Annotated in this window: 204 protein-coding genes, 1 tRNA gene, 7 pseudogenes and 1 riboswitch (1 of these 213 cut by a window edge); of the genes and pseudogenes, 124 read left to right on the top strand and 88 right to left on the bottom strand. The window is 55.5% G+C overall.

Going from position 1 to position 230,686, the window contains the following annotated elements:
• On the top strand, window positions 1-1,626 hold a 1,626-nt coding region (locus L0664_RS00005; RefSeq protein ID WP_235223572.1), incomplete at its 5' end, for a DUF637 domain-containing protein.
• A 500-nt stretch (window positions 1,627-2,126) separates the two neighbouring features.
• The gene (locus L0664_RS18655) at window positions 2,127-2,342 is read left to right on the top strand and encodes a scabin-related ADP-ribosyltransferase (RefSeq protein WP_418888013.1); all 216 of its coding nucleotides are present in this window, start codon (window positions 2,127-2,129) and stop codon (window positions 2,340-2,342) included.
• A 510-nt stretch (window positions 2,343-2,852) separates the two neighbouring features.
• On the opposite strand, the gene L0664_RS18605 is transcribed toward L0664_RS18655, so the two are convergent.
• Together L0664_RS18605 and L0664_RS00015 are read right to left on the bottom strand one after the other, a co-directional pair.
• Window positions 2,853-3,758: an AEC family transporter gene (locus L0664_RS18605; RefSeq protein ID WP_235223573.1), complete on the bottom strand. Its 906-nt coding sequence runs from the start codon at window positions 3,756-3,758 to the stop codon at window positions 2,853-2,855.
• A 284-nt stretch (window positions 3,759-4,042) separates the two neighbouring features.
• A pseudogene (locus tag L0664_RS00015) lies at window positions 4,043-4,585 on the bottom strand (DUF932 domain-containing protein); the annotation flags it as partial.
• A gap of 210 nt (window positions 4,586-4,795) precedes the next feature.
• Here L0664_RS00015 and L0664_RS00020 point away from each other — a divergent pair.
• Entirely contained in the window at window positions 4,796-5,452 is a 657-nt protein-coding gene (locus L0664_RS00020) for a DUF6088 family protein (RefSeq protein ID WP_235223574.1), read from the top strand.
• A complete protein-coding gene (locus tag L0664_RS00025) occupies window positions 5,449-6,519 on the top strand; it encodes a nucleotidyl transferase AbiEii/AbiGii toxin family protein (RefSeq protein ID WP_235223575.1) in 1,071 nt (356 codons plus the stop codon). Before L0664_RS00020 ends, L0664_RS00025 begins: the two co-directional genes overlap by 4 nt.
• 106 nt (window positions 6,520-6,625) lie before the next feature.
• On the opposite strand, the gene L0664_RS00030 is transcribed toward L0664_RS00025, so the two are convergent.
• Window positions 6,626-6,940, bottom strand: a complete 315-nt coding sequence (locus tag L0664_RS00030) for a hypothetical protein (RefSeq protein WP_235223576.1) — start codon at window positions 6,938-6,940, stop codon at window positions 6,626-6,628.
• 440 nt (window positions 6,941-7,380) lie between these two features.
• On the opposite strand from L0664_RS00030, the gene L0664_RS00035 reads away from it, so the two are divergent.
• Window positions 7,381-8,379, top strand: coding sequence for an acyl-homoserine-lactone synthase (locus tag L0664_RS00035; RefSeq protein ID WP_235223577.1), 999 nt, complete (start codon window positions 7,381-7,383; stop codon window positions 8,377-8,379).
• Window positions 8,380-9,461: 1,082 nt separating this feature from the next.
• Here the strand turns inward: L0664_RS00035 and L0664_RS00040 are convergent.
• A complete protein-coding gene (locus tag L0664_RS00040) occupies window positions 9,462-9,644 on the bottom strand; it encodes a hypothetical protein (RefSeq protein WP_235224910.1) in 183 nt (60 codons plus the stop codon).
• 344 nt (window positions 9,645-9,988) lie between these two features.
• Between L0664_RS00040 and L0664_RS00045 the strand changes: the two genes are divergently transcribed.
• The gene (locus L0664_RS00045) at window positions 9,989-10,309 is read left to right on the top strand and encodes a hypothetical protein (protein ID WP_235223578.1); all 321 of its coding nucleotides are present in this window, start codon (window positions 9,989-9,991) and stop codon (window positions 10,307-10,309) included.
• 466 nt (window positions 10,310-10,775) lie between these two features.
• On the opposite strand, the gene L0664_RS00050 is transcribed toward L0664_RS00045, so the two are convergent.
• On the bottom strand, window positions 10,776-11,000 hold the full coding sequence (locus L0664_RS00050; RefSeq protein ID WP_235223579.1) for a hypothetical protein: 225 nt from the start codon (window positions 10,998-11,000) through the stop codon (window positions 10,776-10,778).
• An 800-nt stretch (window positions 11,001-11,800) separates the two neighbouring features.
• Between L0664_RS00050 and L0664_RS00055 the strand changes: the two genes are divergently transcribed.
• The 7 genes and pseudogenes from L0664_RS00055 to L0664_RS00090 all read left to right on the top strand — a co-directional run bounded on the left by L0664_RS00055 (window position 11,801) and on the right by L0664_RS00090 (window position 18,736).
• Complete coding sequence (locus L0664_RS00055) at window positions 11,801-12,439, top strand: acyl-homoserine-lactone synthase (protein WP_235223580.1); 639 nt, start codon at window positions 11,801-11,803, stop codon at window positions 12,437-12,439.
• A gap of 563 nt (window positions 12,440-13,002) precedes the next feature.
• Window positions 13,003-15,933, top strand: a complete 2,931-nt coding sequence (locus tag L0664_RS00060; protein ID WP_235223581.1) for a calcium-binding protein — start codon at window positions 13,003-13,005, stop codon at window positions 15,931-15,933.
• Between the two features lie 174 nt (window positions 15,934-16,107).
• Complete coding sequence (locus L0664_RS00065) at window positions 16,108-16,686, top strand: hypothetical protein (RefSeq protein ID WP_235223582.1); 579 nt, start codon at window positions 16,108-16,110, stop codon at window positions 16,684-16,686.
• Window positions 16,687-17,675: 989 nt separating this feature from the next.
• A pseudogene (locus L0664_RS00075) lies at window positions 17,676-17,915 on the top strand (DUF2493 domain-containing protein); the annotation flags it as partial.
• Window positions 17,916-18,188 (top strand): annotated as a pseudogene (locus L0664_RS00080) (type IV secretory system conjugative DNA transfer family protein); the annotation flags it as partial.
• Between the two features lie 74 nt (window positions 18,189-18,262).
• On the top strand, window positions 18,263-18,430 hold the full coding sequence (locus L0664_RS00085; RefSeq protein ID WP_235223583.1) for a hypothetical protein: 168 nt from the start codon (window positions 18,263-18,265) through the stop codon (window positions 18,428-18,430).
• A gap of 15 nt (window positions 18,431-18,445) precedes the next feature.
• Complete coding sequence (locus L0664_RS00090) at window positions 18,446-18,736, top strand: Fic family protein (RefSeq protein ID WP_235223584.1); 291 nt, start codon at window positions 18,446-18,448, stop codon at window positions 18,734-18,736.
• A gap of 121 nt (window positions 18,737-18,857) precedes the next feature.
• On the opposite strand, the gene L0664_RS00095 is transcribed toward L0664_RS00090, so the two are convergent.
• The gene (locus tag L0664_RS00095; protein ID WP_235223585.1) at window positions 18,858-19,055 is read right to left on the bottom strand and encodes an IS3 family transposase; all 198 of its coding nucleotides are present in this window, start codon (window positions 19,053-19,055) and stop codon (window positions 18,858-18,860) included.
• 70 nt (window positions 19,056-19,125) lie between these two features.
• Window positions 19,126-19,389: a transposase gene (locus L0664_RS00100; RefSeq protein WP_235223586.1), complete on the bottom strand. Its 264-nt coding sequence runs from the start codon at window positions 19,387-19,389 to the stop codon at window positions 19,126-19,128.
• Window positions 19,390-20,003: 614 nt separating this feature from the next.
• Between L0664_RS00100 and L0664_RS00105 the strand changes: the two genes are divergently transcribed.
• Together L0664_RS00105 and L0664_RS00110 are read left to right on the top strand one after the other, a co-directional pair.
• Window positions 20,004-21,206, top strand: a complete 1,203-nt coding sequence (locus L0664_RS00105; protein WP_235223587.1) for a polysaccharide biosynthesis/export family protein — start codon at window positions 20,004-20,006, stop codon at window positions 21,204-21,206.
• A gap of 27 nt (window positions 21,207-21,233) precedes the next feature.
• Window positions 21,234-23,309, top strand: coding sequence for a GumC family protein (locus L0664_RS00110; RefSeq protein WP_235223588.1), 2,076 nt, complete (start codon window positions 21,234-21,236; stop codon window positions 23,307-23,309).
• Between the two features lie 282 nt (window positions 23,310-23,591).
• On the opposite strand, the gene L0664_RS00115 is transcribed toward L0664_RS00110, so the two are convergent.
• The gene (locus tag L0664_RS00115; protein WP_235223589.1) at window positions 23,592-24,356 is read right to left on the bottom strand and encodes an IS5 family transposase; all 765 of its coding nucleotides are present in this window, start codon (window positions 24,354-24,356) and stop codon (window positions 23,592-23,594) included.
• A 339-nt stretch (window positions 24,357-24,695) separates the two neighbouring features.
• On the opposite strand from L0664_RS00115, the gene L0664_RS00120 reads away from it, so the two are divergent.
• From L0664_RS00120 to L0664_RS18695, 7 genes and pseudogenes are all read left to right on the top strand, one after another.
• On the top strand, window positions 24,696-25,799 hold the full coding sequence (locus L0664_RS00120) for a glycosyltransferase (RefSeq protein WP_235223590.1): 1,104 nt from the start codon (window positions 24,696-24,698) through the stop codon (window positions 25,797-25,799).
• Window positions 25,784-26,746, top strand: coding sequence for a hypothetical protein (locus tag L0664_RS00125; RefSeq protein ID WP_235223591.1), 963 nt, complete (start codon window positions 25,784-25,786; stop codon window positions 26,744-26,746). Before L0664_RS00120 ends, L0664_RS00125 begins: the two co-directional genes overlap by 16 nt.
• Window positions 26,698-27,570 carry a hypothetical protein gene (locus L0664_RS00130; RefSeq protein ID WP_235223592.1) on the top strand — a complete coding sequence of 291 codons (873 nt, stop codon included), beginning with the start codon at window positions 26,698-26,700 and terminating at the stop codon, window positions 27,568-27,570. Before L0664_RS00125 ends, L0664_RS00130 begins: the two co-directional genes overlap by 49 nt.
• Before the next feature lie 139 nt (window positions 27,571-27,709).
• Window positions 27,710-28,900 (top strand): hypothetical protein, encoded by a 1,191-nt coding sequence (locus tag L0664_RS00135; protein WP_235223593.1) that lies wholly within the window; start codon window positions 27,710-27,712, stop codon window positions 28,898-28,900.
• Window positions 28,901-29,054: 154 nt separating this feature from the next.
• Entirely contained in the window at window positions 29,055-29,975 is a 921-nt protein-coding gene (locus tag L0664_RS00140) for an NAD-dependent epimerase/dehydratase family protein (RefSeq protein WP_235223594.1), read from the top strand.
• On the top strand, window positions 29,972-30,643 hold the full coding sequence (locus tag L0664_RS00145) for a sugar transferase (protein ID WP_235223595.1): 672 nt from the start codon (window positions 29,972-29,974) through the stop codon (window positions 30,641-30,643). Before L0664_RS00140 ends, L0664_RS00145 begins: the two co-directional genes overlap by 4 nt.
• Before the next feature lie 905 nt (window positions 30,644-31,548).
• Window positions 31,549-31,803, top strand: a pseudogene (locus tag L0664_RS18695) (IS21 family transposase); the annotation flags it as partial.
• 144 nt (window positions 31,804-31,947) lie between these two features.
• Here L0664_RS18695 and L0664_RS00155 read toward each other — a convergent pair.
• Window positions 31,948-32,988, bottom strand: a pseudogene (locus tag L0664_RS00155) (integrase core domain-containing protein).
• 440 nt (window positions 32,989-33,428) lie between these two features.
• On the opposite strand from L0664_RS00155, the pseudogene L0664_RS00160 reads away from it, so the two are divergent.
• The 4 genes and pseudogenes from L0664_RS00160 to L0664_RS00175 form a co-directional block, all read left to right on the top strand.
• Window positions 33,429-33,623 (top strand): annotated as a pseudogene (locus L0664_RS00160) (transposase); the annotation flags it as partial.
• A gap of 227 nt (window positions 33,624-33,850) precedes the next feature.
• A pseudogene (locus L0664_RS00165) lies at window positions 33,851-34,003 on the top strand (IS3 family transposase); the annotation flags it as partial.
• Window positions 34,004-34,229: 226 nt separating this feature from the next.
• On the top strand, window positions 34,230-34,454 hold the full coding sequence (locus L0664_RS00170; RefSeq protein ID WP_235223597.1) for a hypothetical protein: 225 nt from the start codon (window positions 34,230-34,232) through the stop codon (window positions 34,452-34,454).
• 585 nt (window positions 34,455-35,039) lie between these two features.
• The gene (locus tag L0664_RS00175; protein ID WP_235223598.1) at window positions 35,040-35,384 is read left to right on the top strand and encodes a hypothetical protein; all 345 of its coding nucleotides are present in this window, start codon (window positions 35,040-35,042) and stop codon (window positions 35,382-35,384) included.
• Window positions 35,385-35,528: 144 nt separating this feature from the next.
• Here the strand turns inward: L0664_RS00175 and L0664_RS00180 are convergent, their stop codons facing one another.
• From L0664_RS00180 to L0664_RS00210, 7 genes are all read right to left on the bottom strand, one after another.
• On the bottom strand, window positions 35,529-36,311 hold the full coding sequence (locus L0664_RS00180; RefSeq protein ID WP_235223599.1) for a carbon-nitrogen hydrolase family protein: 783 nt from the start codon (window positions 36,309-36,311) through the stop codon (window positions 35,529-35,531).
• Window positions 36,308-37,990 (bottom strand): amidase, encoded by a 1,683-nt coding sequence (locus L0664_RS00185; RefSeq protein ID WP_235223600.1) that lies wholly within the window; start codon window positions 37,988-37,990, stop codon window positions 36,308-36,310. The genes L0664_RS00180 and L0664_RS00185 overlap by 4 nt, the downstream gene beginning before the upstream one ends.
• Window positions 37,987-39,018: a histone deacetylase family protein gene (locus L0664_RS00190; protein WP_235223601.1), complete on the bottom strand. Its 1,032-nt coding sequence runs from the start codon at window positions 39,016-39,018 to the stop codon at window positions 37,987-37,989. Before L0664_RS00190 ends, L0664_RS00185 begins: the two co-directional genes overlap by 4 nt.
• Window positions 39,019-39,087: 69 nt before the next feature.
• The gene (locus tag L0664_RS00195; RefSeq protein WP_235223602.1) at window positions 39,088-40,116 is read right to left on the bottom strand and encodes an extracellular solute-binding protein; all 1,029 of its coding nucleotides are present in this window, start codon (window positions 40,114-40,116) and stop codon (window positions 39,088-39,090) included.
• A gap of 18 nt (window positions 40,117-40,134) precedes the next feature.
• Window positions 40,135-40,941 (bottom strand): ABC transporter permease, encoded by an 807-nt coding sequence (locus L0664_RS00200; RefSeq protein ID WP_235223603.1) that lies wholly within the window; start codon window positions 40,939-40,941, stop codon window positions 40,135-40,137.
• Window positions 40,938-41,864 (bottom strand): ABC transporter permease, encoded by a 927-nt coding sequence (locus L0664_RS00205; protein ID WP_235223604.1) that lies wholly within the window; start codon window positions 41,862-41,864, stop codon window positions 40,938-40,940. The genes L0664_RS00200 and L0664_RS00205 overlap by 4 nt, the downstream gene beginning before the upstream one ends.
• Window positions 41,864-42,955 carry an ABC transporter ATP-binding protein gene (locus tag L0664_RS00210; RefSeq protein WP_235223605.1) on the bottom strand — a complete coding sequence of 364 codons (1,092 nt, stop codon included), beginning with the start codon at window positions 42,953-42,955 and terminating at the stop codon, window positions 41,864-41,866. Before L0664_RS00210 ends, L0664_RS00205 begins: the two co-directional genes overlap by 1 nt.
• 202 nt (window positions 42,956-43,157) lie before the next feature.
• Between L0664_RS00210 and L0664_RS00215 the strand changes: the two genes are divergently transcribed.
• The 11 genes from L0664_RS00215 (at window position 43,158) to L0664_RS00265 (ending at window position 53,358) form a co-directional block, all read left to right on the top strand.
• Window positions 43,158-44,435: a flavin-containing monooxygenase gene (locus L0664_RS00215; RefSeq protein WP_235223606.1), complete on the top strand. Its 1,278-nt coding sequence runs from the start codon at window positions 43,158-43,160 to the stop codon at window positions 44,433-44,435.
• Between the two features lie 22 nt (window positions 44,436-44,457).
• Window positions 44,458-44,874, top strand: a complete 417-nt coding sequence (locus L0664_RS00220; RefSeq protein WP_235223607.1) for a RidA family protein — start codon at window positions 44,458-44,460, stop codon at window positions 44,872-44,874.
• Window positions 44,871-45,545, top strand: coding sequence for a DUF1028 domain-containing protein (locus L0664_RS00225; protein WP_235223608.1), 675 nt, complete (start codon window positions 44,871-44,873; stop codon window positions 45,543-45,545). Before L0664_RS00220 ends, L0664_RS00225 begins: the two co-directional genes overlap by 4 nt.
• Window positions 45,546-45,560: 15 nt before the next feature.
• Window positions 45,561-47,057: an aldehyde dehydrogenase gene (locus tag L0664_RS00230; protein WP_235223609.1), complete on the top strand. Its 1,497-nt coding sequence runs from the start codon at window positions 45,561-45,563 to the stop codon at window positions 47,055-47,057.
• Window positions 47,058-47,071: 14 nt separating this feature from the next.
• Window positions 47,072-48,010, top strand: a complete 939-nt coding sequence (locus tag L0664_RS00235; protein ID WP_235223610.1) for a LysR family transcriptional regulator — start codon at window positions 47,072-47,074, stop codon at window positions 48,008-48,010.
• A gap of 95 nt (window positions 48,011-48,105) precedes the next feature.
• Complete coding sequence (locus L0664_RS00240; RefSeq protein ID WP_235223611.1) at window positions 48,106-50,175, top strand: oxidoreductase; 2,070 nt, start codon at window positions 48,106-48,108, stop codon at window positions 50,173-50,175.
• A gap of 13 nt (window positions 50,176-50,188) precedes the next feature.
• A complete protein-coding gene (argE, locus tag L0664_RS00245) occupies window positions 50,189-51,343 on the top strand; it encodes an acetylornithine deacetylase (protein ID WP_235223612.1) in 1,155 nt (384 codons plus the stop codon).
• Window positions 51,344-51,555: 212 nt separating this feature from the next.
• Window positions 51,556-51,780, top strand: coding sequence for a hypothetical protein (locus L0664_RS00250; RefSeq protein WP_235223613.1), 225 nt, complete (start codon window positions 51,556-51,558; stop codon window positions 51,778-51,780).
• Window positions 51,781-51,831: 51 nt separating this feature from the next.
• A complete protein-coding gene (locus L0664_RS00255; RefSeq protein WP_235223614.1) occupies window positions 51,832-52,365 on the top strand; it encodes a TetR/AcrR family transcriptional regulator in 534 nt (177 codons plus the stop codon).
• 84 nt (window positions 52,366-52,449) lie between these two features.
• Window positions 52,450-52,854 (top strand): nuclear transport factor 2 family protein, encoded by a 405-nt coding sequence (locus L0664_RS00260; RefSeq protein ID WP_235223615.1) that lies wholly within the window; start codon window positions 52,450-52,452, stop codon window positions 52,852-52,854.
• Between the two features lie 93 nt (window positions 52,855-52,947).
• Window positions 52,948-53,358, top strand: a complete 411-nt coding sequence (locus tag L0664_RS00265) for a hypothetical protein (protein ID WP_235223616.1) — start codon at window positions 52,948-52,950, stop codon at window positions 53,356-53,358.
• A gap of 61 nt (window positions 53,359-53,419) precedes the next feature.
• Here the strand turns inward: L0664_RS00265 and L0664_RS00270 are convergent, their stop codons facing one another.
• Entirely contained in the window at window positions 53,420-54,556 is a 1,137-nt protein-coding gene (locus L0664_RS00270; RefSeq protein ID WP_235223617.1) for an aminotransferase class I/II-fold pyridoxal phosphate-dependent enzyme, read from the bottom strand.
• A gap of 32 nt (window positions 54,557-54,588) precedes the next feature.
• On the opposite strand from L0664_RS00270, the gene L0664_RS00275 reads away from it, so the two are divergent.
• A complete protein-coding gene (locus L0664_RS00275) occupies window positions 54,589-55,542 on the top strand; it encodes an ornithine cyclodeaminase family protein (RefSeq protein ID WP_235223618.1) in 954 nt (317 codons plus the stop codon).
• Window positions 55,543-55,806: 264 nt separating this feature from the next.
• Here the strand turns inward: L0664_RS00275 and L0664_RS00280 are convergent, their stop codons facing one another.
• Window positions 55,807-57,420, bottom strand: a complete 1,614-nt coding sequence (locus tag L0664_RS00280; protein WP_235223619.1) for a hypothetical protein — start codon at window positions 57,418-57,420, stop codon at window positions 55,807-55,809.
• 151 nt (window positions 57,421-57,571) lie between these two features.
• On the opposite strand from L0664_RS00280, the gene L0664_RS00285 reads away from it, so the two are divergent.
• The 10 genes from L0664_RS00285 (at window position 57,572) to L0664_RS00330 (ending at window position 69,103) form a co-directional block, all read left to right on the top strand.
• A complete protein-coding gene (locus L0664_RS00285; RefSeq protein WP_235223620.1) occupies window positions 57,572-58,693 on the top strand; it encodes a phosphatase PAP2 family protein in 1,122 nt (373 codons plus the stop codon).
• Entirely contained in the window at window positions 58,690-60,855 is a 2,166-nt protein-coding gene (locus L0664_RS00290) for a S8/S53 family peptidase (protein WP_235223621.1), read from the top strand. Before L0664_RS00285 ends, L0664_RS00290 begins: the two co-directional genes overlap by 4 nt.
• Before the next feature lie 168 nt (window positions 60,856-61,023).
• Entirely contained in the window at window positions 61,024-61,533 is a 510-nt protein-coding gene (locus L0664_RS00295; RefSeq protein ID WP_235223622.1) for a hypothetical protein, read from the top strand.
• A gap of 35 nt (window positions 61,534-61,568) precedes the next feature.
• Window positions 61,569-63,557, top strand: coding sequence for a phosphatase PAP2 family protein (locus tag L0664_RS00300; RefSeq protein WP_235223623.1), 1,989 nt, complete (start codon window positions 61,569-61,571; stop codon window positions 63,555-63,557).
• Between the two features lie 182 nt (window positions 63,558-63,739).
• Window positions 63,740-64,168 (top strand): hypothetical protein, encoded by a 429-nt coding sequence (locus L0664_RS00305; RefSeq protein WP_235223624.1) that lies wholly within the window; start codon window positions 63,740-63,742, stop codon window positions 64,166-64,168.
• Window positions 64,169-64,780: 612 nt separating this feature from the next.
• The gene (locus L0664_RS00310; RefSeq protein ID WP_235223625.1) at window positions 64,781-65,242 is read left to right on the top strand and encodes a (2Fe-2S)-binding protein; all 462 of its coding nucleotides are present in this window, start codon (window positions 64,781-64,783) and stop codon (window positions 65,240-65,242) included.
• A gap of 3 nt (window positions 65,243-65,245) precedes the next feature.
• Window positions 65,246-67,480 carry a xanthine dehydrogenase family protein molybdopterin-binding subunit gene (locus L0664_RS00315; protein WP_235223626.1) on the top strand — a complete coding sequence of 745 codons (2,235 nt, stop codon included), beginning with the start codon at window positions 65,246-65,248 and terminating at the stop codon, window positions 67,478-67,480.
• Between the two features lie 10 nt (window positions 67,481-67,490).
• Window positions 67,491-68,111 carry a hypothetical protein gene (locus L0664_RS00320; protein ID WP_235223627.1) on the top strand — a complete coding sequence of 207 codons (621 nt, stop codon included), beginning with the start codon at window positions 67,491-67,493 and terminating at the stop codon, window positions 68,109-68,111.
• Between the two features lie 11 nt (window positions 68,112-68,122).
• Window positions 68,123-68,443 (top strand): hypothetical protein, encoded by a 321-nt coding sequence (locus tag L0664_RS00325; protein WP_235223628.1) that lies wholly within the window; start codon window positions 68,123-68,125, stop codon window positions 68,441-68,443.
• 93 nt (window positions 68,444-68,536) lie between these two features.
• The gene (locus tag L0664_RS00330; RefSeq protein WP_235223629.1) at window positions 68,537-69,103 is read left to right on the top strand and encodes a TetR/AcrR family transcriptional regulator; all 567 of its coding nucleotides are present in this window, start codon (window positions 68,537-68,539) and stop codon (window positions 69,101-69,103) included.
• A 95-nt stretch (window positions 69,104-69,198) separates the two neighbouring features.
• On the opposite strand, the gene L0664_RS00335 is transcribed toward L0664_RS00330, so the two are convergent.
• Window positions 69,199-70,230: a substrate-binding domain-containing protein gene (locus L0664_RS00335; protein WP_235223630.1), complete on the bottom strand. Its 1,032-nt coding sequence runs from the start codon at window positions 70,228-70,230 to the stop codon at window positions 69,199-69,201.
• An 88-nt stretch (window positions 70,231-70,318) separates the two neighbouring features.
• Between L0664_RS00335 and L0664_RS00340 the strand changes: the two genes are divergently transcribed.
• From L0664_RS00340 to L0664_RS00360, 5 genes are all read left to right on the top strand, one after another.
• Window positions 70,319-71,830 carry a tripartite tricarboxylate transporter permease gene (locus L0664_RS00340; RefSeq protein WP_235223631.1) on the top strand — a complete coding sequence of 504 codons (1,512 nt, stop codon included), beginning with the start codon at window positions 70,319-70,321 and terminating at the stop codon, window positions 71,828-71,830.
• Entirely contained in the window at window positions 71,827-72,291 is a 465-nt protein-coding gene (locus L0664_RS00345; RefSeq protein ID WP_235223632.1) for a tripartite tricarboxylate transporter TctB family protein, read from the top strand. The genes L0664_RS00340 and L0664_RS00345 overlap by 4 nt, the downstream gene beginning before the upstream one ends.
• Window positions 72,292-72,336: 45 nt before the next feature.
• Window positions 72,337-73,305, top strand: a complete 969-nt coding sequence (locus L0664_RS00350; protein WP_235223633.1) for a tripartite tricarboxylate transporter substrate binding protein — start codon at window positions 72,337-72,339, stop codon at window positions 73,303-73,305.
• A gap of 63 nt (window positions 73,306-73,368) precedes the next feature.
• Window positions 73,369-74,784 carry an acylating sulfoacetaldehyde dehydrogenase gene (sauS, locus tag L0664_RS00355; RefSeq protein WP_235223634.1) on the top strand — a complete coding sequence of 472 codons (1,416 nt, stop codon included), beginning with the start codon at window positions 73,369-73,371 and terminating at the stop codon, window positions 74,782-74,784.
• Complete coding sequence (locus L0664_RS00360) at window positions 74,781-76,268, top strand: AMP-binding protein (RefSeq protein ID WP_235223635.1); 1,488 nt, start codon at window positions 74,781-74,783, stop codon at window positions 76,266-76,268. Before sauS ends, L0664_RS00360 begins: the two co-directional genes overlap by 4 nt.
• A gap of 16 nt (window positions 76,269-76,284) precedes the next feature.
• Here L0664_RS00360 and L0664_RS00365 read toward each other — a convergent pair whose 3' ends face one another.
• From L0664_RS00365 to L0664_RS00380, 4 genes are all read right to left on the bottom strand, one after another.
• The gene (locus tag L0664_RS00365; protein WP_235223636.1) at window positions 76,285-77,583 is read right to left on the bottom strand and encodes a TRAP transporter large permease; all 1,299 of its coding nucleotides are present in this window, start codon (window positions 77,581-77,583) and stop codon (window positions 76,285-76,287) included.
• A 1-nt stretch (window position 77,584) separates the two neighbouring features.
• On the bottom strand, window positions 77,585-78,115 hold the full coding sequence (locus L0664_RS00370; protein WP_235223637.1) for a TRAP transporter small permease: 531 nt from the start codon (window positions 78,113-78,115) through the stop codon (window positions 77,585-77,587).
• Window positions 78,116-78,202: 87 nt separating this feature from the next.
• Window positions 78,203-79,186: a TRAP transporter substrate-binding protein gene (locus L0664_RS00375; RefSeq protein ID WP_235223638.1), complete on the bottom strand. Its 984-nt coding sequence runs from the start codon at window positions 79,184-79,186 to the stop codon at window positions 78,203-78,205.
• Window positions 79,187-79,339: 153 nt separating this feature from the next.
• Window positions 79,340-79,858, bottom strand: coding sequence for a redoxin domain-containing protein (locus L0664_RS00380; RefSeq protein ID WP_235223639.1), 519 nt, complete (start codon window positions 79,856-79,858; stop codon window positions 79,340-79,342).
• Window positions 79,859-79,951: 93 nt separating this feature from the next.
• On the opposite strand from L0664_RS00380, the gene uxaC reads away from it, so the two are divergent.
• The 10 genes from uxaC to L0664_RS00430 all read left to right on the top strand — a co-directional run bounded on the left by uxaC (window position 79,952) and on the right by L0664_RS00430 (window position 91,918).
• Window positions 79,952-81,358, top strand: coding sequence for a glucuronate isomerase (gene uxaC, locus L0664_RS00385; protein WP_235223640.1), 1,407 nt, complete (start codon window positions 79,952-79,954; stop codon window positions 81,356-81,358).
• The gene (locus L0664_RS00390; RefSeq protein ID WP_235223641.1) at window positions 81,355-82,776 is read left to right on the top strand and encodes a mannitol dehydrogenase family protein; all 1,422 of its coding nucleotides are present in this window, start codon (window positions 81,355-81,357) and stop codon (window positions 82,774-82,776) included. Before uxaC ends, L0664_RS00390 begins: the two co-directional genes overlap by 4 nt.
• 365 nt (window positions 82,777-83,141) lie before the next feature.
• On the top strand, window positions 83,142-84,437 hold the full coding sequence (locus L0664_RS00395; protein ID WP_235223642.1) for an ABC transporter substrate-binding protein: 1,296 nt from the start codon (window positions 83,142-83,144) through the stop codon (window positions 84,435-84,437).
• Window positions 84,438-84,675: 238 nt separating this feature from the next.
• Entirely contained in the window at window positions 84,676-85,551 is an 876-nt protein-coding gene (locus L0664_RS00400; RefSeq protein WP_418888003.1) for a carbohydrate ABC transporter permease, read from the top strand.
• Window positions 85,552-85,562: 11 nt separating this feature from the next.
• The gene (locus L0664_RS00405) at window positions 85,563-86,399 is read left to right on the top strand and encodes a carbohydrate ABC transporter permease (protein WP_235223644.1); all 837 of its coding nucleotides are present in this window, start codon (window positions 85,563-85,565) and stop codon (window positions 86,397-86,399) included.
• Window positions 86,399-87,157 carry an SDR family oxidoreductase gene (locus L0664_RS00410; protein ID WP_235223645.1) on the top strand — a complete coding sequence of 253 codons (759 nt, stop codon included), beginning with the start codon at window positions 86,399-86,401 and terminating at the stop codon, window positions 87,155-87,157. The genes L0664_RS00405 and L0664_RS00410 overlap by 1 nt, the downstream gene beginning before the upstream one ends.
• Window positions 87,158-87,160: 3 nt before the next feature.
• Window positions 87,161-88,054: a helix-turn-helix domain-containing protein gene (locus L0664_RS00415; RefSeq protein ID WP_235223646.1), complete on the top strand. Its 894-nt coding sequence runs from the start codon at window positions 87,161-87,163 to the stop codon at window positions 88,052-88,054.
• Window positions 88,051-89,472 (top strand): mannitol dehydrogenase family protein, encoded by a 1,422-nt coding sequence (locus L0664_RS00420; RefSeq protein WP_235223647.1) that lies wholly within the window; start codon window positions 88,051-88,053, stop codon window positions 89,470-89,472. The genes L0664_RS00415 and L0664_RS00420 overlap by 4 nt, the downstream gene beginning before the upstream one ends.
• Complete coding sequence (locus L0664_RS00425) at window positions 89,460-90,491, top strand: ABC transporter ATP-binding protein (RefSeq protein ID WP_235223648.1); 1,032 nt, start codon at window positions 89,460-89,462, stop codon at window positions 90,489-90,491. The genes L0664_RS00420 and L0664_RS00425 overlap by 13 nt, the downstream gene beginning before the upstream one ends.
• 107 nt (window positions 90,492-90,598) lie before the next feature.
• Window positions 90,599-91,918, top strand: a complete 1,320-nt coding sequence (locus L0664_RS00430; protein ID WP_235223649.1) for a cytochrome-c peroxidase — start codon at window positions 90,599-90,601, stop codon at window positions 91,916-91,918.
• Here L0664_RS00430 and L0664_RS00435 read toward each other — a convergent pair.
• Both L0664_RS00435 and L0664_RS00440 read right to left on the bottom strand, forming a co-directional pair.
• Window positions 91,915-93,393: a CRTAC1 family protein gene (locus tag L0664_RS00435; RefSeq protein WP_235223650.1), complete on the bottom strand. Its 1,479-nt coding sequence runs from the start codon at window positions 93,391-93,393 to the stop codon at window positions 91,915-91,917. The genes L0664_RS00430 and L0664_RS00435 overlap by 4 nt on opposite strands.
• Window positions 93,390-94,658, bottom strand: a complete 1,269-nt coding sequence (locus L0664_RS00440; protein ID WP_235223651.1) for an ROK family protein — start codon at window positions 94,656-94,658, stop codon at window positions 93,390-93,392. Before L0664_RS00440 ends, L0664_RS00435 begins: the two co-directional genes overlap by 4 nt.
• 204 nt (window positions 94,659-94,862) lie before the next feature.
• Between L0664_RS00440 and xylF the strand changes: the two genes are divergently transcribed.
• The 5 genes from xylF to xylA all read left to right on the top strand — a co-directional run bounded on the left by xylF (window position 94,863) and on the right by xylA (window position 100,812).
• Window positions 94,863-95,891: a D-xylose ABC transporter substrate-binding protein gene (gene xylF / locus L0664_RS00445; protein ID WP_235223652.1), complete on the top strand. Its 1,029-nt coding sequence runs from the start codon at window positions 94,863-94,865 to the stop codon at window positions 95,889-95,891.
• Window positions 95,892-96,030: 139 nt separating this feature from the next.
• Window positions 96,031-97,323, top strand: coding sequence for a sugar ABC transporter permease (locus L0664_RS00450; RefSeq protein WP_235223653.1), 1,293 nt, complete (start codon window positions 96,031-96,033; stop codon window positions 97,321-97,323).
• Window positions 97,323-98,072 carry an ATP-binding cassette domain-containing protein gene (locus L0664_RS00455; protein WP_235223654.1) on the top strand — a complete coding sequence of 250 codons (750 nt, stop codon included), beginning with the start codon at window positions 97,323-97,325 and terminating at the stop codon, window positions 98,070-98,072. The genes L0664_RS00450 and L0664_RS00455 overlap by 1 nt, the downstream gene beginning before the upstream one ends.
• The gene (gene xylB / locus L0664_RS00460; protein WP_235223655.1) at window positions 98,069-99,514 is read left to right on the top strand and encodes a xylulokinase; all 1,446 of its coding nucleotides are present in this window, start codon (window positions 98,069-98,071) and stop codon (window positions 99,512-99,514) included. Before L0664_RS00455 ends, xylB begins: the two co-directional genes overlap by 4 nt.
• A complete protein-coding gene (gene xylA, locus L0664_RS00465; RefSeq protein ID WP_235223656.1) occupies window positions 99,511-100,812 on the top strand; it encodes a xylose isomerase in 1,302 nt (433 codons plus the stop codon). Before xylB ends, xylA begins: the two co-directional genes overlap by 4 nt.
• Before the next feature lie 4 nt (window positions 100,813-100,816).
• Here xylA and gcvP read toward each other — a convergent pair whose 3' ends face one another.
• The 4 genes from gcvP to L0664_RS00485 all read right to left on the bottom strand — a co-directional run bounded on the left by gcvP (window position 100,817) and on the right by L0664_RS00485 (window position 112,783).
• Window positions 100,817-103,660 (bottom strand): aminomethyl-transferring glycine dehydrogenase, encoded by a 2,844-nt coding sequence (gene gcvP / locus L0664_RS00470; RefSeq protein WP_235223657.1) that lies wholly within the window; start codon window positions 103,658-103,660, stop codon window positions 100,817-100,819.
• Between the two features lie 13 nt (window positions 103,661-103,673).
• On the bottom strand, window positions 103,674-104,033 hold the full coding sequence (gcvH, locus tag L0664_RS00475) for a glycine cleavage system protein GcvH (protein WP_235223658.1): 360 nt from the start codon (window positions 104,031-104,033) through the stop codon (window positions 103,674-103,676).
• Window positions 104,034-104,042: 9 nt separating this feature from the next.
• Window positions 104,043-105,164 carry a glycine cleavage system aminomethyltransferase GcvT gene (gene gcvT / locus L0664_RS00480; RefSeq protein ID WP_235223659.1) on the bottom strand — a complete coding sequence of 374 codons (1,122 nt, stop codon included), beginning with the start codon at window positions 105,162-105,164 and terminating at the stop codon, window positions 104,043-104,045.
• A 159-nt stretch (window positions 105,165-105,323) separates the two neighbouring features.
• A riboswitch (glycine riboswitch) is annotated at window positions 105,324-105,409 on the bottom strand.
• Window positions 105,410-105,478: 69 nt separating this feature from the next.
• Complete coding sequence (locus L0664_RS00485) at window positions 105,479-112,783, bottom strand: hypothetical protein (protein WP_235223660.1); 7,305 nt, start codon at window positions 112,781-112,783, stop codon at window positions 105,479-105,481.
• A gap of 487 nt (window positions 112,784-113,270) precedes the next feature.
• Here L0664_RS00485 and L0664_RS00490 point away from each other — a divergent pair, with 487 nt between their 5' ends.
• From L0664_RS00490 to L0664_RS00520, 7 genes are read left to right on the top strand one after another with little or no spacing between them, the layout of a single operon-like run.
• Window positions 113,271-115,664 carry a glycogen/starch/alpha-glucan phosphorylase gene (locus L0664_RS00490; protein WP_235223661.1) on the top strand — a complete coding sequence of 798 codons (2,394 nt, stop codon included), beginning with the start codon at window positions 113,271-113,273 and terminating at the stop codon, window positions 115,662-115,664.
• A 21-nt stretch (window positions 115,665-115,685) separates the two neighbouring features.
• Window positions 115,686-117,878: a 1,4-alpha-glucan branching protein GlgB gene (gene glgB, locus L0664_RS00495; RefSeq protein ID WP_235223662.1), complete on the top strand. Its 2,193-nt coding sequence runs from the start codon at window positions 115,686-115,688 to the stop codon at window positions 117,876-117,878.
• 33 nt (window positions 117,879-117,911) lie between these two features.
• Complete coding sequence (gene glgC, locus L0664_RS00500) at window positions 117,912-119,171, top strand: glucose-1-phosphate adenylyltransferase (RefSeq protein ID WP_235223663.1); 1,260 nt, start codon at window positions 117,912-117,914, stop codon at window positions 119,169-119,171.
• A 1-nt stretch (window position 119,172) separates the two neighbouring features.
• The gene (gene glgA / locus L0664_RS00505) at window positions 119,173-120,606 is read left to right on the top strand and encodes a glycogen synthase GlgA (protein WP_235223664.1); all 1,434 of its coding nucleotides are present in this window, start codon (window positions 119,173-119,175) and stop codon (window positions 120,604-120,606) included.
• A gap of 7 nt (window positions 120,607-120,613) precedes the next feature.
• Window positions 120,614-122,701, top strand: a complete 2,088-nt coding sequence (gene glgX, locus L0664_RS00510) for a glycogen debranching protein GlgX (RefSeq protein WP_235223665.1) — start codon at window positions 120,614-120,616, stop codon at window positions 122,699-122,701.
• Window positions 122,698-124,674 (top strand): 4-alpha-glucanotransferase, encoded by a 1,977-nt coding sequence (gene malQ, locus L0664_RS00515; RefSeq protein WP_235223666.1) that lies wholly within the window; start codon window positions 122,698-122,700, stop codon window positions 124,672-124,674. Before glgX ends, malQ begins: the two co-directional genes overlap by 4 nt.
• A complete protein-coding gene (locus L0664_RS00520; RefSeq protein WP_235223667.1) occupies window positions 124,671-126,302 on the top strand; it encodes an alpha-D-glucose phosphate-specific phosphoglucomutase in 1,632 nt (543 codons plus the stop codon). The genes malQ and L0664_RS00520 overlap by 4 nt, the downstream gene beginning before the upstream one ends.
• A 6-nt stretch (window positions 126,303-126,308) precedes the next feature.
• Here L0664_RS00520 and L0664_RS00525 read toward each other — a convergent pair whose 3' ends face one another.
• Entirely contained in the window at window positions 126,309-128,387 is a 2,079-nt protein-coding gene (locus L0664_RS00525; RefSeq protein WP_235223668.1) for a DEAD/DEAH box helicase, read from the bottom strand.
• A 472-nt stretch (window positions 128,388-128,859) separates the two neighbouring features.
• Here L0664_RS00525 and L0664_RS00530 point away from each other — a divergent pair, with 472 nt between their 5' ends.
• From L0664_RS00530 to L0664_RS00540, 3 genes are all read left to right on the top strand, one after another.
• Complete coding sequence (locus tag L0664_RS00530) at window positions 128,860-129,864, top strand: taurine ABC transporter substrate-binding protein (RefSeq protein ID WP_235224874.1); 1,005 nt, start codon at window positions 128,860-128,862, stop codon at window positions 129,862-129,864.
• Between the two features lie 115 nt (window positions 129,865-129,979).
• Complete coding sequence (locus L0664_RS00535) at window positions 129,980-130,786, top strand: ATP-binding cassette domain-containing protein (protein WP_235223669.1); 807 nt, start codon at window positions 129,980-129,982, stop codon at window positions 130,784-130,786.
• Between the two features lies 1 nt (window position 130,787).
• On the top strand, window positions 130,788-132,317 hold the full coding sequence (locus L0664_RS00540; RefSeq protein ID WP_235223670.1) for an ABC transporter permease: 1,530 nt from the start codon (window positions 130,788-130,790) through the stop codon (window positions 132,315-132,317).
• Window positions 132,318-132,392: 75 nt separating this feature from the next.
• Here L0664_RS00540 and L0664_RS00545 read toward each other — a convergent pair whose 3' ends face one another.
• From L0664_RS00545 to L0664_RS00575, 7 genes are all read right to left on the bottom strand, one after another.
• Complete coding sequence (locus L0664_RS00545) at window positions 132,393-133,385, bottom strand: ABC transporter substrate-binding protein (protein ID WP_235223671.1); 993 nt, start codon at window positions 133,383-133,385, stop codon at window positions 132,393-132,395.
• 46 nt (window positions 133,386-133,431) lie between these two features.
• Window positions 133,432-134,271, bottom strand: a complete 840-nt coding sequence (locus tag L0664_RS00550) for an ABC transporter permease (RefSeq protein WP_235223672.1) — start codon at window positions 134,269-134,271, stop codon at window positions 133,432-133,434.
• Window positions 134,271-135,203, bottom strand: a complete 933-nt coding sequence (locus L0664_RS00555) for an ABC transporter permease (protein WP_235223673.1) — start codon at window positions 135,201-135,203, stop codon at window positions 134,271-134,273. The genes L0664_RS00550 and L0664_RS00555 overlap by 1 nt, the downstream gene beginning before the upstream one ends.
• Entirely contained in the window at window positions 135,196-135,978 is a 783-nt protein-coding gene (locus tag L0664_RS00560) for an ABC transporter ATP-binding protein (protein WP_235223674.1), read from the bottom strand. Before L0664_RS00560 ends, L0664_RS00555 begins: the two co-directional genes overlap by 8 nt.
• Window positions 135,975-136,319, bottom strand: a complete 345-nt coding sequence (locus L0664_RS00565; RefSeq protein ID WP_235223675.1) for a hypothetical protein — start codon at window positions 136,317-136,319, stop codon at window positions 135,975-135,977. The genes L0664_RS00560 and L0664_RS00565 overlap by 4 nt, the downstream gene beginning before the upstream one ends.
• Window positions 136,319-137,773 carry a dihydropyrimidinase gene (hydA, locus tag L0664_RS00570; RefSeq protein ID WP_235223676.1) on the bottom strand — a complete coding sequence of 485 codons (1,455 nt, stop codon included), beginning with the start codon at window positions 137,771-137,773 and terminating at the stop codon, window positions 136,319-136,321. Before hydA ends, L0664_RS00565 begins: the two co-directional genes overlap by 1 nt.
• 213 nt (window positions 137,774-137,986) lie before the next feature.
• Window positions 137,987-139,237 (bottom strand): Zn-dependent hydrolase, encoded by a 1,251-nt coding sequence (locus tag L0664_RS00575; protein ID WP_235223677.1) that lies wholly within the window; start codon window positions 139,235-139,237, stop codon window positions 137,987-137,989.
• A 172-nt stretch (window positions 139,238-139,409) separates the two neighbouring features.
• Between L0664_RS00575 and L0664_RS00580 the strand changes: the two genes are divergently transcribed.
• Window positions 139,410-140,012, top strand: coding sequence for a TetR family transcriptional regulator C-terminal domain-containing protein (locus tag L0664_RS00580; protein ID WP_235223678.1), 603 nt, complete (start codon window positions 139,410-139,412; stop codon window positions 140,010-140,012).
• A gap of 51 nt (window positions 140,013-140,063) precedes the next feature.
• Here L0664_RS00580 and preA read toward each other — a convergent pair whose 3' ends face one another.
• Both preA and L0664_RS00590 read right to left on the bottom strand, forming a co-directional pair.
• Window positions 140,064-141,368, bottom strand: coding sequence for an NAD-dependent dihydropyrimidine dehydrogenase subunit PreA (preA, locus tag L0664_RS00585; protein WP_235223679.1), 1,305 nt, complete (start codon window positions 141,366-141,368; stop codon window positions 140,064-140,066).
• Window positions 141,369-142,703 carry an NAD(P)-dependent oxidoreductase gene (locus tag L0664_RS00590; protein WP_235223680.1) on the bottom strand — a complete coding sequence of 445 codons (1,335 nt, stop codon included), beginning with the start codon at window positions 142,701-142,703 and terminating at the stop codon, window positions 141,369-141,371. It abuts the gene before it with no gap.
• A 176-nt stretch (window positions 142,704-142,879) separates the two neighbouring features.
• Here L0664_RS00590 and L0664_RS00595 point away from each other — a divergent pair, with 176 nt between their 5' ends.
• From L0664_RS00595 to L0664_RS00635, 9 genes are all read left to right on the top strand, one after another.
• On the top strand, window positions 142,880-143,164 hold the full coding sequence (locus tag L0664_RS00595) for a DUF1330 domain-containing protein (RefSeq protein WP_235223681.1): 285 nt from the start codon (window positions 142,880-142,882) through the stop codon (window positions 143,162-143,164).
• Window positions 143,165-143,169: 5 nt separating this feature from the next.
• Window positions 143,170-144,264, top strand: a complete 1,095-nt coding sequence (gene mtnA, locus L0664_RS00600; protein WP_235223682.1) for an S-methyl-5-thioribose-1-phosphate isomerase — start codon at window positions 143,170-143,172, stop codon at window positions 144,262-144,264.
• Between the two features lie 2 nt (window positions 144,265-144,266).
• On the top strand, window positions 144,267-144,920 hold the full coding sequence (locus L0664_RS00605) for a class II aldolase/adducin family protein (RefSeq protein ID WP_235223683.1): 654 nt from the start codon (window positions 144,267-144,269) through the stop codon (window positions 144,918-144,920).
• Window positions 144,921-145,061: 141 nt separating this feature from the next.
• The gene (locus L0664_RS00610; RefSeq protein ID WP_235223684.1) at window positions 145,062-147,926 is read left to right on the top strand and encodes a monovalent cation/H+ antiporter subunit A; all 2,865 of its coding nucleotides are present in this window, start codon (window positions 145,062-145,064) and stop codon (window positions 147,924-147,926) included.
• Window position 147,927: 1 nt separating this feature from the next.
• Window positions 147,928-148,272, top strand: a complete 345-nt coding sequence (locus L0664_RS00615) for a Na+/H+ antiporter subunit C (protein WP_235223685.1) — start codon at window positions 147,928-147,930, stop codon at window positions 148,270-148,272.
• A complete protein-coding gene (locus L0664_RS00620; protein WP_235223686.1) occupies window positions 148,269-149,813 on the top strand; it encodes a monovalent cation/H+ antiporter subunit D in 1,545 nt (514 codons plus the stop codon). Before L0664_RS00615 ends, L0664_RS00620 begins: the two co-directional genes overlap by 4 nt.
• A 1-nt stretch (window position 149,814) precedes the next feature.
• The gene (locus L0664_RS00625; protein ID WP_235223687.1) at window positions 149,815-150,315 is read left to right on the top strand and encodes a Na+/H+ antiporter subunit E; all 501 of its coding nucleotides are present in this window, start codon (window positions 149,815-149,817) and stop codon (window positions 150,313-150,315) included.
• Window positions 150,312-150,599: a K+/H+ antiporter subunit F gene (locus L0664_RS00630; RefSeq protein ID WP_235223688.1), complete on the top strand. Its 288-nt coding sequence runs from the start codon at window positions 150,312-150,314 to the stop codon at window positions 150,597-150,599. Before L0664_RS00625 ends, L0664_RS00630 begins: the two co-directional genes overlap by 4 nt.
• Window positions 150,596-150,967, top strand: a complete 372-nt coding sequence (locus tag L0664_RS00635; protein ID WP_235223689.1) for a Na+/H+ antiporter subunit G — start codon at window positions 150,596-150,598, stop codon at window positions 150,965-150,967. The genes L0664_RS00630 and L0664_RS00635 overlap by 4 nt, the downstream gene beginning before the upstream one ends.
• A gap of 14 nt (window positions 150,968-150,981) precedes the next feature.
• On the opposite strand, the gene L0664_RS00640 is transcribed toward L0664_RS00635, so the two are convergent.
• The 4 genes from L0664_RS00640 to L0664_RS00655 form a co-directional block, all read right to left on the bottom strand.
• On the bottom strand, window positions 150,982-151,749 hold the full coding sequence (locus L0664_RS00640; RefSeq protein WP_235224875.1) for an IclR family transcriptional regulator: 768 nt from the start codon (window positions 151,747-151,749) through the stop codon (window positions 150,982-150,984).
• Window positions 151,749-153,158 carry a TRAP transporter large permease gene (locus L0664_RS00645; RefSeq protein ID WP_235223690.1) on the bottom strand — a complete coding sequence of 470 codons (1,410 nt, stop codon included), beginning with the start codon at window positions 153,156-153,158 and terminating at the stop codon, window positions 151,749-151,751. Before L0664_RS00645 ends, L0664_RS00640 begins: the two co-directional genes overlap by 1 nt.
• A gap of 2 nt (window positions 153,159-153,160) precedes the next feature.
• Complete coding sequence (locus tag L0664_RS00650; protein WP_235223691.1) at window positions 153,161-153,862, bottom strand: TRAP transporter small permease; 702 nt, start codon at window positions 153,860-153,862, stop codon at window positions 153,161-153,163.
• Window positions 153,863-154,008: 146 nt separating this feature from the next.
• Window positions 154,009-155,238, bottom strand: a complete 1,230-nt coding sequence (locus tag L0664_RS00655; RefSeq protein WP_235223692.1) for a TRAP transporter substrate-binding protein — start codon at window positions 155,236-155,238, stop codon at window positions 154,009-154,011.
• 116 nt (window positions 155,239-155,354) lie between these two features.
• Between L0664_RS00655 and L0664_RS00660 the strand changes: the two genes are divergently transcribed.
• Both L0664_RS00660 and yghU read left to right on the top strand, forming a co-directional pair.
• Complete coding sequence (locus L0664_RS00660; RefSeq protein ID WP_235223693.1) at window positions 155,355-156,971, top strand: GMC family oxidoreductase; 1,617 nt, start codon at window positions 155,355-155,357, stop codon at window positions 156,969-156,971.
• A gap of 100 nt (window positions 156,972-157,071) precedes the next feature.
• Window positions 157,072-157,911, top strand: a complete 840-nt coding sequence (yghU, locus tag L0664_RS00665) for a glutathione-dependent disulfide-bond oxidoreductase (protein ID WP_235223694.1) — start codon at window positions 157,072-157,074, stop codon at window positions 157,909-157,911.
• A 44-nt stretch (window positions 157,912-157,955) separates the two neighbouring features.
• On the opposite strand, the gene L0664_RS00670 is transcribed toward yghU, so the two are convergent.
• Window positions 157,956-158,975: a LacI family DNA-binding transcriptional regulator gene (locus L0664_RS00670; protein ID WP_235223695.1), complete on the bottom strand. Its 1,020-nt coding sequence runs from the start codon at window positions 158,973-158,975 to the stop codon at window positions 157,956-157,958.
• Window positions 158,976-159,136: 161 nt separating this feature from the next.
• Between L0664_RS00670 and L0664_RS00675 the strand changes: the two genes are divergently transcribed.
• The 8 genes from L0664_RS00675 to L0664_RS00710 all read left to right on the top strand — a co-directional run bounded on the left by L0664_RS00675 (window position 159,137) and on the right by L0664_RS00710 (window position 167,438).
• The gene (locus L0664_RS00675; protein ID WP_235223696.1) at window positions 159,137-160,366 is read left to right on the top strand and encodes an ABC transporter substrate-binding protein; all 1,230 of its coding nucleotides are present in this window, start codon (window positions 159,137-159,139) and stop codon (window positions 160,364-160,366) included.
• A gap of 78 nt (window positions 160,367-160,444) precedes the next feature.
• A complete protein-coding gene (locus L0664_RS00680) occupies window positions 160,445-161,362 on the top strand; it encodes a carbohydrate ABC transporter permease (RefSeq protein WP_235223697.1) in 918 nt (305 codons plus the stop codon).
• The gene (locus L0664_RS00685; protein ID WP_235223698.1) at window positions 161,355-162,260 is read left to right on the top strand and encodes a carbohydrate ABC transporter permease; all 906 of its coding nucleotides are present in this window, start codon (window positions 161,355-161,357) and stop codon (window positions 162,258-162,260) included. The genes L0664_RS00680 and L0664_RS00685 overlap by 8 nt, the downstream gene beginning before the upstream one ends.
• Window positions 162,261-162,266: 6 nt before the next feature.
• Entirely contained in the window at window positions 162,267-163,346 is a 1,080-nt protein-coding gene (locus L0664_RS00690; protein ID WP_235223699.1) for an ABC transporter ATP-binding protein, read from the top strand.
• A gap of 16 nt (window positions 163,347-163,362) precedes the next feature.
• Window positions 163,363-164,127 carry a sugar phosphate isomerase/epimerase family protein gene (locus tag L0664_RS00695; protein ID WP_235223700.1) on the top strand — a complete coding sequence of 255 codons (765 nt, stop codon included), beginning with the start codon at window positions 163,363-163,365 and terminating at the stop codon, window positions 164,125-164,127.
• Window positions 164,120-165,241 (top strand): Gfo/Idh/MocA family protein, encoded by a 1,122-nt coding sequence (locus tag L0664_RS00700; protein ID WP_235223701.1) that lies wholly within the window; start codon window positions 164,120-164,122, stop codon window positions 165,239-165,241. Before L0664_RS00695 ends, L0664_RS00700 begins: the two co-directional genes overlap by 8 nt.
• Before the next feature lie 21 nt (window positions 165,242-165,262).
• Complete coding sequence (locus tag L0664_RS00705; RefSeq protein ID WP_235223702.1) at window positions 165,263-166,318, top strand: sugar phosphate isomerase/epimerase family protein; 1,056 nt, start codon at window positions 165,263-165,265, stop codon at window positions 166,316-166,318.
• A gap of 1 nt (window position 166,319) precedes the next feature.
• Window positions 166,320-167,438 (top strand): Gfo/Idh/MocA family protein, encoded by a 1,119-nt coding sequence (locus L0664_RS00710; protein WP_235223703.1) that lies wholly within the window; start codon window positions 166,320-166,322, stop codon window positions 167,436-167,438.
• A 115-nt stretch (window positions 167,439-167,553) separates the two neighbouring features.
• On the opposite strand, the gene L0664_RS00715 is transcribed toward L0664_RS00710, so the two are convergent.
• Both L0664_RS00715 and L0664_RS00720 read right to left on the bottom strand, forming a co-directional pair.
• Window positions 167,554-167,629: transfer RNA gene (locus L0664_RS00715), tRNA-Ala, on the bottom strand.
• Between the two features lie 92 nt (window positions 167,630-167,721).
• Entirely contained in the window at window positions 167,722-168,054 is a 333-nt protein-coding gene (locus L0664_RS00720; RefSeq protein WP_235223704.1) for a TIGR02300 family protein, read from the bottom strand.
• 107 nt (window positions 168,055-168,161) lie between these two features.
• Here L0664_RS00720 and L0664_RS00725 point away from each other — a divergent pair, with 107 nt between their 5' ends.
• Entirely contained in the window at window positions 168,162-168,851 is a 690-nt protein-coding gene (locus L0664_RS00725; RefSeq protein ID WP_235223705.1) for a M48 family metallopeptidase, read from the top strand.
• A gap of 54 nt (window positions 168,852-168,905) precedes the next feature.
• Window positions 168,906-169,556 carry a GntR family transcriptional regulator gene (locus L0664_RS00730; protein ID WP_235223706.1) on the top strand — a complete coding sequence of 217 codons (651 nt, stop codon included), beginning with the start codon at window positions 168,906-168,908 and terminating at the stop codon, window positions 169,554-169,556.
• Here the strand turns inward: L0664_RS00730 and L0664_RS00735 are convergent.
• The 13 genes from L0664_RS00735 to mdh form a co-directional block, all read right to left on the bottom strand.
• Complete coding sequence (locus L0664_RS00735) at window positions 169,553-170,377, bottom strand: tellurite resistance TerB family protein (protein WP_235223707.1); 825 nt, start codon at window positions 170,375-170,377, stop codon at window positions 169,553-169,555. The two genes, L0664_RS00730 and L0664_RS00735, sit on opposite strands and share 4 nt — an antisense overlap.
• A 134-nt stretch (window positions 170,378-170,511) precedes the next feature.
• Window positions 170,512-171,900: a dihydrolipoyl dehydrogenase gene (lpdA, locus tag L0664_RS00740; RefSeq protein WP_235223708.1), complete on the bottom strand. Its 1,389-nt coding sequence runs from the start codon at window positions 171,898-171,900 to the stop codon at window positions 170,512-170,514.
• Between the two features lie 75 nt (window positions 171,901-171,975).
• On the bottom strand, window positions 171,976-172,389 hold the full coding sequence (locus L0664_RS00745) for an MAPEG family protein (RefSeq protein WP_235223709.1): 414 nt from the start codon (window positions 172,387-172,389) through the stop codon (window positions 171,976-171,978).
• Window positions 172,386-172,814 (bottom strand): hypothetical protein, encoded by a 429-nt coding sequence (locus tag L0664_RS00750; RefSeq protein WP_235223710.1) that lies wholly within the window; start codon window positions 172,812-172,814, stop codon window positions 172,386-172,388. The genes L0664_RS00745 and L0664_RS00750 overlap by 4 nt, the downstream gene beginning before the upstream one ends.
• A gap of 2 nt (window positions 172,815-172,816) precedes the next feature.
• On the bottom strand, window positions 172,817-174,319 hold the full coding sequence (gene odhB / locus L0664_RS00755; RefSeq protein WP_235223711.1) for a 2-oxoglutarate dehydrogenase complex dihydrolipoyllysine-residue succinyltransferase: 1,503 nt from the start codon (window positions 174,317-174,319) through the stop codon (window positions 172,817-172,819).
• The gene (locus L0664_RS00760; protein ID WP_235223712.1) at window positions 174,319-177,279 is read right to left on the bottom strand and encodes a 2-oxoglutarate dehydrogenase E1 component; all 2,961 of its coding nucleotides are present in this window, start codon (window positions 177,277-177,279) and stop codon (window positions 174,319-174,321) included. The genes odhB and L0664_RS00760 overlap by 1 nt, the downstream gene beginning before the upstream one ends.
• Complete coding sequence (locus L0664_RS00765; RefSeq protein WP_235223713.1) at window positions 177,276-177,773, bottom strand: DUF805 domain-containing protein; 498 nt, start codon at window positions 177,771-177,773, stop codon at window positions 177,276-177,278. Before L0664_RS00765 ends, L0664_RS00760 begins: the two co-directional genes overlap by 4 nt.
• A 50-nt stretch (window positions 177,774-177,823) precedes the next feature.
• Entirely contained in the window at window positions 177,824-178,705 is an 882-nt protein-coding gene (gene sucD, locus L0664_RS00770) for a succinate--CoA ligase subunit alpha (protein WP_235223714.1), read from the bottom strand.
• Window positions 178,706-178,725: 20 nt separating this feature from the next.
• A complete protein-coding gene (locus L0664_RS00775) occupies window positions 178,726-179,226 on the bottom strand; it encodes a hypothetical protein (RefSeq protein ID WP_235223715.1) in 501 nt (166 codons plus the stop codon).
• 31 nt (window positions 179,227-179,257) lie between these two features.
• On the bottom strand, window positions 179,258-179,671 hold the full coding sequence (locus L0664_RS00780) for a hypothetical protein (protein ID WP_235223716.1): 414 nt from the start codon (window positions 179,669-179,671) through the stop codon (window positions 179,258-179,260).
• Window positions 179,672-179,723: 52 nt separating this feature from the next.
• A complete protein-coding gene (gene sucC, locus L0664_RS00785; protein ID WP_235223717.1) occupies window positions 179,724-180,917 on the bottom strand; it encodes an ADP-forming succinate--CoA ligase subunit beta in 1,194 nt (397 codons plus the stop codon).
• 168 nt (window positions 180,918-181,085) lie between these two features.
• A complete protein-coding gene (locus tag L0664_RS00790) occupies window positions 181,086-181,301 on the bottom strand; it encodes a hypothetical protein (protein ID WP_235223718.1) in 216 nt (71 codons plus the stop codon).
• Between the two features lie 170 nt (window positions 181,302-181,471).
• Window positions 181,472-182,434: a malate dehydrogenase gene (gene mdh, locus L0664_RS00795; RefSeq protein ID WP_235223719.1), complete on the bottom strand. Its 963-nt coding sequence runs from the start codon at window positions 182,432-182,434 to the stop codon at window positions 181,472-181,474.
• 212 nt (window positions 182,435-182,646) lie between these two features.
• On the opposite strand from mdh, the gene L0664_RS00800 reads away from it, so the two are divergent.
• Window positions 182,647-183,390 carry a sulfite exporter TauE/SafE family protein gene (locus L0664_RS00800; protein ID WP_235223720.1) on the top strand — a complete coding sequence of 248 codons (744 nt, stop codon included), beginning with the start codon at window positions 182,647-182,649 and terminating at the stop codon, window positions 183,388-183,390.
• Here L0664_RS00800 and L0664_RS00805 read toward each other — a convergent pair.
• Window positions 183,387-183,689, bottom strand: coding sequence for a hypothetical protein (locus tag L0664_RS00805; protein WP_235223721.1), 303 nt, complete (start codon window positions 183,687-183,689; stop codon window positions 183,387-183,389). The two genes, L0664_RS00800 and L0664_RS00805, sit on opposite strands and share 4 nt — an antisense overlap.
• Before the next feature lie 208 nt (window positions 183,690-183,897).
• Here L0664_RS00805 and L0664_RS00810 point away from each other — a divergent pair, with 208 nt between their 5' ends.
• The 9 genes from L0664_RS00810 to L0664_RS00850 all read left to right on the top strand — a co-directional run bounded on the left by L0664_RS00810 (window position 183,898) and on the right by L0664_RS00850 (window position 190,845).
• Entirely contained in the window at window positions 183,898-184,734 is an 837-nt protein-coding gene (locus L0664_RS00810; protein WP_235223722.1) for an HpcH/HpaI aldolase/citrate lyase family protein, read from the top strand.
• On the top strand, window positions 184,731-185,285 hold the full coding sequence (locus L0664_RS00815; protein WP_235223723.1) for an NnrU family protein: 555 nt from the start codon (window positions 184,731-184,733) through the stop codon (window positions 185,283-185,285). Before L0664_RS00810 ends, L0664_RS00815 begins: the two co-directional genes overlap by 4 nt.
• 4 nt (window positions 185,286-185,289) lie before the next feature.
• On the top strand, window positions 185,290-185,493 hold the full coding sequence (locus L0664_RS00820) for a DUF1737 domain-containing protein (RefSeq protein WP_235223724.1): 204 nt from the start codon (window positions 185,290-185,292) through the stop codon (window positions 185,491-185,493).
• A complete protein-coding gene (locus L0664_RS00825; protein ID WP_235223725.1) occupies window positions 185,490-186,527 on the top strand; it encodes a MaoC family dehydratase in 1,038 nt (345 codons plus the stop codon). Before L0664_RS00820 ends, L0664_RS00825 begins: the two co-directional genes overlap by 4 nt.
• A 376-nt stretch (window positions 186,528-186,903) precedes the next feature.
• Window positions 186,904-187,536: a hypothetical protein gene (locus L0664_RS00830; protein WP_235223726.1), complete on the top strand. Its 633-nt coding sequence runs from the start codon at window positions 186,904-186,906 to the stop codon at window positions 187,534-187,536.
• 202 nt (window positions 187,537-187,738) lie between these two features.
• Window positions 187,739-188,122 (top strand): succinate dehydrogenase, cytochrome b556 subunit, encoded by a 384-nt coding sequence (gene sdhC / locus L0664_RS00835; RefSeq protein WP_235223727.1) that lies wholly within the window; start codon window positions 187,739-187,741, stop codon window positions 188,120-188,122.
• 11 nt (window positions 188,123-188,133) lie between these two features.
• Window positions 188,134-188,505: a succinate dehydrogenase, hydrophobic membrane anchor protein gene (sdhD, locus tag L0664_RS00840; RefSeq protein WP_235223728.1), complete on the top strand. Its 372-nt coding sequence runs from the start codon at window positions 188,134-188,136 to the stop codon at window positions 188,503-188,505.
• Between the two features lie 15 nt (window positions 188,506-188,520).
• On the top strand, window positions 188,521-190,326 hold the full coding sequence (gene sdhA / locus L0664_RS00845; RefSeq protein WP_235223729.1) for a succinate dehydrogenase flavoprotein subunit: 1,806 nt from the start codon (window positions 188,521-188,523) through the stop codon (window positions 190,324-190,326).
• A 204-nt stretch (window positions 190,327-190,530) separates the two neighbouring features.
• Window positions 190,531-190,845 carry a hypothetical protein gene (locus L0664_RS00850; RefSeq protein ID WP_235223730.1) on the top strand — a complete coding sequence of 105 codons (315 nt, stop codon included), beginning with the start codon at window positions 190,531-190,533 and terminating at the stop codon, window positions 190,843-190,845.
• Here the strand turns inward: L0664_RS00850 and L0664_RS18615 are convergent.
• On the bottom strand, window positions 190,835-191,038 hold the full coding sequence (locus L0664_RS18615; RefSeq protein WP_336247083.1) for a hypothetical protein: 204 nt from the start codon (window positions 191,036-191,038) through the stop codon (window positions 190,835-190,837). The genes L0664_RS00850 and L0664_RS18615 overlap by 11 nt on opposite strands.
• 106 nt (window positions 191,039-191,144) lie before the next feature.
• Here L0664_RS18615 and L0664_RS00860 point away from each other — a divergent pair, with 106 nt between their 5' ends.
• Window positions 191,145-191,444, top strand: a complete 300-nt coding sequence (locus L0664_RS00860; protein WP_235223732.1) for a succinate dehydrogenase — start codon at window positions 191,145-191,147, stop codon at window positions 191,442-191,444.
• Window positions 191,445-191,463: 19 nt separating this feature from the next.
• Window positions 191,464-192,243, top strand: coding sequence for a succinate dehydrogenase iron-sulfur subunit (locus L0664_RS00865; RefSeq protein WP_235223733.1), 780 nt, complete (start codon window positions 191,464-191,466; stop codon window positions 192,241-192,243).
• Between the two features lie 58 nt (window positions 192,244-192,301).
• Here the strand turns inward: L0664_RS00865 and deoD are convergent, their stop codons facing one another.
• A complete protein-coding gene (deoD, locus tag L0664_RS00870; RefSeq protein ID WP_235223734.1) occupies window positions 192,302-193,006 on the bottom strand; it encodes a purine-nucleoside phosphorylase in 705 nt (234 codons plus the stop codon).
• Between the two features lie 58 nt (window positions 193,007-193,064).
• Here deoD and L0664_RS00875 point away from each other — a divergent pair, with 58 nt between their 5' ends.
• Window positions 193,065-193,577: a DUF4329 domain-containing protein gene (locus L0664_RS00875; protein ID WP_235223735.1), complete on the top strand. Its 513-nt coding sequence runs from the start codon at window positions 193,065-193,067 to the stop codon at window positions 193,575-193,577.
• Window position 193,578: 1 nt separating this feature from the next.
• Here L0664_RS00875 and L0664_RS00880 read toward each other — a convergent pair whose 3' ends face one another.
• Both L0664_RS00880 and L0664_RS00885 read right to left on the bottom strand, forming a co-directional pair.
• Window positions 193,579-193,902, bottom strand: coding sequence for an H-NS histone family protein (locus L0664_RS00880; protein ID WP_235223736.1), 324 nt, complete (start codon window positions 193,900-193,902; stop codon window positions 193,579-193,581).
• A 134-nt stretch (window positions 193,903-194,036) separates the two neighbouring features.
• Window positions 194,037-196,037 carry a methylmalonyl-CoA mutase family protein gene (locus L0664_RS00885; RefSeq protein ID WP_235223737.1) on the bottom strand — a complete coding sequence of 667 codons (2,001 nt, stop codon included), beginning with the start codon at window positions 196,035-196,037 and terminating at the stop codon, window positions 194,037-194,039.
• 138 nt (window positions 196,038-196,175) lie between these two features.
• On the opposite strand from L0664_RS00885, the gene L0664_RS00890 reads away from it, so the two are divergent.
• The 6 genes from L0664_RS00890 (at window position 196,176) to L0664_RS00915 (ending at window position 203,150) form a co-directional block, all read left to right on the top strand.
• Window positions 196,176-197,537: a 1-acyl-sn-glycerol-3-phosphate acyltransferase gene (locus L0664_RS00890; RefSeq protein ID WP_235223738.1), complete on the top strand. Its 1,362-nt coding sequence runs from the start codon at window positions 196,176-196,178 to the stop codon at window positions 197,535-197,537.
• A 179-nt stretch (window positions 197,538-197,716) separates the two neighbouring features.
• Window positions 197,717-199,000, top strand: a complete 1,284-nt coding sequence (gene ccrA, locus L0664_RS00895) for a crotonyl-CoA carboxylase/reductase (RefSeq protein ID WP_235223739.1) — start codon at window positions 197,717-197,719, stop codon at window positions 198,998-199,000.
• 347 nt (window positions 199,001-199,347) lie between these two features.
• On the top strand, window positions 199,348-200,124 hold the full coding sequence (locus L0664_RS00900) for a helix-turn-helix transcriptional regulator (protein ID WP_235223740.1): 777 nt from the start codon (window positions 199,348-199,350) through the stop codon (window positions 200,122-200,124).
• An 81-nt stretch (window positions 200,125-200,205) separates the two neighbouring features.
• Window positions 200,206-200,844, top strand: coding sequence for an acyl-homoserine-lactone synthase (locus L0664_RS00905; RefSeq protein WP_235223741.1), 639 nt, complete (start codon window positions 200,206-200,208; stop codon window positions 200,842-200,844).
• 39 nt (window positions 200,845-200,883) lie between these two features.
• Window positions 200,884-202,443 carry an ATP-dependent DNA helicase gene (locus L0664_RS00910; RefSeq protein WP_235223742.1) on the top strand — a complete coding sequence of 520 codons (1,560 nt, stop codon included), beginning with the start codon at window positions 200,884-200,886 and terminating at the stop codon, window positions 202,441-202,443.
• Window positions 202,440-203,150, top strand: a complete 711-nt coding sequence (locus tag L0664_RS00915; RefSeq protein WP_235223743.1) for an SDR family oxidoreductase — start codon at window positions 202,440-202,442, stop codon at window positions 203,148-203,150. Before L0664_RS00910 ends, L0664_RS00915 begins: the two co-directional genes overlap by 4 nt.
• A gap of 10 nt (window positions 203,151-203,160) precedes the next feature.
• Here the strand turns inward: L0664_RS00915 and L0664_RS00920 are convergent, their stop codons facing one another.
• From L0664_RS00920 to L0664_RS00995, 16 genes are all read right to left on the bottom strand, one after another.
• Window positions 203,161-203,916, bottom strand: a complete 756-nt coding sequence (locus L0664_RS00920) for a TIGR02186 family protein (protein WP_235223744.1) — start codon at window positions 203,914-203,916, stop codon at window positions 203,161-203,163.
• Entirely contained in the window at window positions 203,916-204,833 is a 918-nt protein-coding gene (locus L0664_RS00925; RefSeq protein ID WP_235223745.1) for a sulfite exporter TauE/SafE family protein, read from the bottom strand. The genes L0664_RS00920 and L0664_RS00925 overlap by 1 nt, the downstream gene beginning before the upstream one ends.
• Before the next feature lie 84 nt (window positions 204,834-204,917).
• Window positions 204,918-205,730, bottom strand: coding sequence for a purine-nucleoside phosphorylase (locus tag L0664_RS00930; RefSeq protein WP_235223746.1), 813 nt, complete (start codon window positions 205,728-205,730; stop codon window positions 204,918-204,920).
• Complete coding sequence (locus L0664_RS00935; RefSeq protein ID WP_235223747.1) at window positions 205,714-206,874, bottom strand: ABC transporter permease; 1,161 nt, start codon at window positions 206,872-206,874, stop codon at window positions 205,714-205,716. The genes L0664_RS00930 and L0664_RS00935 overlap by 17 nt, the downstream gene beginning before the upstream one ends.
• Before the next feature lie 2 nt (window positions 206,875-206,876).
• Entirely contained in the window at window positions 206,877-207,974 is a 1,098-nt protein-coding gene (locus L0664_RS00940; RefSeq protein WP_235223748.1) for an ABC transporter permease, read from the bottom strand.
• Window positions 207,974-209,515: an ABC transporter ATP-binding protein gene (locus L0664_RS00945; RefSeq protein WP_235223749.1), complete on the bottom strand. Its 1,542-nt coding sequence runs from the start codon at window positions 209,513-209,515 to the stop codon at window positions 207,974-207,976. The genes L0664_RS00940 and L0664_RS00945 overlap by 1 nt, the downstream gene beginning before the upstream one ends.
• A complete protein-coding gene (locus tag L0664_RS00950; RefSeq protein WP_235223750.1) occupies window positions 209,512-209,877 on the bottom strand; it encodes a nuclear transport factor 2 family protein in 366 nt (121 codons plus the stop codon). The genes L0664_RS00945 and L0664_RS00950 overlap by 4 nt, the downstream gene beginning before the upstream one ends.
• 73 nt (window positions 209,878-209,950) lie before the next feature.
• Entirely contained in the window at window positions 209,951-210,958 is a 1,008-nt protein-coding gene (locus L0664_RS00955) for a BMP family lipoprotein (RefSeq protein WP_235223751.1), read from the bottom strand.
• 162 nt (window positions 210,959-211,120) lie between these two features.
• Window positions 211,121-211,546 carry a GNAT family N-acetyltransferase gene (locus L0664_RS00960; protein ID WP_235223752.1) on the bottom strand — a complete coding sequence of 142 codons (426 nt, stop codon included), beginning with the start codon at window positions 211,544-211,546 and terminating at the stop codon, window positions 211,121-211,123.
• On the bottom strand, window positions 211,543-212,121 hold the full coding sequence (gene tsaB, locus L0664_RS00965; protein ID WP_235223753.1) for a tRNA (adenosine(37)-N6)-threonylcarbamoyltransferase complex dimerization subunit type 1 TsaB: 579 nt from the start codon (window positions 212,119-212,121) through the stop codon (window positions 211,543-211,545). Before tsaB ends, L0664_RS00960 begins: the two co-directional genes overlap by 4 nt.
• Window positions 212,114-212,524: a GFA family protein gene (locus L0664_RS00970; protein ID WP_268821535.1), complete on the bottom strand. Its 411-nt coding sequence runs from the start codon at window positions 212,522-212,524 to the stop codon at window positions 212,114-212,116. Before L0664_RS00970 ends, tsaB begins: the two co-directional genes overlap by 8 nt.
• A gap of 2 nt (window positions 212,525-212,526) precedes the next feature.
• Window positions 212,527-213,087, bottom strand: coding sequence for a NifU family protein (locus L0664_RS00975; protein WP_235223755.1), 561 nt, complete (start codon window positions 213,085-213,087; stop codon window positions 212,527-212,529).
• 144 nt (window positions 213,088-213,231) lie between these two features.
• Window positions 213,232-213,558 carry a hypothetical protein gene (locus tag L0664_RS00980; protein WP_235223756.1) on the bottom strand — a complete coding sequence of 109 codons (327 nt, stop codon included), beginning with the start codon at window positions 213,556-213,558 and terminating at the stop codon, window positions 213,232-213,234.
• Window positions 213,559-214,055: 497 nt separating this feature from the next.
• Window positions 214,056-214,511 (bottom strand): universal stress protein, encoded by a 456-nt coding sequence (locus L0664_RS00985; RefSeq protein WP_235223757.1) that lies wholly within the window; start codon window positions 214,509-214,511, stop codon window positions 214,056-214,058.
• Between the two features lie 68 nt (window positions 214,512-214,579).
• On the bottom strand, window positions 214,580-215,638 hold the full coding sequence (locus L0664_RS00990; protein ID WP_235223758.1) for a hypothetical protein: 1,059 nt from the start codon (window positions 215,636-215,638) through the stop codon (window positions 214,580-214,582).
• A complete protein-coding gene (locus L0664_RS00995) occupies window positions 215,635-216,510 on the bottom strand; it encodes a branched-chain amino acid aminotransferase (protein ID WP_235223759.1) in 876 nt (291 codons plus the stop codon). Before L0664_RS00995 ends, L0664_RS00990 begins: the two co-directional genes overlap by 4 nt.
• A 151-nt stretch (window positions 216,511-216,661) precedes the next feature.
• Here L0664_RS00995 and L0664_RS01000 point away from each other — a divergent pair, with 151 nt between their 5' ends.
• Window positions 216,662-217,078, top strand: coding sequence for a hypothetical protein (locus L0664_RS01000; protein WP_235223760.1), 417 nt, complete (start codon window positions 216,662-216,664; stop codon window positions 217,076-217,078).
• Between the two features lie 297 nt (window positions 217,079-217,375).
• Here L0664_RS01000 and trpS read toward each other — a convergent pair whose 3' ends face one another.
• On the bottom strand, window positions 217,376-218,395 hold the full coding sequence (gene trpS / locus L0664_RS01005; RefSeq protein WP_235223761.1) for a tryptophan--tRNA ligase: 1,020 nt from the start codon (window positions 218,393-218,395) through the stop codon (window positions 217,376-217,378).
• Between the two features lie 80 nt (window positions 218,396-218,475).
• On the opposite strand from trpS, the gene L0664_RS01010 reads away from it, so the two are divergent.
• Window positions 218,476-219,153: a rhomboid family intramembrane serine protease gene (locus tag L0664_RS01010; RefSeq protein WP_235223762.1), complete on the top strand. Its 678-nt coding sequence runs from the start codon at window positions 218,476-218,478 to the stop codon at window positions 219,151-219,153.
• A gap of 86 nt (window positions 219,154-219,239) precedes the next feature.
• Here the strand turns inward: L0664_RS01010 and murJ are convergent, their stop codons facing one another.
• The 3 genes from murJ to L0664_RS01025 all read right to left on the bottom strand — a co-directional run bounded on the left by murJ (window position 219,240) and on the right by L0664_RS01025 (window position 224,933).
• Complete coding sequence (gene murJ / locus L0664_RS01015) at window positions 219,240-220,799, bottom strand: murein biosynthesis integral membrane protein MurJ (RefSeq protein ID WP_235223763.1); 1,560 nt, start codon at window positions 220,797-220,799, stop codon at window positions 219,240-219,242.
• A 137-nt stretch (window positions 220,800-220,936) separates the two neighbouring features.
• Complete coding sequence (locus tag L0664_RS01020) at window positions 220,937-223,744, bottom strand: [protein-PII] uridylyltransferase (RefSeq protein ID WP_235223764.1); 2,808 nt, start codon at window positions 223,742-223,744, stop codon at window positions 220,937-220,939.
• Window positions 223,731-224,933 (bottom strand): penicillin-binding protein activator, encoded by a 1,203-nt coding sequence (locus L0664_RS01025; protein WP_235223765.1) that lies wholly within the window; start codon window positions 224,931-224,933, stop codon window positions 223,731-223,733. Before L0664_RS01025 ends, L0664_RS01020 begins: the two co-directional genes overlap by 14 nt.
• 86 nt (window positions 224,934-225,019) lie before the next feature.
• Between L0664_RS01025 and rsmI the strand changes: the two genes are divergently transcribed.
• The 3 genes from rsmI to gshB all read left to right on the top strand — a co-directional run bounded on the left by rsmI (window position 225,020) and on the right by gshB (window position 227,277).
• Window positions 225,020-225,880 carry a 16S rRNA (cytidine(1402)-2'-O)-methyltransferase gene (gene rsmI / locus L0664_RS01030; protein ID WP_235223766.1) on the top strand — a complete coding sequence of 287 codons (861 nt, stop codon included), beginning with the start codon at window positions 225,020-225,022 and terminating at the stop codon, window positions 225,878-225,880.
• Window positions 225,877-226,248 carry a YraN family protein gene (locus tag L0664_RS01035; protein WP_235223767.1) on the top strand — a complete coding sequence of 124 codons (372 nt, stop codon included), beginning with the start codon at window positions 225,877-225,879 and terminating at the stop codon, window positions 226,246-226,248. The genes rsmI and L0664_RS01035 overlap by 4 nt, the downstream gene beginning before the upstream one ends.
• Window positions 226,249-226,323: 75 nt before the next feature.
• A complete protein-coding gene (gshB, locus tag L0664_RS01040; protein WP_268821536.1) occupies window positions 226,324-227,277 on the top strand; it encodes a glutathione synthase in 954 nt (317 codons plus the stop codon).
• Window positions 227,278-227,644: 367 nt separating this feature from the next.
• Here the strand turns inward: gshB and L0664_RS01045 are convergent, their stop codons facing one another.
• From L0664_RS01045 to cobU, 4 genes are all read right to left on the bottom strand, one after another.
• Entirely contained in the window at window positions 227,645-229,156 is a 1,512-nt protein-coding gene (locus tag L0664_RS01045) for a YifB family Mg chelatase-like AAA ATPase (RefSeq protein WP_235223769.1), read from the bottom strand.
• Between the two features lie 76 nt (window positions 229,157-229,232).
• Window positions 229,233-229,922, bottom strand: coding sequence for a glutathione S-transferase (locus L0664_RS01050; protein ID WP_235223770.1), 690 nt, complete (start codon window positions 229,920-229,922; stop codon window positions 229,233-229,235).
• A gap of 57 nt (window positions 229,923-229,979) precedes the next feature.
• Complete coding sequence (locus tag L0664_RS01055) at window positions 229,980-230,555, bottom strand: histidine phosphatase family protein (RefSeq protein ID WP_235223771.1); 576 nt, start codon at window positions 230,553-230,555, stop codon at window positions 229,980-229,982.
• A protein-coding gene (gene cobU, locus L0664_RS01060) for a bifunctional adenosylcobinamide kinase/adenosylcobinamide-phosphate guanylyltransferase (protein WP_235223772.1) crosses the window boundary here: on the bottom strand, window positions 230,552-230,686 show its final stretch. The gene runs 390 nt beyond the window's last position; the window shows 135 of its 525 coding nt (coding positions 391-525); its start codon lies off the right edge, out of view — the gene reads right to left on this strand; it ends in the stop codon at window positions 230,552-230,554. The genes L0664_RS01055 and cobU overlap by 4 nt, the downstream gene beginning before the upstream one ends.

The following is a 230,686-nucleotide window of genomic DNA, read 5'->3' on the forward strand; positions in this document are numbered from 1 at the left end:
GATGGCGGCCAATTCACCATCGCGTCCTTTAGTGAAGGCGCACTGGACGCTGCGATAACATCCGGTTTGTCGTCAGCTGTCTACGGCACAGATTTCGGTGCGGGGTTCGTTACCGCTGTTACATCCTCAACGGTTTCGCTTGGCCTTGCGGATATTCAATCGGGTATCGGTGACATTTTTGAAGATGGCGCGAACGGGGGCGAAGGCAGCTTAGCACATGTAACGCTCCATGCCGTTTCAGGCTGTCTCGCGGCTGAGGCACAGGGTGCTGATTGTGCCGCGGGGGCTGCGGGTGCAATGGCGCAGGCGATATACGCGGGAACAATGGACGCAAGCGGAGTTACGCAAGAAGAACGTTCGCAATTGGCCGCCAACGCAGAATTGTACGGAGCATTGGCATCATTTCTAGTTTCCAATGGAGACGGCGAAAATGTGACTGTCGGTGCTGCCATAGCAATATCTGGCTTTGAAAATAACTATCTGAAACATGATGAATGGACGCAATACATAACGGCATTGGACCGTTGCGGCGAAGATCAATCATGTCGGGATATGACCAATGCCGCTGCATTAGAGACATCTTTAGGCAACCGTCATGAATTGCTGATGTGCAGTACGAATGGAAACTGCGCCGAACTCACTGCAGAAATTGAATACCTCAATAATCCAATCGCCGAAGCAAGCATCCAAGCGCTGCAGAAATTATCTTATCATGACTCCGTTCAATATGACAGGAGCGGCATTCAATATGGCACAGAGTCGGCGTCATCAGTCATCGATCTTGTCTCGGGCTCAACAGAACACCTCGTGTATTCTGAGTTTTATGCGTCATCCTGTTCGGGCTTCAGCGCGTCACAATGTGTTGTAGCGTTTGAACAATCGGTGGCCGAGGCGCGCAACGCGCGAGATACCGAAAACGTCGCTGTCGTTGGCGCAATCAGCGTTGCTATACTCGCGGCACCATTTGCGGGCGTCGTCGCCGAGGGTGCCGCAATCGGGGTTACCGTGGTTGGTGATGCGGCGACGAAGACTTACGTCGTTTGTGTGACAAGCACTGTGTGCACAGGTGGGCTCACCGCATTGGCTGCAGCGGATATTGTCGGCGTTCTGAGAGCCTATGACGGCGGAGACCCGTCCGTCCTCGGAGCATATTATGCAACACTAGGCCCTGCTGCAGGACTGGGAACTTATGCGGACGATTTCTTTGATGCTTTTGCTTTGGCTCGCAATATTGCTCCAAATGGGGGACTGGTGAATAGGTTTGGCCCTCTTAACGAAGGGCCTTTGCCTGACGACATCGCGATAACCTTTCGAAGCGGAACGTACGATGAGGTAATCACAACCGAACCAACTACGCTGTATCGTGTGATCGGTGACAATGGTGATCCGGCAGGTGGCTACTGGACACGCGCGGAGCCGCAAGGGCCAGTTCAGTCGGTAATTGACAGCGCACTTGATCAAAACTGGGGGAACTCGGCCACAACAGTTGTACAGATGGAAGTCCCCGCTGGAACTCGGTTGTTTGAGGGAGTGGCCGCTCCACAAAGGGGCCTAGTTGGGGGTGGGAACCAAATCTATTTTGACCGCAACATCAATCCGCTTGATCCTGCATGGATTCAGCAATGAAAAATTGCAGCTGGGAGAAAATCGAAGCTTTCCGCTCAATGAGTGAGTTCAACCGGTTTGTTGTCTGGATCGAACGACAGCTTGAAAAAGGGGAGTGCATCGAAATAATCGACGATGTTGATAGCACAATGCCCCTACAAAGCAGAAAGTTAAGGTGCCTGTCCTGTGATCAAATCTGGTTACTCTCCTTTCCAGACCCGGGATACTCTAAAGGGTCGTGGGGGCCTTTGTGAGTATGGCTTCTATTGCACTCCTATTAATCCGAACCCTTTGCGTTTTTCTCATTATGGCATTCGGGACGGTCGCGAGCTTTGCTGCGCCGGGAGACTGGACGCGTATCAGCTGTCCTGTGGAGGCGCAGGAACTGTTCGCTCAGTCGGTGAATCTAACGAACTCCGCGCGCGCCGCCGCACACTAGCGCAAATGTGGTGGCTACCGGCGCAGCACTCGTGCAGACTGGTGACGAGCGTGCATTGCCTCGCACGGCAAGCCTTGGCGATATGTCGGTGTTTCTCCGCTCTTCTAATGCTCCAAATAATGCAGATGATATCTTACCTGACACCGTCTATCGCGGTGATACGCGTGCGCCAGATGAAATATTTGATCAGGGCTTTCAACCCAAGGGCCCTAATGCGAATGTAGATTTGGAAGAATACGTCAGTACCACTCCGTTTGCATCACAGACAACGCGCCGCATAATCAAACCAACCAGATGAGCCGAACTCTCTCTTAGTTTAAGCTGACATTGGTGCCAAAAACCCTGACGACGGACAGGCCTACGGTCTTTACTGTCATTGGGTGGCTCCTTTCCTAGCAGTCGATGACAACTGCACTTTGGCACATTCGATGCCGGTGGAGCAGGAGCCACCCACCTCATCCGGTGTGGGCCGTGACGGACGGGGCAGGGACCTCAATCATAGTTCGCAGCAGACATTGACGCAAAACGCAGCGAATGGCTCCTACGAGCCCAAACTGTGAATTTGATATTCTTGCGGCGTGCGTTCGCAGCGCTGACATCGCTTCATGTGCTCACTTCGCGGCGCCGCGCGGCAGCAGAGATACCGGCCATTCGTTCACGATGCAGCGAATATATTGGAAACAAGGATCAAGCCACGGGACAAAATGAACTTTCGCTGTCTTTTCGCTAACGTCCGCAATAACCATGTCTGAACTAGCTTGCGGCTCCGGGTGAAGCAGCACGCTGAGCCTGCTAAACGACGAGCCTGCTAAACGACGAGCGCAATCCACACAGGTAGAGTCATGCAAGCTAAGCCCGTAGATTGGGCTATAATGGTTGCCGGACCGCGTCGGTCTGCGCCGAAGCGCGCTGCCAGTGTTTGCGCAGCGGCTGCGGTTGGTAAGGCGGCGAAGAGCACGATGACAGATGTTTGTGTGGGACTTAATTCCATAACGTCGGCGAGTCCGAATGCGCAAAGCGGCAGCAGAACCAATTTGATCAGGTGAAATCCGCCTGTGAGACCATTTAGCGCACAGAGCACGCGCAAGCTCAAGGACGCTCCGATAGACAGGAGTGCTGCTGGAATTGCGACTTCGGCCAGACGGTCCAGCGCCAATTCAGCCGTGCCTGGCACGGCGTGGCCTGTGGCTCCGACAAGCAATCCTGCACTGCTGGCCAGAAAGAAGGGGTTCGTCACAATCGCTTTGGATGCAGGGCCGATGGTCTGGCCCGCGCCGCGTGCCAGCGCGCCCACGGCTAGGACGTTGGCCAGCGGCACAGCCAAGCCGATGGCAACCGCCATCAAGGCAGCCGCCTCGTGTGGAAGCGTCTGAGCCACCACAAAGGCAAGCCCCGCATTGAAACGCCAGGCCGTCTGCCAGACACCGGCGAAATCCAGAGAGGAAGCGGGTCCAATCCTTCGTAACGGCAAGGCCAAGACAAAGCCGAGCCCCATCAAGATCCAGACCGCAACACCGATAGAGGCAATGTCACTTAGGCCAATCGGACGTGCTGCCGCCGCAGTGAACATGAGCGCGGGGAAGAAGACATAAAAGCAGAGTTTGTCGAGGGCGACCCATAGGGTGTTGTCGAAAAACCGTCCAAGCAGCATGCCGAGCGCGATGATGAGGATATCTGGCGCAAGGGCCAGCGCAACTGAGCTTGCCCCACTCACTGTGCGGACAGACGCGCTGCTTGGGCGAGACGGTCAGTTGCCTGTTTCAACGACGCCACATCGTTGGAGGCAAAACAGAACCGGGCGTAGTGCGCAATCTCGCCACCTTGGCCGCTGGCGTCGAAGGCCGCGCCCGGCGCGTAGAGCACGCCTTGGGCAATTGCTGTCTCGAACAGCCGCGATACGTCGATGCGTTCAGGCAGTTGCGCCCACAGGAACATTCCGCCCGCTACGGCAGGTGCGTCAAGCCCTGCCGCAATCAACCCCTCGCGCAAGGCATCGTGCCGCCTGTCCCCGGTGCCGTTGCCCGCGATGCGCTGCACGGCGGAGACCAGTTCGTGGTCGTAGATGCGCCCATAGTCAGGGCCTGTGACGGCACGCAGTTCCGTGCGACCATTCGCGACCTCCATGGTCTTGATCTGCTCGACGCGGTGGTTGGTCAGCCCATATTGCAGGTTGATGCCTGCCAGCGGTGCGGGCAGCTGGCGCAGATAGGCGGCTGGCGCGCCGACGATGCTCGACAACTGTCCAAAGCTCCAATGCGTCGGCGCGATGGGCTCGTTGACCCCGGGTAGGACCAACCCCAGTTTCTCGGGGTCATCGCGATGCGCCTCGACCCGGATCGCGTCGCTCTCAACGGTGCGCGTCCGGCTCTGCTCAGTGCGGGTTTTTACAGACGCAAAGAGGTCGTCGAGTGACAGGTATCGCTCATCATCGGGTCGCGAGAACCACTCCGATGACACGCGATCAACATTCTCACCGCGTGACACATCCACCTTGTAGCCGCCGCTGGCGTTACGCCCGGCATCGATAATTTGGGTATTCATTGGGTCTCTCCCGCGACGGGCGGTCAGGAGCCTCTCTCTCGACCTCCAAACCCGTCACGGGAACAACCTCCACTCTCTCACTCCTATGGTTTTGGGGATGAACGCTTCCTTTTGGAACTCTGGTTGTTGAACTCAGATGTCTGATGCTTGTGTACAAATTTCGGACAATTCACTTCTATCATGTCCGAAATCATGCTACAGATTTCGGACATGGACCATGCATCAACAGATCTAAAGGGTAATATCCTGACACGGATTGCGACTGGCACGCCGCGTGGCGTCTGGACACCGAGGGATTTTCTGGATCTCGGCGAACGTGATGCCGTGGACAAAGTGCTGCAGCGACTGACGCGGGCAGGGGCTCTGCGCCGGGTAGATCGTGGCCTTTATGATCAGCCGTCGACCAATCGCCTGACCCAGAAAGACAGCCCCGCAGATCCCCGCGAAGTGATTGATGCCATCGCACGCCGAGATCAAATACGCGTCCTTGTCGATGGAATGACGGCCGCAAACGATCTGGGTCTCACCAATGCTGTTCCGGCCAAGATCCAGGTGCATACTGACGCCCGGTTGAAATCGATCTCCCTTGGCCAGCTCGACATCGTGTTCAAACCGACAGCTGCCAGCAAGCTCTATTGGGCCGGTCGGCCGGCCATGCGCATTGTGCAAGCTCTGCATTGGTTGCGGGATACGATGGGGCAGGTTGACGAGGATCAGGTGCTGATCCGCCGCCTCACGGCTCTTCTCAATGACCCAACAAACGGCAAGCGCCTAGGTGATGATCTCTCGGATGGACTGACGACATTGCCTGCATGGATGCAGAGTCTGTTGCGCCCGATCCTGGCAGAGCAGGCAGGTGCCGCGTGAATCCCGCGTTCGACAGGATTATTTCTGCGGATGATGAGACGCGTCTTGGCCTCTTCACGACGACAGCACAGCGCTTGGGCACCACACCGCAGAATGTCGAAAAGGACTTTTGGGTCTGCTGGACCCTTGATGCGCTGTTCAATGGATTGCCGGACGGGCCAAGGCTTCTGTTCAAGGGTGGCACGTCCTTGTCAAAGGGCTTTGGACTGATCCGCCGGTTCTCGGAGGATATCGACGTCACAGTGTTCCGGGACGATTTAGGAGAAGCCGCAACCATAGAAGAGCTTGAGGCCTTGAGCGGCAAGAAGCGCGGCAAGGCGCTGGATGCGATCAAAGCGGCCTGTGAAACTTATATTCAGGGCGAGTTCCTTGGCGGGTTGAACGAAATTATGTCGGACGTCGCCCGACGAAACGGACTAAATGTGGCTCGGTTTTTTATTGAGCCCGATCCTGAAGACAGTCAGGCACTCTATTTGAGGTATCCAACGGCGACACCTGATGATGCTTACATCGCCAAGGCCGTGAAAATCGAGTCTGGTGCAAAATCCGCGCTTGATCCCAATTCTGTGCGCAGCATCAGCCCTTACCTCGAAGAAGACATTCCCGATATTGATCTGACCGTTGGCAACGTCACCATCGTCGACGCGGAACGGACATTTTGGGACAAGATCGTGATCTTGCATGGCCTGCGCCGCTGGTTCGACATCCGTGGAGAACTGAAAGGAAGCGGTCAGCGCGTGTCGCGACACTATTATGATACCTATCAACTTCTGGGGTCGGACTTCGGCGAGAGGGCTCTGGCGGATCCTGCGCTTGGTGCCGACTGCGTCGCCCACGCGCGCCTGTTTTTCAACCGTCCAGCGTTTGATCTCGCAACGGCAGTTGCGCCGTCATTTTCGATCAGCCCTATTGGAAAAATGCTCGATGACCTTCGCCGCGATTACCGCGCGATGTCGGGCATGATCTTTGGGCAAGCACCGCAATTCGATGCCGTGATCAAGCGGGTTGCTGATTTGGAGAGAAAGCTCAACACAGCACCGAGAGGGTCGAAGGGCGCTGTGGATTGAAGCTCATGAATTTTATCCATAAGTAGTAAAGGACCCGCAAAGCCGCCGTAGGCCGCGTGGAGCTAAAGGTCCTAGCCGCGTGACCAAGCGGACATTCGGAACCGAGCTAACGGCTCTGCATCTGATGCCTCCCACCAAAGGCTCTGATTAACTCTTGAGGGGCCAACGGGAATTCCGCTCGGAAGTCTTTCAAGATGATCGGGAATTCCTCATCCGCAGTCATTCCACGGACGCGCGGGCGTTTTAAGCGGAAACCCTTTTCCATTTCTTCGAACGCCTCAAACATTGCTTTGGATTTCTTTTTACCAAAATAATCAATGACGTCCAACCAAGCGTCTGTTCGCCACGACTGAAATACGGAACGAAAATAGGCAGACTTTTTACATATTTCCAATGCTTGTGAGAGGTCTTCAGCAGTCACGGGTGAAGACGAATGTGACATTTTCCGGATCAATTGATCGACGTATCTAACTACTGCCTCAATTATACGCATCACTTCTCGCCTGTTTGAATTCCATTGATCTCAATAATTTGTACAGCAAAAAATAGCACTCTGCATTCTGGGCTCAAAGCGGGCCTTCGCTGCGCAATGTCTAATATTTGATATGGGCACAATCGCCCGCGTCGCTTCTAACGGTTGCACTCCGTTTGGCAGCGATCCTGTTGTTTTATGAAATTCTGAAACGCCGCACAGATCCAATACTCAACTTAGTAAAGAATTCGTAAACGGACCGAACTCCCCGTTTGAACTTCATTAACCATGAATTTGGAGGGTGTAGATCTCACCAATCTAGGAGATCCTTCATGATAAGATACATTTCTGGTACTGACCTTTGGCTCCACCCAACCCTAGCGCAAACCATGTTTACGGACCGTGCAGCACAGTTTGCAAAGCGCCTCAAATGGGATGTGGCTGTGGACAAGAATGGTTACGAGCGCGATCAATACGACACGATCAATCCTATATATGTCGTAATCGAAAATGACGACGGACGGCATGCAGGTTCACTGCGACTTCTTCCAACCACGGGGCGAACCATGATCAACGAGTACTTTTCTAGCGCTTTAGAAGATGGCCTGATCGATTGCCCCAGAACGTGGGAATGCACCCGATTTTGTTTGTCACCTTTGGCGAGCCCTCGTACCGCTGCCGTTCTCTTTGCAAGCGCAGGTCGTCTCATGCAGGAGCTCAGGATTACAGAGCTTGTCGCAGTATTCGACAAAATAATGCTACGCAAATATCGAATTTCAGGTGTCGCCCCAGAGATCTTGGGTGAGTCGCACAGCGGTGCCGCAACTATCTTCGCAGGACGTTGGAAATTTGGTAAGGCACAGCTAATTGACCTTATCTCAGTGAGCGGGGCGGGGGATGTGAATGGTGACGGCTTCGACGATCTGATCGTCGGGGCATATCGAGACGATCCGAATGGCAGCGACTCCGGCGCGAGCTTCGTGATCTTCGGCGGCGATTTCTCGGGCGCCGCGACGCAGATCGGCACCACGGGCGATGATGCGATGACCGGCACGGTGGCCGATGACGTGATCTTTGCGGGCACCGGCGACGATACCATCGACGGTGGCGGCGGCACGGACCGGATCTCGGGCGGGCAGGGCGCGGACATCATGACGTTCCGCAACCTCGACGGGTCCACCACGGTGATTGATTTCGATGGCGCTGAGGGCGACAGACTGGATGTGAGCGACTTTGGGTTCACCGATTTCGCCGAGTTCTCGGCGGTTGTCAGTGCAGATGGCCCCGGTGGTTACGACACGCGGATTGATCTGGACGGCGACACGGTGGTGATCCTGACCGATGTCAGCCCCGACATCCTGACCGCCGACCACGTGATCCTCGCGTGAGCAAATTTCACTGTAGAAGACGTCGCCCCGTCTCCTGCTCGGCCAACGTAGGATTCGACCCTCGCCCGCAAATGCCCCTCTATCGTTGCGAGGTGTAGAGCCATCTGCAGACTTTTGACCGGTGCCGCATCAGTTTGATGCTGCGCCGATGAGCTTTCTGATGGCGTTCTAATTGCGTATCGCTCCAGATCGGCCGAGCAGTTTTCAAGACGACCGGGCACGAGTTTTGATCCGGCCACACCGTTCTCGTAGTCGATGTAGGCCTTTTGTCCGACTGCTCTTTGCTTTCGTTGAGGCCTTGATCACACTTATTGTAAGCAGCCATGGGTTGAGAACGCTCTAAGGTCCGCATAGTCCGCGATGCAGCTATCCAAATTGCTGAAATGCTGCGCTCATGGGTCAATGCCTGCTATGCGGCCTGCAATTGCAGCATCGAGATGACGTGGTCAACGGCAGCTTCGGGCCGCCTCGTGACTCCAACCAAAGCTCCGACTGCATTATTTGTAGCATTACAACGCTCTGACGCGGTTTTGGCGTGGTAGTCAAAGCTCTCCAATGACGCCAATTGGATAGCGTGTTGATGCTCCAAAGCGGTCGGCTTAAAAAGCTGATATCCCCCCCGACGCCGGGTTTGCGCTCGCAGGTGCCAGCGTCAGAAGCGCGGCCATGACCAAGGCGAAGAAGCCAGTCAGGAAGGTTTGAAGCCAGTTTATCATGTGTCAGTCATGGATCGAGATAGTGCGTTGGGGGAAGCAGCAAGGAACCGGCAGCTAAAGAAGAATGCAAATCCCATGCTTTTTATTTGCTCTCTCAGAGCAGTGACTGCGCGTGAGCAAAACATTCTTGTGACGTTTTGAACCCTACTGATTGAGGATCGTCGGCACAGATCAAGGCCCGCTCATCAAGGTTTATGCCTTCGCGCACGACGTCAAACTGGCTTCTATCGCCAACATTGGTTTGAGTTTCGGACATGCATGCCGATATCGAGATCGCTAGTATGATTAATAGTCCGCGGTTCATAGCTTTTCCTTTCAGTACTAAAAATATCGCGTACCTCCTTGTTAGGGCAAAGTGCTAATATCTCAAAGCCGTGTGTTCGACTTAGCCACGATTTCATCCTCGTCCTGCGCGTTGGCGTTCATCTTTGTAGGGTGTGTCAACGTATGAACCTGCTTAAGCTGGCGGACACGGCGCAGGTCTTTGACCTCATCGGTGTTTGCAGCACGCGCTGTGTCACCTGCCAGCCGCCGCTTACCAGCTTCCATGGAGCCAAGAACACTCTCTTATCAAATAACGCTATTTGGACCCATAGGCGCTGACGTCAGACAGTTGAGCAACGTTTGCAGGATGTGGCGTGATGGTTTGCGATTACGGTTGATCATGCTGGAATAATAGCTGGGTGGTTTGCCCAATGTGCGGTGGGAAGAGCTGCGTTTCGAGATCACCAAATCATTGCGGCAGTAACAATGGAAAGCGTCTTGTAGAAGTTGGGTTTGGTTGATCTCGCTGTATCGCATTTTGTGGCTCCATTTTGGCGTAATAGGCAACTGCGAAACACCTGCTTGGCATAAATATATTTATCAAGAGCAACTGCTTGGAGGCGTCGGAAATGTCGGTGGCATCAACCAAGTTGGCGCACAGAAAAATCATGAGTGCGGAGGCACAGATGGCGTATACTAAGGTCATGCCGAAACGAATTTATGAAGACAAAGACCGATTGCGTTTGGCGCAACGGGTAAAACCAGAGCTGTTTTTAACGCTGGCGACAAACCAGAGCATGAGCTTAGAGCGTATGAAATGGAAAGCGCGGGAATTTTTAGCGTGTATGGACGAATACATGCTGGGTCGAAATTGGTCTAAGAAACCAATGCCGCAGCGCATGGATGGTTTGCTTTATGTGGAACACGAACACAGCTCCATTGGTAGTTAACGTCAGACACATTTGAACACTTGAGCGGTAAATCTCAAGCGAGGTATAGTCCCGCTTTCTATACTCGAGATAGGAAAAAATGTGATACAAATGCGGGAACATTAACAGAAAGCACATACCCAACAAAAAGCCATTTGATAAGTATCTTAGAGAAAAGGACCGTAGCTACGAGCGCCAATGCCCCAAGTGAGTGTAGAAAAGAAAACGCATAAATCAGGAGGAGGATTCATGGTGGCGCAACATCTCCATCAATGCAGCTTTAGTCGGTTCGAAACCAAGCTGTTCGGCTTCGTTAATTGCGAGAGCCAATCTGATGCGTTCCCTTGCTCCAGAACAGGTAGTTCGCGTTGGGCGGAGGTCAGCTGCCCTCTCAGAGAGGGTATGCAAATTGTAGCTAGTCATTCCGATGCTCCTACAAAAACTAATAAGCTCAGTGAAGCGCCTATTAGTTAATGCAAGGTAAACCTTAACATCTCCTTGAACTAAGGTGACGAACTTCCCCCATTTCATCGGGTTTTCGGTGGCGAGTAGCGTGGACGCAGAGATCTACATTGACGGTGGACCGTTCTTGCTCGAACGCCCTGAGGAATTTTAAGGTCGCTCCAGCCAATCCACCTTCTGGTTTGTTTGGCAGATCGTTCAACGCGTCTTCATAGATGTTCCATAGCGCGCGCCCAACTTCATCAGTCATATCTTTGTCCTTTAAAAAATTTGTGCTGCGTCCCCTGACCGACAGCCAGGTCAAGGTCGCGAATCTGAGTTAACAAAAAGCTAAGGAAGGAGTTAACGTAAGGTCACCAGAATAATTTGTGGCTCAGTCTGACGTCGATAGGCCGGCAAAGCTTATCTCCGATGCCACAGTGAACAGTCTGCTTATCTTAATGTACGATTTCCGGGATTGAATTGTGAATGTTCGCTCTTGATCCAATGGCTGCTTCAAAGAGTCGACGATGCTTAATTTATCTGGTGATACAATTTAGATGGCGGACGTCGTCCCTTTAGACTTTTTATCGTACAAGGTAACAGTCTTAAGAAAAAAACTTCTACCATTCTTTGGTCAATAACACTGGATAGATTCGCACCCACGAAATTGGGGTCAAATGTCGTTGCGACGGGCAAGCTCAAAGAGTTGATGGGTCCTGATCCTCAAGGTCCCCCGATACGCCTTGCTAGGTAACGCAGCACTTCTAACGTTGGTTCGATCATTCGACGGAATTAGAACTCATTATGAGAGGAAGTGTCTTCGGACGCGAAGAAAGTAAGTTCGGCAGTGAAATTGGGTGCAAAACCCAAAAGATACGAAACCACGGGGTTTGGCGTTTCCGGCAATGCTGGACACTGAGTGCCCCCGAGTACCTGCCAGAGCAGAACGGCTAGATCAGTCCACCAGTCCAAAAGGATGAATAATACGTTAAACCGTCGACCGGTACGGTAAGGAATGGTTAATCACTGCCTCTGATAGTGCATCTCTCATCAATAATGGAGATCAATATGATTAGGTATATTTCTGGAACGGATCTATGGCTTTTCCCAGACTTGGCACATTCGATGTTCAGAGATCGAGCTAGACAGTTCTTTGAACGGCCAAACTGGGAGATCGACGTTGATCGCGGCGGTTGCGAGCGAGATCAGTATGATCTTCTTAATCCGATTTATGTAGTCGTCGATGATGATGCTGGTCATCACGTTGGCTCAATGCGACTGCTCCCAACAACGGGATCAACTGCGATCAATGACTATTTTTCGCGAACACTCGAATGCGGCCCCATCCATGATCCGATGACTTGGGAATGCACACGATTCTGTTTGTCACCATCTGCTGAGCTGCAAACCGTCGGAAAGGTCTTTGCCAGTGCGGGGCGCTTGATGCAGGAGTTCAATATCACCTCGCTCATCGCAATCTTTGACCAACTGATGTTACGCCGGTATCGCCTATCCGGTGTAGCTCCTGAACTCCTTGGAGATGGGGATTTCTCCGGTGGACGGGTCTTGAGCGGTCGTTGGCAGTTCAATAAGATGAAACTGGATGTCTTAATGAGACATGCAGGGTTAGATTTTCTTGAATGTGAATTGGCCTTGGCGAACTCACCTTTTTACCTTGAGAACCGTTTATTTTCTGAATACCCGTGAATGCGAATAGGTATTTTAGACATCTGAGTGTTTTTCGTAAAAGGGCACAATAGTGCTCGAAACGACTTTTATTACACCATATGTCGATAGTCTGTTGCGCTGCCTTACTTACGCATGTTGAAGCGCAAGCGAATGTTTTTCTCAGCTGCGAGCATTCAGAACTTGATCAACCTTCCGTACGTTTATGCAAACAAAACAGTGGAGCTCGCTTAAGCGGCCATGATGCACGAAAGAAGCGAGGCGACGCCTGTTTCAGTACGAAAATTTGGAGGCTAAGACCATGGCTAGCTGGACGTCTAGACCAGCATGGCGGCAATAGTAGCCTCTCCAAGTATAACAATTCCTAAGATTTTGAGTAAATTTGCTTACTTAAGACACAAACAGGCCAAACGAGCGAACCTACTTTGCCGCTGAATTTCGCAATCTGGATAGCGAAGGGGGGTTGGTGTCTCCATGGCCTAGATGACTAAAAATATACCAAGATAGAAGGGCCGTAGACATACTGCTCGGTGTCATGGGCCGCTGAAACACTTAATCCCCGCTAGGCTCAAAAGGGGTGATTTATGGCGTCGCAATTAGAATACATCGCAGTCGAAGGTGACAAAGTAACAGACTACATGTTTGGTGGGAACTTGCTTGCAAATAGGGGAGAGATATACGGAGAGGGGCAATATGATACTGCGATCAATGATCTCGGTGTTACTACACTTCGCTATCCAGGCGGATCACGTACGGAAAAATCTTTTGACATCACGGATCCGGACGCAGAACAGGTCGTTGACAAGCAAACCGGCCAGGTAGACGATTGGATTGCGCTTACGGATTTTTTCTCTTACGCGCAGGAGAATGGGCACCCAGTCTCAATTGTAGTTCCAACTCGATTTAACTTATCCGATGAGGTTGATGAGAGTGGTAATCGAACGCCCGATTTTAATGATGAAGAGTTGAGAACCTTCATCCGGAACGTTGCAACAGGAAAATACGGCGATCCTGAAATCACAACATTCGAGATTGGGAACGAATATTGGCATTCCGGTCAAATGAATTCCGTTGAATACGGCCGACTTGCTGTCGCTATGACTGAAATTATCCATGACGAGTTGGATGCCGTCGCTGCGGAGTTCCCAGATAGCGCCGATATTCAGATAACAGTTCAGATGGGATTAAACTACGGCTATGCGAGCTTATCAGCTCGGTTCGATGGAATGGATACCGACGTTGCGTTGGCCGCCGCGAATCTCGAATTTGGTCTAAATCTTGGCGATAAAGCACTCTACAGTAGTGGCACCATAAATTGGGGCTACGTGAGTAACATGATTATCATTAACGAGTTTGAAGAAAACCAATCCATGCACCTGATCAATGGTGTAATTGCCCATGTCTACAGTCTCGGTGAATCAAACGAATGGTCCCGCGTCTCAGAGCTAAAGTTAGTAGAAGACACTTGGATGGAAAACTATCCTGACCTCGATATCCATGTGACAGAGTGGAACCAAAGAGGCGTAACCGAACAGCTTGATCGGCACGAAGATTATGGCTTGCATCAAGCTGAAGAAATTCTCAACCTCATGGAAGAGTTTATCAGGGCAGGTGTAGATTTCGCACAAGTGTGGCCATTGCTACAATTTACCGATAACGCTCTCAACTTTGGGTTTGTATATGAAGAAACAAATGCCCCTGGGGCCATGTTTCGAATGATGGCCGACAATCTACCTGGTAAGAGCCTATTAGATTTTAATCCTGCTAGCGAATATGTGACAGAGGTTGAATTTGAGCACATTAGCGTCCACGGTTTTGCCGATCAAACTGACCTCGTCTTGTATATAACTCCCAACGGATCAGTATCTGTAGCAAATACCGACTTAGATCTAAACAGCCTGTTCAGTAGCTTTGATAGTATGCAGCTAACGGTTCTAGGTGTTGAAGAAGGCGGCTTTGGGCTTGGCAGCAACGCAACGAGCGCAACCTTTACGGACCTCAAATATATAGATTTTTTTGATGACGGAGTACTGGCTGTAAGCCTCAACGAGGAGGAGATCCTGCAAGTTGTCATTGAAGGATATATTCCGACAGATGCATTTTCTGAGTTAATTTTACCGGAACATGTCGATGATGATTACGTGATTGAGTTTCTCTCTGGGGGCACCGGAAACGACCTGATATTTGGGGGAGCCGGTGACGACTTGATCGAAGGTCAAGAAGGGGACGACGTTCTCTTGGGCGAGGATGGTAATGACCTCCTTATGGGTGGAGACGGCAACGACAGCCTTTCAGGCCATAATGGAAAAGATGCGCTTGATGGTGGGAAGGGTGAGGATATTCTTACCGGTGACAAAGGAGAAGATACAATTTCCGGTCGAAAAGGAGATGATCAGATCTTCGGTGGAAATGGCGATGACCTTCTTAAGGGGAATGACGGAGATGATTTTGTTGGCGGGGGCGATGGCCACGACAATATAACTGGTGGCTTGGGTTCCGATGAAATCAAAGGTGGCCATCACAGTGACTCTATACGTGGTGGGGATGGCAATGACCTGATTGACGGTGGCCACGGAAACGACACCATTAGAGGCAACGATGGCTCAGATGTAATTACGGGGGACGATGGAAACGATAGAATTTGGGCCGGAGCGGGGCGGGATCTGGTTTACGGTGGAACCGGTGATGATGTGATATCTGGCAACGTCGGCAATGACATCATTCACGGTGGGGAAGGAAACGACAGTCTGTCGGGCAACAATGGTAGTGATCAGATAAATGGCGGGATCGGCAACGACCAACTCAATGGAGGTAATGGGGCAGATGAAATTTCGGGCAACTTCGGCGACGATTTGATCTTCGGAGGAAACGGTCGGGACGCACTGTTCGGGGGTGACGGCAGCGATTTCCTTGGAGGTGGTGATGGTACTGATGAGCTCTACGGCGGTGCTGGTTCTGACGACATCAAGGGGGGGCATAACAGTGATATAGTTGGCGGCGGTGACGGCGACGACACCATCGATGGTGGCCACGGCGACGACGAAATTAGAGGAAACGATGGCTCAGATATCATTACCGGCGACGAAGGAAGTGACCAGATTTGGGGCGGTGCAGGAGATGATCAGCTGTTTGGTGGGATGGGAGATGACTTCATCGTAGGCAATATTGGAAACGACACAATCATTGGGGGAAGTGGAGATGATACTCTTTCCGGGAACAGTGGCGATGACGTTATCGATGGAGGTAACGGTGACGACGTCCTCATCGGCGGCTCTGGGGCGGACGTTTTTGAATTTAATTCCGGGGTAGATGTAATTAGTGATTTTGAGAGTAAAATTGATAGCCTGGTGCTTGATGACTCACTTTGGGGTCATGACACATTAACATTCGAGAAATTTCAATCATTTAGTTCCAGCAGCAATGGGGGTGGAATAAAATTGGATTTTGGGGATGGCAATTCCTTAGAGATTCAAGGCGACGTAAATTTAGGTGAACTATTTGATGATCTGATTTGATCGATATACTATTTAAAGATCTGCACTTAATCCGATTATTTATTTATGGGTTTTACGTTAACCAATTGAATACAAAAATAGTGCATAGTATTGGCTGATAATATATAGATCCTAAAAAATGGCCCTCGAAATGACCATAGCGTTATAGAAAAATCCAAAAAGGAATAGGGAAAAATGCTCGCAATCCTCGCTCTCATCGGAATTGGTCTCGCTGGAGCGATGGCTATTGATATCGCTGAAGAAGCGGAGCCTGACCGCGATGATAATGATGTTGATGACATAGAGACAACGGGCGCTGATCTCTTGGATAATCTTGGCCAAATTTCACCTGAACCCGAGACAGTTCTCATCGATGGCATTGAGTTTAGTAGTGATTTTCTTGAGAATGGAGCTCTGTTTGTTGGTGATGATGAAGATAGTGTTTTGGACGGTCAATCCGGGGAAGCGATGAACTCTCAAGATCACTTGTTCGGAGGGAATGGAAACGATCATCTTATTGGCGGTCACAATGACATTCTCGTAGGTGGAGATGGAGTCGACTTATTTGAGATCGGCCTCGACAGCGAGGTGCATGTGTTGGATCTTGAAGACGACGAGTTATTGGTGATTCAATACATTGGGCAACCGCCAACAATCACTGGGGACGCCTCGGATGATGGAATCACGATCCTTGCAAACGGCTATCCAGTTGCTCAGCTTGATGAAGTGTACCACATTAACTTTGACCAAGTAGCCCTACGTAAGGTGGGGTGAAACCATTTCAGAGGTAATTTCAATAAAGGTAGGTGCTTTGACGATTGTCGCTTGATTGATCGTTCGTTTTGTTTCGCGGAAGGACTTCTGCCTCATATGCGGCACAGAAATCCTCCCGCAGCTTTCTTTCTGACGGTGCCAATGGCATGTCGAGCTCCGTCTTCATTTGGTTATAGAGAGTTTCTAGAACCATGTTGTATCCAAAATCTTTTGAAACGTCATTTGGCAAAATTGGTGCTCCCATAGTTTCCGATGTTTGCTTTGAGAATTCGAACAGTTCCGAAGCACGTTAGTCATGATCTATCAATGAGCTGTTTTTCGTTAATTCTTGATTAAGTAACGGTTTTTTGTTGTTTTTCTGCCAGTTTTCATGGCGGTTAGGGTCTTTTTTGGGAACTGCTTGTGGAATCCGATCCGCTATCTACACATGGTATAGTTGATAAAATTACTCGTTTCTCGTATGGAAGAGTAAGTGCGGGCTTTGTTTCACAAATCGGTTGACGGGATTCACTGCATGAATCCAGGATGGTAGCTGAAGACAATGAGCAGCTGGACACCGAAGACTTACAAGGCCAAAACTGGTCAAATTATAGCCTAGCCTTCAATCAGCGTGGGTTGCGGTCGATCTGGTTTGACGCTGAGATGGTGTGGGAGGCGAAGCCCTCTGGCCATCGGAGCCGTCAATAAGACTATAGCGACGCGGCAATACCAACCTGCCTGATGTTCAAAGTGCTTTTTTGGTTTGCCCTTGGACCCCAAATCAGCCTGCTTCAAGGATCGCAAAACTTTTCGGCGAGAGTGGGGTATGTGGTGAGGTCAGTCGCGTCCGCGAGTGTGTGCCTTTTTCTGTCGTCATGTTTGAAAACTATTGGGCCCAGCAAGCTGGCGGCTGTGCCGTCCCTGACCTGGGCGGATTCGGTGAACCAAAAGCCAGATGTGCCCCCACATTTACGTGATGGTTATCAAACTTAAACATTCGAGATAAACACATGGCCTACGATCAAGCGACGACATACGAGAAAATCGAAATCTTCAGCCTGACGGAGAAAGATGCACATCTGCCAATCCCGCAGGACGATATCCTGAAAGACGGCACCATCCGCGAAGCATTTGAGTTCCTGCTCGGGCAGCTTCGTAATACCGGACGTGAGGGAGAGATAGAACGTCTTGCGTACGGATTGGCAACAATCCTGCAGCGCCGCAAGGGTGCCCCCGGTAAAGAATGCGAGCATCTCATGCCCTTAGACGAGAAGACTGTTGAAGAACTAAGCAAAGCTGTTGGGAAGACCACGAAGACCGTGGTTACGAAATCAAGATCTATCGGCAAAAACCCTTTTGAAGGGAGGAGCCAATCGGCGCGGACGGAAGAAGCCTCGTTGTTACCAGAGGATGAAGCGCGTCGGTTGCCACTTGATGAGATTGTGGTGGTAGATGTGCAAATGCCGGTGCGGGCCAAGCGGATCAAGTATTTCGATAACCCGTTCTTCATGAGCATTCACGCGGCTTAAACTGGTAAGATGCGTTTCTCTGAGGACCAGTAGGTTTACCGAGCGGCGATGCTTCAAAGGGTAAGGCGGTGAATCCGCCAAGCACTGCGGTCGCAGAGCGTGATCTGACAGCATGGTACCGGGCGCTGTTCACGCCATCTGTGGGGGCGGGAATACTGAAGACGGCGCAGCTTGCGGGCTATCGAAATGCGCCAGTCTATATTCGCGGCTCTCCGCATGTGCCGATGAACGTTTAAGCCGTCCGAGAATGTATGTCTGTGTTTTTCGAACTTCTGCAGGCGGAAACCTATCCTGCGGTTCGTGTGGTGCTTGGTCATTTCATTTTTGTCTTCATCCACCCGTTCTTTGACGGAAAGGGACGTACGGCTCGGTTCTTGATGAATGTTATGTTGGCTGCATCCGGTCATCCATTGACGGTGATCAAGGTCGACAATCGCGCAGCCTACACGGCTCCGCTGGAAGCTGCGAGCGTTCGTGAAAACATCGTGCTATTTGCCAAGTATCTGGCGGATGCGCTTAGGACCAAAAAACAGCATCGATAGGATAACAAGTTTTCACGACTAAAGTCACCAACGACTGCCAAGATGCGAAATCTGCGACCGTCTGTCAGCGCATCTGACACGAAGTCCACGCTCCAGCGTTGTTTGGGCCATCCGGCAGCACCTACAGCTTCTCTTCACGGTAGATGCGCCTCACTTTCTTGTGGTTCACCTCAAAACCTTCTCGGGAGATCATCACGTGAATACGGCGGCAACCAAACCGACGCCGTTCACGCGACACGCGATTGATTGCATCTCGCAGTTCCACATCATCACCACGGCGCGACAGATATCGCACGGTTGACCGGTCAATCTGCAGCACATCACACGCCGCTGGCTCACACTGTGCGCTTCGCACAAGAGAACCACCGCATTCCGCTTTGCCACGGGCGTCACCATTTTTTTGAATTGATGTCTCGCAGCATGGCATTGTCCGACATTTGTTCTGCCAGCAGCTTCTTCAGCTTGCCGTTCTCGTCCTCCAAAGCCTGCAATCGCTTTGCGTCAGAAGGTTCCATCCCGCCATAAGTCGATTTACATTTGTAGAACGCCGCACAGCTGATCCCATGCCGCCGATATACGTGGGCCGTCTTCTCACCGGAGTCCTGTTCCTTGATCATCGCAATGATCTGTTCGTCCGTAAATCGTGCCTTCATTTGTCCGTCCTTTTGCTGGCCGGACTCTACACAAATTTGGAGGAGTTGTAGGGGCGCAGGTCAATAGCCACGTAACTAAGATAAATCAGCCTCCGGCAAACAAGGGGCGATTCAAAACTCTCTCTTAATTCACGCCGCCATTGGTCCCAAAAACCCTGGCGACGCACAGGTACCGCTATCTGATTCTGAACCTAGCACTCTTCTTCGGAGGTGGCTGTACTTGCTTATCGAATTGCCAGACATGCCCAACGACCCTGCCAAAAGCCGTTTGCGAAACAATGCTCTACTGACTTTGGCGATTGGGCGGAAGTGTTAACTGAGTGATAAATCAGTTAATCCTGTTTTCCTTTACCAAAATCCTGACGATTTGGTACGGTTCCAATTTGGCAAACATTCCCCAAGATTAGAAGTGGTCTCTTCCGGCTTTTGACCTTTAAAGTTCTAACAATGCTAGGTACTTTGTTCCTAACTGTACGGAGATCTCTAACGTGCGTAGTCTTGCTGTCTTTTTGTTCTTTTGTTTATCCGCCTGTGACATTGCCTATACCCCTGCAAAAATCCGCCAGGGCGAAGGGGATGCCGCTGTCCAGGTTATTGCGCTGACAAATGCGTCCTTGCTTGATGCGAACCGCTGGTCGAGCTACGTGCCGCGCCAATTGCCAGCCGCCTTTGATGCGACTGCGGGGCTGGGGTTGCGCGGGCTGGGTGCCTTGCCGGAAGCTCCTGTTCAGGCAGAGCTTCGTCCATCGCCATTGCAACTGCGTGTGCCACCAAGCATGGTCCGGGGTCCGTATGAAATTGGTATTGGTGATGTTCTTGTTCTGGCGACGCCAGCGGGGAGGAGTTCTGTTGAAGAACTGATCGGATTGCTTGCCTCGCAGAACCGCCGCCAAGGGTACACCGAGCAAGAAGACGGTTCGATCACGCTTCCTGATGTCGGACGTGTTCAGGTTGGTGGGTCCACGTTTAGTGCTGCGGAAGATGCGATTTTCAGCAAGCTGATTGAAAGCCAAATTGCCCCGACTTTCAGCGTTGAGATTTCTGAGTTCAATTCACAGCGCGTTTTGATTGGCGGCGCTGTGCGAAACCCCACGGTTATTCCGATCAGCCTTAGGTCTGTCTACCTGAACGAAGCGCTGGCAGCTGTTAGTGGTGTTGAAACCACGGACACCGAGTTTGCTTCTGTGCGAATTTATCGCGATGGCGAGCTGTATCAGATCCCTCTGAATGAATTTAACAACAGCAGTCAGTTACAGCGATTGGAATTGCTGAATGGCGACAGTGTGTATGTCGACACCGAATTTCGCCTTGATCGCGCCGAAGCTTATTTCGAGCAGCAGATTAGGGTAGCGGAACTGCGCCGCTCTGCACGCACCGATGTACTGGCTGAGCTGTCCGCCGAAATCGCTATTCGCCGCAACGAGCTTGCCGAAGAGCGCAGAAATTTCCGCGTCCGTCTTGAGATCGAAGCGGTTGAGCGGGACTACGTTTATATTACGGGTGAAGTGGGCGAGCAGATCCGATTTGGAATGCCGTTTGAGCGCCAGTCGACACTTGCCGACGCCTTGTATGTGGCCGTGTCGACCGGTGATCCGAGTCAGATTTATGTTCTGCGCGATACCAGCAATACCGGTCAGATGACGGCGTGGTATCTGGATGGGTCGAACATGGTAAACGTGGTGCTTGCCACCCGGATTGAACTGCGCCCGAACGATATCGTCTTTGTAGCCGAGCAGCCAGTCACCCGCTGGAACTGCGTGGTGCAGCAGATGGTGCCGTCCCTCATTATTTCCGGCGTAAACGCAGCGACGAATTAACGTTACCTTTTAGGAGAGATTTGGTTGATGGAAAATAGCAACGACGAAATTGACCTCGGTCATCTAGTTCGAACAGTTTGGCGCGGCAAGTGGTTGATTGCGTTGGCGCTGGTGCTGTTTGGGGTTTTGGGGTTTCTTTACGCGACCAAGATTGCCGAACGGGTCTATGTCGCTTCTGCAACGGTCTCAATAGAGAACAATCCATCCCAGGCGACCAACCTTGAAGCTCTGGTTGGTGGGCTGTCCTCAGAACAGCCATCATTGAACACAGAAATCTATTTGATTAAATCACGTCAACTGTTGAGGCGGCTTGTAGTGGCAGAAGACTTGATCGGCGATCCAGAATTCAATCCATTATTGGCCGAAGTCAGTCCGTACAGTATCGTAGGCCTTCGCAATTCGGTGCTGGGAGCGCCCGTAACGGAAGATTATACTCAAGAAGATCTAATCCGTATTGCTGTTGATAGGCTCAGGACGAGATTGACAGTCTCAAACCCTCGACAAAGTTTAGTGTTCGAGATTAGCGTTTCCACTGGGTTCGCTGAAAAATCTACAGCCTTGGCTAACGCGTTAGCCCGAACATACATCAACGATCAACTTCTCTACAAAGAGGAGCAGTCCGATGAAGCAATTAGGTTCCTGGAAAACCGCACTCTTGAACTTCAGAATGAACTAAACAATGCAGAGTTGGCTGTAAAAGATTTTGCCGCTGGGATCGAGCTAGTTAGCCCTGAAGCTCTCATTGCCAAAAACAGGCAGGTGAAAGAGCTTAGGGACAGACTGACAGCTTTGGACGCGACTATTGAACAACGAAGAATTCGAGTGGAAATGTTTCAAAATTTCGACTTGGAGAACGCCACTGCAGCTGATGTTGCTGAATTAGACAGTCCAGTTTTGTCGCGAACGTTCATTACTCTTGCAGAAGATATAGATGACCGAGCACGTTTTATTGACTTGCACACGCTTGAAGCGGGCAGGGCGCAATCCGATCTTACACAATCCGAAGCACAAAAGGCCTCTTTGGAAACCGCTATTGCGTATCTTGAAGATGAAGTGACGAATGAGTCACGTGATTTACTGACATTGCAACAGCTTCAAAGAGAATCAGAAGCCACAGGCGAAATTTATGGGTATTTCTTGACGCGCCTGAAAGAAGCCGAAGTCCAACAGGGCACTCAACAGCCCGATGCTAGACTTTTATCAGCCGCTGTCGAGCCGCTACTCCCATCTCGCCCTCGGGTAATGATATTAACTTTTATTATTGGAGGTTTAGGTGCCGTACTTGTGGCCGGTGTTATATTACTTCGCGAAATGAACAAAAACGGTATTCGCACAGCAAGCGATCTACAATGCTTAACTAGTCAACCGATCCTCGGCCAAATTCCAATGGCCCCTATCAAGAAGCGTGATAAATTGTTGTCGTTCCTGAAAAGCAAGTCGAACACTCCGTTTTCTGAAGCTGTTCGAAACCTAAGAACGTCCCTCTTGCTCGCTAATTCAAAAGTTGAACCCTGCGTCATTTTGATGACTTCTTCCGTCCCGTCTGAGGGTAAAACGACGACTTCTATAGCTCTTGCGCATAGTCTTGCAGGCATGGGCAAATCCGTGTTGCTGATGGAAGGAGACATAAGGAAAAACACGCTCGGCCAGTACTTTGACAGGTTGGAGGCAAAATCCGTCGAAAAGCCTGAGATCATGACGTTTGCGGACAACAAAATCACCGTAAATGCCCTCGGTTTTGACGTCATGCTTGGTGTCCAGACGGAAGCCAATGCCGCTGATTACTTATCATCACAGGCGTTCAAAAACCTCATAGATGAGGCACGTGAAAACTATGATCACGTAATTATCGATGCACCGCCGGTGCTTCCTGTGACCGACGCGCGCATCATCGGACAACAAGCAGACGCGGTCCTACTCGCCGTCGCATGGGATGCAACGCAAAGTGTTGTTGTGGAAGCCGGTCTTGGTGAAATTTCTAATTCCGGCCTAAACCTTACAGGGCTGATACTGACGCGAATTGACGGGAAGAAAGCCAGAAGCTACGGTGGACCTACGCGATATGGTAGCTACTACGGTGAGTATTCGAAGTCATATAATTAGGCGGTATTATACGTGCCGTTCCCAAATTGGGGGGCAAACACTTTGCATGCCATTTGGTCCCAAAAACACTACGAAGGTCAAAATTATTCTGTTCTGCTTTATAGTCAACTGGTATAAAAGGGCCCAAAAACTACGCATTCAATTCGCTCAAATCGGCCTCGGCGCTGCGCAACATGTCCATCACTCGGCGTAGAATATAGGCCACTCGCTTGTTAATGTGATCTTGCGCGTGGTGCGGCAAAGTAACGTAGTGCCGAGGTAGGTTTCGAGTTCCAAAACCGTCTAACTGATCTGCAATGGGGCCAGACCGACAGCCTTGGCGGCATCGTGCAACGACCTTTCGTCTACAACGCGTGCGTATCTTGCCAGTGGCCTAGGGTCAGGAAGCATAACCAGAAGATAACGGTTGCCGCGAGAGTGATTGTGTAGAGGAAATCTGTTGGTGATCTGTCGTAGCGGGTTGCGACGGGCCGCCAATACTTGAGCCTGCCTAACAATCTTTCGATGCGAATGCGCCTCTTGTCCCGGCGCTTCTCGTATTTGACGGGTTTTTTTGCGTGACTTGCGTCCCGGGATGCAGGGCTCGGTCCCCTTGTCTATAAGGGAGTTGCGGTACCAGTCCGCATCATATCCTCTGTCACCGAGAAGCCACTCGGCCGCTGGCAAGCCATTCATCAAAGCCGCAGCGCGAGTATAGTCGCTCACTTGGCTTGGGGTGATAAAGAGGCGGATTGGGCGACCGCTTTTGTCTGTCATCGCAAGAAGTTTGGTGTTCATGCCACCCTTAGTCTGCCCAAACAGGCGCCCACGCCCCCTTTTTTCCAACCACAGGCTGGACGCCGTTCGATTTGCTTTGAGATAGGTGGCGTCGATCGGAATGGTCTTGTTGACTGGCGCTTGCTCGGCCTGCCCGACCATGATTTGGGCAAACACACCCGTATCACTCCAACACTTCCAGCGATTATACGGCGTTTTTGGTGGACCATACTCAGCGGGCGGGCAATACCAACTTAACCAATTGATATTTATGAATATAATTCCGCTCAAAATGCGGCGATCATCAATGCGTACACGGCCTCGGATCTTTGGAAAGAAAGGTCAGAGCGGCTTCATTTGCGCCTCACTCAGCAAATAAAGACTGCTCTTGATATCCCCCCCACAGCTTGGCAGCATGAACCATGAAAGGGCGGTAGGATCAATTAATTAAGGGGTCCTGATACTAGTTACATTTTAGGGAATGTAGTAATTTAGGGAATGTAGTAATTGTGGTCGGCCTAGGCGGAACTATGCGCTACAGCAAATTGTCCAAAATACTAACTTGATCGTTGGACATCAACTCGTGTACATGACGTATTCCAAGTGTCGTTTTTGTTAAATAGGCTGTCCATGAAGCGCATTCTCTTCTTTGCCCCGTCAATCAATCGGGGGCGATGGCACCCTTTGGTCGATGAATTCGCGAAGACCAATGACGTACAATATTTCACACCGCGTGGGTTTTGGCGTGGGTCGGGCCAAGGTGAAATCACATCGCTGATGGATGCGACGGTTAGTAAACATGGAGCGCTTGAATTCCCGTTGGGGCGCAAGATTGCGAAAATCATTAAAGACTTTAAGCCTGACCTGATACACAACTTCGGCGAGCCTGCCTATCCTGTGAGTTACTTGGCTGCGGTTCATGCGGGTGATGCGGTCATGTCTTGCAAGTTTTCCCAGAACATCTATCAAAAATGGCCACGCTATTTTGAAAGGCGCGAGGCCTTCGTGTTGAACCGCGCCAATGTGATCCATGCTCCGGCTGAGCAAAGCCGCGCAATTGCACATCAAAAAGACCCTAATGCCAATGTTGAAATCGTGCCTTGGGGCGCGTCCGACATCTTCGAGGCCCCCGCGATCCAGACGAAGCGCGACCAGATTTTGTTCGTCGGCAAGCTGATCGAACGTAAGGGCTGGCGCACTTTGCTCAATGCGTTGGAAGCCGTTGATTTGCCGCCCGAGGCCGAAGTGCTGATGGTTGGCAGTGGCCCTGACACGGACGAAGCCAAAACGATGATCGCCAACGGGCGCTACGCGGGTCGGATCAAACTGATGGGGCAGGTGCCCCATGCCGAATTGTGCAAACTCTATCAAAGTGCTCGCATGGTCATCATGCCGTCCAAGCATTCGGACGGGTCCGATTGGGGCCACGGCAAGAAGTACAAGTTTATGCGCGTCAAATGGGACGAACAGTTTGGCATGGTTGCAGCAGAGGCCATGCTGGCGGGCGCTCCGGTGGTGCATTCCGATAACGGGTCTTTGCCAGAAGTTGTGGGCTACAGTGATCTGTGTTTCAAGCAGGGTGATCCAGTAAGTCTTGCGGCTGTGATGAACGCAGTGTTGGCCAAGACCGACTCCGAACATGATGCCATCAGTGATGCGATGATTGCGCACGCGCAGAGCTATCGTTGGGAAAACGTCGCAAACCGCATGATAGATTTGTGGAACCAGCAGTGACGTCCCGCTATTTCATTTTGGGTGCCTCGCGCTCTGGCAGTTCCATCGTGGAATTGGCATTGGCAGATTTGACGTCGGCCACGGCCCTTGGCGAAGTTCGCTGGGTCTACAAACGCGGCATTCAGGACAATGACATCTGCGGGTGTGGGCAGGATTTTGCAGACTGCGATTTCTGGCAGGGCACAATCACGGAAGACGTGCGCGAAAACGCCAAAGACCTCGATCATCTGCGCGCAACGTTTGACAACCCGCTCAAACTGTTTGCGGCCAAATACGGAGCTGTCATCGCCCCAAGGCTGGCCAAAGATTACAGTGCGTATACTGCTGAGCTACGACGGTTGTACGCGTCCATAGATGCGGCGTGCGACGGCCCGATCATTGATAATTCAAAGCGACCCTATTATTCGATCGCCGTGGCCGATGCGCTGTGTACAGACGTGGGGAACTTGGTCTTTGTTCACGTCGTGCGCAACTCGATTGATGTGGTGCGGTCATGGGCCAATTCCAAAGTGCGCGAAGAAAGCCAGTCCAAGGAAATGATGCCAAGTTACTGCGCGGCCAAGGCCATTGTATTCTGGACGATCTACGTTTTTTCCCAACTTTTGATCCGTCTGTATTTTTTGCGAAAATCTCATTTTTATCTGTCGTTTGACGACCTTAAGGCAGCTTCGGGTCAGCTCTCTGTCAGCATTGATGGCGTGACGCAGGATGTGGCATTGGGCGAAATGTATCTCGACAAGGTTGATTATCATTCTGTGTCTGGAAACCCAGATCGGTCTAGGTGGGCGGGGGGCGTGTCGGTCAGGCCGTCCAAAGCCCGCTCCAAGACAATCAAGGAGTGGATATGGTACATTCCCTTAAGTCCCGCATTGTTGGCAAACGCAGTGCTAAAGGCGTTGTGTCGTTCCTCGTTGCCAATTTCTTCGGGCGCGTCACAGGGCTCTTAATTGATCTTACAGTTTTGGCGAGCGCCGAGACTGACTTTCTAGTCACCTACTTTACAATGCAGGCAGCGATCCAGTTTCCGTTCGCGATTTCGGGGTCTTATGCCGTTCACTTTCGCAACGCCGAAGGGTCGGGGTGCAACTTTGCGTTCCTAGCTCTCAGTGTCCAGTTTGTGGGGTTTTGGTTTGGCGGGATGTTGTCACCCGAGATCCTGACCTTGCTCGCGTTTGAGGCTCTGACGCTTTTCGTGATCTTCAAAATCGCCAAATCAAAGGAGCTGGTTCTGGTCTTTCCGTGGAGCGGCGTGGTGTTCAATTGTCTGTTACTGGTGTGCCTGATCATCTTTGGCACGCAGAATATGTTGCCCTGGTTGGTCGCAATTTTCCTGTCGCGATTGGTGTTTTGCTTTTTGATTCTTGCGTATCTGCGGTTTCAAAACTCAAAGGTGTCGGATGTTAATGACACAGCACTTGGTCAGGATGACGCCCCCAACAATGTCCCCAGTTCGCGCCGGTTCTGGATCGTGTTCTTTCGCCAATTCGTCTTCATCAATGCGCGTTTCCTAGTGCCTGAACAGTTCTTGGCCATTGTCGCGATTGCCGGGCGGATCGCCCAAAACGCCTTTGTTTTCATCCTTTACCCCATCTTTCTGTTTGGCGATGTGGCGTCGATAGGGCTTGCTTTGGCCTATGGGGCCGCTTTTGGCGTCGTCACTGGCGGGGCAGTTTGGTTGGTCTCCGCCGAGCTGGTACCAAGCCTGATCATGTCGGTTCTGGTTGCATCATTGGTGGTTTTCGAAGTAAAGTCAGGGGGTCCCAAAAGGTAACGTAAGGTCAGTTTTGTGGCTTTGTTTTTTTTGGTTTAAAGTACTCGGGAATAGTGCCGGCTTTACGGGTTGATCTGATGTCGAGAATGTAGGGTTCGCAAGACGTCCTCTCATGGGACAAGCGTCAAGAGGATAAAACTTGGTCATAATTGCCGCTCTGATCGCTGCGCTTTTTTATTGGGCGGCACGCAATATTACCTGCCATGCGCGTGTCCTTTCCCTCACGTTTTCAGTGCTGACCGGAACGGTCTTTGGTCTTCCACTTGCGACGATTTTCCTCGGCAAGGGGATCTGCCTGATTCTGACGATCCTTGTAGATGTCATGTTGACGCGGCGAATGGTGATTCCCGCAATCGTTTTCAAACGTCCGCAAGCGTATTTCGCTTTGTGCCTGGTTGGTCTGCTGCCCGGTATGGTTCTCGGGGTTGCAGCAGGGCACAGCGCGCAAGACATATCCGTTGCGCTTTTTCTCGTGATATCGCCCATTTTCGGATACGTTCTTGGGATTGCGACACCAAATCAACCGGTCTTGCGCGAAAGCTGGGTGAACGTTCTAATTCTGACTGTCCCGCTTATATTCCTGCTGTTTCAAGGGTTCGCGTTGAATCTTGAACGGCTTGTGTTCGGGTCCATCGCAGTCGGTGGGCTTTATGGGCATATTCTTTTCCTAATTGTGGCGGTCTCTGCTCTGTCCGGCCCCAAGCGTTGGTTTTTGTTGGGGATCAGCTTTTACGACGTGATCTATGGCGGGTCGCGCCGATATCTGTTGCCAGTTGCCGGATTTGTGGTCTACTATTTCCTGGCCGGAGGCGAGCAAACCCGAAAAGTGATCCGGTCACGAAATACGTTTATCAGGGTCGGCCTTGTTATCCTCGGTGCGGTTGCCGTTGGTTTGGTCGCCATTGTCCGGCCGGACATCTTCGTCGCCGATGTGCGTGGCGTCGGTTACCGGGTCGTACAGAATGCGATCTTCTGGGAATATATGGATACCCCGCTGACGTGGGCGGCGGGGCTAGGGGCGGGTTACAGTTCGCTCGAGCAATATTCTGCCACATGGTACGAAGACTTCGGACCGCGGCTTCACAGCTATTATTACTCGATTCTTATGAATTTCGGGATTTTGGGACTGGTGCTTTCGGTGCTGCCTCTGACGCTTCGGTTTCGTATTTTCATCACAAGCGGCCACATCGGTTTTGCAGTGTTTTCGCTTGGTTGGATCATCAGCGGGCAGTTTGACACGCCGCCCGATGGTTTCTGGGTGATTGGGTGGTTGGTTGGATATTGCGAGCGTATCGGAGTGAATTCGGGGCAGGATTCGAGAAATAGCTAGCGCCGACACCACCCCACTGTTTCTGATCCATTCATCAATGGAGCAATTTGGTTAATTTATCCATCAACAGCTTGGTGAATTTACGCTCTAATCGCTTATCGTATTGACTCCATCTATCCGACTTTTATATTTTTCGCTTCAAGGGGTATAATTCATGCGACATAGGATACTATTCACAGGTGCCAATGGACGATTGGGGCGGGTGCTTCATTATCACTCTGACGCGTTTGTAGATGTAGGCCTAAAACCACTCTTTCAGTCACGACGTTTGGAGTTGGGGCCCGAATGGGTGCAGTGGGATGGTCAAGACCCCACCGGCTTGCGGGATGCTTTGAACGGTATTGATATTGTTGTGAATTTGATTGGCCGCACGCCAAAACCAGATGATGCGACCAACACTAACCTCACCGCCGAAATGGAAGAGGTTAACCATGGGCTGGCACTGCGCATTGCCGATATTGCTGAGGCCGCTGGCGTGAAAACATTTTTTGCGCTGTCATCTTCTTCAATTTATGGCTCTGCTGTTCCGCCGCTTGATGAATCCCAAGATGGGATCCCGCTGGCCGAATACGGTGAAAGCAAAAAAGCGATGGAGCATGAGTTAGAATGTCGCACCGGCCCAATGACCTGTGTGTCATTGCGATTGGGCAATCTGGCTGGCTGTGATATGCTTTTGGGTAACGCCTTGAAAGCCAGTAAAACAAACCAGCTTAAACTTGACCAATTTCCTTCTGGCTTCGGACCATTGCGATCATACATCGGGCCACGAGACTTTGCCTACCTGATCGCGCAACTGGCCCGCAAAGCCAAGGATGGTGTGTTTCTACCGCCTCGTTTAAACATCTGTTCAAGCACCCCGGTGAGAATGGATGCACTGCTGAAGGCGTGGAATGCGTCAGTGCCGGACCCAATTGAATGGGAGTACCGAAAAGCAACGGAGGCCGCGACCGAAATGGTTGCGCTAGACGCGGCTCTGTTAGATAGGGTTGCGCCAGAAACAACGCGAGTATCGGAAGTAAAAGAGATGGTCGCGCAAGTCCTAGAAATTTTTCCGCCCAAGAGATTTCTCTCATGAAACACAAGTCTTCCGCGGGCTACACAGGTAAGCGTTTTTTTGACCTCTTTGTCGTTCTAGTCTCGGGCATTGTTACGTTGCCGGCCATCCTGATGGGTGCAGGGGTGATGGCGCTTCGCAAAGAGTTTCCGATTTTCTACATTTCCGAGCGGATGAAATCGGTCGATGAGCCTTTTGACCTGGTCAAGTTCCGAACCATGGAATCTCTTCCAGAATCCGAAGCCGATAGCGGTGTGTCTGGCGGACATAAAGCGTCGCGCATCACCAAGACCGGGCATTTCTTGCGCGGCAAACGCTTGGATGAGGTACCACAACTATATAACGTCTTGCGCAATGAAATCAGCCTTGTTGGGCCGCGCCCGCCGCTGCACAGCTACACCGCAAGATTCCCCGAGATTTACTGCGAAGTCTTGAAATCGAAGCCGGGTATCACTGGGTTGGCGTCACTTGTGTTTCACCGAACAGAAGAACGCCTATTGGCGCAGGCCAACTCGACCGAAGAAACTGACCAAATTTATTCTACGCGCTGCATTCCGCGCAAAGCCAAAATTGACCTGATCTATCAGAAACGTGCGTCGGTCAGCACGGACCTTTATGTATTGTACCTAACGGCGGCAAAATTGATGCCGTTACCCGGGCGTCGGGCGCGCCGGGTCCGCGGGCGCTGAGAAGAGAAAATGAAACGCAGGGCGTTCCGGCACGAAGATTTTGCAGTCCCAGACGTCAGATTTTTGGAGTGTTTGTGTGTGTGTGTCAGAACTTATTGGTTGGGATTGATATGGTTGATTCTTTATCGCGTTTTATGAAGAGTATGTTGTCGTTGGATTTTGATTAGAGTTCGGATCGGGCTGCATTTTTCTGGCGTTTGTTTTGTAGTGCTGGACAGCGTTTCCGATTGAACGAATTTTTGCGTCTTGGCCGATTGCGGTTTTAGTGATGTATGTTGCGTCTTTTTGATAATGGATTTGTGTGTTCCGATGATCAAGCTGGTGGCGTTTGACATGCGGGGGGCGTTACGTGTTGCATTGGTGCTTGGGGGGGTAATCTCGCTTAGTAGCTTTGTTCTGGATGTGGGGTCTGAGCGGTCGATAGATGTGACTTTTTGCGATTGTAAAACGCGGAGCAATATTGGTCCACAGAAACGGGCCCAAGATGCGGTTGTAGCGGATTAAAAGTCCGCCAGTTTGTGCCCTTCGTTTAAGCGGAGGGCGGGAGATGTATTCTGTGGATATTTTTAATCGTGTGCGTCGCGCGTGTTTGAAGGATGGCATGTCTGCGCGAGAAGCAGCGCGATATTTCATCAAGGACCGCAAGACGATTGCGAAGATGTTGCGTCATGCGTTTCCACCGGGAATATCGGCGCTCAGAAGCTCCGCGCCGTCCCACGCTTGATGGCTATGTTGGTATCATTGATGAGATTTTGCGGGCAGACAGAGCCCTGATCAAAAAGGAACGACGCACTGCAAAGCGCATCTTTCAGCGGTTGCGTGACGAGCATGGGTATGTGTGCAGCCTGACGACGGTGACCTATTATGTGCGCGAGCAAGAGCGGCGACCCAAAGAGGTGTTTGTGCCTTTGTCGCTTCGTCCGGGCCATGCGCAGGTAGATTTTGGCGCGACGCTGGATATAATTGGCGGCATGGAATGCAAGATCCATTTCTTTGTGATGAGCTTGCCGCATTCGGATGCGGTGTTTGCGAAGGAATATCCTGCCGAGACGACCGAGGCGTTCTGCGATGGTAATGCGTCAGCCTTTGCATTCTTCGGCGGCACCCCCCAATCCATTCTTTACGATAATACCAAGATCGCTGTGGCGCGCATTTTGGGGTGTCTGTTGAGGGTGAGATAGGCCACCTCGGGAGCCCTCGTGGCAGAGCGTGGAGAGGCCGAGGACGGCCACGGTATTGGACCTGACCTGTGCCCCAAGTTCCCTCCAGCTTTGGGCGGAGTCCTTGGGGTTAAATCTTTGGCGTTAGGCCGCCATCTTGTCCGTCGCCTTTCTCTGCAAAAGTTCCATCGGTGTCAGGTTGCCCAATGCTGAATGTGGTCTGCGCCAGTTGTAATCCTCTTGCCATTCTTCAAGCGTTTTGCGGGCATCGCGCAATGTGCCAAATAACGTTTTATTCAAACATTCGTCTCGAAGCTTGCCGTTGAGGCTTTTGATGACGCTGTTCTGCTGGGGCTTGCCCGGTGCGATATAGTGCCAATCGATACCCGTATCTTGAAGCCATTTGAGGATTGCCATGCTGGTGAATTCGGTACGGTTGTCCGACACAATCGTCTTTGGTATGCCGCGTTCGGCGATCACCTTGTCCAGTTCACGTGCGACGCGGCGACCAGACAGCGATGTGTCAGCCACCAGCACCAAGTTTTCACGACTAAAGTCACCAACGACTGCCAAGATGCGAAATCTGCGACCGTCTGTCAGCGCATCTAACACGAAGTCCACGCTCCAGCGTTGTTTGGGCCATCCGGCAGCGCCTACAGCTTCTCTTCACGGTAGATGCGCCTCACTTTCTTGTGGTTCACCTCAAAACCTTCTCGGGAGATCATCACGTGAATACGGCGGCAACCAAACCGACGCCGTTCACGCGACACGCGATTGATTGCATCTCGCAGTTCCACATCATCACCACGGCGCGACAGATATCGCACGGTTGACCGGTCAATCTGCAGCACATCACACGCCGCTGGCTCACACTGTGCGCTTCGCACAAGAGAACCACCGCATTCCGCTTTGCCACGGGCGTCACCATTTTTTTGAATTGATGTCTCGCAGCATGGCATTGTCCGACATTTGTTCTGCCAGCAGCTTCTTCAGCTTGCCGTTCTCGTCCTCCAAAGCCTGCAATCGCTTTGCGTCAGAAGGTTCCATCCCGCCATAAGTCGATTTACATTTGTAGAACGCCGCACAGCTGATCCCATGCCGCCGATATACGTGGGCCGTCTTCTCACCGGAGTCCTGTTCCTTGATCATCGCAATGATCTGTTCGTCCGTAAATCGTGCCTTCATTTGTCCGTCCTTTTGCTGGCCGGACTCTACACAAATTTGGAGGAGTTGTAGGGGCGCAGGTCAAATCTCAAATATTAATTAAACCTAGAGAAACAGCTTTGACAGAAACAGCATCAACCGATAACCCGGTCTCCGCGCTAATCCGACGGATTGACATGCCAGCATTCCATAATCTAACTATTTCCTGCTCTAACTTTTCCATTAAAGGTGCTCCTTATCCATGAAGAAAATAAAACAGTATGTTCATCTAATCAAGTGTTGATTCCACTTGATTTAGTCTTGATAGAGGATGTCTACAGCCTTCCGGTCTCGTGCTTTAAAACCGCGTCGATTGTGCAACCAAAAAACCGAAGCCTAATGATTGACCTGCCCCGTCTTTGTTGCACAAATCGCCCCTTGCGAAGATTCACTGTCTGAATCCAGCGTGCTAGCTGGCGGCTATGAGTAAATGGGCCCCTACGAAGTACAAGACCCGGAACTGGGCAGAGTATAACCTTTCGCTAAAGCAACGCGGACCGCTGTCGATCTGGTTTGATCCGGAGATGGTGTGGGAGGCCGTGCCTTCTGGCCGACGAGGACGTCAACAAGCCTATAGCGACGCGGTGATACAGGCCTGCCTGACCCTCAAAGTTGTTGAATGTCACTGAGAACTGACCCGGTAGCCCCATAAATTGTCACTGAGAATTGACCCATGTGAACACATTGCTCTGACAGTTTTGTTCAGGGAGACATGGAGTGATCGACATGGGATTTTTGAGTGTCATTCGACGCTGGGCTGTCTGACGTCATCGCTTATGGAACCAAATAGAGCAATTTGCTAAGAGAGGGTTTGTTGCTCATCGTAGCCAGTGAGGAGTGGAGGATGAGAAAGACAACGAAGAGCCCTGGCGAGAAGATCGTCAAAGACATCAAGCGTGCAACGCGCAAGCACTATTCATCCGAGGAGAAGATCAGGATCGTGCTGGATGGGCTGCGCGGCGAGGACAGCATTGCTGAGCTGTGCCGCCGTGAAGGGACGAGAATGATGTTGGCCATGCGTCGAATTGGTGGATTTAGTCGCCAACCCGAGCACAGTCTCTGTCTAAATCAAGCTGTGGAGATATCTGTAAGGAGTTAATGTCACTTATCCGTAAGAAACCCGCATACTTAGTCTTTTGTTAACCGAGACTAGTCAGTCTGATGATGCTCACGATCTGGGGACGTAGCGCGAACGAGGGTTTTGAATGATAAAGGGACAAAGAATGACCAACGGAATTGGACGGGCGCTTTGGGAAATCTACGAAGATGCAGTGAAGAGTATGCCAAACGAAACTGATGCGGGCGTTGCTGGAGCGACACTCAAGTTCGTGGCAGCCTTTGAGCAAGAACTGGAAGCCGCAAAGATCGATATCTATTGCAAGTCAGCGCTTCAGGCTGAACAGAACAATCAAGCGATAATTCGCCAGAACCGGTTAAGTTCTGTTTAACGTTTACGTCATGTTAACCACTTGGTCGTCTTTTGTTCCGGAACTGAGAATTGGAGTACAAACATGCCAAACAACATTAGCCAGTCACTCGTTGACCGAGCGCCTTACTTGAGGCCCATCCGGACCAACCACAGCTGTCCTGTTGAGCGCGACAGGCTGCTCTTAGCAATCAATGATGCGGACCAACTAGGTTTTGAGGCTACAAAGGCGGCTTTAATCAACCTGTTGCGACAACACGAGAGCGTGGCATAATTAGTGCGGCTGATTATCAGAATTTTCGTCTCCATATCGTTGCTAACGCTCGTGATCTTGTGGTTTGCGATACCGCTCAACTGGGTGATCTTAGCCTATCTGCTTGTCACTGGCATTCCCGCTATTGGCTCGCAAACCTTATCCTATCTTGAGTACCGAAAAAAGTGAGTTAAACCCGCTCAATGACGCGCAAAACTCCATTTTCCGCTTTTGAGCTACTGCTCTGTAGACTTGATAAGTAAACCGTATGACCGCTTTGGGCCGCCTGCAATAGCGGCCCAAGTTCACTATATTTCAATCGCTTCGGAGATTGCGAGCGCGTCTTCTAGTTCAATGCCTACCCGCACCGTTCATCTGGTCCAGGCTCGCTTCGCCAATCATGGCAGCGTTGACACCGTTGGTTACGATATTTCGAGCGATTTATATGGGCCACCCATCAAAGATAAGTTGGAGGTTGCTACACATTCTGCTACACAAACTGCAATACGAAAGAAAATATTTTTATTAAATATCAATATGATAAAGGCGCAAAATTTTGAACGCGCCTCATCCTCGGTCCGCCATTTTTCTATTTTAATTCATAAATTTGGAGTGGTGGCGGTTTTTGACCTCCAGCTGACCTCCCGTGCCATTCTGGAGATGGGTGGCGTTAAGGGTCATTGCTTGGCTCCAAGCTAAACCATATTTTTCGACAAGGGCGGGAACGGATATTCGCTGTATTGTATGCTGAGGGCAGCGATGCGGCGCGAAGGTGCCGTTGGCGATCTTAGAAGGAATGTCCGCTTAACCAGCGCGATCATGTCATGAAACCTTGCCACGGTCCTAAGAATACAAATCACTCCGGCGATCTTTGAGATGCGAGAGAGACTTGCGAACCCGCGTAATTTTATCCTTTGAAATGTCGGCAAAAATCATCTCCTCGCCCGAACCGGCGCGTGCGATGTCGATGCCATCAGGTCCTGTAACGCAGGATAAGCCGCAATATTCAAACGCGCCCTCGACGCCAACGCGATTGGCGTAGGCAACATAGATTTCGTTTTCTTCGGCGCGGGTTGGGACGACCCGTGTCGCCACGCCAATATAGGGCTGCATGTTCGCCGTCGGAACCAAAACGACGTCAGCGCCAGCGCGCGCATATGTCCGAACCAGTTCAGGAAATTCGACGTCATAGCAGATGGCGAGCCCGACGGACCAACCACCAAACTTCACCAGTGGGCACAATGTATCCGCTGCGCTGAATGCGGCGCGGTCTACGTCACCAAACAGATGCGCCTTGCGACACACCGAAAGGATTTCGCCGGAGGCATCGATCAAGACAGCCGCGTTAAATACTCGGTTTCCGTCAATCTCGGGAAAGCCGCATAGGATGCCGATACTGTGTCGTCTGGCCATGTCGATCAGGCTTTGCACCATTGGTCCGTCCCGTGGCTCAGCCAGCTGGCGAATGCGGCTGGCGCCAATGTTATATCCAGTAAGCGCCATTTCGGGGACGATGATCAGATCAGCCCCGCCGCGCGTCGCATCGGCGCATTTTTGATCCAACACCTTGGTTGTTTCGGCCACGCTGCGGTCCGCCGACATCATCTGGTAGAGAGCTATTCTCATGCTGTCCTCGGGGGTGGGGTGCGATAGGGGCCGGTTGCCTCAAAGGCGCAGGCGAGCGTCAATAGCGCGTTGTCAGAGTAGGCACGCCCGGCAAATGTCAGGCCGACAGGCATTTGGATGTCGGCCACTGTGCCCATCGGAACCGTGACAGTCGGAATACCAAGATGTCGGATCGCAAGGTTGCCGTTGGCGACCCAGACACCGTTTTGCCATGCGATATCAGCTGATGCCGGATTTGTATCCGCGTCCGTCGGGCCGATGTTCGCGACAGCGGGGAAGATCACTGCGTCGAACGCATGGGTGTCCATCCAGTCTTCTAGGTCTATGCGTCGCGTTTCCTCTAGTCCGCGCAGCCCGTCCGCGAGGGTCGGGATGCTGCGAAAGTCGTCGCGCGGGGTGGCGCGTGCGTGGGCGGGATAATCGGCGATGTCATCTTCAAAGCCTGTGTAGCGGTCTGGCAGGCTTCCCGCGGGCGCGGGGAAAATCTGCGCGCCATCCACATCGGCCAAGCGGTTAAGATGGGGGTCAGCGTTGGTTCCTAGGAAATCATCCCAAGCCCAGACCGATAGATCGGTGATTTCATGGTGTAGGTAGCCCTTAGGTAGAAGGCCGCGTGTGCGAACGTTTGGGGCACCTGCGCGGTCGCCTTCGTAGTTTGTGATTACGGGAAAATCGACCACCACGACTTCAGCGCCCGCTTGTTCGAGTGCGGCTTTCGCAGCGCCCCAAAGGGCCATGATTGACGGGCGCGTTGCGATCTTTTGCCCTGTGGGGCCACCGATTCCTATGTTTTCGCCAATGCCAGCGTCCGCGTCTTCGTTGATGTACATCGCGGGGACGCCGAAACGCTTTCCGGACAGTGATCCGCCTGCCAATGTCGCGTAAGTTGTTGGCCGCACGTCAGACGCTGACGGCAGAGAGACCCACGGCTGGTTGCGCCAAAAGTCCCCTCGCGTGTCGGGATCGTCTTTGACCAAAACATCCAGAACTTCGAACATATCAGCCATGGTGCGCGTGTGTGGCACGACCACGTCCATTGTGGGCACCAAGGGCCAATTGCCGCGCACCGATATGACGCCTCGGCTGGGGGTGTAGGCACATACCGCGTTGTTGGATGCGGGTGCGCGCCCGCTGGACCATGTTTCTTCGCCAAGGCCGAAGGCGGCGAAACTGGCGGCAGTCGCGGTCCCCGATCCGTTTGAGGAGCCAGAGGCGAAAGCAGCGGTCAGGTAATCTGCGTTGTAAGGGGATTCAGCGCGTCCATAGAGTCCGCGTTGCATCCCGCCGTTGGCCATGGGCGGCATATTCGTCAGGCCAAGAAGGATCGCGCCCGCCTTGCGCAGCTGTGCGATGGCAAAGGCGTCATCAGTCGCGATCAGGTCGGCAAAAGCGGGCGATCCGGCGGCCACGGTGAGGCCTTTGACCTTATAACTGTTCTTGGCGGTGTATGGGATGCCATCTAGCGGGCCGAGGGTTTTGCCAATTGTGCGCCGCTTGTCGGATGCCTCAGCTTCGGTCAGTGCATCGGGGTTGAGAACCGGTATGGCATTCAGGCAGGGGCCACCCCGGTCATACGTCTCGATGCGATCAAGGTAGGCTTGCACAAGCGCAACGCTGGTGGTTTCACCGTTTTCGAGCGCGTGACGCAGGTCCGCTATAGAGGCCTCGACGACGTTCAAGACGCGCTCTCGAACCCTTGCAGCACGTTGACTGTGTTGACGCCGATTTCGGCGATGTCATATCCGCCTTCCATCACGAACAGGGTTGGCAGGTTCAGCGATGCGATGTCCGCGCCGTAGGTCGTGAAATCGTCGGACGTGAGTTTGAAGAAACTGATCGGATCGGTTTCAAACGTGTCCACACCAAGCGAGATGATCAGCGCGTCGGGGGCGTAGTCCGCGATCTGTGCAAGGGCTTTGGCAAGTGCTGCACGCCATGTCGCAAAGTCTGTGTTGGGCGGCATTGGGTAATTCACGGTAAAACCAGCACCGGCGCCGCTGCCGGTTTCATCCGCGTGACCAAGGAAATGCGGGAACGCATCCATCGGGTCGCCATGAAGTGAGACAAACAGCACATCGTCGCGGGCATCAAAGATATCTTGGGTGCCGTTGCCATGGTGGAAATCCACATCAAGGATCGCGACGCGCGTGGCACCCGTGTCCAACAAATGCTGGGCAGCGACGGCGGCGTTGTTGATAAAACAATAGCCACCATACATGTCGATTGCCGCGTGGTGGCCCGGTGGGCGGCAGAGGGAAAACACGGATTTTGCGCCGTCGTTCAGGCGTTGCGCACCCGTCAATGCGACCTGTGCCGCCGCATATGCTGCCTCCCATGTGCCCTCTGAAATCGAGGTTTCACAAGCAAGGGCATAGTAGCCAAGACGGCCTTCGATATGGGTTGGAATGTGTGTGGACATGCGACGCGCGGGCCAGACTGTTGGCATGGCTTCGCCTGCGAAACCCTCGGCCTTCCAATCGGTCCAAGCAACTTGCAGAAAGTCGATAAAGCCTTTGTCATGGATAGCCAGGATCGGGTCCATGCCGAAATCATCGGGCGCACTTATGGGGCCAAGGTTCACCGCGCGCACGCGGTCGATGATGTATTCAGCGCGGGACGGACGTTCAAACGGTTCCACAAGCTCGCCACCAGAGAGTTCGGTTTTTGAATTCCGTAACTGGTGGCGTTCGGTGAAGATCGTTTCCATGTGCCGTCCTTTCAAATGAGAACAGCGGCCCCAACGCGTGGGACCGCCACTGATCAGACCAAGCGTTGCTTAGTTCTTCAGGTTCGTCCAGATTTGGTCGTAGACCGCCTGTGTTTGTTCATCGCACACGGCGATAAAGGACCCTTCACCTGCTGTTTCTGGTGGGTTGGATTCTGGGAGGGTTGCCAATTCGGGATCAAGGTATTCCTCGGCACCGGTCACACCCAGACCGTAACGTGCGTAATTGGACACGGCCGCGATGTTTTCAGGCTCTAGCATGAAATCCATAAACGCAATCGCGCTGTCGCGGTTTGGTGCGTCGTTCAACAAAACCACGCTGTCCATCCAAACGACGTATCCTTGGGTCGGGAAAGCGTATGTGATCGACGCGCGGTCCTCGCGGGCTTTTGCGCTGAAGCCGTCAAAAATCATGCCGACGGACACATCGCCAGACACCAGAACTTCGCGCGCCGTGTCTGAATTGAACGATGCCCAATGGGTCTTCGCCTCTTGCAGCATGTCGTTCAGCGCCTGAAGCTCGTCACGATCCGTAGAACACTGCGGGATACCCATGTGAATTGACGCCATCGCCAGAACTTCGCCCTGGCTATCCAGCATGTTAATTTTGCCGGACAATTCTGCAGGCGGGTTGAATAGCAAGTCGGTTGTGTTGATGTCACCGTCATAGTCATCGGTGTTCACCGCAAAAGACGTGGACCCCCACTGATAAGGAATGGAATGCGCGCGACCGGGGTCAAACGAAGGGTCGGCCCATTCCGGCGCAATGTTTCCTTTGTTGGCAAGTTCACCGTCAGCGATCGTATCAAGGAGGCCTTCGCCGGCCATGATCGAGACCATGTAATCCGTTGGAACAGCGACGTCATAGGTGCCCATTCCACCCGCCTTGAGGGACGCGAGCATCGCTTCGTTTGAATCAAACGTATCCATCGTGACGGTGATGCCGGTTTCTGCCGTGAATTTTTCAAGCAGCTCAGCGGGGATGTATTCAAACCAGTGGTAGATCACCAGTTCGCCCTCGGCCGCGGCGGTGTTCGCGAGCAGGGCAAGGGCCATTGCGGAGGATGTGAGCAGTTTCATATTTTTAACTCCCTTTTGTTATTTCGTATTGTCCCACTTCGAGACGAAGTAGGAGATGGTCACCATCACGACCGAAAGGCTGAGAAGCATCGTCGAGATGGCCATGATGTTGGGCTTGAGCCCTTGTTTCACCGAGCCAAAGATCGCCGTTGGCAGGGTTTCGACACCCGCACCTTTGACGAAATTGGTGATGATGAAATCGTCAAGGCTGACGATGAACGCCAGCAAGAAGCCCGAGATGATACCGGGCATCATCAACGGGAAAAGGATGCGACGGAACGCCTGCGCTTTGGTGGCATAAAGATCCATCGCAGCGTGTTCGAACGTGTCCTCAATCCCCTGCATCCGCGCCTGAATGGGCAGGTAGGCAAAGGGGATGCAAAACGCGATATGGGCCACGAGGATCGTCATGTAGCCGCGTGTGAACCCGATGGAATTGAAGAAAATCAGCGTTGCCACCGCCAGCACGATTTCGGGCACCATGATTGGCAGTGTGATCAGCCCAAGTGACGGTGTGCGCAGGCGGTATTTGCCGCCCCGCACAATCGCTGTTGCCGCCGCCGTCGCAATGGCCGTTGCCGTGGTGGCCGCGATGATCGCGATGGAAAACGAATTGACCGCCGCCTGTTGGAACTTCGCACTTTCGGGCCCACTGAAAACATCCACATACCAGCGCAGGGACCACCCACCCCAAGTTGTAATCGATTCCGACGCGTTGAACGAATAGGCCGTCACCACGATCAGCGGCGCATAGAGGATGAACATGCACACAAGGGTCATTGCCCGAAAGCCTGTGTAGGTTTTGACGTCTGTGTTCACGCTCATGTTGCGGCCCCCGCACGGCGTTGTTGCTGCGCAAAGATCAACAGCAACACCAAAACCATGCTCAGCAAGATCATCGATGCCGCCGCCCCGAACGGCCAGTTGCCCGCGTTGCCTTTGAACTGTTCTTCGATCAATGACCCGATCATAAAGTTCTTTGCGCCGCCCAGCAGATCAGGTGCAAGGAACGCGCCAAGGCTGGGCACAAACACAAGGATACAGCCCGCAATGACGCCCGGTTTCACGGCAGGCAGAACGATGCGGCGAAGGGTCGTAAACTTGGTCGCGTAAAGATCAGCGGCAGCCTCGGACATGGTAAAATTGTAACGTTCAATCGATGCGTAAATCGGCAGCACCATGAATGGCAGGTAGCTGTAAAACAGGCCCAATTGCACGGCAAGGTTGGTGTTGATGATCTGCAAGGGCTCACCGATCAGGCCGATATTGAGCAATGCGTCGTTCATTGGGCCTTCGTCGCGCAGCAGGAATTTCATGGAAACCGTGCGGATCAACAGGTTCACCCAATAAGGAATCGTGATCAAAAACACCCAGAGCGCGCGTGTCCCGTCGGGCCGTGTGGCAATGAAATAGGCGGTCGGAAATCCGATCAGCAGCGACATGATTGTCGCCAATCCCGCCTGCCAGATCGAACGCCAGAAAATTTCGATATAGGTCCATTGCAGCGTCGGGTCGCTATCCCCGAACAGTCCGCGATCAAAGAAGAACTGGTCATAGGCCGCCAGCGTAGGTTCCCAGATGACGCCACCGCGAAATTCCTTGGTGAGGAATGAATAGATCACCATGACGCAGACGGGCGCGAAGACGAAGAACCCAAGCACCAACCACGACGGCATCAACAGCCAATGGCGGGCCTCTTTATAGGTGTCCGATGCGGCAGAACCGCCAGAGGCCGCACCACCCGCCATTAATCAACCAACAGGCGCGCAGCACCTGCCTCCATGTTCACGAATGCAGGGCTGCCTGGTTCAATCAGGCGTTTATTGCCGCGCTCGGTATTGGACGTGCGCACGGTGATCTTCGGGCCCCCCTCAAGATCAAGCATCGTTGAGATATCGGTGCCGATATAGATATTTTCTGTCACGGTGCCTTTCAGGCTGTTCCCGTCTGACGCTTGGTCCGACAAAACCAGCCGTTCCGGGCGCACGGACAGATGGACGCTTGCACCCACGCTTACGCCGTCAACTGCATCACAGATCAGTTCATGGCCACCGCCGATGTGACACTGGGCGCGGCCATCGGTGATCTTGTCCACAGATACCTCAAGCAGGTTGGTGTCACCAATAAAATCGGCCACGAACATATTGCGCGGGTGTTCATAGATATCGCGTGGTGCGCCAAGCTGCTGCAATTCACCTGCCGACATCACGGCGATTCTGTCTGACATTGTCAGGGCTTCTTCTTGGTCATGGGTGACGAAAATAAACGTGATCCCGGTTTCACGCTGGATATGTTTCAGTTCAATCTGCATGGCTTTGCGCAGTTTGAGGTCGAGTGCGGACAGGGGTTCGTCCAGCAACAGAACTTTGGGCGATGGGGCCAGCGCACGGGCCAGCGCGACACGTTGTTGTTGACCACCCGACAGTTGCGCAGGCTTGCGTTTGGCGAACTGGGACAGCTGTACAAGGTCCAACATCTCACCCGCACGCTTTGCGGCGTCTTTGCGGGAACTGCCCTTCATTTCAAGGCCGAAACCGACGTTTTCAAGCACCGTCATATGCGGGAAAAGCGCGTAGTTTTGAAAAACCGTGTTCACGGGGCGCTTGTGCGGTGGCAGTGTTTTGATCTCGTCTCCGAACAGGTAAATCCCGCCCTCGGTCACGTCCTCAAATCCTGCGATCATCCGCAAAAGCGTTGTCTTGCCGCAGCCAGACGGACCCAAAAGAGTAAAAAACTCATTGTCCCGAATGCCCAATGAGATTTTCTGCAATGCTGTGAAATCGCCGTAGCGTTTGATCGCATCACGCACATCAACAGCGATTTCTACGGTATCATTCATGTCACGTTCCCATCGGTTCTTAAGAACGGTAGCGCCGCGATCCAGAAGTTGTCACCACGCAAATAGCGAAGGATGACTTAGGCGAAACCTAATTTTTGAATTAAAATCTTAGCCACACCCTAATCAAGACTAATGCAGACTATTCTTTTCGCGCTTCCTTCAAACGGCAATTCTGGGTGCAACCGATTGGGAGGGCCATTGGATGCCAGTTGAAAAGATCGACACGCTCGTCGTTGGAGCAGGGCAAGCAGGGATTGCGCTTTGTGAACATCTTGGCCAACAAGACGTGCCGTTTCTGGTGCTTGAGAAAAGCCGCATCGCAGAAGCCTGGCGCACGTCGCGTTGGGATGCGTTGGTCACAAACGGCCCAGTATGGCATGACCGTTTTCCTAATCTTGAATTCAACGGCAACGCACCGGATGAATTTGTCGGCAAAGACCGTGTGGCCGATTACATCGAAGAATACGCTGACATGGTGAATGCGCCGGTGCGCACGGGCGTAGAAGTGCTGAGTGCTGAACCGTTCAAAGACCGTGCAGGTTTTCGGGTTGAGACATCTGACGGCGTGATCGAGGCGACGCGGATCGTGTCGGCCACGGGCGCGTTTCAACACCCTGTTATTCCGTCAATCATCAAAAATGATGCGGGCGTGGAGCAGATGCATTCTCAGTCATACCGCAACCCCGATCAATTGGCCGAAGGTGCTGTAATGGTCGTTGGGGCCGGATCATCAGGCGCGCAGATTGCGGATGAATTGAACCGAGCGGGGCGCAAAGTATTCTTGTCTGTCGGCCCCCATGACCGCCCGCCGCGCCGCTATCGTGGTCGTGATTTTGTCTGGTGGCTTGGCGTCTTGGGCCTATGGGATATGGCAGCGCAAAAACCGGGAACCGAGCATGTCACAATTTCCGTCAGCGGGGCTTATGGTGGCCGCACTATGGATTTCCGCCGTCTGGCCAGTGAGGGTGTGACGCTTCTTGGCCGCACGGAGACCTACCAGAACGGCGCGCTGACCTTTGCCGATGATGTGCGCAAGAACGTCGATGCGGGCGATGACAATTACAATAAATTGCTCGATGACGCTGATGCCTATGTGGATGCCATGGGGCTCGATCTGCCGCTTGATCCAGATGCGCACCAGACATGGCCCGACCCGGATAGTCTGAACAACCCGATCCGCAGTCTGGATTTTGCCGCCGAAGGGATCACCACGATCATCTGGGCGACAGGGTACAAGCAGGACTTCAGTTGGTTGAAGGTCGATGCGTTTGACGACAAGGGGGCACCCATTCATCAGCGTGGTGTGTCCAAGGAACCGGGGCTCTATTTCCTTGGCCTTCCATGGCAGTCACGCCGCGGATCGACCTTCCTGTGGGGCGTGTGGCATGACGCGAAATTTGTCGCCGACCAAATTGCCATTCAGCGCGCTTATGCGGATTATGATGGTCAGGCCGAGGTCGTAAAAGCGGCCGCCGAATAACCCAAAACCGAACGGAACCCCCATGGCGCACACACGTATTCGCAAATTCAATACGGGCGAAACCTATCCCGAACAGAACCTCGACAATGACCTGTGTCAGGCCGTTGTCACGCAGGGTGGCAAGACGGTCTGGCTGCGCGGGCAGTGTCCGCAAAACCTTGATGACGCCAAGAATATCGACAGCCATGATCCGGTTGAGCAGACCCACAAGGTGATGCAAAATATACGCCAGTTGATCGAAGAGGCAGGCGGGTCGATGGAGCATCTGGTCAAAGTCGTCGTCTACATCACAGACGTGCGCCACCGCGAGGCCGTCTACCGCACCATGGGCGAATACATCAAAGGCGTGCATCCTGTGTCCACGGGTTTGGTCGTGCAGGCCTTGGCGCGCCCTGAATGGTTGGTCGAAATTGACGGCACGGCGGTGATCCCGGAATGACGTTTTCACTGGTCGCCCGCTGTGCCGAGACTGGCATGTTCGGATTGGCGATTTCGTCGTCCTCCCCGGCTGTGGCCGCGCGCTGTGCCTATGCGCGCGCAGGGGTTGGGGCCGTGGCATCGCAAAACGTAACCGACCCGACATTGGGGCCATTGGCGCTGGACCTCATGCAAGGTGGCATGGGCGCGGCTGAGGCGATTGCGGGCGTGCGCGATCTGGGCAAGTTCATCGAATACCGTCAGGTTCTAGCGGTGGACAAAACGGGTGCAACGGCGATCCATTCGGGTCCAAATTCCCTTGGCATCTGGACGCAGGCTCAAGCGCAAGACGTGGCATCGGGTGGCAATATGTTGGCCAATGACGGTGTGCCGCAGGCCATTGTGGATGGGTTTCTGTCCAGCACTGGCCATCTTGGCGATCGTCTGATTACCGCGATGCGTGCAGGTCTCGCCGCGGGTGGTGAGGCTGGGCCTGTTCATTCTGCGGGCATGCTGATGGTCGATAAGGTCGCGTGGCCCGTGGCGGATTTGCGCTGCGATTGGACCGATGATTGCCCGATTGAAAACATCGCCACCGCTTGGGACATCTACAAACCGCAATTGGACGCCTATGTGCAGCGTGCAATTGATCCACGCGAGGCACCGTCTTACGGCGTGCCCGGAGACGAATAAGCAAGGAATATCAATATGCTGGATTACACCAAAGCCGATTGGACGAAACGCGCCGCTGGCCTGACATTGCGCCATCAGGCCTTCATTGGCGGTAAATTCGTTGATGCGGCGTCCGGTGAGACGTTCCAGTCTATCAACCCTGCGACAGACGCTGTGTTGGCCGATGTGGCGGCTTGCGGTCTTGAGGATGTGAACCGCGCCGTGGCTTCGGGCCGCGCGGCGTTCGAGGCGGGCGTTTGGTCCCGCACTGATCCTGCGCACCGCAAAGCCGTGTTGTTAAAACTGGCCGACCTCATCCGTGCAAACCTTGAAGAATTCGCGCTTTTGGACAGCTTGGACATGGGCAAATTGGTGACGGACGCGGCAACTATTGATGCACCGGGATCCGCGCATTTCTTCCAGTGGTACGCTGAAGCCATCGACAAGATTTATGACGAAGTCGCGCCAACCGCCCCCGGCGATTTGGCAATCGTGTCCCGTGTCCCATTGGGAGTGGTCGGAGCCGTCACACCGTGGAATTTCCCGCTGGATATGGCAACGTGGAAAGCCGCCGCCGCATTGGCGGCAGGTAATTCTGTCGTGCTGAAACCTGCAGAACAATCGCCGCTGTCGGCACTACGCCTCGCCGAACTCGCGGTTGAGGCGGGCGTTCCCGATGGCGTGTTCAACGTCGTGCCCGGTTTTGGTCATACGGCAGGGCAGGCCTTGGGGCTGCACATGGATGTGGATTGCTTGGCCTTCACCGGTTCGACCGCGATTGGCAAAAAGTTCATGGAATATTCGGGCCAATCCAACCTGAAACAAGTCTGGCCAGAAACGGGCGGCAAAAGCCCCAACCTTGTATTCGCGGATTGCGAAAATTTGGACGCGGCGGCGGACATGGCGGCCTTTGGTATCTTCTTTAATCAGGGTGAGGTCTGTTCAGCTAATTCCCGGCTTTACGTGGATCGTTCGATCCAAGCGGAGTTGGTGGAAAAGTTGATCGCGCGCGCACAGGGCATGCAACCCGGTGATCCGCTGGATCCCGCGTCCAAGATGGGCGCAATTGTGGACCGCAAACAGACCGAAGGTGTCATGAAATTCGTCGACGCTGGCAAGCAAACGGCCAACCTTGTCGCGGGTGGCGAACAAGTCCAAATCGGCGGCAAAGGCTGTTTTGTGCAGCCGACGATTTTTGATGATGTCCACCACGATGATCCCTTGGCCCGCGACGAGATTTTTGGCCCCGTGCTGTCCGTCATTCCTTTCGACAAAGAAGAAGACGCCGTTCGCATGGCCAATGACAGTGTCTATGGCCTTGCTGCGTCAGTCTGGACGGACAACCTGAGCCGTGCGTTGCGCGTGTCTGATCGCCTTATGGCAGGCACCGTGTCGGTGAACACGGTGGATGCGCTGAGCGCGATGACGCCGTTTGGGGGCATGAAACAATCGGGCTTCGGGCGTGATCTGTCGCTGCACAGCTTTGATAAATATACGGCCCTGAAAACGACGTGGATTAAGTACGCGACTTAACACATAATCCTGCAATGGCATTGCGTTTCACACTTCGGCAATTGGAATATTTCGTCACCGTTGGCGAACAAGGATCAATTGCGCAGGCCAGTGCACAAGTGAATGTATCGTCCCCATCGATTTCGGCGGCAATTTCCCAGCTTGAAGAAGAATTCGGCCTGCCGCTGTTTGTGCGTAAACATGCCCATGGTCTTAGCCTGACGCAGGCGGGGCGGCAATTCATGGTGCAAGCGCGCAAGGTCTTAGCAGAAGCGGACAGCCTTAACCGATTGGCCGGATCCATTTCCGGTAATGTGCAAGGCCCGCTGAGCATCGGATGCCTTTTGACCTTTGCGCAGGTGGTGTTGCCTGCCGTTCGCCGCGAATTTCAGCAAGACCACGCAAACGTGCAGGTGTCGCAGATCGAATGCGATCAACAGACCCTGATTGAAAAGCTGCGGCGCGCCGATATTGACGTGGCCTTAAGTTACGATCTAGAGGTGCCGCCCGACCTGGAATTCATACCTTTGCGGTCCTTGCCGCTCTATGCGGTTGTGGCCGCCAATCACCCTTTGGCGCATCACAAGTCGGTTTCGGTAGAAACATTGGTTGAATACCCGATGGTCTTGCTCGATCTGCCGATCAGCCGCACCTATTTCCTCAGCGCGTTTGAGAGCGCTGACGTCACGCCGAACATTGTCGAACGGACCCGCGATATGGCAGTGATGCGATCGCTTGTGGCGAATGGGTTTGGGTTTTCGGTTGCCAACATTCGGCCCCATTCTGATCTATCACCAGATGGCCGCGCACTCAGCTTTATTCCGCTTGAGGGGCCGCCGCGCCCGCTGCGGTTGGGGTTTATCGTGCCAGTTGGCGCGCGCAGTATTTTGTCCGTGAACGCCTTTATCGATCATGCGTCACAAACGATATCCAATTGGGGCTACCCGGGGCTGCCTGTTTCTGGCGGCGCTTAACCCCAGCCTAAGCCATGCTTTCATAACCGTGACTTTAGCCTAACCCATATTTCTGTCACCACTGCGTAAAGCCGTTTCCTTGCAGGAGTATTACCGTGCGCGACCCCCGCTACGACATCCTTTTTGAGCCGATGCAAATTGGTCCTGTGACAGCCAAAAACCGGTTTTACCAAGTGCCCCATTGCAACGGCGGCGGGTATCGTGATCCGTCCGCTGCGGCCGAGATGCGCGGGTCCAAGGCCGAAGGCGGTTGGGGGGTGATCTTTACCGAACAATGCGAGATGCACCACACATCCGAAATCACCCCCTTCATCGAATTGCGCCTGTGGGAGGACAAAGACATCCCGATGTTGCACAAGATGTCGGACAAGATGAAGGAGCACGGGGCGCTGGCGGGTATTCAGTTGGCCTATTCCGGTGTGAATGGCCCGAACCTTTATTCCAAAGAAGTGCCCTTGGCTGTGTCCGCGCAGCCCATCCGCACGTTTACAAATGACCCCGTTCAGGCGCGTGCGCTGGACAAGACCGATATCAAGGATTTGCGCCGTTGGTTCGTGAACGCGGCGAAACGGTCAAAGGAAGCGGGCTTTGATCTGATCTGTTTGTATGGCGCGCATGGCTTTGGTATTTTCCAACATTTTCTCAGCCGCGCCACAAACCATCGCACGGACGAATATGGTGGCAGTCTGGAAAACCGTGCGCGGTTCGTGAACGAAGTGATCGCCGATATGCGCGACGCGGTTGGTGACACCATGGGCATCACCCTGCGCGTATCGTTAGACGAAACCATCGGCGATTTAGGTTTTTCTAACGCTGAAGTCCGCGAATTTGTGGAGATGAACCGCAACCTGCCAGACCTTTGGGATTTGGCCCAAGGCACATGGGAGGATTGTTCGGGCCCGTCGCGTTTCAAAGAAGAAGCCGCGCAGCACGAATTGGTCAAAGGCATCCACGAGTTGACGGACAAGCCCATTGTTGGGGTAGGGCGGTTCACCAGCCCCGATGTGATGGCGAAGATGATCAAGACAGGCACGCTGGATTTCATCGGTTGCGCGCGCCCGTCGATTGCCGATCCGTTTCTGCCCAAAAAGATTGAAGAGGGGCGTATCGAAGACATCCGCGAATGTATCGGCTGCAACATCTGTGTCACGGGTGACATGACCATGTCGATTAGCCGTTGCACCCAGAATCCGACGTTCATGGAAGAATGGCGCAAAGGCTGGCATCCCGAACGGATGAACGTACAGGGCGATAGTTCCAACGTTTTGGTTGTCGGCGCTGGTCCTGCGGGCCTAGAGGCCGCGCGCGCTGCCGCCGAGCGCGGCTATGACGTGGCCTTGGCCGAAGCTGGTACAATTTTGGGCGGGCGTGTCGCGCGTGAACGTCACTTACCCGGCCTCAGCGCATGGGGTCGTGTCGCCGATTACCGTGAATATCAACTGAGCCAGAAGGCCAATGTCGAGAGCTATTTTGACAGCGAACTCGACGCGGAAAGCATCCTTGAATTTGGATTCGAAAACGTCTGCATCGCGACGGGATCAAAGTGGCGGCGCGACGGGGTGTCACGCCAGCACGTGGTGCCGTTTGCAACCGATGCAGCCATGCCGCTGTTCACCCCCGACGATCTGATGGATGGTGCCACCCCTACCGGCCACGTCGTGGTTTACGACGATGATCATTATTACATGGGCGGTGTCATGGCCGAATTGCTGATCCAGAAAGGGTGCAGTGTCACGCTTGTGACGCCCGCAGCCTACGTCAGCGAATGGACTTTGAACACGCTGGAACAGCATGAAATCCACCGGCGCTTGGCCACGATGGGTGTGAATATAGAACTTAACCGCGGGATCACTGCGATTGGCAAAGACCACATTGAAACCAATTGCATGTTCACGGATGTGAAGCGTCCCATGGAATGCGACGGCGTTCTGCTGGTGTCATCGCGGTTGGAAAACAACGCGGTCTACAACGACCTCAAAGCGCGCGAAGCAGAGTGGGCCGATGCGGGCATTAAATCGGTCAAGCTGATTGGTGACGCGAATGCGCCGGGGCCGATTGCATGGGCGACTTACGCAGGCCACCGCTATGCCCGTGAATTGGACGGCGTGGATATCGGCGATGCCCTGCCATTCCGCCGCGAGATCACGCAGCTTGCCGTTGACTGACACAGGCCATCGCATGACGGATATCACCAGAACGCTGGAGATTTTGGACAGGCTCATCGCCTTTCCGACGGTCAGCCGTGACAGCAACCTTGATTTGATCGACTGGGTTCAGGACCTGCTGCAACAGGCAGGTTTTGACGTCACCCGCATCTGGTCACCGGATCGCAACAAGGCAGGATTGTTTGCACGTATTGGCCCCAAAGTGGCCGGCGGCGTCTGTTTGTCCGCCCATACTGATGTCGTGCCCGTGGATGGCCAAAATTGGACACGTCCCGCATTTGAACTGACAGATGAAGGTGATCGCGTCTACGGGCGCGGCACGACGGATATGAAGGGTTTCCTTGCCTCTGCTTTGGCGCTGGCCGAACGCGCGGCAACGACGACGCTCAATGCTCCGCTCAGTCTGTCGATTTCCTATGACGAAGAAATCGGTTGCGTCGGTATCCGCCAAATGATGCCAGAGTTAAAAGGCCTTATCGGCAAGCCCGGCCTCGTGATCGTGGGTGAGCCGACATCAATGTTGGTCGCAACCGGTCACAAGGGCAAAACAGCCCTGAAGGTGACGTGCCATGGCGAAGCCGGACACAGCGCGCTTGCGCCGCAGTTCGTGAACGCGATCCATGTCGCATCCAGTTTTGTGCATCACATCCGAGAGCTACAGGATCTACTTGCGCAAGGTCCCCGCGATGACGGCTACAGCATCCCGTATTCCACGGTGCATATCGGGAAAATTACCGGTGGGCGGGCGCTTAACATTGTACCGGACAGTGCACAGTTGGACATGGAGTTTCGCCATCTTGCCGAAACACTAGCAGACGACATCCGGCGCAAAATCGAGGATGTCGCAAAGCGAGTGTCCGTGGCCTTCCCTTCCGCGCACCCCATTACCGTTGAGGTGGTAAATTCCTACCCCGGTTTGAACACCGACCCGTCTGACACATCCGTGACGCGGGCCGACAGGCTGGCTGGCGGCGTAGGAGTCACAAAAGTGCCCTTCGGGACCGAAGCGGGGTTCTTTGCGGACCTTGGCTTGAACACTGTTGTGATTGGACCGGGCGATATGGCATCTGACGGACACAAACCGGATGAGGGTTTGAACAAGGCCGAGCTGAGTGCATGTGACGCCATGATGAGCAATATCCTAAAGACGCTGAGGACTGGCTGCTGACGTATGGGAAAGAGCAATATGCACGGTTTAGGATTGGCAGAGTTCTGTTTGACACATTAGATCAGCATTTTTTTAAAACGCTTTGATACGCTTCATTAACGGACATCCGCTGCGACACGGCAAATTGTCGATTTGGGCTTTTCGGGGCCGAATGCATTTGCAGAAATGATGCGTGGTAGCGCCTTTTCACGACAGCCATTCAGCTCAATGCGATGGCACTTATTCATTCCGACGAACCAGTGTTGCGGGGATTTACCGCAAGACAGGCAGCAATCGCGCAGTGCATCGACATCTACGCCATGTCGGTGGCCGATACCTACAGTCTGCCGATTTCGAAAAGACCTGCGACAAAGCAGCGGCGAAAGCGTGTTTCTACTTTAGGCACCGTCCACGAACTCATTCGCCTTGCTTGGTTGAATGTGGGTACATACATGTAGGTAAATAATTACTAATTTTTCTTCCATAAACTCCGGCTGAGGACTTACCCAATGTCTGATACTCGCACCCGTATTCTTGATCTTGCCAATCAGCTTACCCAGTCCAGGGGTTTCAATGGGTTCAGCTATCTCGACCTCGCAGCCGAGATTGGGATTAAGAATTCGAGCATCCACTACCACTTTAAGGCCAAGTCGGATTTGGCATTGGCCATGGTCGAGCAGCACCGCAAAACGACCGCAGACTCGTTTGCGCAGCTCGACCATCAGTTCGCGCGCCCTCAAGACCGTCTTACCGCTGTCATACAACATTTTCAGGCGGATCTACGTGACGGAAAAATCTGTCTTTGTGGCATGATGGCGGCTGAGTTTCAGTCCATCAGCGTAGACGTCCGACGCGAGCTTGCTCTCTATTTTCGTGGATTTCAGGATTGGTTGTCAAAACAGTTTTCCGAATTGGGTCACCAGAACCCGCCCCGCGCGGCATTGCAGTTCCTCAGCGCCCTTGAGGGGTCGCTTTTGCTGGCCCGACTTCAGGGTGACGTCACGATCGTCAGCCAAGCCCTTGACGGTTTCGTGAACGGGTGACGTTCATTTCACTCTTGTATCTACATACATGTAGGTAGATATGAATTGCACAGTTGATTTAATCCCGAACCCTTGGAGACCCCCATGACCAATCTGTCCCAAATTAACGACGCTGACGAAGCCCACAGCTTTGCAGAATACAAAGCCATCGAAGCCGCGCTAAAGCCCTACGTCGATGCTGCAAAATCCGGTGACGGTGCTTTGTCGCGCAGCGCCTTTATGGACCATGCCCATATCGTAGGTTCCATCGCAGGCACCTATTATGACATGGATGCTGACACCTTTGGGGATGCCGTGTCCGAGGGCGGCCCAGCCCCTGATGTTCAAAGCCACATCGCCTGGATCAATGTATCTGGCCCCGCTGCGGCAGCGCGCGTTGAATTCCTGAACTGGGGCGGCATGCGCTACACCGACTTCTTTGTCCTCTATAAAAAAGACGGCGTCTGGAAGATCAGCAGCAAAGTCTACGACTCTCACGCAAAAAACTGAGAACGGCGTAGTCCGAATTCTCCTCGCTTTTGTTCGGGAGGCATGCCAATACGCGCCGCCCCGGATCAGCCCCCTCATTAAGGAACACCTACAATGACTTTTAACGAAGCCGTTGCCACACATGCCCCCGCTTGGGTGGGCATCTGGCTCAACATCATGCTCTTGGGCGCAATCGTGCTGCCTTTGGCCCTGTTTATCTGGAAATCCACACGTTGGACCGCAGTGTTCACCCTGATCGCCGGTGTTGTCGGCGTGGCCGGTGTGATGGCCCTGTACCAGCAGTTTGGCTACGTCAAATTGCTTGGGTTGCCCCATATCATCGTGTGGTCGCCGCTAGTGATCTATCTGATCCATATGCTGCAGTCCGAGGAACTGGACCGTGCACCACAGATCATCATCGGCATCGCGATTGCGGCGATATCAACATCACTGGTGTTCGATTATGTTGACGTTCTACGCTACATCGCCGGTGAACGCACGCCGCTGGCAATGCCTGCTGCGTAGGCCGAGCGGCAATAAATTTCGAAGGGCGCAGTACAATTCTGCGCCCTTCGCATGACGCGATCTATGTCCGATTGCGCGATAGATGTGCATCAAGCGCTGTCAACCCTTCGTTAAGGTTTGTACGGCCAAATCCCAAACGTAGCCGGTCCGTCGGCGTTGCCCCCAGATCGGAAGAATAGATCGTACTGGGAAGGAACAGAACACCGCTTTCCTCAACCAGCGAGGCGCAAAATGCCTCAACCCCATCGGCCCCCTTATAACGGGGAAAGGCCATGCAGGACCCGTCGGGTCGCAGCCAATCGAAAAGGTCGGGGTAGCGGGCAAAGAACGCATCCCACTTCGGCAGATTTTCATCCACGATGGCACAATTTCGCGCCAGAATGCGGCCCTTGTTGCGCAGCGCGATCATCGTCAACCGCTCGCTCGGGCCGGAATTGCAGATCGATAAGTAGTGCTTCAGCCGCTCCATCTTTGAGATCAGCTCCGCATCCTGACAGGCAATCCAGCCGATCCGCAGCCCCGGTAGGCCAAAAGATTTCGACATCACATTCAGCGACAGACCCCGTTCATAGACGTCCGCAATAAAGGGCAGATGCTGCGTTCCGGTTTCGCCCAGACCGTTGAAAATCTCATCATGTAAGATGTAGATGCCATGTTTGCGGCACAGCTCAACCAGCGCCATATAGCGGTCCAGCGGAAGGATCGCGCCAGTCGGGTTATGGGGGAAATTGATCGTCACCAGTTTTGTGTTGGGACGAATGGCGGCCGCGACGCGGTCAATATCCAGCGACCAGTTGTCGTCTGGATCAAGGGGTACACCCGTCGCGTCACAAATCGCAACGGGCAGCGTTTCGTGGGACTGATAATTCGGCGTGACCACAATCGCGTGGCTGTCCTGATCAAGGATCACCTGATTGGCGGCAAAAATGCCTTCGCTGGCACCGGCAAAGCACAAGACATCGGACGCGGTCTGATTTTCATAAGTCGCGGCGATTTCCTCGCGCAGGTCGGGCGCGCCGAAAGTTTCGGTATAGCCAAGCCACATTCCTTCAAACGCCTCACGTTCTTCGGGTGATGCCATTGCCAGCAGATCGCGCATCGACATGGCCTCAGCGTCCGAAGCCGTCATGTGGTAACGCGCCTTGAATTCCCACTTGGAGAAATGCGTTTCCAGTCGAAAATCAGGTAATGTCGGCATAGGGTTGCGGGACCTGCTTTTGGAGTTTGTGCATGATTAGCCTAACGCGCCCTGAAATCGAAGCGCTTATCGATCTGTCAGCTGCTGCCACTGCGATTGAGGACGCCTATCGCGCGGCAAGTTCGGGGCGTATTCGATTGCCACCGGTGGGGCATATTACCTTCCCGGATCATGATGCGGACTGCCACATCAAATATGGTCACATGCAGGGCGACAGCACATTCGTCATCAAAGTCGCGACCGGATTTCCGCACAATGGCAAACACGATCTGCCCAGCGGCAATGGCATCGTTCTTGTGATGTCGGCAGAGACTGGCGCGGTAAAGGCCATGTTGCACGATGAAATGGTTCTGACTGATGTTCGAACAGGCCTTGGTGGTGCCATCGCCAGCCGGGCCTTGGCCCGCACCGATAGCAAAGACGCCCTGATTGTTGGCACCGGACCACAGGCACGCCGCCAAATCGAAGCGCATGCAACACTGTTGCCCGGATTGTCGTTTCGCGTTTGGGGACGGGACACAGACAAGGTTGCACAGCTTGTGCGTGACATGTCGCACGTCTGCGATGTGACGCCTGTGTCAGACCTAAAAACCGCAACCCGAAACGCAGACGTCATTGTCACCGCCACCGGATCCTCCGCTCCCCTCCTGATGTCCGACTGGGTCGATGCCGGAACCCACATCACTGCCGTGGGGGCTGACGCGCCCGGAAAGCAGGAACTGGACGTGGCGTTGGTTGCGCGGGCCGACCTTTTGGCGGTTGATCTGGCATCGCAATGCCTGGACCACGGTGAGGTTTGCCATGCCGCCCAACTGGGCCTTATCAGGCCGGATGACGTGACCGAAATCGGTACGTTGTTGCAGACACCTGAGCGCGGTCGGAATGATGAACGGCAAATCACAATCGCCGATCTGACAGGCCTCGCGGCACAAGACATCGCGATGGCAAATGCCGTCCTGACGGCTTGGCGGGGGCAAAATTTGTAGAATTGATCGATCGACCTTTTCTAACATGGGTTGAAAGGGGCCCGACTGGTCCGAACACCACACCGCCTGGCCGGAAAACCCCGCACCCTATTGGCGCGTCGAGATATGGAGGCGCTCGTGAAGCTGGATCAAGCGGGCTTTTGCTGCATGTATGCAAATGTCTGGTTCGGAGACCAGTTCACCAAACGGTCATTTTCGGGAAGTCAAAAGACACCAGAAATACGATCGTGATACGGCCTCGTCAGCATGTTTTGAAGTTTCTGTTTAAGTCAGATCAAACAAGGGCGAGAGATCCAGATTCTCGCTCCGAAACAGCAATGATGCAGGATAAGTCTTGTCGCGCAGTAACCTGTCGACAGAGAAATCTGGTTCAAGTTTACGGAGCATTTCGGCGGCATTCATGGCCTCTGCTAATTTGCCTTGGCTCGCGTAGAGCGCAACGAGATAACGCAAAGGCGGCCGGAAATTCGGGTGCTGTTCGTGCGCAGATGCAAACGCGCCAAGGGCCTTTGTCAAATCACCGCTGAGCAGAGCTGTCGCACCTTTTTGCAAATCCCACCAAAACCGCCGCCGCGAATTGCGGGTCATCTGGCTGCCGATGAGGGCGTTTTCTTGTGCCCGGTCCAAATCCCCAGCGTAAAGGGCCGCTGAACTGAGTGACCAACGCGCGAACGGATTGAGCGGCTGTAAGTCGACTGCGGAGGCGGCAAGCTCTCCCGCGCGCTCCACATTGCCTTGCAAGAACAGCGCTGCGTTCGCGCCCGCAACTTTTGCGCTGATATTGAAAACGTCGACTTCTAGGGCGCGCCGTGCGAGCCAATGCGCCTCTTCGGTTAAACCTTCGCGGTCATCTATGTGTCGTTCGGCGAATTGGATCGTCCTGATCTGGGCACGCCATGCTAGGGCTGTGGCAGATTCACGGGATTCTATGCTTGAAATCAAAAGCTGGTCGGCTTCTTGGATTTCCGCTGAATTCATCGAGAAAATCTTCTTCAGGATTGCCTCAAGCGGGAGCTCTTCGCCCCCATTGTCAATTCGGGCGGCATTGTAGACGGCCTGACCGATGGTCTCGGTCAAATTGCTTACGGCCTGCGCAAGGTTTGGGTCTTCTAGGAAATGCAATCCGATCGTGTTGAGCCTGCGCGATTGTTCCCAAATCCGGTCACCCGTCTTCCCGCGTGTCAGCGACATGCGCAAACCAAGGCTTGAAGGCGGAAATGGATGTGCGTCGATTTCAACGAAGAAGTCTGAATCTTTGTTTGCGGCCTGATTGAACTGCGCAATTGCCGCCACTTCGACTCGTGTGTCACTGCTTTCTCGGACAAGGGCGGCAGTTTGATCGGCGATGGAGGACGAAATCCAATTCGTCATCGGGTCATCCCCTTGCCGCACCAAAAACCTAATAAGAGGTTTTCGCAATGGCCGTATTGTCGGCTCATCCGTTTTTGGAATTGGGGTGGGCTGCGATCTGTTTGAGGACAGCCAGACATTGAATTCGGAATCCCTAACGTCAATCCCTTCGAGGAATTCATCACCCGTTTGAGGCGTTAGTGAAATGCGGGATTGATCGAATTTCACCTGAAGCCTGTCGGACACTAGAATATCTTTGTGAGAGCCGAGAGCGCGGCGAAGTTCGCTAAGCGCCTGGCGCAGGCTCGCACCGCTTTGTTCGGGCGCGCGGTCTGACCATAGTTTGTCCTGAAGCCAAAGACGGCCGCGCTCGCAGTGATCTGCCTGCGCGATCAATGCGGCGAGGCCTTGCGCCTTGGCGCTACGCGGCGTCAAATCCTCGCCCGTGGGGGACGTTATTCGAAATCGCCCCCAAAGCGTAAATTGAACGCAATCGGACCCGACCGTTTTTGAATTCAGGCGTGTCATTCGCTCTATTCCCCCCGAACCACTTCGATCAATTCAATGAATTTCAGTGGTCTTTCGTAAAACTATCGTGAAATTCGCGATCAGGTCTACTCAAACTTGATTGTCGTGAGACTCCGCCCAAACTGAACTTCTAAACATTTAGGAGGGTGATATGATTTATTTTGGCGGAGCGACGGGTGGTGCAATTGGCGGTGCCACTGGAGGAGCCACTGGCGGTGCGACAGGGGGTGCAACTGGCGGTGCGACAGGGGGTGCAACTGGCGGTGCGACAGGCGGCGCAACAGGGGGCGCAACCGCGCAGCACGCAGGCAGCCCGGCGTCATCTTTGCTGAGCACGGCATTGGGCACGTCGCGCGATTCCATTGTCGGCCATTGGAACGGTGGTTATGATGGCGTTGTTATTGCCAACCCCGAAATTCCAACGGATCTGTCCTATCTAACCGACAGCACCAAAACGGTGGTACTGACATCGCATCTGGCGAGCATGTTTGTCGTTGACGCACAGATAGCCGCGCCCGATGTCGCAACGGCGACTATCCATTTTCAAGGCAAGCCCTTCATGACGCTTGAGCGGCCCGACATCGCCGTTTTCATAAATCAATTAAAATGGGTGCGTGCCTATGCGGATTTGCGCCTTGATCGGTTAGCAGAAATTCAGGTTCAGCTGTTCGACATCATGTCATTTTTCGGCACGATCACACAGATTGCAGATGGCCGGCGCGAAAACGTCAAACGGTTGCTGCAAATTACGCAAGGCGTTTGTATTTCCGTGGAACAGCAGGTCAAACATGGGCTGCGATCACATCGACCCATTGATTTGTCCAATAACGTGCAACCGATCATTCAAACACCGGATCATTCCAGTTTCCCATCGGGCCACGCCACAGAAGCCTTTGCAATTGCCACTGTTTTGCACCGTTTGCGCACCGGTGCCGCACCGGACCCGCTTGCGATGGAATTTCGACTGGCGCACCGGATTGCTGCAAATCGCGTCGTGGCTGGTGTGCATTTTCCCGTGGACAGTATCGCAGGCGCGCAATTGGGCTGCCGTATCGGGGAAGCAATAGCCGCCGCCGCGCAGGAGAAAAGTGGCGTTAAGGCCTTGAGGGCGGGGCAGGTCGCTTTCCCCAAAGACTACAATGAGGACGCAACCCTTGCGACCATGTTTGAAGACAGCTCCTATGAAGGTGCGGCAATTGCGATTGCAGATATTAAACCGTCCAAGCTGGTTGCCGATTTGTGGGGCGCCGCGCTTGAGGAGGTCACACCATGAGCGCGGACCGCGACTGGACATCTTTGCCAGCCAGACAGACGCCTTACACCAATTGGTTTTTCGCCAAAGAACGCGACGTCTTTTACCAGACCGAAAGGGGGGAGCCATCGGACGAAAAAAACGCCTTCACGGCGAAAGGTTTTGACACGCAAAGTTTTTTGACGACTGGCGGGCGAGAGATTTTACGTAGTCTGGGAATCCGCCACACTGAGGGCGGTGGCCTTGCGCCCGAAAATGTTGAGGCCGACAGCATTCCATTCCTGTCTGACAGCGTTGATCCCGTCGCAACAAACGTCAATCTCAAGACCGAGCCTTTGCCAAATATCGAAAGCCTTGCCCAAAGGTTAGATCCCAATGCCGTTTTGACAGGTGTGATTGACGTCGGGATATCGCCGTTTCACGAACGATTTAGGGCGAGTTCGCGAACAACTCGGATTATCACCTGCTGGCAACAAGCGGGCCCGTGGGTTGAGGGATCACATTTGCCGTTCGGGTCTGAACTAACAGCATGCGACATTGATGGCGTGTTGGAAGGGGATCCGTTTGACGAAGAAACCGCCCTGCGCCAGCATCACGTGTCGCGCCCCGAGGTTCTGTTTGGCCCGCGTGAGGTTGATTTTCGCGCAGCACATGGCACCCACATTGCGGACTTGGCTGCCGGTGCTGTGCCGTCTGCCAAAAAGGGCGAAAAAATCAAGAATCCCATCCTCGCCGTGAATATGCCGCCGCGGTATAGCCACGGAAGTGCTGGAAATTTCCTTGAGTTTTTTGCGTTCGCTGCCGTTGTGCGCATTGTTGAGTTAGCGGATCAACTTTGGCAGGCGGTCCACAAAGACAAACCCGGCGGGTTTCCAATTGTTATCAATCTGTCGTTTGGGATGCAGGCGGGGGCGAAAGACGGCTCCGCAGCATTTGAGCGATTGGTGCAGGACCTGGTTTCAAAAAGAGGCGCACCCACCGACATCGTTATGCCTGCAGGCAATGACAACCTAAACCGTGGAACAGCCCGCGCGCTGGTGGGCGCAGATGAAAACACGCAGCGTTATGTCGGTCTGGAGCCAGAAGAAAAGTTGTTGTTGGGGTGGCGCGTCCCGCCAAGCGATCGATCGTCCAATTTCTTAGAACTTTGGTTTCCGGCGATGTCTCCTAACCGTAACGATATTGAATTTCGGGTGACTCAGCCGGGTGTCGAACCGAACCCAGATCAGTGGCACAAAGTGATTGGGTCAACGGATTTGGGGAAGCCTGAAAACCAGTTCATGGACATATTGCAGGGCGCTGTGCGCATCTACCGCATGTCCCATGATCAAGATGGTTCCACTGAAGTCCGCCCGCAGATCGTTATTGGTCTGATGCCGACAGAATTCTTTGGCAGTATGGCCACTGCCGCGCCCAGTCTAGCACCTGCAGGACTTTGGACACTGGAGGTGCGTGGAACGGGCGAAGCGGTGAATGTCTATGCGCATATTCAGTCGGACCAAGACATTCGACCGGGGCGAGGACGTCAGACGATCCGGTCATATTTTGATCTTGAACTCTATGACACACATACGAGTCTGCAAGATGGCAATGACACGGTTCCAATCGGGATGCCAAGAGACAGTGTTTACCTTTCACGGGCCTTCGAAGATCGTTTTACGCATTTGGACAATTGGCGAAAAGAAGGCCCTGTCCAGCGCAAAGGCACAAATAACTCAATCGCGACGACGCCGTCTATCATTGTCATCGGGGCGTTTCGCGTGTCCGACAAAACGGCGACGGTATATTCCGCAACCGTCGAGGATGAGCGGTTCCAAGAAGGGCAATCGCTTGGCCGTGAGACCCCTGTGATTGAGGCGCTTTTGCCTGGCGATGACAGCCCCATGCATCTTGGAATGCTTGGCGCCGGGAGCCGAAGCGGCTCTGTTGTGGCGCTTCAGGGCACGAGTTCATCTTCGGCGTTGGCAGCGCGGGCCATTGTTGAATGGCGTTTGGACGCCGAGGACAGGCGACAGGGCCAAAGTCCGCAGAGCTTTTTCAGCACATTGGTTGATCATGCAGGGTATTTTGAAAAAGCCCCCCTTAAGGTCGGCAATGGGTTGATCTTGACCGAAACAGAATACGATCGACACAGGGCGCGTCTGACCAGCGTCAAAAAGGAATCTCTACATCCCAGCCCATAAACAGGGGCAGACTCGACCAAATGCTATACCCGATTGCTGAAACCGGTCGGGTGTTTTTCTTTAGAAATTCCTAACCCGTTTCGGTTTTCACGGATCATTCACGCTCCACTTTCGCTGAGTTCACACCTGCTTCCTAGGTTCGTCACATGACAACCAATGGAGGATGGAATGAACTTTAATATCGCTATGCACAATGCGCTGCGGACCGCAGCCTATGAAACACCCGCGCGCACGGCCGCGCCGGTATTTGAATATCTGATTGTTCAAAGGCCTGACGCGGAAACGATCACGATTTCTGACGCAGGGCGCGCGCCTGCAGACAAGCCTGCAAAGGCGCCAGACACGTTGTCGGCAAACAACACACAAGTCGGCACGCTGATCCGGCGCGACGCAGAAGCGGGCACCGAGACCTTCATTTTGAACCGGTTTTTACCACGCGGCGTTGTTCTGCCCCGCAGTGAGGCGTTCTTTCCGGCTGATGGTTTTGTTGTGCTGAGCACCAAAGATGGCCGCCCCTTTGTGTCGGTGTCTGGCCGTCATGCCCATGCGCGCGAGATCGCAGGCGGGCGCTTTGTTGCGATTGATTTCCCTGGAGAACCAACGTCATCCGCATCTGCCTTCACCTGGCATTTTGAAGCCAGCTACCTGCCTTGGGTGAATGAAACGTCCGAGGTCTAAACCCCATAAAACACAACACCTGACGGAGAGAGAATATGTCACTGGATGATAAAACAACACGACCGACACTGGACGGGGTGGACCGGATTGACGAAGCCATTGAACGCCGCGCCGCCATGACCAGAGTGTCCGCGAAGCGCCCTTTGCGCAGCGTGACCTCAAACAAAGAAGAACAGCTTTATTCAAAAGCTCAGCCTTCCAACTTTACCAAAGGCCTGGAACACAACGACTACGGCCTTGTGGAGCGAGAGCAATACGAAGCTTTTGTCAAAGATCTGACGTCGCCGAACCCGAAAATGGATGGCCCGCAACACACGGGCGGGCGGCGCTGGGAAAGCCCGCTTGCAGGGCATTACTTTGAAAACGAAGGACCGGACCCTGCGCAATTCACAATGGCCCCAGCCCCCAAACTGGGTGACAGCGAGCTGTGTTTCGAAATGGCATCGGTCTATGTGATGGCACTGCTGCGCGATGTGTCATTTTCCGATTTGTCCAATCCGGAATTTAAGACTGAATGGGTCTATCCAGACGGGCACCCGAAGGCTGGTCAAAACGCCACAATCCAAGATTTTGTTGATGAGTTGGGCAAGCTGTCATGGGCCAATCCGAATGAGACACCACGCGGATTCAATTCAGGTTTCTTGACCGATCATGAAGTGCGGCGTCGAACTGCGCTTTGGGGGAGCGCCGGACAGCTTGACGTCGGGACGGTGTTTCGTGGATCGACGGCCGGTGCAAAAACGGGCCCCTATCTGTCGCAATTCCTGCTTTTGGGCACCGGTGATCGCGCCGGAAACACGGGCAATATCCTGAACGGTCTGATCACCTACGGGGTCCAGACCATCGATCAAAGGATCGCACGCAACACTGCAAAGATCGACTTTATGCAGACGTGGGAAGACTGGTTGGCAGTCCAAAACGGGGTGGATGCAAAGTTTACGGATGAGCATTGGCGCGACTGCAAGGGCCTGATGGCGACCCCGCGCGATTTGGCGACCTACGTGCACTTTGATCAATTGTATCAGGCCTATCTGAACGCTGGCATGATGATCGACATCCAAGGAGGCAAGGTTGACCGCGGTGCTCCTATTCAAGGCGTGCCGGAAGAGGTTGATGGTGTCCCCAAAGACTCAAAGCGCGGTGATACGTCCCAAGGGTTCGCCACGTGGGGTGGGCCGCATATGCTCAGCCTTGTGACCGAAGTTGCAAGTCGCGGGCTTCGGGCTGTGCGTCGCCAGAAGTTCCAGCTTCACCGCCGGGCGCGCCCCGAAGTCTTGGCCGCACGTCTGGCACAGGTTCATGCGGGTGCGCACAATGGGATAGACAAAGGTGCCGTAGAGCAGATCAAGTTGATGCTGGGCGAGCTTGGGGCCGGTAAGCCTGCGGACGATACAAAGCCAGGCGTGATTTTGCATTGGATCAACCAAATCAATGCAGCACCTCTGACGATTGCCGGAACTGACCACGCTGACGCCAATTTCTTGTTGCCGATGGCGTTTGCCGAGGGGTCCCCGATGCACCCGGCCTATGGTGCTGGCCATGCCACGGTCGCAGGTGCCTGTGTAACGATCCTCAAGGCGTTTTATGACAAGGGCGAGACGATGAAAGGACTGTTTGGCCTGGACACGTTCTATCAGACGAACCCCCATATGGACGGTCTGGTATCCGCAGGCGCCATGCCACAAGACACACTGGTCAGTGATGAGCTGGACAAACTGGCAGCTAACATCGCGATCGGGCGCAACTGGGCTGGTGTGCATTACTACACCGACTACTACGATAGCCTCCGGCTGGGTGAGCGGATCGCGGCTGGTGTCTTGGAAGAACAAATGCTGACCTATAACGAGCCGGTTTCGCTGACATTCAAAGACTTTGATGGTCACGAGGTCGAAATTGCGTTCAAGGGCGGCAAGGGTGACACGCCAACCTTGACCTCAAGCGATGGCGGTGACTGGTGGTCGCGCCCGGTAGAGGGGTTCTACGACACGTTGGTGGCGGCGGCCGACGATACGCCGTTGGATTAGGCATGACACCCTAGCCATCACCAAACCCCATGCCGGACCCGTTCTTCTCCCGACGGGTCCGGCGCAATTTTTCAAAATTCTTCAATATATCTAAATGAACGGAGGACGTCATGGAAACACGATCAAAACTCACAGCAAGTCTTTTAGGGGCCCTTGTGCTTATCGGAGTATTCCAAGCCCCAATGGTCGACCTTTTGGAACTGGATGCCACTCAGGCGATCACCGCGGGCGCGGCCAACATCATATTGGTCTTTTTTGTACTGGCGCTTTTGATTGAACGTGCGTGCGAGGTGGCAATGAACTTGCTAACTGCATCAGGGGCCGTACCCGCAGAACGCGCATCCGAACCCGGCAATGCAAAGTCCGATCGTAAGATGGTTTCGATATTTGTGTGTTTGGCTTTTTCTATTGTGATTTCGCTCGCTGGCGTCCGCCTTGTCGAAATGATCTTGGATCTCGCGGCAAAAACCGTTTTTCAACCGAATGGCTATTTCAAAGCTGCGGACACGCTTTTGACAGCACTTGTCATTGCGGGAGGCTCAGACGGCTTTCACCAGATCTTACGCCCATTGCTTGGCGACACCTCAAACGCCGAACCCAAACCCGAGTAAAGGAAAACACATGCTGATTGGACACAGATAAATCCGGATGCTGACCACAAGGCGGTGGTATATTGCTGACGCCGCAACGCGTTTCGGCTTGGGTGTTTATCTAAGCGGCGAGCCAGATTTTTGTCTCCTCTCGCAGCCCATCACAGACGGCCCGAGGTGTCATCATTTAGTTCTTCTTTGAAAGTGCCTCTCTTAGAAATACCGGCAACGGTTGCCGCATCATTCGAGGTCAGGCCGTGTTTTGCATACCAAGCTTTAACGCTTGTCGGTGACGCCTGATGATGGGCAATCGAAGGCCATTCGTAAGGGTGCAGTTCATTGCGCCGCAGTGGTCGTCGTTAGATGGGCCAGACCGAAAGCCAGTGTTGAACTTAACATTCCGTTTCTCCGTTTTGATGTATCCTGCCCGCAGACATGACGCACGGCGCGAAAACGAAAACGGTTCTGCACCAGTGGCCAGTTTTGTTGCACCATCGGATCTTTGATCACATGAAACGCCGTCGTCGATTGGTAAGCCTTGAGCACGATCGTTGAATTGCGGGTTTACAAAATCGACAATTTTGTAAATAGTTCGGATCATCAGATATCACCCGACAAAAAGGAGAAGCCGACATGGAAGTTCGCGTTAACGGGAATACCCATGAGGTCGATGTATCGGCTGACATGCCACTTCTTTGGGTTCTGCGGGACGAGTTGGGTATCACAGGGCCTAAGTACGGGTGCGGAATTGCGCAATGTGGTGCCTGCACGGTTCACGTTGACGGGGTTGCGGTGCGGTCGTGCCAGTTGGCTGTTGGTGATCTGGCAGGTGGCGAGGTTTTGACGATCGAAGGACTGGGAACGCCCGACACGTTGCACGCAGTTCAGGAGGCCTGGATTGAACATCAAGTCGCGCAATGCGGGTACTGCCAGTCCGGTCAGATTATGCAGGCGGCCGCGCTTCTTGATCGCACGCCCGCGCCGTCAGACGATGTGATCGACGCCGTTATGTCCGGGAACCTATGTCGCTGCGGAACGTACCCTCGTATCCGTGCCGCTGTGAAAACTGCGGCAACCAAATTGCAGGAGGTGTAGGATATGAGCCGCATTGGAACGATTGCGCGACGGACATTCCTGATTGGCACGGCGGCAGTGGCCGGGGGCGTGGCGTTTGGGACGTACCTCGTGAAACGCCCGACAGAAAACCCTCTGCTTGATGACATCGCGGACGGCGAAGCGGCGTTTAACCCTTGGGTGATTGTGAATGCAGACAGGGTCACATTGATCGCCCCACACGGCGACAAAGGTCAAGGGATTCAGTCCTCACAAGCCGCATTGATCGCCGAGGAAATGGACCTTGAGTGGGGTGATTTCGATGTGAGCTTTGGCATGCCGTCAAAGGCGTATTGGAACACCGCGATGGCCGGAGACGTCGCGCCGTTTATGTCGACTGACGAAAGCCGCCGCGCCGAAACTGTGCGCGGAATCATGGGTGGGATTTTCAAGATTGTCGGGCTGCAAGGCACAGGCGGGTCGACCTCGATGCCTGACAGTTTCATCAAGTTGCGCGAGGCAGGTGCGATGGCGCGCGAAACGCTAAAACTCGCCGCATCCACACGAACGGGCATCCCTGTCGCAGACCTGAAGACCAAGGGGGGTGCGGTTGTTCTGCCGGATGGAACTGCGTTGAAATACACAGAACTTGCCGCGGATGCAGCTGGCCTCGAGCCTGTTTCTGGCACGCCTTTGTGCGACCCGAGCCGCTGGCGTTTAATCGGCAAACCGATGGAGCGATTGGATATCATCGCCAAAAGCACCGGAACGCTGGATTATGGGATCGATCTCGTGGTGCCCGACATGGTGCATGCCACCGTGTGTGTGAACCCGCGTCAGGGCGGATCACTGATCAGTTACGACGCGACCGCTGCGCGCGACATGACCGGTGTGCTGGACATTGTTGAGGTGACGAATGGTGTCGCCGTAATCGCCACAAATACATGGTATGCCATCCAGGCGGTCAATGCTGTCGAATTTGAATGGGGCAAGGCGCCCTATCCGCCCGAACAAGAACAGCATTGGGAAGCCGTGGAAGCAGCATTTTCCGAGGGCAGCCTGGACAGCGAATGGCGCAATGACGGCGACTTTGGTGCCGCAATCGGCAGTGTTATTGAGGGCGAATATCGTTCCCCCTACGTCGCGCACGCCCCGCTCGAACCTTTGAACGCAATCGTACACGTGACAGATGATCAGGTTGAGGTCTGGAGCGGACACCAGACGCAGGGTATGTTGGTGGACGCAGTCGCAGGTGTCACAGGCCACAGCGCGGATCAGATTACATTCCATAACCAATGGATGGGCGGAAGTTTCGGGCACCGCCTTGAATTGGAACACATCAAACAGGCCGCAGAAATCGCCAATCAAATGCGTGGGACGCCTGTCAAACTAACATATTCACGGGAAGAAGATTTCGCCCATGATTTCCCGCGACACATATCAATGGGCCGCGCCCGTATGATCATCGCTGACGGTAAGGTGGAAGGAATGGATCTGTCCATTGCTGCGCCGTCTGTGATTTCGTCGCAAATGGGGCGGGCAGGATTATCGGTCCCGGGCCCGGATTCCCAAATTGCGGCTGGTGCCTGGAATAATCCCTACGATATTCCCAACTACCGTATGCGTGCCTATCGCGCACCTGAACTGGCGCCTGTTTCATCTTGGCGCGCTGTCGGTGCGAATGCAGCAGGGTTTTTCTTTGATACCGCACTGGATGAGGCGATCCATGCCGCTGGCGCTGATCCGCTGGACGAACGTATCCGCCTTATGGGCCATGATGTCAGCCGCAAGGTTCTTGAGGCCGTCGGCGAAATGTCGTCTTGGGGTGGTGAACTTGGCCCCAATAAGGGGCGCGGCATTGCTTACGTCGAAAGCTTCGGTGTCCCGACGGCAGAAGTTGTCGAAGTAACCAACACTGAAGCCGGGATCAGGATCGACAAGGTTTGGATCGCGTTGGATGTGGGTACGGTCGTTGATCCTGTCAACTTCGAAAATCTGGTTCAGGGCGGTGTTATCTTTGGTCTTGGGCACGCGATGAACAGCGAAATCACCTATTCCGATGGGATCGCGCAGCAATCCAACTATCATGACCACGAAGCGATGCGGCTGTTCCAATGCCCTGAAATCGAAGTGCGCGGCCTCGAAAACGCAGAGCACATTCGCGGTGTCGGGGAACCACCCGTTCCACCAGCGGCACCCGCGCTTGGCAATGCGATCTTTGCCGCCACGGGTCAGCGCATCCGCGAGTTGCCGTTCAACAAACATATTAATTTCGTATAGGGCGCCGCTGATGAAAAAGATCATACTTTTCGGTGCCCTGCTAGGTGTCGCAACCTTTGCCTTGGCGGAAGACGCCGCCGTGATTGATCCCCCCATGGAAGGGTCGGTGACTGTTCAGCAGGGTCTGGATGCATGGAGCCGTATTCATGACGTTGTCAGCCATCCACGATGTGCAAATTGCCACACAGGCCCATCGGACCGGCCGATGTGGTCTGGCCCTTCATTTGGCGCACCCCGCCAGCACGGGATGAACATTCGGGCGGGTGAAAGCCGGATGGGGCTGGAATACCTGCAATGTTCGTCCTGTCACACGACCAAGGATGAAAACTGGGACAACGCGAACGCAATGCCCCATGCCGCCCCGCGGGTTGCGATGGGGTGGGCGCTTGCTCCGATGGAGGCGCATTGGTTTGGTCGAACTGCCGAACAGATATGTGCACAGCTACGCGATCCCGAACAGAACGGCGGGCGCGATATGATCGAACTCGCCGAACATCTAAACCACGATTTGATTTTACATTGGGCTTGGGCACCCGGAGGAGGACGGGAACCCGCACCTTACAGCCTTCAAGAACACGTTGACGATCTGTTGGATTGGGGTGTCGCCGGCATGCCCTGCCCGCAAGACTAGGGAAGACAAACATGGGAACCGGAATAGCAGGGGCGCTGCTCGTATTCACAGGTGTCTGGCATTCGATCGAATGGATGATGGGCGGGCGCAACAAAGACACCTTGGGGCGTCTGCTGCCGTTCGGCATTATCTATTTGGTGCTGGGATGCCTCATTGTGACGCTAACGGGGGGACCTCCGGTTCTGATCGCAGCGATCTTATTTGCGGCTACCGGGGCGATCGGGGCGTTTGCGACACGGACCACGACGCAGGTGCGTTCATGGGTGGTTTGGTCGTTCATTGTGATTGATATCGCGATCATTGCCTGCCTGCTTACGGCGTTCATATCCTGATGTGGTCACAGCCCACTGGTGCTGCTACCTTTCTAAAACAATTAAAGCTCCCTATAAGGTTCCGCTAACGGAGAGTTTGACGAAATGCCGCAAATGAGTACGCGTGAAATCTCAATCGCACAGGCTGCGATCCACGTTTACACTCAAAAAGGTATTCGGCGGACGACCATGGCGGATGTGGCCAAGGCCGCGAATGTCACTCGCCAAACAGTCTACAATGCGTTTTCAAATACTGACGGTGTCTTGCGGGCCGCCATCCGCTTGTTCATTTCGCAGCAGTGGCAAAAGGTATGCGTCGGCTGGGAAAAGGCTGCCGGCCTTGATGAAAAGCTCGATATTTTGTTCCTGCATTTTGCAATCGAAACGTGGGAATACATAAAGCTGTCTGACGCGACTGCCGACCTTGTTGATGGATATAATTCGGTTGGCCGCAATGAAATTGAACAGGCCAAAGACGGATTTCGCGGTGACATCGCCGCCTTGTTTGAGGACGCGCGTGATACCCTTAAGGTGCGGGGATCAAGCCCCGAAGCACTGTCCGATTTTATCAGCATGTCGATCGAAGGTATCAAATTCAACAGCAATACCCGTGCGGATTTAGACCGTGGCATAGCGACGTTAAAAGGGTCAGTTCTGGCCTTATCCGGCTTGGCCGAGTGAGGTTTGTGCCTGATTGGCAAACATCCGCGCACTTATGGTTCCCGTCACACGAAAGAAGATAAATGCGATGGCGGCCAACTGGACGCCAGCAGCTTTTACGCATCCATCAAAGGCTTGCTTGATGACCTAATCATGAGGGTTGGTTTGCAATGGAGGCCGACTGTTTCAGATCCGGTATTGATGATGGCCGAAGACAACGCAAGACCCGCTTCGCGTCCGATCCTTTTGGCCGGAATTCTGACGGTGGTCAGCGCGGGTTCAATCTCTGCCGATCCTTTGAAATCCCCGATGCCAGTGATTGAGATATCATCTGGCACGGTCAGCCCTGCAGCAGCAGCACCATAAAGAGCGCCCGTCGCGAGGATATCGTTGCCACAAATAATCGCTGTGGGCCGTTTTGAACGCGCAAGTAAATCGACTGTGTCGCGTTTGGAATCTGAAATGCTGTAGACTGTCGTCAGTTGCCAATGATCCGGAACCGCGACGCCCGCATCCGCCAATGTCTTGGTCACCGCCAACAGACGTGCCTGCGCGCGATCATTTCCGCAGGTTGGGGGGAACATGCAGGCGATATCACGATGACCTTGCGACAAAAGGTGTTCGGCAATCATAGACCCCGCAGACGTGTTGTCAGATCCGATGCTGGGGTAATGCGCATCGTCTGAATAATTCCACATCAAAATGGACGGAATGGATTGGCTGTCGATCAGTTTGAACACGGCCTCGTCGTGATCAAGCCCCGTCAACACAATGCCGTCGACGCGGTGTTCCAGCATCTTGCGCAGAATTGCATATTCGCGTTGCTGGTCGTACCCGTGTGACGCCAAAAGGATGGTAAAGCCGTGTTCAGCAACGGTATCTGAAAATGATTGGACGACCTCGGCAAAGATGGCGTGGTCCAGCGTGGGCACGATCACCCCGATGGTCCCGCTGCGGATGCCATGGATGGTTTGGGCGGCGCGATTGCGGATATAGCCCTGTTTGCGCACCGCAGTTTCGATTCTGCGCCGCGTCACCAGTTTCACCAGTTCGGGATGGTTGAAATATCGCGACACCGTGGACGCAGACACGCCCGCCGCCTTGGCGACAGAGATAATATCGACCTGATTTTGTTTTGGATCAGACACTTAATTCTCATTTATGAAAACATTTGCAAAACTATTTTCATTGTTTAGCGTCAAACATCAACTGCAAAGGTGAGGAGGCCCGAGGCACTTGGAATTCCTGTTCTACATGGGCGATGTGTTCACCCCGATTAATTTCGGGCTGCTGTTGCTGGGCACGATCGGAGGCTTGATCCTTGGTGCGACACCGGGTTTGTCCCCGACAATGACGGTCGCCTTGATGATCCCGTTCACCTTCAAATTGGAACCTCAACAAGGTCTGATCCTGCTGGGTGCTGCCTATACGTCTACCGTTGCGGGCGGGGCAGTCAGTGCCATCTTGTTAAAAATTCCGGGCGCGCCCGCCAACATCGCCACGACGCTGGACGGGCACACGATGGCGCAGAACGGCCAAGGCGCGAAGGCGCTGCAATTGTCTTTTATTGCGTCGGCAATCGGTGGCCTATTTGGTGTGTTCCTTCTGATCTTCCTCACGCCCGTTCTTGCTACATGGGCGCTGGCGTTCGGTCCGTCGGAGCTGTTCTGGCTCGCTATTCTGGGCGTCACGGTTATCGGGACGCTGGACTCAAGCTCGGTTGTTAAGGGGTTGTTGTCGGGTTGTATCGGTTTGTGGCTGGCGACAATCGGGTTTGACGATATCATGGGCGCGCAGCGGTTCATCTTTCACCCTGCGTTGGGCGGCGGGATTAACGTGATCCCCGCGCTGATCGGTCTGTTTGCGATACCTCAGGTCATTTCGATGTTCGCCAAAGGCCGCGCCAATGTGGACGCCGAAATCATAACCGTGCAACGCCACCCCATCGGCGCTGCCTTCCGAGAGATATTTAACCGCAAACGCGCGCTGGGCATCGGCACCGCCGTCGGTTCTATCATCGGGCTAATCCCCGGTGTGGGCGGACAGATCGCGGGCCTCGTCGCCTATGATCAATCCAAAAAGATGAGCCCCGAGGCCGATAAATTCGGCACCGGCCATCCCGAAGGTGTCATCGCCGCCGAAAGCGCGAACAACGCCATGGTCGGACCGTCGCTTGTTCCGCTGCTGACGCTGTCGATCCCCGGATCTCCCACCGCTGCCGTCCTGCTGGGTGGTCTGTTGATCCATGGCATTTTCCCGGGTCCGGCGCTGTTCACGCAATACCCGCAGGTCGTGTGGCCGTTCATCAACTCCATGCTGATCGGGCAAATCCTTATGTGTGTCTTCGGCCTGATGATCGCTGGTTGGGCCGCCAACGTCGCCCGCGTGCCGCGCGCTGTGATGGCCGCAGTCGTCCTAGGGTTGGCGGTATTCGGCAGCTATTCGGTGCAAAACTCCATGGGGGATGTTTACGTCATGGCATCGCTTGGTTTGGCCATGCATTTCCTTGAACGCTTCGGATTTTCTGCCGCCCCACTGGTGTTGGGCCTGATTCTCGGACCGATCGCAGAAGCCAACTTTATGCAGGGCGCGATGATCGCCAATGCGACAGTGGGCCAAATGACCTACTTCTTTACCGGCTGGCTCAACTGGCTACTGATCGTGATCGTCATCGCCTCAATCAGCTATTCGGTCTGGATGGAACTGCGCCAGCGCCGCTACACCACAAAAGAGGACGCAAGCGCATGAGCGATCTTCCCCGCACCCAACACATCATCGCCTCGGGCGCGATTGCGGCCATTGGTATGACGGTGGCCTACATCAGCTATACTCAGGAACCAGCAGGTGCGTTCGTCTTTCCACGTCTGATTGCGACGGTGTTTGCAGTGCTGGCGATCTGGACGTTCGCGAAGGCCGTGCTTGGGCGGACCAAAGTTGGCCAAGGCCTGAGCGGGTCTGACATGCGCAATCTGCTGCCCGGCCTTATCGTCACATTGGTTTACGCGTTCTGGGCGGCCAAGGAGCTGGGGTTTTATACGGCCACCACAATCGCCTTTTTCATACTACTTACCCTCTATGATCCCGCGCCGCACAACGCGCCAAAAACATGGATCAAACGGGTCTTAATCACTGCCGGATTTATGGCGGTCATGTACGGTCTCTTTGCGATGTTGCTTAACGTATTCACACCGAGAGAGATTTTTTCCTAAAGCTGCGGGAGGCGGTTTTGGGGTCTAAACCTAGGGAGAACTAAAATGAAAAAATGGATTGCAGGCGCGGTGATCGCGCTAACGGCGATGACAGGTACGGCGATGGCCGAAGGCCACGGAGATTACCCCGAACGCCCGATCATGATGATGGTCAGCTATGGCGCCGGTGGGGCCACAGATTTTCAGGCCCGCATCGTAACGATGACAGCTGGCAACGAAGACGCGCTGAACATGCCTGTCGCCATCCTGAACAAGTCCGGCGCCGGTGGCCGCGTGGGTTGGAACTGGCTTGCCACGCAGGCTGATGCGGACGGCTATACATTGGGCGCGTACAACGTGCCCCACTTTATCGCGCAGTCCATCGAGGGCGGCGTGTCCTATTCCACCGACAGCTTTGAACCCATCGCCAATTGGGGTGCAGACCCTGCGGTGTTTGTTGTGGGTGCGGACAGCGAATTTAACTCCATGGAAGACGTGATCGCATATGCGACGGCTAATCCTGGCGGTCTGACATTCTCTGGCGCTGGCCTGTTCGTGGGTCACCACATCGCAGCCCTTCAGCTTGAAAAAGCCGCAGGTGTACAGCTCGCCTATATCCCCAATAACGCTGGTGGTGCCGGTGCCATGCGCGCTGTGATCGCGGGCGAAGTTCTGGGCGGCGTGAACAATCTGTCCGATGCATTCCGTGCACGTGAAGCAGGGACCGTCAAAATCCTCGGCGTGTTTGACGTGGAGCGCAATTCCTTCATCGATGACGTTCCAACAATGATGGAACAGGGCTATGAGATCGACAATGCCTCCGTGAACTACCGCGGTGTCATGGTGCCAGCAGGTACGCCACAGCCGATCATTGACCATCTTGCAGCAATCGTTCCGACAATGTTCGAAAATGGTCGCGTTGCGTCCCGCATGGAAGCAGGTGGGTCGCCAATGCACATCATGAACCGTGATGAGGTTCTTGAAATGTGGGCACAGCGCCAAGTGACCCTTGAGGCTCTTTTGGCCGACCTCTAAGCGCAAAGAATCCGCACTCGGGCGGGGCCGCATCTGTGGCCCCGTCAAACCAAAGGAATGAATATGACCACCGCCGATCCCATCGCTGCCGACATCGCAGACGTCGAAACAATTGTCGCACGCGCCCGCGTGGCCCAAGCCGCGTTTGAATCCGGTGGATCGCAGGAAAAATACGACCGCGCTGCGCAGGCTGTCGCCTGGGCGATCATGGAACCCGCCCGCAACAAACACCTCGCTGAATTGGCCGTTGAAACGACAGGCCTTGGCAATGTGGCCGACAAGATCACCAAGAACCACCGCAAGACGCTGGGGCTGATGCGCGATATCGCAGATGCCGCCACCTTTGGCATTATCAGCGATGATCCCGTAACCGGCATCACCGAAATCGCCCGCCCCATCGGTGTGATTGGCGCCGTCGTGCCCTCAACCAACCCCGGTGCAACCCCCGCCAACAACATCATCAACGCGCTGAAATGCGGCAACGCCATCATCGTGTCGCCGTCCCCCAAAGGCGTGCCCACGTGTGAGGCGTTGTTGGGTTACATCTATGCGGAATTCGACAAGCTGGGCCTTGATCATGACCTTGTTCAAATGGTCCCGGGGCGTGGATCAAAGGAAAAGACACAACGCCTGTTAGAGGTTTCCGATTTGATCGTCGTGACGGGCAGCCAGAACAACGTGAAACGCGCATACACGAGCGGCACGCCTGCCTTGGCTGTGGGCGCGGGTAATGTCTGTGTGATCATTGATGAAACCGCCGATCTAGAAGCGGCCGCACAGAAAATCGCGGCGTCCAAGACGTTTGACAACGCTACGTCGTGCAGCTCGGAAAATTCTATCGTCGTGGTTGATGAAATTTATGATGCGTTCGTGGCTGAAATGGCCAAAACAGGCGGCGCATTGATCACCGATGACAGTAAGATCACCAGCACCCTTTGGGTCAAAGGCCATCTGAACCCCCGCGCCATTGCCCGCGACGCCAGCGAGATGATTGAGGCGCTCGGCCTCACGGACGAAGTTCCCGCCGACACGCAATATATCGCGGTCGAAACCAAAGGCATCGGGCCTGAATTCCCGTTGTCTGGTGAAAAACTCAGCCGCGTTCTTACCGTTTACCGCGCCCGCGATTTCGATGCGGCAGTCGGTATCACTCGTAAGATCCAACTGCACCAAGGGGCAGGCCATTCGGTTGGCATCCACACCGCCGATGATACCCGCCCGCTGACGCTGGCCACGTCGATCCCGACCAGCCGCGTGATCGTCAATCAAGCGCATACTTTCGCCACGGGCGGCGCGTTCAACAACGGAATGCCGTTTTCGCTGTCCATGGGGTGCGGGTCGTGGGGGGGCAATTCCATCGATGATAATCTGCATTGGAAACACTTTATCCAAAGCACCAAAATCGTGCGTGAAATCCCGCCACGCGAACCCAGCCTAGAAGACATCTTTGGCGATTATTGGGGCCAAGTCGGTAAATGATCTTTGATCCCGCATCCCCACCCGAAGGCACCGTGCGTGACTGGCTCAACGCGCGAGCAGACGGGACGGGCACGGCGGTCGTATTCCCCGACACCGGTGAGGTGCTTACATGGGTGACCCTGCGCGATGAGGCGCGCACAATCGCGCGCAAAATGTCCGGCTTGGGCATCGCAAAAGGTGAAAGCGTTGCGATCATTCATCCCAACGGGCGCGAGGGTCTGATTGCAACTTATGCCACGCTTTACGGCGGATTTCGCGCGACGATGATCAATCTGGCGGCGGGGCCTGATGCGATTTCTTACGCGCTGGACCATTCTGGCGCGCGGTTTGCCTTCGTGCATCCCAACCAAAGACAAGCCTTTACTGAAACCGCGCCTGACGGCGTTGCTGAACTGCGGCCCGTCGATCTTACAAATGAAGCTGAGCTGCATGACATCGCCGAAGATGATCATGCGCTGTTAATGTATACATCGGGCACAACAGGAAAACCCAAGGGTGTCGTGCATAGCCATGCCAGCCTGTTGGCCGGGGGCTGGACCACTGCCGTTGCGCATGCGCTTACCGCGCAAGATCGTGGGTTTTGCGTCTTGCCGATCTATCACATCAACGGGCTGTGCGTGACAGTCATGAGCGCTTTGGTGTCTGGCGGATCATTGGCTATGGTGACCAAGTTCTCGGCCAGTAATTTCTGGGGCCAAATTGAAACGGGGCAGGCCACTTGGTTTTCCGTTGTCCCGACGATCATCAGTCATCTGCTTCATGGTGCGATCGACCCTGCGGACACTGCACGCGCGCGATTGCGGTTCGGGCGTTCTGCATCATCGGCTTTGGCTGTAGAAACACAGACTGCATTCGAAACCCGTTTTGGTGTGCCGATCATTGAAACGATGGGTCTGACCGAAACCGCTGCGCAAATTCTGTCCAATCCCTTGCCACCCGGTGTGCGCAAGATCGGATCACCGGGGATTGGTTTTGGCAATGAAGTGCGGATTCTAACGGCGGACCTGACCGAGGCGCCACGTGGGTCCGAAGGCGAAATTGCAGTTCGCGGCCCCAATGTCATGCGCGAATACCTCCATAATCCAGATGCGACAGCGGTCACGTTCGCGGGGGAATGGCTGCGCACCGGCGATTTGGGGCGGATGGATGATGACGGTTATGTCTTCGTGACCGGCCGTCTGAAAGAACTGATCATCAAAGGCGGCGAGAACATCGCCCCGCGCGAAATTGACGAAGTGCTGTACAGCCACAACGACATCGTTGAGGCCGCAGCCTTTGCTCGTCCCTGTGCGCAATACGGTGAACGGGTCGAAGCAGCGGTCGCAATTCGCGACGGATCAACGCTGGCCGAGGCTGATCTTTTGTCATTGTGCGTCAAACGGCTTGGCGCGTTCAAATCGCCTGAGCGGGTTCATTTCATGGCTGAATTGCCCAAAGGTCCGTCAGGCAAAATCCAACGGCTGAAGCTGGCAGAGATCGTTTAGGCGACCCCGTAAACCCCTACCAGAATTTCAGAACCGACAGATCCACAGATGGCAACCACAACGACACGGCAGGCACATACGTGACAAGGATCAACGCACCAAGGATCGCCAAATAGAACGGCCAGATGGATTTCAGCGCCTCTTCGATTTTGATTTTACCCACAGCACAGCCAACGAACAGACAGGTTCCGACAGGTGGTGTGCACAGGCCAAGGCCAAGGTTCATCAACATCATGATGCCGAATTGTGTTGGGTCCATGCCAAGCCCCTTGGCGATAGGCAGGAAGATCGGTGTGCAAATCAGGATCAACGCGGCCATATCCATGATCATTCCCAGGATCAGCAAGATCACATTGATCATCAGCAGGATAATGATCGGATTGTCCGAAATCGTAACCAAAGCATCGCTAAGACGCGCGGGCACTTGATACAGGGCAAGCAGATAGGCGAATGAACTGGCGAACGCGATGAGGATCATGACCATCGACGTCGTACGCACAGTTCCCGTGACGGCGAGGATAAAGGATTTCCATGTCAGGCTGCGGTAATAGAACGTGGTCAACAGGATCGCATAGATCGCGCCGAACGCACCGGATTCTGTCACAGTAAAGACACCGGACAGGGTGCCGCCAACGATGATCACAGCCGTCAAAAAACCAGGGATCGCATCCGCCGCACTGCGGCCGACCTCACCCCAACCGGGGAACGGTTCAGCCGGGTAATTATGTTTGATCGACAAGACATAGGCCGCAATCGCAAGGCTGGCGCACATGATCATCCCGGGAATGACACCTGCAAGAAACAGTTTGGAAACAGACAAACCACCACCAGCGGCCACGGCAAAAATGATCATGTTGTGGCTAGGTGGAATGACGATGCCCGCGATTGAAGACGTCACCGTGACGTTTACCGCGAAGTCAGGGCGATACCCGCGTTCTTTCATTACGGGCACGAGGATCGAACCGAGCGCAGAAATGTCTGCGACCGCAGATCCCGAAATACCGCCAAACAGCATGGATGAGAAAATGTTCACCATCGCAAGGCCGCCTTTGAGGTGACCAACAAGCGCGGATGCCAGTTTCACCAGTCGCACCGCGATCCCGCCATGCAACATGATTTCACCGGCCAGCACGAAGAACGGAATGGCGAGCAGTGAGAACACAGATACACCAGCCGTCGCACGCTGGAACGTGATCAACATCGGAAAGCCTTCGTACCAGAACGCGGATGCGGCAGCGATGCCCATGGCAAAGGCGACGGGCATGCCGATGACAACACCGACACCGAAGACAAGCATTAGGATGGTCAGGCCCATATCAGGACTCCTGCAAATCGGGGTAAGGGGTCCATTGCGTGAACGTCGCAAGCCGGATGATGCCGCGGGATCCCGCATGAAGAACGATCAAAACACCGCACAGCGTGATCGCCAGCGTTCGGAAACTTTCAGGAATGTTGAGCATGGGAAGATAAGAATCCCACCCAAACCGCATCAACGTGACGCCGGCCAGAACCATGATGATGCCAAACCCGGCAAGGATGAAATCAATGATCACAATGATGACCTTCTGGATGCTGATGGGCAGCATATCGCGGAACAAGGACACGCCAAGATGGGTGTCATCACGTACGCCCGCCGCAGCGCCAAGAAAGGCGATGTAGCAGATCAACAAAAGGGCAAGTTGTTCGACCCACGTTGGGGTGACGTTCAAGACGTAGCGGCCAAATACCAACCAGCCGAACGTAACAATCAAAATAACAAGGGCGACCGAGGCGGTAAAAATGCTCAACCATTGGACGGCGCCTAGAACGGTTTCGCACCGATCAATCAAGGACTTTCGACCGCTCATACTCGCCTCGTGTTTTTCTTGGGGTTGGTCGTAAGGCGGCCCGCGTTGCAAATGTACGCCGGCCGCCGGTTTGTTTGCGGCAGGGGGTTAGCCTGCGTCGCGGATCATGTTCACAAGGTCAGCAAGATCAGGGTTCGCTTCGAGGAAACCATCATAGACTGGTGCCATTGCATCCTGGAATGGGCCTTTGTCTTCGATGGTGTTCACCACTGTGCCGCCTGCCTGAACGATCTCCATGGAAGCCGCTTCACGGGCCTGCCACAACTCGCGCTGCAGATCGGCGCTCTCGCGGCCTGCTGTCATCACGATGTCCTGCTGCTCTGGTGTCAGCTTGTCCCAAGATACTTTGGACATGCACAGGCATTCAGGAATGATAAGGTGCTCTGTCAAAGAATAGAACGCCGCGACTTCGTAGTGGGATGTGGATTCATAGGAGGGCGGGTTGTTTTCCGCACCGTCCACAACGCCAGTCTGAATTGACTGGTACACTTCGGCGAATGCCATTGGCGTTGCGTTGCCATCCATGGATTCAACCATCTGAACAAACAGATCATTGCTCATCACGCGGATTTTCAGGCCTTCAACGTCAGCCGGTGTGTTGATTGGGCGAACGGAGTTGTAGAAAGAACGTGCACCGGCGTCATACCAACCCAGTGGAACGATGCCGCGCTCGATCATGCCAGCGCCGATTGCGTCGCCAACTTCGCCGTCCATCAGTTCATACATCTGTGGAATGCTGGAAAAGATGAAGGGCAGGGACACGACGTTGGTTTCTGGAACAGATGTTCCCATCGGCCCGAGGCTGAATTCACCAAAGTCGATTACGCCAAGGCGAATCTGTTCAATTGCGTCGGGCTGGCTGCCCAGAACACCGTTGTGGAACACTTTGGCGGTGAGTTCACCGTCTGTTGCTTCGGCGATTGCGTCCGCGAATGATTCCATCGCGATGGAGACGGGATAATCTTCTACGTGGATGTTCCAGCCGCGCAATTCTTGCGCTGAAACGGTGGTCGCCGCGAGGGCAAGGCAGCTGCCAAACAAGGCGCTGCGAAGTGTGATAGCTTTGGTCATTTGATCCTCCCAGATACGTTTGGTTCGAACAGGTCGACTTATCCAACGGATCGAGCCGTACCTGCCAACAAGTATACTAGTATTTTCAGTTTGACTCAGAGTCAATAAATTCAGTCCCGACACATTGCGATCACGTCAGAACAGGCGCTGATACTACACTGTGCCGCGTGCAGGGCGGTCGTTCTTCTTGTTGAAAATCATCCCATCAAGCAGTTCGGACAAGTCGGGGCGCACAGCTGGACCGTTAGAGATTGAAACGGCGATCAGGCTCCCGTTTGGGCGTAAAACGTATGTTCCCGGCTCGGCGAACCGACGATCAGTTTCGTTCGCGGATAAGGGTTCTGTCACGTAAAGGCCCAACAGGTTCATCTGCGCTTCGTTCAAATCATAACCCAAATCAAAGCCCCAACCGAATTCTTCTTGATCCGCTTGTGCCTTTTCTTGCGTGTCAGCCGACACCACCGCGATGTCAAAACCCGCCGCGGTCCAGTCGTTGCGCATGCCATCCAGAATGGTGAGGTATCTTTTACATCTTGGGCAGTGTTTCCCGCGATACACGACCAGTAAGGTCCAATTGTACTTTTGACCGCCAACAGTAATCTCGCCTCCTCCGGCGCGGGGGAAAGACATCGGCGCGATAATACTATCGGCAACGGGTTTGGGTGTTGGCATGGCTGAAATCTCCGGTCGGGCGTCAGGGAAGGGCGTGACAGCGTGGTTCACGATGACTAGGATACCAGATTACGGATTGAAAGGGAGAGCACAATGACGTTCTTAAATGAAGATCGTTTGTTCCCGGTTGAAACATCGGTGCGCGACATTGCGCGCGCACTTTACAGTGATGTACACGACCTGCCGATCATCAGCCCCCATGGCCATACAGACCCGCGATGGTTCGCGGAGAATAAACCCTTTGCCGACCCTGCCCAGTTGCTGGTTACACCGGATCACTATCTGTTTCGGATGCTGCACAGCCAAGGTATTCCGCTAGAGGCGCTGGGCGTTCCACGTGTGGACGGCGGCCCGATCGAACAAGACCCCCGCAAAATCTGGCGCCTGTTCGCAGACAATTACTATTTGTTTCGCGGAACACCGTCGCGCATCTGGGTCGATCACGCCTTACAGGATGTCTTCGGCGTGACCGAACGGTTGTCGCCGAAAACGGCGGATGAGGTTTATGATCGAATTTCAGAGTGTCTCACTCAGAACGCTTACCGACCTCGTGCATTGTTTGAAAAGTTCAACATCGAAGCGATTTCAACCACGGAAAGTGCGATAGACGATCTGCGCTGGCACGACATGATCCGCGCATCGGGTTGGGGTGGCAAAGTCGTCACCGCGTATCGCCCTGACGCCGTGATTGATCCTGAATTTGACGGCTTTGCTGACAACGTGGAAACGCTAGGCGCGCTAACGGGCGAGGACACGACAACATGGGCGGGCTACCTCGCTGCGCATCGGAACCGGCGCGCTTTTTTCAAAAGATATGGTGCTACGTCATCTGATCATGGTCACCCGACTGCTCGTACCGAGGATTTACCCGCAGACGTCGCGGCAACCCTATTCGACAAAGCCCTGTCCGGCACGTGCTCCGCAGACGAGGCGGATGTCTTTCGCGGTCATATGCTAACTGAAATGGCAAGGATGAGCCTTGATGACGGCCTTGTTCTGCAAATTCATCCCGGATCGTTTCGCAATCATTCCGATGTGATCATGGGGCGGTTTGGCCGTGACAAAGGTTACGACATCCCGACGCGCACCGACTATGTGCACGCGCTGAAGCCGCTTCTGGACGCCGTCGGGCAGGAACCGGATTTGACGATCATCGTTTTTACGTTGGATGAAACATCGATCCCGCGTGAACTCGCGCCGTTGGCGGGCGTTTACCCCGCTTTAAAACTTGGCCCGCCGTGGTGGTTTCACGACAGCGCAGAAGGCATGCGGCGGTTTCGCGAAACGGCGACAGAAACAGCAGGCTTTTATAACACGGTTGGCTTTAACGATGACACGCGCGCCTTCTGTTCTATCCCCGCGCGTCACGATGTTGCCCGCCGCATTGATTGCGGGTTTCTAGCAACCTTGATCGCGACGGGGCGGCTGGATGCGGATGAAGCACCCGAAATCGCGCATGATCTGGCCTATGGCCTCGCCAAGCAGGCGTATAAATTTTGACAGCGCCGCGCCTGAAACGCCCCGACACACCGCGCGCCCGAACGGGAATTGTGCATCTTGGCCTTGGCGCTTTTTTCCGGGCGTTCGGGTGTCCCTATATCGCGGATGCTATGACGGCATCCGCCGGTGATTGGGGCGTGATCGGTGTGTCCCTGCGCAGTGCGGACACCCGTGATGCACTGCGCGATCAGGGGTGGGCCTATACGGCGATGTCGTTGGCCCCAGATGGGAATAGTACCCGTATCATAGATGTGCTGAATGATGTGTTGGTGGCCCCCGAAAATCCAAACGCCGTATTGGATGCGATGACAGATCCGTCGGTCAGGGTTGTGACATTAACCGTGACCGAAAAGGGATACTGCCACAATCCTGCAACGGGTGCATTGAACCGCGATCACCCCGATATCCAACATGACCTCGCCCACGATATCCCCATTTCGACACTCGGGTTTTTGGTGCGGGCCTTGCAGGCGCGGATGCACGCAGGCGCGCGCCCTTTCACCGTGCTGACCTGCGATAACCTGCCGCAAAACGGACGGCTGGTACGTGGTGTGGTGCTTGAACTTGCCGAAATGATTGATCCAGAGCTTGCTCGCTGGATCAACACCCACGGGCGATTTCCCTGCACCATGGTGGACCGGATCACCCCCGCCACCACGCCAGTCGACATTGAAAAGGTCCAAGCGATCACCGGCGTCTATGACGCAGCGCCCGTGATGCATGAACCGTTTTCCCAATGGGCGATTGAGGATGATTTCGTTGACAACATGCGCCCGGACTTTGCCATCGCGGGTGCGCAGTTGGTCCGCGATGTTGGTGCGTTTGAAGATATGAAATTGCGGATGCTCAACGGGTCACATTCAGCGCTTGCGTACCTTGGGTATCTTGCGGGGCACGAAACAATTTCGGACACCGTTGCAGATCCAGTATTCGCCCGTTTCGTTCGCGCGTTGTGGGCGGAAATTATGCCAACCGTCACGGCGCCCGATGGTGTGGACTTGGGCAGTTACGCTGATGCGTTGTTTGATCGCTTCGCAAACCCCAACATCCGCCACCGCACATGGCAAATCGCGATGGACGGCAGTCAGAAGCTCCCGCAACGTCTGCTTGGAACGGTGCGTGATGCCTTTGATACGGGGCGGGCCGCGCCAATGGCGTGTCTGTCTGTCGCAGCTTGGATGCGTTACGTGTCTGGGATTGATGAAGCAGGACAACCGATTGATGTGAGAGATCCTCTTGCCGACAAGTTAAAGGCGCTGACTGACATGGCCACCTCGCCTACTGAATGTGTTGCGGCGCTACTTTCCGTGCGTGAAATCTTTCCCGCAGATTTGGCAGAACACCTGTCTGATCCTGTAACGCGGGCGGCAAACCTGATTTGGACTAAGGGATGCCGCGACGCGATCGGATCAGTCTAGCGCTGCATTGGTGCCCTGCAGTTCAGGCTGCATATGCACGTATCCGTCTCTGTTCGAAGCGCAAGGCAACGGGCAATGAGCAGCAATTTTGAAGCGAAACCACTGAGCTGGCCTAGTGGGTCCAAAACTAGGCAACAGGCGCAACAGTGATACGAAAAGTGCATGTCTGGGACAGAATCGGCCCGTCCATCGATTCGTTTTAATCAGCGAACTTTCGCGAATCCGTACACAAAACTGGGCATTTTTCTGTCAGAATGAAGATTTTGTATCTATAATTGGTCGAATTGTATTTGCGGAAGGCCGATCTAATCCGCCATTGTCGTCTGACAGAAAAATATAATCTGTGATTTCTGGGAGGAAATAACATGAAATCTTTACTGAATACGGCTCTCGGCCTGTCCATGGGCGTTGCGACTGCAACAACTGCCTTCGCGGACGGTCACGCAACTGAGCTGACGATTGCTATCGTCAACAACGGTCACATGATCAACATGCAGACTGTTGCAGAAGCATACACCGAAGAAACAGGCGTTACACTGAACTGGGTATCCCTGGAAGAAGGCGTTCTGCGCGAGCAGGTAACGTCTGACACAGCAACCGGTGGCGGCCAGTACGACATCATCAACATCGGCATGCAGGAAGCTCCAATCTGGGGTGCAGCTGGCTGGATCGAACCACTTGAGTTCAGCGCAGAGTACGACGTTGACGACATGCTGCCAGCAATGCGCAACGGTCTGTCCGCAGAAGGCGTTCTGTACGCTGCACCGTTCTACGGTGAATCGTCCATGGTTATGTACCGTTCTGACCTGACAGAAGCTGCTGGCGTATCCATCGCTGACAACGATTCTTGGGACAACGTGATGGCAGCTGCTGCTGCAATGCACGACCCAGACAACGGCGTTTACGGTGCATGTTTGCGCGGTAAGCCAGGTTGGGGCGACAACATGGCGTTCGTCACAACAATGGTTAACTCCTTTGGTGGTGCTTGGTTCGACGCTGACATGCGTCCTGCTCTGGACTCCGACGAGTGGAAAGCCGCTGTAGAATTCTACGTTGAGCTGCTGGGTACATACGGCCCTCCAGGTTCCGAAGGTAACTCCTTCAACGAAATCCTGGCTCTGTACAACGAAGGCAAGTGTGGCCTGTGGATTGACGCGACAATCGCTGCTTCTTTCCTTGAAGTAGACGGCGTTGCATACGCACAGTCTCCAAACGCTGGTAACCCGGTCGGTGCAAACTGGCTCTGGGCTTGGGCGATGGCTGTTCCAACAGGTACAGACAACACAGACGAAGCCAAAGCGTTCATCGAGTGGGCCACATCCAAGGCGTACATCGAAGCTGTCGGCAACCACCCAGACTTCGGTTGGGGTTCTGTTCCAACAGGTACACGTACATCCACATACGCGATCCCTGAATTCCAGGCAGCTGCAGCATTTGCAGACGCCGAATTGGCAGCGATTAACTCTGCGGCTCCAGAAGCCACAGACATCAAGCCATACGTAGGCGTCCAGTTCGCAGCGATCCCTGAATTCCCAGAAGTGGGTACAGCGGTTGCACAAGAAATCGCAGCGGCACTGTCCGGCGCGAAATCTGTGGACGAAGCTCTCGCAGCAGCACAGTCTGCAGCAGACGCAATCATGTCCGAAGCGGGTTACTACTAAACCCCTTTGACTGACTAATGTTGGGTCCGGCTGCGAAAGCCGGGCCCGATATTCCCAAATATTTTTCTTGATCGCTTTGCTTGTACGCGGCACGCTTTAGTTGTGCTGCTCGCTAAACGACTACCCGCTTATCGTAGTATTTCAATGAAACCCGTCTGAACAGGTGACCAGAGCTATGTCCAAAAGAACGCTCCCTCGCATCCTCCAAACGCCAGCCGTCATACTCTTGTTGATCTGGATGTTGGTTCCATTGAGCATGACGCTCTATTTCTCGTTCATCCGATATGTGTTGAACAGTAACATCCGGCCCGAATGGACGTCGCCGTCGCTCAGCAACTGGCGTGGCTTTGGTAACTACGGTTATGTATTGAAAGCAAAGGATTTTCTCTTTGCTATTCAGAACTCGGTTTTGATCGTTGGTAGTATCCTGATCATCACGGTGCTTCTGGGTCTCGCGATTGCGGTTCTGATCAATCGTAACTTCCCCGGACGTGGCATTGTACGCGTTCTGCTGATTTCGCCTTTCTTTGTTATGCCTGCGGTGAACGCGGTTTTGTGGATCAACATGATCCTTGATCCGGTGCTTGGCCTTCAGGGTCTTGCAGTTGGCGGCATCAATAACCTGATCGATGGACTGCGGGACTTCCCGGTTCTCGGCGCCTTCTTTAACCTGTGGCCAACGCTTGAACCCATTTCCTTCCGAGCCTCGCAAACGTCTGCCTACGCGGTCATCATGATGGTTGCCTGGCAATGGACACCCTTTGCGGTCCTGATCTTTATGACGTCGCTGCAATCCGAAGATGAAAGCCAAAAAGAGGCGGCGACGCTTGATGGTGCGTCCCCATGGTCGCAGTTCATCAACCTGACAGTGCCACATCTGGCCCGCCCGATTGCGATTGTGGTGATGATCCAGTCGATCTTCCACCTGTCGCTTTATGCAGAAATCGAAATCGTGAGCCGCGGTAGTGGTAACAAGAACCTTCCGTATCTCATTGGCGAATTCGCCAACAACAATATTGGTGCCGCAAGCGCCACGGGCATTTTCGCCGTAATCCTTGCCAACATCATCGCAATCTTCTTGCTGCGCATGGTTGGCAAAAGCTTGATGGACTAGGGAAAAAGACAATGGCAGCTGTTACCGAACGCTCAAACTTTGGCAAATTTGCATGGCCCGTCATGGCATGGATTGTTGCTCTCATCTTCTTCTTCCCGATCTTCTGGTTGGTTTTCACCAGCTTCAAGACGGACGCGGATGCGGTGAAGCCGGAATTTCTGTTCCGCTTCACGCCAACGCTCGAAAACTACACGAATATGACGCAGAACTATGACTACTGGCGCTTTGCGACGAACTCGGTGATTACATCGACCTTCGCCACATTATTCGCTTTGTTTGTCGGGGTTCCCGCTGCGTATGCGATGGCCTTTAACCCGTCTCGCCACACCAAAGACATCCTGATGTGGATGCTGTCGACGAAAATGCTGCCCGCTGCGGCCGTGTTGTACCCGATGACATTCCTGACGAAGAACATGCTTGGCATCTATGACACGCACTTCCTGGTGATCTTGGTGTTGTGCCTGATCAACTTGCCAATCGTGATCTGGATGTTGTTCACGTACTTCAAAGAGATCCCGAAAGAGATCATCGAAGCCGGCAAGATGGACGGTGTATCAACCTGGGGTGAGATTAAGGATATCCTGATCCCGTTGGCATGGGGTGGTATCGCATCTACAGCACTGCTGACGTTTATCTTTTGCTGGAACGAAGCCTACTGGACGGTTCGTCTGACAACGATTGATGCGGCAACCTTGTCGACCTTGATCGAAGGCAACCGTGCACCGGAGGGTCTGTTCTTTGGCCGCCTGTCCGCGGTGTCTACAGCAGCAATCGCACCTATCGTGATCCTCGGCTGGTTCTGCCAAAAGCAGCTGGTTGCAGGCCTCACATTCGGAGCGGTGAAGTAATGCTAAACGCGGCACCCACAGACCTGACCGGCAAAGTTGCCTTGGTCACGGGTGCCGTCGGGGGCATCGGCGCAAGCGCGGTAGACCACTTTGCCGCGCTTGGTGCCACAGTCTATGCAACCGATATTGCCGACAGCTTTGATGGTCCCGCCACGTATGAGACCTTCGATCTTCTGGACAATGTTGAACTTGCGAAATGTGCCGACTGGATTGCCTACATTAAGCCAGATATCCTGTTCAACAACGCGGCCATCTTTGACATGGGTTCGGTGCTTGAAGCTGATCTGGATCAATATGATCGCCTTTTCGGCGTTAACGTGCGGGCCTTTTACGCTGTGATGCAGGCAACGGCCAAATCGATGGTCGCGAACACGCAGCAGGGTTCGATTATCAATCTTGCCTCCCAAGCAGGACATCGCGGTGAAGCTTTGGTCGCCCATTACTGTGCGACCAAAGCTGCCGTGATCAGTTACACGCAATCTGCGGCCCTTGCGGTTGCGCCGCATAAAATCCGCGTCAATGCGATCAGCCCCGGCGTGATCGACACGCCGATGTGGAAAGACGTTGATGCGCTGTTCGCCAAGTTTGAAGGCAAGCCGCTTGGCCAAAAGAAGCGCGAAGTCGGTGACGCTGTGCCGCTTGGCTATATGGGGCATCCGTCCGATGTTGCCCGCGCCGCTGTGTTTCTGGCCAGTGACCAATCCGTTTATATGACCGCCCAGACCATCGGTGTCGATGGCGGCAACGTGTTGAGATAGGTCATGTCCATCATTGAACCAGAAATCGAAGTCCTTGAGGCCAACGCCCATAGCGTTCGTTATCTTGAACACGGCTGGCCGGACCCGTTGTGCCGCTGGCATTCGCACAAGGAATGCGAATTGCATTTGATTCTGGACACCCAAGGCAAAGCGTTTGTCGGCGACTACATCGGTGACTTTGGTCCCAAATCGCTGTTTTTGACGGGCCCAAACCTGCCCCACAATTGGATTACGGATGAATTTTGGGACGGGCCAGTGACGCACCGCGACATGGTTATCCAGTTCGATCAGGACCGGATCATCAAACTCGCGAGCGCCTTCGGCGAGTTTTCTGACGTATCGCGACTTATCGAAAGGTCGCGTTCCGGGTTGGAATTCTTTGACTTTGATTTCGACTGGGTCCGTAACAAATTTGTGCAGGTGCGCGATCTTTCCGGAACCTATCAGATGCTCGCCTTTATTGAGCTTTTGACCTACGTCACGGGTATTCCGTCTGCCAAAGAACTGTCGCTTGTAAAGATGCAGCAAAATGTCGGCGACACACGCCATGCCCGCATCGCGATTGTTATTGATTACATCGTCGAACACTTCGCCGAGAACCTGAAAGTCGAAACCGCCGCCGAATTGTCGGGGATGAGCCCGCAAACATTCAGCCGCAATTTTCAGGCTGTCACGGGGCGTCGTTTCGTTGAATTCGTCAATCGGGTACGGATCGGTGAAGCCTGCGGTATGCTCTATGCGACCGAGCTTCAGATCACAGAAATTTGCCACAAAGCGGGTTTCAAAAACCTCGCCAATTTCAACCGCCATTTCTTGAAGGTTAAATCGATGACTCCGTCGGAGTATCGTGACATCGCCCGCAAAGATCTTGTGCCACAACTGGAGGCCGCGCAATGAACACTGCCGTGCATGCCCCGATCCACGCCACGACATATGCGCGTTCCGACTGCCAGATTGGTGTTGTTCACCTTGGCTTTGGTGCGTTCCACCGCGCGCATCAGGCGGTGTATCTGGATGACTATATGGCCGTGTCCGGCGATCTGCGCTGGGGCATCGCTGCCGTCAACCTGCGCGGTTCCGAAGCACCGCATTTTCAGGCCGCCGCGGACGATATCGAACGTCACGACGGGTATTTCCTGAAATCCTATTCCTCCGATGGCGAAGTTGATCTGCGCCGTGTGCGTCCGCACGTCGCCTTTGAGGATTGGAGCATTGACCGCGCCAATACCGAAGGCTTGCTGTCATTGGAGACCGTTCACCTTGTGACGATCACCGTAACGGAAAGCGGCTATTACACCGATCCGGATGGCAACCTGAACCTGTCGGACGCCACGATCGCATCCGAAGCAAAAGGTGGAACCGCCGAAAGCGTTTACGGATACCTACGTGCCGCGTTGCAAAAGCGGATGGACACCATTGCCGCACCTTTGACCATCGCGTGCTGTGACAACATCCGCCAAAACGGCAAGATGCTGCACCGCAATTTGCTGGCCTATCTGGCGGCATGCGGTGATGACAGTCTTGCGGTATGGGTCGAAACGAATGTTGCGTTTCCATGTTCCATGGTGGACCGGATCACGCCGCGCAGCCCGCAGGAATTGGTGACTGAATTGACTGCCCTGATCGGCACCGAGGTCGCGTCCCCTATTATGGCCGAAGATTTTATCCAGTGGGTTCTACAAGACAGCCGCGCGTCGGATATGCCCGACCTTGCCCGCGCAGGCGTGACGGTAACGCCGGACGTCGATCCCTATGAAGAAACCAAAATCCGGGTTCTGAATGGCGGGCACACGGCCCTGTCCTATCTTGCTGCGCTGAAAGGCATCGAAACATTTGATGCAGCCATGCGTGACGCTGATCTGTTGGCGCATTTCAACGGGTTCGAAAAAGACGAGGTTCTTCCAGCGATCACGATCAATCTGCCGTTTTCGAAAGAAGATTATCTGCAGAGCATCGCACGTCGCTTTAGCAACCGTGCAATCGGTGACACCATCGCGCGCATCTGTGCAGATGGCATGGCAAAGTTCCCGATATTCATTCGCCCCACGCTTGAGGGGTGTCTGGCGCAAGGCATTATGCCGCTCAACAGCATCCGAAGCATTGCCAGCTGGCATGTCTTTGCGTCCCACGTCGCAGCGGGAAAGATCCCGTTCAAATACGTCGAACCTAGCTGGGATGATCTTAAATCCTTGCTCGGAACGGACGCCTTTATCCAAAGCAAACAGCTTTGGGGCGATCTACCCAAAACTTACCCTGACTTCGCCGATATTCTTCGGCATGAAATTTCTGAATTGGAGACACAATGGCCGGTTTGACACTTCGTAACGTCGTCAAGAAATATGGTGAAACGCAAGTTATGCATGGTGTCGATCTCGACATCGTGGATGGTGAGTTCGTCGTATTTGTTGGCCCATCAGGCTGTGGTAAATCCACATTGCTGCGCATGATCGCCGGTCTGGAAGAAATTTCTGACGGCACGGTCGCGATTGGCGACACAGTGGTCAACGAGGTCGCGGCATCCAAACGCGGCGTTGCAATGGTGTTCCAGACTTACGCGCTTTACCCGCATATGACGGTCTATAAGAACATGGCGTTCGGTCTAAAGCAGGCCAAAACGGACCCCAAAGAAATTGATCGCCGCGTCCAGGATGCCGCCAAAATTCTGCAACTTGATACGTACCTTGATCGCAGCCCACGCAACCTGTCCGGTGGTCAGCGCCAGCGTGTCGCGATTGGCCGTGCGATTGTACGCGACCCCGAAGTTTTCTTGTTCGACGAACCGCTTTCCAACCTCGACGCTGCCCTTCGTGTGCAAACGCGTCTGGAAATCGCACGCCTGCACGAACGCCTTGGCAACACGATGATTTACGTGACACACGATCAGGTCGAAGCCATGACACTGGCCGACAAGATCGTTGTTTTGCGCGATGGTCGTATCGAACAGGTGGGTTCACCCATCGATCTTTACGAACGCCCGGACAATGCCTTTGTTGCGCAGTTTATCGGCAGCCCGAAGATGAACTTCTTTTCAGATGTTGATCTGGCAAAAGATTCGGCCAAGGTTTTGGGCGCGGCAATTACCGCCGACGAAGAAGTCGGATTGCGTCCGGAACATCTGGTGCCGTCCAGCAAAGGTTCCGTCGTTGAAGGTAAGCTTGAGCTGGTTGAAAACCTTGGTGAATATGCACTTGTTCACCTTGTGACGTCCACCGGTGTCGAATTCATTGCGAAAACGGAAAAGCCACCGGCCGCCGCCAAAGGTGAGACGATCGGCTTTACGATCAAGCCAGAACTGGCGCACCGTTTCGACAAAGCGACCGGCAAGCGTAAGTAATACCCGTCTCGTTACAATTTCTGAAAGGGCTCGCAACAACTGCGGGCCCTTTTCGTATGCCGCCCCTTGTTGCAAGCCCGCGACGCCCATACGGTCGCAGCATGAACATGAAACATATCACTTTCTTTGTGGCGTTAACGGCTGCCCCGGTGATCGCGGGACCGTTGCCCAATCCGGTGACAGATGATGCCTATGCGGCCGTCGATCCAGCAGAGGCCATTTTGGGCCAACTGTTGTTCTATGATCCGATCTTGTCAGGCAATAAGGACATTGCCTGCGCGACCTGTCACCACCCTGCTTTCGGGACGTCCGATGCCGTTTCACTGTCATTGGGTGATGGTGGTATCGGGTTAGGGCCTGATCGCCGCGTTGACCCAAGCAATGTCCCCGAAGAACGGATTCCGCGAAATTCACCTGCTTTGTTCAACCTTGGTGCGCAGGAATTCACCGTTCTTTTCCACGATGGACGGCTAGAAGCAGATGCAACGTTGCCCAATGGTATTCGCACGCCAATGGACGCGGACATGGTCGAAGGGTTCGCGTCTGTGCTGTCAGCCCAAACGATGTTTCCCGTTCTTAGCCGTGATGAAATGGCCGGATCGCACCGCGAAAACGAAATTGGTCGAAAGGTTCGCCAAGGGTTGATTACCGGGCAGGGGGGCGCGTGGGATACGCTTGCGCGCCGCGTTGCGGATATCCCTGAATACGTCGATGCGTTCCTATCTGTGTATCCCCATTTGAACAATGCGGATGAGATCGCGTTTACCGACATCTCAAACGCGATTGCGGTTTTTGTGGCCTATGAATGGCGATCGGATACAGCCCCGTTCGATGCGGTTCTGCGCGGCGAAGGGGCCCTGTCAGATCAAGAACAAGCAGGCCTTGATCTGTTTTATGGACAAGGCGCGTGCGCCAGCTGCCACAATGGTCCGTTTCTGACAGATCATGCGTTTCACGTTATGGGAGCGCCCCAGATCGGCCCGGGAAAATCAGCCACCTTCGAAGATCATATGCGCGACGACGGGCGGTTTCGCGTGACAGGGCGAGAAGCGGATCGCTACGCCTTTCGCACGCCGTCTTTGCGAAATGTCGCGCTGACTGCGCCCTATGGCCATGCTGGTGCCCACGCGGATTTGACGGGTTTTGTTGCGGCGCACACGAACCCCGCCGAAAGCCTGCTGGCCTATGATCCAGCCCAAGCCATCCTTCCTGACTTTGAGGGGGAGGATTTCGCAGTGATGGCTGATCTTGATCAGGTCCGCGCGATTGCGGCTGCGGTGACGATCGATCCTGTCGAGTTTTCCCCGGTGCAGATCACGCAAATTGTGGCCTTCTTGAACACCCTGACCGACCCAATAAGCGTCGCAGGGCGGTTGGGTGTGCCAAACGCCGTACCGAGCGGGTTGGATGTTCCAAACCCCGACTAGGGTTTGGTAATCATGATCCGGTCACCTGCGATAGCGTCTGTTATCGTCACGGTGCCATCAGGCCAGTCCACTTGTATCGTAGCAGCCTCTGCCGTGCCCAAACCGAAATGGCGCGGTAACAACTGACCACCCGCATGCCCGCCGCCGATGACCTGCTGGATCGACTGGCGCATATCATCGGTTTCAACGGTGATCTCCGCGCCGATGGCATCGCGGTTTCCGCCACTTTGTTGAAGAGATACTGTCATCCAATTGCCTGTTTGCGAGGTCGTGTTTCGATAAAGTTCAAGCGGTGCGCGGCGGTTCGACACGATCAAATCAAGTCGCCCGTCGAGGTCAAAATCAACCAACGCCCCACCGCGAGACCGATCTGTCGTGGCGACGCCAGCGGTTGCGGCGGCCTCATGAAATGTACCGTCCGGCGATTGCATCAACAGGTTATTTGGGTCGCGCATCGCCATGCCCGGCATCTGGTCAACATTGCCTTTGGCGATGAAAAGATCAGCGCGCCCGTCATTGTCCACATCGCCGAATTCCGCATGCCACCCCGTGGATGGCCGCCCGTCATCGCCGATGTGCGGACGCTGGGAATAGGTGCCGATGCTGTAATCTGCCGCAGCGTAGGTGCCGTCAGTTTGGGAAAACTGAAGCAATTGATCGCCCATTGATGTAAGCATCACATCGTCCAGACCATCCCCGTTCAGATCTCGACTGGCGATGCCCATGCCCCAAAGCGCCACGTCGGGCCAACCATCCTCTTCGCCTAAAAAGCGTTTGTCTGCGATGTCCCACATCTGTTCGCGTCCGCCGGAAACGTAGTAGTGGCGGTCGTTTGACAACCGCAACGTCGGGCGATCGCGGGCATCTTTGGCCGCTAGGATCGACAGCGGGCAAAACCCGGGCGTAAGGGCATCAGAAACGTAGCCTTCGCCGAGGGGGCGCAAAACCGCGTTGTTGTCACAGGCTTCGAACGGGCCATCTGGATCGGATCGATCAACATAGTTTCCAACTGCAAATGTGGGCCGACTGTCACCCGTTTCCCACCACGCGGTAAACGCGGTGGACCAACGATCACCCCCCGCCAAAACCGGATCAGTCTGTTCCTGGAACGTGCAATCTGGCCCGCCGCGCAGAACCGCGTTTTCCCCGACCCGCAGCACAAAAAGATCGGTATGCCCGTCTGCGTCAATATCTATCGGATAGGCGCCCGTCACACCAAAAAGGGGCGCAATCGCACCATCCCTAAACGCAAACCCTCCTTCGTTGATGATCAGTTTTGCAGGGTTTTCACCCCCTGCGGCAAATGCGTCTGGCAAGGCGTCACCGTTGCAATCAAACACTGCAATTCCGCCACCAACGAAGTGTTCCCACCCGCCATCATAAACCAGCTGAGGGAGGTTCGCGGACAGGTCTTCAAATGTCGGATCGGCCAACGCCGCAACGGGCAGGCAGGCAAGAACGGCAGCGCGGATCACAGGTTTTGCACCTCAAGCCCGCCGACCATAGTGTCGGTCAGCGCAGACAAGGCAGGGACCGTGGCCCCACGCGCCCAATCCAGATCGTCCCAAAAATGGACTTCGACCTGACAAGGTTGGCGGCCTTGCGTCAGCGTTAATTTCTGCATCTCGGCCAAGACTTCGTCGGCATATAGATAGTCATATCGCGTTCGTTTGCCTGACAGGATGATCAGCGGCGGATCAAACAATTGCACCACATTGGATAGGCCGATGGACAAATAGCGCCCTGCGCGGCGGAAGATCGTTTCAGCAGCGGCGTGCCCGGCCTTTGCTTTTTCGAACAGCAGTTCCAGCAGGACGTCTTTGTCTTTGAGGTCGGCATCGTCGCGATCAAGGGCGGTCGCGGCTTCACGGGTCAGGGCGTAGTCACCCAAGTACGCCTCTAGGCATCCGCGCTGGCCACATCGACATAGCGCACCGTCCAGCTGTACCTTTGTATGCCCAAGTTCGAGGCCCATACCGTGGGTTCCGCGGTACAACATGTTGTTCACCACGAGCCCCATGCCAACGCCGTTTTCAATTGTGACAACAGCAAAATCAGCCTTCTGGCGGCCAACGCCAAACCACAATTCCGCAAGGGTCAGCATGTTCGTGTCGTTGTCGATAAACAGCGGCATATCAAGCCGCGCGCCAAATGCGGTTTTGAGATCGACATTGGGATCGTGGAGAAGCGAGCTCCACCTGATAAGGCCGCTATCCTTGTCGACAATCCCCGGAAGACCGATACCGATGGCATTGATCCGGCGATCCGGTGCGCCGCTTTTTTCGCAGACCCGCGAGACGAGACCTGTGATTTCGTCCAACAATTCTGACGTGCTGCGGCGCTTATCTGAAGCGGGTACAGATGCGGTGGTGATGATGTTTCCTGCGAAATCGCACAGGACTGCAGAATGGCGTTTGAAAGATAGTTTAATTCCAATGACGTAGGCCGCTTCTGGTACAACCTCGAGGGCGACGGGTGGGCGACCACGGCCTGCGTCGCGCACGGGCTCGGAAACTTCGCGCAAGATGCCTGATGCGATCAATTCGGCTGATAGGGTTGTGGCACTGCCGGCGCTGATGTGTAGGGCGCGTGTTATATCCGCCCGCGCTGCGCGCCCGTTTGAACGTACATGCTGAAAAATCTGTTGTCGCAGCGGCAACGGCGATGCAGAGGGGCCAGAATGCTCCAGCAGGGGGCCGCATCCACCTTGTTTACTTGCTTGGTCGATATAATTTAGCATGTAAAGATAATCCCGATGAAATCACGCGCAATCCACGGACCTTCCGGAGTGTAGGCGTAATTTTTCCCCTTTTGGAAGGTTTTTTGTGCATTTTGGAAATTTTTTATTTTGCAAATTGAATTTAATCAGGCAGTCTAGCTTCACACGAGTCGGTTGGCTCGTCCTCGGGGCGACTCGGGGGAAACATCCTTGGGAGGAAAAATAATGAATAAGTATATCATCGCTGCGGCTGTTGCCGCTGCTGGTTTCGGCTCGACTGCATTTGCTGACGGCCACTCCATTACTGTTGGCGTTAGCTGGTCCAACTTTCAGGAAGAGCGCTGGAAAACTGACGAAGCCGCAATTCGCGCAGCTTTGGAAGCCGCCGGTGCAACATATATTTCCGCTGATGCGCAGTCTTCATCTGCCAAGCAGCTGTCCGACGTTGAAAGCCTGATTGCACAAGGTGCGGATGCGCTGATCATTCTCGCACAAGACGCAGCAGCAATCGGCCCAGCCGTTGATGCGGCAGACGCTGAAGGCATCCCGGTCGTTGCTTATGACCGTTTGATCGAAGACGAGCGCGCATTCTACCTGACATTTGACAACGTCGAAGTTGGCCGGATGCAGGCGCGTGCTGTTTTGGCTGCACAGCCTTCCGGCAACTACGTGATGATCAAAGGATCACCAACAGATCCAAACGCAGACTTCCTGCGCGGTGGTCAGCAAGAGATTCTTCAGGATGCAATCGATTCCGGTGCGATCACAATCGTTGACGAAGCTTACACAGACGGTTGGTTGCCTGCGAACGCACAGCGCAACATGGAGCAAATCCTGACAGCGAACGACAACATGGTCGATGCGGTTGTAGCATCTAACGACGGTACAGCTGGTGGCGCAGTTGCTGCTTTGACAGCGCAGGGCATGGAAGGCATTGCGGTGTCTGGTCAGGACGGCGACCACGCTGCGCTGAACCGAGTTGCTCTGGGTACGCAGACTGTGTCCGTCTGGAAAGACGCACGTGAGCTTGGCCGCGCCGCTGGTGAAATCGCCGCGACTTTGGCTGGTGACGACATGGCGATGGTTGACGGTTCCGCTAAGTGGACATCACCCGGCGGCACTGAGATGAACTCCATCTTCCTCGCACCTGTGCCAATCACAGCTGACAACCTGTCCGTCGTCACAGACGCGGGCTGGATCACAGTTGAAAGCCTGTGCCAAGGCGTGACCGACGGTCCTGCACCTTGTAACTAAAGAGGGCGGTTCGCCGCACCTTTCGGGTCCCGCCTATGTGGCGGGACCCAACTCCTCCCCATAAAACCCTACATTGACTGATCTTGCCCCGTTATATTTGCGGGATGTGAACAGTATTTTCTCGAATGGAGACAGGCAAATGTCTGACCAAAACACCGCCACGCCGCCGCCCAAGCGCAGCTTTATGCAATCGCTCGAAGTTGATCTGCGCCTTTTGGGAATGGTCGGCGCGTTTTTGGCCGTTTGTGTTGTATTCAATGTGTTGACGGACGGGCGTTTTCTGACCCCGCGCAACATTTTCAATCTAACGATCCAAACTGTTTCGGTGGCTATCATGGCGACTGGCATGGTGTTTGTGATCGTCACCCGCCACATCGACCTTTCCGTTGGTGCGCTGCTTGCGACCTGTACCGCAGTGATGGGCATGACCCAGACACAATGGCTGCCAGATATGTTCGGCTTTGAACTGGGCCATCCGTTGATCCCTTGGATCACCATTGCCGTTGGGCTTTTCGTTGGTGCCGTTATTGGCGGCGCGCAGGGTTGGCTTGTCGGCTATCAGGGTATTCCTGCGTTTATCGTGACGCTGGGTGGGCTGTTGGTGTGGCGCAATGTCGGCTGGTGGTTGACGGACGGCGCTACAATCGGCCCGCTTGATCAAACCTATGTGCTGTTTGGCGGCATTGGTGGAACCCTCGGCGCATTCTGGAGCTGGGTTGTCGGCATCGTTGCCACCATCATTGCGCTGTTTGCCATGTGGTCCGCGCGGCGTGCAAAAACGGGCCACGGGTTTCCGGTAAAACCTATGTGGGCTGAGGGCCTGATTATGGGTGTCATAGCCGCTGCGATCCTTGGATTTGTGGCGATCCTGAATGCCTACACTGTGCCCACGCGTGTCGTTGCACGTGATCCCAGCCTGTTCGGCTGTGAGGTCGCAGAAGGTTGTGTCGCCGCCTACGGCATTCCGTATTCGGTATTGATGTTGATCGCGGTTGCAATTGTCATGACCGTTATTGCGCTGCGCACCCGCCTTGGCCGCTACATTTTCGCAACGGGGGGTAACCCTGATGCTGCGGAGTTATCGGGCATCAACACGCGTCTTTTGACGGTAAAGATTTTTGCGATGGTCGGCGTTTTGTCGGCCTTGGCAGGCATCGTTGCCTCAGCGCGCCTTGGCTATCATACCAATGACATCGGCACGCTGGACGAACTTCGCGTCATCGCGGCGGCCGTCATTGGTGGCACCGCCCTATCCGGTGGCATCGGCACAATTTATGGCGCCATCATCGGCGCGTTGATCATGCAATCCCTGCAATCAGGAATGGCCATGGTTGGCGTGGATGCACCTTATCAAAACATCGTCGTCGGCGCGGTCCTCGTGCTCGCCGTGTGGATCGACATTCAATATCGCAAGCGTGTGGGGACGAAATAATGACAACGCCATTGGTTGAAATGAAGAACGTCTCGATTGCTTTTGGTGGCGTGCGCGCTGTCGATAACGTCAGCATCGAATTACACGCAGGCGAAGTTGTCGGGCTGCTGGGCCACAATGGTGCTGGCAAATCTACGCTGATCAAGATGCTATCGGGTGCCTACAAAATGGACTCGGGCGAAATCTGGATCGAGGGCAATAAGGTGTCGATCAATTCGCCACGCGACAGCCGCGACCAGAATATCGAAACGATTTACCAGACGCTTGCCTTGGCCGATAATCTGGATGCGGCAAGCAACCTGTTCCTCGGGCGTGAATTGACGACACCGTTTGGTTTTGTCGACGACAGCCGGATGGAGGCCGAAACACGCAAGATCATGGCGCGGCTGAACCCGAACTTCAAAAAACTGAAAGAACCGGTTTCAGCGCTGTCAGGTGGTCAACGTCAGTCCGTCGCGATTGCACGTGCGGTCTATTTCAATGCCAAGATTCTGATCATGGATGAACCCACGGCTGCGCTCGGTGTGCATGAAACGGAAATGGTCGCGGACCTGATCAAAGAGCTGAAGGCCCAGGGCCTTGGCATTTTCCTGATCAGCCATGACACCCGCGAGATGATGGAGCTGTGCGACCGCGTGTCCGTGATGAAGAACGGTCAGATGGTTGGTACAGAACGGGTCGAGGACGTAACCGAAGACGATATCTTGTCGATGATTATCCTTGGTAAGAATCCAAAAGCCGCAGCATGACGTACATCGGGCTTGATCTTGGGACGTCGTCGCTCAAGGCGATTTTGATTGATGAAGATCAAAACGTGTTGGCGGAACATACGGTCGCCATGACCGTAGCGCGCCCACGTGAAGGCTGGTCAGAACAGGATCCGCAACAATGGTTTGACGCGACCTGCACTGCGATCAAAGCGCTCGGTGCGAGGGCAGACCTGTCCAGCGTGCGCGGGATCGGGTTGTCTGGCCATATGCACGGGGCGACGTTGATCGACGCGAACGATACAGTTTTGCGCCCTTGTATCTTGTGGAATGACACTCGTTCCTTTGCCGAGGCGACGGCCTTGGACGCGGACCCGAAATTCCGCGATCTGTCTGGCAACATCGTATTCGCTGGCTTTACGGCACCCAAAATAGCGTGGGTCAAAAATAACGAACCGGATATCTTTGCCAAGATCGCCAAGGTTTTGCTTCCTAAGGATTATCTACGCTTGATGCTAATCGGTGATTACGTGGCCGAAATGTCGGATGCGGCAGGCACCAGCTGGTTGGATGTCGCCAAACGTGACTGGTCCGATGATCTATTGGCCGCGACTGATCTCGATCGCAGCCACATGCCGCGCCTTGTTGAAGGGTCGCAAAGCTCCGGTGAAATACGCGCGTCCCTTGCCCAGGAATTGGGCCTCCCCAAGGGCGTCGTTGTTGCGGGCGGGGGCGGCGACAATGCGGCCTCCGCGATCGGGGCAGGCGTGGTAAAAAGTGGCGATGCGTTCGTGTCGCTTGGAACGTCCGGTGTGCTATTTGCGGCGTCCGACGCCTATCAGCCAGATGCGGCCAGCGCGGTGCACACGTTTTGCCACGCGCTGCCTGACACGTGGCATCAGATGGGTGTGATCTTGGCTGCGACGGATGCGTTGCAATGGTTGTCGCGCCTGACGGGGCTATCCGCGGCTGAATTGACAGGGAATCTTGGCGACCTAAAGGCGCCGTCACGCACGTTGTTCTTGCCCTACTTGGGCGGCGAACGCACGCCGCACAACGATACAAAAATTCGCGGCCAATTCCTTCACCTTGATCACGCAACTGACGCCAAAGAGGCTGCACGTGCCGTTGTCGAAGGCGTGACATTTGCATTTGCTGATTGTCACATGGCCCTGAAATCCACCGGAACAACAATCGAACGCGCGCTTGCCATGGGCGGCGGCGCGAAGTCCGACTACTGGTTGCAGGCGATTGCAACAGCGCTGAATATCCCGTTGATGGTGCCGCAAACCGGCGATTTTGGCGCTGCCTTGGGCGCTGCACGTCTTGCCATCATGGCTGTAACAGGTGCCGGGCCTGAGGTCGCGTCTATGCCTCCGATTGCCAAAACCGTTGATCCAAACCTCTCCCTCCAATCCGCATTTTCCGAGGCCTACGCCCGATATCGCGCGGCCTACACCACGTTAAAGGACCTTCCCGCATGACCGATTTTTTCAAAGGTATCCCCGCAATTCAGTATGAAGGACCGGACAGCACTAATGATTTCGCATTCCGCCATTACAATCCGGACGAGGTTGTTATGGGCAAGCCACTGAAAGACCACCTTCGGTTTGCGGCAGCCTATTGGCATTCGTTTGCATGGCCTGGTGGCGATCCGTTCGGCGGCGCGACGTTGGAACGCCCGTGGTTCGGTGACACAATAGCGGATGCCAAATTGAAAGCTGATGTCGCGTTCGAGATGTTTCAGATTCTCGGCGTGCCGTACTTTTGTTTTCACGATGAAGACGTCCGTCCGGCAGGCGCGACGTTTGCCGAAAGCACGAAAAATCTTGAAACTATCGTCGATTACTTTGCGCAAAAGATGGACGACACAGGTGTTAAGCTTTTGTGGGGCACGGCCAACCTGTTTTCACACCGCCGTTTCATGTCGGGTGCGGCGACAAACCCTGATCCGGATGTGTTCGCCTATTCCGCGGCGACGATCAAAACCTGCATGGATGCCACGATTAAACTTGGGGGTGAAAACTATGTCCTGTGGGGCGGGCGCGAAGGCTATGAAACCCTGCTGAACACCGACATGGGCCGCGAACGCGCGCAGGCGGGGCGCATGTTGGAAATGGTCGTCGAGTATAAACACAAGATGGGATACAAGGGCGCGATCCTGATTGAACCCAAGCCACAGGAACCTACAAAACATCAGTATGATTACGATGTCGCGACAGTTTACGGGTTCCTCAAGGACTTTGGTCTCGAAGGCGAAGTGCAGGTGAACATCGAACAAGGTCATGCGATTTTAGCTGGGCACAGCTTCGAACATGAATTGGCGCTGGCGCGCGAATTGGGGATTTTCGGGTCCATCGATATGAACCGCAATGATTACCAATCCGGTTGGGATACAGACCAGTTCCCCAACAACGTTCCCGAAATGGCTTTGGCGTTCTACGAAGTCCTGCGCGCGGGCGGGTTCAAGACAGGTGGCACGAATTTTGATGCAAAACTGCGCCGCCAGTCACTGGATGCAGAGGATCTGATCCTTGCCCACGTTGGCGGGATGGATGCCTGCGCTGCAGGTCTAAAGGCGGCCGCCGCGATGCTCGAAGACGGCAAACTGGAAGCTGCCCGCGATGCACGCTACGCGGGCTGGGATAGTGCGGATGGCAAAGCCTTAATGACCAGCGATCTTGCATCGATCCATGATCAAGTCTTGGCCAATGGCACAGATCCCAAGCCGCAGTCCGGTCGTCAGGAACGGCTAGAGAATCTGGTCAATCGCTACCTTTAGGCCGCTATTCGGCGGCTTCTAGATAGTCGTCCATCGGCGGGCAGGTACAGGTGAGATTGCGATCCCCCCAAACATTGTCCACCCGGTTCACGGGTGGCCAGTATTTGTCCACACGAAACGCGCCGGGGGGGAAACATCCCACCTCGCGGGAATAGGGTCGATCCCAATTCTTTACGAGGTCTTCCATTGTGTGTGGCGCGTTCTTCAACGGGTTGTTTTCGCCGTCCACTGTGCCGTTCTCGATCTCTGCAATCTCTGCCCGAATGGCGAGCATGGCATCACAGAAGCGGTCCAACTCGGCCTTGGTTTCAGATTCTGTGGGTTCAATCATCAGCGTGCCAGCCACTGGCCAAGACATCGTTGGGGCGTGAAATCCGCAATCGATCAAACGTTTGGCAATGTCATCCACGGTCACATGCGCTGAATCCGCGAAGGGGCGTGTGTCGATGATACATTCGTGCGCGACCCGCCCTGTGGGGCCTTTGTACAAAACATCAAACGCCCCTTCGAGGCGTTTGGCGATGTAGTTCGCGTTTAAGATCGCGACGCGCGTCGCTTGGGTCAAACCATCCCCGCCCATCATCAAACAATAGGCCCATGAAATCGGCAGCAGGGAAGGGGAGCCGAACGCAGCGGCGGACACGGCCCCATTGCCATCAACCGGATCACCGGGAAGATGATCAATCAAATGGGATTTAACACCAATCGGACCCATGCCCGGCCCACCGCCGCCATGAGGGATGCAAAACGTCTTGTGCAGGTTCAAATGGCTGACGTCGCCGCCCAGATCACCGGGGCGAGACAGACCGACCATGGCGTTCATGTTGGCGCCGTCAATATAGACTTGGCCACCGTGATCGTGGGTGATTTTGCACACGTCGATCACAGTTTCTTCGAACACGCCGTGCGTGGATGGATAGGTGATCATGCATGCAGCAAGGTTATCTTTGTGCTCAGCTGCCTTGGCGCGGAAATCATCCAGATCAATGTCGCCACGATCATCACATTTCACAACGACGACCTTCCAGCCGACCATCTGGGCAGACGCTGGATTTGTGCCATGGGCGTTCATCGGGATCAGGCAGACATTGCGGTGCCCTTGCCCGTTGGCGCGGTGATAGGAAGCGATGGACAGCAGCCCAGCGTATTCGCCCTGCGCGCCGGAATTAGGCTGCATGGAAATCGCATCATAGCCAGTAACGTCGCACAGCTTGGCCGACAGATCGTCGATCATTTCCATATAGCCGGCCGCTTGGTCGCGCGGAATATAGGGGTGCAGCAGTGAAAATTCGTCCCACGTGACGGGCATCATTTCAGCGGCCGAATTCAGCTTCATTGTGCACGACCCAAGCGGGATCATGGCGCGGTCCAGCGCAAGGTCGCGATCCGCGAGGCGGCGCATATAACGCATCATTTCCGTTTCGGCGCGGTTCATGTGGAACACGGGGTGGGTCAGATAGTCTGATGTTCGGATCAACGCATCCGGCATGTGGTAATGTGGCGTATAATCCTTGTCCTCGCGGGTGATACCGAAGGCACGCCAAACGGCCTCAATTGTGTCGGACCGTGTACGTTCATCCAGCGTGATGCCGACCTTGGTGCCGCCAACAGCGCGCAGATTGATCCCCTCATCCACCGCTGATTTCATCACTGCGGATTGCAGAGGGCCAACATCAACCGTGATCGTGTCAAAGAACGTGGCGGGGCGCACATCAAAGCCGCCCATCTTAAGCCCTTCGGCCAGCCGTGCAGTTTTGCGGTGGATACGTTGGGCAATGGCACGCAGGCCTTCGGGCCCATGAAACACCGCATAAAACCCTGCCATGACGGCAAGCAAAGCCTGAGCGGTGCACACATTGCTCGTCGCTTTTTCGCGGCGAATGTGCTGTTCGCGCGTTTGCAGTGACAGGCGGTATGCACGATTGCCGTGGCTGTCGATAGACACGCCCACAATGCGCCCGGGCATGTTGCGCGCGTAGTTCTGTTTGGTCGCCATATAGGCCGCATGCGGGCCGCCATAGCCAACGGGCACACCAAAGCGCTGTGTCGATCCGACCGCGATGTCGGCACCCATTGCGCCCGGTTCTTTCAACAGCGTCAACGACAGCGGATCAGCCGCGACAATACCAATGGCTTTTGTGTCATGCAGCTTGCCAATTTCAGTTGTGAAATCACGAATAAGACCATGCGTGCCGGGGTATTGGAAAATTGCCCCGAATACCGCGTCGGCGTCCAGATCATCCGGATTCCCAACAATAACCTCGATTCCAAGCGGCGCAGCGCGCGTTTTCATCACGGCGATGTTTTGGGGATGGCAGTTCTCGTCGATAAAGAACCCTTTGACCTTCGATTTCGAAACTCGCTGCGCCATGGTCATGGCCTCTGCACAGGCGGTGGCCTCGTCTAACAAGGACGCATTTGCAATCTCGAGCCCTGTGAGGTCAGACACCATAGTCTGGAAATTCAACAACGCCTCAAGCCGGCCCTGTGAAATTTCGGGCTGATAGGGGGTGTAGGCCGTATACCATGCAGGGTTTTCGAGGATATTGCGCTGGATTGCGGGCGGCGTAACGGTGCCGTGGTAGCCTTGCCCGATCAGCGACGTCAAAACCTTGTTTTTGCCTGCCACGCCTTTCATGTGGTGCAGCAATTCACGTTCCGACATGGCTTTGCCGAAATCCAACGGTTTTGCCTGCCGGATGTTTTGCGGCAACGTATCGTCGATCAGCGCATCCAAGTCCTTCGCCCCCACGACATCCAACATCTGCGCCATTTCGGCGGGCGATGGCCCGATGTGTCGGCGATTGGCGAAATCATAGGGCAGGTAATCTGTGGGGGTGAAGGTCATTGGATGCTCCGGTTCAGGCGATCAATTTGTTGTAGGCGGCTTCGTCCATCATGTTGTCCATCTGGGATGGGTCGGATGGTTTGATCTTGAAAAACCAACCGCCGCCGATAGCGTCTTCGTTGGCGAGGCTCGGGTTGTCTGTCAGCGCGTCGTTCACTTCGACGATCTCACCGTCAATCGGGGCCATAATGTCGGACGCGGCTTTGACGCTTTCGATGACCACGATTTCTTCGTCTTTAACGACAGTCATGCCCACTTCGGGCAATTCAACAAAAACGATATCGCCCAGTTGTGTGGTTGCATGTTCCGTGATGCCGACAACGATTAGATCGTCTTCGGCGCGCAGCCATTCGTGTTCTTCGGTGTATTTCATGAGGGTCTCCTAGCGTTTGAAATTGGCGGGAATAAAGGGGAGTGGCGTGACGGTAAGCGGAAGGCGTTTGCCCCGCAATTCACCATAAAGGACAGTTCCGGATTTATGCAGGCTGTCTGCGACAATGCCCATGGCAACGGGGCCACCAACGGATGGGCCAAACCCGCCGGATGTGACAAACCCGATTTGTGTTTCGCTGTCTGCTGTTTCAAAAAGCGGCACACCTTGGCGCATCGGTGCGCGTCCCTCGGGTTTCAGCCCGACGCGGTGGCGCGCAACGCCCTTTTCCAGTGCCTTCAAAATAATGTCGGCGCCGGGGAATCCACCTGCCCGTGCACCATCCGTGCGACGTACCTTCTGGATCGCCCAAGTCAGGGAGGCTTCGACAGGGTTCAAACCATCGTCCATGTCTTGCCCGTACAGGCACAGGCCCGCCTCAAGGCGCAAGCTGTCACGCGCACCAAGGCCGATGGGTTCTACGTCGTCGTGCGCCAGCAATGCCCGCGCCACGTCAACGGCTTGTTCTGCTGGCACCGAAATTTCGTACCCGTCTTCACCGGTGTAACCGGACCGCGATACCCAAGCCTCAGCCCCGGCGATGGAAAGGGTCGCAATATCCATGAACCGCATATCAGCGGCGCGTGGATCTAGCGCCGACAAGACGCCCTCGGCGCTGGGGCCCTGCAATGCCAGCAACGCGCGGTCGGTAATTTCCGTTACAGTGACTGCGTCCAGCTTTGCCGTCATATGGGCAATGTCTGCAATTTTGCATGCGGCATTCACGACGACAAAAACATGATCACCGCGATTGGCGAGCATCAGGTCATCCATGATACCGCCCGCGTCATTGGTGAAAAACCCATAGCGCTGGCGGTTTTCGCGCAGACCCAGGATGTCGACGGGAATAAGCGTTTCAAGCGCCGACGCGGCAGTCGCGTAGTCAGCACCTTTGACGATGACTTGACCCATATGACTGACATCAAACAGGCCCGCTTTGATGCGGCAATGTGTATGCTCGCCCATCACGCCCAGTGGGTATTGGACCGGCATAGAATAGCCGGCAAACGGAACCATTTTGGCACCCAGTTCCACGTGCAAATCATGCAGTGGGGTGTGCAACAGATCGGACATGTAACGCCCCTTTTTCTCAGGCCGTTTTGATATCTTGGATATCTAGCGGCACCACTTGGACGCAAAGGCAAGCCTTTGCGCGTGATGCCCCCTCTGTCCGTTTGCCTGAGATTGCTATCCCTTCGGCGGGCACGCATCGTGCCTCTCTCCAGAGTCTTCGTATGTCCGTCGGTCCTGTGGCCTGAGAGTTTCCGGGGCGGTTGCTCCTTCGGCACCAGCGATGCTGGTTCTCCCGACGTTGATTCTGCCGCACATTGTCGCGGATCGCCGATTGAGGCAAGAGATTTGTCATCCCTTGCCTCTGTTCACAAATTTCAACTTCCCTGCTTGAACCCGCTCTTTACCATGAGAGCGAGAACTTCACTCAGGTCTGTGGACGCCAAATTCTTGGCATGGGTGAAGTGAATGAAGCGGTCGTTAAAGTCGTCATTCAGGGTGTAAAGATAGGCGATGTTTTCGTAGTAGGCATCACCCATGGCGCAGGTTTCCTGACTGCGGTTCAATTTATTGATCGCCAGTTCGCCAATCGCCTCACGGGTCAGGCTCACCTCGCTGAGGAGGGGGCGCAGGGTCGGGTCTAGCTCCGATCCTTCATTGGAATAATAGGCGTTTTCCAGATCCCCCATCGGCCGGTTTTCGGTCATATCATCATACAAAACGCCAATTTTTTCGGTATGCATATAGAGGAACAGCAACGCGGCCGTGGTCCCAATTGCGTTAGCAGGAAAATGGGTTTCGGAACCGTAGACATCAGCCGTGACCACAAGCTCTCGGGTCAAGCGGCCCAATTCACTGTCCTTTTCACAACCGAAGGCCTTGCGGAAAGCGTCGCGATTGTCGCCGGACATGACCAAGGCATCGCTAAGAATCCTAAGCCCTTGCAGCCTGTTTAGCACCGGAAAACGAGACCGCTCCAATATGGTTTTCAAGCCAGCATAACAATGTTCAACGAGGGCCGCCTTTAACCGCGGCATCGAGCTGCGCTTTAACTCGTCCGTGTCTTTTTGGTCGAGCGCACGCAGAAGAACTTTGTCTGACTTGGTAAACGCCGCATGGTGAGGATCTATGTATCTAAGATCAAATGTGTCCCCCGCGTATCGACATAGAATGTCTTTATAGACCAACAATGCGATCCCAGTATTCACGAGTCCGGTATCATCTTGTAGAAGGGCAAGGATCAATGAACAGGCCTGCGTTATCGGGCGCGGATCATCCCTGAATGCCTGAGCAAGATCATAATCTATTTCTAGCTCTTTTTTGATGGCTTCGATTTGTGCCGTTGTATTGGCGATTTCATACTGAGAGATTTCGATTCGTTTGAGGTAGTGGAAATCTTGTGACTGAAAGCTTGCTGCGCGGATGTCCAATAGTGCATTTTGAGCCAACCTGAGTTTTTCTTCGAGGCTGATCAAATCCTTACTTAGTGTAGTGGTCTTCGACGTATCTTTTGGGTTTCCATGATTGCGCGACATACGTGACGCAGATGGGCGTTCAGAAAACTGAATGCGTTCCATCGCGTCCTTGAGAGAGCTAAATGCTGACAATGCAATGCGGGCTGCCGTGCGTTGGTTCAAAAATAAATCTCGGTCGTCGGTTAGGTCTGCAAAAAATGCGCGATACCCAGGCCATTGGTCAATGTTTAGATTCTTTATGAAGCGGATCTGCCTCGCTTCCCACAACGTGGTGATCATGGCCTCTGCGTGCATTAGGTATTCGTTTGACGCGTTTGTCGATTGTCCGATGCGTTGGGACGCACGGGCAGCTGCTTGGCCAAAGAATGTATAAGCCTCAAGTTGTGCAAAAGGACCGCCCGGAGGTGTGAATTTCACCATCGGTTCGTCGAAATGCACGTTGGGTGCGCCTGCTTTCTTTGGATCCATTTGCATGGATTTCGAGTTCCTCGTGCCAATCCAGCGCGAAATAGGGTTTTTTTCACGTTCAAGGCTATCTAGAAAATTAAAGACAGATTCATCTTCTTCAAAAGCTAACAACTTGGCGACATTGTGCGGATCGATAGGGTTTGTCGAATGGTTCAGAATATCCTCAGTCGTTTTTTGAAGGTCACCAAACCAGTTTCCCCAGATCTGGTCAGTGACTTCAGAAGATGCTCCTTCAGGCAAAATGAAACCCGCCACAAAGCGATCAACATTGTCGTTCAGAAGGCGTCGACGGTATTTTTGGTAGAGCCTTAGTGCCGTAAGTTTGACTGTCGTTGGCTTGGTGCTTGGATGAGGGTTCTCTTCTTTGAGTAGGAAGATTGCCGTCGCGACGCTGGATCGCTTTGCATAAATCGCCTCTGATAAATCCGTCAGAACGTCAGCCACCGTAGAATGGAAGTGGCTCGGTGCGACGCCTGACCTGTCCAAGACCTCAATTCCGTCGTGGTCATCGTCCACGACATGCCAGCTCTTGCCGGAAATCCGGAAGCGATGCGTCAGGAATTTCCGCAACATCCATGCCGCGGCGGCGTAGTGGTAATGTGCTTTGTCTACGTAGCCCGCGCGTCGTGATGTGATGGTGCCGTCAGCTTCAACCGCCTTATTGGAGGCCGGTTTGCCCATGGCTTCTACGTATTTGATGATCTTTTCAATCTTCGTTGTTTTGAACGATTGGCGTCCTTTCATGAAATACAAATCACCGATGCGGTCATGGCATAGGGCGACTTGAACAAAGATGCCCCCGCTTGATGCTGCGATAAACGAGTAGTCCTCAGCGCTGGGCACTGTGACCTGAAGGATCGGTTCGCGTTCATAGATACGTTGCAACCAGTTTTCACCGAACACGACGCTTTGGTCGATATTTTCGGGGTCTTTTTCTTGCACCCACGCCGCCGCAATCCCTGCCTGAAACAGGATCGGGAAATTGTTGACGTCAATATCGCTGATCGTCTGATCAGCCATGAACATCTTGGATTTGTCGTCGGTATTTCGCGCGTTTGACAGCGACCTGAACACCTCGTCACACAGTTGGGTCGTGTGGGTGAACGTGGCGTTGGCGCGCTCAAAGTTCATTTCCTGTTCGTAGGTTTGACCAACCTGAAGCATCAAACGAACCCGCGCAACGATCCAGTGAATCTGCGACAACAACAGCTTTCGTTTGTGATCTTCGTTGTCCGAAATCAGGATATCACCCAGCATTCGCAATTCTGCGTAGCCGTGCGATATGGGTTGAAATGTCTTCGTTTGGACGTCTTGACGAACGGCGCGCGATTGCAGTGTTTCCATTTGCACATTGTCGAGCATGGTGATGGCGCGACGGTAATAATTGCGTGCAATTTCATATTCTTGATCGTATTCGTAAAGTTCACCTAGGCCCGCGATGGTGTCGATGTTTTCACGTTCGCCGGTGTTGATTGTCTGCTGATACAGGCCTTTCAAGGACTGCGATTCATCCAGTGTAAAGTTCAGTGCTGCCATTTCCTCTTTGGAGATCCGCGACAAGTAGTCGATCTCGCGTGCGAAATCGCTGCGGAAACGGAAATTGTAGACACCATTCAAGACGCGATGCAAAAACCGCTCGGAGGACACTTGAACCAGCGCGCCCATGACGGACCGCAGGTCAGGTGCGCGGTGGATGTGGGACAACTCGTCGACACGTTGCAGGTTGGTGCGTGAAAACCCGCGGTTGTGGAACTTCATCAAGAAATCCATGAGATAGAAAATCGACATGGACACTTTATCATCGCGGTCCAACATGCGCGCTTCCATGTGATCAGACAGGTGGCGATACAGCATGTCGATGAATTGCATCCGATAGATCGCACTATCGTTCAGCATGATCATGTCATGCCCTTCCTTCGCCAGATTTCCCCAGCGCACCTTTTGCTGATCTCCGTGCGGATAACGTGGTGCAGCCAGTGCCATAGAACTGGGCAGAACCAGCCCTTGGATCAATTCCTTTAGCTTTTTGGGATTGCCCGCAGATCGGTAGGTTAAGAAGTTGATAAACTGATCAAGCGTTTCTTGTTCGCCTGCCGACATCGCATTTGTCGTGTGTTCCAGATCGGCTCTCCAACGGCCAGCTGTTGCGGAATAGTTTTTGCCGTCAGCAGCAATAACACGCATGCCTGTCATCTGGGACAAACTGGCAAGACGTTGTGGATGGGCCGAGAACGGTATGTTGAACTGCGCATAGGTCGGTTCTTCGGTTGTGATCGATTCAGGGAAGACGTCCGAATTGCGCTGGTTTATCCAAATGTTCAGCCTGTGTTGTGCATTGCGATACATCAGCGTCACAAGCTCTGTGACGCGATCGTTAAACCGCCCGTAGGGATGGCGGCGATCTGCCATTAAGGATGGAAGATAAATCTGACCATTGAAGATCGAATTCAAAATGGGGGCACGTTGGGCCTGATCCGCAAGCCATTCGTCGTGATACAAACGCCCGCCAATAAAGATGAACCGCGCAGAGTTACCCGAAATGAGCCGCTTCATGTCCGACAAAAGCTGATGAAGCTGGAGCGACCGCGCACGTTCGCGGTTGTTTTCTTCCATCTGCGTTTGGCCGGCTGCATCCTTTGATAGCTCTGCGTCAACAATGCCCGATAGTTTGTCCATTTCATCGAAGATGAACGTAATTTCTGGGCGGATTTCAAACACGTTGGGCAGGCCACTGCGTGCGCTTTGTTGGTTGGGACGCAGTTTATACAAAAGTTCGATGAGGCGTTGTTCGACCACACGTGGATCGCTGGCGGTTTCGACCATGCGTTCGGGGCGGCGGAACGGCAAAACCCATGCCAACCAGCCCTGTGGTTCCTTGTCGCCCGAACGCAGCGTTTCGCGACCATTGATCAACAAGATCAGCTCATTGATGCTGTCGAGGTTGGATTGGTACGGCAAAACCGCAAGCCGACGGTTGATTGTAAAGAACATCCAAAACCCGAGAAAATACAAAAGCAGGTGATAGACGCGCAAGGTCGGCGGGCCACCGACATCTGGCCCGAATGGCGAATAAGCATCATACCAGACCTGAGATTGGCGAAACGTATTGAGAGAAAGGCCACTGTAGTTACTGGTCGGCGTTTCAAAATTGATCCGTGGAAGGCCGTAGTTCTGATCCAGAATATAATGGACGAGTTCAGAGTCCCTAACGAGCGAGATGGACTCAGCGTTTGTGCCAGCGGACCTTGTGGCATTCGCGGACGTTCCAAGAAAATTTTCAGCCAAACCAAAACTGCGTGCAATGAGGTCTACCGCTCCGGACCGGACATCAGATGCAGAGCGCAAATTTAGCGCGACATCATTCGATGCCGCCATGAAATGGTCGTGCAAGTGTTGTGCCGGAGGATCAAGTTTCCAGTTCGTCTCAACGGGAGGCGACGGAGGTGAAACAGCCCAAATCTCAAACGTCCGTTGAGCAGGCAAGAGCCCCCAGATGTCGCCTGTATAATTAGGTGACGCGGTAGGTAAACAGGCCGACCAATCAAAATAAGTAAGTGGCTTTTCTGCTGCTTTGGCCGCGTCAAAGTCTGGGCTGGATGCACATCGGGCAAGTGCCGCGGCGCCGCTCAGCGGGACACGGGTTTCGTCCAATCGGTCGAACTGCTTTCCAAGCGGGACAATGTTGGACGAAAAATCGGTATGGATTTGCAAGACCGGCGAATACAAAAGTTCCATAATCGCGTTGTTAAATGGCAATGCGCAGATCGTGCTTTTGACGTTTGGCGCAACGTCTGGGTAGACCTCAAAGAAGCCGCAGTAGTTTGTTTCGCCAAAGATCGGGCGAATGCCTGCCTCAGCGGTTTCAAAGCGGTATTTGTACCCTTCTGGGCGGTCTATCGCAGAAATATGACCGACGTGAAAAATCGACTTTGACACAACACTGGTAAACAGGACGGTGACGGCAACCAGCAAAAACGCGTTGAGGATTCCGACCGCCCCGCGCAGCGATAAAAATTGCGATTGATACAATCCGCGCAGACGACGCAGCATTGCTTCAATAATTCTCGAATGTTCGAGGTTGTCAAAACCAAGGTTGATCCAAACGGGCAACACAGGGTGGCGCACGGAATATACAAGGTGCGGAAGCGTGGCCATTTCAAGTTGGCGAAATACAAACCGCCGCCGCGCCGACAGCCGCGACGTAACGAATGCATCCCTGTCGTCCAACGGCAAGACGGCCGTCATGGGATGTGCGGACGCACCCGATTTTGCGTTGATGAAAGGTGGGCGGGGTATCGCAATGCCCGGTTCTTGAAGCAGAGCATTGCCAAAATCTTTGGGTGCCTTCTGTGCATCGGGTTCATACCATGCGTCGGGCATCGTCGGATGTTTATTGGATCGCCCCAAAAGCGTTATCGCAGAATCCTGACGATGTGATCTTAGATCACGGCAGATAAAGGCATACTCGGTCGCATAGATGACAATTACCAACGCGATCAGGATGAACACCGTCAAATAAGACGCATGAGAGCTCGCGATTGGGGGCAGCATCTGGAACAGATGGCCAGACACCCCGGGAAAAGACAGATAGAACCACCCCAAAATGACCCGCAAAGCTGGAAGAATTCCCACGAACGTCAAAAGTACAAAGAAGCCACCCTTGAACACCAGGATGGTTTTGACCGGACCCATAGGCAGCGCGTAGGACCGATCCATCGGATCATCGTCCGCTTTCGGCGCGGTTGTGAAAAACAAGTAGAACACCGCAAGAAGAACAGCAAAAATAAGCAATGGTGAAATTTGAACTGTAGCGAGTAGGCGATCGGCCTGATCCGCTTTGTCAAACGGACCCCATAAATTCAGGGAAGATTGATCGTTCTCAATGTTGAGAAAAATGACTGACGCGAGCAAAATAGTAGCAATGGTTATTCCGATACCACGGCACAACTTGCCGAATTTCAGATCACCCAATGACGGTTTGAAGGCCCAAACACTTACCAGACAGGCTGCAAAAATCAGGGCCAGATCGGACAGGTCTGCACCGTTTTCATCATTTGGAAGATTGAGCAGATTAAGAACAGCCAAAACCAACGATAGAATAATCGCAAAAACGGTCATCGCCCCGACGCCGCGATATTTGACCCGCCTCGTAGCGGCAACCGAATGAATAATCTGGGCCATCGCTGCTAGCGGAATGATAAACCAAAGCATTGAATAGACGATTGTATCAAGTCGGAAGGTCAGCCCGTTCACGGTGGCCGCGATCCAAAGAAATGTTGGTGTTAAAATCAGACCAAGACTTAAGAAGTACGCCCCAAGTTTCGGCGTTCGTCGATTGCACAGTTCGCTTATGGCCCGCGGTGTTCTGAGCGCGAAAAACAGCGGTAACAGCATGAAAATGCTGCCGAAAAGAAACGGAAATATCCACCAAACGACTGCGGCAGACGCGAAACCGCCAACGCCAACGTCTGCGCCGATCCCCATTGCAAGAATTGCCTCAAAGACGTTTTGCGCACCAAGTTCCAAAGCCTGTGTCAGTAAAACATAGGTGGAAACGACAATGGCGCAAAACCCCAAGAACAGCACAACGGAATATGCAGCGGAGTTTTGGCTGATGCGGATTGACCGCTGGAATGCCATTTTACGGTATTCTTCGAGGCAGTAATGAACGAATGACGTTTTGCCTGCACCGCGTTGCCCGGAAACCAAGAATGCACCAAAGCTTTCTTGATGGGTCAACAGTTCAATGAAACTTGCCCGTTCTTTTTGCCGTCCGACGTAAACTTGATTGAATGGTGGTTTGCCCCGACCAGAAAGTGAGAACTTTCCAAACGGAATGAACCTGTAAAGGTTTCTAATTTCACGCAACTTAATTTCCCCAACCCTACTAATCAAATCGAAACACGCAGAAGCGATTCTAACAAGCTTTACGTGTACGCAGGCCTTCATAACGCCGAGAATTCTATTCTCGATCATGAATTACCGGATCGTTTTATTGGTTCATGACCGTCGAGGAAGTGCGGGCAGTTTGTAAATTTCGCGCCCTTTCCTTTAAGTGCATTACTGCTGTTTTGGGGGAAAGAGCCGTGTGCCGACGCAGACCAAAGTGCCCGTGATATTATCCGTTGTGCGGATGCAGCATTGGCAGTATGTGTTAGCGCTATCTCAGCGTGTGAAAGACCTTAAACACATGCCAAATGGTCCTTGACCTGAATGGAACGGAACAATGACGGTACACGACAAAATTGCGCTTACGGCTGATGATTTGCAGGGCGATATCTCGCGGCATTTAAAATTGTCGATCGGCAAAGACGCGAGCCATGCCAGCCTGCACGATTGGCGGATGGCTTTGTCATTGGCGCTGCGTGACCGCGTGGTTGAACCGTGGTTCGCATCAACCCGTAAAACCTATGATGGAAAGCACAAGCGCGTCTATTACCTGTCGATGGAATTCCTGATTGGCCGTCTAATTGAGGACGTGACGATCAACCTGCAAGTGGAAGACATGGCCGTTGAGGCGATGAAAGCGCTGGGGCAAGACTATTACGAAGTGGTCAAAGAAGAACCTGATGCGGCACTGGGTAATGGCGGCCTTGGCCGTTTGGCGGCATGTTTTATGGACAGCCTCGCGACGCTCGCGATTCCGGCCTATGGCTACGGCATCCGCTACGAACATGGGTTGTTCGAACAACATTTTGAGAATGGTCAGCAGACCGAAACCGCCGAAGGGTGGCTTGCCCAATCGCACGTTTGGGAATTTGAACGCCCCGAAGTCGCCTACAAAATCCATTTTGGCGGCTACGTGAGCGAAGAGAACGGCAAGGCCAACTGGAACCCGTCTGAAACGGTTTTAGCGTCTGCTTATGATACACCGGTTGTCGGTTGGCAGGCCAAATGGGCGAATACATTGCGCCTGTGGGCCGCTAAGCCGATCAAATTGTTTGACCTCGAAAGTTTCAATCGCGGCGATTATGTCGGCGCGAATGCGCCCGAACGTTTGGCACGTACGATTTCCCGGGTCTTGTATCCGGACGACACAACGACCGAGGGCAAGGAACTCCGCCTGAAGCAGGAATACTTTTTCACGTCTGCATCGATCAAAGACCTGCTGCGTCGCCATGATTACGAAGGCTATGACATCCGTGATTTGCATGATCACGTTGCAATCCAATTGAATGACACACACCCCGCAATTGCCGGGCCGGAATTAATCCGTCTTTTGGTCGACAAGCATGATTTCAGCTTTGATGAAGCCATTGATATGGCCCGCAAGTGCCTTGGATACACCAACCACACGTTGCTGCCCGAAGCCCTTGAAAAGTGGCCTGCGGATTTGTTTGCGCGGATTTTGCCGCGCCACTATCGCATTATCGAAATCATCCAGGATCGCCACATTGCGGCCACCGGGTCTGACATTCGTATTATCGAACATGGCAACGTCAAAATGGGTGAACTGGCGTTCATCATGGCGCACAGCGTCAACGGTGTATCGGCCCTCCATTCCGATCTGGTAAAGGAAACCGTGTTCCACGACCTGAACGCGGCCTACCCGAACCGGATTTTGAACCAGACAAACGGTATCACGCCGCGCCGCTGGCTGTATTCCTGTAACCCGGCGCTTCGCGGTTTGATCACCGACACGATCGGTACCGGCTGGGAGTCTGATCTGGAACGTTTGACCGACCTGAACGCCCATCTTGATGATGCATCGTTCCAAGAGGCCTACCGCGCAGCTAAGTCGACAAACAAGGATCGTTTGGCGGCATGGTTGCAAGAACGCAGCGACGTGACCTTGGATACGTCTGCCATGTTCGACATCCAGATCAAACGCATCCATGAATACAAGCGCCAGCACCTGAACATTCTGGAAACCATCGCATTGTGGAACGACATCCGTGACAATCCGAATGGCAACTGGACGCCGCGCGTTAAGATTTTTGGCGGTAAGGCCGCACCTGGATATGCTCTCGCGAAATCGATCATTCGATTGATCAACGATGTTGCTGCGACGATCAACAATGATCCGATCACACGCGAATTCCTGCAGGTGGTTTATCCTGAAAACTACAACGTCTCGATGGCGGAAATCCTGATTCCGGCGTCTGACCTGTCCGAACAAATTTCGACCGCAGGCAAAGAGGCGTCTGGCACAGGCAACATGAAGCTGTCCCTTAATGGCAGCCCGACCATCGGCACGTTGGACGGTGCAAATGTAGAAATTCGTGAACATGTAGGCGCGGAAAACTTCTTCTTGTTTGGACTGACAGCGGCGGAAGCCACAGAAAAACGCAAGGATCACGGCTATTCACGCCGCGCGATTGAAAGCTCACCCAAGTTGTCCCGCGTGCTTGGTCAAATCGCGGGCGGTGTGTTTTCGAATGGCGATCACCATCGGTATTCGGACATTTTGCACAATTTGTACGAGCACGATTATTTCTTGGTCAGCTGCGATTTCGACAATTACTTTGCCAAGCAGCGCGAAGTTGATGCAGTGTATCAAGACGTTACGCGCTGGACCCGGATGGCAGCGGCCAACACCGCAGGCATGGGGTGGTTCTCATCGGACCGTACAATCCGCGGATATGCGGATGACATCTGGGGTGCGAAGTCGGTTGAATAACCGGCGCAGTTAGGGGGCGACATGATCAACGACCACGACGCACAAGCCATTTCTGCCGGTACGCATGGGGATTTGTTTTCTGCTCTCGGCCAGCATGTTGTGGACGGTAAAGTCACCCTGCGCGCATTCCACCCGGAAGCCGATGAAATTGATGTTTTGGATGCAAAGACTGGCAAAAAGGTTCTTTCGCTGACAACGCAGGGGCACGGTGTTTTCACAGGCACGGCCGCACGGCGCAAAAAGGCGTTTGCCTATCGTCTTCAGATCACGAAGGGCGAACATGTTTGGGAAATTGATGATCCCTACAGTTTTGGGCCTGTGCTGGGTGAACTTGACGAACACCTGATTTCCGAGGGCGCGCACCTCGATCTTTGGAGAGTTCTGGGCGCCCATGTGATGACCCATGACGGCGTTGATGGAACCCACTTTGCGGTCTGGGCGCCGAACGCCCGCCGCGTGTCAGTTGTCGGCAATTTCAACGGCTGGGACGGGCGGCGCAACCCGATGCGTAAGCGCGGTGCGACGGGCGTTTGGGAAATTTTCATGCCGGGCCTTGGCGATGGCGAACCGTATAAGTACGAACTTCTCGATGGGCACGGCAACGTCCTGCCACAAAAGGCCGACCCGTTCGGCTTTGGCTCGGAACATCCGCCCAAAACCGCGTCCGTGGTCCGTAAACTGGACGGCCATAAATGGACCGACAAAACATGGATGACCAAGCGCGAGGCATTGCATCGCATTGATCAACCGATTTCTGTGTACGAAGTGCATCTAGGGTCATGGCGGCGCGTCCCGGAGGACGGCAATCGCCCGTTGTCCTACATGGAACACGCGGACCAATTGGTCAGCTATGCTAAAGACCTTGGTTTCACGCATATCGAACTTATGCCGGTGTCGGAATTCCCATTTGACGGATCATGGGGCTATCAACCTGTCGGTCTTTACGCCCCCACAATCCGCCACGGCACCCTCGAAGAATTCCGCGCCTTTGTCGAAGCCTGTCATAAGGCTGACATCGGCCTGATCCTCGATTGGGTGCCGGGTCATTTCCCCGAAGATGCGCACGGTTTGGGTAAATTCGATGGCACGCCTCTTTATGAACACGCTGATCGCAAAGAGGGGTTCCATCCTGATTGGAACACGCTGGTCTTCAACTATGGCCGCGCTGAGGTGTCCAATTACATCGTTGCCAACGCGTTGTATTGGTTGAAAGAACACCACATCGACGGGCTTCGCGTCGATGCCGTCGCGTCAATGCTGTACCGCGATTATTCGCGTAAAGACGGCGAATGGATTCCGAATAAAGACGGCGGGCGCGAAAACCTGGAAGCAATCGATGTTCTGCGTCGCACCAACACCGTCGCGTATGGCGAAGTGCCGGGCATCATGACCATCGCCGAAGAATCCACCGCGTTTCCGGGCGTCAGCGCCCCTGTTGATCACAGCGGCCTTGGTTTCGGGTTCAAATGGAATATGGGCTGGATGAACGACACGCTGTCGTACATGCAAGAAGACCCGATCCACCGCAAATACCACCACCACAAGATGACGTTCGGCTTGCACTACGCGTTTAGCGAAAACTTTGTTCTGCCGATCAGCCACGACGAAGTCGTGCATGGCAAAGGGTCCATGATCGAAAAAATGCCGGGGCAGGGCGACGACCAGTTTGCCAACCTGCGCGCTTACTACGGATTCATGTGGGGCCACCCGGGCAAGAAGCTGTTGTTCATGGGCTGTGAATTCGCCCAAGGCGCGGAATGGAACCATGACAGCAGCCTCGATTGGCATTTGCTGGATCACCCGCAGCACCAAGGCATGCAAAATCTTGTGCGCGATCTTAATGCGTTGCATCGCGATCTTCCCGCCCTTCACCAGCTTGATTGCAAGCCCGAAGGTTTTGAGTGGCTCGAGGAAGGTGCGGCGGATGAATCCATCTTCGCGTGGGTGCGCCGTGGTACCAATGGCACAGCCCCTGTGTTGGTTGTGTGTAACTTTACACCAATTGAACGCCACGCGCGCCGGATCGGTGTGCCGCAGGCGGGAAAATGGATTGAGCGTTTGAATTCAGATGCTGCGATTTATGCAGGGGGCGACCGTGGCAATATGGGATCGGTCCAGAGTGAACAGATTGCTGCGTCTGGGAGGGCGCATTCTGTTTCACTCACGATCCCGCCGCTGTCGACTTTATTTTTCGAACTGGATGCAGAAAGCTAAGGCGGAAAAACAAATACTAAGGGAGGACGACCGATGGACAGAGAATCTACAAGGCTCGCGCAGCAAACCATGGCATTTGTGCTTGCAGGGGGGCGCGGCAGCCGATTGTTTGAACTGACAGACATCCGGGCCAAACCGGCGATGTATTTTGGCGGCAAAAGCCGCATCATCGATTTTGCCCTGTCCAACGCTGTGAACTCCGGCATCCGGCGCATAGGTGTGGCGACGCAATATAAGGCACATTCGCTGATCCGCCACCTACAGCGCGGCTGGAGCTTTATGCGTGCGGAGCGCAACGAATCCTTAGACATCCTGCCCGCGTCCCAGCAGATGGGAAATGAAAACTGGTACAAAGGCACCGCAGATGCCGTGGCCCAGAACATCGACATCATTCGCGGCTACGGGCCCAAATATATCATCATCCTTGCGGGTGATCACATCTACAAACAAGACTATTCGCTGATGGTGAAGCACCACGTCGAAAGCGGCGCGGACGTGACAGTCGGCTGCATCGAAGTGCCCCGTATGGAAGCCACAGGTTTCGGTGTGATGAAGTGCGACGAGAACGACAAGATCCTCGACTTCGTGGAAAAGCCCGCCGATCCGCCCCCGATGCCGGGCCATCCGGAAATGGCGCTCGCCAGCATGGGTATTTACGTCTTTGAAACCGAAAAGCTTTGCGAGATGCTGAAGGCGGCTGAGGCGAAGGACGGTTATGGCCATGATTTCGGCGGCGATATCATCCCCGACATCGTGAAAAACGGCAAAGCGATCGCGCACCCGTTCAGCCGGTCTTGCGTGCGCTCGGGCCTTGAAGAAAAACCATACTGGCGCGACGTGGGTACGGTTGACGCATTCTGGCAAGCCAACGTCGATCTGACTGATTTCAAACCAGAGCTTGATCTATACGACAACACATGGCCGATCTGGACATATTCCGAACTTACCGCGCCTGCGAAATTCATCCACAACGAAAAAGGCCGCCGTGGCCATGCTGTGTCCTCTATGGTGTCGGGCGGCTGCATTGTGTCTGGTTCCACGCTTGATCGGTGTTTCTTGTTCACGGGGGTGCGCACGCATTCGTATTCGCAGCTCGAAGGGGTGGTCGCGATGCCTTATGCGGAAATCCACCGCAGTGCGCGTTTGACGAATGTAGTGTTGGATCGCGGTGTGGTCATTCCCGAAGGGCTTGTCGTGGGCGAAAACGCCAAAGATGATGCCGCACGGTTCCGGCGCACGGACAATGGTATTTGTCTGATCACGCAATCCATGATCGATAAATTGGACAGCTGACATGAACCTGCTTTTCGTCGCGTCCGAATGTGCGCCTTTCGTCAAAACGGGCGGGCTTGCCGATGTTATCGGTGCCGTCCCAAAGGCGCTTGGCGATATGGGCGTGACGACGCGGGTTCTTATTCCGGCTTATCCGGCGATCCAGGGGCTGGCCGCGTCGGGAAAACAGGTTATCGCGTTTGATGATCTGTTCGGCGGTCCGGCGCAGGTTTTGGCCGTTAAGGCCGAGGGCCTTGATCTGCTTTTGCTAGACGCGCCGCATTTGTTTGATCGTGAAGGGTCAATTTACCTCGGCCCCGATGGGCAAGACTGGCCGGACAATGATGTGCGGTATGCGGCGCTGTCCTATGTCGGTGCGCAGATCGGCCTTGGCGCGATCAAAAACTGGACGCCAGACGTTATCAACGCGCATGATTGGCAGGCGGGCCTCATCCCTGTGTACCTACGCCAAAGCGGTCAGCCAACCCCACCGGTCGTCACCACGATCCACAACATTGCGTTCCAAGGCAACTTCGCGCCATCGCGGCTTAATGTGCTGCGGCTGGATTCCGAACATTACACACCCGATGGCATCGAATATTTCGGCAAAATCAGCTATCTTAAGGCCGCACTTGTGATGTCTGACAAGATCACAACGGTCAGCCCGACGTATGCCGCCGAACTTCTTACGCCCGATTTTGGGATGGGTTTGGATGGTTTGTTGCGCGCCCGTGCCGGTGATTTGCATGGTATCTTGAACGGAATTGATCTGGACGTTTGGAACCCTGAAACCGATCCGACGCTGGTTGCCAATTACACGGCCCGCAGTTTCAAAGGCAAAGCCGCGAACCGGGCCGAGCTTGAAAAACGGTTCAACCTGACGGGCGATGGCCCGCTGTTTTGTGTGGTCAGCCGCATGACATCCCAAAAGGGGCTGGATCTGTTGCTGGAATGTCTGCCATCGATGGTCGCGCAAGGCGGGCGCCTGGCGCTTCTCGGATCAGGTGATCCGCATCTCGAAAAAGAATTCATTGCAGCATCCAACCGTCACGCCGGATCGGTCGGAACGATCATCGGGTATGACGAAGACCTGTCGCATTTGATGCAGGCGGGCAGCGATGCAATTTTGATCCCATCGCGGTTCGAACCCTGTGGGCTGACCCAATTGTACGGGTTGCGCTATGGCACGTTGCCGGTCGTCGCGCGCACCGGCGGGCTGGCCGACACGGTGATCGATGCAAATGAGGCCGCGATGTTGGCGGATGTTGCGACTGGTTTCCAGTTCGCCCCGATCAACGCCACAATGCTGGGCCACGCCATCACCCGCACCATCCATGCTTATGCACAGCCAAAAACATGGGCGTCCATGATGCGCCGTGCCATGCGCCACCCTGTTGGCTGGGATCTTTCGGCAGCTAAATATCTGGACGTCTACAGCCTCGCGCAGGAGCGTTAATTCCCCCATGTCCCATCCCGATCTTTCCGCCGGAACCCCGCACCGGATGGGCGCCCATCATGACGGGCGCGGCGTCAACTTCGCCGTCTTTTCGGAAAACGCCACCCTGATTGAGGTGTGCCTGTTTTCCGATGATGGCACGCAAGAAACGGCGCGCATTGCACTGCCCGAACGCACGGGTTCAATCTGGCATGGTTATATTGCGGGCCTGCCCGTGGGCACGCTTTATGGGTTGCGTGCCCATGGCCCCTACGCGCCCGAACAAGGGCATCGTTTCAATTCGCATAAACTTCTCCTTGATCCTTACACGCGCGAAATGTTTGGTGATTGGGTCAACTCTGCGGTGACGCTTGGGTACGTGGATGGATCGCCGAAAAACGATCTGTCGTTTGATACGCGCGACAGTGCGGCGTTCGTGCCGAAATCGGTGGTGTCTAACCCTGCAATGTTCAGCGGTATGGCGTCTGGCGAACACACAAAATCTGACCTTGATCTGATCTACGAAGCCCACCCAAAAGGTGCAACGATGGCACTGGATGGCGTTCCGGAAACCCTGCGTGGCACGTACGAGGGGCTCGCGTCTGATGTTATGATCGACCACTTGCACAACATCGGGGTGCAGGCGATTGAACTGTTGCCGGTGCATAGTTTTGTTGATGATAAATTCTTGGTCGAACGCGGTTTGCGAAATTACTGGGGTTACAATTCCATCGGGTTCTTCGCCCCCGAACCGCGCTATTTTGGGCCAGGCGGCTTGCGCGGGTTTCGCGATATGGTGGATCGGTTCCACACCGCAGGAATCGAGGTCATCCTCGATGTTGTTTACAACCATACAGCCGAAGGCGATCAGCGCGGTCCAACGCTGAGCTTTCGAGGGCTCGACAATGCGTCCTACTACCGCCTCACGGCAGGGCAATCACGCTACTACGTCAATGATACAGGGTGCGGAAACACCTTGAATGTTGCCCATCCGGCCGTGTTGCGCATGGTCATGGACAGCCTGCGGTTCTGGGTTGAGGACATGGGCGTTGACGGGTTCCGGTTTGATTTGGCCACAACGATGGGGCGCGAAGATCATGGGTTTGATCCCAAAGGTGGGTTCTTTGATGCCCTGCGCCAAGATCCGGTCTTGTCCAAGGTCCGCATGATCGCTGAACCTTGGGACATCGGTCCGGGGGGCTATCGTCTGGGCGGGTTCCCACCTGAATTCTCGGAATGGAATGACAGCTACCGCGACACCGTGCGGCGCTACTGGCGCGGCGATGCACACAGCGCCCAAGAACTTGGTGCGCGCCTTTTGGGATCAGCGGATAAATTTGAACACAGCGGGCGGCGCAGCGACGCTTCGGTGAATTTCATTGCGTCCCATGACGGGTTCACCCTTGCCGACACGACCCGGTTTTCAAAGCGCCACAATGAGGCCAACACAGAAAACAACCGCGACGGGCATCATTCAAATTACAGCGATAATTGTGGCGTCGAAGGTTACACCGACGATCCAACAATCAATGCCATACGGTCAAAACGACAACGCAACATGTTGGCGACATTGTTTTTGTCGCAAGGCACTCCGATGCTTTTGGCGGGGGATGAATTTGCCAATTCGCAGCAAGGTAACAACAATGCCTATTGCCAAGACAACGATATTGGTTGGCTTAACTGGGATCATGCCGACCAAGATCTGACCGCTTTTGTGGCGCGGCTGTCTGCGTTTCGTAAAACCCACGTCAGCGTGCGCCAGCAACGGTTCCTGCATGGTGGCGCGCGGCCGGATGATGGCCTGCCGGATGTGGAATGGACTGATTTCAATGGCGAGCCCCTCGGATGGCGTGATCCGGGGCTTGCGAACCTGTGTTTGACCCTGCGCTGTTCTGCCGATGCGCCTGAATATGATCCATGTGACGACGCGGTTTTCATCGTCTTCAATCGCGACGTCGAGGTTGCTGATGTGGTTGTCCCCAAAGCGCCCTCAGGTCATCGTTGGGTCCGTGAAATTGATACGGATCGGCCATCGGGCGATTTTTCTGGCGCGTTCGTAACCATCGCCGGTGAATCTGTTGTCGCGTTTGGTCTTCAACGGGAAGATGGCGAATGAGTGTTAACCACGACCTTTCGGCCCTTGCCGATCTTTGCGGAATCCTCCCTAGTTTTTATGGGTTGAATGGCGGTGAAAGGGTCACTTCGCCAGAAACCCAACGCGCGCTTTTGGCGGCCAACGGGATTGATGTTTCAAATGATGATGCCATTCGCGCGTCGCTACACGCGCTGCGTCATGAGGTTGACGACCGTTGGTTCCCCCAAGAAGTCATCGTCGAAAGCGGTGTCGAAACGCCGCAAGAATTCGGACTGGGCGCAGAGTGGGATATTCGCCTTGATGGCAGCGATGAAATCATCGTGTCCGGCGAGCCACGCGATTACATCACGATCCCACCGCTGGCATCGGGCATCTACACGCTGACCGCCAGCGCGTCGGGCCGCACGGAGATTATCACTGTCTTGGCCGCCCCGCGCCGCCTGCCAGACATCGCGACACTGACAGGGCGGGACACGCTATGGGGCACGACCATCGCGCTTTATGGGGTACGATCTGGCCGGAATACCGGGCTAGGTGATTTTGAAGACCTCGCCCAACTGGGAGAAGTTTTTGCCAAACAAGGCGCCGGGTTCATCGGCGTAAATCCACTCCATACGATGGGCTACTGCGACCGCGCGGCAATAAGCCCCTATTCCCCGTCCCACCGCGGGTTTTTGAACACGACCTACATCGCGCTTGATCATGTGCCGGGTTTGGACGTGGCGCCAGACCTAACCGAATTTGCGCAAACATGCAGCGCCGATACAGTCCAATATCAAGCCCACAAAGATGCACATAGCACCGCGCTTGAAACGCTGTTCAAAACCTTCAAGACGTCGGGTGACAACGCTGCAAAATCTGCATTCGCGAAATTCAGAACAGACGGTGGCCCCGATCTTGCCAACTTTGCCAAATTCGAAGCCCTGAGCGAGCTGCACGGCACCGATTGGCGCGCGTGGCCCGATAAGCCGACGAGCCCGAAGAAAACGCGCATCGAATTTCACATGTGGCTGCAATGGGTCGCCGCGACACAATTGGCGCAGGCGCAAGGCCGCGCCAAGGCGGCCGATATGTCTCTCGGTCTTTACCTTGATCTTGCTGTCGGATCGCGGCGTGATGGCGCCGAAAGCTGGTGTGAACAAGATGCGGTTGCGACGGGGGTGTCCATCGGCGCCCCGCCTGATCACCTTAGTCCCGAAGGCCAAAATTGGGATCTTGCCGCCTTTGCGCCGCGCAAACTCACGGCCCTTCGCTATGCGCCCCTGCGCCGTATCCTGGCGCAAACCATGCGTCATGCGGGCATCATCAGGATCGATCATGTTCTTGGTCTGAACCGCAGCTTCTGGATTCCGGATGATGGCAGCGCAGGCGCTTATATTCGCCAGCCTTTCGAAAGCCTCTTGGCCGTTATCAAGATCGAAGCAGAGCGACATTCATGCGCCGTGATTGGTGAAGACCTCGGCCTTGTGCCGGATGGTTTTCGCGACATGATGCGCGATCACGGGTTTTACGGCTATTCCGTGCTGCAATATGAAAAAGACGATCACGGTGCGTTTCGCGACCCACAGCACCTGCCATCCCAAGTGCTGTCATGTTTCGCCACGCACGACACGCCGACTGTCAAAGGGTACGAGATCGGGCGCGACATCGATTGGTGGGAAAAACTGTCTTGGGTTGATGAACACGCCGCGCAGCGCATGCACGACGATCGCAAGGGCGAAGTCGCGTCCCTCAGCGATGGGGCAGATTTCAGATCAGACATCCACAATCGCCTTGCGTCGTCTTCGGCCGATCTTGTGGCCGTCCAGCTTGACGATATCTTGGGTGAGGTCGAGGCGCAGAACTTACCTGGTACGATTGACCAGCATCCGAATTGGCGGCGTAAATATGATGTGACGCTTGAAAACCTTGGCGGGGACGCCCGTTTGATCGCAACATCGCAAATGATGAATGCTGCCGGGCGCGGCGCAACACCCCGAAAGGTAGACACATGACCCTCAAGATCATTCCGACGACCCCGATTGATGGCCAGATGCCTGGCACGTCCGGCCTGCGTAAAAAGACGCGTGTTTTCATGACGCCCGGGTATCTTGAAAATTTCATTCAAGCGACGTTTGACGCCATTGGCGGTGGGCAGGGGAAGCGGTTTGTTGTCGGCGGTGACGGGCGCTACTTTAACAAACAAGCCATCCAGACAATTCTGAAGATGGCTGCTGGAAATGGCGCAAGCGAAGTGATCGTCGGCCAAAATGGCATCCTGTCGACCCCGGCAGCATCGCACCTTATCCGCCTTAACAAGACTGACGGCGGGTTTATCCTATCCGCAAGCCACAATCCCGGCGGGATCGACGAAGATTTCGGGGTGAAGTTCAACGCCGAAAACGGTGGCCCCGCGCCGGAAAACCTGACCGCGAAGATGTTTGAGGCGACGAAATCCATAACCGAATATAGAACGGTTGATGCACAAGACATTGACCTCGCCAGTATTGGCACCGCGCATTTGGGCGACATGAAAGTGCAGATCGTCGATCCCGTGACAGATTACGAAGGGCTGATGGAAACGCTGTTCGATTTCAACGCCATTCGCGCATTGTTTCAGGGCGGATTTACGATGCAGTTTGACGCCATGCATGCGGTGACAGGCCCCTACGCGACCGCGATTATCGAAGGCACCTTGGGTGCGGCGAAAGGCACTGTCGTCAACGGCACCCCGCTTGAAGATTTCGGCAATGGCCACCCGGACCCTAACCCGATTTGGGCAAAATCCCTCATGGATTTGATGATGTCGGATCATGCGCCTGATATCGGGGCGGCCTCTGACGGTGATGGGGATCGCAACATGATTGTCGGGCGCGGGGCCTATGTCACACCGTCTGACAGCCTTGCTATTCTGGCCGCAAATGCCCACCTCGCGCCTGCGTATTCCGGCGGTTTGGCCGGCATCGCGCGGTCTATGCCAACAAGTGCAGCAAGCGACCGGGTGGCAGAAAAGCTCGGCATCGGGTCGTATGAAACGCCGACCGGCTGGAAGTTTTTCGGGAATTTGCTCGACGCCGGAAAGGTCACGATTTGCGGCGAAGAAAGCGCGGGAACAGGGTCTGACCACGTTCGCGAAAAAGACGGGCTTTGGGCGGTTCTGCTGTGGCTGAACATTCTGGCGGTGCGCAAGCAATCTGTTGCGGATGTTGTGCAGGATCATTGGCAGACTTACGGGCGTGATTACTATTCCCGTTTCGATTACGAAGACGTGCCGACAGAACAGGCGGATGCCCTGATGGGTGGTTTGCGCGCCAAGTTGTCCGAATTGGCGGGGCAATCCCACGGCGCATTGACCGTCGCGTCGGCGGATGAGTTTTCATACCATGACCCGGTTGATGGATCAGTCAGCAAAAACCAAGGCGTTCGGATTGCATTTGAGGGCGGTGCCCGTGCTGTGTTCCGCCTGTCAGGTACGGGGACACAAGGCGCGACCTTGCGGCTTTATCTTGAACAATTCTCCGGTCTAGGTGGTGATGTGACGCAAGACACCCAAGACGCGCTGGCCCAAGTGCGTGATGCGGCACAGGCGATCTGCGCGATGCAAGACACCATCGGGCGCACAACGCCCGATGTGATCACCTAGACCCGATTAGCCCTTGCGCTTGGGCGGGGTATTTCCGCCAGCTTTCGAAGCCGCTTTGACGGCGGCCTGACGCGCACGGTTTTTCTTACTGGATGGCTTACCTGCTGGCGATGTTCCGGCGGGTGGCTTGCTTTTCGGTTTTCCTCTTGGCGGGCCGTCCATGCGTTTGCTGGCAGGATGGCCATCACCGGATTTTCGGTGCTTCTTTGGTGTGCTGACCGCACCATCGTGATCTTTGGCTGGACCACCTTTGGGCTTGCCGCCAAATGAAGGTTTCGCCCCACCTTTTGGCTTCTTGCGGCGCTCTTCTGGTGCGTCGTTCCAATCCACGGGTGCTGTTGTTCCCTTGGATTTTGGTTTGGCGTCTGTGGGTGCCGTACGGGGTTTGCCCCAGCTTTTGCCTTCGGGTTTGGACGCGGGCGCATCCGCATCATCACGTGGTTTGTCCCATTTTTTTGGTTCGCGCTTGCCGCCGGGTTTGCCACCGTGGCTTTCGCGGCGTGGCTGTGGGTCCAGTTTGGGTTTTCCGTTCAGACGCATCAGAATTGCGCCGTCTTCCATGGTCATCGCTGATCCAACGGCCTTTAGAAAACCGTCAACCGCAGTATCGCGGATTTCGAACATGGATTCCTTTGGCTGGATACGGATCGCACCAATGTCGTCCTTGGTGATGTTGCCCATTTTGCACAGCATCGGCAGCAGGCGGCGCGGGTCAGCGCCCGTTGCGCGCCCCCCTGCCAGCGAAAACCACACGCTGGCCCCAAACGCCGCACGCGGGGCAGGGGCTGCACCAACATCGGCCAAATCCTCTGGCGCTGTGTTACGTTCGCGGTACAGACGCAGGTAAGACGCGGCGATTTGTTCGGCGGTGAAAGCCTTGGTCAGTTTTTCAACTGTTTCACGTTCACCGTCGGCGACGGGTTCAAGCCAGGATGGATTTCCCAACATGCGTTCTTCGTCTTTGGCTAAGACTTCGTCAGCACCCGGCGCATCCGCCCAGGTTGCCGTAAGTTTGGCCCACCCCAACAGGCGTTCTGCTTTGCGGCGGGACGCTGGCGGCACGATCATTGCGGACACACCTTTGCGCCCCGCGCGGCCCGTGCGGCCAGACCGGTGCAACAAGGTGTCTTGGTTCGTTGGCAATTCTGCGTGGATCACAAGTTCAAGGTTCGGAAGGTCAATCCCGCGCGCAGCCACATCTGTCGCCACACAAACCCGGGCACGGCCATCGCGCATTGCCTGCAGGGCGTGGGTGCGTTCGGACTGGGACAGTTCACCAGACAGCGCCACAACCGATAATCCGCGGTTTGACAAGCGGGTCGTCAGGCGGTTCACAGTGGCGCGGGTGTTACAAAATACGATGGCATTCGGCGCTTCGTAGTAGCGTAGCACGTTCATGATCGCATTTTCACCATCGCGGGCAGACACCCGCAAGGCACGGTATTCAATGTCGGCGTGCTGTGACGTCGCGCTGACAGTCTCAATCCGCATTGCGTCTTTTTGGTAGGACTTCGCGAGCTTGGCGATGGATGCAGGCACCGTCGCTGAAAACAACAAAGTCTGACGGTCTTCTGGCGCGCTATCGAGGATGAATTCAAGATCTTCGCGAAACCCGAGGTCGAGCATTTCGTCGGCTTCGTCCAACACGACAGCCTTCAGGCTATCCATGTCGATGGATTTGCGCATGACGTGGTCACGCAATCGGCCTGGTGTGGCGACAACGATATGGCTGCCACGTTCCAACGCGCGGCGTTCATCGCGCATATCCATACCGCCTACCGTGGACACAACAACCGCACCTGCGGCTTTATACAGCCAATCGAGTTCGCGTTTCACCTGCATTGCCAATTCGCGGGTCGGTGCGATCACCAACGCAAGCGGCGCATCAGCGCGATCAAACCGGTCACCGTCGCCCAAAATCTGCGGCGCAATCGCGAGGCCGAAGCCAATCGTTTTTCCTGATCCTGTTTGCGCGGACACCAAAAGGTCGCGGCCCTCAACCTCAGGGTTCAAACATGCCTCTTGAACGGCCGTCAGTGTGTCATATCCCTTTGCGCTGAGCGCATCTGCCAGAGTCTTTTTCACGGGCCGTTCCTTACAGGTTTGCAAAGGCCATTGTGGGCCTAAAGCGCGCTGCTAACCCTTTGCGGGCGTGATGTATAGGGCTGCGGCGTTGCGGGTAGCGGCGTTGCATTCCCAGTATGTGCCCCAAGGGCCCGCCAATACCATACGCGACGTGTTTTGGTTTTCTGAAAAGGCGTTCAATCAGACCGACTGAGCAGGAGATTATGGGGTGATTTGCAGATTTATTCTTCTTTCGGACCAAAAAGACGGCTGAATGCCCGATTTTGCCCCTTAGGGTTGATCATCTTTTTGGATTCAATCAAGACGTATAGCCAAGTTAGCTGTTGCCATAGGGCCAGTCCCGAGAAATGATTTGACGTCGCGTCCTATCGCTACCTAGGCTAACGACGCGAAAAGCAAGGTTTCAACTGCTGAAACTCAATAAAGTTGTTCGACTTCGTTTCGGGCAACATACCACTAACAGGGGATCATGATGATCAAAAAAACAACAGGCGCCATTGTACTTGGCGCAGTCGCTGCACTTTCCGGCTCAACTGCTGCCATGGCTGACGGCCATGCCATCACAGTCGGTTACTTCCTCGAGTGGCCAATGCCATTCCAGTTCGCAAAAGTGAACGGCACCTACGAAGAAGCGCTCGGCATGGAAATCAACTGGGTGTCCTTCGACACCGGTACTGCGATGTCCGCTGCAATGGCATCCGGCGATGTTCAATTGTCCGTATCTCAGGGCGTTCCACCTTTCGTAGTCGCAACATCCGCTGGTCAGGACCTTCAGATGCTCGACGTTGCTGTGTCTTACGCTGACAACGACAACTGCGTTGTACGCTCCGACCTCGAAATCACTGCAGAATCCGCAGCTGACTTGGCCGGTTCGCGCGTTGCGGTTCCACTCGGCACAGCGGCCCACTATGGCTTCTTGCGCCAGATGGACCACTTCGGCGTAGACGTTGCGTCTTTGGAAGTTGTCGACATGTCACCACCGGATTCCGCTGCTGCGATCGCACAGGGTTCCATCGACATGATGTGTGGCTGGGGCGGTTCGCTGCGTCGCGCACTCGAGCACGGCAACACATTGCTGTCCGGTGACGAGAAGACAGAACTCGGCATCCTGGTATTCGACGTAACATCAGCACCAACAGCTTGGGTTGCTGAGAACGAAGAAACAGTCGCAAAGTTTCTCGCTGTCACAGCAGAAGCAAACGCACAGTGGAACGCTGGCGACATGATGGACGAAATGCTGCCAATCATCGCGCAAGATGCGGGTATGGACGTCGAGGCAACTGCCCAGACTTTGGCAACATTCGTGTTCCCATCTGTTGATGAGCAGCTTGGCGATGCATGGCTCGGTGCTGCGGCGCCGTCCTTCTTGTCCGGTGTTGCAGACGTCTTCGTTGAAGCAGGCTCCATCGATGGCGCACTGGATTCCTATGAGGGTGCAATCAACACAGGTCCATTGGCATCCGCCAACGACATGTAAGACCTAAACGGCAGGGGCCCGGTGCGCGTGCGTACCGGGCCCCTGTTTTCTATCACGACAGTGTGGGTAGCCACCCCACCAAATAAAATCGCGCGACACGCGCCAGGGAGCCCCCATGACAGGACTATCCATCGAAAATTTATCGATGCGCTTTGAATTACCCAATGGTGGGCACGTTCAAGCGCTTGAGGGAGTTTCCCTTGATCTGAAGGCGGGTGAGCTTCTTAGCGTGCTTGGCCCATCTGGCTGTGGCAAAACAACCTTGTTGAATATCGTCGCAGGTTTCTTGGCCCAAACCGATGGCAAATTGGTCCTGAACGGTCACGAAATCAACGGACCCGATGCAGAACGCGGCATGGTGTTTCAGGCCGGTGCATTGTTTGAATGGATGTCTGTGCGCGACAACGTCAGCTTTGGCCCTCGCATGGCCGGTAAAAAAAAAGCCGACTACATGGGCAACGTCGATCACCTTTTGGAAATCGTCGGCCTGCAAGATTTCAAAGAAAAGATGGTCTATGAACTGTCCGGCGGGATGCAGCAGCGTGTGGCCTTGGCCCGCTGCCTTGCCAATGACCCGGACGTTATTTTGATGGACGAACCGCTGGGCGCGCTGGATGCGTTGACCCGTGAAAAGATGCAAAGCCTTGTGCTGAAGCTGTGGAAAGAGACGGGCAAGACGATCATCCTGATCACCCACTCCGTCGAAGAGGCGCTGCTGTTGGGCGAACGCCTGATCGTAATGGCCCCGCGTCCCGGCCGTATCCACAAAGAATACCGCCTTCCGTTTGCGGATATGGGCGTTGGTGCGGATTTGCGTGAAGTCAAAAAGCACCCAGACTACGCCCCCACCCGTGAGGAAATCCTGAACATGATCTGGGATATGGAAGAAGAGATTATGGGCACCGCAGGGGAGGACGAATAGCATGGCCGATACAGTAAACCTCGTCTGTACCCGCGAGCGCCTCGGCGAAGTCGTAACCGAGCTGCGCGCAGGAAATGTTCCTGACGGTCAGATCGTTGGGGACACCTTCGCGCTGCCCGCAGGGTGTGAAATCGCAAGCGGCTGGGACACCTTCAGCTATCAGTTCGGCACCTTGGGCGCAGAACTGTGGAGCGAAACCAAGACGGTCATGGCCAGTGCGGCCAGCGCCCTGCCTTCGATTGCGTTTTATGTGATCGTTATTCTGGCGTGCATGTTCATCTATCGCGCGATCAAATCGATGCTGACCCCGACGCGCGATTACACGTCCCTTAAGACTGTGACGTTTGGCGATGAAAGCGCCGTGCGGTCTGATTTCCCCGCATCAGTCCTGTCGATCATTTTGATCTTTGTGATCTGGGGCAGCTTTACCGGATCGGCTCTTTTACCGGGCTTCTTGCATTTACCAGCCCCCTATACGGGCGAAGAAAGCTTCACCTATACCGTCGAAGATGACGCCGGAAACCGTGACGACGCAGAAATTTTCGTGCGTGTCGTTGGGGCAGGTGTCGCCGAATCCGAGATGGTTTTCGATGAAGGTGACGGGATCGCCAAAAACGATGGTGTCGAAATCGGTGTCTATCGCAGCGAAAACGTATTGTGGGACAGCAACGATGACGTCAGCCGCCGCGAGAACGGTGCGCGCGTTGTGGCGATCAACGGTCAAGAATTCGACTTTGCGTTTGGCACAGACGACGCAGGCCCCGCGCCCTCGTTCGATCTGGATTTTGCCCAAGTTACAATTACTGACCGCGGATCCATCAATGTGGTGCCGGATCAAGGGATGCAGATGCAGCCGCTTTATTTGCCGGCCCCCGAAGTCGTTTGGAACCGCTTTATCGAGATCGCCAAGTACGGCTATCAGAACGTCTATCTGACCGTGCACCTCGGGTTTTCGTTGTTCCGCGTGATCGTCGGTTTCATGTTGGGTGCGGCCATCGGTATTCCGCTTGGCTATGCCATGGGCCTGTCCAACTGGTTCCGTGGCTGGTTTGATCCGATCGTGGAATTCATGCGCCCCGTGCCGCCACTTGCCCTGATCCCGCTTGTGATCATCTGGTTTGGTATCGGCGAAGTTGGCAAAATCTTCCTGCTGTTCCTTGCGGCATTGTGGATCATGGCCATTGCGGCGCGGTCTGGTGTGTCCGGCGTGCGCATCACAAAGGTCCACGCGGCCTATTCACTGGGTGCATCGCGCTGGCAAATCCTGCGCTACGTCATCATCCCGAACTCCCTGCCGGAAATCTTCACCGGTGCGCGGGTCGCGATGGGGGTTTGCTGGGGCACGGTTGTCGCGGCTGAACTGGTCGCTGCCGAAGAAGGTATCGGTAAGATGATCACCACAGCGTCCAAGTTCCAGAACACTGATATCATCCTTCTGGGCGTGATTATCATTGGCCTTGTGGGCTTTGGCATCGACATGCTGATGCGCTGGGCCGAACGGTCCTTGGTGCCTTGGAAAGGCAAAGGCTAAGGCCTGCGTTACCAAACAAACAAAAAGGGCCGGAGCATCACCGCTCCGGCCCTTTTTCATTTCTAATGGCGTGGTTTAGTTCAGCGCTTCGTCGGTTATAACCGTCGTGTAGGCGCCTTCAGGTGCCATTGAGATCACGGGATCAGACCCACCTGCCAGCAACGTGTCGACGGTGCGCTGATAGGCATCAATGTCCAATGCACCTGTGCCACCTGCTGTCAGCTTGGCGATTTCACCCATCATGCGGGCCTGTGCGGCTTCAGACTGCGCGCCGGTCTCATCGTTTTCCATGATGATCGCCGCTGCTTCGTCCACGTTCTCTTCTGCGTAGCGCCAGCCGCGCATGGAGGCGCGCACAAAGCGGACCATTTTATCCACGAACACCGGATCTTCGAGGTTTTCTTCAAGCGCGTAAATGCCGTCTTCCAACGTCGCAACGCCCTGATCTTCGTATTTGAACGTGATCAGTTCGTCGGGATCGACACCTGCATCAATCACCTGACCGTACTCGTTGTAGGTCATTGTGGAAATGCAGTCAGCTTCGCGGTTCAGCAGTGGATCGACATTGAAACCCTGCTTAAGAACCGTGACGCCATCGTCGCCTCCGTCCGTTCCGATACCAACCTGGGACATCCAGCTCAGGAAGGGGTATTCATTGCCAAAGAACCAAACACCGATGGTTTTGCCGCGGAAATCCTCGACTGTTTCGATGCCTGTGTCTTTCCAGCACGTCAGCATCAGCCCCGAGCTTGTGAACGGCTGCGCGATGTTCACAACCGGAAGGCCTTTTTCACGGGCTGCAAGCGCAGATGGCATCCAGTTCAGCATGATGTCCGCGCCACCGCCTGCAAGAACCTGTGGCGGGGCAATGTCGGGACCACCGGGAAGAATAGTGACCTCTAGGCCTTCTTCCTCATAGAACCCTTTGTCCAATGCTACGTAATAGCCAGCGAACTGTGCTTGTGTGACCCATTGCAGCTGCAACGTTACATCATTGGCATGGCCATCCGCATATGCTGTGCCGCCCATTCCGGCGGCGATTGCCGCTGCTGTCATTATCGTCTTCATGTTGACCTCCTAAGTCAGTTTCAATTCTGCTTCGGTGTGCCGAAGTCTATCGTTGTGACGGGTGCCAGAATGTCACCCGTTTTTCCAAAAATGCCATGGCCCCATAAAACGCGGACCCCGCGAGGGCGGCGACCACAATTTCAGCCCAGACCATATCAAGCGCAAGTTGGCCGACCGATGTAGAAATGCGAAACCCCATCCCGACGGTCGGAGAGCCGAAAAATTCAGCAACAATGGCGCCAATCAAGGCGAGCGTTGTCGCGATCTTTAAGCCGTTAAAGATAAACGGCAGCGCGGCGGGCAGGCGCAATTTGAACAATGTCGGCCAGTAACCTGCGCCATAGGTGCGCATCAAATCGCGCTGCATGGCTGACGTGTCTTTCAGTCCTGCAACGGTGTTCACAAGGATCGGGAAGAACACCATAACGCCAACGACCGCGGCCTTTGATTGCCAATCACTGCCCAGCCATTTCACGAAAATCGGGGCCGTTCCGACAATGGGAAGGGCGGCCATAAATGCGCCTACAGGCAAAATGCCTTTAGTTAAGAACGGGCTGCGGTCCGCGAGGATGGCGATGGCAAACGCGGCGATCATGCCCACAACATAGCCCGTCATCGCGCCTTTCAGGATTGTCTGTTCGAAGTCCGCCCAAAGGATCGGGATTTCCGTGACAAATCGCGCGGCGATCATGGACGGGGGGGGAAGAATAATGGGACTTACGCCCAACATGGTCACCAGAACTTCCCACATGGCAATGATCGTCACACCAAACAGTGCGGGTATCAGCAAGCTGACCAACCGCGTGTCAGATACGGGGCTGTTGGCGAGGCGGGCGTTGATGAACCACCCTAATGCCCAAATCAGGCCAGCATAGACAAAGGCCATCACGCTGCCCCCCCCATGCCCATCCGCCGCAGGGCGCGGCGTTCAATCATACTGAGGATGCCCACCAAAAGCGCGGCAGTGATCGCCGCGCCAAACAGGGCAGCCCAAGTGACCATAGGTTGCCCGTACTGATCGCCCACGAGCATCCGCGCCCCAAATCCGGCCCGCGCCCCAGTGGGAAGTTCGCCGACAATCGCCCCCACCAATGCCGCAGAAATTCCGATTTTCAAGGATGCGAAAAGGTAGGGCATCGAAGCAGGCAGTCGCAATTTCCAGAACCCTTGAGGGCGGTTCGCGTTGTACGTGCGCAGCAGGTCAAGTTGCATGGCGTCTGGCGACCGCAGCCCCTTCACCATACCAACAACGACGGGAAAAAACGACAAATAGGCAGAGATCACTGATTTGGGCAGCAATCCCTGGATGCCGATAGACCCCAGCATGACGATAATCATGGGGGCAAGCGCGAGGATCGGAATGGTCTGCGATGTGATGGCCCAAGGCATCACCGATTTGTCCATCGTGCGATTGTAAACGATCCCCACCGCGAGCAGCACGCCCAGCGTCGTGCCGATGACAAAGCCGAGCAACGTCGCAGAAAGGGTCACCCACGCGTGATAGACCAAAGACCGCCGCGATGTCGGGGCCTTGGTGAAGATCGTGTCATACATCTCGGCGGCGACTTGATGGGGTGACGGAAGGCGCGGGCGATCCAGTGTATAGGTCATCGCAATCACGGCGGGGTTTTTTGCGGCTAAGGTGATACCGGATAGGTCTTGTCGATCACGTGGCGCTACTGGAGTGACAACAATATCGCCCCGTGCCGCCATATCCGCCGCCAGATGCGCATTCATCGGAATCACCGCCAGCGTCCAGAACGCGAGGATAAATCCGACGACCGTTGCGGCTGGTATGATCCCTCTGAGGCTAGTCATCTACATGCCCCGCACGCAGTCCGTCACGAACGCGATGCGCGATTTCTATGAATTCCGCACTGTCGCGAATGTCGAGCGGACGGTCCTTTGTCAGGGGGCTTTCAATGACATCAGAAATCCGCCCCGGCCGCGGTGACATCACGACGATCTTGGTGGACAAATAGACGGCCTCGGGGATGGAGTGGGTCACGAACCCGATGGTTTTTTCCGTTCTCGCCCATAGCTTCAACAGCTGTTCATTAAGGTGATCGCGCACGATTTCATCCAAGGCACCGAACGGTTCATCCATCAGCAAGATGTCTGCATCAAACGCCAGCGCGCGCGCAATTGATGCGCGTTGCTGCATGCCGCCGGACAATTGCCACGGGAATTTCCGCTCGAACCCGTTGAGGTCAACAAGTTCCAAAACCCGATCAACACGCTGCGCCTGCTCCGCCTTTGAAAACCCCATAATTTCCAGCGGCAGGCGAATGTTACCACCAATCGTGCGCCACGGATAAAGCCCCGCCGCTTGAAAAACATAGCCATACGCCCGCGCGCGCCGGGCCTCATCCGGCGTCATGCCGTTGACCGTAATTTCACCCGCTGTTGGTGTTTCCAGCCCTGCAATGCAGCGCAAGAACGTCGTCTTGCCGCAGCCGGACGGCCCGATGAACGAAACGAAATCACCCTTGTTGATTTCAAGGCTGACATCTTTGAGCGCATGAACGGGCCCATCGTTTGTCTGAAACGTCAGATCGAGGTTTCGTGCCGTAATTACAGGATCAGTTGTCATTCACACAGTCGCAATTCGGTTATAAGTTCGGGGCTTTCAACAGGCCAAATCGTGAACACGTCGCCGCCTACAGGCGTCATGCCATAGACCTGTTCCCATGTGTCGCCTTCGCCGCTACAGGACGCGGTGATCAAAGATCGCAGGTTCAAATCACCGTCGATCTGCACGATCTCGCAACGGCTCTCCCATCGTTCGATCTGGTTGGGCCACAGGACGAAAAGGTTGTCCGACGACTCCTCTCGGCCCGCCACGCGATCACATCCTGCGGCGTTGCCCAAGGCCTGCGCGCCCGCAACCAATGGCAATATCGTTAGGGCCACGGCAGCAATTATTTGTCGCATTAAACCCCCGACGCCGGAATGCCGGATCGCTGTACAGGGCGCGGCGCGGTCAATTCTTTCCATGACGACAGTGCCCTGTTGGTCACGCCATTGCCCTCTCGTTTCACGAACTTCCCGTGGCCTTCCTGCGTGCGGATTTCACCGTCATGCACAGCGACGTTGCCGCGTGTGAGCGTAAAGCGCGGCAGACCTTTGACCTGCTGGCCTTCGAACACATTGTAATCAATCGCAGATTGCTGCGCACCTGCCGTGATTGTCTTTGCCTTTTCCGGATCCCAAACGACGATGTCCGCATCCGCGCCGACCAGAACAGCGCCTTTCTTGGGGTAACAATTCAGGATTTTAGCGATGTTGGTCGACGTGACCGCAACAAATTCATTCATCGTCAAACGGCCCGTGGCAACGCCGTGGGTCCACAGCATCGGCATGCGATCCTCTAGCCCGCCGGTGCCGTTTGGAATCTTGGTAAAGTCATCGATGCCAGTGCGTTTTTGTTCCGTTGTGAACGCGCAGTGGTCAGTTGCCACAACCGACAAGCTGCCGCTTTGCAAACCTGCCCAAAGGCTGTCTTGATGTTGTTTGTTGCGGAAAGGCGGTGACATCACGCGGCGTGCGGCGTGGTCCCAATCTTTGTTGAAATACTCGCTCTCGTCCAATGTCAGATGCTGGATCAACGGTTCTCCCCAGACGCGCTTGCCTTGCTGGCGGGCACGGCGGATCGCCTCGTGGGATTCTTCGCAGGATGTGTGAACGACATACAATGGAACGCCCGCCATGTCGGCGATCATGATGGCGCGGTTGGTGGCCTCCCCCTCGACCTGGGGAGGGCGCGAATAGGCGTGTGCCTCGGGGCCGGTGTTGCCCTCGGCCAGCAGTTTGGCGGACAATTCGGCTACCACATCACCGTTTTCGGCATGCACCATGGCAATGCCACCCAGTTCGGACAAACGGTTAAACGACGCATAAAGCTCATCGTCATTAACCATCAGCGCGCCCTTATAGGCGAGGAAGTGTTTGAACGTGTTGATGCCGCGATCCTTGATCACGGATTCCATTTCATCAAAAACCTGTTCGCCCCACCATGTTACGGCCATGTGGAACGAATAATCGCAGTTCGCGCGGGTCGATTTGTTGTCCCACATCTGCAGCGCGTCATGCAGGCCTTGACCGGGCGACGGCAGTGCAAAATCAACCACCATCGTCGTGCCACCAGCCAAAGCTGCCCGCGTGCCGGATTCAAAATCGTCAGACGAATACGTCCCCATGAACGGCATTTCCAAATGCGTATGCGGATCGATCCCGCCGGGCATGACATAACAGCCCGTCGCATCCAGTTCCTCATCGCCCTTAAGGTTCGGCCCGATCTGTGTGATCACCCCATCCTCAATCAACACGTCCGCCTTGTAGGTCAGGTCTGCGGTGACGATGGTGCCGTTCTTTATGACTTTGGTCATGGCTAGGTCCCTCTATTCATTCAGATTATTCAAGTCGACATGCCCCACATGACAAAAAGGACAATGTAGAACACCGTAACAAGAGCAACCCCACCCACGAAAAGCCAAACGAAAACACTGAACGCTTTTTCAAGGCCGCTTGCCTTTCTTCGTTCATCAGGTGGCGGGGCAGGATCTGTCATTTTGATCGATCTTTTTGGGGCATTGATCCCATCAACTTACAATCTCCGCCGTTTCCAGAACCGCGTGCATTAACACGTCCGTGCCCGCGGTCGCCCATTCGGGTGAAATCTCTTCTGCTTCGTGGTGGGACAATCCATCCACACAGGGGCACATGACCATTGCGGTCGGGTATAGATCGTTGATCCAACACGCGTCGTGGCCCGCGCCGGAAATGATATCCATATGGGAATAGCCCAGCCGTTCGGCGGCGGCACGCACAGCCCCAACGCAGTCTTCGTTGAATGCGGGCGGGTCGAATTGGCCGACGATTTCACAACTGAATTCAACGCCGATGTCTTCGCAAAGCTTTGGCGCGCGGCTCTGAAATTCTGCGACCATCGCGTTGAGCTTGTCCAGCAGGTGCGTACGCATATCGACCGTGAACACCACCTTACCCGGGATCACATTGCGCGAATTGGGGTAAACATCGATATGTCCAATCGCGCCAACGGCATTGGGTTGATTGGCCATCGCAATTTCATGCACCAATTCCGTCACCAATGCCAAACCGCGCCCTGCGTTTTTGCGCATGTGCATGGGTGTTGATCCCGTATGGCTTTCCTTGCCCGTCACCGTGCATTCGATCCAACGCAATCCTTGGCCGTGGGTCACAACGCCAATGTCTCGGCCTTCCGCCTCCAGGATTGGCCCTTGTTCGATGTGCAATTCAAAGAACGCGTGCATTTTGCGGTTTCCGACCTTTTCAGGGCCTTTCCAGCCGATCCGCTCAAGCTCATCACCGAATTTCTTGCCGTTGGCATCCGTGCGATCCCGTGCCCAGTCTAGGTCATGTTTGCCCGCGAACACACCAGAGGCCAGCATCGCAGGGGCAAATCGCGTGCCTTCTTCGTTGGTCCAGTTTGTCACAACAATCGGGTGTTTTGTCTTGATGTCGAGGTCATTCATTGTGCGGATAATTTCAAGCCCGCCAAGAACGCCCAAAACCCCATCATATTTGCCACCGGTGGGCTGCGTATCGAGGTGCGATCCAACGTAGACGGGCAGGGCATCAGGGTCAGCCCCTTCGCGCCGCGCGAACATATTGCCGATCTCGTCCACACCCATGGTGCAGCCCGCTTCGTCACACCATTTCTGGAACAGATAACGGCCTTCGCTGTCTTCATCCGTCAGTGTCTGGCGATTGTTGCCACCCGCAATACCAGGGCCGATCTTGGCCATCTCCATCAGGCTATCCCAAAGACGGGTGCCATTGATGCGTAGGTTCTCTCCGAATGCTGGCATTGCGATCCCCCGATGGCTGCTGGCAATAATTTGACCAACTGGTCAAAGGCAGGCTAACAGAGGGCTATGACCAGTCAAGGATTTTGCTTAACCTTTGGGCACCGTGCAACTAAACATTGCAATAACTTCGGGCGATGTGCCTAAACCCTGTTCAAAAGGCAAAGTCATCCGAATGGCCAAGTCAGATACCCGCATCCAAAAGAAAAACCAGGCGGCCATTATGGACGCAGGGCTCGCCGTGTTTTCCCAGTTCGGATTTAGGGGATCGACCTTGGATCAGGTGGCGGATGCTGCTGGGCTGTCCAAGCCGAACTTGCTTTATTATTTCCGCTCAAAAGATGCGATCTACACAGCGCTTCTGGCCAAGCTTCTGGAAAACTGGCTGGAGCCTCTGCGTGAATTACGCGCTGACGGTGACCCTGTCGAAGAACTCCTCGGGTATGCCAAACGCAAGCTTGATATGTCCCAGCATTACCCACGCGAAAGCCGGTTGTTTGCCAATGAAATCATACAAGGCGCACCACGTATCGGCGACGTCTTGCGGGGTGAGTTGCGCGAATTGGTGGATGAGATTTCAGACGTCATCAATGGATGGGCCGCTGACGGGCGCATTAAGCCCGTTGATCCGCGCCACCTGATCTTTTCGATCTGGGCGCTCACCCAACACTACGCCGACTTCGACGTGCAGGTGCGTGCAATTCTTGGCGATGTTGATCCGTTCGATGGCGCTGGCGCGCATCTAGAGGCCATGTTGCGCGGCCTTCTGACACCCTAAAAAATGGGCCGATACGAAATATGTACCGGCCCAGTCTCAGGGAAGAAAACGTTACTCGGCCGCTGTTGCGGACGGGTTATTGGGGTGCGTCGTCCAGTTGGCATATTCCTTTTGAACGACCTTGCCAGTGCGCGGGTCCGTGGCGCCTGGTTCAAGCGCGACCATCGTGATGCAATCTTCGACAGGGCAGACATCAACGCAAAGGTTACAGGCGACGCATTCTTCGTCGATGACGGTGAATGTGCGGTCATCCGACATTGCAATCGCTTGGTGTGATGTGTCTTCGCAGGCCGCGTAACACCGCCCACACGCGATACAATCGTCCTGATTGATAACCGCTTTGGCGACGTAATTCAGGTTCAGGTATTGCCAGTCGGTGGTGTTCGGAATGGCCTTGCCCATGAAATCCTGAATGCTGGTGTGGCCCTTTTCGTCCATCCATTGCGACAAGCCGGAAATCATTTCCTGCACAATCTTGAAGCCATAGGTCATCGCCGCCGTGCAGACCTGCACATTGCCGCACCCAAGCGTGATGTATTCCGCAGCATCGCGCCACGTGGTGACGCCACCAATGCCGGAAATCGGCAAACCGCGCGTCTCCTCTGCCCGCGCAATCTCGGACACCATGCTCATTGCAATTGGTTTGACCGCTGGGCCGCAATAGCCGCCATGCGTGCCTTTGCCATCGATGCTTGGTTCGGGCGACATCGTGTCGAGGTTTACAGATGTGATGGAATTGATCGTGTTGATCAACGATACCGCATCCGCCCCGCCACGTTTCGCCGCAGCCGCAGGTTTGCGCACATCTGTGATGTTCGGCGTTAGCTTCACGATTACAGGCTTGCTGTAGTACTGCTTGCACCAGCGCGTCACCATTTCGATGTATTCTGGAACCTGCCCAACAGCTGCGCCCATACCGCGTTCAGACATGCCGTGCGGGCAGCCAAAGTTTAGTTCAATCCCGTCGGCGCCGGTGTCTTCGACAAGCGGCAGAATGTCTTTCCACGCCTGTTCTTCGCAGGGCACCATAAGGGACACGATGATCGCGCGGTCCGGGTAGTCCGCCTTCACGCGTTTGATTTCTTCGAGGTTGGTGTAAAGGTCACGATCAGTGATCAATTCGATATTGTTGATCCCTAAAACGCGGCGGTCCGCGCCATAGATCACGCCGTAGCGCGGGCCGTTTACGTTGACGACGGGCGGGCCTTCGGACCCCAGCGTTTTCCAGACCACACCGCCCCATCCGGCCTCGAACGCGCGGCGCACGTTGTATTCTTTGTCCGTTGGGGGGGCTGATGCGAGCCAGAACGGGTTGGGGGATTTGATACCTAAAAAATCTGTTGTCAGGTCGGCCATCTAAACATCCCCCGTTAGTGTCTTGTGAATATCCATGGCCGCGTCTCGGCCCTCTGCCACGGCTGTGACGGTCAAATCATCGCCGCCAGACGCGCAATCACCACCGGCCCAAACACCTTTGCGGCTGGTCTGGCCCGCACCCGTCACCGCAATTTTGCGCCCGTTGAGTTTTAGCCCCGCGTCAGTCGTCAAGGTTTGCCCGATTGCACGGAACACCTGATCGGCAGGCAGGCGGATTGCCTCACCTGTACCAGTAAGCGCACCATCCTTCGTCGCCGTATATTCCAGCTCAATCTCGGTCGCGGCGCCATTGCCGTGGATCGCCTTTGGCTGCACATTGAACATCAGCTTCACACCATGCGAAGCGGCTAAATCCTGTTCATAACGGCTCGCGCTCATGGCGTCGCGCCCGCGCCGGTAGGCAATCGTGACATTGTCCGCGCCCAGCAATTTGGATTGCACGGCGGCATCTACTGCGGTCATCCCGCCGCCGATCACCACCACGTTCCGCCCCACAGGAAGGGCTGCCAGATCAGACGCTTGGCGCAGTGTTTCGATGAAGGCGACCGCATCTTCTACGCCATCCTTGTCATCGCCATCCACCGATAATGCATTTACGCCCCCAAGGCCAACGGCCAAGAACACTGCGGAAAAACAACCGACAAGATCGTCGATCTTCAACTTCGCCCCCAACGCCATGTCGTTCTTGATTTCGATGCCGCCAATAGAACACAGCCATTCAACCTCGCGCGCGGCGAAGTCGTCTGTCGATTTGTACGCTGCGATCCCGTATTCGTTCAGGCCACCTGCCTTGGGCTGCGCGTCATATACCGTCACTTCATGGCCAAGCAGGGCCAAACGGTGCGCACATGCAAGGCCCGCGGGGCCAGCGCCTATCACGGCCACTTTGTTACCCGTCGCCTGCGCGCGCGTGTAGGGCATCACGTCTTTGGCCATCACAGTATCCGTCGCAAAGCGCTGCAAACGCCCGATTTCAACAGGTTTACCTTCGGCCATTTCACGCACGCAAGCCTGTTCACACAGATCTTCGGTGGGGCAAACGCGGGCACACATGCCGCCCAGAATGTTCATGTCGAAAATCGTTTTCGCGGCGGCATCCGGCGTGCCAGTTGCGATCTGGCGGATAAACAGCGGGATGTCGATGTCCGTGGGACAGGCTGTGATACAGGGCGCATCATGGCAGAAGTAACACCTGTCCGCTGCCACCGCTGCCTCGTGGGCGTTTAGGGGCGCGTGCAGGTCCGTGAAGTTCTCGGCCAGTTCATCCGAATTCAGCCGTGCGGGGGCAATTCCTAGGGTATGGGGCGTGTTCATGGTGGCTCCGCTAGCAACAATCACCATTACCTTGGCACAAATTATTTTTTTATCAAACGGTAAAATAATTGAATCTGGGGGATGGTCTGTAAATGCACATCTATCGATGGACTGCGCGGCGGCTTTGCCTAAGATGCAATCAGTACGCGAACAATTTATCAAGCCGGAGGTCCAGAATGCCCGCCTATGCCATCGTTCAAGTCGACGTCAAAGATGCTGACGAATATGCGAAATATGCCGTTCTTGCAGGGCCGGCGGTGGCCAAATACGGCGGTGAATTCCTTGCTCGTGGGGGGGCGGTTGTGGTCAAGGAAGGCACCACGCGCGACCGGTGTGTCATCATCCGGTTCCTCGATATGCAGACCGCTGAAAAATTCTATCACGGTCCAGAATATCAGGAAGCGTTGGCCTTTGCGCTGCCTGTTTCGGATCGTGACTACAAATTCGTCGAAGGGATTTAAGGGCAATGAAAGTCAACGGCACACCCTATCGGTCCCTGTGGTGGGACGCTGAAAAAGACGCGTTGCAAATCATCGATCAACGCTGGCTGCCACATGATTTTCGAACCCAATCGGTTGAGACATTACAGGATTTTGCGGATGCAATTGTGCAGATGCGTGTGCGCGGCGCGCCCTTGATCGGCGCAACTGCGGCCTACGGAATGGCGCTTGCGATGCGGCTTGATCCGACTGACGCCCACATGAAAACCGTGTGGGATTTCTTGCACAATACCCGCCCGACAGCGATCAATTTGCGCTGGGCGTTGAATCGATGCCAAGCGGCCTTGCTGCCCGTGCCAGAGGCTGACAGGGCCAGCGCAGCCTTGGCGCTTGCCCATGAAATTGCCGACGAAGACGTTGAAATAAATCGCCAAATTGGGCTGAACGGGCTCCAATTGATCCAAGATATCGCCGCCAAAAAGCCAGACGGTGAACCCGTCAGATTGCTGACCCATTGCAACGCTGGCTGGATTGCAACGGTTGATTGGGGCACGGCGACGTCACCGATGTATCACGCCCACGACGCCGGCATTGCGCTGCACGTATGGGTCGATGAAACGCGCCCGCGCAATCAAGGCGCGCTGACATCCTGGGAACTTGGATCGCACGGGATCGCGCACACCTATATCACCGACAACGCGGGCGGGCATCTGATGCAGCATGGACAGGTTGATTTGGTGATCACGGGCACCGACCGCACAACGCGGCGCGGCGATGTGTGCAACAAGATAGGCACATATTTGAAAGCGCTCGCTGCCCATGACAACGGCGTGCCATTCTACGTGGCCCTCCCGTCGCCAACGATTGATTGGACGGTGTCGGACGGTATCGCTGAAATCCCGATTGAGGACCGCGGTTCACGCGAAATCACCCATATAATGGGGCGCAACGACATGGGCGAAATATCCGAAGTCCAGGTCACGCCAGATGGTACAACCGGCGGCAATCCCGCCTTTGATGTCACGCCCAATCGCCTTGTGACGGGCCTTATTACGGAACGTGGTATCTGCGATGCATCCGAAGATGCCCTAACCGCACTCTTTCCGGACTTGTGCGGATGAACATGGCCAAAGACAGCACCGCGACGCGGCAATCGATCATCGATGGCTGCCTTTGGATGCAGTCTGTCGGGCTGAACCAAGGGACATCGGGCAACATCGCTGTGCGGATTGAGGGTGGTATGTTGATCACACCGTCCGCTGTTCCGTATCGCGATATGACGCCGGACATGATTGTGACATTGGCGCTGGATGCCCCGCCCGCGTCTGGCCAAAACCCTTCGACGGAATGGCAATTTCATCAGGCCGTGCTGAAATCTCGCCCAGATGTTGGCGCTGTCGTGCACGCGCACCCCGCCCATGCGACTGCCGTTTCGATCCAGCGTCGCGCAATTCCTGCGGTTCATTACATGGTGGCCGCCTTTGGTGGTTCAGATGTCCTTTGTACCGACTACGCCTTGTTTGGCAGTGCCGCCCTGTCGCAGATGGTCGCGGACGCAATGATGGATCGCGATGGATGTCTTATGGCAAATCACGGCGCCCTCACCGCGGGCGACAGCCTTGATCGGGCGTTGTGGCGGATGCAAGAACTCGAATCTCTTGCCCGTGTCATGCTGTTGGCCGAGGCCAGCGGAACGCCCGTCATGCTGTCTGATGCGGACATTCAGGACACTTTGGCGTCATTTGCGGGCTACGGTCTGCGTGCGTCCGAAAAGTGATGTATATAAAGAAGTGAAGTTTCGGGCGTTTCGGCGCACTGGGTCCGAATTATCTACGTTTTTTGTCGGTTTCGCTTGAGAACGGGCTAAAATTCTCCCAAATAGGTCTGAATATTTAAGACCCTAAGATCAGGAGTTACCGTGTCTCTCTTTCTTATCGTCGCGCTACCCTTCCTCGGTGCATTGCTGCCGGGCCTGATGAACGCAGCAGGCCGACAGGCTGTGGGCGGCGTTACCTTCACAGTGACACTCGCCGCATTTATCGGTTTGCTGACGAACTTGCCCGCGGTGTTGGCGGGTGAGGTCGTGCAGACGGGTTTTAACTGGTTGCCGGAACTCGGGCTGAACGTGACGCTGATGCTCGACGGGCTCGGGTTTTTCTTTGCGCTTCTGATCCTTGGTATTGGCCTTTTGATCATCACCTACGCGCGCTTCTACCTCGCGCGCGAAGACAACATGGGCGAATTTTTCACCTACCTGTTGTTGTTCCAAGGTGCGATGGTTGGCATCGTTCTGTCCGATAATATCCTGCTTTTGTTGATTTTCTGGGAATTGACGTCGCTGTCGTCGTTCCTGCTTATCGGATATTGGAAACACCTTGAGGCCGGACGCCAAGGCGCGCGTATGGCCCTGACCGTGACGGGTATGGGCGGTTTGGCGATGATCGGTGGTATGTTGCTTCTGGGTAATATCGTCGGGTCTTACGATCTGTCGGTGATCCTCCAAAACCGAGAGATGATCCAAGCGGACCCAATGTATGTGCCTGCTTTGCTGTTGATCCTGCTGGGCGCGTTTACGAAATCTGCGCAGTTCCCGTTCCACTTCTGGTTGCCCCACGCGATGGCGGCACCGACACCTGTGTCGGCCTATCTGCACTCTGCCACGATGGTTAAGGCCGGTATTTTCTTGATGGCACGCATGTGGCCTGTTCTGTCCGGCACGCCTGAATGGTTCTATATCGTGACAACGGCTGGCCTGATCACCATGGTTCTGGGTGCGGTGATCGCGCTGTTCAAACACGACCTGAAGGCGTTGCTGGCGTTTTCTACAGTGTCCCATCTTGGCCTGATCACGATGCTTTTGGGCACTGGCACGGCCTTTGGTGCCTTTGCCGCCGTGTTCCACATTATGAACCACGCGACGTTTAAGGCGGCGCTGTTTATGTCGGCAGGTATTATCGATCACGAAACCAAAACCCGCGATATCCGCCAACTGGGCGGCTTGCGGTTTTTGATGCCGATCACGTTTGTCATCGCGACGCTGGCGGCGCTGTCCATGGCGGGTATTCCGTTCCTCAACGGGTTCTTGTCCAAGGAAATGATGCTCGAGGAGATGGAGCATACCTACCTGTTTGGCCCCACATGGCTTGTGCCCGCACTGGCCACGTTCGGGTCGCTGTTTTCTGCCGCCTATTGCTTCCGCCTGATCGGTCACACGTTCCTCGGCCCCAAACGTGATGCGTCGAGCTATCCAGCAAAACCCCATGATCCCAGCGCAGGCCTCTGGTTGCCGCCCGCGATCCTCGTGGTTTTGGTTGTCGTCATCGGTGTCGCGCCGTTCCTGGTGCAGGATTTCGTTATCCTGATCGCCAAATCCGTGATCGGCGGAGTGGCCGAGCTTGAGGTGAAATACATTAAAATTTGGCACGGGTTCGTGCCTGCATTGTTCATGTCTATCGCAGCCGTCGTTGGCGGCCTGATCGTTTTGGCGCTGTTCAAACCGCTGTCACGCCTATGGGAATCCACTCCACGACCTGAGGCGAAAAACATCTTTGATGACATCATGGCAGCGGTGCTGATGTACGCCCGCGCGCTTATCCATCCGCTGCACAATGGCGCGTTTACCCGCTACGGAATGATCTTGGCGATCACCGTCGTTGCTGCTGGTTACCACGCATGGGTCACTGGCGCCTTGGGCGCAGCAACCCGAGAGGTCCAGCCCGTCGGACTTGTCGAAGTGGCGGGTTGGATCATGTTGGTCACGGCAACGATTGGCTTGGCGGCGATGCATCACAACCGTCTGCTTGCGTTGATCCTGATCGGGATCGTTGGTTTGATGGTCTCAATCGGGTTTGTATTCCTAAGCGCGCCTGACCTTGCGATGACGCAAATCACAGTAGAAGTGGTGACGATTATCCTGCTGCTGTTGGCGCTGAATTTCTTGCCCAAACAGACCCCCATCGAAAGTTCGGTCCTGCGCCGCGTGCGCGATGTGGTAGTGGCTGGTGCGGCCGGCCTCGCCACTATGGCGCTTAGCTATCATTATCTGCTGCGCGACGCGGTTGCTTCGCCGATCTCTGATTTCCACCTTGCCAATTCGTACAAAGGCGGCGGCGGTACGAACATGGTCAATGTGATCCTCGTTGATTTCCGTGGCTTTGATACCTTCGGTGAAATCATCGTTCTGGGCATTGCGGCTTTGCTGATCTACGCGCTGACAGAGACCCTTTTGAATGGCCCCGTGCGCGCGCGTCTTTTGAACCGCATCCCCGACCATCCCCTGTCAGGCACACAGCATCCGATGATGATGGTCGTACTGACCCGTGTCATTATGCCCGTTGTCCTGATGGTCGGGTTCTACATCTTCTTGCGTGGTCATAACGAACCGGGCGGTGGTTTCATCGCTGGTTTGATCGTGTCGATTGGTGTCGTGATGCAATACATGGCCAGCGGATTTAACTGGGCCACAGATCGCCAGCGGTTCCCGTATCATGGGGTCATCGGCACAGGTGTTCTTATCGCAGGTCTTACCGGGATCGGGTCTTGGATGGTGGGTAAACCGTTCCTGACGTCCGATTTCACCTATGTTCGCATCCCGCCGTTTCAGGAATTTGAATTGGCGACGGCCGCGTTGTTTGATGTCGGCGTCTTCTTGGCTGTCGTGGGCGCGGTGATGCTGTCCCTCGAAAGCTTCTCGCGGCTTGCGCGCCGTGCCCATGTGCGCGATTCCGATGACCCGATGGATGTTGACCCATCCCGAACGGACGTCGCAAAGGAGGGCGTGTAACATGGAAGTTCTCGTAGCCTCTGCGATCGGTATTCTGACCGCCGCCGGCATGTATCTTGTCCTGCGTCTGCGCACGTTTCCGGTGATTTTGGGCGTGTCGTTGCTGACCTATGCGGTCAACGTATTCCTGTTTGCCTCAGGTCGCTTGACGGTTGGCGCACCACCAATCTTGGGTGATGCAACAACCTACGCCGATCCCTTGCCGCAGGCCTTGGTTCTGACAGCGATTGTGATTTCGTTTGGCATGACGGCTGTCGTCGTCATGATTGCGCTAGGGTCCTACCTCGGGGCGGATGATGACAACGTGAACGATCCGGTTTCGACAGATGAGGAGGACGCGCCATGACCCATTGGTTGATCGCCCCCGTCATCCTGCCTGCAATACTTGCGCCCTTTATCGTGCTCGCGGCGCGCTATCACATCGGCATTCAACGGGTGTTTTCACTGGTAGGTGTAATCGCGATGATCGCTATCGCCGCTGGCCTGTCTTGGCAGGCATCTGACGGCACGATCCTGATTTATCAGCTTGGTGATTGGGCGGCCCCGTTCGGGATTATCCTTGTCGGCGATATGCTGTCGACGTTGATGGTGTTGTTGACGTCGGTGCTTGCGTTGTTCGTCCTGCTTTATGCCATTGGGTCCGGTTGGGATGATCGAGGGTGGCATTTCCATGCGCTGTTCCAGTTCCAGCTTATGGGGATCATGGGCGCGTTCTTGACTGGCGATTTGTTCAACCTGTTCGTGTTCTTCGAAGTCCTGCTGATCGCGTCCTATGGTCTGATGATCCACGCGGGCGGAAACGAACGACTGCGCGCTGGCGTGCAATACGTGTTGTTCAATCTGCTCGGATCGACGTTGTTCTTGTTCGCACTTGGTGCGATCTATGCGGAAACGGGCACGCTGAATATGGCGGACCTCGCACAACGTGCCGATCTGATCGGGGCGGAATCAACGGTCGGTATCCGTGTGGCCGCCGTTTTGTTGCTGTTGGTTTTTGCGATCAAAGCAGCGCTTGTGCCGCTGCACTTTTGGTTGCCTAGCAGCTACGCAGAGGCCCCGGGCCCCGTCGCCGCATTATTTGCAATCATGACAAAGGTGGGCGCCTACGCGATCATCCGCGTTTACACGATGGTCTTCCCCCCCGATCTTGAGGCCACACAGGGTCTGCACGACGTCTGGCTGCAACCTGCGGCGCTGATTTCCCTCGCCTTGGGTATGATCGGAGTTTTGGCGGCGAAAAAGCTGGATCGCCTGGTCGCATTTTCTGTCATTGGATCAATGGGCATGGTGATGATCGCCATCGCGTTGTTCACACCCGAAGGCATCGCAGCTGCACTGTATTATATCGTGCATTCCACACTGGCTGGCGCGGCGCTGTTTTTGATCGTCGATCTTGTCAAATCCAGTCGTCCATCGCTTGTGCTGCGCGCGATGCCGCCGGTCGCAGGGGCCGCGTTGACCGCAGGGCTGTTCTTTGCCGCCGCAATTGCGATGGCCGGCTTGCCGCCGCTGTCGGGTTTCTTGGGCAAGCTGCTGATCCTTGATGCGGCATTCACATCGCCTTGGGCGGTCTGGATTTGGACGATTGTTCTGGTGTCCAGCCTGATTTCTGTCGTCGGGTTTGCCCGCGCGGGCAGCATCGTGTTCTGGAAGGCCAATAGCGTCACACCTGACGATGTGCCTGATGATGAACTCGAACCGCCAAGTGCGCTGGCATACGGGGCGGCCGGCGGCCTTGTTGCACTTCTCGCGGCACATACGGTGTTTGGCGGCTACGCGCATGATTACACCTTGGCCACGGCGGCGCAGTTGTTCGCCCCTGAACCTTATATTTCTGCCGTTGTCGACACGCCCGGAAAGCTCAGCACCCCAGCGGAGGATTATTGATATGACCCGCGCCTTCAACTGGCTGTTTCCCCACCCTTATCTGACCGTGCTTTTGGCGGTTGTGTGGATATTACTGCAAGGTGAACTTACCGCAGGCATGGCGGTGTTCGGCGTAATCCTTGGAACGATCATTCCCCGTGCGACGGCGAATTGGTGGCCTGATCGCCCGATGGGGTTCAGGCTGGGCCGGATGCTGGGCTACATGGCTTTGGTGCTCTGGGATATTCTGATTGCCAATGTGCAAGTCGCGTGGATTATCCTGACCCGCCGCAATTCCAAACTGCGGGCGACATGGGTCACGATCCCGCTCGATCTGCGCTCACCCGAGGCAATTACAGTGCTGGCAGGGACGATCACGCTGACGCCCGGCACGGTATCCGCCGATTTATCAAGCGACGGGCGCAGCCTGTTGGTGCACGTCCTTGACACACCTGACCCGGACGCCGTTCGTGATGAGATCAAACAGCGCTATGAAGCCCGCCTAAAGGAGATTTTCGTATGATGCCCGCCGCCGATTTTCTGTCTTTGTCGTTGATCATCGCCTTTGGCGCTGTCGCAATTTCGCAAATGCTGGCGATGGTACGCCTCGTGATCGGGCCGCATGCGGGGGATCGTATTCTTGCGCTTGATACAATGGTTGTGAATGTCATCGGTATGATCGTGCTTGTGGGTATGTACCAAGGCAGCACCCTGTATTTTGAGGTCTCGTTGATCATCGCGATGCTCGGTTTTGTATCGACCGTGGCTTATGCGCGGTTCGTTCTAAGGGGGGACATCATCGAATGAACATTGTCGATATCGCCACCTACGCCGTCGGAGTCTTTTTACTGATCGGTGCATTTTTTACACTTGTCGGTTCCATCGGGCTTGTGAAATTGCCCGACGCGATGACGCGCCTGCATGCCCCCACCAAAGTGGGCACTATGGGGATTGGTGCGTTGCTACTGGCCTCAATGACCTATGCGTTCATATCGGGCGACGGGTCGCTGCGCGAAATCCTGATCATGGCTTTCCTGTTTGTCACAGCGCCCATTTCCGCCAATTTCATGAGCAAGGTGAACATTCACCGCAAATCATGTGAAACACCCCCGGACGCACCGGATGAACAAACCTGGTCGACTTTGGCAAAGCGAAACGGAGACACAGCGCCCTAGCGGGTCGGGTCGCGTTAGTCGCGTAGTAGGCTGGACAGATCTGTTGCGGCATCGCGCAACGCTGGCAAATATTCGAGAGCCTTTTCAACCGTGAACCGGATTGTTGGCGCGTGAAACGACAGCGTCGCAACAAGGCGGTCATTGCCATCTAAAATAGGCACGGCGACGGCGATCATGCCGTCCATGAATTCCTCTGTGTCCACAGCAAAGCCGTCGCGGCGAACAGTCGAAACGGCGCGGATCAAATCGTCGGGGACAGTAATTGTGTTGTCGGTCTTCTTGACCAAATGTTCTGACGTGGCATAGCGCGCCAGATGCGTCTTTGGCAGGGTCGACAAGTACATCTTGCCTGACGCTGTGCAATAGAACGGAACAGTGGTGCCCACAGGCAATTGAATGCGCAGCGGCCATTCGGTTTCGACGCGTTCCAGATAGATCATGCTATCGCGGTCGGGCAGGGCGATGTTGCATGTTTCACCCACCTGATCGGACAGTTTGCGCAACACAGCCAGACGGGCCGCGCGAATGCGCAACGACGACAGAACCCCTGTCGCCATCCCGCGAAGTCGACGGCCGGGGGAATAGGCCCGCCCGTCGATGTCTCTTTGTAGAAAACCTTCGTCTTCCAGCGTGGAAAACAATCGGTGGATGGTCGGTTTTGGTAACCCCAGTTGTGCGTTGACCTCGGTCGGCGTGACAGGCACGCCGACGCGGGCAACTTCCTCAAGAACCAGCAATAGGCGCAGGTTCGTCGGAATAGTATCTGAGGCTGTCCCGTCCATCATACCGGTGCCGCACCCCCGCCAAAGACACCCTGTAGCAATTCATAGATGCCGCCGCCTGGCAACAACGTCTTTGAAATGCTGGGAAAGAGAGCAACCATGAACCAAACCGCAATGAGCGAGAAAAGATACATTGTGGAATAGCGCAAGAGCCTGAAATACGGAACCCCCGTAACCCCGGACGCCACATACAGGTTAAGCCCGTAAGGCGGGGTGATAAAGCCAATCGAAGCACCCACAAGGAACACCACCGCGAACTGGATCGGATCAACGCCGACTGACGCGGCAATTGGCGCAAGGATCGGTGCCAGAATGATCGTCACCGGAAGCGATTCAAGAACCATGCCAGCCACAAATACGATCGCCATCGCCGTAAGAAGAACCGGATAATATCCACCCATGCCAATCAGGAAGGTTTCGATAACCTCCTTGGCGCCAAGGGAACTGAGGTTCTGTTGCATCACCACCGAAATCGCGATCAGCGGTGCCAGGATGCCAGTGATCTGTGCGGACCGCATTGTGATGCTTGGCAGTTCAAGCGGGCCAAATCCACGCACGACAACCATTTCGGAAAATCCGCGTTCGTTGATGTCGCGTTCTTCGTCGATGTTCATCATTTTGTAGATCGGCAGACAGATAAATCCGACAATCACACAGAAACCAACAGTCACGCCCGCGGCCTCTGTCGGGGAAAACTTACCCGTGTAGATGCCCCAAAGAACCAGACCGATGGCAAAGAAACCAAGCCACCCGCCAAGTGCAGTTTTCAGCACGCGCACTGGATCAAGCTTAATCAGATAGCCCCAACCATTGATTGTGGACACCACGAAGGCCGTGATGATCATCGCCAGAACCATCATCGCACCAGGCACGATGCCCGCGATGAACAGATCGTTGATCGAAAGGTTCATGATGAACCCGTAAACGATAAAGATGATCGACGGCGGAATGATGATACCAACCGTACCGCCCGCAGCAGCTGTCGCTGCGGAAAAGCGTGGATCATAGCCGCCTTTCACCATTTCGGGGTGCAACATCGAACCGATGGTCGCCGTCGTCGCGGAGTTGGAACCAGAGATCGCAGCGAACAAACCGGACGCGCCAATCGCCGCCATGGCCAAACCGCCACGCAGCCAGCCCAGACAGGCATAGGCAAAATCCGACAGCCTTCGGGCAATGCCCGCACGGTTGATTAGATCACCAGTCAGAATAAACAACGGCATCGCCAACAGGGCAAAGCCATCCGTAAACACATCCGACAAGGCCGTTCCGATGTTCACAAGCGGCTGACCAAGGGCCATGGACGTGCCCAAGACCCAATACGCGATGACAAGAAAGACCGGCACACCGAGCATAAACAGAACGGTAACACCGACAGAAATCAGGGTGACGAGTGTTGAAATTTCCATGATTACTGACCTCCCAACACGGCTTGTTCGATCATCGGTTCATCGCCGCTGCGATATTTCTTTATGTCTTCAAACAAGTTCTGGAACACACGCCCCGACAAAAGAACAAAGGCGATCGGCAGGGTGATCAGGAACCACCAGACCATGACATTGTTCGTTCCGGTCACGATCATGAAGTTATTGCCCGCGTTTGCGACCACACCCATGGATGTAACAATAACCAAAAGGCAAATGCCCCACCACAGTACCGCGTCAAGCGACAGCAATACCATCTGAGGGAAACGCCCCATCTTTGATCGGAATTCAGAAAACGACAGGTGCGTTCGAAGCCGCACGTTATAACTGCATCCCGTCCAGGTCATGATCAAGAACAGGTATCCCGGAACTGTCGTGGACCATGGGAACTGTTCCGAAAAGACGAAACGCCGGATGACTTCGACAAAGATGATTGCGCCGATCAGCAAATAGGTGACGACCATCAGCGTGGATTCAAGATTACGGTCAACCCATGGGGCAACGCGGTAAACCCATGCCACAAGCAGGCCACCCGCCAATGTCATGACAATACCCCAAAGCCAGACACCATCACCGCGCATCGCGGATCTGAGTTGGAAAAAATCTGGCTCCGAACCTGTAACAAGGTCGGCAAAAATAATGCCAAGCTGCGCGAATATCGTCGCTGCGCCTGATATCGACTCGATCATAGGTGTCCCTCCCAAGGATGGCGTCATCGCAATGACCCCAACTATGCGCCGTGAATAGTTCCGGCGTCTATGTTCATCTTATCATAAAAATGGGGCGGAGGGCTGATGCCCACCGCCCCAAAGGTCTTGCTACTGAAGGGCGACCCTTAGGTGCGCCACCAGCGGCGTGGTTCAACGTTCTCAGCGAGCGTGTGCGGGTTCTGACGCGCCACGTCGTAGATTTCCTGATACGTGTCGCGGCCACCGGCCCAACCGTTGATGCGCTCGCGCCACTGTTCCCATGGACCAGGCTGGAATTCTGGGGAAGACATTTCCTCAGCTTCGCGCAAGGCTTCTGCGGACAGGAACGCAGGCTTCACGTCGTTCTCTGCAAAGATCGTGCCAGGCATGACCGGATCAGAGAAACCAACAGTGTTAACAAGCGCTGCTTCGTTGGCGGCCTGCACGTGAACCTGCGCAAGATACGCGGATTCCATGATGGCATCCTGAAGGTGTGCTTCCATTGCGTCAAAGACAGAGGCGTTCATGCCTGTGTGCTCTGTACCGCAGAAGAAACGCAGATCGACGGACTGTGTCACAGCAGGGGACATGTTGGCGTATGCAACAGCAGACGCCCATGTTTCCGCACCATCAATCAGACCCGTGCGCAGCGCGTCGAGTGTTTCAGCCCATGCCACTGGCACTGGGTTGAGGTCCATAAGCTCCATCGCGATACGACCAAGCTGTGTGCCTGTTACGCGGTTCTTTGTACCAGCAAGCTCGGTCACGGATGTGACGAGTGGCTTGTCAGCAAAGCTGGAACCCAACTGAATGCCGCGAAGTTCGGCATGGCTGAACAGGAACTTCAGACCGTGGCGTTCCTCGAGAGGGTTACGCAGCAGGTCCATGGACTCTGGTGAGTACAAGAAGTGGTAGATGTCGCCGCGTGTACGGAACATGTACGCGTAATCCAGAACGTTCAGGTATGGTGTGGAACCGGCAGAGTTCTGCGTGGACGCAGAATACATGTCGATCACGCCCAACTGGGCTTTTTCAGCACAGGACAACTGACCACAAATCTGGTTGTCGCCGATGAACTCAACGCGAATTTCGCCTTCGGTCCGCTCCTCGAGGTCGAGTGCGAACTGGATAACACCAGCGCGTTCGATCAGAAGGTTTTGTGCGTTAAAACCAGCGGCGCCCAGCGTCAGCTGATGCTTTGGTTCTTTCGCGTAACGCTTCTCGTATGTTGATTCGGCAGCCTTCGCGATGTTTGGCAGCGTGATCGCGCCAGTCATTGCAGCCGCACCCATAACGACGGATGAGATGCCGTAACGACCTGTTAACTTGAACAAATCACGGCGTGAAATGGTGCTGAGCACCTTCGATGCTTTCATTTATATTCCTCCCTTGCGCAAGATTGATACTTGCAGTCTCAATAGTGTGAGGTTTTATTACGTTGAGGCAAGTCTTAATTTCGACTCTGTCTCTTTTTTGGTCAAGGAGACCCGCAATGGAAAACTTACAAGCAGACTATATCGTTGTCGGTGCCGGCTCTGCGGGTTGCGTTGTCGCGAACCGGCTCAGCGCGAACCCCGCCAACAAGGTGATCCTGCTTGAGGCTGGCGGGCGCGACTTGAACCCCTGGATTCATATTCCGGTCGGGTATTTCAAAACCATTCATAATCCCAAAGTGGACTGGTGTTATAAGACCGAGCCCGATCCCGGCCTGAATGGCCGATCAATTGAATGGCCGCGCGGTAAGGTTCTGGGCGGATCATCTTCGCTGAACGGGCTGCTATATGTGCGCGGCCAATCGCAAGACTATGATCGCTGGCGGCAAATGGGCAACGCGGGATGGGGTTGGGACGACGTGCTGCCCCTGTTCAAGCGTGCAGAAAACAATGAACGCGGCGCCGATGAATATCACGGCAACGAAGGCCCGCTGTCCGTATCCAACATGCGAATTCAACGCCCGATTACAGACGCTTGGGTCGCGGCGGCGCAGGCTGCGGGATACCCGTTTAATCCCGATTATAACGGCGCAGACCAAGAAGGCGTCGGGTTCTTCCAACTTACGTCGCGCAATGGCCGCCGATGCAGCGCGGCTGTCGCGTACCTCAACCCGGCGCGGTCACGTGATAATTTGCAGATCATCACGCATGCCGCTGTTGATAAGGTTGTCGTTGAAGGCAAACGTGCGACCAGCGTTCTTTATACCGATAAAAAGGGTGTCCAGCACAAGGTCACGGCCAATCGCGAAATCATCCTGTCCGGCGGTGCGATCAATTCACCCCAGCTGCTGATGCTGTCAGGGATCGGTGAGGCGGAACAGCTGCGCGACAACGGAATTGATGTGGTCTCGGACCTGCCGGGTGTGGGCAAAAACATGCAAGACCATTTGCAGGCTCGGCTGGTTTACAAAACCAAAGAACCGACGCTGAATGACGAAGTGAGCAGCCTAATGGGGCAGGCCAAGATCGGGCTGAAATATCTGATGTTCCGTGCGGGGCCGATGACGATGGCTGCCAGCCTTGCTACGGGATTTTTGAAAACACGCGAAGATTTGGACACGCCTGATATTCAGTTTCACGTCCAACCGCTGTCAGCGGAAAACCCCGGCAAGGGCGCGGACAAATTCAGCGCCTTCACAATGTCTGTGTGCCAGCTGCGCCCTGAATCGCGCGGTGAAATTCGTCTAAAATCAAAAGACCCGCGTGCATATCCCGCGATCATCCCGAATTATCTGGCGACGAAAACCGATTGTGACACGGTTGTCGCTGGTGTGAATATCGCGCGCACCATTGCACGCCACGCGCCGCTTACGTCGAAAATCTCGGAAGAATTCCGGCCCCATGCGGACCTTGACATCAACGATTACGACGCGACGTTGGATTGGGCCCGCAACAACACGGCTTCGATTTATCACCCAACCGGAACTTGCAAAATGGGCACGGGCAAAGACGCCGTCGTGGATGCGCGTTTGCGGGTGCATGGCATTGATGGGCTGCGGGTGGCGGATTGTTCAATCATGCCTGAAATCGTGTCCGGCAACACCAATGCTCCAGCGATCATGATCGGTGAAAAATGCAGCGACCTTGTGTTGGAGGACGCAAAAGCATTCGCATGATGTTGGTTTAGACAAAACTTTTTGTGTACTGGGCGCTGGGGGCCATTGCGTCTGGCGATCCAAACTTTAGCGTAGGGCAAACGCCAAAGGGGAAGCTGACATGACATACACGCCACCAAAAGTCTGGACTTGGGATTCTGAAAGTGGCGGCAAGTTTGCCAGCATCAACCGGCCGATCGCGGGGCCGACCCACGACAAAGACCTGCCGACAGGCAAACACAATCTTCAGCTTCATTCGCTGGCCACACCGAATGGTGTAAAAGTCACTGTAATGCTCGAAGAATTGCTGGCGGCGGGCCATGCCGGTGCGGAATACGACGCGTGGTTCATCGATATTCAGGAAGGCGATCAGTTTTCATCCGGTTTTGTCGATCTGAACCCTAATTCCAAAATCCCGGCCCTTTACGACAAGCAAACAGGCGTGCGTGTTTTTGAATCTGGCGCGATTCTGCTGTACCTCGCGGAAAAATTCCGTGCGTTCCTTCCACGCGATATCGAAGGGCGGACAGAAACGCTGAACTGGCTGTTCTGGCTGCAAGGGTCCGCGCCATATCTGGGCGGCGGCTTTGGCCATTTTTACGCCTACGCGCCCGAAAAATTCGAATACCCGATTAACCGGTTCACGATGGAAGCAAAGCGCCAGTTGGACGTTCTTGATCAACAACTTGAGGACAACCGCTACCTCGCGGGGGCCGAATACACGATTGCCGATATGGCGACGGCCCCGTGGTACGGCGCGCTGGTTAAAGGGTTGGTTTACGACGCGGCTGAATTTTTGGACGTCGAAAGCTATGAAAACGTCAACCGTTGGGCCAACGACGTGATGGCACGCCCGGCGTTTCAGCGCGGCAAAATGGTCAACCGCGCCTGGGGCGAGCTGCACGAACAACTGCGCGAACGCCATAATGCATCAGATTTTGACGGTGTGCCCAAAGGCTAGGCCGTCTATTTTCGCGATGTCCCTCGGATCAAACAATCCAGACGTCAGCGCAGCGATGCCGTGCTTTCCCGAACGACGAGGGATACGGGCAAGACAGCCGCTTGATCTGAATTCGCTTCATTGGGGGTAACGATCCGCGCCATCAGCATTTTCGCGGCAGTTTCCCCAATCATCAAGCGGTCCTGCTGGATGGTCGTCAGCGGCGGAATGAAATGTTCGGCCAAATCGATGTCATCAAACCCCATGACCGATACATCGTCGGGCACCTTGAAACCACGGCGCGACAGTTCTGCGATAAACCCCATCGCCAGTTGGTCTGACGCACAGAAAACCGCAGTGGGGCGGTCATGCAGCCCGACCCACTTCAGTGCAGCCTGACACCCCGCCGCGAGCGAAAAGTCGCCGTCGATGATCCATTCCGGCCGTTGCTCAAGCTTCAGATGTTCGACCTCGTCGACAAAAGCATCCTTGCGGCTGTGCATCAAAACATTGCCCTCGGGGCCGGTCACATGGGCGATCTTGCGATGGCCGAGGTCATACAAATGGTTCACTGCGGTGCGCGTCCCCTGACGGTTTTGGCACCGAACTGACGGGAAATTGGCACCGTCAATCCATTCGCAGGCAAACAGGATACGATTGGCTTGCGGGGCGGTTTCAAGCATCTCCACGATGTCCGCATCCAGACCACCATCAAGGATGATCATTCCGTCTGCGCGGGCATCATCCAGATAATCGATCAGCCGTTCGCCGCTGTCGTGCACCTGTTTGGTACTGGCAATCAGCATTGAGTATCCCTGCTGCGACAGGTTGCGCGAAATGCCTTCGAGGATCGCGGAAAAGAACGGATTGGCCAAATCAGGGAGCAAAACAAGAACCGAATGCGCGCGCTGGGTCCGCAGGTTTCTTGCGGCACGATTGATGCGATAGCCGGTGATTTTCACGGCTTCTGACACACGTCGACGGGTTGATTCGGATACGACATTCGGGTTCGAAAGCGTACGGGAGACCGTCGCCGTCGAAACTTTTGCGACCCGTGCAACATCCTGAAGTGTCGAGGTTTTCACTGCTTATTCGCCCTGCAATTCTCGTCGTCTTTGTAATCGATTACATATTTTGTTGACAGAAACATCAACCACGTTTCAAAATGTAATCGATTGCAGAGTGAGAGGATCACGACGCGATCTCAAAATTATCGGCGGATATCCGCATTTTCTGGGAGGAAAAAATGTCTAAAACCTTGAAGTCTTTGTTGGTCGGGACGGCACTCACGGCTGCGTCCGCGGCAACTGCAATCGAATTGGAAGTCACCCATTGGTGGACATCCGGTGGCGAAGCCGCAGCCGTCGCAGAATTTGCCGACGCGTGGAATGCCACAGGCAACACATGGGTTGATGGCGCAATCGCCGGTTCCGGCAGCACTGCGCGCCCCATCATTATTTCCCGCATTATCGGCGGTGATCCAATGGCAGCGACACAGCTGAACCACGGTCGCCAAGCACAAGAATTGATCGAAGCGGGCCTTCTTCTTGACCTTACTGACGTCGCAGAGGCTGGCGGTTGGGCGGACATCGTAAACCCTTCATCCTTGCTCGATGCTTGTACGCTGGACGGTAAAATTTATTGCGTGCCGGTCAACATCCACTCCGCACAGTGGATCTGGTTGTCGCACGCTGCGTATGAAAATGCGGGCCTTGAAATTCCGGCGGACTGGAATGAATTTGTCGCCTCCGCTGGTGATCTCGAGGCGGCTGGGACCCTGCCATTGGCAATGGGTCAGCAGGGCTGGCAACAAAACATCGCGTTTGGCGCCATCACGATTGCTGTTGCAGGCCTTGATGCGTGGAAAGCCGTGAACATCGACAAAGACGCGGACGTGGCGCGCGGTGCAGAATACACTGCAGCATGGGAAGCCATCGCGAACGCCCGTGAACTTGCCCGCGCATCGAACGTTCAGGACTGGAACCAAGCGACAAATATGGTCATCACCGGACAAGCCGGTGCGCAGATCATGGGTGACTGGGCGCAAGGTGAATTTGCCGTGGCTGAACAGGTCGAAGGTGAAGATTACTCCTGTCTTCCCGGCCTTGGCCTGAACCCGGTGCTCGATACTGGTGGCGACGCATTCTACTTCCCGGTGAACGATGATCCGGAAATTACAGGTGCTCAAAAAGAGCTCGCGGCATTGCTGATTTCCCCGGAAGTTCAGGTGTCCTTCAACCTCGCCAAAGGGTCGCTGCCCGTGCGTGGTGACATCGATATGTCCTCCGCAAATGGCTGCATGCAGAAAGGCCTTGGCATCTTGGCTGACGGCGGCGTGCTGCCATCGGCTGATATCGCGTTCTCTCAGGACTCCATGCTTCAAATCGAAGATCTGATGGCGCAGTTCTGGTCTGGCGACATGTCCGCGGCAGATGCGCAAGCCTCCTATGCGCAGCTGATCGAGGACGCAGACTAAGCGATCCATCGATCCGGCCCGGCGGCGTGATCTGCCGGGCCACATCACCCTACATTTCATTGATACGGAGCCGACACGATGACCGTGCCCTCGGACCCCCCCGCCACTACCGCCAAGCGCCCTAACCGGTTGCTTAAGAACTGGATGGCAAAGCTGGCGTCGCTGCCGATGATCCTGACGGCGCTTGTCGTCTTTGCTGGTGGCACTGCATGGACCGTGACCTATTCGTTTACCGGATCGCGGATGCTGCCCAGAACGAATTGGGTCGGCTTTGATCAATACGAACGACTTTGGAACACGGATCGCTGGATAATCTCGATTAAGAACCTCGGGATTTATGGTGTTTGCTCAATGGTGCTCACGCTGGTGATCGGTTTCACCCTCGCGGCGTGTCTGGACCGCAAAATCCGTTTCGAAAGCGCCTTTCGCTCCATTTTCCTATACCCTTTCGCGCTGTCCTTCGTGGTCACCGGCCTTGTCTGGCAGTGGATTTTGAACCCCGATTTCGGCCTGCAAAGCATCGTGCGCGGTTGGGGCTGGGAAAGCTTTACATTCAACCCGCTGAACGATCCTAACACCGTTATTTACGGACTTTTGATCGCAGGGTTGTGGCAGGGCACGGGGCTGATCATGTGCATCATGCTCGCTGGTTTGCGCGGCATTGACGAAGACATCTGGAAAGCCGCCCGCGTCGACGGGATCGGCACGGTGAAAACCTACGTTATGGTGATCATTCCGATGATGCGCCCCGTCTTTATCACGGCCCTCGTGCTTATCGCGTCCAGTATCATAAAATTGTACGACCTCGTTGTTGCACAAACTGGTGGCGGACCGGGCCTAAGCTCCGAAGTGCCCGCCAAATACGTCATTGAATATATGTTCCGCGCCCAGAATTTGGGCCAAGGCTTCGCGGCCTCGACCATGATGTTGTGCTCTGTTGTGATCATCCTGATCCCATGGGCCTACCTCGAATTTGGAGGCAAGAAACGTGGCTGATATTTCAACAAACTCCGCAGCAGGTCCACGCGGCCCGAAACCCAAAAAGACGTTCTCGCGCGGCAATATCTTCCTGTATGGCACGCTGATTGTGGTCTCTATGTACTACCTTTTGCCGCTCTACGTGATGATCGTTACTTCCCTAAAGGGGATGCCGGAAATCCGCATGGGCAACGTGTTTGGCCCGCCTATGGAAATCACATTCGAACCATGGGTCAAAGCCTGGTCAGAGGCCTGCACGGGCATCAATTGCGATGGTCTGTCGCGCGGCTTTGGCAATTCTGTGCGCATTTTGATCCCCTCGATCCTGCTGTCCATCGCGATTGCATCGATCAACGGCTACGCACTGAGCAACTGGAAATTCAAAGGCTCAGAGACCTTTTTTACGATCCTCATCATCGGCGCGTTTATTCCGTATCAGACGATGCTTTATCCCATCGTGATCATGTTGCGTGAAATCGGGCTTATGGGGTCCATCTGGGGTCTGGTTCTTGTCCATACGGTCTTCGGGATGCCGATATTGACGCTGCTGTTTCGCAATTATTTTACGTCAATCCCGGAAGAGTTGTTCAAAGCCGCGCGCGTGGACGGGGCCGGTTTCTGGCAGATTTATTTCCAAATCATGTTGCCGATGGCCCTGCCGATCTTTGTGGTGGCCATCATTTTGCAGGTCACAGGCATCTGGAACGACTTTTTGTTTGGCGTGATCTACACCAAACCGGCGACCTATCCGATGACGGTGCAGCTCAATAACATCGTGAATTCAGTGCAGGGCGTCAAGGAATACAACGTCAATATGGCCGCAACTCTGCTGACAGGTCTGGTCCCTCTCATCATCTATTTTGCCTCCGGCAAACTCTTTGTCCGCGGCATCGCCGCTGGCGCAGTCAAAGGCTAAGAAATCATGGCAAACTCTGTAGAAATCAAAGACCTGGATCTGAACTTCGGTTCCGTGAAAGTTCTCAAACAACTCAACCTTGAGGTCGCAGAGGGTGAATTCCTCGTGCTTTTGGGATCGTCTGGGTGCGGTAAATCAACTCTGCTGAACTGTATCGCCGGTTTGCTTGATGTCTCTGACGGGCAGATCTTCATCAAGGGTGAAAATGTGACATGGGCGGAACCGTCTGATCGCGGGATCGGCATGGTGTTCCAATCCTACGCGCTTTATCCGCAGATGACGGTGCGCGGAAATCTGTCGTTCGGGCTTAAGAACGCCAAGGTGCCCAAAGCGGAAATCGCCAAGCGGGTGGAACGGGTCGCAGATGTTCTTCAGATCGAAGCCCTACTGGACCGAAAGCCCGGCGCGCTGTCTGGCGGTCAACGCCAACGTGTGGCGATCGGGCGTGCACTGGTGCGCGACGTCGATGTGTTCTTGTTCGATGAACCCCTGTCCAACTTGGACGCCAAATTGCGCACGGATTTGCGGGTCGAACTGAAACGCCTGCACCAGAAACTGAAAAACACGATGATTTACGTGACCCACGATCAGGTTGAGGCCATGACATTGGCCGACCGAATTTCGATCATGAAGAACGGGCTGATTGAACAATTGGACACCCCCGAGATGATCTACGCCAAGCCGTGCAACAAATATGTCGCGGACTTCATCGGCTCACCGGCAATGAACCTGTTTGAGGGGCAGCTGGAGGGCACGACGTTCACCTGTAGTGGCTTTAACGTCGATGTGACGGGTTATGAATTCGCAACACAAACCCGTAGCGAGGCAGCCGCATGGCTGGGCATTCGCCCCGAACACATCCTGACCGGCGAAGCTGCCGAAGGAGCGACCTACACCGGAACGGCAGAAATCGACATTGTTGAACCCATGGGGTCCGACACCTTGGTCTGGGTTAACTTCGCAGGTCAATCCGTGCGCGTGCGCACCGAGGGGCAATCGCCCCTGAAATCCGGCGAAACACTGACGCTCGGGTTTGATGCGGCGCGGCTGCATCTGTTCGACCATAAAACTGAAATCCGTCTTTAATTCTGGAAGCAGGCTCATGACACCATCATTGCAACTATATTCGATGCGCGATTACGCGGATCAGATCGCCCTGTTGGCACAATTGCCCGAAATGGGAATCACCAAGGTCGAAGGCTACGGCGGCGTCTATGGCGATCCGTCAGCCTACCGCGCCGCGATGGATGCCAACGGCATTTCCATGCCATCCGGCCACATTGGTCTGGAGGATATCGAAACCGATTTCGAAGCCACCATAGACATCATCAACACCCTTGGGATCACGCGTGTCTTCGCGCCCTACCTCGAAGAAAAGGACCGTCCTGCTACGTCCGAGGGTTGGGCCGGGCTGGGCAAACGCCTGAATTCGGCAGGCCAGAAATACGCAGATCGCGGTATCACTTTCGGGTGGCACAACCACGATTTCGAATTTTCTGCTCTGCCCGATGGCGGGACTCCGATGGACGTGCTGCTTGAAGCTGCGCCCGACATTAAATGGGAAGCCGATTTGGCATGGGTCGTTCGCGGGGATCGTGACCCCATCGAATTTATCCAACGCTACGCGTCCCGCCTGTCGGCAATCCACGTCAAAGACATTGCGGCTGCTGGCGAAAATCTGGATCAGGATGGCTGGGCTGATTTGGGAACAGGCACATTGGATTGGGCAGCGCTTTTGCAGGCCTGCCGGACCGCGTCAGGTGATCTGATCTATGTGTTAGAACATGACAAACCTCTCGATCCGGTCGGCTACGCCAAAAGGTCCGCAGCAGCATTCAAAACCTTGTGGGAGAACACTCATGACTAAGACCCTCGGCGTTGGTATCATCGGGTGCGGTAACATTTCGTCGGCCTACCTGAGCCTCGGCCCGATATTCAAAGGGTATAAAATTGTCGCGGTGGCTGACCTCAACATGCAGAACGCAAAAGCCCGCGCCAAAGAATTTGACGTGCGGGCAGAGACCGTCGATGACCTATTGGCGGCGTCGGATGTTGATCTGGTCATCAACCTTACAATTCCTGCGGCCCACGTTGCGGTGTCGCGCTCAATCCTCGAGGCGGGCAAACATGTCTATTCTGAAAAACCATTTGTCCTCAGCCTCCAAGAGGCACAGGAACTTGGTGATTTGGCACAGGCAAATGGCCTGCGGATTGGATCGGCGCCCGATACATTCATGGGCGGCAGTCATCAATTGGCCCGAAATCTGATTGACGCGGGTGCCATAGGCAAGGTCTGTTCTGGCGCGGCTGTCGTGATGTCCAGCGGAATGGAAGACTGGCATCCGAACCCTGATTTCTTCTTTAAAAAGGGGGGCGGCCCGATCCTTGATCTGGGACCCTACTACATCTGCAATCTGGTGCAGATGCTTGGCCCCGTGAAGAAAGTCACCAGTTTTACCGGCATGGCCAGCGACACCCGAACCATCGGCAACGGCCCACGGATCGGTGAAACTGTGCCCGTCGAAACACCGACCACCATCCATTCCGTGTTGTCGTTCGAAAATGGCGCGATCATCACGCTGCTGGCCAGCTGGGATGTCGTCGCCAGTAATCACCCGATCATGGAGCTGTATGGCACCGAAGGCACAATGAACCTGCCTGATCCGAACTTCTTTGGCGGAGAGCTGACAGTGACAGAACGTGGCTGTGAGCCGGTTGAAAAGTCGTGGGATCACCCGTTCAACATCCCGAATTTTGAAGATACAAGGGCGAACTACCGTGGCGCTGGCCTTGCGGATATGGCTTTGGCCATTTCCGAGGGGCGTCCGCATCGCTGCAATGATAAATTCGCGACCCATGTTGTCGAAGTCATGACCACCATTTTGGACGCGGGTGAAACCGAAACAGTCATGACCATGACAACAACCTGCGACAGGCCCGAAGTGCTTGGCCCCGATGCGGCCCACGCACTTATGGCTTAACAGAAAACGACGGAGAGTAAGATGACCAGTTCCATCAAAGGCCCCGCGCTGTTTCTTGCGCAGTTTCTAGGGGACGAAGCACCGTTCAATTCCCTTCCCGCGATTGTCGAATGGGCAGCGGGTTTGGGATATAAAGGTGTACAAATTCCGTCATGGGATGCGCGGGTTTTTGATTTGGACAAAGCCGCGTCGAGCAAAGCCTATTGCGATGAAATCGTTGGGGTTTGCGCCGAACATGGCGTGACCATCACCGAGTTGTCCTGCCATCTTCAAAGCCAGCTGGTGGCTGTGCACCCGGCCTATGACACATCCTTTGATACCTTTGCGCCGGAACACCTGCACGGCAAACCCGCACAGCGTCAGGCGTGGGCGGTCGATCAGGTCACCAAGGTCGCGCAAGCGTCTAAAAATCTGGGCCTAAAGGGCGCTGTCGGGTTCACCGGATCGCTTGCCTTTCCATACCTGTACCCGTGGCCGCAACGCCCCGCGGGACTGATAGAAGAGGCCTTTGGCGAACTGGCACGCCGTTGGAAGCCGATCCTCGATGTCTATGACGAGGCGGGCGTTGATCTCGGCTTTGAAATCCACCCCGGAGAGGACGTCTTTGACGGCACGACGTTTGAAAGGTTCCTTGATGCTCTCGATCATCATCCGCGTTGCAAGATCACCTATGATCCGTCGCACTTCTTGTTGCAGCAGATGGATTATCTGGCCTTCATCGACATCTATCATGACCGCATCAGCGCGTTTCACGTCAAGGATGCGGAATTTAACCCAACCGGGCGGCAGGGCGTATATTCTGGCTATGCCGATTGGACGGACCGTGCGGGTCGTTTCCGGTCGCTCGGGGATGGTCAGGTGGACTTTAAGGGCATTTTTTCAAAACTCACCCAATACGAGTTTGATGGTTGGGCGGTACTCGAATGGGAATGTTGTCTGAAGCACCCCGAACAGGGTGCGGCTGAGGGCGCGCCGTTCATCGCAGATCACCTGATCCGCAAGACAGAACGGGCGTTTGACGATTTCGCAGGCGGTGCGTCTGATCCGGCGGCTCTGCGTAAAATGATGGGGTTCTAGGATGGCACCGCTGAAACTTGGAATGGTCGGCGGTGGGCAGGGTGCCTTTATCGGCGGGGTGCACCGCATGGCTGCACGACTGGACGGCTGTTTTGATCTGGTCGCGGGGGCGTTTTCGTCAGATGCAGCGCGCGCTCATGCTTCGGCCGCTGAGTTGGGCATCGACGCGGATCGCTCTTACGCGGATTTCAGCGAAATGGCACAAGCCGAAGCCGCGCGCGCTGATGGGATTGATGCTGTATCGATCGTCACACCAAATCATTTGCACGGGCCAATCGCCGAGGCCTTCTTGACGCAGGGCATTTCCGTCATTTGCGACAAACCGATGACGGCGACCTTGGAGCAGGCTGAGAGCCTGACCGCCGCCGCCGAAGCGTCCAAAGGGCATTTCTTCCTCACCCATAACTACACCGGCTATCCGATGATCCGGCAGGCCCGTCAGATGGTGGCAGACGGCGCATTGGGCGCAATCCGGATCGTCGAAGCGGACTACCTGCAAGATTGGCTTAGCCATGCGCCGGATGCGGACAACAAGCAGGCCAAATGGCGCTTGGACGCGGCCCAATCGGGCGGTGGGGCCATCGGCGACATCGGAACACACGCCTATAACCTTGCCTGTTTCGTGTCTGGGCTGCGCACCTCGTCGCTCAGTGCGACGCTTACGTCTCACGTTGCGGGGCGATTGGTCGATGACGATGCCCGTATCACGCTGCAATTTGATGGCGGCGCGCGCGGTCATATCTGGGCCAGTCAGGTCGCGATCGGAAATGAGAATAACTTGACGTTGGCTGTCTATGGCGAAAAGGGGTCGCTCCGTTGGGCTCAGGAAAATCCGAACGTTCTGTGGTTTGCCAAACTTGGACAAGCCCCGCAAATGATCACGCGCGGTGGCGCTGCCGCCAGTCTGGCCGCCGCTGCCGTCACGCGCATTCCTGCTGGCCATCCCGAAGGCTATCTTGAAGCCTTCGCAACACTTTACCGCGAAGCAGCAGAAGTCATTACAAATCAGGGGAAATCTGGCGCCATAATTGGCATAGAGGACGGCCTAGATGGCGTGCGCTTTGTGGATGCCTGTCAACGTTCGTCACGTGACGGGGCATCTTGGATTGATCTTCGCTAGGCTGTTTCATCTGTCTTGTTTACCGGACAATCGCAGTCGTGGTGTGCCGCCGCACCCCAATAGAATATCCGGTCAAACAACGCCGCAGCTTATCTTAGGGGGAGAGAAGAGAGGTTGGTGGAGCATAGCGGGATCGAACCGCTGACCTCCTGCATGCCATGCAGGCGCTCTCCCAGCTGAGCTAATGCCCCTAACCATAGGGTGTCACTGTGGTGACGTGGTGCTGCTTTACGCAGCGGGGCGGGCGAGATCAAGAGTAAATCCCGCCCTGAAAACCCGAAATTTAAGAATCGTCGTCTGGTGCTGCAACGTCTGCGATTTCGTCGAGCGATACATCATCATCGTCGTCGTCATCTTCCAGTACGTCATCGCCCAAATCGGCGTCCACATCATCGTCGTCGCCATCATCAAGAACCAGATCGTCGTCCTCGGCTGCCTTTTCGTCCTTCTTGGACTGGGCGTCTGCGGCGTCAGCAACCATGGTGCGGGTTTTGCCGGTTTCGACCACAACTTCTTCGCCCGTATAGGGGCTGATGATTGGGGTCGCGTTCAGATCGTAGAACCGCTTTCCGGTGGTTGGGCAGAGGCGCTTTGTGCCCCACTCTTCCTTAGGCATGTGTTCATCCTTTATAACGTGTCAGCGCAAAGCTGGATCGGCGTCAATTGCCATACCGCCAAGGGCGTGTCAAAGACAATTGATGCGGGCATTTGTGAAAGGCACACATGGGCGTTCTAATCCTTGAAGGCAACCCCCCGGTTGAGGTGCTTTTGCGGCGTTCTGCGCGTGCGCGTCGGCTAAGCCTGCGCATTTCGCGGCTGGATGGCCGCGCGACGCTGACCCTACCCAATCGCGTCCCTGATCGTGAAGGCATGGCCTTTGTGCGTGAACGCGAGGACTGGCTGCGCAAACATATCAGCGCCATTGAACCTGAAGTGCGTGTCGCGCTGGGCGGCACGGTGCTGTTTGAGGGGGCAGAACTGCCGTTGATAGCAGGGGATGTGAAACGCGCCAAACTGGTGGATGGGGCGCTGGTGCTGCCCGATGATCCCGCAATGGTGGGCAAACGGGTCGCGGCGTTTATGAAACTGCGCGCGCGGGATGCTTTGGCGGATGCGTCTGATCGGTATGCCGCCGCGTTGGGGCGTTCGTACAATCGGATTTCACTGCGCGATACACGGTCGCGGTGGGGGTCGTGTAGCTCGAACGGGGATCTGATGTATTCATGGCGCCTGATCATGGCCCCGCGTGACGTTTTGGACTACGTCGCAGCACACGAGGTGGCGCATTTACAGCACATGGATCATTCGGACCGGTTCTGGGGTGTGGTTGATCAGTTGTTCCCAAATCACAAAGCGTGCCGCGCTTGGCTGCGCACCCAAGGTGGCACATTGCACCGCGTGCGTTTCGATTGACCCGGTCCATTTGCAGACATTGACCTATCGCCTGTTTGTGATCACAAACGCTGTATGTTGATCCATTCCAAAGCGACCGAACCCACAGGCGCGGCCCACGACCGCGTGTATCGTGCGCTGCGGGCCCGTATTATGCATGGCGAAATCCACCCTGGTCAGGCGCTAACGCTGCGCGGGATCGGTAAGGAATTTGGCGTGTCCATGACGCCCGCGCGCGAAGCAGGGCGGCGGTTGGTGGCAGAAGGCGCGTTGTTTTTGTCATCCTCCGGCCGTGTATCGACGCCAGAACTGTCGAACGAACGGATCGAAGAACTGGCTGCCTTGCGCGCGCTGCTTGAACCGGAATTGGCGGCGCGCGCGTTGCCACGTGCCCACATGGCGCTGATTGAACGGTTGGAAGACATCAACAACCGCGTATCTGGTATGATCGCGCGGCAGGATGCGTCTGGCTATATCCGGTTGAACCTTGAATTTCACCGCACGTTATATTTGCGCGCACAAGCGCCCGCGATGCTGGCGATGGCCGAAACGATCTGGCTGCAACTGGGGCCGACCATGTCCAAATTGTATGGTCGATTGCGGCGCACCGAACCGCCCCGCAATCACAAACTTATCCTTGCCGCGCTTAAGGCCGGCGATGAAGCCAGCCTAAAACTGGCCGTGCGGTCAGACGCGACGCAAGGCCTGCGGATGCTAAAGGTTTAGGCAGTTTGCACGGATTGCAGATGCGCCGAAATGCGGGCCAACGCGCTGCGGAATTGATCCGCGCCGATGCGCATACGCTGTGCCAATTCTGACACCACCGCATATTCGTTCGGGTGAATTTCACCGTCGGCAACGGCGATGTTTAACGCCGCTTCAAGAACGATCTGGCGGTCTTTTTCGGACAGATCCTGGCCGATCTGATCAAGGTCGGATGCTGATGGGTTCAAACGGCTGAGCAAATCCATAACTTGTGATGGCGCGTAGGCCTGACCCGTCAACCGCGTGAGGATACTGGCGATTTGATGCACTTCGGCATCATCAATGCGGCCATCGGCAACGGCGACCTGGCTCATCGCGACGAGGGAATGGATGGCGAGCATGTCTGGCGTGCCGGTCTTACGCTTTTTCTTACCGCGCAACGCAATGTAGGCGGTTTTCAGAACACCGATGGCCCCAAGAATTAGCCATGCATGCCCCCACGCGCGCATCACAGGGCTGACCGCGGGCGTGGCGGGCAGGTCTGCGGGAATCAGGCCAGCGGTTTGCAGTTCTGTGAATTGGGCCGCTGAGAGGTCGCGGTACATGTCACCCGTGCAGCCACTGTTGGATAGGGCATAGTTGTTGACGGTCGTGTAGACCGGAACAAACAAAACATCCATGAAATCAACGAGGTGGCACAGTGCCATGGTGCCATCTGTGCCCGGGATGGAGGTGTTTGCGACAAATCGCAAATCTTCGCCCCAGCGCGCGCCAGCATTGGCCTGCGTTGCAGTGGATGTCAGCCCGATTGTAAGGGCTATGGCGGCAATGATCTTAAACATAAAACTACCTCTCAGATATTCATTAACATCCGGTATGCCCGCGACTTTGGGCGAGGATAAGGCAGCAAAAGGGAACGGGCGGGCCATTTCTGGCGCCCCCCGTCTGATTGGTTAATAAGATGTTAACACCAAGCCTATGCGTGGATTGCGCCGTCACCACATGCAAGTGCGGCCTCGCGGACGGCTTCGGAATAGGTCGGGTGGGCGTGGCATGTGCGCGCGAGATCCTCTGCGGCAGCGCCAAATTCCATCGCGACGCAAATCTCGTGGATCAGATCGCCCGCCATGGGGCCAATAATATGCGCGCCCAAGATACGGTCTGTCGCCTTATCCGCGAGGATTTTCACAAATCCGTCCCCCGCAAAGTTCGCCTTGGCACGGCCGTTGCCCATAAAGTTGAATTTGCCAACTTTGTAATCAACGCCGTCTTCTTTCAGCTGATCTTCGGTTTTGCCGACGCTCGCGACCTCTGGGTGCGTGTAGATGACCCCTGGTATCACGCCGTAGTTAACATGAGGTTTCTGACCGGCCAGACCTTCGGCGCAGGCCATGCCTTCGTCTTCTGCTTTGTGCGCCAACATGGGGCCATCGATGCAGTCACCAATCGCGTAAATGCCATCCACGTTCGTCTTATAATGGGCGTCGGTTTTGATCTGCCCACGCTCTGACATTTCGACGCCGATCTCTGCCAAACCCAGACCATCGGTGTAGGGGCGCCGGCCTGTGGCGACCAGAACTGTGTCCGCGTCCATGCTGCGATCGCTGTCGTCTTTGCGCAGTTTGAAGTTCACCGTGGCCTTGCCGCCCTTGGTTTCAACTGATTGCACGGCCGCGCTCATGATGAACTCAATCCCTTGTTTTTTCAGCAATCTTTGGAACGTTTTTTGCACGTCGCTGTCCATGCCGGGGGTGATTACGTCAAGAAATTCAATCACCGTCACCTTCGCGCCGAGGCGTTTGTAAACAGACCCGAGTTCAAGCCCGATCACGCCTGCGCCAATCACGACCAGTTCGTTCGGGATTTTCTTCAGCTCAAGCGCACCGGTTGAGGACACGACGGTCTTTTCGTCAATCTCGACACCCTTCAGGCTCGACACCTCTGAGCCGGATGCGATGATGATATTCTTCGCTTCGTGGATGTCCTCACCGACCTTGACCTGACCAGCGGCGGGGATTGATCCCCAGCCTTTCAGCCAGTCTATCTTGTTCTTTTTCATCAGAAATTCGACACCCTTGGTGTTCGTTTCGATGACGCCATCTTTGTAGGACAACATCTGTTTCCAATCCACCGAGGGTGATTTTCCCTTCAGGCCCATTTCCGCAAAATTGTGTTCCGCTTCGTGCAACATATGCGAGGAATGCAGCAGCGCCTTGGACGGGATACAGCCCACGTTCAGGCAGGTGCCGCCCAACGTGTCACGGCCTTCAACGATGGCCGTTTTCAGGCCCAATTGGGCGCAGCGAATGGCGCAGACATAGCCGCCGGGGCCGGATCCGATGATGATGACGTCGTAGCTGGACATGGTCTGTTTTCCTTCGAATTTTACCGTATGGGTCTGGTATGGTTCGGGTATGGGTTTGGTATGGGTCCGATCTGGTCAGATCAGGGTGGAAACGATCATAGCGATGGTCGCGCCAAAGCCAACGAACCAGATATAGGAGCGCCACGGGCTGAGGCCGAAGTAGTAGGCGGGGATATAGGCGACGCGTGCAATCAGATATGCTGTGGCGCAGGCGGCGGTGAATTTGGTGTTCTGGCCGGATAGTTCGACGATGAGGACGGCGGGTGCGAAGAGGATCAGGGCCTCGAAATGGTTGTTCATCGCGCGGGCAAGGCGGGCGGTTTTGGTGGACAGCTGTTCGAGCATGGTTTTGCCGCCCATGCGTTCGGGATCACGCGCAGACGCGGTTTTGCCAATGCCGAGTTCGAGGTTGGCAGGGACAGCCATGAGCACGAACTGGACGCCTTGCAGGAGCAGCGCGAGGGCGAGGATGGTGAGGTCTGGGGTCATGGGCTCAATTCGCGTCCCAATTCAATTGTTATGTCGACAATGCTCTTTGTTGGTTCAAGAAAGCACCTTTGAAAAACGGCGTTTCGTGACACCAATAAATAGCCTTCTTCGTCGGGCGCAAATACTGCGGCGAAGCCGCTTAGGTAGTGGTTAACTGCATTGAGCTCTACTTGATCTACTGCGCGGCCGTTGGAGAAGTTCTCAACCAAGACGATCACATCCAAGCAAGGTGAATTCTTCAAAACGTCGATGCCAACTAGGAATGGGTCCTCGGTCGGTTGGGCGAACGAAACCGATGCGGAAATAGAAATACAACATGCTGATATGACAGCCCGTGCTTGCACGGGCAGCGCCCGGACCTCCCCCATGGGGAGGGCGCTTTGCTTCCTCCCCGAGGTCCGAGCGATGCCCTGTGTTGCGTGCATAGTTACAGGTCCATAAGGAGGCGACGTGGGTCCTCGAGCGCTTCTTTCACGCGCACAAGGAACGTCACAGCGCCTTTGCCATCGACGATGCGGTGGTCGTAGGACAGGGCGAGGTACATCATCGGGCGGATTACGACTTCGCCGTTCATTGCCATCGGGCGGTCCTGGATTTTGTGCATGCCGAGGATACCGGACTGCGGTGGGTTCAGGATCGGCGAGGACATGAGCGAGCCGTAGACGCCGCCGTTTGAGATCGTGAACGTGCCGCCCTGCATTTCGGCCATCGACAGTTTGCCATCGCGGGCTTTTGCGCCCATCGCGCCGATGGCCTTTTCGATCCCTGCAAAGCTCATCTGGTCGGCGTCGTTGATCACAGGCACCACGAGGCCCGTGGGCGTACCAGCGGCGATGCCCATGTTGACGTAGTTTTTATAGACCACATCTGTGCCGTCGATTTCTGCGTTGACCTCGGGCACTTCGTTCAACGCGTGGATGCAGGCCTTTGTGAAGAAGGACATGAAGCCGAGTTTCACGCCGTGCTTTTTCAGGAACAAGTCTTTGTATTCGTTGCGCAATGCCATGACCTCGGTCATGTCGACCTCGTTGTAGGTGGTCAGCATGGCGGCGGTGTTCTGGCTGTCCTTGAGGCGGCGCGCGATGGTCTGGCGCAGGCGCGTCATCTTCACGCGTTCTTCGCGGCTGGCCTGATCGGCAGCGACGGGCGCGCGCGGCGGTGCGGCCTGAACGGTTGCAGGCGCGGGGGCTGCCAGAGTTTTCAAAACGTCTTCTTTCATGACGCGGCCATCCTTTCCGGTGCCTTGCACATCACCTGACGAGAGGTTGTTTTCGGCCATCAGTTTCTTCGCGCTTGGCGCGTCTTCGACGTCTTTGCCCGTGCTTGTGGCCGTGGCCGCGGCTGCCGGGGCGGCAGCGGGCGCCGGGGCTGCGGACGCATCGGTGGACATCACGGCAAGCTTTCCGCCCGCCTCAACGGTTGCGCCTTCGTCGGCGAGGAGTTTTGTCATCACACCGGCGGCGGGTGCGGGGACCTCAACAGACACTTTGTCGGTTTCGAGTTCGCACAGCATTTCGTCTGCTTCGAACGCTTCGCCCGGTTTTTTGAACCACGTGGACACGGTTGCTTCGGTCACGGATTCACCAAGGGTGGGGACCATGATGTCCATCTCGTCGCCACCGCTTGGGGCTGCGGGTGCGGGGGCTAATTCGGCTTTGGGGGCGTCTGCCTTTGGGGTGGGGGCTGCTGCCTCACCGCCTTCGCTGATCTGTGCCAATAGGGCATCAACGCCAACGGTGTCGCCTTCGCCTGCGACGATTTCGGACAGGGTGCCCGCCATGGGGGAGGGCACTTCGACGGTGACTTTGTCGGTTTCAAGTTCACACAGCATTTCATCCTGCGCGACGGTATCGCCCGGCTTTTTGAACCATGTTGCGACGGTGGCTTCGGTGACGGATTCGCCAAGGGTTGGGACGCGGACTTCGGTCATTAGTTTGATCCTTTAACGGTAAGCGCGTCATCAACGAGCGCGGATTGTTCTGCTTTGTGGCGCGACGCGAGGCCCGTGGCGGGCGATGCGGCGGCGGCGCGACCTGCATAGATGGGGCGCGTGTGCGTGGCTTTGATGCGCGTCAGCACCCATTCGATGTTGGGTTCCATGAACGACCATGCGCCTTGGTTTTTGGGTTCTTCCTGACACCAGACCATTTCAGCCGATTTGAAGCGTTCCAGTTCTTTCACTGCGGATTGCGCGGGGAACGGATAGAATTGTTCGAACCGCATGATGTAGACGTCATCGATGCCGCGTTCGTCGCGTTCCTCAAGGAGGTCATAATAGACCTTGCCCGAACACATGACGACACGTTTGATTTTGTCGTCTGCTTTCAATATGGTGTCAGAATTGCCGTGCTGTGCATCGTCCCACAGCACACGGTGGAAGGATGATCCTTCTTGGAATTCGTCTGCCTTTGATACGGCCATTTTGTTCCGCAGCAGCGATTTTGGCGTCATCATGATCAGCGGTTTGCGGTAGCTACGGTGCAATTGGCGGCGCAGGATGTGGAAGTAGTTGGCGGGGGTCGTGCAGTTGGCCACGATCCAGTTGTCGCCGCCACACATGGTCAAGAACCGTTCCAGACGGGCGCTGGAGTGTTCCGGGCCTTGGCCTTCGTAGCCGTGGGGCAGCAGGCACACGAGGCCGGACATGCGCAGCCATTTGGATTCACCCGAGCTGATGAACTGGTCGAACATGATCTGCGCGCCGTTGGCGAAATCGCCGAACTGGGCTTCCCATAGGGTCAGCGCGTTGGGTTCAGCCAGCGAATAGCCATATTCAAACCCGAGGACCGCATATTCCGACAACATGGAGTCGATGACTTCGTAGTTGCCCTGACCGTCGCGGATATTGTTGAGCGGGTAGTAGCGTTCTTCGGTGTCCTGATTGACCAGACCCGAATGGCGCTGAGAGAACGTGCCGCGTGTGGAATCCTGCCCCGACAAACGCACGGGGTAGCCTTCGGTCAGCAGGGAGCCGAACGCCAGCGCCTCACCGGTGGCCCAATCGAACCCTTCGCCGGTTTCGAACATTTTGGCCTTGGCATCCAGAATACGGCCCACGGTTTTGTGCAGCGGGAAGCCGTCCGGTGCCGTCGTCAGCGCTTTGCCGATCTGATCAAACGTTTCCTGTTTGATCCATGTTTTGCCGCGCTGGTATTTGTCTTTTTCGCGCTGATCGAGGTGGGACCATTTGCCGTCCAGCCAATCGGCCTTGTTGGGTTTGTAGTCTTTGCCGACCTCGAATTCCTCGTTCAGGTGGGCCTGAAACGCGGCTTTCATGTCTTCAATCTCGCCTTCGGGGATCAGCCCGTCACGCACGAGGCGTTCGGTATAGAGCGTCAGCGTGGTTTTTTGCTGCTTGATCTTTTTGTACATGACCGGGTTGGTGAACATGGGCTCATCGCCCTCGTTGTGACCAAAGCGGCGGTAGCAAATGATATCCAGCACCACGTCTTTGTGGAATTTCTGGCGGAATTCTGTGGCGACGCGCGCGGCGTGGACCACGGCCTCCGGATCATCACCGTTGACGTGGAAAATCGGCGCTTCGACCATCAACGCGATGTCGGTTGGGTAGGGCGAGGAGCGCGAGAAGTGCGGTGCGGTCGTGAACCCGATCTGGTTGTTGACGACGATGTGCATGGTGCCGCCAGTGCGATGACCGCGCAGACCTGACAAACCGAACCCTTCGGCGACAACGCCTTGGCCCGCAAACGCCGCATCACCATGCAGCAAAATCGCCATGGATTTCGTGCGGTCGGTGTCGTTGGTCTGGTCCTGCTTGGCGCGGACCTTGCCGATGACGACGGGGTTCACCGCCTCAAGGTGGGACGGGTTGGCAGTGAGGGACAGGTGCACCGAATTGCCGTCAAATTCGCGATCAGACGACGCGCCGAGGTGGTATTTCACATCACCCGATCCGTCCACGTCTTCGGGTTTGAACGATCCGCCCTGAAATTCGTTGAAAATCGCGCGGTAGGGTTTGGACATGACGTTGGCCAGCACCGAAAGACGCCCACGGTGGGGCATGCCGATCACGATATCCTTAAGGCCCAGTTGCCCGCCGCGTTTGATGATTTGTTCCATCGCGGGGATCAGGCTTTCGCCGCCATCAAGACCGAACCGTTTGGTGCCCATGTATTTGACATGCAAGAATTTTTCAAAACCCTCGGCCTGTACGATGGAATTCAAAATCGCCTTGCGGCCTTCTTTGGTGAAGGTGATTTCTTTGTGCGCGCCCTCGATCCTCTCCTTAAGCCATGCGGCCTCTTCGGGGTTGGAAATGTGCATGTATTGCAGCGCAAACGTGCCGCAATAGGTGCGTTTCACGATGGCCAGAATTTCGGTCATCGTCGCCACTTCGAGGCCGAGGACATTGTCGATAAAGATCGGACGGTCCATGTCGGCGGCGGTGAAGCCATAGGACGCGGGGTCCAATTCAGGATGCGGGGTCTGGTCGCGCATGCCCAGCGGATCAAGATCAGCGACGAGGTGCCCGCGAATACGGTAGGCGCGAATGATCATCAACGCGCGGATGGAATCCAGGACCGCGTTGCGCACCTGTTCTTCGGAAATGGAGACGCCCTTTTCGGCGGCCTTTTCTTTAATCTTTTTGCCTGCAATTTCGGGTTCCGCGGCCCATTGACCATCCAGCGCTTGGGTCAGGTCATCGTTGGGTTGTGGCGGCCAATCGGCGCGCGCCCAAGACGGGCCAGCGGCCTCTGCACGGGCATCCGCTGGCGCATCACCCAAAGACCGGAAAAACGCCTGCCAGCTTTCATCCACCGCACCGGGGTTTTCGGCATACCGCGCATAAAGCTGTTCAATATATTCCGCGTTGTGCCCTTGCATGAAGGATTCCGCGTGGAATTGATCGTTGGGGGATTGGTCAGTCATGAGGGGACCTCGGTTGGGTTAGAATGCGGATTGGGGCCGAAACGGTTGTTCAGTAAATCTGAGCGCTTTGTCGCAATCAGTAGAAAACCAGCGATGAAAACGAGAGCGACAATTATAAGCAACCACTGCTGAGTGTTTGGAGTCGGTGATAGTTTCAGCAAGATCGTGTAAGCCGCGAGACATATAAATAACGCCGCACAAATTTTGTCTTCTCCCACTCCTATGTCGTGCGCGCGACGTACGAACACTGAAATGAGCGGCAAGCCGAAAATCGCTGTATATAGATTTGCCCACCAAGGTGCGTCTAAGCCGAATTGGAAAATGATGCCAAAGTGGAGCGAAAACGCCATTTCTGATTGGCTGAAGAGGTTAGCAAGGACAGTGTGTAGGATCGAAAGGAAAAGAATGAACCACCAGAATTCGGACCTGCTTGCACGGCCAGAGAAATCGATACTCTTGGCCATGCAAGATTTGATGGATTGAACAAAGCCCATTTATGTTACCTTTTCGCTCTAACGGTGTCTGTTCGACCCATCTTTATCTGTTACCCAATCGCCTTCAGCACAGCTTCGCCCAGTGTCGCGGGGCTGTCTGCAACAACGATACCAGCGGATTTCATCGCTTCGATTTTGCTTTCCGCGTCGCCTTTGCCGCCCGCCACAATCGCACCGGCGTGGCCCATGCGGCGGCCGGGAGGGGCCGTGCGGCCTGCGATGAAGCCAGCTGTTGGTTTCCAGCGGCCTTTCTTCTTTTGCTCGGTCAGGAATTCAGCGGCTTCTTCTTCTGCGGAGCCACCGATTTCACCGATCATGATGATGGAATGTGTTTCCGGATCATCCAAGAACATGTCGAGCACGTCGATGTGTTCTGTACCCTTAATCGGGTCGCCACCGATGCCAACAGCTGTGGACTGGCCGAGGCCGGAATCCGATGTCTGCTTGACCGCTTCGTAGGTCAGCGTGCCGGAACGGGACACAACACCGACGGACCCACGCTTGTGGATGTGACCGGGCATGATGCCGATTTTGCAGGCGTCTGGCGTGATCACGCCGGGGCAGTTGGGGCCGACAAGGCGGGATTTAGACCCGTCCAGCGCGCGTTTGACGCGCATCATGTCGAGAACCGGAATACCTTCGGTGATGCAGATAATCAGCTCCATCTCGGCGTCGATCGCCTCAAGGATGGAATCGGCCGCGAAGGGGGGTGGTACGTAGATCACAGAGGCGTTCGCCTCGGTGACATGCATCGCTTCGTGCACAGAGTTGAAGATCGGCAGGTCGAGGTGGGTTTGACCACCTTTGCCCGGCGTCACGCCGCCGACCATTTTGGTGCCGTATGCAATCGCCTGTTCGGAGTGGAACGTGCCCTGTGAGCCTGTCAGACCCTGACAGATGACTTTGGTGTTTTCGTCGATGAGAATGGCCATTTAACGGCTCCTTAGATTATCTATCTGGTCATGGCAGCACGGAAATAAGCTGTTCCGTCCGCCGTTCCTGCGGGGGTGAAAAGAAATTGCGTGCCACCGCGTGAATTGGTTTGTGTCGCGCCGGTGTTGGGATCAACGCCGATATTGGCATTGCCCTGACCATTGCCTTCGGTGCTGCCCACGGCGAGGGCAAGGCCGAGTAATTCGCGTTCCTCGTTTGATCCAAACACCATAGAGCAGCGGTTGCCCGAGACGTTGATCGAAAGGTTAAGGGTCTGGTGATACCAGGTTCCGGTGTTGCTGTTCTGGGTGAACGGCAGGGCCCTTAATTGTTGGGGTGCCTGCGCGAACGTGGGTGCGGAATTGATGCAAACAGCGAAATTGTTGATCGCATCCTGCGCAGTCGCGGGCTGTGAACCCGGTCCGACAGTGCTGCGGGCTGCGGCAACGGCGGTTGTCGGTCCGGTGCTGGGTGCAGCGGCTTGGCACGCGCCCAAAGCGACGAGAGCGACGACGGACATTGATTTTAAGGGTGACAAGGTTTTTCCCATCTTATGGTGCGCCGTAGTGGAACGCGGAAAGTGTGCCGTCTTCGTTGTCACGAAGCTGCGCTGTCGGGTCGAGCCCGCGCAGAACGGCGATGGAACGGGATTCGTCTTCGATTGGATCCCAGACCATCGAACAGACCGATTCAAACCGAGACACTGGCGTGATCTTGAACGAGATCAGGTGTTCGGTGCTGTAATAGATGTCGTCTTCGGGGTTCAGGATTACGGGAAGGCCCGCGAGGGTCTGGCGTGCCGCGCTGAGATCGGCGCCATTGTTCACGCAAACCGTCTGAAAGAACCCGGCCGCGCGGGATGTGGCGATTGGGGTGCCAACGCCGACATAGCCCGATTGTGTCGGTGCATCGCACGCAGCGAGCGTGGTGAGGGCGAGGGCCGTAGCGGCAAGACGTTTCATCATGATGTCCTTCGGGCTGGGCGAGGGAGGTGGGGCCGGTCTGGCCCCACGCACCTTATCCTTTGACCGCTTTCACAATCTTTTCAGCGCCGTCCTTCAGGTCATCCGCCGCAATGACATCAACGTCTGAATTGTTGATGATGGCTTTGCCTTCTTCGACGTTCGTGCCTTCAAGGCGCACAACGAGAGGAACCTTCAGGCCCACTTCTTTGACCGCAGACACCACGCCTTCGGCGATCACATCACAGCGCATGATACCGCCGAAGATGTTGACCAGAATACCTTTGACCTGTGGGTCGGACGTGATGATTTTGAACGCTTCGGTGACCTTTTCTTTGGTCGCGCCGCCGCCCACGTCGAGGAAGTTTGCAGGTTCTGCGCCGTACAGCTTGATGATGTCCATCGTCGCCATGGCAAGGCCCGCGCCGTTGACCATGCAGCCGATTTCACCGTCCAGCGCGATATAGTTCAGATCGAATTTGGAGGCCGCCAGTTCTTTGGGGTCTTCTTCGGTCTCATCACGAAGCGACGCGATATCGGCGTGGCGATAGATCGCGTTGCCGTCAAATGCGACTTTGGCGTCGAGCACCTTAAGATCGCCTTTGTCGGTGACGATCAGTGGGTTGATCTCAAGCATTTCCATGTCTTTTTCGGTGAACGCTTTGTACAGCTGGCCCATCAAAGTGACGCACTGCTTGACCTGCTGGCCCTTCAGCCCGAGGGAGAATGCAACACGGCGGCCATGAAACGCCTGATAGCCCGTCGCGGGATCAACGGTAAAGTTGATGATCTTTTCAGGGGTCTTTTCAGCGACCTCTTCGATGTCCATGCCGCCCTCGGTTGAGACCACAAAGCCGATGCGGGATGTTTGACGATCTACCAACAGCGCGAGGTACATTTCGGTTTCGATGCCGGACCCGTCTTCGATGTAGATACGGTTGACCTGCTTGCCCGCCGGACCTGTCTGATGCGTGACCAATGTGCGGCCCAGCATTTTCTTGGCTTCTTCCGCCGCTTCGGATGCGGATTTGGTCAGGCGTACACCGCCGGCATCGCCAGCGTCGGCTTCTTTGAATTTACCTTTGCCGCGGCCACCTGCGTGGATCTGGGCCTTAACCACCCAAAGGGGGCCATCCATTTCGCCCGCGGCGGTCTTCGCGTCCTCGGCCTTGAGGACAGCGCGGCCATCGCTGACGGGCGCCCCGTAAGATGCCAGCAATGCTTTGGCCTGATATTCGTGGATGTTCATGAAGTGTCCTTCGGTCTGATAAGCGTTGAATCAGCTATAGACCTATTAAACGCAGCATCTGAACGGCTTTTTGGCGGAATAGCCAAAAAAGCGACATTTGTGATCACACCCAAGAAAAGTGTGATCACAAATTAATTTTTGGTTAGCGCGAACATGCTAAACAAGGCCTTAACGAGGAATCACCTGCGTCTGGGGACCACACCGCAGCGGGTAGCGTTCGTAGATCGGGTTATTGCTGGATGCGACACCGGGGCACGATGACGACCCCTGATTAAGAAACGTCACATCGTTTCCGTTGTTCAAAAATGCAGACGAGTTGCCGCTTGTGACAGAACATGCCGACAAAGACGCCGCGCAAAAGGCCGCGAAAATATAGTGTTTCATTTGAAAAACCCCCCAAAGGTCAAAACACCTCAGGGTCACCCTGAGGTGACGTTAGGGTAAGTAAAATGGGGCTGGAGTCGAGTCCGGGGCGATATTTCTGCCGTAACTGGCCGAAACCAAACACAAAAGGCGCCCCAATGGGGCGCCTTTCATGGCATTGTTTGTAAATTTTAAGTCAGCGAAGAATCGATGCCTTTGCAGGCGTCGACCAGACCTTTGACGGCCGCAACAGAGCTGTCGAACATCGACTGTTCGTCTTTGTTCATCTTGATGTCGACAACGCGTTCGACGCCGCCTTTGCCGATCACTGTTGGAACACCAACATACATGCCGTTCAGGCCCAAAGCGCCGTCAACGTAGGCCGCACAGGGCAGCACGCGCTTTTGATCCTTGAGGAAGGCTTCTGCCATTTCGATCGCAGAAGTCGCCGGGGCGTAGAATGCGGAGCCTGTTTTCAGCAGGCCCACGATTTCAGCACCGCCATCGCGGGTGCGCTGGATGATCGCGTCGAGCTTGTCTTGTGTCGTCCAGCCCATGTCCACGAGGTCCGGCAATGGAATGCCTGCAACCGTGGAATAGCGCGCCAATGGCACCATCGTGTCGCCGTGGCCGCCCAGAACGAACGCCGTGACATCGCGCATGGACACATCGAATTCATCCGCAAGGAAGTGACGGAAGCGCGCGCTGTCCAGAACACCCGCCATGCCACACACCATGTTGTGCGGAAGGCCGGAAAATTCGCGCAGGGCCCAAACCATCGCATCAAGCGGGTTGGTGATGCAGATTACAAACGCGTTTGGCGCGTGGGCTGCAATGCCTTCGCCCACGGATTTCATAACCTTGAGGTTGATGCCCAAAAGGTCATCACGGGACATGCCGGGCTTGCGGGCAACACCAGCGGTGACGATGCAAACGTCCGCACCCGCGATGTCGGCGTAGTCGGATGTGCCGGACATGTTCGCGTCAAACCCTTCGGACGGGCCGGATTCTGCGATGTCGAGGGCTTTGCCCTGTGGCAAACCATCCGCGATGTCGAACATGACGACGTCGCCGAGTTCTTTAACTGCTGCAAGGTGGGCGAGCGTGCCGCCGATGTTTCCGGCGCCGATCAGGGCGATCTTGGGTCTGGCCATTTTGAATGGGTCCTTTTGTCCGTTTCAGGATTTGATCGCCCGTTGCCTAGTCTTTTGGATGACCTCGCGCAAGTCTGGTGCGCTGCGGCGCGGCATATGGCATTGTTTGTAGGGAATTGTTTGCGCTACGTTGACGGTGAAATGACATCGAACGCAGCATTCTGGCGCGCCTGTGATCCGTGATTCCCTGTCAAAATCCGAAAGGCAGCATCTTGGACGGCACTTTGTTTTGGACCTTGGGCGTGGTGGCCGCGTTCTGCGTGGGGCTGTCAAAAGGCGGCGCGCCTGCGTTTGGCACGCTTGCGGTGCCGATCCTATCGTTGACGATTTCGCCGATTGCGGCGGCGGGGCTGTTGCTGCCGGTGTTCGTGTTTTCGGATGTGTTCGGGATATGGGCCTACCGCAAACATGCCAATTGGGCGCTTTTGAAAATCGCGGCTGTGGGCATTGTTGTGGGGACGGGCGTGGGCTGGGCCACCGCGCATCTGGTGTCAGAACAGATGGTGCGCCTGCTGATCGGTGTGATCGGATTTCTGTTTGCCCTGAATTTTCTGCTGCGCGCGCAGCTGAAACCTGTGGAACGGCCGGCGACCGTGCCAGGTGGATTGTTCTGGACAGCGGTTGCCGGGTTCACCAGTTTTGTCAGCCACGCGGGGGCACCGCCGTGGCAGGTTTGGGTGTTGCCGCAAAAACTGCCCAAGATGGTGTTTGCGGGCACATCTACCTTTGCGTTTGCGATCATGAACGCGTTGAAAATCGTGCCTTATTACGTGTTGGGGCAACTTCAGGCGGACAATCTGCGCATCACGTTGATCTTGTTTGTTCCGGCCTTGGTGGGCGTGTTTGTGGCCTACCGTTTGATCCGGATTTTACCGGAACGTGTGTTTTATGGTATCGTCACGTGGATGTTGTTGATCGTGTCGATCAAGCTGATCTGGGACGGTGCCGGGCTTTAGGCGCCGCTGTCACCGTTGGGCAAAGCTTCGGCCAGAACCTGAAACGCCTGACCGCTGGCCACGAGACAGGTCGGCCCGCCCGCTTGTGTGACCGTGATGGTCCATGTGCCTGTTTCAAGGGAGGCAAAGACCTCAACCACTGTGTTGTCTGCGCCCATGCCTATGGATTGGCGCGTTTCGCCGTATCCTGCCGCAAGCCGTTCAACCACCGCCGAATGGGGCGCGCAATTGCCCGATTGGGCATGGGCGGAACTGGCCAAAAGGATCGCTGTGGCGACACATGTCAGTAACTTGGTCATCGGTTTCTCCTGCAACTCCGCGGCGATCTGCCATGTGGATGGGGTGAAATTCTGTGATCCCAGTCTGCGCTGTTAACCTTTGAGAATTGGTTAACGGGTGCGGACGGTGCTGTTGCGCTGCGTTGCGGCATTTTCGGGCTTGCAAGAAGCCGCCATTTCTGACCCCTTTGGCGCAATATTATTTCACGCCCGATCAGAGGACACCGCCATGACCCGCCCGTATCGTTCCGCCCTTTATATCCCCGGATCAAAACCCCGCGCATTGGACAAGGCCCGCGGTTTGGCTGTGGATGTTATTTTGTTCGACCTCGAAGACGCGGTGTCACCGGACGAAAAGGCCAGCGCGCGTGCGACATTGGCGGATGAATTGGGCAAAGGCGGGTACGGCGACCGATTGCGTGTGGTGCGCATCAACGCGCTTGATACGGCGTGGGGCGATGAAGATTCCAAGGCTGTCGGGGCGATGGAATGTGACGCGGTTTTGCTGCCAAAGGTTAATACCGCAGCGGATGTGGATGCACTGGCCGCGCGGGTCGACAAACCGATTTGGGCCATGATGGAGACCCCGCTGGGGATCCTCAACGCGCTGGAAATCGCCGCCCATCCGCGCATTGAAGGGTTCGTGCTGGGAACCAATGACCTTGCCAAGGATCTGAATTCGCGGACCCGGGATGCGATGATGACGTCGTTGCAGCTGTGCCTTTTGGCGGCGCGCGCGCACGGTGTTGTGGCGTTGGACGGGGTGTATAATGCGTTCAAGGACGAAGACGGGCTGCGGGTTGAATGCGAACAAGGGCGCGATCTGGGTTTTGACGGCAAGACCTTGATCCACCCTGCGCAAGTCGCGGTTGCCAATGCGGCCTTTGCCCCGACGCAAGCCGAAATCGATCTTGCGACGCGCCAGATTGAGGCATTTACCCAAGCAGAGGCGCAAGGGCAGGGCGTGGCCGTGGTGGATGGCAAGATCGTTGAGAACTTGCATATCGTCACCGCGCGCGCGACTTTGGCGAAAGCCGCAACAATCGCAGAAATGGACGCGTCATGACACTTCTTCTCCTCGGCCTCGTTCTTTGGGTGGTGGCGCATTTTTTCAAACGGGTTGCGCCGGATGCACGGGCCAATTTGGGCAAAAAGGGCGACGCCATTATGGGGCTGAGCATCATCACAAGTGTTGTGCTGATGGTGATTGGCTATCGCGCCGCTGAAGGTGCCGTTTTTTGGGGGCCCAGCCCCGCGATGGTTGGCATCAATAACCTGCTGATGATTTTGGCGTTCTATTTCTATGCGGCCTCTGCTGCGAAGGGCGCGAAAATCTGGTTGGGCACTAAGGTGCGCCATCCGCAGCTGACGGGATTTTCGATCTGGGCCGTGGCGCATTTGCTGGTGAACGGGGATGTGCCGTCGTTTATCCTGTTTGGCGGGCTTTTGATCTGGGCGCAGACCGAGATTGCAGTAATCAACCGCGCACAGGGGGCATGGGACGTGCCACCGCGCGCACCTGCGAAAAAAGAAGTCGTGGCTATTGTCATCACGTTGGTCGTGGTCGCTGTCGTCATGGCCGTTCACTACGCTTTGGGCGTGCAACCTTGGGGGTAAGATCATGAAATTATATCGTTTATTGACCGAAGACGACACGGCAGAGTTTTGTCATAAGGTGTCGCTGGCATTGTCCAAGGGGTGGGAATTATACGGCGATCCGACCTATGCCTATGATCATGCGAACGGGGTGATGCGGGCCGGCCAAGCCGTAACCAAAGACGTTGATGCCGACTATCACCCCGACATGAAGTTGGGCCAACAATGAGCGGCAAGACCAATCAGGGCCACTTTTTCGAAGACTACCATGTCGGCCTAAAGTTGAACCATGCCACACCGCGCACGGTGCATGATGGCGACGCGGCGATGTATCAGGCGCTGTATGGTTCGCGGTTTGCGATGCAATCGAGCTGGGATTTCGCATCACCGCAGTCCTCCTTGCGCAACCCGGTCATGGACGATTTGTTGGTGTTTCACACCGTGTTCGGCAAAACCGTGCCGGATGTGTCTTTGAATGCGGTGGCAAATTTGGGCTACGCGGAATGCCGGTTCCTGTCGTCGGTGGAATCCGGCGATACGATCCAGGCCTATTCCGAAGTCATTGGCGTTAAGGAAAATTCCAACGGAAAGACGGGTATTGTTTGGGTGCGCACCAAGGGGTTTGCGAACGTTGACCGCCCTGTGCTGGAATATGTGCGCTGGGTCATGGTGAAAAAACGCGATGCCGCGTCGCCCACGCCGGAAACGGTTGTTCCTGATTTGGCAAAGGTCGTTGCGCCTGATGCCTTGTCCGTTCCGGCAGGTCTGGATTGGACGCGGTATGATTATACCGCCGCCGGTGAACCGCACCGGCTGAGGGATTACACGGTCGGAGAGGTCATCGACCACGTGGATGGCGTTACCCTGACGGACGCCGAACATATGATGGCCACTCGGCTGTGGCAGAACACGGCCAAAGTGCATTTCGATGTAACCGCGCGCGAGGGCGGTAAGCGGCTGATCTACGGCGGTCACATCATGTCGATGGCCCGCGCGCTGTCGTTCAACGGCCTTGCCAATGCGCAACTGATTGCTGCAATCAACGGCGGTGCGCATGCCAATCCGGCCTTTGCGGGGGACACGGTGCGCGCTTGGTCCGAGGTTCTTGATACGACGCCAACCAACGCCCCCGGAGTGGGTGCGATCCGCCTGCGTCTGGTTGCCACAAAAGGCGGGCCAGCGGGTGCGTTGCGCGGCGAGGATGGCAAATACCTCCCCGATGTGTTGCTTGATCTGGATTATTGGGCGCTGATGCCTGTGTAACGTTCGCGTGACGGTATCTGGCTGATGCCCCTTTGATCGTCACTTTGCACAAGATTTAAGCATCTGTTTTTACGGGTAAAAAGACAGCGATTATACGCGAACCCACTGCTGTTCCGTCGCAATTGTGATGACGATTTACGGGGTGTGCATAATTTTGCCGGTTTGGCGGTGGCTGATGGGCCATCTTGTGCCAGCTTTCAGTCGGGCGTCTGTTGATCCGTTGCCCGGCCTGCAAGGGCACGCCTAAAGTCGGGGCGTCGAAGCGTAACTGTTGGCGTCAAGATTTCCACGTTGGTCCTCTTTTGCATTCTGAGAACACGACAAATGCCTGCGGGGACGTTTCGGCACAACATAAATCTCATTTGGAGACCATGAAATGCTGATAAGAATAGCGACAGTGGCCGCAACAGGCATCTTTGCCCTGACCGCGACCGGAGTGACTGCCGAAACGACCCTGAGCTATGGGTCCTATCTGGAATACGATTACGACTACGAAGACAGCGACGAAGAAATCATCGTCGGGTCGTATTTAGAGGTCGAGGCCAACAGCGGGATCTTCGCAGGGTTGGAACTGTACACTGTCGAAGACGATCCCGATGACTACGCGTATGACTTTTCTGTCGGCTTTCGTGGTGATGCGGGCACGGCCAGCTACGAGATCGCCTACTACAACTATAATCTGAACGAGAGCGGCAGCGACGGTGAAGAAATCGCAGCCAGCATTGGCTACGCCGCGCTTGGCATGGATCTGACCTCGTCTTTGACCTCGGATCTTGAAGGGGCTTATGCCATCGGTCAGGATTTCGATGTGCCGCTGCCCAGCGACTATACCTTTGGGTTCGGATTTGAGGCGGCGACGGATTCCGATGAACTTGATTGGGATGTGTCTTTGGCCAAGCAGTTGACGGACACTGTGTCCTTGTCGGGCGGGTTTTCCGGCGACACGGGGTCAGAAAACCCCGAGACCTTCTTTGCCGTTTCCTTCGACACATCAACAATCCTGAACTAGTGGAACGCCAGGCTTGCCGCGGGAAAGTTTGTGATCACACTTGCGAAAAGTGTGATCACAACGGGCAAAAAAATGTGTATCCGCGTCAAGATTCCACACCTGTTAGCGCCACAGCTGCGTGACACGCCCTTCAAAACCTTTAATAAGGTAGCAAGTAATGCTGCGGTAAGACTGCGCAGCTCGCCAGCCGAAGGGAACCGACATGGCCGACGTCAACCGGGGCAACCGCCCCCTGTCACCTCATTTGTCGATCTATCGACCACAGCTCACCTCAATGACATCGATCTTCACGCGCGTGACAGGCAATGCGTTGATTGTCGGTGCGTTGATGATTGTGTGGTGGTTCGCCGCCCTTGCATCGGGGCCGGACGCCTACGCGCGCGCCAACGGGTTCATGACCAGCTGGTTTGGCGATTTTATCATGTTTGGGTCAGTTGCCTGTCTTTGGTACCACACGCTGGCGGGGATCCGGCATCTGGTCTGGGACAGTGGTCACATGCTTGATGTTGAACGTTCCGAACTGGCCGGTCAGGCCATTATCATTGTGTCGGTCTTGCTGACGATTTTCACCGTCATCGTATTGTAAGGGGCACGCACATGGCATTTTTAACAGATCGCAAACGCGCCACGGGCCTTGGGTCCGCGAAATCGGGAACCGAGCACCACTGGCAGATGATGGTGTCGTCTGTCGCGCTGGTGGGCCTTGTCCCGTTGTTTATCTTTACCTACGGCTACGCGCTGGGCATGTCGTATGACGATGCGGCGGCGTATTATGCCCGCCCGTTTCCCGCGATTGTCGGCATCCTGACACTGCTTGTGGGTTTCCTGCATTTCAAAGGCGGTGTGCAAACCCTCATCGAGGACTATGTTCACGGGTTCGCCCGTAAGGCGTTGATCATCGGGTCTATCTGCCTTTCCTACGCTGCTGCGGCGGCTGGTGTTTTCGCCATTGTGCGTATCGCTTTATGAGACTGGATAATTCACATGGCTGAATACGAATACGAAACCCACGAATATGATGTGGTTGTTGTTGGTGCTGGTGGTGCGGGTTTGCGCGCGACCCTTGGCATGGCCGAACAGGGGTTGCGCACGGCGTGTATCTCCAAGGTGTTCCCGACAAGATCCCACACGGTTGCTGCACAGGGCGGCATCGCGGCGTCCCTTGGTAACATGGGCCCCGACAGCTGGCAGTGGCATATGTATGACACAGTCAAAGGGTCTGACTGGTTGGGCGACACAGACGCGATGGAATACCTCGCGCGTGAAGCCCCCAAGGCGGTTTATGAGCTGGAACACTACGGCGTGCCGTTTTCGCGCACCGAAGAAGGCAAGATTTATCAGCGCCCGTTTGGTGGCCACACCACCGAATTTGGCGAAGGCCCCGCCGTGCAGCGCACCTGTGCTGCCGCTGACCGCACCGGTCACGCGATTTTGCACACGCTTTATGGCCAGTCGCTGAAACAGCAGGCCGAGTTCTACATCGAATACTTCGCCATTGATCTGATCATGTCGGACGATGGTGTTTGTACTGGCGTTGTGTGTTGGAAGCTCGACGATGGGACGATGCACGTCTTCAACGCCAAGATGGTTGTTTTGGCGACTGGCGGCTATGGCCGCGCCTACTTCTCGGCCACGTCCGCGCATACCTGTACGGGTGATGGCGGCGGCATGGTGGCCCGTGCAGGTCTGCCGTTGCAGGATATGGAATTCGTGCAATTCCACCCGACTGGCATCTACGGTTCCGGCTGTCTGATCACCGAAGGTGCGCGTGGCGAGGGTGGCTATCTGACCAACTCTGAAGGGGAGCGTTTCATGGAACGCTACGCCCCGAACTACAAAGACCTCGCGCCGCGTGACTACGTATCGCGCTGCATGACGATGGAAATTCGCGAAGGCCGCGGCGTGGGGGCAGGGGGAGATCACATTCACCTGAACCTCAACCACCTTCCGAAGGAAGCACTGGCTGAACGTCTGCCGGGTATTTCGGAGTCAGCCAAGATTTTTGCAGGCGTGGATGTGAACAAGGAACCGATCCCTGTTTTGCCAACTGTGCACTACAACATGGGCGGTATTCCCACGAACTACTTTGGTGAGGTCCTTAACCCCACCAAGAAAGATCCGAACGCTGTTGTGCCCGGCCTGATGGCGGTGGGCGAAGCGGGCTGTGCGTCTGTGCATGGTGCCAACCGTCTGGGTTCGAACAGCCTGATCGACTTGGTCGTGTTTGGCCGCGCCGCCGCGATCCGTGCGGGTGATGTTGTGGACCGCAATGCCGCGATCCCAAGCACGCACAAAGCATCCGTGGACAAAGCGTTTGATCGTTTTGACAACGTGCGTCACGCCAACGGGGCCAACCCGACGGCTGATCTGCGTCTTGAAATGCAGCGCGCCATGCAAGAAGACGCCGCCGTGTTCCGCACCGACAAGACGCTGAAAGAAGGCGTTGAAAAGATGACAGCGATTGCGGGCAAAATGGATGATCTGCACGTGACGGACCGTTCGCTTGTCTGGAATTCCGACCTGATGGAAACGCTGGAACTGGGCAACCTGATGCCAAACGCATTGGCCACAATCGTCGGCGCCGAGGCGCGCAAGGAAAGCCGCGGGGCCCACGCCCATGAGGATTACAGCACGCGCGACGATGAAAACTGGCGCGTTCACACGATCAGCCATGTGGACGGCGCGAACGTCAAACTCTCCCATCGTCCTGTGATCACCAAACCGCTGAGCACCGAAAAAGAAGGCGGTATCAGCCTTAAGAAGATCGCACCGAAAGAACGGACGTTCTAATGACCCGTAACGGCATTGCATCCCATCAAGTGACCTGCGCCGATCCGTCGGACGCAGGGGATGTGATGCACGCTATGGTTGCCCGATTGCATCAATCTGACGTGGTTAATTCTGACCATGCAACTGCCATGTTTGCGCCTAATTCCTTTGAAAAAGAGGGCGGTATCTCACCCGAGAAACCGGCTCTAACCAAAGGATACGAGTATGAAACTGATTATGACAGCGGCGCTGATTGCAACGGCAACGACAGCCGCGGCCGATTACAAACCTTACAACTACGCCTACGAAGCAACGATGCAGACGTTGGGCGGCGGACAGAATGTTCTGGCCCACGAACTGGCCAACTGCCCCGTGCAGGGCGCATCACAGGCGCAGATGTTTGCGATGTTCGAAACTGCGGGCCAGGCCCGCGAAGACGCGATCAACGCCGTGTTCGAAAACAACCCGCGCGCGGTTGGCTGCGTTCTCGAAGTGCTGGTGCGCTACGACCTGATCACGATCGAAGACCTTACACGCTAAAAACCTGCGCGGCCCTTTTGGTTTGCGCCTTTGCAGGATGCACCCCCGCCCCGGTTTCACCGGAGCGGGTGGCGGAAATCTGCGAAGACCGTGCACGGGCCGCGCAAGGACCGACGGGTGGTGTTACAATCGGCACCAATAGCAGGACGGGTGGATTTGGCAGCGTCGAGATTGGCGTTTCTTCTGACTTCATCTCGGGCCGCGATCCGATCGAAGTTTACGCGACATGCGTCTTTGAGCGAACCGGCACGACCCCCATTCGCCCACCTGACCTGCGCTAACGAAAGATTGGAAACCCTATGAAAACGACTCTCTCATTTATCGCTGTTGCCCTGTCTTTGGCCGCCTGTGACGTGGTTGAAACTGCCGCTGTCGACACGGGCCGCGAAGCCGCGAAGGCCGTTGTCGCCCCGATTGTGGCTGATACCGTGCCTGGCCCTGCTGGTGTCGTGTTGACCAATTGCATCATCGACAATGCCAGCGGCGAAGAATTGTTTACGCTTGGCGTACAAGGTGCAACGCCTGAGAATATTACCCTCGTGTCCAACATTCTGGCGCGCCCCGAAACGGTGTCGTGCGCCACCTCTGCACTGACTTAATCAACAGGAGCCTGACCAAATGGTTCAACTGACCCTGCCCAAGAATTCCCGCATGACGACTGGCAAAACATGGCCGCGTCCTGAAGGGGCCAACAATCTGCGCAAAGTGCAGATTTATCGCTGGAATCCTGATGACGGGAAAAATCCGTCGCTGGATACCTATTTCGTGGACATGGACACGTGTGGCCCCATGGTTCTGGACGCGCTGATCAAGATCAAGTCAGACATCGATCCAACGCTGACGTTCCGCCGGTCCTGCCGCGAAGGCATTTGCGGATCTTGTGCGATGAACATCGACGGGATCAACACGCTGGCCTGTATTTACGGGATGGACGAAATCAAGGGCGACATCAAAATCTACCCGCTGCCGCACATGCCGGTGGTCAAGGATTTGATCCCCGATCTGACGCACTTCTATGCGCAACACGCGTCCGTCATGCCGTGGCTCGAAACCAAAACCAACCGCCCCGCGAAAGAGTGGAAGCAGTCGGTGGATGATCGCAAAAAGCTCGATGGTTTGTACGAATGCGTCATGTGCGCGTGCTGTTCAACGTCTTGCCCGTCCTATTGGTGGAACGGGGATCGCTACCTCGGGCCAGCGGCGTTGCTGCATGCCTATCGCTGGATCATCGATTCACGGGATGAGGCCACGGGCGAACGTTTGGACGACCTCGAAGACCCTTTCAAATTGTACCGCTGCCACACAATCATGAACTGCGCCAAGACCTGCCCGAAGGGTCTGAACCCCGCGGCGGCGATTGCGCATGTCAAAAAGATGATGATTGAACGCACGGTCTAAAGACTGGAAAATACGATCCTGGAAAGGCGACGTTTTCTAATGAAGACGTCGCCTTTTCTTATGCAAAGGCGGCGGACAGCGCGATGTCGATCATGTCGCCAAAGCTGCGTTCGCGTTGATCCGCGGGCAGGGCTTCGCCTGTCAACAGATGGTCGGATACCGTCATTACACCCAAGGCGCGGCGGCCATAGCGGGCGGCGAGGGTGTAGAGTTCGGCCGCCTCCATCTCAACGCCAAGGATGCCGTGGCGCTGCATTTCCTTGTTCAGATCGGGGCGTTCGTCGTAAAACGTATCGCTGGAATAAATGCCACCCACATGCACATCGACGTCCATCTTTTCGGCCGCATGAAACGCTTTGTGCAACAGCCCGAAATCAGCCGTGGGGGCGAAGTTCAGTTCTTTGAAAATCGTGCTCGATGGGGTGGCGACTGTGCTGGCGGTTTGGGCCAAGATCACATCGCGCACTTTGACGTGGCCCTGCATGCCGCCGCATGATCCGATGCGGATCAGAGTTTGCACATCGAAATCCTTGATCAATTCGTTCGCATAAATCGACATGGACGGCATGCCCATGCCCGACCCCTGGATCGTCACGCGGTGGCCGTTCCAATCCCCCGTGAACCCCAGCATGCCGCGCACTTCGTTGATGCATTTGGCGCCAGTCAGAAACGTTTCTGCCGCCCATTTGGCGCGGTAGGGATCGCCGGGCATAAGAACAACGTCTGCGATATCGTCTTTGTTTGCTCCGATATGGATTGTCATGGCGCTGGCTTCCTGTTTTGATTTGGCTAAATCTTAATCGTCGAGGGGGAACGATACAATGAAAGCTTGCTGGATTTTGGCGCTGGTGCCGACCGGACTTTTGGCCCAAAGCATCGACGAAGAGGCGCTGGCGCGCGCCATTTTTCAGGATTTGAACCCGGTTTCAATTCGGGCGAACGTGGAATACTGCGGCTATGTCGGATTCACGGCGGAGGGCGAATTGGCCTATTCGCAACCCACGCGCGGCGATGAGGGCAGCTGTTTGTCAGATGATCCTGATAATCTTGAATTGATCACAGCATCCTATCACACCCACGGCGCACATTCCCCCGATTACAGCAGCGAATTGCCAAGCGGTACGGACATGGAAGGCGATGAAGATGAGGGTATCGATGGTTGGGTCGCCACGCCGGGCGGGCGGCTTTGGTACATCGACACGACCGATATGATCACCCGCCAGATTTGTGGGATCGGTTGTTTGCCATCCGATCCCAATTTTGTCAGCGGCGAAAGCGGCATCATCGAGCAGAGCTACAGCTACGATGAGCTGGTGATCAAGCTCGACGAGTAAACTAGATCGCCATGCTTTCGGGCGATTTCCCAGCTTCGATCGCAGATTTGTACCAAACGGGCTGACGCCCCTTGCCGGTCCACGTCTGCGACTTGTCGTCCGGGTTTGCATATTTTGGCGCTGATTTGGCTTTCGGGGCCTTTTTGGCGGGGGCTTGGCCGCCCACGACGTCCTCAAGGCTGACACCATGTGCCGCGGCGAGCTTTTCCATTTCTGCACGGACCTTCTTGAGGTCTTTCTTGCGCAATTTCTCGAGCGCCTTTTCAACATCTGCCCCGAGTTTTTCGAGTTCTTTTCGGGTCATGATCTTAAGATCGAATTTCATTTCGTCGTCCTTTCAATTCTGCCACTGGCATTAAAAAGTACACAACAACTCGTAAAGTGGCGTTATGCACTAATTGGACGAAAAGATATGGGAATAGCTTGAATGTGCGGAAAATTGCCGATTTGAACCGCGCGCTATTGTGCGGCGACGCCCGTAGGATCAGCCAAAGTGACGATATCTTCCATAATGCGGTTCAATTCGAAATCTTTGGGTGTGTATACCCGCGCGACGCCCATTGCCGCCAATTTCGCGGCGTCCTCGTCCGGAATAATGCCGCCGACAACAACAGGGATATGCGACAGGCCAAGGGCGCGCATTTTGTCCATCATTTCGGTAATCAACGGAATATGAGAGCCTGACAAAATTGACAAACCGATCACGTGGGCATCGTCGCGCTGTGCGGCTGCGATGATTTCGTCCGGGGTCAGGCGAATGCCTTCGTATGTAATATCCATGCCGCAATCGCGGGCCCGTGCGGCGATTTGTTCAGCGCCATTGGAATGGCCATCAAGGCCCGGTTTACCCATCAGAAATTTCAGTTTCCGGCCCAGTTTTGAACTGACGGCGGAAACGCGGTCGCGGATGTCATCAAGGCCTTCGGTGCGATTGGACGGATTGTGCGAAACGCCTGTGGGTGCGCGGTATTGACCAAACGCCTGGCGGATCACCTCGGCCCATTCGCCCGTGGTGACGCCTGCCTTGGCCGCGGCGACGGACGGGATCATGATGTTTGTGCGGCCCAGCGCGGCGGCCTTAAGATCAGCCAGCGCGCGTGCCACCGCATCTGCGTCGCGGTCTGTTTTCCAGCTGTTCAGGCGTTCCAATTGGTCAGCCTCGGCTTTGGGGTCTGACACCATGATTGCATCATCCCCAGCCGTCAGCGGTGACGGTTCGCCATTTTGAAATTTGTTCACGCCAATCACCGTGGTGTCGCCGGATTCAATTCCCGCAATGCGCGCGGCGTTGGATTCAACCAGCCGCGATTTCATATATTCGATCTTTTCTTGCGCATCGCCCATTGCATCAATCTGTTTCAATTCCGCACGCGCCCCGTCTTTTAGGGCTGCGACTTTGCGTTCAACCGCCGGATTGCCTTCGAATAGATCGTCGTATTCCAAAAGGTCCGTTTCAAACGCGAGGATTTGCTGCATCCGAAGCGACCATTGCTGATCCCACGGGCGCGGCAATCCCAGCGCTTCGTTCCAAGCGGGCAATTGCACGGCGCGCGCGCGCGCGTCTTTGGACAATGTCACGGCCAGCATTTCAATCAGGATACGGTAGACGTTATTTTCAGGCTGCTGTTCTGTCAGCCCCAATGAATTGACCTGAACGCCGTATCGAAAGCGGCGGAATTTCGGGTCTTCGACGCCGTAGCGATCTGCGCAAATCTCATCCCAGAGCTCAACAAACGCGCGCATTTTGCACATTTCGGTGACGAAACGGATACCTGCGTTTACGAAAAACGAAATGCGCCCGACCATGGCCGGGAAATTCTCCGCGGGGACTTTGCCGCGCAAATCATCCAGGACCGACACGGCTGTTGCCAACGCAAAGGCGAGCTCCTCTTCCGGTGTCGCGCCGGCCTCTTGCAGATGATACGAACACACGTTCATCGGGTTCCATTTGGGCAGATGTTCGCGGGTGTAGGCCGCCACATCGGTGATCATGCGCAAAGACGGTTCGGGCGGGCAAATATAGGTGCCGCGGCTTAGGTATTCTTTGATGATGTCGTTTTGCACAGTGCCTTGCAGGGCGGACACATCCGCGCCCTGTTCCTCGGCCACCGCAATATAAAGCGCAAGCAGCCAAGGCGCCGTGGCGTTGATCGTCATCGACGTGTTCATCTTTTCCAGCGGGATATCATCGAACAGCGCGCGCATATCGCCAAGGTGACAGACAGGCACACCAACTTTGCCGACCTCACCGCGCGCCAGCACGTGGTCGCTGTCATATCCTGTTTGTGTCGGTAAATCGAACGCGACGGACAGGCCCGTCTGACCCTTCGCCAAATTTCCACGATAAAGGGCATTGGACGCCGCAGCGGTGGAATGACCGGCATATGTTCTGAACAGCCACGGACGATCGGTTTGGCGATCAGACTTTGCGTCGTTCCGGTCTTTCTGCGTCTGCGACATAGCGGGCCTCGTGAATCATGTTTGCGCAATTTTATTGCTTCACGGTGTAGGTATCTGAAATATTAGACCCTTGTCAACGCGCTGCACTGCGGCATGACCCCATTTACGCGTCGCCCATTCCCTGACACGGTGCCGCCTATGACAACACCCATACCGATCCCCCTTTGGCTATTGATCCTTATGGTGCTGTTTGCCGCCGTCACGTTCGCGTCGCACTTTTTGTTTCCGTCCGTGCGCTGGTTTTTTCGCCGCCGCGCCGAACGTGTCGTTGCGCGGGTCAATGCACGACTGACCAAACCGATTGAACCGTTCAAGCTCGTGCGGCGCTACGACACCATCCAGCGGCTTGTCTATGACCCAGAGGTGATCAAGGCGATCAACGATTACGCGCGATCCGAAGGCGTGCGCGAAGACGTGGCATTTGAAAAAGCGCGCAGATACGCTGGTGAAATTGTCCCGTCCTTTTCGGCCACTGCGTATTTTTCATTCGGGATGCGGGCGGCCAAATGGTTGTCCAAATTCCTGTACCGCCTGCGTGTGGGCCAGTTCAACCGCGCAGAATACGAAGCGATTGACCCCGACGCGACGTTGATTTTTGTGATGAACCACCGATCCAACATGGATTACGTTCTGGTCACCCATTTGGTCAGTCGCGCCAGTGCATTGTCTTATGCGGTGGGGGAATGGGCGCGGGTTTGGCCGTTGTCGGGTATGATCAAGATGCTTGGCGGGTACTTTATCCGTCGCAAATCCCGTCGCCAGTCGGGGGGCGGTGAATTGTACCGCAAGGTCCTCGCGCGCTACGTCCAGATGGCGACGCAAAACGGCGTGACGCAGGCGGTGTTTCCCGAAGGCGGGCTATCCCTGACGGGCGCATTGGCCAAACCCCGCCTCGGAATCCTCAGCTATATTATTGACGATTTTGATCCCGACGGTCGCGACGTTGTATTTGTGCCCGTCGCCCTGAATTATGATCGTGTTCTTGAGGATCGGTTTTTGATCAAGGCGGATCAATCAGGCGTGCGCCGTTTTCGCCCGCCGTTCTGGACGGTTGTGGGCGGGGTTTGCGGGTATTTATGGGCGCGTGTCTGCCGTAAAATGACGACATTCGGCACGGCCAATGTCAGCTTTGGCCACCCGATGTCCCTGCGTGACTATGCACAGGCCCATTCCGGCGCAGCCGAAGATGTGGGGCGCGAATTGATGTCGCGCATCGCCGGGGTGATCCCGCTGTTGCCTGTGCCGTTGGTCAGCCGTGCCATTCTCGATGGTGCCCTCAGCGAGGCGGACATTGCAGAACACATCGACAAGACCCTATCAAATCTGCCTGAAACCGTGCGCCCGCCGCGTCGTACCGCCCAAAGCATAACAGAAGACGGGCTGGCCATCCTGCGGCGCAGAAAAATCATTGGGGGCACAGACGAGGTTGAGCTGATTGAAACAGAAACACCTGTTCTGACGTACTATGCGAGTTCAATCGCCCATCATTTTGAGGCCTGACGGCATGTAGGCGTGCGTGGTCTGAGGGGTTAAAAACTTGCGCTGCGTTGCGGCGGACATAAAGTTACAAAAATCTACTCTGTAGAGTTGCATTATTACTTTTCCATCTTTAAATCTGTCCTCAGAACGCTCCGATTCTGCGGTGCGGCACGAAATTTTTAGACTTGATGGAGATGGATATGGCGCTGGATACCTTTGAGCCCTTCACCTACGAAGCGGAAAAGAAAGACCTGTATGCGATGGGCGAAATGCCGCCCTTGGGCCACGTGCCAGCGCAGATGCATGCCTGGGCGATCCGCCGCGAACGTCACGGCGAACCTGATCAGGCGTTCCAGCTTGAGGTGGTCGACACACCGACGCTGGACAGCAACGAAGTGCTGGTCCTCGTGATGGCCGCTGGCGTCAACTATAATGGCGTTTGGGCTGGTTTGGGCCAGCCAATTTCCCCCTTCGATGGGCACGGTGCACCCTACCATATTGCGGGGTCGGATGCGTCCGGGATCGTCTGGGCTGTGGGTGACAAAGTAAAGCGTTGGAAGATCGGGGATGAGGTTGTTGTCCACTGCAACCAAGACGACGGCGATGATGAAGAATGCAACGGCGGTGATCCGATGTTTTCCACGTCCCAGCGCATTTGGGGTTACGAGACGCCCGATGGCAGCTTTGCGCAATTCACCAATGTGCAGGCGCAGCAGCTTATGCCGCGCCCGCAGCATCTGACGTGGGAAGAAAGCGCCTGTTACACCCTGACTCTCGCCACCGCTTACCGGATGTTGTTCGGCCACGAACCCCATGATCTGAAACCGGGTCAAAACGTGCTGGTTTGGGGCGCGTCGGGTGGTTTGGGGTCTTATGCGATGCAGCTGATCAACACGGCGGGGGCCAACGCGATCGGCGTGATCTCGGACGAAGACAAACGTGATTTCGTCATGGGATTGGGCGCGAAAGGTGTCATCAACCGCAAAGATTTCAACTGTTGGGGTCAACTTCCCACAGTAAACACGCCCGAATATGCCGATTGGTTCAAAGAAGCACGTAAATTTGGCAAAGCGATCTGGGACATTACCGGTAAGGGCAACAACGTCGACATGGTGTTCGAACATCCCGGCGAAAGCACGTTCCCCGTGTCCACCCTGGTCTGCAAAAAGGGCGGCATGGTCGTGATTTGTGCGGGCACCACCGGGTTCAACTGTACGTTTGACGTGCGCTACATGTGGATGCACCAGAAACGCCTTCAGGGATCGCATTTCGCGCATCTCAAGCAGGCGTCGGCGGCGAATAATCTGATGGTCGAACGCCGCCTTGATCCGTGCATGTCCGAAGTCTTTCCATGGGCGGACCTGCCAGCGGCCCACACCAAGATGCTGCGCAATGAACATAAGCCGGGCAATATGTCGGTTCTTGTCCAGTCGCCAAAAGTCGGTTTGCGCACGCTAGAAGACGTGCTTGATTCTAAGGCCTAACACGCCCAAACCGCTGAACAATTCGCGCCGCTGCACGTCTTCGTGTGGCGGCGGTTTTGTTTGAAACCAATGGGCAGTGCACCTGTCGTCCCCCCATTTATGGTGGGGTACTTTCAGTGGGGTGAATTGTTAATCCTTCCGGTTGTATACTCGGAATTAACCAATCGTTAACTCCTCTCACAGAAGGTATTTCATGGGACAGAAATGGATCATCGACGTTATCGCTGACCTGCGTGCATTTGCTGACCAGAATGGATTGCCTTTGTTGGCAAGCCAGCTGGACGTCACTTCGACGGTTGCGCAGGCCGAAATAGCCTCGATGTTTGAGGGGGCGCCGCGCGCGGCGAATGGAAATGCAAGCCAACCTGCGCCAACTTTTGGCGACACTCGATCAGGCCACGGAACTTAGCGCGCTTCAGGACAGCATTGTTGCCCTGCGTGACCACTACGGTATCGCGCATATGGTTTATCATTGGGTGTCTGCGGACGGTGAACAATACGGCTGTGGCACCTATTCAACCGCATGGGTCCAGCACTACGTCACCCAGGATTACCTGCGTATTGATCCAGTTATAATTGGCTGTTTTCAACGCTTTCACCCCGTTGATTGGAAGGCGCTGGATTGGTCCGGCAAAGCCGCCGTCGCGTTTCGCGCAGAGGCGGTGCAGGCCGGCGTTGGCAATCAGGGCTACTCCATCCCGATCCGCGGCCCGCGCGGGCAGTTCGCGTTGTTTTCTGTGTCTGACACTGCAAGAGACGACGCATGGGCCGATTTCACACAAAAGAACCACCGTGATCTTTTGCTGTGCGCCCATCAGTTCAACCAAAAGGCGCTTGAGCTTGAGATCAGGCGTATGCCGGAGCCCGTCAAACCGCTATCAGGTCGCGAAGTCGATGTGCTGACCTATCTTGCCATGGGGTATTCGCGCGGGCAGGTGGCCCAGACGCTATCGATTTCGGAACACACGTTGCGGGCCTACGTGGAATCCGCGCGCCACAAATTGGGCGCATCCAATACCATGCACGCAGTCGCGCGCGCCGTTGCCGAAGGGTTGATCGTGATGGGGGGCGCTGCGCGAAATGCGCGCGGCGACTGGCCCGGACGATCAGAGGCGGCCGAGTAACGCAACACCCACCGAACGGTCCCCGAACCACGCATTAACCACAGCAAATTAGGGTTTTCTCCACACGGTTGGAGGCCTTGCATGTTACGTTATATCTACGGTTCGAAGCTAGATGATCACCCCGTCCTTGCGGATTCAATGTTCAAAGATCGCGCCACCCAATTTCGCGACCGCCTTGGCTGGGATGTCGCCGTGGATGCCCAAGGGTATGAACGCGATGAATATGACGCCCACGACCCCCTTTATGTGATTTGGCAGCGCCCGGATGGCCGCCACGGCGGGTCCATGCGGTTTTTGCCCACCACGGGACCAACCATGGTGAACGATTATTTTGCGGACCTTCTTCAGGGGGACGCCATTCAATCGCCGTTCATTTGGGAATGTACCCGTTTTTGTCTGGCCCCGGGTGCGGATGGCCCCATTGCCGCCGCCCTGATGCTTGGCGGTGGCGAAGTCATGCGTGGCTTTGGCGTGACCCAGTTTGTGGGTGTGTTTGATGCCCGAATGGTGCGGATTTATCGCCATATCGGGGCGTCCCCCGATGTTTTGGGCAGCAGCGGCACGGGGCGTGAACAAATCAGTGTTGGCCTGTGGAATTACGACCAAACCGACCGCGTGCAGGTCTTGGCGCGGGCGGGCATTTCGTCCGCATTGTCAGAACATTGGTATGCACGCTCCTTTGGTGAAAAACCGTCGAAATTGGCCCAACGCGCCGCGTGACCACTGGCCCCTGTGGCGCGCCGCAGGTAGGGTCGCGCCATGATCCCAACTGCCCTTACCCTTTCCGACGATCAGGCCGAAGCCTGGGATGCTGTGTCCGACCTTTTAGGGGACGCCGGTGTTGATCTGCTGGGCGGGTCAACACTGCCGCCCAAGGACGACCCGAACGGGGCTGTTCTGGCGGTTTTGGGCAAAGCGGGCAGCGGTAAGACCCTGCTGTTGGCAGAGCTGTTCAAGTCGCTGAAAGAGGCTGGCGTTGACATCGTGTCGGGCGATTATGAGGGCAAGAAACGCCGTGACCGCCGCACGCTGGCCATCCTCGCGCCGACCAACAAAGCGGCTAGTGTTTTGCGCAATCGCGGTGTGCCTGCGACAACGATCCACCGGATTTTATACACCCCGATGTATGATCCCGAATATGAAAAGATCGCCGAATGGCTGGCCGGAAACGGTGATCGCCCCGACCCTGATGTTCTGGAACTGGAGGGCGTCACCGACGTCGCGCTGGACCGTGCTTTTGCGTCCTATCAGATCAATACCTCGGTTCCCGCTGCCTTGGCCGCGGCGGGGCTAAAGGGGTCTGATTTCATCACCGGATGGAAACGCCGCGAAGACCCGTTGGATATCGGTTTCGTTGATGAATCCTCGATGCTGGACGCCAAACAATTCGAAGACCTGAAGGACATTTTTCCGACGCTGGTGTTGTTCGGTGATCCCGCACAGCTGCCCCCCGTTAAGGCCGAGGGCGGCAAAATGGTGTTCGATCAACTGCCCGAGCAGCATCAATTGATCCTGTCGCGTGTGCACCGCCAAACGGCGGACAACCCGATCCTTGATCTGGCCCATGCTCTCGCTGATCCGCAGGTCGATTTTTATGCCTTTGAAAAACTGGTCGCCGAAGCCGCCGCCAAAGATGACCGCGTTGTGATGGCGCAGCGCGTTGAATCCGATCTTATGGCGCGTTCGCCCTGTCTGGTCTGGCGCAACGCAACACGGATCAAACTGATCCACGCCTTTCGCAACGCATTCGGTGCCCCCGACGATGAACTTTTGGCGGGGGAGCCTTTGATTTGCGACGGCATTGAACTGCCTGTGAAGCACCGCAAAAAACGGCTCGACCTTGAAGCGCGGGGCCTGATCAAAGGCGCGCAGGTCATCTACCTTGGGCCCGGTCGCAAACCCGGATTTTCGCGCCTACACATGATGGGCGCGGAAGACCCGCAGCTAAGCGCCGCAAGCATCGTGAAAATCGAACTTGAGGGCGACGAAGAACCCTTCATTCCGTTCGCGGCCAAAATGGGGGCGACGTTCCTGCACGGCGCGGCGGTGACAATCCATAAGGCGCAAGGCAGCCAATGGGACACGGTGCAGGTGTTCGCGCCCGACATCTACGCGGCATCGCGGATGGGGCGCGTTGAAGCGGGCCAACCGTTGTGGAAACGTCTGGCCTATGTCGCGATCACGCGGGCGGAAAACCGGCTGTGCTGGGTCGTGCGCAACCGTCTGGCGCGCCCGTCCGGGACGTTGCGCACGGATGATCTGGCCGTCGCGCCCGCGCCCTTGACGCTTGCGGTTCAAACCGACGGAGAAGAGACATGAGATCGATCATCATCACAGGCGCAAGCAGTGGCATCGGCAAAATGACCGCCCAGCATTTCCTCGACAATGGATGGCGCGTTGGCCTGATCGCGCGGCGCGCTGATGCCTTGAACGAAATGCGCCATGACAATGCGGTCGCCTTTCCCTGCGATGTTACGGACGAAAACCAAGTGCAGGCAGCGTTTGATGCGTTCGGTCCCCTTGATGTTTTGTTCAACAACGCGGGCATGTTCGGCGTGCAAACGACGATTGATGAAATATCGCTGGACGATTGGCAGCGTGTTGTTGATGTGAACCTGACGGGCATGTTTTTGTGCGCTCGCGCGGCGTTCAAACAGATGCGTCACCAAACTCCGCAAGGCGGGCGGATCATCAACAACGGGTCTATTTCGGCGCATACCCCGCGCGAAGGATCGACCTGTTATACCGCTACGAAACACGGTGTGTCGGGGCTGACCAAAACCCTGACGGTGGACGGGCGGGCGTTTAACATTGCCTGCGGTCAGATTGATATCGGAAACGCGCGCACCGATCTGGTCAAGGATCTTGAGGCCACGCGCGCGGCAAACGGGCTTGATCCGTTGCCCAGCATGGCGGTGCAGGATGTGGCGCGCGCCGTCTATCACATGGCCGATTTACCAGCCGAAGCGAACGTCCAATCGATGATGATTATGGCGAGCAAAATGCCCCATATCGGGCGCGGCTGATCGCGCGACCTTAGCGTTGGAACATGCGGAATGCGGCGGATGCCAGCCAACCCGCGCTGATCGCGATGGCCAGTGACATGATGCCATACCAGAACGGCTGATTGCGCGACATTTCATAAAGCCACCGTTCAAGACCCGCTTTGTACACGGCGATCGAGGTTTCGTATTCGTCAACGACCATCCCGTTTCGGGTGATGAAAATCCGCGCCACGTAGTCGCCTTCTGTCAGGGCGGCGGGCAATGCGATTTGGCCGCGAAACAGGGTCTCTTCCTCGATGTCGATGCCATTGTCGAGGATTTGGTACAATCCGGCAGCGGCGCGAATGCGGATCAACGCTTCGGTGAAGGTTTCTGAATTTGCGACGTCCGCAGGGGCGCCCACAGACCGGATCACGCGCGGGATTGAAATCCCGTAACGCAGGTCTTCGACCTCGCTTAGTGTTTCGCGAAACGGGGCGGATGTGGCGACCGCGTAAAAGGATGGCGCTGCGTCCACCTCAACCGCGTCCGTGTTCACCCAGATGCCCAAGCGGCGTTCTTTGCGGCGCACCAGTACGGATTCAGACGGTCCGGCGAGCGTGATAATCACTTCAAGATCACCATTGTCGGGCGCCGGGGCCTCGCGTTTGACCGCGCCGAAAATCATCACGTCAGAACCGTCGAAGTTTGCCGTGATGGCCACTTCGTCACGGCTGAGACCGATCACGATTTCTTCTGAGTGAGCGGGCAGGGCCAGCAGCACGAGGAGTGAAAGCAAACGTAACATCAGTGCCCCCCCTCCGTGCCAAGTGAATAGAGTTCGGTGGGAACCAAAAGCAGATCAAGCGCCAGCTTACCGCAGACCACAAGAACCATAATGGCCAGAAGGATGCGCAGTTGTTCTGCTTTCATCTTAACGCCGATGCGGGTTCCGATCTGCGCGCCGATCACACCGCCAACCAGCAGCAAAACGGCCAGCACGATATCAACCGTAAAGTTGGTCGTTGCGTGCAGCATCGTGGTGAATGCGGTGACGAAAATAATCTGGAACAGGGATGTGCCGATCACGACTTTCGTGGGCATCCCCAGCAGATAAATCATCGCAGGGACCATGATAAAGCCGCCACCAACACCCATGATCGCGGCCAACACGCCCACACACAGGCCAACGATCACCGGCGGGATCACGGAAATATAAAGGCCGGACACACGGAATTTCATCTTAAGCGGAAGCGCGTGAACCAACCCATGCTTGCGGCGAACAGGCGGGGCACCGGGTGTTTTTGAACGGCGGATTGCACGCCAGCTTTCAATAAACATCAGCCCGCCGATAATCCCGAGGAACACGACATAGCAAAGCTTTACCAGCAAATCGACCTGACCCAGCGATTTAAGATAGTTGAACAGCACCACACCCAAGGCGGCACCAATCAGGCCGCCAATCAGCAGCACTGTTCCCATCCTCAGATCTACGGATTTTCGCCTTAAATGCGCCAAGACCCCTGAAAAAGAGGACGCAACAATCTGCACGGCTTCTGTCGCAACGGCCACGGCGGGTGGGATGCCGATGAAAAACAACAGCGGTGTCATCAAAAAGCCACCGCCAACGCCGAACATGCCCGACAGAATCCCGACGATTCCGCCCAATCCAAGCAGCAAAAACGCGTTAACAGACACTTCGGCGATAGGGAGGTAGATTTGCATGACAACTCCTTACGCCCGCAACCGCCCCCATTTCAACGGCCAAATTCACCGCGTTGGTAAGACCAGACGTCTCACTGGGTGAGATTACATGATTTTTATCTTGGGCAGTGCCGCCCGCAGGACTTTTTCCAATTTCGCAGCGCCCAAAGGTGCCATCGCTTTTGTGTGTTCATGGCTGATGGATTCGTCGGACATTCCGGCGGCCATATTTGTGATCGTCGAAATCGCCGCGCAGCGCAGGCCAAGAAAGCGGCCAAGGATGACCTCGGGCACTGTGGACATGCCAACAGCATCCGCGCCAAGTGTTTTGATCGCGTTAATTTCAGCCACGGTTTCGAACGACGGGCCAGAATACCACGCATAAATGCCGCTGTGCATTTCGACCTTGGTGTCCATTGCGGCGCGGGTCAGGATTTCGCGCAACGCGGGGTCGTAGCAATCCTTCATCGGCACGAACCGCGCGTCGGACTGTTCACCGATCAAGGGGTTCAACCCGCTGAAATTGATATGATCCGACAGGCACATGATCGCGCCCGTCGGCATATCCGGCACCATGGATCCGGCCGCGTTTGTGGCGATCATCGTCGTACCACCCAGCGCCTTTAGCACCTCAAGCGGCAGACGCATCGCATCGCCCCGCCCGCTTTCATAATAATGCGCACGGCCCCCAAACACGGCAACGCGCACGCCTTCAAGGTCGCCAATCACCAGATTGGGATTGTGGCCGGACACGCCCGCATGGGGAAAGCCCTCAAGTTCATCGTAAGGAATGGCAATGCCTTCAACCGCGCCCGCCAAATGCCCCAGACCTGACCCAAGGATCAGACCAATCGATACCGGTTCATCCCCGGCAATCTGGCGGATTTTATCCGCCAGTTCCTCAGCGTTCCTTGACATAGGGCTGTCCTCCCGCGCGCGGTGGAATGGCCTTGCCGACAAATCCCGCCAACACGATGACCACGAACAGATAGGGCAGGGATTGGATCAATTGGCTGGGCACGCGCACGGTTTCAAACAATGCGGCAATCGCCCCGATCTCGTCGCTCATTTCGCCCCGCCACGCGAGCAGCGCAACCAGCGCCAACACCAATGACAAACCACCCAGAACAATGACATCGATTTTGTCTTTGCGCAGGGCATAGGCCGTCATTGCAACGCCGCTGCCAATCAGCAGAACCATGATCCAGACGACCCGCAATTCCAGACGCGGAAATTGGATGTCGATGGCAAAGAACAGGCTGAACAGCAAACACGCGCCAAGCGCATGCCAAGGCCGCCATTTCGCAAAAATCAACGCAGCCAGCGCGATGAACCCACGGTTCGCGGTCATGTCTTTTGTGAAACCGGCCTGCACAGCGGTGGACAGATAAGCGCCTGCAATACCGCACAAAATCCCGCAAATCGCGACCGCTGCAAATCGAAGCCGAACAACAGAAATTCCTGCTGTGTCCACGGCCTCGGGTGCTTCACCAACCGCGCGCAAACGCAGGCCGAACCGTGTGCGATACAAAATCCACCAGCTCAGCGGGACTGTCAAAAGACCAAGGTACACAAGGATCGAATGACCCGACACGAATTCGGAATAAAATTGCATCCCCGGTGAGGCCTGCATTTTGTCGCGAAACCGCGTCAGCGCGCCCGGAAAATCCAACCCGTTAAACCGCGCATCATTGGGCAGGGACGGCGTCCGCCCGCCTTGGGCAAACCAGCCTTGGGCGATCACAACCGTTAACCCGGCCGCGAAAAAGTTAATGGCGACGCCCGAAATCAGCTGATTGCCCTTGAACGTGATCGACGCCAATCCGTGGATCACAGACAGCAGAACCGAAATCCCGATGCCCGCCAAAAGGCCGAGCCAGACGTTTCCGGATGCGAACGACACGGCGGCAGACAAGAACGCGGCGGCCAGCATTTTGCCCTCAAGGCCGATGTCAAAAATGCCGGCGCGTTCGGAAAACAATCCCGCCAAACAGGCCAGCAACAGCGGGATCGCCATGCGGACGGATGCATCACCAAGCTGGACAAATGTGAAGAAATCCATGGTTATTCCCCCGCCCGTTGGCTGCGCAAGAACAGCTTTTCGATGGGTGCGCGCACCATTTCATCCAAAGCACCCGTGAACATGATCACCAAGGCTTGGATCACCACAACGATCTGCACGGGGATTGACGTCGCCGCCGACAATTCCGCCCCGCCCTGATACAGCGCACCGAACAAAAGCGCTGCAATAACAATGCCAACAGGATGATTGCGCCCCATCAAGGCCACGGCGATCCCGATAAAGCCCGCACCACCCGCAGCATTATCCACCAGCTGCGGGGAATTGATCCCCATCGTGTTGTTCACCGCCATCAATCCGGCCAATCCGCCCGAAATCAGCAAAGCCACCATCGTAATATTCACCGCCGAAATACCCGCATATTTCGCAGCTGATTCAGATTTACCGAAAGAGCGGATTTCATAGCCAAGCCGCGTGTGCCAGATCAGCGCCCAGACCCCGACACAAGCAATCAGCGCCAAAAAGATTGAGATATTGACGGGAGAGCGCCCGAACATCTCAGATCCGAACATTTGCGCGACATCATGCAGGGATGGCAGGTGCGTGGCGGCGGGGAACACGGCTGTCGCGACTTGCATTTCCCCGATGGGTTTCATCGGACCGCTGAGGAAAAAGATTAACAGGCCAGAGGCCATAAAGTTAAACATAATCGTCGTGATCACGATGTGACTGCCGCGCCGCGCCTGTAAATAGGCCGGGATCACCACCCAAAGCGCGCCGAATATCGCCGCTGCCGTGGCCCCCGCAATCAGTGCCAGTGACCAGTGCGGCAGGGGCACGTAAAGGCACACAATCGCAGCCCCCAAGCCCCCCAAAAGCACCTGACCCTCACCACCGATATTGAACAAAGACGCATGAAACGCGACGGCCACGGCCAGCCCCGTAAAGATGAAATTCGTCGCGTAAAACAACGTGTACCCAAGGAAATCAGACGTGCCGACCGCGCCGTAGGCCATCAGCTTTAGCGCGTCCCACGGGTTTTGCCCCACGGCCACAAACACAATCGCGGAAATGATCGCCGCAAGCAGCAATGACACCACCGGCACCAGCACAACATCAGCCCACTTTGGCATAGCGTCCATTACGCGGCCTCCCCGTCTTTCATGCCAGCCATCAGCAGGCCCAGCTCTTTTTCATTGGTTTGATCTGGCAGGCGTTCGCCCATGATCTGGCCATCAAACATCACGGCGATCCGGTCAGACAGCCCCATGATTTCCTCAAGCTCGACCGACACCAGCAGAATCGCTTTGCCTTGGTCACGCAGGGCCACGATCTGTTGGTGGATAAATTCAATCGCGCCGATGTCGACGCCGCGTGTGGGCTGCCCCACGAGCAGTAAATCAGGGTCGCGTTCAATCTCGCGCGCCACAACGATTTTCTGCTGGTTGCCGCCTGAAAAATTCTTCGCCGCGAGCAGTGGATTGGGCGGGCGCACATCAAAGCGGCCCATTTTTTCCTGCGCGTCTTTTAGAATGGCGGCGTTGTCCATCAACAAACCATTGCGCTGATATTTCGGATCGTGGTGGTAGCCGAACGCGGTGTTTTCCCACGCGGTAAAATCCATGATCAGGCCTTCGTGCTGGCGGTCTTCCGGAACGTGGGCGATGCCACGCGCACGCCGCGACTGCCCGTCAGAATACGCGCCCGTCAGATCAATCGGGTCCCCGTTCAACAGAATTTCTCCGGTGGCCTTTTCATAACCGCCCAACACCTCAAGCAATTCGGATTGCCCGTTGCCAGACACCCCCGCAATGCCAAGGATTTCACCCGCCCGCACCTGAAACGACACACCCTTAAGGCGGTGCACACCCTTGTCATCGGTGATGTTCAGATCGCGCACATCCAGCACGACGTCTTTGGGCTGTGCTGGCACTTTATCCACCCGCAACAATACCTTACGCCCCACCATCCGTTCCGCGAGATCGGCGGGGTTGGTGTCGGATGTCTTCACCGTTGCCATCATTTCACCGCGCCGCATGACGGACACCGTGTCGGTGATATCCATAATCTCGCGCAGCTTGTGGGTGATCAGGATGATGGTTTTACCTTCTTCTTTCAAACGCCCCAAAATGCGGAACAGCTGATCGGCCTCTGCCGGGGTCAACACGCCCGTGGGTTCATCCAAAATCAGGATATCGGCCTGACGATACAACGCCTTGAGGATTTCAACACGCTGCTGCATCCCCACGCCGATGTCTTCGATAATGGCGTCCGGATCAACGTTGAGCTCATATTCCGTCGCCAGTGATTTCAACTGCTTACGTGCCTTGGCAAGGCTGGGGCGCAGCAGTGCACCATCCTCAGCGCCAAGAACGACGTTCTCCAACACGCTAAAATTCTTCACCAGTTTGAAGTGCTGGAACACCATCCCGATTCCGGCTGCAATCGCCGCCTGACTGTCGGGGATTTCCGTCTTCTGCCCGCTGATAAACACCTCACCCGCGTCGGCCTTGTAGAACCCGTACAGGATCGACATCAGCGTGGATTTCCCGGCGCCGTTTTCACCGATAATTCCGTGGATCGTTCCGGGCATCACGCGGATGGAAATGTCTTTGTTGGCTTGCACTGGCCCGAAAGCCTTTGAAATTCCGACCAGTTCAATCGCGGGGGCAATGTCGCTCATTCAGGGGCTCCCGTGCCGACGAAACCTGCGATCATGGTCAGTTTGCCATCCGCCGCGTCGCTGAAATAGGTGCCGTGTTGCACCATCAGCGATCCGTCCGGCCCCATGCCGCCAAACGCGACGATGCTGCGGGCGTAGCCGTTGACCTCATCTGATGACACGACGCTGGCCGTCCATCCCGGCGCGTTGGCGCTGAACATGGCGACGTAATCGGACACCGCATCGTGTCCGGCCAAACGGCCCCCGCTGCGCGGATCGGAATAGGTGATGTCGGCGGAACAGGCGGCGGCGATTTTCGCGGATCTCTCGGTTGCATCTGTGATGCTCCAAGCCTCGAAAAATGTGGTCAATGCGTCGCTCATATCGTGCCCCCGTTTATTAAAAAGGGCCGCCCCGATCCCTCGGTGCGGCCCAATCACTGTGTGTTAACCCGTCTTAGAATTCAAGCACTGGGCAGGTTTCGTCGGACATGTAGTCATGCACCGTCAGGTCACCGGCTGTGATGGATGCAGCAGCCGCATCGACCATTTCCTGCATTTCAGCGGACACCAGTTCTGCGTTGAATTCGTCGAGCGCGTAGCCAACACCACCGTTGCCGATGCCCATGACGTTGAAGCCTGGTTCAACCATATCGCCAGCAGCGAAGCTTTCATAAACCGCGTTATCAACGCGCTTCATCATGGATGTAAGAACCTGACCCGGGTGCAGGTAGTTCTGGTTCGCATCAACACCGATGGACAAGATGCCTTCGTCTGCTGCTGTCTGAAGAACACCGATACCGGTGCCGCCCGCGGCTGCAAACACAACGTCAGAGCCCTGGGAAATCTGGGACAACGTCAGCTCGGACCCTTTTACGGGGTCATTCCAAGCGGATGGTGTTGTGCCGGTCATGTTGGCAATGACAGTCGCGTCAGGGTTAGCGGCCAATGCACCTTGTGCGTAGCCACAGGCAAAACGGCGGATCAGCGGAATATCCATGCCGCCCACGAAGGACACGACGTCAGTTTCGGATGCTTCAGCAGCCATCATGCCCACGAGGAACGAACCCTCGTGCTCGTTGAAGACAACGGAACGCACGTTTGGCGCATCAACGACCATGTCGATGATCACGAATTTCGTGTCAGGGTAATCCACAGCGGCCGTACCGAGAGCAGTGGCCCAGGAAAAACCGGCCATGACAATTGGGTTGTTGCCGTCTTCGGCAAAGCGACGGATCGCCTGTTCGCGCTGTGCATCTGCTGTGATTTCGAATTCAGCGAATTCAGAACCATTTTCTTCGGCCCAACGCTGTGCGCCATTGAACGCAGATTCGTTGAAGGATTTGTCGAACTTACCGCCAAGATCATAAATGATCGCAGGGCCGGCCGAATGGCCGTCTGCAAAAGCGGACCCAGCCACCAGTGCCAGCGCGGTTGTCGCGCCAAGGATTTTCGTGAACGTCATAAAACTCTCCCAAGTATCTTGTTGGAGGGCCGCATGTCCTGCGGTCCCCGATCCCAGTCTTGCCGTTACAGCGGACTGATTTTTCGATCATGGGGTAAATTAGGCAATGTCAGGCACGGAAGATCAACCGATTCTTGCCAGATCAGCGCCGATGCCGCGTGATTAGGCAGGCGACGCGGGGGAAAGCACGGCTTTCATGCAGATCGCGGTCGTACCGTTCTTGTAATAGTTGTTGCGCAGCGCAAAGCCGGTGAACCCGCAGCGCGCATAAAGGGCGCGCGCGGCGGTGTTTTGGTCGGACACGTCTAAAAAGACTTCTTCGACATTCACGGCCTTCAGGTGGCGCAGCGCATCGCGCAACACCGCCGTCGCGCGCCCTTGCCGTTGAATGTCGGGATGCGTGGCCAGCGTTAGAATTTCCGCCTCTGGTCCGGCAAGACGCACCAGAACGAAACACTTTTCGGTCCCGATCACCAATGTCTTTGGATCAGTAAGGTATTCAGCAAAATCGCCCGCGCCCCATCCTGCTTGCGGTCCGAACGCCGCCTTATGCGTCCCGGCAAGCGCGTGTGGCGACACGTCACTCATGGCAATATCACGGGCGGTTGTTCGCGCGGCGGCGCGGCGTCAGGCGGTTTGACGTACATCGGGGCAGGGCGCGGTGTATCTGCCCCTGCACGTTGCGCTGCGATCCGGGCAATGGCCGCGACATGATCCGCAACAGAATGATCCGCAGCATTCGCAAACGGGCCTGTCCCGTCCTGCGCCAAAATCGGGGCCGCCATTTTGTCAGGATCATACATATAAAACTGGTCGCGGGGCGCGGGCACCTTCGTTTGCGCCCAATTCGCCAGCTGCTGGGTGGTGTCAAACAGCGACACGCCCACCGCTTTGATCCCAAGGCCAAGGGCCAGACCACGCGCCGCACTGACGCTGATCCTGATCCCGGTGAAATTCCCCGGCCCAACACCAACGCCGATCACATCAAGATCGGCCCATGTGGTGTTTTGTTCGCGCAACAGGTCTTCCAGCAGCACCATAAGGCGTTCGCCTTGCCCGCGTGCCATGTCTTCAACGCGGGTCGTAATCTGGCCATCACGCAGCAGCGCCGAGGCGCAAAACGGGCCTGATGTGTCAAAGGCAAGAAGTGTCTGATCAGTCATCGCCAGCCTCGGCCAATCGCGTGCGGGCTGATGCGTCTTCGCGTGCCAACCCGTCCGGCAGATGCAACCAAGACGGCTGTGACGCCGCGTGGCAATGAAGCTGCGGCGCGTGGGCGTCTATGTCATCCAATATGCCAATCGGCACATAAATCTGGTCTGGTAAATAAGGAAACACAGCCGACAACGGCGATCCACATTTTTTGCAATTCACCCGTTCAACGCCGCTGGGGTGTCGTTTGGTGTTGGTGTGTCCGGTCACGTCCAGCGATGCAAAGGCCGCGAAGGCGGGCACTGCGGCCCCCGTCCAGCGTCGACAATCAGCGCAGTGGCAATACGCCACCGTCAGGGCAGGTGAACGCGTCGAAACATGACATTCGCCACAGTAACACCGCCTGCCAACCATCGCTACGCTGCGACTGGCCGAACTTCGACCACTTCGGGGATGTAGTGGCGCAGCAGGTTTTCGATGCCCATTTTCAACGTCAGCGTCGAAGACGGGCAGCCAGCGCAGGCGCCTTGCATGTGCAGATAAACAACGCCGCGATCAAAACCGTGGAACGTGATGTCACCACCGTCTTGTGCCACCGCAGGGCGCACACGTGTATCCAGTAATTCTTTGATTTGATTGACGATTTCACCATCTTCGCCAGTGTGTTCCGCATGGCCCGATGCGGCCTGTTCGCCTTCGATAACGGGCGCGCCGGATTGGTAATGTTCCATGATCGCGCCAAGGATCGCAGGTTTGATGTGATCCCATTCCACCGCATCCGTTTTGGTGACGGTCACAAAGTCGATGCCAAAGAACACCGCCGCAACACCGTCGACAGCAAAAATACGGCCCGCCAGCGGGCTTTTTCCCGCGGCTTCGGCACTTGGAAAATCAGCCGTCCCAACCTCAAGCACATTTTGGCCGGGCAGGAATTTCAACGTCGCTGGGTTCGGGGTGGATTCGGTCTGGATGAACATCGGAGAAACCTTTTTTGTCAGGATTGATATATGCGGGTCGACGCACCCAAAGTCAAGGTTTGGAACGATTCTAAACTGCACGCACACAAACGGGCCACCCTTTTGGGGCGGCCCGCTCATGGGGAGGGAGGGTTTGGTAGTGTCTTAGTTGAACTCGAGTTCCTGTGTGTCCACGATCTCGCCGTTGACTTTCAGGATTGCGATGGCGTCGGTGTCTACGCGGTTGATGTCGACGTCGACGTCAGTGTTTGCGCCGGCCATCACAGCTTCGGAACCGATCAATGCGCCGATTTCGCCTTTGTGGAAGGTGTAGACTTCGACCACGCCGTTGCCATCAGCACGCACGGTGCCCAGCTCGACCTGCTGTGGGTTGTCCTGCTCCAGGACGAAGTTGGAAATGTAGCTGTCAGCAGATGCGAAAGTTGCGGAAGCAGCGATTGCAGCAGCGGCGATTGTGAGTGTCTTAAACATGGTATTTTCCTTTTCTGCCCCGTTTCGGAGCGTTGGTTAATGCCCCTTATACGGGGCGGTGTGGTGTGCTCCGTCGTTCGGAGCGGTGTCTGGTGCAGCGGGTTGCTGCGTTTCGATGAGATGAACTTGGGGCTTAATCGGGGCGGCGAATAGGGGTGTGGCGGTCACGAAAAAATGGGCAGGCGTGACAGACCCAGGGTCTTGACGTCACGCACGGGCGCACAAATGGGGGGTTCTCCTGCATGCGCGCACAGAACCGCGAATTTGGCTGTGCAATGGTTCACAGTGAAATGTTGCATCGGCTCACACCCGCCGATTGAACGCAAAAACGTGAGCGGATTTTGTTACATTTTATTCCCGCCGCAGTGAGCAATATGTCGCCAATTCAAGGACTTCTGTCACAAATAGCACGGCGCCGTGTGCGTGGGTTGGCCAAAACAAAGGCCGCGCAATGGTGCGCGGCCTTTGAAGACGGGAATCAGGATGTCGGGCAGGGCTTAACTGATCGCCTCAAGCCGTTCTTTTGACATATCGCCCGGAACAATCGTCATCGGGATCGGCAAAGACCCCGCTTGTTTGGTCATCGCGGTGATCAACGGGCCCGGACCCTTCTTGTCGGACGCCGCCCCGAGGACCAGCACCCCGACTTCGGGGTCTTCTTCGATCTGCGCGAGGATTTCGTTCACCGGCACCCCTTCGCGGATCACCAGTTCCGGATCGACGCCCTGTTTGTCACGCATCCATTTGGCGAAGACCTCAAAATGGACCTCGATCCGTTCGCGGGTTTCGGCGCGCATCACATCTGCCACGCCAATCCAGTGGTTGAATTCATCCGGTGGAATAATCGATAGCACTTCGACGCCGCCGCCCGTCTTTGCCGCGCGCATGGCCGCAAAGCGCATGGCGTTCAGACATTCACGGCTATCGTCTAGAATTACGAGGAACTTGCGCATGGTGTCTCTCCCTTAAGGCAGGTGTCACAATGGCGCAGGGGTCGCGTGCGCGCAATGGATATGTGCGCCTATATAAGTCGACGTTTGGCCACGCGCAGGCAGACATTGCCGCATTGCTGCCCGCAAAATAGCGCGGCCTGTATCATGAACAGATATAATGTGACGCCCGCGGCCAAGGCCAAATCGCTGATCCGCACAGCGGCGCGCAACACACGGGTCTTTCCCAGCACCTCAAACGCGCCGCGGGTTTTGGGGCCCAGCGCATCTGTCACCCGTGCCAGCCGTGCAGCGTCTTGCGCGTTGTCGACGTGTCGCATCAGCAATAGGGCCTCAGCGAGGGATGTGTTTTGCGCGATGCGGCGCAATGATCCGCCCAGATCACCAAGTTCGGCCAGTTTGGCGGCGTCCACCATGTCGCTTGGGCCGATCCGCAGGGCTGTCAAATCGCCCATCCGGTCCCAGCGCACGGCATCACCAACCAACGTGCCAAGGCGCGCAGCCATGGGGGCGGTCAACGTCCCCAACCGCCGTGCCATGCGCAAAACGGATGTGCCCGCCTTGATGGTGTAACTGCTGCCACCACTGGCCAGCACCACGCCCGTCGCACCAAGCCCGACAATCGCAAGGCCCACATCCAATTGGTCCACGTCACCGCCCTCAAGATACATAAGCCCGGCACGGCGCAGCGCGTTCACATCCCCCGCCGGGGTCAGCTCGAACGGAAGCGCGCACGCGCCGATCTGCGCAATCGTCGCACAGGCATTGATATCAACCGCGCAGGCGCCGCAGGCCGTTGTGCGCGCAAACACACCACTGGCTGCCACATTCAGCGCGTTGATATCGGCCAGCATCGGGGCGGGCAGCTGCACGTCGTGATCATTGGCCAGTTGCAGCAACAGCAAAATCTGTTCCAGATCCTCGGCCAATATCGCGTCCTGCATGCGCGGTAAAATCCAGCCAAGATCAACCTCCCCCGCGACGGCCCGCACCAATGCGGCGCGGGTCTGTTCGATGCTGCGATCCACGATGGGGGCCGCAAAGGGCGATTGCGTTGACAGCCAGACAAGGCACATCACCGTCATGGCAAACGGGCTGATCGATAGGACGATATAAAACGCGCGTTTCACGCCGTGGACATGGCGTCGCGTTTGGCCCAGTCCCAATATAGATCGCGCGCACGCCGCGTTACGGGCCCGACCTGATACTGGATATCGTCGAAGGCCGTGATCGGCGTGACCTTGGACATGTTCCCGCTCAGGAACATCTCGTCTGCGTCGCGCGCATCATCAAAGCTCAGCACGGTTTCATGGACAGCGTATCCATCGGCGCGCAGGTTGCTGATATGGCGCGCCCGCGTGATGCCCGCCAGAAACGTCCCATTGGGCACGGGCGTAAACACTTCACCGTTTTTGACCAAAAACACATTCGACGTCGCACTTTCGGCGAGGTTCCCCATCGCGTCCGCACACAACGCATTGCCGAACCCTTTGGCCTGCGCCTCTGCCAGCATCCGCGCGTTGTTGGGATATAGGCAGGCCGCCTTGGCGTTCACTACGGATGATTCCATCACAGGACGGCGAAACCGCGTTGTTGTGACGGTGGTTGTTGCCGTGTCACTCGGCATCGGGATTTCCTCAAGGCAAATCGCGAAACCGGGCTGGTCTTCACCGGGGCGGATCGTGCCCACACCAGTATCACGACCCCAATACATCGGGCGGATGTAAACGGCAGCATCGGCGGGATATAACGCGAGCCCCTCGCGCACGATGTCCATCATGTCATCCGCACTGACCCACGGCACCAGCATCAGCGCCTGCGCAGATCGGTTCACCCGTTCGCAATGTCTATCCAGATCAGGCACGACGCCATAAACCGACCGCGCCCCGTCAAACACCGCTGACCCCAGCCACATCCCGTGATCGGCGGCGCGCATCAGGGGTATATCGCCCTCGTGCCATTGGCCCTCATAATAGGTGCGAATATTGGTGCCCGTCGCCATTTTCTCAGCCTCCATTTGTTTTCCAGAACCCTAACAGGCCGCCCCGTGTCGTCCAGACATTGCGGCCAACGCCACGCAAATACGCGCAGTTTGACAAATTGATGCCCCAACTTCGTGCGATCCCACACAGATGGGCAACGTAACACACCTCATGCGGATTATTTTAGGCGTTGTGGCGTTTGCCATCGGCATATCGTTGTTCATCGAAGTCATGAACCTGCCGAATTTCTTCAACGGCTTCGGGACACCCAATTTGCATTGGGTGCTGGCCCTGTCGTCCGCCTTCGGGGCGTCTTTTCCGGTCGTTCTGACGGGACTGCACACAATCTTCCTGCGCAGACTGGCCAATCCTTTTTGGAACCGCGAAACCCACCGCACCATTATTGGCAGCATGGGGGCTGGCATGGGGTCGGATGTCTATTTGTCCTACCTTCTCGATCAAAACCCGCATTTGGGTCTTTTGTTGATGATGCTGTTGTGCGGGATGATCTGCCTGTTTGTGGTCCGCAAATCCCCCGGTGGCATTGCCGTTGCGCCCGCGCCGCGCGATGGCGTCACACCCTATTAACCGACGCACGGCATTCTGCATCTTGGTTAACCCGCGTGCCTAAACCCCACGCGCCATGGAATTTCGAAAACGGCAGCCGGTCCCACAGACCACCTCGTTCTATGCAGAGACCCTGGTAGAGAAAAGGTGCAGGGACAGGTCGCAGCGCACAGACCTTGGAGTTAAACCCCCACGGCCCCGTCTTTCGCCCAGTCCTTTTCCCTTAAGACCGCAGCAGACCAACGATATCGTATCAGGTGAAAGCACTTCGCTTTCGCCACCGTCGCCCGTTTTACGCGCGGCGACTGCGGTTGCATGCTAGGATCGCAGCAGACCAACGATATCGTAAGTACGGTCAAGGATTGGCGTCGCGATTTCGCGGGCACGCTGCGCGCCGCGTGCCAGTTTGCGATCGATTTCCGCCGGATCATCCATAAGGCGTTTCATCTCGTCTGAAATAGGCGACAACTTGGTGACGGCCAGATCGGCCAGCGCGGGCTTGAACTTGCCCCATTGCGCGCCGCTGTATTCAGCGATCACCTGTTGGGGCGTCGCATCAGACAGGCTGGCGTAAATATCGACAAGGTTCTTGGCCTCTGGACGCCCGACCAAACCTTCAACCGTTTCGGGCAGGGGTTCGGCATCCGACTTCGCCTTTTTGAATTTCTTGGCAATGGTGTCCGCATCATCAAGCATGTTGATGCGTTCCATATCACTGACGCCGGACTTGGACATCTTCTTGGTGCCGTCGCGCAGGTTCATCACCCGCATGCCGGGGCCTTCGATCACGGGTTCGGTGATCGGAAAGAAATCGACCTTGTAGTCATTGTTAAACTTGGCCGCGATGTCGCGTGTCAGCTCAACGTGTTGCTTCTGGTCTTCACCCACTGGAACATGAGTGGCGTGATACAGCAAAATGTCAGCGGCCATCAGCGATGGATAGGCATACAGGCCCAGCGATACCTTTTCAGCATTCTTGCCCGCCTTGTCCTTGAACTGCGTCATGCGGTTCATCCAGCCAACGCGCGCCACGCAATTGAAAATCCAGGCAAGTTGCGCGTGCTCGGGCACTTGGGACTGGTTGAACAGCACGGATTTTTCCGGATCAATACCGGATGCCAGGTATCCGGCGGCCAGCTCGCGGGTCGCATTTTTCAATTCCGCCGGGTCCTGCCAGACAGTGATGGCGTGCAGATCGACCATGCAGAACACGGTTTCCATGTCATCAGATTGCATACCGACCCAGCGCTTGATCGCGCCAAGGTAGTTGCCAAGCGTCAGACCGCCAGACGGTTTGATGCCGGAAAAGACACGCGGAGTAAAAGTGCTGTCTGTCATGATGCGGTCCTATGACTGGATTTCGTGGTCCCGCTGGCTTACCCATGCCCTCAACAGCCGTCAACCAAAGGGCACCCGCCGTGCAAGAAGAAAACCCGTTCAATTCCATTCCCGCCGTCCCCCTGATCATGGTGCTTGTCATCGCAGGCATCGAACTCACCCTAAGTGCAGCAGACAACGGCATCATCGGCGGTGCACAAGGCATCGGTTGGCGTTCGGCGGCGTTTCAGGACTACGCCTTCGCCCCTGCCGTGATGACAGAAATTTTTGAACGCGGCCGCGGATCGTTCGATCTGTGGAAACGGTTTGTGACCTACCCGTTCGTGCACATCTCATTCACCCACGCACTTTGGGCGGTTGTGCTGCTTCTCGCGCTGGGCAAATTCGTAGGCGAGGCATTCCGCCCTTTCGCCTTTGTCGCCCTGTTTGCCGCCAGTTCCACACTTGGTGCCGCGGTCTACGGGATGCTGTCATGGCAAAACGCGCCGCTGCTGGGCGCATACCCTGGCGTTTACGGTCTGATCGGGGCCTATACCTACCTGATGTGGCTGGCCCTTGACCGGATCGGTGAAAACCAGCTTAAGGCGTTCCAGCTGATCGCCATTTTGCTTGGTATTATGTTGGTCTATGCGATGATCTTTGGATCAACCCCCACTTGGATCGCCGAAGTCGCAGGTTTTCTGATCGGCCTGTTTGTCGCCCCGTTGCTGGCACCAGGTGGATGGGCAGCCTTCCTGACCCGCGTGCGCAAACGCTGATCCCGTCTGAGCTTCATAAATATTCTAGGGGGGGAGCGAAGCGATGGGGGACTAGTCCCCCGCCACGCCCGCGGCACGCGCCCAAATCACCGTCGCATGGCCGCTTTGAATTCTGACAGGCGGAACGCGCCTATCATCTGGCCGATTACGAAATATCCGCCCAGCCCCACAGCCACCACAAACGCCAACGCGGCGTAGCGCACGGTTGCCATGCCCAGCGCGGGGCCAACCAGCCCCACAGCGACCATCAACACCCCGCCCATCAGGCCGGACGCCAGCATAATGCGCCACAAACGGTGTTTGAACCGCGCATCAAAAGACGCGGCTTCGCCCATGTCGCGACTGCCGCGCCACAGCAACCAAACCATCACCCATGCGGCCAATGTTGTGGCCAGGGCGGCGGCGATATAGCCGATGTACATCGACAGCCCGATCGCCACGACAGCGTTCACAACCATCGCCACAGCGGCATAATAGAACGGGCGTTTGGTGTCTTCGCGCGCGAAAAACAGCGGCTGCAAGGCCTTTTGCAAGACGAACGCGGGCAGTCCAAGGCCATAAACCGACACCGCCAGGGCCGTGGCCGCCGTGTCATCTGAATCAAACGCGCCGCGTTCAAACAACACGCTGACCAGCGGCAACGGGATCACGACCAATGCCACAGCAGCCGGAATCGTCAGCGCCAGCGCCAGTTCGGACGCGCGGTTGAACGCATCGCGCCCGCCCGCCAAATCACCGGCGGCCAACCGGCGGCTCAGGTCGGGCAGCAGCACCACGCCCAGCGCAATCGCGACCACACCAAGGGGCAGTTGATACAAACGATCCGCATAAGACAGCCACGCGATGGCACCGTCATAAAAGCTCGCCACTTGGCGGCCGACCAAAAGGTTGATCTGCACCACTCCGCCCGCCAGCATCGCCGGGGCCGCGATGATCGCGAGGCGGCGTAAATCCGGTGTCAGTCGTGGGCGGCGCAGCCCGAATGTGAACCCCGCACGCCGCGCGGCCCACCAGACCAGCGCCAGCTGCGCCACACCTGCAATCGGCACCGCCCAAGCAAGACCAGTGCCCACAAACCCCGCCACGTCACCGCCATCAGGCGCACCAAAAGACGCGGCAATCATCGCGATGATGAAAACCACGTTTAGCAACACGGGCGCCGCAGCCGCCGCCACAAACCGCCCTGTCGCGTTCAGCACACCGGACACCAACGCAGCGAGGGAGATAAACAAAATATAAGGAAACGCGATCCGCCCATAGGTCACGGCCAGATCAAACCGCACATCCCCAGCGAACCCGCTGGCCATCATCAAAACCAGGGCAGGCATGAACACCACACCCAAAACCGTAAAGATCAACAAGAAGAACCCAAGCCCCACAAAGGCATCTTGCGCAAAATCCTGAGCGTCCTGTTCCGCCTGAAGTTTTTTGGAAAACATCGGCACGAACGCCATGTTGAACGCGCCTTCGGCAAAGAAACGGCGGAACATATTGGGCAGCGAAAACGCGACCAGAAAGGCCTGCGCAACGGGTCCGGTGCCCAGATAGGCCGCAATCAGGATGTCGCGTACAAAACCGAACACACGGCTGAGCAACGTCCAGACCCCAACGGTCAGAAAGCCGGAAATCAGGCGGATCGGTTTCATGTGTGTCCTGCTCGGATCAGTGTTGTTGACCCGTTCTAGGGGCAACGCCGCGCAAACTCTATGGAAAAGGTGTGCAAACGATGTGCAGGATGCCTCCGGCGGGAGTTTTTTGGTCTAGATGAAGGCGCAAAGATCCATCAGGCGCGGGCGCGCTGTGAGCCTTGTTCGATCGCTTCGCGCAGCTTGCGTTCCAATGTCCGTTGTTTGCCGATCGCGTGGAATTTAAGCCCGAACATGTCTTTGACGTAAAACGTATCGACCACCTGTTCGCCGTAGGTCGCGATGACCGCACTGGCGATATAGACGTTGGTGTTGGCCAGCGTGCGGGTCAGATCATGCAGCAATCCGGGGCGGTCGCGGGTGTCGACTTCGATGATTGTGTAAATCTCAGAGCCGTCGTTGTCGAAGGTGATGGACGTCTGCACGCGAAATGCCTTTTCGCGTTTTTTCATTTTGTCTTTGTCCGCCAATGCGTCGCGCGCGACAACGTCGCCGTGCAATGTCTTTTCGATCATTTTGCGCAGGCGGGGCAGGCGGGCCTCGTCGTAGGGGCTGTCGTCGGCGTCTTGCACCCAGAACGCGGCGGTGGCGAACCCGTCTTTGGATGTGAATGTGCGCGCATCCACGACGTTGGCCCCCACCAAGGACAGCGCGCCGCACATGCGGCTGAAGATACCCGGGTGGTCGGCCATGGCGAAACAGACGCGGGTTGCGTCGCGGTCGTCGTCCGGCGTGAGGTTGATGCGCACTTCGTCATTGCCAAGGCCGCGCAGCAGGTGGGCGAAATCCACATGGGCCGTGACATGCAGGCCTTGCCAATAGGGGGGGTAATGGCGCGCGACTTCGGTGCGGATTTCTTTTTCCGACCAGCTGGCCTTGGTTTGTGCGTTCAGGGCCGCGCGCAGGTTGCGGCGGGCCTCTGTGCCGCGTTCTTCGCGGTTCAGCGCCTCCATCCCGTTTTCCAGCGCGAATTTGGTCTGGCGGTACAGCCCGCGGATCAACACGGCCTTCCAGTTGTTCCACGTCCCCGGACCAACCCCGCGAATGTCACACACCGTCAGCACACACAGCAGATCAAGCCGTTCTTTGGTTTTCACCGCCTTGGCAAAATCGCGCACCGTGCGCGGGTCGGCGATGTCGCGTTTCTGCGCCATGTCAGACATCAGCAAATGATACCGCACCAGCCATTCAACCGTTTCGCAATCCTTCTTGGACAAACCAAGGCGCGGCGCGACTTTGCGCACGATTTTCGCACCTAGGATCGAATGATCCTCATCACGTCCCTTGCCGATGTCATGCAGCAGCAACGCCACATAAAGCACCTTGCGATTGATGCCTTTTTTGATGATCGACGCGGACACCGGCAGTTCTTCGTCGAGTTCTGCGCGTTCGATCTGCGCAAGGTGGCTGATTGTCTGGATCGTGTGTTCGTCCACCGTGTAATGGTGATACATATTGAATTGCATCATCGCGACGATGGCTTCGAATTCGGGGATAAACGCACCAAGAACACCCAGTTCGTTCATCCGGCGCAGGCCGCGTTCTGGGTTGCCGTGTTTCAGCATCAGATCAAGAAAAATACGCTGGGCTTCTTTGTTGGCGCGCATCTTGTCGTCGATCAGATGCAGGTTGGCCTTGATCAGGCGCATGGCGTCCGAATGGATCAACGTGCCCGTGCGCAAGGCTTCTTCGAACATGCGCAACAGGTTCAGCGGGTCTGTCAAAAAGGCGTCGGGTTCAGCAACCGTCAGGCGGTTTTGTTTGATCGCATAGGGTGGTTTCGCCTTTTTGGACCGGCTGAACAGGCGCAGCAACATCGGTTCGGCCTTCAACAACGCTTCTTCCTGCGCGACAAGGAAAATGCGGGTCAATTCGCCGACGTCCGTGGCGAACCGGAAATAGTCCTGCATGAAATGTTCAACGCCGCGCCGCCCGGGGGTGTCTTTGTATCCCATGGCTTCGGCGACCTCGACCTGCATATCAAACGTCAGCTGATCGGCGGCACGGTTTGTCAGCAGGTGCAGGTGGCACCGCACGGCCCACAGAAAACTATGTGCGGCGCGAAACTCGCCGTATTCATCCGCCGTGAAAACCTTGTGGGCCACCAGTTCTGATGCGTCTTTGACGCCGTGGATATATTTGCCGATCCAGTACAGCGATTGTAGATCACGCAACCCGCCTTTGCCTTCTTTGACATTGGGTTCGACCATATAACGCTGCCCGCCTTGCTTGCGGTGACGTTCGGCGCGTTCTTCCAGTTTGGCTTCGATGAAATCGGGGATGGTCTGGGCGAACAGGTCGTTGCGCAACCGTTCTGTCAGTTCCCGTGCGAGGGCTTCGTCACCCGCAAGGTAGCGTTCTTCAACCAGCGACGTGCGGATCGTGTAATCTTCGCGTGCGAGGCGCAGGCATTCTTTGACGGTGCGGCTGGCGTGGCCCACCTTTAGTTTCAAATCCCACAAGATATACAGCATGGATTCGATCAGGCTTTCGGCCCAAGGCGTCAGCTTATAGGGGGCTAGAAACAGCAGATCGACGTCTGAATGGGGCGCCATTTCACCGCGGCCCGACCCACCCACAGCGATCAACGCAAGGCGTTCACCTTCCGTCGGGGTGGGGTTGGGGTGCAGGTGTGTGTGGGCCAGAACGAAGACCTCGATCACGATGGTATCTGTCAGCCATGCATAGGCGCGCGTCGTTGGCCCTGCGGCAAACGGATCGGCCTTGAAGGCGGCCGTAATGACGTCACGCCCGGATTTTAGCGCGCCCTTGAGTATCGGAACCACAGCCGCGCGCTGTTCCCCGCCTTTTGATCCCGCGGTGGACAGCGCGCTGGCCAAAGCAGCACGCAAAGCCCTGCGGTCGACAATGTCACCCGCAGGGCAAATCAGATCCTCTGGGATCGCGGTGTGCGTTAGATCAAGGGCCAGATCAGGATCCGCCACGACCAAAGGACAACGGTGCGGGATCGACGATTTGCATCTGGTTGTTCAAGAACCGTGCAACCGCCAACGCGCGCTGGTTGGTGCCGTTTGGACGCAGGCGGAAGATGCCCGTCGCCCCGGCAAAACCGGATGAACGTGTCAGCGATGCCGCTGTCAAAGCCCCGCGATCACCGGTTGCGGCCAAGGCGCCAATAGCGGCAATACCATCATATGCGATGCTGGCCAGCGGGTGGGGTGGTTGGCCGTAGGTGGCCTCATAGCGCTGGCTGAACGCCGCTTCGCGACCAGCGTCACCGACAGCAAAGATACCGTTTTGCAAACCCGGCAATGCGGCGGCTTGCGGGCTGCTGTCCCAACGGGCCAGTCCGATCAGGGGGGTGTTGGCCGGTGTGAGGCCTTGATCGTTAAGCGATGTCGCAAGGATCGACAAACCGCCCTGCAACGTATCGGTCACAAACACCGCCTGCGCGCCGCTGTTGTTTGCGGCTGCTGCAATAGCGGGGGCGCGTGAAAAGATGCCCTGCTGGCTGAATGTATAGGCTTCGATGCCGGTCACAGTGCCGCCGCCCGCGCGAATGGATGTCGCGATGGCATCCCGCCCGACGGTGCCTGCCAGATCGTTCTGGTGTGCGATCAAATAACGATTGATGCCCTGACGGCTTGCGTAGCTGACCAACCGATCAGAGATATTGCTGAACGTCTTGCCAAGCACGTACACATTGCCGCCCGCGACCGCAGGGTTGTTGGAATAAGACAGCACATTCACGTTGGCAGGCGAAACCGCCAGACCCACCGCATTCGCGCTTTCTGCGTCCAGCGGCCCAAGGATAATCTTGGCCCCATCAGCCACAGCCGCAGCCGCGACCTGCGCGGCCTGTGCGGGGTTGCGGGCGGTGTTGTAAATCCGCAGATCAATCTGCGCGCCGTTCAGGTCCGACACCCCAAGGCGCGCCGCGTTTTCAAGGCTGGCCGCCATCGCATCAAAGGCCGGGTTGCCTGTGCCGCCGGGCACCAACAACGCCACCTGAACAGGTGCGCTCGGGTCGATCTGTTGTCCCGCATTGCCGCTACCCACGCTGGGTATGGCAAGATCACAGGCGGCAAGAAACGTCAGCGTCATGACGGCAAAAAGACGGGCTGCGTACTGATGCAGGTGATTGGCGGGCAGGCTGGGCAAACGGCTTAACATGGACTATTTCACTCCCTCTTGGCGCAGGGATTGGTCCTGTGCCTATTTGTTTTGCATCATAGTGTGCATGACAGGAGGGTCTAGGTATGAATCATCGCGATGTTCCCCTTTCGGCGGGTCTTTACCTGTGCGCGGTGCCGATCGGGAACGCCCGTGACATCACGCTGCGCACGCTCGATATTCTGGCCAGCGCCGATGTGATCGCCTGCGAAGACACCCGCAGCACCCGCAAGTTAATGGAAATCCACGGAATTTCGCCCGGCAAACGCCCAATGGTCGCCTATCACGATCATTCAGGTGAAACCGTGCGCACGCGCGTGATGGATGCGGTCAAGGCAGGGCAGTCCGTGGCCTATGTGTCAGAGGCCGGAACGCCTCTTGTCGCGGATCCGGGGTATAAATTGGCCGCGGCATTTCGCGAACATGATTTGATGATGACAGCCGCGCCCGGTGCATCGGCCGTGCTGACCGCCCTTACGGTGTCGGGCCTGCCAAGTGATGCATTTCATTTCGCGGGGTTCCTGCCCAGCACCCAAGCCGCGCGGCGCAAGGGCCTGGAAGGGGTACGCGATATCGCGGCGACGGTGGTGCTCTACGAATCGCCCAAACGGATTCATGGATTATTAGGTGATCTGTGCGACGTGTTGGGTGACGATCGACAGGTCGTCATCTGCCGTGAGCTGACCAAAAAGTTCGAAGAAGTCTTGCGCGGCACGGGGCCTGAATTGGCCGCCGCCTTGGACGGGCGGGTTTTGAAAGGCGAAATCGTTGTCTTGATCGCACGCGGCGATGGTGCGGTTTTGAACGAAGACGACGTAAAGGATGCATTGATGTCGGCGATGAAAACCATGCGCGTTAAAGATGCGGCAACCGCGGTTGCGGGGGCCACAGGCATGGCACGCCGTGACGTCTATCAGCTCGCCCTAGGCCTGAAGGAAGACACATGACCGTTCGACAAAATCGGGGCCGTACCTCGTATCACGCAGGTCTTGCCGCGGAAGACATCGTCGCGACACGGTATGCCCGCCAAGGGCAACGGGTGTTGGCAAAACGCTGGCGCGGTTCGTGCGGAGAGATTGATTTGGTGGCCCAAGACGGCAACGGCGTGATCTTTATCGAAGTCAAGAAAAGCCGAAGCCACGCGCGCGCCGCGTCCCACCTCACGGCACGGCAGATGGAACGGATTTATGGCGCGGGCTCTGAATTTTTGGCGACCCAACCAAAGGGCCAATTGACGGACGTGCGGATTGATCTGGCACTGGTCGACGAGACAGGTCGCGTTGATGTGATCGAAAACGCATACATGGCGGCCTAGTGTTCTGGCAGCCCCCCATTGCACTTGGTTTTTGCTGGGTCCATGTAGGTTGAAACCTTTGCATTGGACTTTGCCATGACCGCCCCAAAATCCCTTTTCGTTGCGTTTCAAATGGATCCGATCGGACCGATTGATATTAACGCCGACAGTTCATTCCGCTTGGCCGAAGAAGCGCAGGCGCGCGGCCACCGTTTGTTTTATTACACGCCCGACCAGCTCAGCTACCAAGAAGGGCGCGTGATGGCGCGGGGGCAAGATTTGACCGTGCGCCGCGAAATTGGCAATCACTTTGACGTGGGCGAAATGCGCGAACAGGACCTGTCCGAAGTTGACGTTATCTGGCTGCGCCAGGACCCGCCCTTTGACATGGGCTATATCACAACCACCCACATTTTGGACCGCATCCACCCTGACACGCTGGTTGTGAACGACCCGTTCTGGGTGCGCAATTATCCCGAAAAACTGCTGGTCTTGGATTTCCCCGATTTGACGCCGCCCACGGCAGTTGCCCGTGATCTGGAAACCCTCAAAGCATTCCGCGCGCGCCACGGTGACGTGATTCTGAAACCGCTGTATGGCAACGGCGGCGCAGGTGTCTTTAAGCTAAATGAAGGGGACAGCAACCTTGCGTCGTTGCACGAATTGTTCTGCGGCATTAACCGTGAGCCTTTGATTATGCAGAAGTTTTTGCCGGATGTGACAGCCGGTGACAAACGCATCATTCTGGTCAACGGGGAACCTGTCGGCGCGATCAACCGCGTTCCGGCCAAAGGTGAAACACGATCCAACATGCATGTTGGCGGGCGGCCCGAAAAGGTTGGCATGACCCAGCGGGATCTGGAAATTTGCGCCCGCATCGGGCCATTGCTGCGCGAAAAGGGCCAGATTTTCGTTGGGATCGACGTGATCGGCGACTACCTCACCGAGATCAACGTGACCTCGCCCACTGGCATTCAAGAACTTGAACGGTTCGACAACATCAACATCACCGCCAAAATCTGGGAGGCGATTGAGGCCAAACGCCCTTGACTCGCCCCAGCCTGCGCCTGCGTGTGTTGGTTGCCACATCAAATTGTCATCGCGGGCGGCAATCTGGTGTTTGGGGTGTTGGCGCCGCTGCTTGGAACAGGCGAAACCATCACCTCAAACCGCGCGTGTGACCCGTTTATCCCCGTCGCGCGGTATCCAAATAGGGCAAACCCGAAAGACCCAAAGGCCAGCCCGGTTTTCGGGACCTTTCCCGTCTTGATCCAGGTAGGTCAGGATGAGGTTTTACTAAGCGATTCTAAAGTGTTGGCCGAAAAAAAGCAGCAATTCTGGATGTCTGGTCCCATGTGCCGCACGTCTGGCAGTTATTTGATCGCCGTCTGCCCGAAGCGAATGCCGCGAAATTTGCTCAGACTTCTTTCGAAAGCGCCAGTCGATAGCCGACGGCCTCTGCGACGTGGGGTTTGCCGACGCCGCTAGACCCGTCCAAATCCGCAATTGTGCGCGCCACGCGTAAAACGCGGTGGTAGCCTCGCGCGCTCAGCCCGAACCGTTCGGCCACTTTCAACAACAGGTCTTTGCCGTCTTTGTCCGGCGTCGCGATTTCCTCCAACGCGCTGCCTTCAAGATCGGCGTTCACCCGCATGGATGTGCCCGCGAAACGTGCCGTCTGGATCGCGCGGCCAGCGGACACGCGCCCTGCAATTGTCGCCGAAGTTTCGCCGTTTTGTGGTAAGTCCAGGTCAGAAAATGCGACGGGCGGGACCTCAATTCTGAGGTCAAAACGGTCCATCAATGGGCCGGAAATCCGCGACATATATTCTTCGCCGCAAATGGGCACGCGGGCGCAGGCGCGGTTGGGGTCGGTTAAATATCCGCATTTACAAGGGTTTGCGGCGGCGACCAGCATGAATCGGCAGGGATATTTCACATGGGCATTGGCGCGCGCCACGACGACTTCGCCCGACTCGATCGGTTGGCGTAGCGTTTCGAGCACCGTGCGCGGGTATTCTGGAAATTCGTCCATGAACAAAATTCCATTGTGCGCGAGAGAGATTTCACCAGGTTTCGCACCGCGCCCGCCGCCCACAATCGCAGCCATGGACGCGGTGTGATGGGGTTCGCGAAACGGACGGGATCGGTTGATCCCCCCTTCCGACAGCAACCCGGCGAGAGAGTGAATCATAGATGTTTCAAGCGCCTCGGTCGGGCTGAGGGGCGGCAAAATGCCCGCAAGACGCGCCGCGAGCATGGATTTTCCGGACCCGGGGCTGCCGACCATCAGGACGTGATGGCGCCCCGTCGCCGCGATTTCCAATGCGCGTTTTGCCTTTTCCTGCCCCTTCACATCGGCAAAGTCGCGGGGGCTGGTCGCGGTGACGACTTCACCAGGTTCGGCGGGGTTCAGCGGGGCCTGTCCGGTAAAATGGCGCAGTGTTTCCGCAAGGGTCCGGGGCGCAAAAACAGCCGCCGCATCGACCCACGCGGCTTCTGGTCCGCAGGCATGGGGGCAAAAAAGTGTTTTGTTTTCAGTGGCCGCAGCCATTGCGGCGGGCAATGCGCCGAGGACAGGAACAAGCGTCCCGTCCAAGGACAATTCGCCCAAAGCCACAGTTTCGGCGATTTTATCATGGGGGATAACGTCCATCGCGGCGAGCAGCGCCAGCGCAATCGGCAAATCGAAATGGGATCCTTCTTTGGGCAGATCAGCGGGCGACAAGTTGATCGTGATTTTCTTGGACGGCAGCGCAATCGACAATGCACTGAGAGACGCGCGAACGCGGTCGCGGGCCTCTGATACGGCTTTGTCCGGTAGCCCGACGATTGAAAACGCGGGCATCCCCGGCGACGTGGCGCATTGCACTTCGACCAACCGCGCATCCACGCCTTCAAACGCGACCGTGTAGGCGCGAGCCACCATTCCAAATCCCTTCCCTGTCGTTAACAATCCTTAACGCAAGGATGGTTACTGAAATGTAAACGGTTCGAAATATTGGTTAATTCGGCCAGGGCAAGGTCGGCAGATCGAGGTCAAATTTCGGCATGAGCGGATCATTCGCCAGCCCGTCAGCGCGCCATTTTTTGAATGCCGGATCAGCAAGATGCGCGGCAACGTAGGCATTTGTGACGGGGCGTGTGTCAAATTTATAAGCGGCCAAACGGGCGGCCATGGGTGCGAAAATAGCGTCGGCCAAGCAGTAATCCCCGCACAGCCAAGGCGTGGTGCTGCCTGATTTGGCGCGTGCATTTGCCCAAATCAGCTCCAACCGGTCTAGCTCTTTTTCGATAGCGGGCGGCGCGATAACCCCGTCGAAGACATGGCGCAAATTGACAGGCCAATCGCCGCGCAGGCCCCCGAAACTGGAATGCATTTCAGCCGTGACGGTACGGGCCGCCGCACGCGCGGTTGGGTCTGCTGGCCACATCTGCGCGTCGGGAAAACGACTGGCGAGCTCTTCCGCGATAGCGAGGCTGTCAGACACCACGACGCCATCAGGTGTGATCATGGTCGGCAAAGTTTTGGCCGGTGGATGATCTTTGAGGAACCGCGCAACGTCTGCTTCTTCTTGCGGAAGGACAATTTGGATGTCGAACTGATCGGACAGCCCGAATTTTTCAACCATCACATAGGCCGCAATTGACCAGCTAAAATATAAACGATTTCCGAGGATTAGATGATATGTCATGACGTCACGTTAGGGCGCACGGCGGCGTTGTGCAAACCTAATTTCGTGTTCACGCCGTCACAGAACGTGATTGATCCGGGCCACCCCCCACGTGGGGCGCATCTGAATTTCGGTCACTGAATAATTGTCGATCCGGTGGGATAACGCGCGGTAGGGGGCGATCCCGGCGGCCTGTGCAACTTGCGTCAGGATGGCGCCAAAGTGGGCAACGGCGATGATGTCGCGCCGCGGATTTTCAGCTGCGACTTGGGTGATGTCGGCGGTCACGCGGGCGGCCGCCGCGTTCCAGCTTTCGCCGTTGGGCGGGGCGACGTCGCCGGGGTTTTCCCAATACGCGCGGCTAAGATCGGGCCATTTTTCGGCCACTTCGCCAAAGTGCAGCCCGTCCCAATCCCCAAAGTCAAATTCGCGCAAACCGATCCGGTGAGGCAGCCGCCTGCGCGTGCCCTGAAGGGCGGTGGCAGTATCAATCGAACGCGCGAGGTCCGAAGATACGACCAGCGCATTGGCCGGCAGCGCTGCGGACAATCTGGCGATCTGGGCCGTATCCGACAGATCAGCAGGCACATCGCGGTGGCCGACAAATGTCTTTTCATGGGTTGGGCCGTGGCGCACCCAATAGATGACCGTCATGGTAAGGTTCCCTTAAGAACTTGCGGCAATCCGGCGACGACCTGAACGACCAAACCGGCCTGTGCCGCCAACATCTGGTTCAACCGCCCCTGCGCATTCCGAAAGCGCCGGGCGAGCGCGTTGTCAGGCAC

The organism is Octadecabacter dasysiphoniae (assembly GCF_021532615.1).
Taxonomy (GTDB): domain Bacteria; phylum Pseudomonadota; class Alphaproteobacteria; order Rhodobacterales; family Rhodobacteraceae; genus Octadecabacter; species Octadecabacter dasysiphoniae.

Excerpts from the sequence above, each read along its gene's own strand:
- rsmI (WP_235223766.1), top strand. The coding sequence starts at position 225,020 with ATGAATCATCGCGATGTTCCCCTTTCGGCGGGTCTTTACCTGTGCGCG.
- L0664_RS00695 (WP_235223700.1), top strand. The coding sequence starts at position 163,363 with ATGACACCATCATTGCAACTATATTCGATGCGCGATTACGCGGATCAG.
- L0664_RS00370 (WP_235223637.1), bottom strand. The coding sequence starts at position 78,115 with ATGAGCGGTCGAAAGTCCTTGATTGATCGGTGCGAAACCGTTCTAGGC.
- L0664_RS00605 (WP_235223683.1), top strand. The coding sequence starts at position 144,267 with ATGGCCAAAGACAGCACCGCGACGCGGCAATCGATCATCGATGGCTGC.
- L0664_RS00060 (WP_235223581.1), top strand. The coding sequence starts at position 13,003 with ATGGCGTCGCAATTAGAATACATCGCAGTCGAAGGTGACAAAGTAACA.
- gcvP (WP_235223657.1), bottom strand. The coding sequence starts at position 103,660 with ATGACCTTCACCCCCACAGATTACCTGCCCTATGATTTCGCCAATCGC.
- L0664_RS00575 (WP_235223677.1), bottom strand. The coding sequence starts at position 139,237 with ATGCCAGCATTCGGAGAGAACCTACGCATCAATGGCACCCGTCTTTGG.
- L0664_RS00920 (WP_235223744.1), bottom strand. The coding sequence starts at position 203,916 with ATGTTACGTTTGCTTTCACTCCTCGTGCTGCTGGCCCTGCCCGCTCAC.
- sdhD (WP_235223728.1), top strand. The coding sequence starts at position 188,134 with ATGGCATTTTTAACAGATCGCAAACGCGCCACGGGCCTTGGGTCCGCG.
- L0664_RS00555 (WP_235223673.1), bottom strand. The coding sequence starts at position 135,203 with ATGACTAGCCTCAGAGGGATCATACCAGCCGCAACGGTCGTCGGATTT.
- L0664_RS00530 (WP_235224874.1), top strand. The coding sequence starts at position 128,860 with ATGATCAAAAAAACAACAGGCGCCATTGTACTTGGCGCAGTCGCTGCA.
- L0664_RS00260 (WP_235223615.1), top strand. The coding sequence starts at position 52,450 with ATGACCAATCTGTCCCAAATTAACGACGCTGACGAAGCCCACAGCTTT.
- L0664_RS00560 (WP_235223674.1), bottom strand. The coding sequence starts at position 135,978 with ATGACAACTGATCCTGTAATTACGGCACGAAACCTCGATCTGACGTTT.
- L0664_RS00860 (WP_235223732.1), top strand. The coding sequence starts at position 191,145 with ATGAAAACGACTCTCTCATTTATCGCTGTTGCCCTGTCTTTGGCCGCC.
- L0664_RS18655 (WP_418888013.1), top strand. The coding sequence starts at position 2,127 with ATGTCGGTGTTTCTCCGCTCTTCTAATGCTCCAAATAATGCAGATGAT.
- hydA (WP_235223676.1), bottom strand. The coding sequence starts at position 137,773 with ATGACCAAAGTCATAAAGAACGGCACCATCGTCACCGCAGACCTGACC.
- L0664_RS00650 (WP_235223691.1), bottom strand. The coding sequence starts at position 153,862 with ATGATCGAGTCGATATCAGGCGCAGCGACGATATTCGCGCAGCTTGGC.
- L0664_RS00975 (WP_235223755.1), bottom strand. The coding sequence starts at position 213,087 with ATGTTCATCCAGACCGAATCCACCCCGAACCCAGCGACGTTGAAATTC.
- L0664_RS00850 (WP_235223730.1), top strand. The coding sequence starts at position 190,531 with ATGAAACTGATTATGACAGCGGCGCTGATTGCAACGGCAACGACAGCC.
- L0664_RS00400 (WP_418888003.1), top strand. The coding sequence starts at position 84,676 with ATGTTGGTTCCATTGAGCATGACGCTCTATTTCTCGTTCATCCGATAT.
- L0664_RS00545 (WP_235223671.1), bottom strand. The coding sequence starts at position 133,385 with ATGAAGACGATAATGACAGCAGCGGCAATCGCCGCCGGAATGGGCGGC.
- L0664_RS00145 (WP_235223595.1), top strand. The coding sequence starts at position 29,972 with ATGAAACACAAGTCTTCCGCGGGCTACACAGGTAAGCGTTTTTTTGAC.
- L0664_RS00705 (WP_235223702.1), top strand. The coding sequence starts at position 165,263 with ATGACCAGTTCCATCAAAGGCCCCGCGCTGTTTCTTGCGCAGTTTCTA.
- L0664_RS00410 (WP_235223645.1), top strand. The coding sequence starts at position 86,399 with ATGCTAAACGCGGCACCCACAGACCTGACCGGCAAAGTTGCCTTGGTC.
- L0664_RS00930 (WP_235223746.1), bottom strand. The coding sequence starts at position 205,730 with ATGTCAAGGAACGCTGAGGAACTGGCGGATAAAATCCGCCAGATTGCC.
- L0664_RS00865 (WP_235223733.1), top strand. The coding sequence starts at position 191,464 with ATGGTTCAACTGACCCTGCCCAAGAATTCCCGCATGACGACTGGCAAA.
- L0664_RS00935 (WP_235223747.1), bottom strand. The coding sequence starts at position 206,874 with ATGGATTTCTTCACATTTGTCCAGCTTGGTGATGCATCCGTCCGCATG.
- L0664_RS00365 (WP_235223636.1), bottom strand. The coding sequence starts at position 77,583 with ATGGGCCTGACCATCCTAATGCTTGTCTTCGGTGTCGGTGTTGTCATC.
- L0664_RS00540 (WP_235223670.1), top strand. The coding sequence starts at position 130,788 with ATGGCCGATACAGTAAACCTCGTCTGTACCCGCGAGCGCCTCGGCGAA.
- L0664_RS00780 (WP_235223716.1), bottom strand. The coding sequence starts at position 179,671 with ATGATGAAACGTCTTGCCGCTACGGCCCTCGCCCTCACCACGCTCGCT.
- L0664_RS00825 (WP_235223725.1), top strand. The coding sequence starts at position 185,490 with ATGAGCGGCAAGACCAATCAGGGCCACTTTTTCGAAGACTACCATGTC.
- L0664_RS00450 (WP_235223653.1), top strand. The coding sequence starts at position 96,031 with ATGTCTGACCAAAACACCGCCACGCCGCCGCCCAAGCGCAGCTTTATG.
- sdhC (WP_235223727.1), top strand. The coding sequence starts at position 187,739 with ATGGCCGACGTCAACCGGGGCAACCGCCCCCTGTCACCTCATTTGTCG.
- L0664_RS00690 (WP_235223699.1), top strand. The coding sequence starts at position 162,267 with ATGGCAAACTCTGTAGAAATCAAAGACCTGGATCTGAACTTCGGTTCC.
- L0664_RS00330 (WP_235223629.1), top strand. The coding sequence starts at position 68,537 with ATGAGTACGCGTGAAATCTCAATCGCACAGGCTGCGATCCACGTTTAC.
- argE (WP_235223612.1), top strand. The coding sequence starts at position 50,189 with ATGACGGATATCACCAGAACGCTGGAGATTTTGGACAGGCTCATCGCC.
- L0664_RS00730 (WP_235223706.1), top strand. The coding sequence starts at position 168,906 with ATGTTGATCCATTCCAAAGCGACCGAACCCACAGGCGCGGCCCACGAC.
- L0664_RS00380 (WP_235223639.1), bottom strand. The coding sequence starts at position 79,858 with ATGCCAACACCCAAACCCGTTGCCGATAGTATTATCGCGCCGATGTCT.
- L0664_RS00875 (WP_235223735.1), top strand. The coding sequence starts at position 193,065 with ATGAAAGCTTGCTGGATTTTGGCGCTGGTGCCGACCGGACTTTTGGCC.
- L0664_RS00890 (WP_235223738.1), top strand. The coding sequence starts at position 196,176 with ATGACAACACCCATACCGATCCCCCTTTGGCTATTGATCCTTATGGTG.
- sdhA (WP_235223729.1), top strand. The coding sequence starts at position 188,521 with ATGGCTGAATACGAATACGAAACCCACGAATATGATGTGGTTGTTGTT.
- L0664_RS00395 (WP_235223642.1), top strand. The coding sequence starts at position 83,142 with ATGAAATCTTTACTGAATACGGCTCTCGGCCTGTCCATGGGCGTTGCG.
- L0664_RS00065 (WP_235223582.1), top strand. The coding sequence starts at position 16,108 with ATGCTCGCAATCCTCGCTCTCATCGGAATTGGTCTCGCTGGAGCGATG.
- L0664_RS00760 (WP_235223712.1), bottom strand. The coding sequence starts at position 177,279 with ATGACTGACCAATCCCCCAACGATCAATTCCACGCGGAATCCTTCATG.
- L0664_RS00675 (WP_235223696.1), top strand. The coding sequence starts at position 159,137 with ATGTCTAAAACCTTGAAGTCTTTGTTGGTCGGGACGGCACTCACGGCT.
- L0664_RS00265 (WP_235223616.1), top strand. The coding sequence starts at position 52,948 with ATGACTTTTAACGAAGCCGTTGCCACACATGCCCCCGCTTGGGTGGGC.
- L0664_RS01035 (WP_235223767.1), top strand. The coding sequence starts at position 225,877 with ATGACCGTTCGACAAAATCGGGGCCGTACCTCGTATCACGCAGGTCTT.
- L0664_RS00455 (WP_235223654.1), top strand. The coding sequence starts at position 97,323 with ATGACAACGCCATTGGTTGAAATGAAGAACGTCTCGATTGCTTTTGGT.
- L0664_RS00980 (WP_235223756.1), bottom strand. The coding sequence starts at position 213,558 with ATGTTTAAGACACTCACAATCGCCGCTGCTGCAATCGCTGCTTCCGCA.
- L0664_RS00810 (WP_235223722.1), top strand. The coding sequence starts at position 183,898 with ATGACCCGCCCGTATCGTTCCGCCCTTTATATCCCCGGATCAAAACCC.
- L0664_RS00830 (WP_235223726.1), top strand. The coding sequence starts at position 186,904 with ATGCTGATAAGAATAGCGACAGTGGCCGCAACAGGCATCTTTGCCCTG.
- L0664_RS00300 (WP_235223623.1), top strand. The coding sequence starts at position 61,569 with ATGTCACTGGATGATAAAACAACACGACCGACACTGGACGGGGTGGAC.
- L0664_RS00655 (WP_235223692.1), bottom strand. The coding sequence starts at position 155,238 with ATGAAAGCATCGAAGGTGCTCAGCACCATTTCACGCCGTGATTTGTTC.
- L0664_RS00210 (WP_235223605.1), bottom strand. The coding sequence starts at position 42,955 with ATGAATGATACCGTAGAAATCGCTGTTGATGTGCGTGATGCGATCAAA.
- L0664_RS00960 (WP_235223752.1), bottom strand. The coding sequence starts at position 211,546 with ATGAGTGACGTGTCGCCACACGCGCTTGCCGGGACGCATAAGGCGGCG.
- L0664_RS00590 (WP_235223680.1), bottom strand. The coding sequence starts at position 142,703 with ATGAACACGCCCCATACCCTAGGAATTGCCCCCGCACGGCTGAATTCG.
- glgX (WP_235223665.1), top strand. The coding sequence starts at position 120,614 with ATGTCCCATCCCGATCTTTCCGCCGGAACCCCGCACCGGATGGGCGCC.
- L0664_RS00805 (WP_235223721.1), bottom strand. The coding sequence starts at position 183,689 with ATGACCAAGTTACTGACATGTGTCGCCACAGCGATCCTTTTGGCCAGT.
- L0664_RS00995 (WP_235223759.1), bottom strand. The coding sequence starts at position 216,510 with ATGGCGACGGGCACCAATATTCGCACCTATTATGAGGGCCAATGGCAC.
- L0664_RS01055 (WP_235223771.1), bottom strand. The coding sequence starts at position 230,555 with ATGACGGTCATCTATTGGGTGCGCCACGGCCCAACCCATGAAAAGACA.
- L0664_RS00420 (WP_235223647.1), top strand. The coding sequence starts at position 88,051 with ATGAACACTGCCGTGCATGCCCCGATCCACGCCACGACATATGCGCGT.
- L0664_RS00520 (WP_235223667.1), top strand. The coding sequence starts at position 124,671 with ATGACCCTCAAGATCATTCCGACGACCCCGATTGATGGCCAGATGCCT.
- tsaB (WP_235223753.1), bottom strand. The coding sequence starts at position 212,121 with ATGACTGATCAGACACTTCTTGCCTTTGACACATCAGGCCCGTTTTGC.
- L0664_RS00720 (WP_235223704.1), bottom strand. The coding sequence starts at position 168,054 with ATGCCTAAGGAAGAGTGGGGCACAAAGCGCCTCTGCCCAACCACCGGA.
- L0664_RS01025 (WP_235223765.1), bottom strand. The coding sequence starts at position 224,933 with ATGTTAAGCCGTTTGCCCAGCCTGCCCGCCAATCACCTGCATCAGTAC.
- L0664_RS18615 (WP_336247083.1), bottom strand. The coding sequence starts at position 191,038 with ATGAAGTCAGAAGAAACGCCAATCTCGACGCTGCCAAATCCACCCGTC.
- L0664_RS00190 (WP_235223601.1), bottom strand. The coding sequence starts at position 39,018 with ATGGAAACGATCTTCACCGAACGCCACCAGTTACGGAATTCAAAAACC.
- L0664_RS00775 (WP_235223715.1), bottom strand. The coding sequence starts at position 179,226 with ATGTCCGTCGTCGCTCTCGTCGCTTTGGGCGCGTGCCAAGCCGCTGCA.
- murJ (WP_235223763.1), bottom strand. The coding sequence starts at position 220,799 with ATGAAACCGATCCGCCTGATTTCCGGCTTTCTGACCGTTGGGGTCTGG.
- ccrA (WP_235223739.1), top strand. The coding sequence starts at position 197,717 with ATGGCGCTGGATACCTTTGAGCCCTTCACCTACGAAGCGGAAAAGAAA.
- L0664_RS00325 (WP_235223628.1), top strand. The coding sequence starts at position 68,123 with ATGGGAACCGGAATAGCAGGGGCGCTGCTCGTATTCACAGGTGTCTGG.
- glgA (WP_235223664.1), top strand. The coding sequence starts at position 119,173 with ATGAACCTGCTTTTCGTCGCGTCCGAATGTGCGCCTTTCGTCAAAACG.
- L0664_RS00910 (WP_235223742.1), top strand. The coding sequence starts at position 200,884 with ATGATCCCAACTGCCCTTACCCTTTCCGACGATCAGGCCGAAGCCTGG.
- yghU (WP_235223694.1), top strand. The coding sequence starts at position 157,072 with ATGACATACACGCCACCAAAAGTCTGGACTTGGGATTCTGAAAGTGGC.
- L0664_RS00815 (WP_235223723.1), top strand. The coding sequence starts at position 184,731 with ATGACACTTCTTCTCCTCGGCCTCGTTCTTTGGGTGGTGGCGCATTTT.
- L0664_RS00140 (WP_235223594.1), top strand. The coding sequence starts at position 29,055 with ATGCGACATAGGATACTATTCACAGGTGCCAATGGACGATTGGGGCGG.
- L0664_RS01045 (WP_235223769.1), bottom strand. The coding sequence starts at position 229,156 with ATGGTGGCTCGCGCCTACACGGTCGCGTTTGAAGGCGTGGATGCGCGG.
- glgB (WP_235223662.1), top strand. The coding sequence starts at position 115,686 with ATGATCAACGACCACGACGCACAAGCCATTTCTGCCGGTACGCATGGG.
- L0664_RS00295 (WP_235223622.1), top strand. The coding sequence starts at position 61,024 with ATGAACTTTAATATCGCTATGCACAATGCGCTGCGGACCGCAGCCTAT.
- L0664_RS00290 (WP_235223621.1), top strand. The coding sequence starts at position 58,690 with ATGAGCGCGGACCGCGACTGGACATCTTTGCCAGCCAGACAGACGCCT.
- lpdA (WP_235223708.1), bottom strand. The coding sequence starts at position 171,900 with ATGTCCAGCTACGACGTCATCATCATCGGATCCGGCCCCGGCGGCTAT.
- L0664_RS00305 (WP_235223624.1), top strand. The coding sequence starts at position 63,740 with ATGGTCGACCTTTTGGAACTGGATGCCACTCAGGCGATCACCGCGGGC.
- L0664_RS01000 (WP_235223760.1), top strand. The coding sequence starts at position 216,662 with ATGCGGATTATTTTAGGCGTTGTGGCGTTTGCCATCGGCATATCGTTG.
- L0664_RS00205 (WP_235223604.1), bottom strand. The coding sequence starts at position 41,864 with ATGGCGGGTGGTGCGGCCTCTGGCGGTTCTGCCGCATCGGACACCTAT.
- odhB (WP_235223711.1), bottom strand. The coding sequence starts at position 174,319 with ATGACCGAAGTCCGCGTCCCAACCCTTGGCGAATCCGTCACCGAAGCC.
- L0664_RS00035 (WP_235223577.1), top strand. The coding sequence starts at position 7,381 with ATGTTTACGGACCGTGCAGCACAGTTTGCAAAGCGCCTCAAATGGGAT.
- trpS (WP_235223761.1), bottom strand. The coding sequence starts at position 218,395 with ATGACAGACAGCACTTTTACTCCGCGTGTCTTTTCCGGCATCAAACCG.
- xylA (WP_235223656.1), top strand. The coding sequence starts at position 99,511 with ATGACCGATTTTTTCAAAGGTATCCCCGCAATTCAGTATGAAGGACCG.
- L0664_RS00985 (WP_235223757.1), bottom strand. The coding sequence starts at position 214,511 with ATGCGCAAGTTCCTCGTAATTCTAGACGATAGCCGTGAATGTCTGAAC.
- L0664_RS00270 (WP_235223617.1), bottom strand. The coding sequence starts at position 54,556 with ATGCCGACATTACCTGATTTTCGACTGGAAACGCATTTCTCCAAGTGG.
- L0664_RS00285 (WP_235223620.1), top strand. The coding sequence starts at position 57,572 with ATGATTTATTTTGGCGGAGCGACGGGTGGTGCAATTGGCGGTGCCACT.
- L0664_RS00440 (WP_235223651.1), bottom strand. The coding sequence starts at position 94,658 with ATGCTAAATTATATCGACCAAGCAAGTAAACAAGGTGGATGCGGCCCC.
- mdh (WP_235223719.1), bottom strand. The coding sequence starts at position 182,434 with ATGGCCAGACCCAAGATCGCCCTGATCGGCGCCGGAAACATCGGCGGC.
- L0664_RS00175 (WP_235223598.1), top strand. The coding sequence starts at position 35,040 with ATGCCTACCCGCACCGTTCATCTGGTCCAGGCTCGCTTCGCCAATCAT.
- L0664_RS00100 (WP_235223586.1), bottom strand. The coding sequence starts at position 19,389 with ATGAAGGCACGATTTACGGACGAACAGATCATTGCGATGATCAAGGAA.
- L0664_RS00885 (WP_235223737.1), bottom strand. The coding sequence starts at position 196,037 with ATGTCGCAGACGCAGAAAGACCGGAACGACGCAAAGTCTGATCGCCAA.
- L0664_RS00580 (WP_235223678.1), top strand. The coding sequence starts at position 139,410 with ATGGCCAAGTCAGATACCCGCATCCAAAAGAAAAACCAGGCGGCCATT.
- L0664_RS00225 (WP_235223608.1), top strand. The coding sequence starts at position 44,871 with ATGACGTTTTCACTGGTCGCCCGCTGTGCCGAGACTGGCATGTTCGGA.
- L0664_RS00360 (WP_235223635.1), top strand. The coding sequence starts at position 74,781 with ATGATCTTTGATCCCGCATCCCCACCCGAAGGCACCGTGCGTGACTGG.
- sauS (WP_235223634.1), top strand. The coding sequence starts at position 73,369 with ATGACCACCGCCGATCCCATCGCTGCCGACATCGCAGACGTCGAAACA.
- L0664_RS00735 (WP_235223707.1), bottom strand. The coding sequence starts at position 170,377 with ATGTTTAAGATCATTGCCGCCATAGCCCTTACAATCGGGCTGACATCC.
- L0664_RS00275 (WP_235223618.1), top strand. The coding sequence starts at position 54,589 with ATGATTAGCCTAACGCGCCCTGAAATCGAAGCGCTTATCGATCTGTCA.
- L0664_RS00250 (WP_235223613.1), top strand. The coding sequence starts at position 51,556 with ATGGCACTTATTCATTCCGACGAACCAGTGTTGCGGGGATTTACCGCA.
- L0664_RS00660 (WP_235223693.1), top strand. The coding sequence starts at position 155,355 with ATGGAAAACTTACAAGCAGACTATATCGTTGTCGGTGCCGGCTCTGCG.
- L0664_RS00535 (WP_235223669.1), top strand. The coding sequence starts at position 129,980 with ATGACAGGACTATCCATCGAAAATTTATCGATGCGCTTTGAATTACCC.
- preA (WP_235223679.1), bottom strand. The coding sequence starts at position 141,368 with ATGGCCGACCTGACAACAGATTTTTTAGGTATCAAATCCCCCAACCCG.
- L0664_RS00215 (WP_235223606.1), top strand. The coding sequence starts at position 43,158 with ATGCCAGTTGAAAAGATCGACACGCTCGTCGTTGGAGCAGGGCAAGCA.
- L0664_RS00915 (WP_235223743.1), top strand. The coding sequence starts at position 202,440 with ATGAGATCGATCATCATCACAGGCGCAAGCAGTGGCATCGGCAAAATG.
- deoD (WP_235223734.1), bottom strand. The coding sequence starts at position 193,006 with ATGACAATCCATATCGGAGCAAACAAAGACGATATCGCAGACGTTGTT.
- L0664_RS00745 (WP_235223709.1), bottom strand. The coding sequence starts at position 172,389 with ATGACCCCAGACCTCACCATCCTCGCCCTCGCGCTGCTCCTGCAAGGC.
- L0664_RS00820 (WP_235223724.1), top strand. The coding sequence starts at position 185,290 with ATGAAATTATATCGTTTATTGACCGAAGACGACACGGCAGAGTTTTGT.
- L0664_RS00615 (WP_235223685.1), top strand. The coding sequence starts at position 147,928 with ATGGAAGTTCTCGTAGCCTCTGCGATCGGTATTCTGACCGCCGCCGGC.
- L0664_RS00940 (WP_235223748.1), bottom strand. The coding sequence starts at position 207,974 with ATGGACGCTATGCCAAAGTGGGCTGATGTTGTGCTGGTGCCGGTGGTG.
- L0664_RS00900 (WP_235223740.1), top strand. The coding sequence starts at position 199,348 with ATGGAAATGCAAGCCAACCTGCGCCAACTTTTGGCGACACTCGATCAG.
- L0664_RS00950 (WP_235223750.1), bottom strand. The coding sequence starts at position 209,877 with ATGAGCGACGCATTGACCACATTTTTCGAGGCTTGGAGCATCACAGAT.
- L0664_RS00345 (WP_235223632.1), top strand. The coding sequence starts at position 71,827 with ATGAGCGATCTTCCCCGCACCCAACACATCATCGCCTCGGGCGCGATT.
- L0664_RS00375 (WP_235223638.1), bottom strand. The coding sequence starts at position 79,186 with ATGACCAAAGCTATCACACTTCGCAGCGCCTTGTTTGGCAGCTGCCTT.
- L0664_RS00320 (WP_235223627.1), top strand. The coding sequence starts at position 67,491 with ATGAAAAAGATCATACTTTTCGGTGCCCTGCTAGGTGTCGCAACCTTT.
- L0664_RS00405 (WP_235223644.1), top strand. The coding sequence starts at position 85,563 with ATGGCAGCTGTTACCGAACGCTCAAACTTTGGCAAATTTGCATGGCCC.
- xylB (WP_235223655.1), top strand. The coding sequence starts at position 98,069 with ATGACGTACATCGGGCTTGATCTTGGGACGTCGTCGCTCAAGGCGATT.
- L0664_RS00645 (WP_235223690.1), bottom strand. The coding sequence starts at position 153,158 with ATGGAAATTTCAACACTCGTCACCCTGATTTCTGTCGGTGTTACCGTT.
- L0664_RS00020 (WP_235223574.1), top strand. The coding sequence starts at position 4,796 with ATGGACCATGCATCAACAGATCTAAAGGGTAATATCCTGACACGGATT.
- L0664_RS00110 (WP_235223588.1), top strand. The coding sequence starts at position 21,234 with ATGGAAAATAGCAACGACGAAATTGACCTCGGTCATCTAGTTCGAACA.
- L0664_RS00880 (WP_235223736.1), bottom strand. The coding sequence starts at position 193,902 with ATGAAATTCGATCTTAAGATCATGACCCGAAAAGAACTCGAAAAACTC.
- L0664_RS00630 (WP_235223688.1), top strand. The coding sequence starts at position 150,312 with ATGATGCCCGCCGCCGATTTTCTGTCTTTGTCGTTGATCATCGCCTTT.
- gcvH (WP_235223658.1), bottom strand. The coding sequence starts at position 104,033 with ATGAAATACACCGAAGAACACGAATGGCTGCGCGCCGAAGACGATCTA.
- L0664_RS00310 (WP_235223625.1), top strand. The coding sequence starts at position 64,781 with ATGGAAGTTCGCGTTAACGGGAATACCCATGAGGTCGATGTATCGGCT.
- gshB (WP_268821536.1), top strand. The coding sequence starts at position 226,324 with ATGACCGCCCCAAAATCCCTTTTCGTTGCGTTTCAAATGGATCCGATC.
- L0664_RS00180 (WP_235223599.1), bottom strand. The coding sequence starts at position 36,311 with ATGAGAATAGCTCTCTACCAGATGATGTCGGCGGACCGCAGCGTGGCC.
- L0664_RS00280 (WP_235223619.1), bottom strand. The coding sequence starts at position 57,420 with ATGACACGCCTGAATTCAAAAACGGTCGGGTCCGATTGCGTTCAATTT.
- L0664_RS00170 (WP_235223597.1), top strand. The coding sequence starts at position 34,230 with ATGACCAACGGAATTGGACGGGCGCTTTGGGAAATCTACGAAGATGCA.
- L0664_RS01050 (WP_235223770.1), bottom strand. The coding sequence starts at position 229,922 with ATGACATATCATCTAATCCTCGGAAATCGTTTATATTTTAGCTGGTCA.
- L0664_RS00415 (WP_235223646.1), top strand. The coding sequence starts at position 87,161 with ATGTCCATCATTGAACCAGAAATCGAAGTCCTTGAGGCCAACGCCCAT.
- L0664_RS00050 (WP_235223579.1), bottom strand. The coding sequence starts at position 11,000 with ATGACTGATGAAGTTGGGCGCGCGCTATGGAACATCTATGAAGACGCG.
- sucD (WP_235223714.1), bottom strand. The coding sequence starts at position 178,705 with ATGGCCATTCTCATCGACGAAAACACCAAAGTCATCTGTCAGGGTCTG.
- L0664_RS00220 (WP_235223607.1), top strand. The coding sequence starts at position 44,458 with ATGGCGCACACACGTATTCGCAAATTCAATACGGGCGAAACCTATCCC.
- L0664_RS00625 (WP_235223687.1), top strand. The coding sequence starts at position 149,815 with ATGACCCGCGCCTTCAACTGGCTGTTTCCCCACCCTTATCTGACCGTG.
- L0664_RS00640 (WP_235224875.1), bottom strand. The coding sequence starts at position 151,749 with ATGGACGGGACAGCCTCAGATACTATTCCGACGAACCTGCGCCTATTG.
- L0664_RS00430 (WP_235223649.1), top strand. The coding sequence starts at position 90,599 with ATGAAACATATCACTTTCTTTGTGGCGTTAACGGCTGCCCCGGTGATC.
- malQ (WP_235223666.1), top strand. The coding sequence starts at position 122,698 with ATGAGTGTTAACCACGACCTTTCGGCCCTTGCCGATCTTTGCGGAATC.
- L0664_RS00635 (WP_235223689.1), top strand. The coding sequence starts at position 150,596 with ATGAACATTGTCGATATCGCCACCTACGCCGTCGGAGTCTTTTTACTG.
- L0664_RS00970 (WP_268821535.1), bottom strand. The coding sequence starts at position 212,524 with ATGGTTGGCAGGCGGTGTTACTGTGGCGAATGTCATGTTTCGACGCGT.
- mtnA (WP_235223682.1), top strand. The coding sequence starts at position 143,170 with ATGAAAGTCAACGGCACACCCTATCGGTCCCTGTGGTGGGACGCTGAA.
- L0664_RS00905 (WP_235223741.1), top strand. The coding sequence starts at position 200,206 with ATGTTACGTTATATCTACGGTTCGAAGCTAGATGATCACCCCGTCCTT.
- xylF (WP_235223652.1), top strand. The coding sequence starts at position 94,863 with ATGAATAAGTATATCATCGCTGCGGCTGTTGCCGCTGCTGGTTTCGGC.
- L0664_RS00045 (WP_235223578.1), top strand. The coding sequence starts at position 9,989 with ATGTCGGTGGCATCAACCAAGTTGGCGCACAGAAAAATCATGAGTGCG.
- L0664_RS00700 (WP_235223701.1), top strand. The coding sequence starts at position 164,120 with ATGACTAAGACCCTCGGCGTTGGTATCATCGGGTGCGGTAACATTTCG.
- L0664_RS00055 (WP_235223580.1), top strand. The coding sequence starts at position 11,801 with ATGATTAGGTATATTTCTGGAACGGATCTATGGCTTTTCCCAGACTTG.
- gcvT (WP_235223659.1), bottom strand. The coding sequence starts at position 105,164 with ATGTCCGATCTGTTGCACACCCCACTGCATGATTTGCACGTGGAACTG.
- L0664_RS00350 (WP_235223633.1), top strand. The coding sequence starts at position 72,337 with ATGAAAAAATGGATTGCAGGCGCGGTGATCGCGCTAACGGCGATGACA.
- L0664_RS00710 (WP_235223703.1), top strand. The coding sequence starts at position 166,320 with ATGGCACCGCTGAAACTTGGAATGGTCGGCGGTGGGCAGGGTGCCTTT.
- L0664_RS00725 (WP_235223705.1), top strand. The coding sequence starts at position 168,162 with ATGGGCGTTCTAATCCTTGAAGGCAACCCCCCGGTTGAGGTGCTTTTG.
- L0664_RS00945 (WP_235223749.1), bottom strand. The coding sequence starts at position 209,515 with ATGAGCGACATTGCCCCCGCGATTGAACTGGTCGGAATTTCAAAGGCT.
- L0664_RS00230 (WP_235223609.1), top strand. The coding sequence starts at position 45,561 with ATGCTGGATTACACCAAAGCCGATTGGACGAAACGCGCCGCTGGCCTG.
- L0664_RS00090 (WP_235223584.1), top strand. The coding sequence starts at position 18,446 with ATGTCTGTGTTTTTCGAACTTCTGCAGGCGGAAACCTATCCTGCGGTT.
- L0664_RS00595 (WP_235223681.1), top strand. The coding sequence starts at position 142,880 with ATGCCCGCCTATGCCATCGTTCAAGTCGACGTCAAAGATGCTGACGAA.
- L0664_RS00925 (WP_235223745.1), bottom strand. The coding sequence starts at position 204,833 with ATGCAAATCTACCTCCCTATCGCCGAAGTGTCTGTTAACGCGTTTTTG.
- L0664_RS00620 (WP_235223686.1), top strand. The coding sequence starts at position 148,269 with ATGACCCATTGGTTGATCGCCCCCGTCATCCTGCCTGCAATACTTGCG.
- L0664_RS00040 (WP_235224910.1), bottom strand. The coding sequence starts at position 9,644 with ATGGAAGCTGGTAAGCGGCGGCTGGCAGGTGACACAGCGCGTGCTGCA.
- uxaC (WP_235223640.1), top strand. The coding sequence starts at position 79,952 with ATGACGTTCTTAAATGAAGATCGTTTGTTCCCGGTTGAAACATCGGTG.
- L0664_RS00565 (WP_235223675.1), bottom strand. The coding sequence starts at position 136,319 with ATGCGACAAATAATTGCTGCCGTGGCCCTAACGATATTGCCATTGGTT.
- L0664_RS00425 (WP_235223648.1), top strand. The coding sequence starts at position 89,460 with ATGGCCGGTTTGACACTTCGTAACGTCGTCAAGAAATATGGTGAAACG.
- L0664_RS00235 (WP_235223610.1), top strand. The coding sequence starts at position 47,072 with ATGGCATTGCGTTTCACACTTCGGCAATTGGAATATTTCGTCACCGTT.
- L0664_RS00550 (WP_235223672.1), bottom strand. The coding sequence starts at position 134,271 with ATGGCCTTTGTCTATGCTGGCCTGATTTGGGCATTAGGGTGGTTCATC.
- sucC (WP_235223717.1), bottom strand. The coding sequence starts at position 180,917 with ATGAACATCCACGAATATCAGGCCAAAGCATTGCTGGCATCTTACGGG.
- L0664_RS00255 (WP_235223614.1), top strand. The coding sequence starts at position 51,832 with ATGTCTGATACTCGCACCCGTATTCTTGATCTTGCCAATCAGCTTACC.
- L0664_RS00680 (WP_235223697.1), top strand. The coding sequence starts at position 160,445 with ATGACCGTGCCCTCGGACCCCCCCGCCACTACCGCCAAGCGCCCTAAC.
- L0664_RS00765 (WP_235223713.1), bottom strand. The coding sequence starts at position 177,773 with ATGGGCTTTGTTCAATCCATCAAATCTTGCATGGCCAAGAGTATCGAT.
- glgC (WP_235223663.1), top strand. The coding sequence starts at position 117,912 with ATGGACAGAGAATCTACAAGGCTCGCGCAGCAAACCATGGCATTTGTG.
- L0664_RS00490 (WP_235223661.1), top strand. The coding sequence starts at position 113,271 with ATGACGGTACACGACAAAATTGCGCTTACGGCTGATGATTTGCAGGGC.
- L0664_RS00750 (WP_235223710.1), bottom strand. The coding sequence starts at position 172,814 with ATGCACGCAACACAGGGCATCGCTCGGACCTCGGGGAGGAAGCAAAGC.
- L0664_RS00315 (WP_235223626.1), top strand. The coding sequence starts at position 65,246 with ATGAGCCGCATTGGAACGATTGCGCGACGGACATTCCTGATTGGCACG.
- L0664_RS00790 (WP_235223718.1), bottom strand. The coding sequence starts at position 181,301 with ATGAAACACTATATTTTCGCGGCCTTTTGCGCGGCGTCTTTGTCGGCA.
- L0664_RS00200 (WP_235223603.1), bottom strand. The coding sequence starts at position 40,941 with ATGAGCGTGAACACAGACGTCAAAACCTACACAGGCTTTCGGGCAATG.
- L0664_RS00120 (WP_235223590.1), top strand. The coding sequence starts at position 24,696 with ATGAAGCGCATTCTCTTCTTTGCCCCGTCAATCAATCGGGGGCGATGG.
- L0664_RS00195 (WP_235223602.1), bottom strand. The coding sequence starts at position 40,116 with ATGAAACTGCTCACATCCTCCGCAATGGCCCTTGCCCTGCTCGCGAAC.
- L0664_RS00955 (WP_235223751.1), bottom strand. The coding sequence starts at position 210,958 with ATGACGTTCACGAAAATCCTTGGCGCGACAACCGCGCTGGCACTGGTG.